Here is a 230,686-nt window from a genome sequence, read left to right on the forward strand (position 1 = left end):
TCGGATTCAAGATTGATCGAGATATGTTGCTCCGGGTGGTGATGCAACCATTTCCCCAGGTCGTCAAACACGTTTTCAATAATTAAGCGCGTCAGTTGCTCTGAAAGGCCTGCTTGCGCTGCTAATGCGACAAAGATCTCCGGCGAGAGAAAGCTCCCGTCAGCCTGCGGCCAACGCGCCAGCGCTTCGGCACCCACGACTTTTCCCGTTTTGAGCGAAATAATGGGTTGGTAGTACACCTTAATATCCCGGTTATTGATCGCGTCCTGCAACAGGTGTTGAGGAGACTGTAAGCGGCGTACCAGGCGCAGAATTAACGCGGCAGTAAGCAGGCCAATAATGATCCCCGCCGGAAGCCAGATAAAAGCCTGTCGATGCCAGCTTTTTTCTAACAACAGGGAGGAAGACCAGGTTGCGATGGAAATGCGCATGTCGGGGAAGTGCTGAATGTTATAAATAATGCCATTCTCTTCCACATACTTACCCGGGCTCTGTTGCAGTCGCTGGATGATATCGGGTTTTATCTTCCCCCCGCTGCTGATGACGACATTATTTGTATCGCCAATGATTGCAGTATCAATACGCCACGCGCCAAAGGGGATGACATCAATAAAGGAGGCCGGATCAATCATGACGGTATAGTGTTCCGTCCCGATACCCACCATATAACGCTGGATCCCTAAATCACTTTGGGTGGTTAACCAGACACGATACCCGTCTTTGGTCTTTTTTCCGGCCCCAGGTAGCGCTGATGCATCGCTTTTCTCCTCCAGCGATGAACAGACAGGAACGTCATTATCGAGGTAAACCACTTCCTGAATGTAGCGGAAGCTATAGGATACCTGGCGCATGGCCAGCAGGTGCTCGTCGCTGCAAGGCGTCCCCTTAAAATTGCCTATCTGTTTTAGCGCCCGCTTCCCCTGCGAAGCGACTTTATCGGCGCGTAAGGCGACACGTGATGAATAGGTATTAAGTTCATCAATAAATTTCGTTTCGACCTGACGATGCGCCAGCCACAGACTTAACCCCACAGGTAGCAGGATGGACAGAATAAGCACTCCTGTCACCAGCGCTATCAGATGTCGTGTTGTCACAGTGATATCCTTATTAACACAGCGTAGGGAAAGTATATCCGAAAGCCCAAAGCGCTATTCGATAGTCAACCTGTATTTGGGGCATTTATTGTCCTGTTAGTCCTCACAGCGTAAATCAGGTTGAGATATGTGCAAGAGTGGTGTACTTTAATTGTTATGTTATAACATGACAAATGAGGTTGCCATGAAACCGGATATTCATCCTTTTTATCGTACTGTGGTGTTTCATGATACGAGCGCCAATGAATATTTTAAGGTCGGTTCGACCATTAAGACAGAACGCGAGATTGAATTTGAGGGAAAAATGTACCCGTACGTGACCCTTGATATCTCTTCTAAGTCGCACCCGTACTACACCGGAAAACAAAAAACCTTCGATAACGAAGGCAGTGCAGCACGTTTCCAGAAGCGGTTTGGCCATTTTATTGGCACTAAGCGAGGTTAAGATGCAGGTACTCAATTCGCTGCGTAGTGCAAAACAGCGACATCCTGACTGCCAGATAGTCAAACGCAAAGGGCGTTTGTACGTGATCTGCAAATCGAATCCGCGCTTTAAAGCGGTGCAGGGCAGGAAGAAAAGACGTTAATTTTTTGCCAACATTCCAGGGAGCAAAGTGCGCGCCAGTATGGTGCGCACTTTTTTTGATGTTTCGATAACGGGATATTATTGACTGGCGTTAGCGCGGCTCAGGGTGAAAATATCGTAGAAAGAAAGCTCGCCTTTACGCGTGATCATCTTTTGCAGCTGTGCTTTATGTTCACTGTCTACACGGGGAGAGTGCAGTATGGTTTCAATGAGCGATGAGGGAACAAAGCGCGTGTTGTACCATTCGCCGTTATAGCAGACCCGGAAATCCAGCACATCAATGTCTTCATAGCGGTAACGCGGCGCGACGTCAAAAAAGAAAAAACCGTTCAGTATTACAAACAGCACAACCAACAACCACACTGAATCAACCAGTGTATCAGATTGCAGCATCACGGCCAGCGTGGCAAACCACGCGACATACATCCCGATAAACAGTCCCGGATATTTACGAATAAAGCTGATGCTAAAGCGCGGCCTGTTGTCGCGCTTCTCGCGAATATTTAAGTCGTCGATTGTTTCGGTAAGCAGGCGCTGTATTTCTGTCATCTCTTGCCTTCGTGATGTCTTCAATATTCAGGAGGATCAACCTATTTTAAAAGGGGAGCATGCCTGAAGAAAGTAACAGATTAACCACAATTTAGCATAACAGTTACATTTAAGATCACAGCGTTTTGATGATCCGTGCAGGATTGCCACCTACCACGGTATTGGCCGGAACGCTTTTGGTGACGACTGCACCTGAGGCAACAACCACATTGTCACCCAGTGTGACGCCGGGATTTATCACAGCGCGTCCGCCTATCCAGACGTTATTGCCAATAGTGACCGGCTTACCCAGCTCCTGGCCACTGTTGCGCTCATCGGCGTCCAGCGGGTGGGTTGCCGTATAGATGTGCACTCCCGGCGCAAGCATACAGTTGTCGCCGATATGAATCGGGCAGACATCCAGCATGACGCAATCAAAGTTAGCGTAAAATGCTTTGCCGAGGTAGATGTTATAACCGTAATCGCAACGAAAAGATGGTTCGATATACGCACCCTCGCTCTGACCCAACAGGTCGCGCAGAATCGCCAGGCGTTCACTTTGTGCATCGGGGGCGGTGAAATTGTATCGATGGATCAGCTGGCGCGCGCGTAATCGGTCATTGCGCAACGTCGTGTCAGTCGGGCGATACAATTCGCCTGCGATCATCTTTTGCTTTTCTTCACTCATTACCGCTTTCCTGATTTGCGTGTCGTCAGTTGCAGTACAGTAAAGTGCAAAATCCGTGAGGGGAACGTTCCCGTCGCTTCGATGTGATCACAGTCACGTGATTTAAAATAAATAATAACCGTAATACGAGGAAATGGTCAGTCAGACAAATGTACCGCTATACCTGACTTAACCTCGTGCGCAATTAGCGAATGAATTTCCAAACGGAAGTAGGGATCTTGTCGTAGAGCTTATTCATTGTCAATTCAGCAAGGCGATGATCTGCTGCTGAGTAAAATACAGCCAATTCATTGTCAGACAATTCATATTTATTTTTCTCAATAACACGTTCGAGCGTGTCAATTGTTTGACAGCGTCGCAGGCGCATCAAATAGTCAGTTTTTGTTAATGGTTTATCGGACATAACGCTTACCTATGATTGTAATAATTTTTAACATGACAAACTAACAGGATTAGCCCTGGTGGCATTGACAAAACAGCGAAACAGTCGATTACCTGACTTCCGCCATTTCTGCAAATCCTGCGTATTAATACCATAACTACTGAACAACATAAAAGTGTCATCCAGGTATTCATCTATCTGCGCAATCAGCTTATTGTCCTCATTGTACTTAATTTTATAATTAAGTGCGAAGGTTGCAATATGCTCTATCAGTTCATTGAGCTGCAAGCTGGTGGCTGAGGTTGGGTCATTAACCCAGCCATGGTTACTTTGTTCAAGGTTTGCAAGACAGTCATGATACAGGGTTTCACAGAGAAATTTAAGCTGTGCGATATCATGTCTTTTGGGTGAGTATTCATCCATAACGCATCCCCTTCTTAGTGGCTTAACTAACCGAACACCTTCGGGATGGATACAACAAACTACCTGGAACTTGCCCGCGACTCCTGATGATTTAACTATAATCTACTCTAAAAAAGATTTCATCGTCATATCACGAAAAATTACATTTGAAGCAAATTATGATGCTGTATCATTTTTTACATTTTATCAGATAATTGTACTTATTCGAAATGGAACAACTTCTTTATTGTTCGGGCAATCATAACGTTATCTTGTACAGGTCTGGCAACGAAAGGCAACAATCGACAATGTAAGTGGGTGACTAGGATTAATCTTAATATTTATTAAAGTAAATAAGAAACCTCAGGATTTTTTAAGAATAGCCTTTAGGTGAACAGGGATTATATCGCTTATTTACCCTACAGAAAATAAACGGTATCGCAATAAGTGAATTTTATGATTTTTCCAATAAAAAAGGCCGCTTGCGCGGCCTTATCTTTAGGTCAGAGATGAATCAATGATGATCAACCGGGTGGCTGTGCTCAAGATCTTCATTCTTGCGACTAAAGCGGCGGCGAACCACCACAAAGAACACCGGAACGAAGAAGATAGCCAGAACCGTCGCCGTGACCATCCCGCCCATTACGCCTGTACCGACGGCGTTCTGTGCGCCGGAACCCGCGCCGGAGCTGATAACCAGCGGCATAACGCCCAGAATAAACGCCAGTGAGGTCATCAGGATTGGGCGTAAACGCATACGAACCGCTTCCAGCGTTGCCTCAATCAGACCTTTCCCTTCTTTATCCATCAAGTCTTTGGCGAATTCGACGATCAGTATCGCGTTCTTCGCCGACAACCCAATGGTTGTGAGGAGACCTACCTGGAAGTAAACGTCGTTAGTCAGACCGCGGAAGGTCGCCGCCAGCAACGCACCGATAACCCCCAGCGGAACCACCAGCATAACGGAGAAGGGGATAGACCAGCTTTCATACAGTGCTGCCAGACACAGGAAGACGACGATCAGTGAAATGGCATACAGGGCAGGCGCCTGGTTGCCGGACAGTCGTTCCTGATAGGACATACCGGTCCAGTCATAGCCGATACCGGATGGCAGTTTACTTGCCAACTGTTCCATCATCGCCATCGCTTCACCGGTACTTTTACCCGGTGCGGCCTGACCTAAGATCTCCATGGATGGCAGACCGTTATAGCGTTCCAGACGTGGTGAACCGTATTCCCAGCGAGAAGTCGAGAACGAGGAGAACGGCACCATCTGTCCATTACTGCCACGGACATACCAGTTTCCAATATCTTCCGGCAGCATACGGTATTTGGCTTCAGACATGACGTAAACTTTCTTCACACGACCACGGTCGATGAAGTCATTCACGTAGCTTCCGCCCCATGCTGCACCCAGCGTTGTATTAATGTCGCTAATGGAAACACCCAGAGCCTGCGCTTTTTCCTGATCGATATCGATCTTGAATTGCGGGGTATCTTCCAGACCGTTAGGACGTACGCCGACCAACAGATCCGGATGCTTCGCCACTTCACCAAACAACTGGTTACGTGCTTGCGTCAGTTTTTCGTGACCCAGCCCGGCCTGGTCAATCAACTGGAAGTCAAAGCCGGTCGCGGTACCCAGTTCTACGATTGCTGGCAGGTTAAAGGCGAAAACCATCGCATCTTTGATCTGCGAGAATGCCCCCATAGCACGCTGAGTAATCGCTTCAACTTTGTTCTCTTTACCTGGACGTTCGCTCCAGTCTTTCAAAGACACAAACGCGATACCGGTGTTCTGACCACGTCCCGCAAAACCGAAGCCGTTAACGGCAAACACCGATTCAACGTTCGCTTTTTCTTTGGTCAGATAGTAATCCGTCATTTCGTCCAGCACCTTCTGGGTACGCTCTTGCGTTGCACCCGCTGGCAGCTGAGCCATAGACAGGAATACCCCCTGGTCTTCATCTGGCAAGAAGGAGCTTGGCAGACGAACGAACAGATAGGCCATACCGACAACGATGATCAGATACAGCGCCAGGTAACGACCGGTGCTGCGCAGAATACCGCCCACACTGTCGGTGTAATGGTGCGTACTCTTATCGAACATGCGGTTAAACCAGCCGAAGAAGCCTTTTTTGCCTTCTCCGTGATCGCCTTTGGCAATCGGTTTAAGCATGGTTGCACACAGAGCAGGGGTCAGAATCAATGCCACCAGGACAGACAACGCCATCGCAGAAACAATGGTGATAGAGAACTGACGGTAGATTGCCCCGGTAGAACCCCCGAAGAAGGCCATCGGAATAAATACCGCTGACAGCACCATCGCGATACCCACCAGTGCGCCCTGAATCTGGCCCATGGATTTACGCGTTGCTTCCTTCGGTGGTAGCCCTTCCTCGGCCATAACACGTTCAACGTTCTCGACCACCACGATGGCGTCATCCACCAGCAGGCCGATGGCGAGCACCATCCCGAACATCGTCAGGGTGTTTATCGAGAAGCCGAAAATCGCAAGGACCGCAAATGTCCCCAACAGCACCACCGGTACGGCGATCGTCGGAATCAACGTCGCGCGGAAGTTCTGCAGGAACAGATACATGACCAGGAACACGAGGATGATTGCTTCTGCCAGTGTTTTCACCACTTCGTGAATAGATATTTTCACGAACGGCGTGGTGTCATACGGGTAAACAATTTTCAGGCCTGACGGGAAGAACGGTTCCATCTTCTTCAGTTCTGCGCGGATAGCGTTGGCTGTGTCCAGGGCGTTAGCCCCTGTTGCCAGTTTGATACCCAGACCGGAAGCCGGTTTGCCGTTGAACTTCGCAATGATGTCGTAGTTCTCGCCGCCCAGTTCTACTTTCGCGACGTCGCGAAGACGAACCTGGGAGCCATCCTGATTCACTTTCAGCAGAATTTTGCTGAACTCATCGGCGGAGGTCAGACGGGTCTGCGCGATGATCGAAGCATTAAGCTGCTGACCTTTCACCGGTGGCGTACCACCTAACTGACCGGCTGCAACCTGGGCGTTCTGCGCTTTGATTGCGCTGATCACATCAACCGGCGTCAGCTGGAAGTTGTTCAGTTTATTCGGATCCATCCAGATACGCATTGCGTACTGGGAACCGAACAGCTGCACGTCACCTACACCTGAAGTACGGCTGATGGCGTCCTTCATGTTGGCGCCTACGTAGTCGGAAATATCCTCCTGCGTCATGGTGCCGTTAGTGTTGATAACGCCGACAACCATCAGGAAGCTGCTGGATGACTTCTCAACGCTAACCCCTTGCTGTTGTACTTCCTGAGGCAGCAACGGCATCGCCAGTTGCAGTTTGTTCTGCACCTGAACCTGCGCGATATCCGCATCAGTACCAGACTGGAAAGTCAGGGTGATCTGCACGCTACCGGTGGAGTCACTGTTTGAGGACATGTACATCAGGTTATCGATACCGTTCATATTCTGTTCGATAACCTGCGTAACAGTATCCTGTACTGTTTTCGCATCAGCGCCAGGGTAGTTCGCGGAGATCGTCACTGCAGGCGGTGCAATAGTGGGATATTGCGCTACCGGCAATTTGAGGATCGCGAGCCCCCCTGCCAACATGATGATAATGGCGATCACCCACGCAAATATGGGGCGATCGATAAAGAAATTAGGCATGTCTTAACGGCTCCTGTTTAAGTTAAGACTTGGACTGTTCAGGCTGGCTACCGCTTGCGGCTTGCTGGTTATTATCAGCGGTGATTTCCTGCGCTTTAACCTGCGCGCCAGGACGAACTTTCTGCAGCCCAGTGACAATCACGCGGTCGCCCGCCTTAAGTCCATCAGTGACCAACCACTTATCGCCAATCGCTTGTGTTGCCACAATTTGACGGGTTTCCACTTTGTTATCCGCACCGATAACCAATGCGCTGGCATCGCCACGCGGCGTACGGGTAACGCCCTGCTGCGGAACCAGCAATGCGGTTGGGTTGATCCCTTCTTCCAGACGTGCGCGAACAAACATACCTGGCAGCAAGGTGTGATCCGGGTTAGGGAAGATGGCGCGTAACGTAATTGACCCTGTGGTTTGATCAACCGTCACGTCTGAAAATTCCAGCGTACCGGACTGCGGGAATTTAATGCCGTCGCTGGTAACCAGTTCGACCTTCGCTTTACCGTTCTCTTGCTTCAGCGTGCCGTTGGCCAGTTCTTGTTTCAGGCGCAGGAAATCGTTGCTTGACTGCGTCACATCAACATAGATGGGATCCAACTGCTGAACAGTGGCCAGTGCGGTCGCCTGACCGTTTTGCACCAGAGCGCCTTCAGTAACGGATGACTTACCAATGCGGCCGCTGATTGGCGACGTCACTTTGGTATAAGCCAGATTGATACGTGCAGTCTCTACCGCGGCTTTAGCGGCAACAACGGCGGCGTTCGCCTGCTGTGCATCTGCCTGCGCGCTATCGTAGTCCTGTTGACTGATGTACTTCGTACCCAACAGTTTCTGATAACGTTTCACTGTAAGCTGAGCGATATTTGCCGCTGCCTGTGCTTTTGCCAGATCGCCTTTTGCGCTTTCATAAGCGGCCTGGTAAGTCGCTGGATCAATCTGATAGAGAGACACACCCGCTTCGATATCACCACCTTCCGTGAAGTTACGCTTCAGGATAATGCCGCTGACCTGAGGGCGAACTTCCGCAATGCGGTAAGCACTGGTACGACCCGGGAGTTCAGTTGTGATCTGTAGAGGTTCAGTTTTGAGCGTCACAACTCCAACTTCTGGCATCTGCTGGCCCCCTTGTTGGGCCTGTTTGTCGTCACATCCTGTTAGCGCTAAGCTGCCTGAGAGCATCAGAACGACTGCCAGAGGCGTTAACCCTCTGTTTTTGTTCATATGTAAACCTCGAGTGTCCGATTTCAAATTGATCAATGGCTTAAAGCCCATAAACCCATTGCTGCGTTTATATTATCGTCGTGCTATGGTACATACATTCACAAATGTATGTAAATCTAACGCCTGTAAATTCACCGACATATGGCACGAAAAACCAAACAACAAGCGCAGGAAACACGGCAACACATTCTGGATGTCGCGCTACGTTTGTTTTCGCAACAAGGGGTCTCATCCACCTCGCTTGCGGAGATCGCAAAAGCTGCTGGCGTTACCCGTGGTGCAATCTATTGGCATTTCAAAAACAAGTCGGATTTATTCAGTGAAATCTGGGATCTGGCAAAACCCAATATTGATGAACTAGAGACTGAGTATCAGGCAAAATTCCCCGACGATCCACTATCAGTATTAAGAGAAATTTTAGTTTACGTTCTTGAAGCTACCGTGACAGACGAACGCCGACGTTTATTGATGGAGATTATATTCCACAAATGCGAATTTGTCGGGGAAATAGCGACAGTTCAACTGGCGCAACGCAGCCTGTGTCTTGAAAACTACGATCGAATAGAACAAACGCTACGGCATTGCATGAACGCAAAAATGTTGCCGGAGAACCTGAACACGCGTCGCGTGGCGATTCTGCTACGCAGCTATCTTTCCGGGATTATTGAAAACTGGTTATTTGCCCCTGAATCGTTCGACCTGAAAAAAGACGCGCGCGATTACGTGGCGGTGTTGCTGGAAATGTGCCTTCTTTGCCCAACGTTGCGGATGCGCGAGGAGAATTAATTCGCGGATTCTCTACCAGGATTTTTCCTGGACATTTTGCCTCCCGCTATTCTGCCTGTCACAGCCGTGATATTCTAGCCGCTTGACTATTTTCGGTCACTTTCTCTGTTCAGAAACGTTCACTCTCATGACTATGTTGCAGCTTTATAAACGTTCACAGCATCTTATTACTATTGCCATTATTTTCTTCATTCTTTTGCTGTCCTGCCAGTCATCAGCATTTGCGCGAGCGCAACAGAATGGTGAATTGCCGACGAAAGCCGATATTCAGAGCCAGTTGGACGCGCTGAGTAAGCAAAAAGACCTTTCCGCGCAGGATAAACTGGTTCAGCAGGATCTCATCGATACCCTTGCCACGCTGGATAAAATTGAGCGAGTGAAAGATGAGACCGTTCAGCTACGTCAGAAAGTGGCTCAGGCGCCGGAGAAAATGCGTCAGGCAACGGACGCGTTAAATTCGCTCAGTGATGTCGATAATGACGATGAAACGCGAAAAACGCTGAGCACGCTCTCCTTACGACAGCTTGAATCGCGAGTCGCCCAGGTGCTGGATGACCTGCAAAGCGCGCAAAACGATCTGGCAGCCTACAACAGCCAACTGGTCTCGCTCCAGACGCAGCCTGAGCGTGTGCAAAACTCAATGTACACCGCATCTCAGCAAATGCAGCAAATTCGCAATCGTCTCGATGGCACCAACGTAGGTGAAGCGGCATTGCGTCCCAGCCAGCAGGTTCTGCTGCAGGCGCAGCAAGCGCTACTGAATGCACAGATCGATCAGCAGCGTAAGAGTCTGGAAGGCAACACGGTTTTGCAGGATACCTTGCAAAAGCAACGTGATTACGTGACGGCCAACAGCAACCAGCTTGAACACCAGCTACAGCTGCTGCAGGAAGCGGTGAACAGCAAGCGTCTGACGTTAACCGAAAAGACGGCGCAGGAAGCGATAACGCCTGACGAAGCGGAGCGTATCCAGACGAATCCGTTAGTGAAGCAGGAGCTGGAGATAAACCATCAGCTCAGCCAACGTCTGATTTCAGCGACCGAAAACGGTAACTCGCTGATGCAGCAAAATATTAAAGTCAAAAACTGGCTTGATCGTGCGCTGCAATCCGAACGCAATATCAAAGAACAAATCGCTGTACTGAAAGGGAGCCTGTTGCTGTCGCGCATTCTGTATCAGCAGCAGCAAACCCTGCCGTCAGCCGATGAACTTGCGGATATGACCAACCGGATCGCCGACTTGCGTCTGGAACAATTTGATGTCAACCAGCAGCGTGATGCGCTGTTCCAGAATGACGCGTTTGTCGCCAAGCTGGAGGAAGGGCATACCAATGAAGTGAACAGTGAAGTTCATGATGCCTTGCTCCAGGTTGTGGACATGCGCCGCGAACTGCTGGATCAGTTGAATAAACAGCTGGGTAATCAGCTGATGATGGCGATTAACCTGCAGATTAACCAACAGCAGTTAATGAGCGTTTCGAAGAACCTCAAGAGCATCCTGACTCAACAGATTTTCTGGGTGAACAGTAACCGCCCAATGGACTGGGACTGGTTTAAAGCCTTCCCGCAAACGCTAAAAGATCAGTTCAAGTCGATGAAAATCACCGTGAACTGGGAAAAAGCCTGGCCTGCGGTATTTATCGCATTTCTGGCGGGACTGCCGCTATTACTGGTGGCTGGATTGATCCGCTGGCGTCTGAAATGGCTGAAAGCGTACCAGGCGAAACTCGCCGCCGCCGTTGGCAATTTACGCAATGACAGCCAGCTGAATACGCCGAAAGCGATCCTGATTGACCTGATTAGAGCCTTACCGGCGTGTCTGATTATTCTCGCCGTTGGTTTGATCTTGCTGACAATGCAACTGAACGTCAGCGATTTGCTGTGGGCATTCAGCAAGAAGATGGCGGTGTTCTGGTTGGTGTTTGGCCTGTGCTGGAAGGTACTGGAAAAAGATGGCGTGGCCATCCGACACTTCGGCATGCCGGCAAAACAGACCAGCCACTGGCGCCGCCAGATTGTACGCATTAGCCTGGCACTGTTGCCGCTGCATTTCTGGTCGGTGGTGGCCGAACTTTCGCCGCTTAACCTGATGGACGATGTGCTGGGACAGGTCGTGATTTTCCTGAACCTGCTGCTGATCGCCTTCCTGGTGTGGCCAATGTGCCGTGAAAGCTGGCGTGATAAAGAGTCGCATGGCCTGCGTCTGGTGACGATCACGGTATTGTCGATTATCCCGATAGCATTGATGGTGTTGACGGCGACGGGTTATTTCTATACCACGCTGCGTTTGTCCGGTCGCTGGATTGAGACCGTATATCTGGTGATCATCTGGAACCTGCTGTATCAGACCGTACTGCGTGGATTAAGCGTGGCGGCTCGTCGTATTGCCTGGCGTCGTGCACTTGCCCGCCGTGAGAATCTGGTGAAAGAAGGGGCCGAGGGCGCAGAACCGCAGGAAGAGCCGACCATTGCACTGGAGCAGGTTAACCAGCAAACGCTGCGTATAACGATGCTGCTGATGGTGGCGTTGTTTGGCGTTATGTTCTGGGCAATATGGTCCGATCTCATCACCGTTTTCAGCTATCTCGACAGCATCACGCTCTGGCATTACAACGGGACAGAAGCGGGCGCTGCCGTGGTGAAAAATGTCACCATGGGCAGCCTGCTGTTTGCCATTATTGCGTCTATGGTGGCCTGGGCGTTAATTCGTAACTTGCCGGGCTTGCTGGAGGTGCTGGTGCTCTCGCGGCTGAAAATGCGCCAGGGGGCATCGTATGCGATCACTACGATCCTCAACTACGCGATCATCGCCATCGGTGCGATGACGGTGTTCGGATCGCTTGGCGTATCGTGGGATAAATTGCAATGGCTGGCGGCCGCCTTGTCGGTCGGTCTCGGTTTCGGTCTGCAGGAGATCTTCGGTAACTTTGTCTCGGGCTTGATCATTCTGTTCGAACGCCCGGTGCGTATCGGCGATACGGTCACGATTGGCACGTTCTCCGGTACGGTAAGTAAGATCCGTATCCGTGCAACGACGATTACCGACTTCGATCGCAAAGAGGTCATCATCCCGAACAAAGCTTTTGTGACGGAGCGTCTGATTAACTGGTCGCTCTCCGATACCACCACACGTCTGGTGATCCGAATCGGCGTGGCGTATGGTTCCGATCTGGATAAAGTGAAGAAAGTGCTGCTGCAGGCGGCTATGGAACATCCGAAAGTGATGCACGACCCTGAACCCGCCGTGTTCTTTACCGCTTTTGGCGCCAGCACGCTGGATCACGAACTGCGTTTATATGTACGTGAACTCCGCGATCGTAGCCACACGGTGGATGAACTTAACCGCGCGGTTGACCGTCTGTGCCGTGAAAACGATATTGATATCGCCTTTAACCAACTTGAAGTTCATCTGCACAACGCCAAAGGCGACACCGTGACAGAGGTAAAGCGGGACATTATTAAAGGTGATGATCCAACACCTTCTGTGAGTTGATCGGTAAACACCTTGTCTGGCCTACGAAGTCCAATAATTCTGGCTCGTAGGCCCGATACCAACAGATTTCGCTTTTTTATGATTCAAGATGCCGCTGTATTTTCTTTTCGTAATCCCGCTTCACAATCTCCAGCGCTTTCAGCACGGTTTCAGGCTCCATCTGATTATCTTCAAGTAAAACAATCAAATCGACGGCCAGTTTGACCTCGTCCGGGGCATTCTCAAGTGACATATATTCTCCGGTATTAACGGGTTAAACGCACGAGCACGTTTTCTATTCTTTCCAGCGCATGACGACAGCGCGCCAGACGAGCCTCGAAAGCTTCCACTTCTCGATGCAACTTTTGCTGTTCCTCAAACCCGGTCGCTTTTGCCAGACGGGCTTGACGTTCGCGCGTCATCTCCACCAGGCGACGCTCAAATTCCTGGTGCTGGACGCGTTTGCGCTGCCAGCGCGCAAGGCCCGGGGAAGCGCTGTCCCACTCTCTGAGCGACCAGGAGGCGGTTTCGCGAGATATCGCTTCTAACTGTGAAGCAAGATGTTCCGCAAGCCAGGTAATCTGTGGTAATTGTTGCCGTTCAACCGCGTGGCGCAGTGCGGTGAGATTCGCCTCCGCTTCATCCAGACAAGCCTGCAACAGCGTACTGCGAGTGCGAAAAAGATGACGATCAAAACGGGCGCTCAGTGTTGCGTGGTGCGCCAACGGCGCGCAAAGCTGTCGCAGACTGATTAGCTGGTTTTCGAGCTTCTGTAACAGCATGGCGGTTTTCACGATAACACTCCGATGAAAATGAGAACTGTTATGCTAAAGTAGCGATTCTCTGTGCTAAGTACTTAAATTATGCAACGCATTATTCTAATCATCATTGGCTGGATAGCGGTAGTGCTGGGAACGCTGGGTGTGGTATTGCCACTGCTGCCCACGACGCCGTTTATCCTGCTGGCCGCCTGGTGTTTTGCCCGTTCGTCGCCGCGCTTCCACGATTGGTTACTCTATCGATCATGGTTTGGTGGCTATCTGCGCCACTGGCAAAAACACCGTGCGATGCCGCCAGGCGCCAAGCCGCGTGCGATTGCTTTTATCCTCGTGACGTTCGGGGTTTCGCTGTGGCTGGTGCATATGAATTGGGTGCGTATATTGTTGCTGGTTATTCTTGCCTGCCTGCTGATATTTATGTGGCGAATCCCGGTGATTGATGAAAAGCAACAAAAGCACTGAAGCGCAATAATGTCGGTTGCAATTGTCTTACACAGTCAGTAGATTTGACCGTTTTCGAGCACAGGCGCTGGCGGTCAAAGGTTAAACAGATGTAACCTTTGCTCTTTTTCACGTGCGCCGTGAAGTAATACCGTATCAATCAGGCACAAACTTATGACCGCGACAGCACAGCAGCTTGAGTTTCTCAAAAATAGCATCAAAAGCATCAACGACTATCCCAAACCGGGCATCCTTTTCCGTGATGTCACCAGCTTGTTGGAAGACCCGAAAGCCTACGCACTCAGCATCGAACTGCTGGTTGAACGCTACAAAAATGCGGGCATTACGAAAGTTGTTGGTACCGAAGCGCGTGGCTTCCTGTTTGGCGCACCGGTAGCGTTGGGTCTGGGCGTCGGCTTTGTTCCGGTACGTAAACCGCGTAAGCTTCCGCGTGAAGTTATTGCTGAGAGCTATGAGCTGGAATACGGCACTGACCAACTGGAAATCCACGTTGATGCCATTAAGCCAGGCGATAAAGTGCTGGTGGTTGACGACCTGCTGGCTACCGGCGGAACGATTGAAGCAACCGTGAAACTGATCCGCCGTCTGGGTGGTGAAGTGACCGATGCTGCATTTATCATCAACCTGTTTGATCTGGGCGGTGAGCAGCGTCTGGAAAAGCAGGGGTTGACCTGCTACAGCCTGGTTCCATTCCCGGGACACTAAGTCGGGCTATCTTTTTTGCCATTTTGGCCCCGGTCAGTGCTCGAAATCCTCACGTACTGCGTGTACGCTCCGGTTTCTGTGCGCTGCCCGAAACCAAACTGACTGCAACGATAACGCCCTAATATAACGTGTCAACCTCGCCGTCTGTGCGAGGTTGTGTTAGCATTACCCCCTTGTGAATCCACCCTCCAGCCTTTCAGAGCCTGCCAATGAGTTATCAGGTCTTAGCCCGAAAATGGCGCCCACAAACCTTTGCTGACGTCGTCGGCCAGGAACATGTGCTGACGGCACTGGCGAACGGCTTGTCGTTAGGGCGTATTCATCATGCTTATCTCTTTTCCGGCACCCGTGGCGTCGGGAAAACCTCTATCGCCCGTCTGCTGGCGAAGGGGCTCAACTGTGAAACCGGTATTACCGCCACGCCGTGCGGCGTGTGTGATAATTGCCGCGAAATCGAGCAAGGGCGTTTTGTCGATTTGATTGAAATCGATGCCGCGTCACGTACCAAAGTCGAAGATACCCGAGACCTGCTGGACAACGTTCAGTACGCGCCAGCGCGCGGCCGGTTTAAGGTCTACTTGATCGACGAAGTGCACATGCTGTCGCGTCACAGTTTTAACGCATTACTTAAAACGCTCGAAGAGCCGCCTGCGCACGTGAAGTTTCTGCTGGCGACGACCGATCCGCAGAAGCTGCCGGTCACCATTCTCTCGCGTTGTCTGCAATTTCACCTTAAAGCGCTGGATGTCGAACAAATCCGTCATCAGCTTGAGCATATCCTCAATGAGGAACACATCGCTCATGAACCCCGTGCGCTGCAGTTGTTGTCTCGCGCCGCAGACGGAAGCCTGCGCGATGCGCTGAGTCTGACCGATCAGGCGATTGCCAGCGGCGATGGCATGGTTTCAACGCAGGCTGTGAGCACGATGCTTGGCACGCTTGACGATGATCAGGCGCTTTCGCTGGTTGAAGCAGTTGTGGCTGCGGACGGTGAACGCGTCATGACACTGGTGAACGACGCTGCCGCTCGCGGTATTGAATGGGAAGCGCTGTTGGTTGAGATGCTGGCGCTGCTGCACCGTATTGCGATGGTTCAGTTGTCGCCCGCTGCATTGAGCAGCGATATGGCTGCCATTGAACAACGTATGCGTGAACTGGCGAGAACCGTGCCACCGACCGATGTACAGTTGTACTATCAGACGCTGTTAATTGGGCGTAAAGAACTACCCTTCGCGCCGGACCGGCGTATGGGCGTCGAGATGACGCTGTTGCGGGCGCTGGCTTTTCATCCGCGCATGCCGCTTCCAGAGCCTGAAACGCCGCGACAAACCGTTGCACCCGCCGCGGTGATGGCCCCGACGCAGACGCCGGTTCAGTCGTCAGCGCCGGCGCATCACGATGTACCGCTCTCCGACGCAACCAGCCAGGTGCTGGCGGCGCGAAGCCAGCTACAACGTGCTCAGGGAGCAACCAAAGCAAAAAAGAGTGAACCGGCAGCCGCTTCCCGCGCGCGGCCGGTGAATAATGCTGCGCTGGAAAGACTGGCTTCGGTATCGGAACGCGTTCAGGCTCGCCCGGCGGCATCTGCGCTGGAAAAGGCACCCGCGAAGAAAGAAGCGTATCGTTGGAAAGCGACCAATCCCGTAGCCGAAGTAAAAGAAACGATTGCCACGCCGAAAGCGTTGAAAAAAGCGCTGGAGCATGAAAAAACGCCGGAGCTGGCGGCTAAGCTTGCGGCTGAAGCCATTGAGCGTGACCCCTGGGCCGCGCAGGTCAGCCAGCTGTCGTTACCAAAGCTAGTGGAGCAGGTAGCGCTTAATGCCTGGAAAGAAGAGAATGGCAATGTGGTTTGCCTGCATCTGCGTTCCACGCAGCGGCACCTCAATTCCAGCGGCGCGCAGCAAAAGCTTGCCGAAGCGTTGAGCGCCTTAACCGGTTCAACGGTTGAATTGACCATCATTGAAGATGATAATCCCGCGGTGCGAACGCCGCTGGAGTGGCGTCAGGCCATTTATGAAGAGAAACTCGCGCAGGCGCGTGAGTCGATTATTGCGGATAATAACATTCAGACGCTGCGTCGTTTTTTCGATGCAGACCTGGACGAAGAGAGTATTCGCCCCATTTGATCGTAAGCCATATCTCATGGTTTTATGGTCGTCATCCCTTTAACGTGATTGAGAGAGAAGCCTATGTTTGGTAAAGGCGGTCTGGGTAACCTGATGAAACAGGCCCAGCAGATGCAAGAAAAAATGCAGCAGATGCAGGAAGAAGTCGCCAAGCTGGAAGTGACCGGTGAATCTGGCGCAGGTCTGGTGAAAGTGACCATCAACGGCGCGCACAACTGCCGTCGCGTGGAAATCGATCCTAGCCTGCTGGAAGACGACAAAGAGATGCTGGAAGATCTGGTGGCTGCGGCATTTAACGATGCGGCACGTCGCATTGAAGAGACCCAGAAAGAAAAAATGGCGTCAGTTTCCTCCGGTATGCAGCTGCCGCCTGGCTTTAAGATGCCGTTCTGATGCAAACCAGCCCGCTGTTAACTCAGCTTATGGAAGCACTGCGCTGTCTGCCGGGCGTTGGCCCGAAGTCAGCGCAGCGCATGGCGTTCACGCTGCTACAGCGCGATCGCAGCGGCGGGATGCGTCTGGCGCAGGCGTTAACGAGGGCAATGTCGGAAATCGGTCATTGCGCCGATTGCCGCACCTTCACCGAGCAAGAAGTCTGCAACATCTGTTCGAATCCGCGTCGCCAGGAAAACGGTCAAATTTGTGTGGTGGAGAGTCCAGCGGACATCTACGCCATTGAACAAACGGGGCAATTTTCCGGGCGCTATTTCGTGCTGATGGGGCACCTGTCGCCGCTGGACGGTATTGGGCCTGATGATATCGGGCTTGACCGTCTGGAGCAGCGACTGGCGTCTGAGCAAATCAACGAACTGATCCTGGCGACCAACCCAACGGTCGAAGGAGAGGCTACGGCTAACTATATTGCTGAGCTTTGCATGCAATATGGCGTTGAAGCCAGCCGTATTGCCCATGGCGTACCGGTAGGCGGCGAGCTGGAAATGGTGGATGGCACGACGCTGTCGCACTCTCTGGCAGGACGACATAAGATTAAATTCTGAACAAACGGAGGCCGCGACGGCGGCTTCCGCTTGAAATCCCTCCCGCGTGTCCCCATTTCACCCTCAACGTGTTTTTACCATTAAAAATGGCATTGTTGAGGTAGATCTACATGAAAGGACAAGAAACTCGTGGTTTTCAGTCAGAAGTAAAACAGCTTCTGCACCTGATGATCCATTCTCTGTATTCCAATAAAGAAATCTTCCTGCGTGAGCTTATCTCTAACGCCTCTGATGCGGCAGACAAGCTGCGTTTCCGCGCGCTGTCGAACCCGGACCTGTATGAAGGTGACGGCGAACTGCGTGTGCGTGTCTCTTTCGATAAAGATAAGCGTACGTTGACCATTGCTGATAACGGCGTGGGGATGAACCGTGATGACGTTATCGATCATCTGGGGACGATTGCCAAATCCGGTACCAAATCCTTCCTCGAATCTATGGGCTCCGATCAGGCGAAAGACAGCCAGCTTATCGGCCAGTTTGGGGTGGGTTTCTACTCCGCATTTATCGTCGCTGACAAAGTGACCGTGCGGACGCGCGCGGCGGGTGATAAACCTGAAAACGGCGTATTCTGGGAATCTGCAGGCGAAGGTGAGTACACCGTTGCGGATATTACCAAAGACGATCGTGGTACTGAAATCACGCTGCATCTGCGTGAAGGGGAAGACGAGTTCCTCGATGACTGGCGCGTACGCTCCATCATCAGCAAATATTCCGACCATATCGCGTTGCCGGTAGAGATTGAAAAACAGGAAGAGAAAGACGGCGAAACCGTTATTTCCTGGGAGAAAATCAATAAGGCGCAGGCGCTGTGGACACGTAACAAGTCTGAAATCAAAGACGACGAGTACAACGAATTCTATAAGCATATTGCACACGACTTTACCGATCCGCTGACCTGGAGCCACAACCGTGTCGAAGGTAAGCAGGAGTACACCAGCCTGCTGTACATTCCGTCACAGGCGCCGTGGGATATGTGGAACCGCGATCACAAGCACGGCCTGAAACTGTATGTACAACGCGTATTCATCATGGATGACGCTGAGCAGTTCATGCCGAATTACCTGCGCTTCGTGCGCGGTCTGATAGACTCCAACGATCTGCCGCTGAACGTCTCCCGCGAGATCCTGCAGGACAGCACGGTGACCCGTAACCTGCGTAGCGCGCTGACCAAGCGTGTGCTGCAGATGCTGGAAAAACTGGCGAAAGATGATGCCGAGAAATACCAGACTTTCTGGAAACAGTTCGGTCTGGTACTGAAAGAAGGTCCGGCGGAAGATCATGCCAACCAGGAAACGATCGCTAAACTGATGCGCTTCGCCTCCACCCACACCGACTCTTCTGCACAGACCGTGTCGCTGGAAGACTACGTGTCTCGCATGAAAGAAGGGCAGGAGAAAATCTACTACATCACTGCAGACAGCTATGCGGCGGCGAAGAGCAGCCCGCACCTGGAACTGCTGCGTAAGAAAGGCATCGAAGTCCTGCTGCTTTCTGACCGCATCGATGAGTGGATGATGAACTACCTGACCGAGTTCGACGGCAAAGCATTCCAGTCCGTTGCGAAAGCTGACGAATCTATCGATAAGCTGGCGGATGAAGTTGACGAAAGCGCGAAAGAAGCCGAAAAGGCGCTGACGCCGTTCGTTGAACGTGTGAAAACTCTGCTGGGCGACCGTGTGAAAGAGGTTCGTCTGACGCACCGTCTGACCGATACCCCGGCGATTGTCACCACCGATGCCGACGAAATGAGCACCCAGATGGCGAAACTGTTCGCTGCTGCGGGTCAGGCCGTACCGGAAGTGAAATACATCTTTGAACTCAACCCGGATCACGTGCTGGTAAAACGCACGGCGGATACCCAGGATGAAGCGCAGTTTAAAGAGTGGGTTGAACTGCTGCTGGATCAGGCGCTGTTCGCCGAGCGCGGTACGCTGGAAGATCCAAACCAGTTTATCCGTCGTATGAACCAGCTGCTGGTGTCGTAATTTCTCATCTGATGATGAGCATTACTCAAAAGGGCAACGCAGGTTGCCCTTTTTTATGCTTAGCGCATCGACACTGTGGTAACACTGTTTGTCGCCAGCGTTTCCTGTGTGTACTGCGCCAGCTCACCGTTTTGCAAATAGACTTTGTGCTCAATACAGAGTGTGATTTGACCTTCTGGTAAACGTAACAGCCAGGCCTCATCCGCATTGAGTATTTTTCCCGACCAGACCTTAACATCGTGGCTGATGACATAACCGCAGGTTTGCTCAATATAGTGCAATACCGACTGGCGGCAGTTTTCCTGGGTAAATTCCGGGAATAGCGTCCGGGGCATCCAGGTTTCTTCAATGATGGTGGGTTGCTGGTTGATGATGCGCATTCTGCGAAAATGGATCAACGGCGTTTCTGGCGGTAAATCGAAAAGCGCCGCGATCCCGGCGTGGGTCGACAGAATGTCATAGCTGAGCACCACGTTATCCAGCGTTTGATCCCGATGAATACGTTCTGACAGCGTAATGACATTGTTGTCCTGGTAAAACTCCGGTGGGTTAACAAAGATCCCTGAGCCCTGGCGGGTATGGACAAATGACTCCCTTTTCAGACGAGCAACGGCTTTCTGAATGGTCGGCCGACTGACGCCATAGCGCTCTGCAAGGGCATGTTCACCTTCTACCGGTTCACCGGCAGCGTATTCACCTTTGAGGATTTTCTCTCTTAACAACAGATAGATATCAAGATACTTCATGGCGTCCGTTCTGGCGCGTCTTGCGACGCGCCCTTGGTTAGGCTTGCGATTGAACGAGAAATTGCTGCTTTTTCGCCATTCTAAGTCGTTTGAGCGCAATAGCAATTGCGGCAGTGGTGATAATGCCGCTGGCCATCGCGAAGAGCGCCATTAACGGTTGATCGAAACCGCCCAGCAGAACAATGATGGGACCGCCGTGAGCGACATTGCAGTGCAGTCCGAAAACAAAGCCCAGGATGCATGCCACCGCAGAGCCAATCATGTTGGCCGGAATGACAGACAGCGGATCGCGGGCAGCAAAAGGAATCGCGCCTTCGGAAATACCGACCAGGCCCATTGCCGCCGCCGCTTTGCCGTTTTCGAATTCTTCATCGTCAAACAAATTAAAGCGTCTGCCAATAAATGCCGCCAGCGCCATGCCCAACGGTGCCACCGGTATGGCCGCTGCCTGGGCACCCATAAACTGAGTTTGCCCTTGGGCGATGAGCCCCACGCTGAACATAAAGACCACTTTGCCGAAGGGGCCTCCCATATCAAATCCCTGCATCAGTCCCATCACCAGGCCAATTAAAATAATATTGCCTGTGGAGAGGTTGGTCAGCATATGGTTAAGGAAGGCCATCAGATCCGCCACCGGCGCGCCGATGACAAAGATAAATAGCGCGGCAATGAAAGCGGTGCCCGCAATCGGCGCGATCATAATAGGCACTAGCGGTAGCAACATCTTGTGCCATGAAAGATGAGTCAACCAGCGGATGAAATAACCGACCAGTAGCCCGGCAATAATCGCGCCGATAAACCCGCATCCCGCGCTGGCGCCATAAAACGAACCGGTATTGGCAATCCAGCCGCCGATAAGTCCCGGTGCCAGAGCCGGTCGTTCACCGATCGCGTAGGCAATATATCCGGCGAGGATGGGGATCATGAGCGTGAAGCCAACGACGCCAACGTTCAGCACCTGATTCCATAAACTTCCTTCCGGGATCGCCAACCCCGACGGTGTGGGTACACCACCCAGCGCCAGTGCCAGGGCAATCATCAATCCCCCGGTAACGACAAATGGGATCATATAGGACACCCCGTTCATCAGGGATTTGTACAGCTGACCGCGCACTGTCGTTGTTGATGCCTGGGCTTTTTGGGGGGCTTTTGCCTGATAAGGCTGGGCTGCCAGTGCTTGATGAATTAACCCTTGCGCATCTTTAATTGCCGTTTTGACGCCGGTAATGACCACCTTCTTACCATTGAAGCGATCCAGATCGACCTGCTTATCACAGGCGACGACAACCGCTTCAGCACGGGCAATATCTGCATCATTAGGGGCATTTTTGACACCAATCGAGCCGTTGGTTTCGACGATGGATTCATAGCCCATCTCCGTCGCTGCTTTTTCCAACATTTCTGCGGCCAGATAGGTGTGTGCGATGCCCACCGGGCAACCCGTCACGCCGATGATAAGTCCACGAGAGGTTGCCGCACTCGGCTTCTCACCGCTACACGTTTCACTTTGTTGGCAGAAATAATCCACAACCGCCTGAGCGTCCTGACAGGCGAGTATTTGCCTGACGCTGTCATCTTCAACCAGGCGGGAAGAGATTTGTGCCAGAACATCAATGTGTGCTTCGCTGGCCTGTTTCGTTGAGGCGATCATCAGGATCAGGTGAGTCGGTTGGTCATCCTCAGCGCCGTAATCAATACCCTGACGGCTGATACCAATAGCCACCGCAGGGGACAAAACGCAGTCGCAACGTGCGTGTGGCAGCGCGACGCCGCCTTCAAAACCGGTATTTCCCGTCTCTTCTCTTGCCCATACCTCCTGGAGAAATTCTTCAGTGCGGCGAATTTTATTCTCACGGAATAAAAGGCCGGCGAGTTCAGTTAGTGCCGCGTCTTTTTGGGTTGATTGAAGATCCAGACAAATCAACGCCGGATGAACAAGGTCATTTATCTTCACAGTAGATTCTCACGATTATTTGTATTTACAACTTTTTCGAAGGCTAAAAGTTTACTGACGAACGGATCTTGATATTGATCATGTATGAAGGTGCGGAAATGGCCGTTTTTTCGGTTGTGCTGACGATTTCACAGATTATGAATGGCGATGATTTGTTCGTTTGGTGATTTTTGATTTAGGTCAAAGATCATAATTTGTAATTACAACTAAATAGAAGGGAGTTTCTTTTGGAGGCAGGACAGTGAGCAAACAAGCAATTATCGCCGAGCAAGTTGATGTGAATAAAAAGATCCCGTGTGAAAAGAGCCCGGAAGAACAACTTGTGATTATGGAAGCCTACACCAGGGCCTTTCAGTCAACCCCAGAGCGTTTTCAACGTGAGGTCAATTGCCTACAGGCGCTTTATCCCGCGTTGTTCCGCCGCCCCCTGACCGACGATCTGATTTTGGGGCGCGTCGATGCGTTGCCGATTGGCTTTGGTTGCGTCACCTCCGTTGGCGGTGTGGGTCACTACTGTAATTTTGCCCGCTTAAACCAGCTGCGCGAGATGCTGGAGACCCCCGTTCAACAGGAAAGAGTGGATGAACTTGAGCGCTTCTGGCGTGAGCATGACACGCGTTCAGTCTATTTTCGTCAGGCGCTGACGGACGATACGCTGGGTAAATTTGTTGATGTTAACTTCCCGGCGATTGCCACCGCACGTTTAAGCGGAATGTATCTGGATTACCCGCAACTGATGGCGTTGGGGATTGGTGGGTTGCTGCAACGTATTGAACAGCAGCAACAGCAAGCGGAAAAAAACGGGGATGCGGCAGCGGTTCAGTTGCATCAATCCTTCCAGGCCGTATTGCGCATTTTGCAGCAGGTGATTGACCGACACATTGAGATTGCCGCTGACGAGATGGCGAATTGCACGGACAGTCATCGCTGCAAGCATCTGGCGTTATTAATGAGCGAGTTAGCCGCTATTCGCCATGATAAGCCCGCAACCTTCATTCAAGGGATTGAGTTGAGCTGGCTGTACAGTTTGTGTGCAGGGGTGGTGAACTATGGGCGTATGGATGACTATCTGGGCGATTTGCTGGTGGCGGATCTTCAGTCTGGACGGCTGACGGAACGCCAGGCCATTGATTGCATTCGTTCCCATTATCGTCTGATCGAAGCGCGGAAAACGACCGTGAATGGTCGCGTTGTGGTCGGTGGGAAAGGGCGGCGCAACCCGAAAACTGCCGATGTCTATTGCCGACTGGCGATCCAGGCCGTTGAGGAAAATGGCGATACGGAACCGCAATTTACGTTACGAATTTATGAAGGAATGGATAACGCCATCTGGCAGCAGGCGCTGGCGGTGATCGGCACGGGCTTAACCTACCCCATTCTGTATAACGATGACGTTAATATTCCGGCCGTCATGAATGCTATGCAGGTATCGGAAACGGAAGCTGAGCAGTATGTTCCCTTTGGCTGTGGCGAGTTTGTGCTGGCAGGACGGAGCGTAGGGACACCGAATACCTGTATTAACTTGCTTAAAATCCTCAATATTTCGCTTAGCGGTGGAATTGATTTTTGGGATAACAAAGAGAAAAGTGGCGGTGTGGAATTAACGCAGCCAGAACAGATAACGTGTTTTGATCAGGTGCTCAGTAACTACCAGCGGTTACTGGATTACTACATCGACATTACGGCGCACGCCCAGGCGTTGTCGTATCAGGTCATGAATGAACAGGTCGGATTTTTGTTTACTTCCATCCTGACTGCAGATTGCGTGGCACGCGGCAAGGCTCTGCTTGACGGAGGCGTACGTTACCTGGGCGGGACCAATGAAACTTACGGTAATACCAATGCCGCAGATTCACTGGCGGCAATCAAGCAGGTGATTTTTAATGAGCAACGTTACAGCTACGCGACGCTGATTGCAGCACTGAAGGCGGATTTCCAGGGATACGACGACCTGAAGCGCGCACTGATTGCCGCGACGAAATTTGGTAATGACGACAATGCGGCTGATGACCTTGCGGTGATGCTGCATCGCTACGTTTGCAACGGTGTACGTGATGCGGCTAAGCGGGTAGGGTTGGACAGCTATCTGGTGGTGATCATCAATAACCAGGTAAACACGGAATGGGGGCGTGCAACCAGTGCGTCTGCAGACGGTCGGCACAAGGGCATTTATATGAGCAATGCCAACAACCCGCAAAGTGGCGCAGATAAAAATGGCCCAACGGCAATGCTGAACTCTCTGCTGAAACTGGAAGCCAACTATCACGCCGGTTCGGTACAAAATATCAAATTCAGTAAAGGCTTATTCAATACCCGCCGCCCGCTGGTGGAGGCATTAATGCACTCTTACTTTGAACGAGGCGGGCCACAACTGATGGTCAGTGTGGTGGGTAAGGGCGAACTGGAGGCTGCGTACCAGAACCCGGAAAACTACCCTAATCTGATCGTTCGTGTCGGTGGGTTCAGCGCGCGTTTCGTTAATCTGGACAGAGATGTTCAGCAGGAAATCCTTAACCGTACGCTGAACGACTGAGGTGTGTGATGAGCGAAACGGGCACGGTTTTCGATATTCAGAAATTTTCGCTGCACGATGGTCCGGGGATCCGAACCACCGTATTTCTGAAAGGATGCCAGATGCGCTGCGTCTGGTGCCATAACCCTGAATCTCTGAAAGCCGAAAAGCAGCTGGCGTTTATGGCGCACAAGTGTCTGCACTGTCAGCGGTGCGCCGGTGTGTGCCCGCACGGTTGCCATCGCTTCGTACAAGGGCGCCATGAGATTGACTACTCTGCCTGCCAGGCGTGTGGGCGCTGTGTCGAGGCGTGCCCGGCGCAAGCGCTTAAGATTTACGGCCAGACCCGGCAGGTCGATGAGATTATTGCTGAGGTCGTAAAGGATAAGCCTTACTTCGAGAAAACAGGAGGCGGGATAACGTTATCCGGTGGGGAAGCGATGTTTCAGTTTTCCTTTGCGCTGGCGCTTGTTAAAGCGGCGAAAGCCGCTGATTTGCACGTGTGCATTGAAACAAACGGTGCATCGCGTCCTGAACGGTATCGTGAAATTGCGCCGTGGGTCGATCTTTTCCTTCTCGATTATAAAGTGACCGATGCGCGGGCGCATAAATCGCATACCGGTATCGCCAAACATGTGGTGGAAACGACGCTGGAAACGCTCGATAAGATTGGCGCAAAGGTGATTCTGCGCTGCCCGCTGATTCCGGGTTATAACTTTAATGATGAGCATCTTGCGGCGATCCGCGCGTTGACCGATCGTTATGACGCCGTCCTGCATAGCGAAATATTGCCATACCATAATTTGGGCATGGCAAAACACCGGGAACTGGGACAGATCCCCGTTTGTACCATTACTGTACCAGACGACGCGACGGTCGCTCAGGCGCTGGAAAAACTGAATCAAGGGGGAGGAAAAGCGGTGCGCAGGGGATAAACGCGGGTTTCGCCGACGAATTTTAGAAAGCGCGATGAAAGATATTTAACGATATCTCACCGTTAAACGTTTCAGCGTCAAGCACCTTTCTTGAGCCAATTGCGTGATGGTGGTATCGTTTAGCGCTTTTTAAAAAATATCGACAACCTTTAAGGGGATTTTCGTAATGCGTATCATTCTGCTTGGCGCTCCGGGCGCGGGTAAAGGAACTCAGGCTCAGTTCATCATGGAGAAGTACGGTATTCCGCAGATCTCCACCGGTGATATGCTGCGTGCTGCCGTGAAATCTGGCTCCGAGCTGGGCAAACAAGCGAAAGACATCATGGACGCCGGTAAACTGGTGACTGATGAGCTGGTGATCGCGCTGGTAAAAGAGCGTATTGCTCAGGAAGACTGCCGTAATGGTTTCCTGCTGGACGGGTTCCCGCGCACAATTCCGCAGGCTGACGCCATGAAAGAAGCGGGTATTGTGGTTGATTACGTTCTGGAATTCGATGTACCGGACGAACTGATCGTTGACCGCATTGTGGGTCGTCGCGTACATGCCGCGTCTGGCCGTGTTTATCACATCAAATTCAACCCACCTAAAGTTGAAGGTAAAGACGATGTGACCGGCGATGAGCTGACTACCCGTAAAGATGACCAGGAAGAGACCGTGCGTAAGCGCCTGGTTGAATACCATCAGATGACTGCACCGCTGATTGGTTACTACCAGAAAGAAGCGGAAGCGGGTCATACCCAGTATGCGAAAGTTGACGGTACTCAGGCCGTTGCTGCCGTACGCGCTGACCTCGAAAAAATCCTCGGTTAAGTTTTTACCGCAGTGAATGCCGGATGGCGGTGTGAACACCTTATCCGGCCTGCCGTCTTCGCGTAGGCCAGATAAGCGTAGCGCCATCAGGCATAATCTTATTACCTCTCACAGCAATTAGTTCTTCTTCTTCGCTTTTCCGCTACAATTCTCAACAATTTGAATTGATAAGAGGCGGTAATGCGTCAGACGAAAACCGGTATCCTGCTGGCAAATCTCGGCACCCCCGATGCCCCAACCCCCGAAGCGGTTAAACGCTATCTGCGCCAGTTCTTAAGCGATAAACGTGTGGTCGATACTTCGCGCCTGCTGTGGTGGCCGCTGCTGCGTGGCGTGATTTTACCGCTGCGTGCGCCGCGTGTCGCAAAACTGTATCAGTCAATCTGGATGGAAGACGGCTCGCCGCTGCTGGTATACAGCCGGGCGCAGCAGCAAGCTCTGGCAGCGCGTTTGTCGGACACTCCCGTGGCACTGGGTATGAGCTACGGCTCTCCTTCGCTGGAAAATGCAGTAGATGAACTGCTGGCAAGTGGGGTGGAGCACATTGTTGTTTTGACGCTGTATCCGCAGTACTCCTGTTCCACCGTGGCGGCGGTGTGGGATGAACTGGCGCGAATTTTAGCGCGCAAACGGGGGATCCCTGGTATCTCTTTTATTCGCGATTATGCTGATGACAGCGCCTATATTGATGCGCTGGCTAAAAGTGCCCGTGATGCATTCGCGCAACACGGCGAACCCGATTTATTGCTGCTTTCATACCACGGTATTCCGCAACGTTACGCCGATGAAGGGGATGACTACCCACAGCGTTGTCGTGATACCACGCGTGAACTGGTCTCGGCACTCGGTTTAGCGCCGGAAAAAGTGATGATGACCTTCCAGTCTCGTTTTGGTCGTGAGCCGTGGCTGACGCCGTATACCGACGAAACGCTAAAAATGCTGGCAGAGAAAGGAACCCGGCATATCCAGGTCATGTGCCCGGGCTTTGCGGCAGATTGCCTCGAAACCCTGGAGGAGATTGCGGTGCAAAACCGGGAAATTTTCCTCGATGCTGGCGGTAAGAAATATGAGTATATCCCGGCGCTGAATGCCGCGCCGGAACATATCGACATGATGCTGAAACTAACAGAAGCGTATCGTTAGTCTGGCGTTTTAAGCTGCGCCTGAAAGAAGTGTGCGCCATCCTGTAACGCATCGTCGGCAGTTTTCATCATCCGCGAATAGTGCAGGAAGGCGTGTAGCATGCCGGGATACATTTTGTACTCGCAGGTCTGCTGGTGTGCCTGAAGCGTCTGATACAGTAGCCGACTGTCGTCAATCAAGGGATCGAACTCGGCGCTTGCAATAAAACAGGGCGGTACATCGCGCGTCAGGTCGTTATTAAACAGGCAGTAGTAGGGTGAGTCGCGATCTTCTGCGCGACTCAAATAGGCCATTTCGTACATCTCCAGGTCCTCGCGGGTTAAGCCGTCCCACTCGCCCCCCATCAGCCGTCGGCTAAGTGAATCTTGTAAACCGTACAACCCGTACCATAACAGTACGCCCGCAACCCTGCCGCAGTTGATCTGCCGGTCACGCAGCCAGAGCGTGCTGGCCAGCGCCAGCATTGCGCCTGCAGAATCTCCGGCAAAACCGATGTGATCCACCGTGATTGCGTACTCATGAGCGTGATGATGAAAGTACTGACAGACGGCGACGATTTCTTCGATGGCGCGGGGAAAGCGCGCTTCAGGCGACAGCGAGTAGTCAATGCCAATAACCGTGCACTGCGAGTAGTGCGCCAGTAAACGCATTATGCGATCGTGCGTATCCAGATTGCCGAGAATAAAACCACCGCCATGCAGGTAATACAGCGTGGCTGGCGCGTGAGTTTGTGGCGAATAGATACGCATGTTTACGGGACCGTGTTCGGTGGCAATGACGCACTCTCTGGTGTTCATGTGTGGTGCGTCGGCATTCCAGAATTGCCGCTCGTGCACATAATATTGACGTTGGGCGACGAAATCATTGCCGGCGGGCCACGGTGGTAAATCCTCACGGTAATAATTCACCACAGTTTTCATTTCGTCTGAGATTCTGTCCAGAACGGGGATCTTGTTTTCCGGCTTCATAGGCACTCCTTGTGAACGGTGATTTATTGTAGAAATTGATGCCGTGTAAACTGCGATCTCACCGTCTGATATTGAAACTAAGCGCCTCCGTCGCGCGCGTAGTATGGAATGTGCTACCATGCTTCGCTCAGTTAACCACCCGTAAAATCGATCATGAAATTTCCCGGCAAACGTAAATCCAAACACTATTTTCCTGTCAACGCGCGCGATCCGTTGCTGCAACAAATTCAGCCCGAAAATGAGACCAGCGCAGCCTGGGTGGTCGGTATTGATCAGACTCTGGTCGATATAGAAGCCCGCGTGGATGACGACTTTGTGAAACGTTATGGATTAAGCGCCGGGCATTCTCTGGTTATTGGCGATGATGTTGCGGAAGCGCTTTATCAGGAGCTGGTACGTGAAAATCTGATCACTCATCAGTTTGCCGGTGGAACCATCGGTAACACCATGCACAACTACTCTGTGCTGGCGGATGACCGCTCGGTGCTGCTGGGCGTCATGTGCAGCAATATCGAAATTGGCAGCTATGCATATCGCTATTTATGCAATACCTCCAGCCGTACTGATTTGAACTACCTGCAGGGCGTTGATGGTCCAATTGGCCGCTGTTTCACCCTGATTGGCGAATCCGGTGAGCGCACGTTTGCGATAAGCCCCGGACATATGAACAAACTGCGCGCGGATAGCATCCCGGAATCGGTGATTGCAGGCGCTTCCGCGCTGGTACTGACATCCTACCTGGTGCGTTGTGAGCCGGGCGAGCCGATGCCGGAAGCCACCATGAAGGCGATTGAATATGCGAAAAAGCACAATGTGCCGGTGGTGCTGACGCTGGGAACGAAATTCGTAATTGCCGACAACCCGCAATGGTGGCAGGAGTTTCTGAAAGAGAATGTCTCTATTCTGGCCATGAACGAAGAAGAGGCCGAGGCGTTGACCGGTGAAAACGATCCGCTGCTGGCTTCTGATAAGGCGCTGGACTGGGTGGATTTGGTGCTGTGTACGGCGGGGCCGGTAGGACTGTATATGGCAGGCTTTACGGAAGACGACGTCAAACGTAAAACTCAGCATCCGCTGTTACCGGGAGCCATTGCTGAATTCAACCAGTACGAGTTCAGCCGCGCGATGCGCCATAAAGATTGTACGAATCCGCTGCGTGTTTATTCACACATTGCGCCGTATATGGGCGGGCCGGAAAAAATCATGAATACCAATGGTGCGGGTGACGGCGCACTGGCGGCATTACTGCATGATATTACCGCCAACAGCTACCATCGCAGCAACGTCCCGAACTCCAGCAAACACAAATACACCTGGCTGACCTATTCATCGTTAGCCCAGGTGTGTAAATATGCCAATCGCGTGAGTTATCAGGTGCTGAACCAGCATTCCCCGCGCCTGACGCGTGGTCTGCCGGAGCGTGAAGACAGTCTCGAAGAGTCTTACTGGGACCGTTAAAACCAAAACTCCATGCGGGTACGCAGGCCTGATAAGCGAAACGCCATCAGGCCTGATTGCCGGATAGCGGCGTCAATGCCTTATCCGGCCTGTGTAACACATCTCACCCTGTGACCATTTCTCCGGCTGGGGGTGTTTCAATCAGTTCGAGCATCGTGCGCGCAATTTCACGCTCACCCATGACCACCTGATTTGCACCCCGCTCGGTGATGTACTCTACTTCATCGTCATAATGTGCGCGGGCGATAATCTCAATCGTCGGGCATTTCTCACGCGCGGAAGCGACAATCTCACCCGCTTCATAACCGTTCGGGATCGTCAGCAGCAGCCAGCGAGCGCAATCCAGATGCGCCAGATTCATGATTTCTTCGTTGGCGGCATTGCCGAGTACGGCGCGGATACCGCGTTCACGAAGCTCATCCACGCGCGTGCGTGACGTTTCGATAACCACCAGAGGAATACCGGCCGCCATCAGTTTTTCACCCAGCAGACTGCCAACACGACCAAAACCGACCAGCAGGGCATGATTACAGATATCGACCGGGATCTGCTTCTCTTCTTCGATAGCCTCTTCCAGCGTCTGTTCTTCCAGCGTCTCCGTTTTGGCGAGGTATTTTTCCAGCACGGCGAACAGTACCGGATTGAGCATAATGGACAGGATTGCCCCGGCCAGCACCAGATTTTGCCCGGCCTGCGGTAACAGGTTCAGCGCCATGCCCAGACCCGCCAGGATAAACGCAAACTCACCAATCTGCGCAAGGCTGGTGGCAATGGTGAGTGCCGTACGCTGCGAGTGGCCAAACAGGCGTACCAGGAAGTAGGCCGCAAGCGACTTACCAAAGATAATAATCGCCAACGTACCCAGTACGGCCAGCGGTTGCTGGATCAGAACTAATGGGTCAAACAGCATTCCGACGGAAACGAAGAACAGCACCGCGAATGCATCCCGCAGCGGCAGCGTATCGTGTGCCGCGCGGTGGCTCAGCTCAGATTCGTTCAGCACCATTCCGGCGAAGAACGCACCCAGCGCAAAGGAAACATCGAACAGCTCTACCGCGCCGAACGCGATACCCAGCGCCAGCGCCAGTACCGACAGGGTAAACAGTTCACGTGAACCCGTGGCAGCGCTGCGGGCCATAATCCACGGCACCAGACGACGACCAACCAGCATCATAATGGCAATAAACGCCACCACTTTACCGATGGTGATGCCCATATCGACGGCCAGTGAGGCAAAACCCACATCCTCTTTTTCCAGCATGCCAGCGACGGCTGGCAGGAGAACCAGCGTCAGGACCATCATCAGGTCTTCTACAATGAGCCAGCCAATGGCGATTTGCCCACGCTGGCTGTCAATGAGCTGCCGCTCTTCAAGCGCACGCAGTAACACCACGGTACTGGCGGTTGAAAGGCACAAACCAAAGACGATACCGACCATCAGCGACCAGCCCAGCACAGCGGATAGCGCCATACCCAGCAGTGTCGCCACGGCTATCTGCGCGATAGCGCCGGGAATGGCGATGGACTTTACCGCCATTAAATCCTTCAAAGAAAAGTGCAACCCCACGCCGAACATCAGCAGGATTACGCCAAGTTCCGCCAGTTCCGGCGCAAGCTTGGTATCAGCAACAAAACCAGGTGTAAATGGACCGGCCAGAACGCCCGCTAACAGATATCCCACCAGAGGAGAAATACGCAGTTTATTGGCAAGCATGCCAAATATAAAAGCGAGCACAAGGCCGCCGACAATGGTGGTGATAAGCGGGGTGGCGTGATGCATTCCGTCTCCTTTGATTGCTGTGTTGATCCTGAAAACCCAAACTCCGAGTAATAGTTTATGACAATTTTAATGTTTATGTTTATGAATAATTGTTGAATTTTGAAGAAAACAGGATTTTGGAAATAAAAAAGCACGGATCGGAAAACTATGGGGGGATGTGTGGGGCAAACGCTGATGGTCACTGTAAGTGATGACGGCCAAAGTTTACTTTTGGCCGTCAGAAAATCAGGCTTTATGTCGGTTATCAGGTAAGAATATGGTCAGTATCCCCAGAAGTGGCAGGAAAGCACATATTTTGTAGACCAAATCGATACTGGTATGGTCGGCAATCAGCCCTAACACCGCAGCGCCTAAGCCACCCATGCCGAAGGCAAATCCGAAAAATAGCCCAGAAACCATGCCGATACGCCCCGGAAGTAGCTCTTGTGCATAGACCAGGATGGCAGAAAATGCGGATGCGAGGATAAAACCAATGATCACGGTTAAAATCCCGGTCCATTCGAGCGTTGCATAGGGTAAAACGAGCGTAAACGGTGCTACGCCAAGGATAGAGCCCCAAATAACATATTTTCTGCCAATCTTATCGCCTAAAGGTCCACCAATAACCGTCCCGGCCGCAACGGCAAACAGGAAGGCAAACAGGTGAAACTGGGCGTTTTGTACCGATAATCCGAATTTTTGCATCAGATAAAAGGTGTAATAGCTGCTGATACTCGCCATATAGAAGTATTTAGAGAAAATCAGCACCAGCAGGATACCGACGGCCAGCACCACTTTATTACGCGGTAGCGGGTTCACGATGGCGACTTTCGGCTTTCCTTTACTCATCCGATGCTGTGCGGCATACCAACGGCTGATTTGCGCCAGTACCACAATCGCTAATAACGCCGCCAGCACAAACCAGGCCACATTACCTTTACCGTAAGGCGCGATGATGACGGCGGCCAGTAGCGGCCCCAGCGAGCTGCCGAAGTTACCACCCACCTGGAAGATAGACTGAGCAAGTCCATGACGTCCCCCGGAGGCCATCCGTGCTACCCGTGAAGATTCCGGGTGGAACACCGAAGAACCGGTACCCACCAATGCAGCAGCAAGCAGCACCATATGGAAGCTGCCGGCCATTGCCAACAATACAAGCCCGCTCAGCGTGAAGCACATCCCAATCGGGAGTGACCAGGGCATCGGATATTTATCCGTCCAGTAGCCGACAACAGGTTGAAGCAGAGAGGAGGCCAACTGGAAAGTCAGCGTAATCATGCCTATCTGCATAAACGTCAGCGAGAACTCAGACTGTAATAGCGGGTAAATCGCCAGGATCAGCGACTGGATCATATCGTTTAGCAGATGAGAAAGGCTAATCGCCCCTAAAATGCCAAATGACGTACGCGCCTTGGTGACCGACGCAGACACGCCAGCCGCTGGCTGGGTGGGTTCACTTATTGCCATAGAAAGTCACTTCTGTTTTGGTTGCGATTATGAAGGTAATCTAAATTGTTATTATTACCTGACTAACATACCTGCGGATGGTGTTTGAAGGAAGTCTCATTTCTGAAAACATTTTCGACTATTATTTCATATCGTTGTAATTTCAGCGGTTGATATTGAATCAGGGAGTGAAGTATGAAATTTTTGAAACGGGGCGTGGCGCTGGCACTCTTAGCCGCCTTTGCGCTGGCAGGTCAGCCTGCTCAGGCTTATGAAAAAGATAAAACCTACAAAATAACCATTCTGCATACCAACGATCATCACGGTCACTTCTGGCGTAGCGAATACGGCGAATATGGGCTTTCTGCGCAAAAAACGTTGGTGGACGGCATCCGTAAAGAGGTGGCGGACGAAGGGGGCAGTGTACTGCTGCTTTCCGGCGGCGACATTAATACCGGCGTACCGGAATCCGATCTCCAGGACGCTGAACCTGATTTTCGTGGCATGAACCTGATCGGCTATGACGCGATGGCCGTGGGGAATCACGAGTTTGATAACCCGCTGACGGTACTGCGCCAGCAGGAAAAGTGGGCGAAATTCCCGTTTCTGTCCGCCAATATCTACCAGAAAAGCACCGGCGAGCGATTGTTTAAACCCTGGGCCATTTTTAAGCGTCAGGATTTAAAAATTGCGGTTATCGGATTAACCACGGATGACACCGCAAAAATTGGTAACCCGGAATTCTTCACCGATATCGAGTTTCGAAAACCTGCCGACGAAGCAAAACTGGTGATCCAGGAACTCAATATGGGGGAAAAGCCAGACGTCATTATCGCGACCACGCATATGGGTCACTATGACAACGGCAACCACGGCTCGAACGCGCCTGGTGATGTGGAAATGGCTCGCAGCCTGCCTGCCGGGGCGCTGGCGATGATTGTGGGTGGTCACTCACAGGATCCGGTGTGTATGGCAGCGGAAAACAAAAAGCAGGTTGATTATGTCCCCGGGACGCCTTGCGCGCCGGACAAACAAAATGGCATCTGGATCGTGCAGGCGCATGAGTGGGGCAAATACGTTGGCCGCGCGGACTTCGAATTCCGCAACGGTGAAATGAAAATGGTTAACTACCAGCTCATTCCGGTAAACCTGAAGAAAAAAGTGACCTGGGACAACGGCAAAAGTGAGCGCGTACTTTACACCCCGGAGATCGCTGAAAATCAGCAAATGCTATCACTGCTGACACCGTTCCAGAACAAAGGTAAAGCGCAGCTGGACGTAAAAATTGGCAGTGTAAACGCGCGTCTGGAAGGCGACCGGAGCAAAGTTCGTTTTGTGCAAACCAATATGGGGCATCTGCTGCTGGCTGCACAAATGGTACGTACCAGCGCTGATTTTGGTGTAATGAGCGGCGGCGGTATCCGTGACTCCATTGAAGGCGGCGATATCACCTATAAGAGCGTGCTGAAGGTACAACCGTTCGGCAACGTGGTGGTCTATGCCGACATGAGCGGTAAAGAGGTGACTGACTACCTGACCGCTGTAGCGCAAATGAAACCGGATTCGGGCGCCTATCCGCAGTTTGCCAACGTCAGCTTTGTGGCGAAGGACGGCAAGCTTAACGATCTGAAGATCAAGGGTGAGGCCGTTGATCCGGCAAAAACCTATCGTATGGCAACGCTGAGCTTCAATGCCACGGGCGGTGACGGGTATCCGCGAATTGATAACAAGCCGGGGTACGTCAACACCGGATTTATCGATGCGGAAGTGCTGAAAGAGTATGTGCAGAAGAATTCACCGCTGGATGCGAGTGTGTTTGAACCGAAAGGTGAAGTCAGTTGGCAGTAACCGTTATTTCTCGTCAGGTAGCGTAGTACTACTGGGCAATGGCCGGAGGGGCGTAAATGCTTATCCGGCCATCGGGCGAAAACCTTAATCCCGGCGTGCGATATCCGCGAATTTTGCATCAAGGATTTTGGCTAAATCGCCCGCTGCCAGTTCAATATCCAGCCCGCGTTTGCCGCCGGAGACATAAATAGAGTCAAACGTCTGGGCTGGCGCATCGATCACGGTAGGCAGGCGTTTTTTCTGCCCCAGTGGGCTGATGCCCCCGACCAGATAACCGGTAACGCGTTGCGCAACCATCGGGTCGGCCATATCAACCTTTTTAGCGCCCAGCGCCTTCGCGACTTTTTTCAGATCCAACTGCCCGGCGACCGGGGTCACGGCGACCGCCAGATGTTTCATGTCGCCATTCACTGCAACCAGCAGGGTCTTATAGACCTGATCTGCATTCAGCCCTAATTTACGTACTACTTCATCGCCAAAATTTGTCTCTGACGGATCGTGTTCGTAAGTGTGGATCTGAAAAGAAATCTTGTTTTTTTCGAGTAATTTAACGGCGGGTGTCATAGCAATTTTTCCTGGCTCAGACAAAATACGGCTAAAGCATACGCCTGATGATGGTCTAAAAAATAGTACCATCTTGCGCAATAGTATTGGCAGGATGATTACTTTGAGCGACAATCGACCTACACCGATGCTTTAAGCGTCGGCATAATAATAATGATGAAATTCCTCTTTGACGGGCCAATAGAAATATTGGCCATTTTTTTATCGCATCATCTCCGGCAAATTCCCCTCGCCATACAGATGCAGCGCGCCTACCGCCACCACATAGTGACCCGCAGGCATCGCCAGCAGTCTGTCCCGCCAGGCCTCATTGCGCTGGTGCATTAACACATCATAGAGCGACTGGCTGAAGGTGTTGGGAAGCGTAATCTCACTGTTTTGCGGCGGCGTTTTTAACCACCAGCTCATCATCTGTTGCAGTAACCGGGCATTGGTATGCCAGTGCGTCAGGGTGTCATCCAGCAAGGCCAGACCATTATCCGGTAACTGACACAGTAGTTCGATTTGGCTGGATGCGCCTTCCAGCTCAATGACCGGTTTATTCGCCTGTTTAGCCGCGTTCAACAACTGGTAATCAATACCGTATTCGGCGCGCAATCCTAACTGCTGTGCCTGAGTGGCCTGTAATACCATGGCGATTTGCCACAGAGGCTGGGTGGTAAACAGCGCAGGGGAAATACCCAGTTCATCGGTGACTTTTTGCAGATTCTGGCGCTGATCTTCGCTAATTCGCTCATCAAGAGGCGCAAAGGAAGGGAGGTCGCTAAAGGGAGAATCGTTGCCTGAAACGTCAGCTTCCACAATGAGAGCGTCAGCGTGTCGGAGTTTTTTCAGCAGTTTTGCCGGTAAGGGAGCCATATCGCGGGTTCCCATATGAATACTGCCTACCAGATGAAAATGGCGATGACCGGGCAAAGAGATGTCGATGGCAGGCCAGGTATAATGGTTGCCACGCAGTGCAGACCATAATGCTTTTACCCGGTATAACAGATCCATACGACCTCCCTTGGAAAAATCCCATGCTAGCGCGTGCGCCGGAAGGGGGCAAGGTGAGAAATGCCGGATACGCGTGAATGCACGGTATCCGGCAAGGGGTTACTCTTTAGGTTTAAAGCGCAGCAGTCGGTTGGCGTTGCTCACCACGGTGATGGAAGAGAGCGCCATCGCCGCGCCGGCAACGACCGGGTTAAGCAAGGTGCCGGTGAACGGCCACAAGATCCCGGCGGCGACAGGAATACCGATACTGTTGTAGATGAACGCGCCGAGCAGGTTCTGTTTCATGTTGCGCAACGTCGCCCGTGAGATAGACAACGCATCCGCGACACCCATCAGGCTATGGCGCATCAGCGTAATCGCCGCGGTTTCAATCGCGACATCGCTACCGCCGCCCATCGCGATCCCCACATCGGCTTGCGCCAGCGCCGGCGCATCGTTTATCCCATCACCTACCATGGCAACCTGACGCCCCTGGCTTTGCAGCCGTTTAATCGCATCCGCTTTGCCGTCTGGCAGGACACCGGCAATGACTTCGTCAATCCCCGCCTCTTTGGCAATGGCGTTGGCAGTGGTAGGGTTATCTCCGGTGAGCATCACCAGTCGGTATCCAGCACGGTGCAGACGTTGGAGCGCTGCCACGCTGTCGCTACGCAGTGGGTCACGTACCGCTAACAGCGCCGCCGCTTTCCCGTCAATGGCCAGCAGTACCGGGGTTGAACCCTGAGAGGCCTGGGCGCTAATGTCTGCTTCCATCTCCGTGGTGATGACCTGCTGTTCATTAAGCAGAGCCTGATTCCCCAGCAGCAGCGTATGGCCTTCCGCTTCACCGCTGACACCTAAACCACGCAGAGTCCTGAAGCCATTCACCTGCGGCAATGCGATATCGCCAGCCTTATCCAGAATCGCACGCGCCAGTGGGTGGCTGGAGCCTTGTTCTAGCGCAGCGGCCAGACGTACCGCCTGTGCTTCATCGATTTCTCCGAAGATTTTAATGGCGACAACCTGTGGTTTCCCTTCGGTCAGCGTCCCGGTCTTATCAAACACCACGGTATCCAGCGTGCTGGCGCGTTGCAGCGCATCGGCATCGCGAACCAGTACGCCAAACTCTGCGGCGCGACCAACGCCTGAAATAATCGACATCGGCGTGGCCAGACCCAGCGCACAAGGACAGGCAATAATCAGCACCGTGGTCGCAATCACCAGCGTATAGACAATTTGTGGCGCCGGACCGAAGAAATACCAGATGGCAGCACTGATCAGCGCAATGACCACCACGACCGGCACAAACACGGAGGAGATTCGGTCAGCCAGTTTGCCAATTTCCGGTTTACTGCTTTGCGCCTGACGAACCATGCGAATAATACGAGAAAGCGTGGTGTGGCTGCCCACGGCGCTTGCGCGAAACAGTACGCTGCCGTCCTGAACGACCGTACCAGCATGGACGCTGTCGCCTTCTCCTTTCTGTTGTGGGATGGGCTCGCCGGTCAACATAGCTTCATCCAGCCAGGCTTCGCCCTGGGTGATTTCGCCATCCACCGGCACGCGGTCACCGGTCGTCAGACGCAGTAACATTCCTGCCTGAACGTCAGCCAGCGGCACGTTTTTTTCGCCATCTTCGGTGACGACGCGTGCGGTCGGCGGTGTCAGGTCGAGCAGTTTTTCCAGCGCTTTAGAGGAGCGCTGACGGGCGCGCGCTTCCAGCATATGTCCGAGGTTAATCAGACCGATAATCATCGCACTGGCTTCATAATAGAGGTGCCGCGCTTCCATCGGGAACCATTGCGGCCAGAGGTTAACGCTCATGGAATAGAGCCAGGCGACCCCTGTACCCAGCGCCACCAGAGTATCCATGGTCGCGGTGCCGTTCATCAGGCTTTTCCAGGCGCTGCGATAAAAGTGACCGCCCGCAAAAACCATCACGGCGAGCGTGGCGAGACCAATCATCAGCCACAGGCTGCGGTTGTCGGCGGTAACCATCATGTTATCGCCAATCATGCCCCAGACCATGACCGGTACGCCCAGCAGCAAGGCAACCGCCGCCTGCCAGCGAAAACGTTTCATGGTGGCAATGGCCGTTTCTTGCTGGCGTTCACGACGCTTCACATCATCTTCGATGGCTTCTGCACCGTAGCCCGCTTTTTCCACGGCCTGAACTAACTGTTCGGCGGACGCACTGCCCATCACCAGCGCAGTACGTTCCGCCAGGTTTACCCGTGCCTGCGTGACGCCCGGTACGTTTTGCAACGCATTTTGTACACGAGAGACACAGCTGGCGCAGCTCATGCCGCTTAATAGCAACTGTTGGCTGTCATCTTCAGCCGTAGCTGCCGGAAGCTCAGGAGGGACCGCTGCCAGCGCTTCCGACGGGATTGATGACTCCGCCAGCGGTTTAGCCTTTGGGTGGCTTAACTCTGCGCCATAACCGGCTTGCTTGATGGTTTCAATCAGTGCTTCAGCGCTGGCGCTACCGGTGACATGGGCTTCTGTCACGGTGACATCCGCTTGATCAACGTCCGGGCGTTGTTCCAGGCTCTCTTTAACGCGTTTGACGCAATGACCACAGGACAAGCCGTCCAGGGTCAGGTCGATGGTTTGAGACATAACAAACTCCTTAATGATTGGTCGGTAATTCATTGACCTTGGCAATTACTTTGTCTAACTGTTATAAAGGTTAAACCTTCCATCAAGGGGAAGGTCAAGGGGGAAGATGTGAATATATCCGATGTTGCTAAAAAAACCGGTTTAACCAGCAAAGCCATTCGCTTTTATGAAGAGAAAGGGCTGGTGACACCGCCGCTGCGTAGTGAAAATGGATACCGCACCTATACCCAGCAACATCTGAACGAACTGACGTTGCTGCGACAGGCGCGACAGGTTGGGTTTAATCTCGAAGAGTGTGGCGAACTGGTAAACCTGTTCAACGATCCGGCGCGTCATAGCGCGGATGTGAAAAAGCGTACGCTGGAAAAGGTGGCTGAAATCGAGCGCCATATCAGTGAACTACAGGCCATGCGGGTGCATTTGCTGGCGCTGGCGGACAGTTGCCCTGGCGATGACAGCGCCGAATGTCCGATTATTGATAATCTCTCCGGCTGCTGTCATCACAAGCATAGCGTCAGTTAACGATTCTTTACGGTGTGTAGGGCCTGACGTGTAAGGTGATCCCTTCAACGGCAACCACTTCGACAGGCGTCCCGGCCGCTAAATCCTCGTTTGCGCTGACCGGCCACGAACTGTCGCCGACGCGCATGTGTCCGCGACCATTTACCAGTGCCGTTTCCAGCACAAACCGACGGCCAATCAGCTGCTGTCCACGCTGATTGAGATGGCTGTCGGCCGGTTGTTGCTCCTGTACGCGTCGGGCCAGCCACTTCCACCATAGCCAGGCGGCCAGTAGCGTTAATGCGGCGAACATCGCGCCCTGCCATGCCCAGTCGAGCGGCAAAAGCCAGACCACCAGTCCAGTGATCACCGCTGCTACGCCGCTCCACAGCAGATAGCCGTTACCGCCCAGCATTTCGGCGGCCAATAACAGACCGCCGAGGCTGAGCCAGAAGATATGCGGGTGAACCAGAATTATCGCAATCATGATCTTTTCCGTTCGCTGGCGCTGTCCTTAATCAATTCGCTGATACCCGCAATCGAGCCCATCAGGCTGCTGGCATCCAGTGGCATCATGACCACTTTGCTGTTATTTGACGAACCGATTTGTTGCAGCGCTTCGGTATATTTCTGTGCCACGAAGTAGTTCACGGCCTGAATATCCCCGGCGGCAATCGCCTCCGAAACCATCTGGGTGGCTCGTGCTTCTGCTTCGGCGGAACGTTCACGGGCTTCTGCCTGCAAGAACGCGGACTGACGTTCGCCTTCGGCTTTAAGGATTTTCGACTGTTTCTCGCCTTCAGCCTTGACGATCTCCGCCTGGCGAATCCCTTCGGCCTCAAGAATATAGGCGCGTTTGGTACGCTCCGCTTTCATCTGGGCGTTCATGGCCTCGATAAGCTCTGCCGGAGGACGTACGTCGCGGATCTCAATACGGGTGATTTTGATCCCCCAGGGATTGGTGGCTTCATCAACGATATGCAGCAAACGGGTATTGATGTTGTCACGCTGGGAGAGCATTTCATCCAGCTCCATTGAGCCCAAAACCGTACGGATATTAGTCATCGTCAGGTTGATGATTGCCAGCTCCAGATTACTGACTTCATAGGCCGCTTTTGGCGCGTCGATAACCTGAATAAAACAGACGGCATCGATGGCAACGTTAGCGTTGTCTTTGGAGATGACTTCCTGCGAAGGGATATCGAGAACCTGTTCCATCATGTTGATCTTGCGACCAATTCGATCCATAAATGGCACAACCAGACTTAATCCGGGCTGCAGGGTTTTGGTGTAACGACCAAAGCGTTCCACCGTCCACTGATATCCCTGCGGGACGATTTTGACGCCTGCGCCGACAATAACCAGCGCGACGAAAATGAGAATGGGGATAAATATGAGCATTGATAAACCTCCTGTTGCGTTGTCCTTGACGGTCTGACTAATCAAATTATACCCGATTAATCAGGAGGGGCTCCCCTATAATAATTTACAGGCATAGACTGTCGGTATGAAAGAAGCCGAAAAGGGATATGTGATGGAAGAAAGCAGCATTCTGCTTCAGTTAAAAAAGGTTGGCTGGCAGACGGGTGGCACCCAAATTCTCAATAACATCTGTTTTAATCTCAACGCCGGGGAATTTAAGCTGATAACGGGCCAGTCCGGCTGTGGTAAAAGCACGTTGCTGAAGATTGTGGCGTCGCTAATCAGTCCGAGTACTGGCGAGATTTTATTTGAGGGAAAGGAGGTCGCGACGCTCAAGCCTGAAGCGTATCGCCAGCAGGTCTCGTATTGCGCGCAAACCCCCGTTTTGTTTGGTGATACCGTTTACGACAACCTCATTTTCCCGTGGCAAATCCGCGATAAACGTCCGCAGGCGGATGCGTTTCTTGAGGATCTGGCCCGCTTTGAACTGCCGGAGTCTATCCTCAAAAAAAGCATTCATGAGCTGTCTGGCGGTGAAAAGCAGCGTATCTCATTAATTCGCAATTTACAGTTTCTGCCCAAAATTCTGTTGCTGGATGAAATAACCAGCGCGCTGGATGAAGCCAACAAGCGGAATGTGAATGAGCTCATTCACCACTATGTTCGCGAGAAAAATATTGCGGTGTTGTGGGTGACGCACGATAAAGACGAAATTAATCATGCGGATAATATCATTACCCTTCAACCGCATGCCGGAGAAATGCAGGAAGCAAGCAATGAACGAGCATAATATTACCAATGAGTCACTGGCGTTAGCGATGATGCTGGTGGTGGTGGCTATTCTGATTAGTCATAAAGAAAAACTGGCGCTGGAAAAAGATATTATCTGGAGCATCTGCCGGGCGGTGATCCAGCTTATTATCGTCGGCTATGTACTGAAATATATTTTCGGGGTGAATCATAGCATTCTGACCTTATTAATGGTGCTGTTTATCTGTGTTAACGCGGCCTATAACGCCCAAAAACGCAGTAAATATATCGATAAAGCGTTTATTTCGTCGTTTATTGCCATTACGTCTGGCGCGGGCGTCACGCTGGCTGTTCTGGTGCTGTCCGGCTCCATTGAATTTACGCCGATGCAGGTGATCCCTATCTCCGGTATGATTGCGGGGAATGCGATGGTGGCGGTTGGCCTGTGTTACAACAACCTTGGGCAGCGATTTAACAGTGAGCAGCAGCAAATTCAGGAGAAGCTCAGTCTGGGGGCTACGCCGAAAATGGCCTCTGCGCCGCTGATTCGCGACAGTATTCGCGCGTCGCTGATTCCGACCATTGATTCAGCGAAAACCGTCGGACTGGTAAGTTTGCCTGGGATGATGTCCGGATTGATCTTTGCCGGTATTGATCCGGTCAAAGCGATTAAGTATCAGATTATGGTGACGTTTATGCTGCTTTCTACTGCCAGCCTGTCCACGATCATCGCCTGCTATCTGACTTACCGGAAGTTCTACAATTCGCGTCACCAGCTGGTGGTGACGCCATTGAAAAAACCGTGATCGGTAATCGTTTCATGCCCGGGAAGCGTCATCGCCATCGGGCAGGGTGACGGGATTAGTACAACAACGCGTACAGCTGGCGGCGGTATTTGGACGCCAGCGCATCGCCAGTTCCCAGGGCGGCGAGGATCTCCTGGAAGGTTTTACGCGCCTGACCATCGGCGGCAGCGAGATCTTTTCTCAGGTGACTGAACAGCAGTTCCAGCGCTTCTTCGTTACGCCCTACCTGGTGCAACTGCAGCGCCAACTGTGTTGCCAGCGCCGCATCCTGCGGGTTGCTCACAACCTGTTGTTGTAACAGCTGAATTTCTGGGGTATCTGCAGCCTGCTTCAGCAATTCAATCTGCGCGACCAGACCCTGATAGCGGGTGTCCTGATCCTGCAGCGGAATGGTTTTCAGCACGGCTTCGGCATCTTCAGAACGGTTTAATGCGATTTGCGTTTCTGCCAGTAGCAGGCCAATTTCACTGCTCTGGTTGGAGATTTGCCAGGCTTCTTTCAGCAGCGGCAGCGCGTCAGCATGATTACCTGCTTCGATGAACTCGATGGCCTGGCGTGCTTTCAGCTCTTCTTCACTCGGTAGCACTTTCTCAAGCAGTGCGCGAATCACCTCTTCCGGCTGCGGGCCCTGGAATCCATCAACCGGCTGGCCGTTCTGGAACAGGTACACTGTTGGGATAGCGCGCAGACCAAACTGGGAGGCGATCATCTGCTCGGCGTCGCAATCCAGTTTGGCGAGGATAAACTGACCGTTGTACTGTGCGGCAAGGCTTTCCAGCACTGGCGTCAGTTGCAGACAATGTTGGCTGCGTTCAGACCAGAAATAGAACAGGACCGGTGTGGTCATGGACATTTCAAGGGTCTGCTGCAGGTTCGATTCGTTAATGTTAATAATATTCTGTGCGGACATGGAGTTACTCTCTTTTGTCGATTTCTTGTTACATGGGGGCTGACGCGCGAGCTTCAACTCAGCCCTGTAAAATTTTGTCCATTACGCGACCTGGCAACAGGCGTTTCAGCAGCATAACCGCCCAGGTCACCAGGGTGACGGGGTAGCGCAGTTTCGGTTTATCGCTCTCAAAAGCATGACGCACTTTGGCGACGACAGCCTCCGGGTCCAACGTAAAACGTGCGGCAATACCGGGATTTTCAACGGGAGCGTCACTTTGCGTCTGGTTTACGTTTTCTGTAAAACGGGTTCGGATGGGGCCGGGTTCAATCAGGCTGACTTTAATCCCACTGTGGCGCAATTCCATACGCAGGGCATCGGACCACGCTTCCAGCGCATATTTGCTGGCGGCGTATGCGCCGCGTCCTGGCGTGGAGATTAATCCCATCACTGAAGAGGTCATCACAATGCGCCCTTCGCCGTGGGGTAACATGGCGGGTAGCAGGCGCATAGTGAGCTGATGTGCGCCAAAAAAGTTGGCGGAAAACTGTTGTTCCATTTGTTCGCGGCTGATAGTGGTCAGCGGGCCATACACACCGAATCCGGCGTTATTAAAGATCCCATACAAACGATTATCGGTCAGGGCGATCACCGCATCGGCAGCACGATCCACACTTTCTGGTGAATCCAGATCCAGCAACACGCCGGTGAATCCCATGCCATTCATACGTGCGACATCGTCGGGTTTGCGGCAACCTGCCAGAATCTGAAATCCCTGGCGCTTGAGCTCAAGCGCGCTTTCCAGACCGATACCGCTGGAACATCCTGTAATTAAGACCGATTTTTGCATAACTTTACCTGTCAGGATCTCCGTTAATTTACGAGTCGTGATTTACTAAAGGGGTCAATTGCTTCGCCATCCAGTCGGCAATAAACGGCTGGGCGTCACGGTTAGGGTGAATACCATCATCCTGCATCCACTGAGGTTTCAGATAGACCTCTTCCATAAAAAAGGGCAGCAGAGGAATATCAAACTCGCTGGCGAGCTTTGGATAAATAGCGCTAAAGGTTTCATTATAACGACGACCGTAGTTTGCCGGCAGACGAATTTGCATCAGCAAAGGCTCGGCGTTCGCCGCCTTCACATCCTGCAAAATTTTACGCAGGGTCTGCTCGGTCTGCTGAGGTTGAAACCCACGCAGGCCGTCGTTGCCGCCCAGTTCGACCAGTACCCAGCGAGGCTGGTGCTGTTTCAGTAATGCAGGCAGTCGGGCCAGACCCTGCTGCGAGGTGTCGCCGCTAATGCTGGCGTTCACGACGGATGTTTTAGTTTGCCATTTATCATGGAGCAGTGCTGGCCAGGCTGCGCTGGCTGACATACGGTATCCGGCACTCAGGCTGTCACCCAGAATTAATAACGTGTCCGCTGCGGCGGCGCGGAACGTTAACAGGACCAGGAACAGGAAGGGCAAATGCCAGCGGAAAACATTGTTGAAGTTCATCGTCTTAAGAAATCCGTCGGTCAGGGTGATCACGAGCTATCCATCCTTACCGGAGTTGAACTGGTTGTCAAACGCGCTGAGACCATTGCGCTGATTGGTGAATCGGGCTCGGGAAAATCGACACTGCTGGCGATCCTCGCCGGGCTGGATGATGGTTCCAGCGGTGAGGTCACTCTGGTGGGGCAGGCGTTGCACGCCATGGATGAAGAGGCCCGGGCGCAGCTGCGGGCGAAGCATGTTGGTTTTGTCTTCCAGTCGTTTATGTTAATTCCGACCCTGAACGCGCTGGAGAACGTCGAGCTGCCTGCGCTGTTACGGGGTGAAACCAGCGGAGCCAGCAAAGCGGGTGCGAAAGCCTTACTGGAACAGCTAGGATTGGGCAAACGCCTTGACCATCTTCCGGCTCAGCTCTCGGGGGGAGAACAACAGCGGGTGGCGCTGGCGCGTGCTTTTAACGGGCGTCCTGATGTGCTGTTCGCCGATGAACCGACAGGCAACCTTGACCGGCAGACCGGCGATAAAATTGCCGATCTGCTGTTTTCTCTGAACCGTGAGCATGGCACGACCCTGATTCTGGTGACGCACGACCCACAGTTGGCGGCGCGTTGTGACCGACGTTTACGTCTGGTGAACGGGCAGTTGCAGGAGGAGGCATGATAGCACGCTGGTTCTGGCGCGAATGGCGCTCGCCTTCATTACTGATTGTCTGGCTGGCGCTGAGCCTGGCAGTGGCCTGCGTGCTGGCGCTGGGCAATATCAGTGACCGAATGGAAAAAGGTCTGAGCCAGCAAAGCCGCGAGTTTATGGCAGGGGATCGGGCGCTGCAAAGTTCACGTGTGGTGCCAAAAGCGTGGATTGATGAGGCGCGCCAGCGTGGCCTGAAAGTGGGCGAACAGCTGACGTTCGCCACCATGACCTTTGCTGCTGATACGCCGCAACTGGCGAATGTCAAAGCCGTCGATAACGTGTACCCGATGTACGGGACGCTGCAAACCGCCCCTCCGGGACTGAAACCTCAGCCTGGCTCTGTGCTGCTGGCTCCACGCCTGATGGCGCTACTGAATTTAAAAATCGGTGATTCCATTGATGTGGGTGACGCTACGCTGCGTATCGTCGGAGAAGTGATCCAGGAACCGGATTCCGGCTTTAACCCATTTCAGATAGCGCCGCGTCTGATGATGAACATGGCGGATGTGGAAAAAACGGGCGCGGTTCAGCCAGGAAGTCGCGTGACATGGCGTTATAAATTTGGGGGAACGCCGCAACAACTGGACGGTTACGAGCGATGGCTTCTGCCACAGTTAAAACCTGAGCAGCGCTGGTATGGGCTGGAACAGGATGAAGGCGCGCTGGGGAAATCGCTCGAACGTTCGCAACAGTTCCTCCTGCTGTCGGCGCTGTTAACGCTGCTGCTGGCTGTCGCCGCCGTGGCCGTGGCGATGAGCCATTATTGCCGCAGTCGCTACGATCTGGTGGCGATTCTGAAAACGCTCGGCGCGGGCAGGGCGCAGCTACGCAAGCTGATTGTTGGGCAGTGGTTGATGGTGCTGGTATTGTCAGGTTTAACCGGTGGTGCATGCGGGCTGCTGTTTGAACGTGCGCTGGTGGTGTTGCTTAAACCTGTTTTACCGGGTGAATTGCCACCGGCAAGTCTATGGCCATGGATATGGGCGTTAGGCACCATGACCGTTATTTCCCTGCTGGTGGGATTACGTCCTTATCGTCTTCTCCTTGCCACGCAGCCGCTGCGGGTACTGCGCCGTGACGTGGTGGCAAACGTCTGGCCGCTGAAAATCTATCTTCCGCTGGTTTCTGTTGTCGTCGTTGCGCTTCTGGCAGGATTAATGGGCGGCAGTATGCTGCTGTGGGCGGTCCTGGCCGGTGCGGTGGTGCTGGCGCTGCTGTGCGGTGTGCTGGGCTGGATGCTGCTGAACGCGCTGCGCGGCATGACGTTAACCTCGCTACCGCTACGTTTAGCGGTCAGCCGACTGTTACGCCAGCCATGGTCAACGCTGAGCCAGCTCTCGGCCTTTTCGCTCTCCTTTATGCTGCTTGCGTTGTTGCTGGTGTTGCGCGGCGACCTGCTCGACCGCTGGCAACAGCAAATGCCGCCGGAAAGCCCGAACTACTTTCTGATCAATATCGCCACCGAGCAGGTTGTACCGCTAAAGGCGTTCCTGTCTGAACATCAGGTGATCCCTGAGTCGTTCTACCCCATTGTGCGGGCGCGGCTGACGGCCATCAATGATAAAGCGACCGAAGGCAATCAGGATGAGGCGCTCAATCGGGAATTAAACCTGACCTGGCAGAATACCCGACCGGATCATAACCTGATTACGGCCGGAAGCTGGCCGCCAAAAGCGGGCGAAGTGTCGATGGAAGAAGGGCTGGCAAAACGGCTCAACGTGAAGCTCGGCGATCGCGTAACGTTTATGGGGGACACCCAGGATTTTAGTGCCACGGTCAGCAGTTTGCGCAAAGTGGACTGGGAAAGCCTGCGGCCTAATTTCTTCTTTATCTTCCCTTCAGGCGCGCTGGACGGTCAGCCGCAAAGCTGGCTGACCAGCTTCCGTTGGGAGAAGGGTAACGGCATGCTGACGCAGCTTAATCGTGAGTTCCCGACCATCAGCTTGCTGGATATCGGGGCGATCCTCAAGCAGGTCGGCCAGGTTCTGCAGCAGGTCAGTCGGGCGCTGGAGGTGATGGTCGTGCTGGTCACCGCCTGCGGCATGTTGCTGCTGCTGGCGCAGGTTCAGGTCGGGATGCGCCAGCGGCACCAGGAACTGGTGGTCTGGCGTACACTCGGAGCCGGTAAGAAATTATTGCGCACCACGCTGTGGTGTGAGTTTGCCATGCTGGGTATGGTCTCGGGGCTGGTGGCGGCGATTGGCGCGGAAACGGCACTGGCCGTTCTGCAAACTCGCGTCTTCGACTTCCCCTGGGAGCCTGACTGGCGGCTGTGGGTGGTATTGCCGTTTTGTGGCGCGATCTTATTGGTGTTGTGCGGAAATGTCGCCATAGGGACGCTACTCAAAAAAAGCATCCTACGGCGCTTTCAGGAAAGTTAAGGGACAGGCATGGTGTGTTAACACGCCATGCCTGAAAATCAGTCTTTTGGGTCATCGTAATTAAAGGTGTTCTTACTGCAATCGACGATCGGGATCGTCTGTCTGAATGCCTTTCAGAAAATTGATTTCATTTTGCTGGTTGCGTGCATGGAGCTTGTTACTATCATAGATATTTGATTCGTTTTTATTTAAAACTCTTAAGATATCTTTTTCTGCTACGGATAGACTTTGGTCTAGTTTATCTAATTGCTTTAATTTGTTAGGGTTGTGCTTGTAATTTGATTCAGTAATTGTCGTTTTTAATTTCTGTGTTTTGTCACGAGCACTGCTGAGATCTTTGAGGAGATTGGTGAATTGACTCGTGTTAGTTATAATTGTTTTTATTTTGCCATGTAAGTGAGAATACACTTTATCGTTAGCACTGTTGATGACGTTTGAAAGTTCTGACTTCAGTGTTTTAATATCTGACTGATGAACCCGGTTTTCTTCTTTTTTGGCAATGTTCTGAGCCGTTGCGTGTTGTATATTAAAATCGTTGTTTCTTGCGGTGATTTTCATTTTAATCTTTCCTTTTTCTAAAACTATATAATTTATTAAAAAACAGCTAGCAACGTAATAAATGGTTTTTTATATTCGAGCGGGTATTTCAATGAAATACATAACCTGTTCTTCTGCGCCCCGTTTTATGAGTATCTGCATCCATGTGCCGTAAGGATGCGCGGTATTAAAATGCAGTGACAACGAGTTAACCGCACAAATCAATAAAAAACCGCCAACACAAAAGGGTTAATAAAAGTTAATATTTACATGCTGAATAATTGGCATGCTATCTATCAAGGAAAGGCTATGACTATAAAAAAAACAGCGCTGGCGGTATCGATCGGCGCAGCAGTGGCATTAACGACGTTCGCCTCCCAGGCGGAGATCACGGTCCTGAAACAAGATCCGCAGGCGGGTGATCCGCTCAGCCGTCTGAACTTCACCGTCGGTGGGAGTATCCGCCCACAGTTCCAGAATATGGCGGGTGACGATGGCAAGAATGGCTACAAGCGTAATGGGTTTGACGGCGGCACCCGTTTCCGCTTTGCCGCTGACTACTACCTGTTTGATGACATCAGTTGGGTGAGCTACTACGAGCTGGGCGTTAACTTCCCGGCCATGTTCAACTGGGATAATCACTACGCGGACGGTGCCAACGATACGACGCGTCGTATGCTGTACACCGGTCTGAAAAGTGCGACCTGGGGTACGCTGACTTTCGGTCAACAGAACAGTATTTACTATGATGTGGTTGGCGCGAAAACGGATATCTGGGACTACGACATGATCGGTCAGGCGCCAGGTAACGGGATTAATGGTGACTATGACGGTTCATACCGTACGCGTAAATCACTGAAATATAAGAAAGCGGTTGGCGATGTGGATCTCTACGCCTCTTATCTGTTCAGCGATGATTACAACCCGAACAACGGTCTGCGCTACAAGCGTAAAGGCGGCGGCTCGCTGGGTGTGGATTACCACATTACCGATGACTTAACCTGGGGTACGGCGTGGAACTACACCCGTGCAGAAATGCGCGGTAACAGTAGCAAAACCTACGATCAAAACATTGTGGGTACCGCGCTGAGCTGGAAACCGGATAACTGGACTTTCGCGCTGGGCGGCGGCTGGTATCAAAACTTCATGACCACCAAAAAAGTGTCGGTTAACGACTACTTTGCCGGTGATGCCTGGGGTCTGGAATACTTTGCTGGTTACACCTTCCCGGTCGGTCAGTATGCACTGAAATCTGTTCAGCCTTACTTTATGGGCGATCGTATTGAATACGTGAATGGTCGTAACTATCTGCGTACCGACAACGGTGTGGGTATCAGCTTCCAGCTGGACTACGGTTTCCGTGTGGATTACGAACACGTCTTCACCTCCAGCACCGACAACCTGGGCGATATGAACCTGGTGCGTCTGCGTTACGACTTCTAAGTCAGTCATCCTCTTCCTGAGCCGGACAACCAGTCCGGCTTTTTCATTTTTTTGCTATCTATTGCCGCAATCTGCATAAACCCCTGTCTCGCGCATTCAACGAAATATCTCGCAACATCATGAAATAATTTCAAGGACAGCAGGCTGTGATCTGTGTCATGTTAAGAATCAGCCTGTTAAGCGGGCCAACAAGAACAACGCCGCATGAACGGCGTGAGAGACACATCACAACGTTAAAATGGAGAGATTATGGGACTGCGTCAGAGTTTACGCATCGCGGGCGGGGCACTGTTGTTAGCCTGCGGATTACAGTTTGCGCATGCAAACAGCGATCCGCACACCATCGTATTTGGCGTGGCGCCAGGCCCGTATGGCGACATGGTAAAACAGGCTATTGCACCGACGCTGAAAGAGAAAGGCTACAAGGTTGTGGTGCGCGAATTCAGCGACTACGTCCAGCCAAATATGGCGCTTTCCAACGGCAGCATTGATGCGAACCTGTTCCAGCACTCACTCTATTTTGACAAATTTACAGCTGATAAAGGGTTGAAGCTGAGTAAACTGATTGTGGTTCCGACGGCGGGAATGGGCTTTTACTCCCATAAAATCAAAAGCCTCGATGAACTGAAAAAAGGGGATGTCATTACCCTGTCAAACGATCCAACCAACCTGGCGCGTGGTCTGCGATTCCTGCAAGCCATTGATCTTATCACCATCAAAGCCAACATCGATCCGACCAAAGCCTCTGAGCGCGATATCGCCAGCAACCCGAAAGGGCTGGTCTTTAAGCCGCTGGAAGCCGCACAGTTACCGCGTACGCTGGATGGCGTAACCGGCGCACTGGTTAACGGCAACTTCGCCGTTGCGGCAAAACTGGATCTCGCCAGTGCGATTAAACAAGAGCATCTGGATGAGAACCTGAAAAATATCATCGCGGTACGCACTGAAGATGCGGATAAACCGTTCGCCAAAGATATCGTTGAGGCGGTGAAATCGCCGGCCTATCGCGCCGTCATTGACGATCCCAACAATATCTACAGCGCCTTCCAGAAACCGGAATGGATGTCAGCAGCTAACTGATCGCTGCACATAAGGATTCACAGGGCAGCGACGACTGCCCTTTTCGCATTTCTGAGGTGGCTATGATTGAGATTGAGAAGGTTTGCGTGGATTTCACCGCAGGCCGTGGACCATCAACCCGGGCGGTTGATGACGTCAGCCTGCGAATTTCAGCCGGTGAGATATTTGGCATTGTCGGCACCAGTGGCGCGGGAAAAAGTACGCTACTGCGTACCCTGAACGCGCTGACGCGCCCGAGCCAGGGAAGCGTAAAGGTGAATGGCGTTGAAATTTCAGCGCTCGAAGGCACGCATTTACGCAAAGCTCGCCAGCGTATTGGGATGATTTTTCAGCACTTTAACCTGATGCATACCCGCACCGTGGCGCAAAACGTTGCGTTCAGCCTGAAGGCTGCCGGATGGGAGCGCAGCAAAATCGGCCCGCGAGTCACTGAAATTCTCTCGCTGGTCGGGTTATCTGATAAGGCGAACCGTTTTCCGGTACAGCTCAGCGGTGGGCAAAAGCAGCGTGTTGGCATTGCCCGCGCCATCGCCAACCACCCGGATGTGCTGTTGTGCGACGAACCGACGTCGGCGTTGGATCTGGAAACCTCTGCCACCATTCTGGCGTTGCTTAAACAGATCAACCAACAGTTGGGGATCACGATCGTGCTGATCACCCATGAGATGAACGTGATCAAATCCATTTGCGATCGCGTGGCCGTGATGTCGGGCGGAAAGGTGGTGGAAACGGGCGACGTATTTGATGTGTTCGCCCATCCGCAGCATGGTTTCACCCAACAACTGGTTTCGCATACGCTCAATCTGACACTTCCGCAGCGTCTGCGGGAACATTTGCCCGGTCAGTTACTGAAAATCCTGTTTATTGGTGACTCGGCAGAGCAGCCGGTGCTGTCTGAAGTGGCGGTAAAATTTGGTGTCGCGGTGAATATCCTGCACGGAAAAATTGAATATATCGGTGAGCGGGCGCTGGGGATCTTAGTGGTGCAGCTGACTGCGCCGCATCATTCCGCGGCGGTAGATGCGGCCGTGGAACACATTCGTCAACGTACCGCACAGGTGGAGGTGATTCGTGGATGATTTATTGCCGGATTTGACACTGGCGTTCAATGAAACCTTCCAGATGCTGAGTATCTCTACGGTGCTGGCGATTGTTGGCGGTTTGCCGCTGGGTTTTCTGATTTTTGTCACCGACAGACATTTATTCTGGCAGAACCGTTTTGTCTATCTGCTGAGTTCCGTGCTGGTGAATATTATTCGTTCGGTGCCTTTTGTGATCCTGCTGGTGCTGCTGCTGCCATTAACCCAGTTTCTGCTCGGTAACACTATCGGGCCTATTGCCGCGTCGGTCCCGCTTTCGGTGGCGGCGATTGCGTTCTATGCCCGACTGGTGGACAGCGCGTTGCGCGAGGTCGATAAGGGAATTATTGAGGCTGCGGAAGCCTTTGGCGCCAGCCCACTGCGTATTATCTGCACTGTTCTGTTACCGGAAGCCAGCGCAGGCTTGCTGCGTGGACTAACGATAACGCTGGTCAGTCTGATCGGTTATTCGGCCATGGCCGGGATTGTGGGCGGTGGTGGGGTCGGTGACCTGGCTATTCGCTTCGGCTATTACCGTTACGAAACCCAGGTCATGATTGTGACTGTGGTCGCGCTGATTATCCTGGTGCAGGTCGTTCAGGTACTGGGCGACTGGCTGGCGAAACGCGCTGACAAGCGCGATCGGCATTAACGGGAAAAGAGCAGCGTATTACTGCGTCGGCAGCCAGTCAGCCACTTCCTGCCAGGAGCCGCGGAAAACAATTTTCGCGGCTTTTTTTTCCAGTTGATAGCGATACATCGGATCGTAGTATTCGTTAAGCAGTGGCACCAGCCAGCCCATGTGACCATCGGTACTGCCGCTGCGCTGTTGTTCGACCAGCGCAACGTCGAGCAGGGCAGTTAACTCCGCAAAGCGTTGTAAACCGAGACGACGACGGATGGCGAACAGTCCATGGTGCAAATATTCGCTGTATTCTTGCCAGCCCTGGGTTTCTCCATAAACTTGCGTAAAGTCGTGGTGCATACGTACGAAATATTCTTCGCGTAGCCGTTCCAGGCGCAGTTCAAACGGATCTTCCACCACGGCAATGGACGCCAGTGTCATTTGTTCACGCAGGCATTCGGGGAGATGGTTGGCGCCAATCATGCGGCCTTCATCTTCCAGAACCCACAGGCGCAGATCCTGACGACTCGCCGTTTTGAGCATGGCGACAGCCAGCAGGTTTTCGAAACTCGCCTGGCTGAGTTGTGGTTCGACAGTACGACCAAAAGAGGAACCGCGATGATGCGCCAGACCTTCCAGATCTACGCCGTTCGGTTGTTGTTGTACCAGCTGCGTTTTGCCACTGCCGGTACAGCCGCCAATTAAGACGATAGGTTTTTGCACCAGCTCTTCGGTGAGTTGTATCACCGCCTGACGCAGCGCTTTATAACCACCTTTTATCAGCGGGTAGTGAATACCGGATTCATGCAGCCACTGCTGCACAATATGCGAGCGTTGGCCGCCTCGCGCACAGCATAAATACCCTTCAGGGTGCTGACGACAGGCCTCTTGCCAGCTATTCATCCGTTGCTGACGGAGGTCGCCACTGACAAGCTGATGCCCGAGCGCGAGCGCCGCTTTTGGTCCCTGACGTTTGTAACAGGTGCCGACGGCCGCACGTTCGTCGTCGTTCATTAAAGGCAGGTTAATTGCGCCAGGCATGGCGCCTTGTTGAAATTCGACGGGCGCGCGTACATCGATTAAAGGCGTATCGGCGAGCAAAATCGCACGATAGTCCGTTCCATCGTTCATGTTGGATCCTGAAAATACAAAACAGCAATGGCGGGGATTTTACGCGCTGAGAGCAGGAGTGGGGAAGGATAAGATCCCTTCCCCGACATTTTATGTGTTATTTAAGCTTACTTTGTGCCCAGATAATACCGCTGGCGTACTCAGGCGGCAGTAAGGGGATCAATGCTTCCAGCGTTGCGCTCAGGCGCGCGGTATCGCTGTCAGTGAGATTAAGGTGACCGACTTTCCGGCCTTCCCTTACCTCTTTGCCGTACCAGTGCAGATGCACCAGCGGCAGCTTCAGCCAGTCGTAGTTCAGGTCACTGCCGATCAGATTCACCATGACCGAAGGTGAATTCACCACCGGCCCGGGTAAAGGCAGGTTGGTAATGGCGCGCAGGTGCAGCTCAAACTGACTGATGCTGGCGCCGTTTAGCGTCCAGTGTCCGCTGTTGTGTACGCGTGGAGCCAGTTCGTTAATCAGCAGTCCTTCCGGGGTGATGAAACACTCCATCGCCATGACGCCAACATAACCTAGCTCCTGCATGATGGCAGAGAGCATTGACTCTGCCTGCTCCTGCTGTTTGGCATTGGCCTGGGGAAACGCCACGCTGGTGCGCAGGATGCCATCCTGATGCAGGTTATGCGTCAGCGGGTAAAAGACGGTGCTGCCGTCGTGAGCGCGAGCACCAACGAGTGACACTTCACCCGAGAAATTGATGCCCTGTTCAACAATACATTCGCCGTAGCAGTCGTCAGGAAGCTGCGCGGTTTCATGGGCGCGTAAACGCCACTGTCCACGACCGTCGTAGCCGCCGACGCGGCGTTTCACAATCGCCAGTTCGCCAAGTTTGTCGAAAATTGCGGACCATTCACTGGCGTCTGCCAGCAACTGCCACGGGGCCGTCGCCAGACCGAGCTTATCAAACAGCTGCTTTTGCGTCAGTCGGTCAGCAATGATGGGGAACACATCACGGTTAACAAATGCCGGATGGCGCGCCAGTTCGCGGGTGAGGGCAGTTTCCGGCCAGCGCTCAATTTCGGCGGTAATCACGCTTTGCTGAAAAGGAACGGCGGCGGGTTCTGCATCCAGCCCGACGGGCCAGACCGCAATGCCCAACGGCTCACCGGCCTGACGTAGCATGCGTCCTAACTGACCGTTACCGAGTACGCAGACTTGCTTCATGCCGCACCTCGCGGGTCCGGGTTCTCCAGTACCTCATCGGTTTGCGCTTTGCGCCAGTTATTCAGACGCTGGTGTAAGGCTTTGTCGTGTGTTGCCAGAATTTGTGCCGCCAGCAGAGCCGCATTTGCTGCACCTGCTTTACCAATCGCCAGCGTGCCAACCGGAATACCGCGGGGCATCTGCACGATGGAGTAGAGACTATCTACACCGCTCAGGGCTGCGCTTTGCACCGGAACGCCTAAAACAGGTACCAGCGTTTTCGCCGCAATCATACCCGGCAGATGCGCTGCGCCGCCGGCACCGGCAATGATCACCTGATAACCGTTTTCTTCCGCGCTTTCGGCGAAGCTGAACAGTTTATCGGGTGTGCGGTGAGCGGAGACAACTTCAACGTGGTGCGGGACATCCAGGATTTCGAAGATTTCGGCGGCAAACTGCATGGTAGCCCAGTCGCTTTTGGACCCCATCACGATGGCGACACGCGCCGGATTATTGCGGGAAGACATGCGTCTTAAAACTCCTGTGGTGCGGAACACACTGCTTTCGAGGCGAGAGAGAATAGCATGTTATACAGCCAAGGAAAACGGTTGCGCGGCGAAATGTTAACACCTGGCTATAACATCCTGACGTGTTTTTTCGGGGATTTTTCCTGAGCAAAGAGACAGTTACGCTGAGGTATAAGGAATCTGGCAGATTTTGGATTATTGAGACGTTGGGTGTGCCCATTAGACAGGCAAAGTGGGTTTCATCGTTATGCCGGCTCTGCGCAAAGAATCCTTATTTCGCTGTTGAGCGAAGCATCTCACTTACTCTGGTAATAGAGTGGCTGAAATTAACAGGGGAGATACCGAATGATTGCAGTTATTTTTGAAGCAGATACACATCTTCAGGCACAGGAACGATATCTACAGCTCGCTTCAGAGCTGAAACCACTGCTGGCGGAGATCCCAGGGTTTATTTCTATCGAACGATTCCAGAGCATGACTACGCCGGGAAAAATACTGTCACTCTCATGGTGGGAAGATGAGGACGCGGTGCTCAGGTGGAAAAACAACGCGATGCATCATGCTGCGCAACAGGAAGGTAAACAGTCGATTTTTTCATACTACAGAATACGCATTGCCAGCGTGTTGAAGGATTACTCCTCTGAAAAGGAGGAATCGCCACGGGTATAAACAGTTTGCCGGAAGCTCTCAAAAGTGAATGCTTCGAATTAAGACACGCTTAGCGCTTAAGTGCAGTAAGTATCGCCGTTTCCATTTTTTCCGGGGTGGTGAATGGCGCAAAACGTTTAAGCGGTTTACCGTCACGCCCGATCAGGAACTTCGTGAAGTTCCACTTGATCCGTCCACCCAGTACGCCGGGTAATTCGTCTTTGAGATAACGAAACACCGGGTGCGTAGCGACACCGTTGACCTCTACTTTCTCGAACATCGGGAAACTCACACCGTAGTTGATGTGACAGGTCTGCGAGATTTCGTCGGCGTTGCCAGGTTCTTGATTGCCGAACTGATTGCAGGGGAAACCAAGCACCACCAGCCCCTGGTCGGCGTACTTTTTGTAGAGCGCTTCAAGGCCTGAGTATTGCGGTGTGAAGCCACAATGGCTGGCGGTATTCACCACCAGAACCAGCTTGCCTGCGTAGTCGGCCATAGAGATGATTTGGCCTCGGAGGCTGGTGGCATGAAGTTGATGAAAGGTGGTCATCGTGAAATCCTCAGAGCAGAGCCTGTCAGGCGTTGACAGGGGGGACGGCGTGGATCGAAGCGAGTAGGTACAGTACCGGAGTGTGTTGCAGGTTCTGAATCATAACCTCGAGCGTTGCAATGAGGGCAATGCCGAAGAGGGTGGGGGCCTGGTCTCATAGCATCGCTCCTCTGCTGGTTGTTCGTGCGATTAAATCGTGTGCAATCTGTATTTGCACAGTCGAACAAAAAGAATGACAAACCGGCGGGGTTTGACCCGACTCCCATGGATTAACTTACCCGTTTCGAATTTTCCCATCGACACACGGCTGAGGTTTCCCAAACAGATAGCCTTGCGCGAAATCGCAGCCCAGTGCCTGAAGGCGTTCCAGCTGTTCCTGCGTTTCAACACCTTCTGCAACAGCCTTCATATTGAGTGATTTCGCCATACCAGTGATGAGTTTGATGATATTAAGGGCGTCTTCCTGGGTAGAGATCGAATGCACAAACGACTTGTCTATTTTGATTTTATCGAAGGCAAGTCTGCTCAGCCGCGAAAGAGAAGAGTATCCCGTACCAAAATCATCGATGGAGATTTTCACGCCCAGTGCTCTGAGCTTGTTAAGTGTATTCATCGGTGTATTGCTCTCAGTAAAGAGAGAGGACTCAGTCACTTCCAGTTCAAGGCGGTCAGCCGGAAGTCCTGTTTCTTTCAGAATGGACAGTACGATTCCGGCAAAGGCTTTGCTGCTTAGCTGGACAGGAGAAACATTGACTGAAATCTTAGCCGGAACCGCCCAGGAAGCCGCTTCCCGGCAGGCAATCTCCAGCACAGATTTCCCCATCTCGTTAATCATTCCTGTTTTTTCAGCGATCGGAATAAAGCTATCTGGCGACAGGAGTCCCTTCAGTGGATGTATCCAACGAATAAGAGCTTCATAGCTGTAAATTTCCTGGCTGAAAGAATCGACAATAGGCTGATAATAAACCACGAATTCTTTATTTATTAATGCCATGGACATATCATGTTCAAGGGTTCTGCTTTCTTGCAGCTTGTCTAACATGCGTTGCCGGAAGACTTTTATCTTACCTGAGCCTTCATTTTTGGCTTCATACAGGGCCAGATCGGCAAATTTATAAAGATAGTCGGAGCGGCGTTCAGTTTCTGAGATAACTATGCCCACACAGGCCGTTATATTTATAATCGTGTTATAAATAGTGTAGGGCTGGTTGATAAAATCACATATTTTTTGCGCTCGCGAAACAGCACGGCTCTCTGTCAGATCGCTCGAGAGATACGCAAACTCATCGCCGCCTAAGCGATAAAGCGTATCTGAAGCAAGGCTCATTGACATCAGACGGTGGGATATCTGGCGTAACAACATATCACCAGCGTCATGACCATATGTATCATTTATCTCCTTGAAGCGATCTAAATCAAACAGCATCACAACCACAGAGTGATTATTTCTTTCTGCAATCTCGATGGTTTTATTTAAATCTCCCCAAAAAAGCTGTCGGTTATTCATCTCCGTAAGAGAGTCATGGTAGACGTCATATTCCAGCTTTGCATTCTGGATTTGCAGTTTTTCTTTAGATGTCTGGAGCTCTTTGGCGAGGCTTTTAACCTGCAAATGCGCTCTCAGAATGTTTCTGTTTTGATAGAATATCATTACGCCCAGTATCGCACTCAATATTATCAGCAGTACAGACGTCGCTGAGTAAATATAGTACAGCGTTTGAATGTTGGTGTTGGCGTTGTTGATTGAGTTAACATCTTTGTTTAATGCACCGGATGAAAGACGACCCAGTGGCGAATCAAGCGAATGCATTTTTTTCAGGTATGTCTGGAGTTCTGAACGGTTCATTTTCTCAAGATGAACATCCAGATATTGAAGTGTGTTTTCAAGTTGTATAGCCAGCTCACGATGCGTGTTATTGCTTTCTATAAAACGCCCTAAATCACCTTCTTTCAGTAAATCACTCTGGCTGAGCATAATGTCGAGACGTAGGCGCACATCATCGATCTCCATCGTATCATCGATAGTGTAAAGACCCAGCCATGATTCGAATCGATAATATTCTGAGACGAGTTGCGCCGCAGACCATGAATCGGTGTAGTGAGTCAGTTTCTGTAACTCTTGTTGCCTTTCATGTACAAGGTAAGAAATGTACCCGGTAGAGATAAAAAGGGAAAAGATGATGGCAGCCAGTATTCTGTTCATTATGCTTCTGTGAACTCCTACTCAATATTCATTCTGCTGACCTGCCATGCAGACCTTGAATAGAAAATCTGATTATTCAGTTCAGGCATGCTGTCGTAGGGATACACAACGAATAATGGGCCTCTATCACGGATGCGCATATATTCTCCGTTGACTTTATAAGCAAGAATAACATTGTATTTGCTGAAATCATTGATAGGGATAACGGTGGTGTAGTCATTGAGTGCAGTGACCTTAACCACAGAACCCTTTGCCCCAACATAATCCATCAACTTTTGCAGTGGAATACCCGTAAAAGTCGTGCGGCCATTGTACCAGGGAGAGGTGGTCTGGAAACTTACCGCGCCGAGTTTCTCAAGGCTGGCGATATCGAAAACGGCTTTCCCGTCTTCATTTGTATTTTCTATATTACCAGAGAGTGTTAAAAGGACTTTTCCGGCAGGTTTGGTCAGTTCACCGGCCCAGACCTGTGTGGAGACCACAAAGCTTAACAACATGACAATAAAGCGCATTCTAACCTCATCGGGTTGCCGGATGTTAAAGAATTATAATTTAGTTATTATGCTATTTGTATATGCTGCTCAGTTATTATTGATGTAATCAGTTTGCCCATGCTTTAAGTGATTAAAATCAATAGGTTACTCTGTCTCTGTTTTTTAATATTAATTAAGTAAAGTCGGTATTGTTATTTGCTGCACGCACAATTTTATTGTGCCTGTACAAAAAATAAGCTGTCCGTTTGGCCGGTAAAAATAAACACGTATGAATATAAAGGTTTATTGTTTTGTTAGGCCCTGAATAAGGGGTAACGCTCGCTGACCTTGTCATTTCTGTGGGCCAAACGTATTCGTTTAAACACGACGCGTAGGGTGACGAAACGTTAAAACGGGAAGGAGATCAGTTCGACATTGTCCGGGGTGACTTTCACCATTGAACCTTCCGTGTGCCATGCGCCTAAAACGACGCGGAAAGCCGGAGCATCATTGGCGGTCAGTTCATGCACTGCCGGGCGATGGGTATGGCCGTGAATCAGCCACTGCACCTGATGTTTTTCCATCTCTGCGACGACCGCATGCGGGTTAACATCCATTATTTCCAGCGATTTCGTGCTGTTGGCGTTTTTGCTATTGGCGCGCATCTTCGCTGCAATGCGCTGGCGAATAAACAGCGGTAGAGCAAGAAACAGTGTCTGTAACCAGGGTTGGTGAACTTTGGCGCGAAACGCCTGATAACCGGCATCGTCGGTACACAGCGTATCGCCATGCATAATCAATACGTTACGACCATAGAGGTCGAGCACTTTTTCCTGCGGTAACAGGGTCATGCCGCTCTCACGGGCAAAACGTTTACCGAGCAGAAAATCACGGTTGCCGTGAATAAAAAAGCAGGGAACACCAGAATCAACCAACGCCTTGATGGCGGCAGCCATTTCACGATGCAGTGGATTGGGGTCGTCGTCGCCTATCCAGGCTTCAAAGAGATCGCCGAGAATATACAGCGCATCGGCCTGGCGCGCGTCACCGGCTAAAAAACGCAGAAAACCGGCGGTGATCGCCGGTTCTTCTGTGCAGAGGTGAAGATCTGCAATAAACAGTGTCGCCACGATTACTCGCTGACGGTCACGTTTTCGATGATAACGTCTTCTTTCGGTACGTCCTGGTGCATGCCGCTGCGGCCAGTGGATACGCCTTTGATTTTATCAACCACGTCCATGCCTTCAACCACTTCAGCGAACACACAGTAACCCCAACCCTGCATGCTTTCGCTGGAGAAGTTCAGGAAGTCGTTGTCTGCCACGTTGATGAAGAACTGAGCGGTTGCAGAGTGCGGAGCCTGAGTACGGGCCATCGCCAGCGTACCACGGGTGTTTTTCAGACCGTTGTTGGCTTCGTTTTTGATCGCTTCTTTGGTGGCTTTTTGCTTCATGCCTGGCTCAAAACCGCCGCCCTGGATCATGAAACCGTTAATCACACGGTGGAAAATGGTGTTGTTGTAGAAACCTTCGCGGCAGTAGTCCAGGAAGTTTTTAACTGTTTCAGGCGCTTTATCATCAAACGTTTTGATTACGATATCGCCGTGATTAGTGTGGAAAGTAACCATTTTTGCATCCTGTTCCGTTAGAGTAGTGCTTCGACCCTGGTCAGGGTCACATATAGGGGCTTGTTATAGCATAACCGCAAGGTTCGATCACCTTGCAAAGTGTGCTGCTTCGAGGCCGATTTATAGGTATTATAGGGCTTTGTTATCCACACACGTCTACACGGAATCTTCGATGTTAAAAATCTTTAATACACTGACGCGCCAAAAAGAGGAATTCAAACCCATTCATGCCGGGGAAGTCGGCATGTACGTGTGTGGTATTACCGTTTACGATCTCTGTCATATCGGTCACGGGCGTACCTTCGTTTCATTCGACGTTGTCGCGCGTTATCTGCGTTTCCTCGGCTATAAGCTGAAGTATGTGCGCAACATTACCGATATCGACGATAAAATCATTAAGCGCGCCAATGAAAATGGCGAAAGCTTTGTGGCGCTGGTCGATAGAATGATTGCGGAAATGCATAACGATTTCGACGCGTTGAACATTCTGCGCCCTGACCTTGAACCGCGCGCTACGCATCATATTGCGGAAATTATTGAAATTACCGAGCAATTGATCGCCAAAGGCCACGCCTACGTCGCCGATAACGGTGATGTGATGTTCGACGTCCCGACCGACCCGAACTATGGTCAGTTGTCGCGTCAGGATCTGGAGCAACTGCAGGCTGGTGCTCGCGTTGATGTGGTGGAAGTGAAGCGTAACCCGATGGACTTCGTACTGTGGAAGATGTCCAAAGAGGGTGAGCCGAGCTGGCCGTCGCCGTGGGGCGCTGGACGTCCTGGCTGGCACATCGAGTGTTCGGCAATGAACTGCAAACAGCTGGGCAACCATTTCGATATTCACGGCGGTGGTTCCGATCTGATGTTCCCACATCATGAAAACGAAATCGCTCAGTCCACCTGTGCGCATGACGGCGAATACGTAAACTACTGGATGCACTCCGGTATGGTGATGGTGGATCGCGAGAAAATGTCCAAATCGCTGGGCAACTTCTTTACCGTGCGTGACGTCCTGAAATACTACGATGCCGAAACCATTCGTTACTTCCTGATGTCGGGTCACTACCGTAGCCAGCTGAACTACAGCGAAGAGAACCTGAAGCAGGCTCGCTCTGCGCTGGAGCGTCTGTACACCGCGCTGCGTGGTACTGACAAATCCGTTGCACCTGCGGGTGGTGAGGCTTTTGAAGCGCGTTTCATTGAAGCCATGAACGATGATTTCAATACCCCGGAAGCCTACTCTGTGCTGTTTGATATGGCGCGTGAAGTTAACCGTCTGAAAGGCGAAGATATGGCAGCGGCTAACGCGATGGCTGCACATCTGCGTAAGCTGTCTGGTGTATTGGGTCTGCTGGAGCAGGAGCCGGAAGCGTTCCTGCAAAGCGGTGCGCAGGCGGATGACGGTGAGGTTGCCGAAATTGAAGCGTTGATTCAACAGCGTCTGGATGCGCGTAAAGCCAAAGACTGGGCGGCAGCCGACGCCGCGCGTGACCGTCTAAACGAGATGGGCATCGTGCTGGAAGATGGTCCGCAGGGCACCACCTGGCGCCGTAAGTAATTTTATTGCCGGATGGCGGCTTACGCCCTGTCCGGCAAATTAATATTTCCGATACCACCACAGTACGCCCATCATTATACTTCCCGGCAGCCATACCCACATCAACTCCGAAATTATCACCTGATGCCCGTACGGTGTGGCGTAGCGTGATAGCGCAAACGGGGCGACTTTAATCACCTGCCACGGCGCGAAGAAGCGTTCATCCGACCACGGCCACAACCAGCCAACACCTTTGCCGCCGGTGGTGACCGAATCCAGCAGGCTGTGCGACAGCAGTGAAACCGTCAGGAATAGCCAGCAGCGAGTTAATCCCGCCTTAAACCCTCGTCGGCCAATCAATACGCAGATCAACGGTACCACGAAGGCGAACAGCAGCGAGTGGGTAAAACCGCGGTGGCCAAATACATTGCCGTAGGCTACGCCAAGCTTAAACGACAGCACGTCGGCATCCGGCAACATAGCCAGAATGACACCAATAAACAGTAAGCGCGGGGGGATGACTTTACGCCCGAAACCTAACCCTAAACAGAGTGGAACGGCCGCATGGGTGACGATTGTTGGCATGATGATCGCTTCGAGTGGAAAAACAACATGCTAACAGTTCACTGTGAAGGGGTGATGAAGTCATTATCTGAAAACGAGAGGGGAGGTGGCCGGACAGGGGATAACCTCATCCGGCACCTGGCATTACGCGACGACGTTAACGCTGTGGCCTTCAAAGCTGACGGTCTGTCCGGCAACGATTTTGCAGCGTTTACGCGTTTCAACCGCGCCATCAACCTTCACCAACCCTTCGCTGATGGCAATTTTTGCCTGAGCGCCGCTTTCGCTCCAACCTTCAAGCTTCAGCAAATCGCAGAGTTCAACGTGTGGGTGTTTACCCAGTGAAAATGTGGCCATCTTAAACGTCCTTTACATCATGATATTCAACGCACGCTTGCAGCGTGTTTTCGATAAGTGTTGCGACAGTCATTGGACCCACGCCACCCGGTACAGGTGTGATATACGACGCACGTGCGGCAGCATCTTCAAAGACCACATCGCCAACAACCTTGCCATTCTCCAGACGGTTGATGCCAACATCAATCACAATCGCACCTTCTTTGATCCACTCACCCGGAATAAAGCCAGGTTTGCCGACGGCAACGATCAGCAGGTCAGCATGCTCGACATGGCGACGCAGATCTTTGGTGAACCGATGGGTTACTGTCGTGGTGCAGCCAGCCAGCAGCAGCTCCATGCTCATTGGGCGACCCACGATATTCGATGCACCAATCACCACGGCATTCAGGCCGTAGGTGTCGATATTGTAACGCTCAAGCAGGGTGACAATACCGCGTGGTGTGCACGGACGCAGGCGCGGCGCGCGCTGGCACAGGCGACCGACGTTATACGGATGGAAACCATCGACGTCTTTATCTGGCGCAATGCGTTCCAGAACTTTGACGTTATCAATACCGGCCGGTAACGGCAGTTGAACCAGGATACCGTCGATGGTGTTGTCTGCGTTGAGTGTATCGATCAGCGCCAGAAGCTCCGCTTCGCTGGTCGTTTCAGGCAGGTCATAGGAGCGGGAGACAAATCCCACTTCGTCGCAGGCTTTACGTTTACTTGCGACGTAAATTTGCGAAGCCGGGTTGCTACCAACCAGTACAACAGCCAGTCCTGGGGCGCGTAATCCAGCGTCTAAACGCGCCTGGACTTTTTGAGCAACCTCAGAGCGCACCTGCTGCGCAATCGTTTTACCGTCAATAATCTTTGCTGCCATCAGAGAGAGGATTCCGTCTGTTACGTTAAATCGAGGGGGATACGACTATTTTGTCAGAAGCGGGGCGTGATGTCAGTTTTCGTTTGCTTTTTTACATGCGATTAGGAATGTGATGCCCTTTGAGTGGGGAGGAGAGACTGGCATGACTTCCCCAGGAAGAGCAGTAAGCAGGCTAATCAAAATTAACGGCAGTGAAACAATTCATCACCCTTATGTTTTCATGGGTAATGCGTCATAAACCAGACTGTTACGTATCAAATGGTGATATTTGCGTCATTTTTGACCAGAATTTTCCTGGATACCATTAAGAATTAGCCAGGGTCATTAAAAGGATTTGCAGGTATTTTTCATTAATTTAAATGTTTAATTTATCCCTGTGACGAATTGTCATATTCGTGAAGGTTTATTAGTGAATCTGCTGCTCAGGAGAGTTGGGTAAAAGGTTAGCTAATTCTCTTACGATATATATCTTTACAGGATGCAGAGATAATTTGCCTGACATTTAATGTCAATAATGATTCAAACGGAACCCGCAGGACGCCGGAACCGGATGTGTGTAATTCAAGGGAAATCCATGAAACGTAAATTAATGACCTCTTCTGTTATTGCTGGCCTGATGTTAGTGGCGGGCTCAGCGGTTGCGGCAGATCCGGTAAGCGTTAGCGGTGGTACCGTTCACTTTGAAGGCGAACTGGTCAACGCAGCCTGTGCAGTCAGCTCTCAGTCAGCCGATCAGGTTGTTACGTTAGGCCAATATCGTACTGCCAGTTTTGCCGCAGTAGGCGATACCACGGCGCAAATTCCATTCACCATTGTGCTGAACGACTGCGATCCGAAAGTTGCGGCTACTGCAGCCGTCGCGTTCTCTGGTCAGACTGATGCCACGGATACAACGCTGCTGGCCGTGACCTCTGCCAATAACAGTGCAACGGCAACGGGCGTAGGTATTGAAATCCTGGATAGCGCGTCCGCCACGCTGAAGCCAAATGGTGCAACGTTCTCAGCCGCTCAGGCTCTGGTAGAAGGGACTAACACCCTGCGTTTCTCCGCGCGTTATAAAGCGACTGCAGCCAGTGCTACACCTGGCCAGGCAAACGCAGACGCGACCTTCATCATGAAGTACGAATAAGCCGTTCTGATTCGCGCAAGGACGATGCTTGCCTCATTGGATGAGGCAATATCCGGGGATGATGAGGGATGGGGCAGATGATTGGAAAAGGCGTAGCGCTGGCAGGAATGCTGGGCGTGATGCCTGCGTTTGCGCACACGGTGATACTGGAAAGCGGCCTCCTTCACTTACGTGGGCAGCTCGTCAACGGTGCCTGTACGGTTGCGACCGACAGCCAGGATTTACGGGTACAAATGGGGCAATACCGCACCAATGCCTTTTCTGGAACGGGAAGTTTTGCCTCTACCAGCGTGCCGTTTTCGCTGCGATTAACCGCATGCAGTGCCGATGTTTATGACCATGTTGGGATTGCGTTTTCAGGCGTTACGCCGGTGGAAGATCCGCAGGTTTTTCTTGCCAGCGGTGATGCTTCTGCAGCCACGGGGATCGGTCTGGCATTATTTGATGAGGGACAAAAACAAATAATCCCGAATGCGATGCCGCGCCATTATGCCCCGATATTAACACAAGAAATGACATTTCATTTCACCGCTCGCTACCGGGCTGTCTCGGAAAATATTATGCCGGGAACGCTTCGTTCAGATGTGTGGTTTACGTTGGTGTATCCCTGATTTATTTCCCAACGATAATCACACTAAAGGTATTTGTCGCTATGTTTAATTATCTAAAATCAGGCGTTATTATTTTACTGGCCTTATTTTCTGCCGCTGGCGCACAAGCCGCCGGGGGAATTGCATTAGGCGCGACCCGCGTTATTTATCCAGCCGAAGCCAAACAAACCTCTCTGGCCATTAGCAATAGCGATACCAAAGAGCGTTACCTGGTGAATTCATGGATCGAGAACAGCGCAGGCGTTAAAGAAAAATCATTCGTCGTCACGCCGCCGTTGTTTGTCAGCGAACCTAAAAGTGAAAATACACTGCGTATCATCTATGCCGGTCAGCCGCTACCTAAAGACCGTGAATCGTTGTTCTGGATGAACGTGAAAGCCATTCCGTCAGTCAATAAAAGCAGCCTTGAGGGGAAAAACGTGCTGCAACTGGCGATCCTGTCGCGTATCAAACTCTTTGTCAGGCCGAATAACCTCCCGCAGGTATCAGAAGATGCGCCAGGCATGCTGCAGTTTTCCCGTTCCGGTAACCACCTGAAAATCACAAATCCGTCAGCGTATTACGTCACGCTGGTCAACCTCTCTGTGGGAAACACAAAGGTGGATAACGTTATGGTGGCGCCGAAGAACGATACACAAATCCTGTTACCGGCTGGCGTTCAGGGAAACGTGACGTTCCAGACGGTCAATGATTATGGCGCAGTGACTCCGGCTAAAACGGTCAGCTTGCGTTGAGAAAACGATGAATAAGACAACGTATTTACCTGGCCTGTTACCGGGGTTTACGCCACCGCTGGCGGGGGTGGCGTTGTCCACGCTGGCAGCGTTATTTGCTACCTCAAGCTACGGGGAAAGTTACTTTAACCCGGCATTTTTATCTGCAGATACGGCGTCTGTGGCGGATTTGTCACGTTTTGAAAAAGGGAATCATCAGCCGGAGGGCGTTTATCGTGTTGATATCTGGCGCAATGACGAGTTTGTTGCCACCCAGGATGTCCGTTTTGCGACGAGCGCAGAGAAAACAGGTGAGAAATCCGGCGGCTTGATGCCGTGCTTTGGCCTCGACTGGGTTAAGCGTCTTGGCGTCAATGTTGCGGCTTTTCCCGCGCTCAGTCAGGACCCTAACAACACCTGTATTAATTTACCTGCGGCGATCCCAGGCAGCGAAATTACCTTTGATTTTTCCACCCTGCGCTTAAATATCAGTTTGCCGCAGGCCTCCATGCTCAACAGTGCGCGTGGATATATTCCGCCGGACGAGTGGGATGAAGGGATCCCCGCGGCTCTTGTTAACTACAGCTTTACCGGCAGCCGCGGGAGCGACACTGACAGCTATTTCTTAAGCATGCTGAGCGGCCTGAATTATGGTCCCTGGCGGTTGCGAAACAATGGCGCGTGGAGCTATTCCAAAGGCGACGGTTACCACTCGCAAAGCTGGAACAATATTGGCACGTGGCTGCAACGGGCCATTATCCCGCTGAAGGGCGAGCTGGTCATGGGCGACAGCAACACGGGGAACGATGTTTTTGACAGCGTCGGGTTTCGTGGGGCACGGCTCTACTCGTCAGACAGCATGTATCCAGATAGCTTACAGGGCTATGCGCCAACCGTACGTGGGATTGCGCGTACCGCGGCGAAGCTGACCATCCGCCAGAACGGCTATGTCATTTACCAGAGTTATGTCTCGCCGGGTGCCTTTGCCATTACCGATCTCAACCCAACGTCCTCAAGCGGTGACCTGGAAGTGACGGTTGATGAAAAAGATGGCAGCCAGCAGCGATATACGGTGCCGTACTCCACGGTGCCACTGTTACAACGTGAAGGGCGCCTTAAATATGACCTGGTGGCCGGGGATTTTCGCAGCGGCAACAGCCAACAGGATTCTCCGTTCTTTTTCCAGAGTACGTTAATCGCAGGTTTACCCGAAGGCTTCACCGCCTACGGCGGCACACAACTGGCATCACGCTACCGGGCGGTCGTTTTGGGAACCGGTCGAAACCTGGGGGACTGGGGGGCGGTGTCCGTTGATTTAACCCATGCGCGCAGTCAACTCGCGGATGACAGTACGCATCAGGGGCAATCACTGCGTTTTCTGTACGCCAAATCGCTGAATAATGTGGGAACCAACTTCCAGTTGTTAGGGTATCGCTACTCGACGCGTGGGTTTTATACCCTCGACGATGTGGCTTATCGCAGTATGGAAGGCTATGAGTATGAATACGACAGCGAAGGTAATCGCCACGACGTCCCTGATGTGAAGAGCTATCACAATTTGAGCTACAACAAAAAGGGTCGTTTTCAGATTAACATTTCGCAGAATCTGGGCGATTACGGGTCGCTGTATATCTCTGGTAGCCAGCAAACCTACTGGAATACGTCAGACACCAACACCTGGTACCAGTTAGGTTATGCCAGCGGTTGGCAGGGGATTAGCTATTCGCTCTCCTGGTCGTGGAGCGAATCCGTCGGCATCCCCGATACCGATCGCATTCTTGCATTCAATATGTCGGTGCCGTTCAGCTTGCTGACCGGACGACGCTACTCTCGCGACAATGCACTCGACCGCACCTACGCCACCTTTAACGCCAACCGCAACAGCAATGGACAAAACAGCTGGCAGAGCGGTATCGGCGGTACGTTACTGGACGGGCGAAATCTGAGCTACAGCGTGAATCAGGGCCACAGTAGCAGCAATGGCTATAGCGGGAATGCCAGCGCTAACTGGCAGGCGGCCTACGGCACTTTGGGCGTGGGATATAACTACGACCGCGATCAGCATGACTATAACTGGCAACTTTCCGGCGGCGTAGTGGGACATGCCGATGGTATTACGCTCAGCCAACCTCTGGGGGATACCAACGTACTGATCAAAGCCCCAGGCGCTCAGGGTGTGCACATCGAAAACCAGACGGGGGTTCAGACTGACTGGCGCGGATACGCCATCATGCCGTATGCCACTGTGTATCGCTACAACCGTGTCGCGCTGGATACCAACTCAATGAACAACAATACCGATGTGGAAAATAACGTCAGCAGCGTGGTGCCGACGCAGGGGGCACTGGTCCGCGCGGCGTTTGATACTCGTATCGGCGTGCGAGCGCTTATCACGGTGACACGTGACGGAAAACCCGTGCCCTTCGGCTCGGTTGTTCGTGAAACCCACAGCGGCGTAACCAGCATGGTGGGCGAAGACGGGCAAATCTACCTGAGTGGACTGCCGCTCAAAGGCGATCTGTTGATTCAATGGGGAGAGGGCGCAAACGCACGCTGCACGGCGCGTTATGCCTTGCCAGAAGAGAGCCTGAAACAGGCGGTCACCCTCACGAATGTGACATGCGAACGCCCATCGGCAGGAAAGGAGTAACACGATGAAACGACAAACAGGTTGGTTACTGGGGACGACTTTACTGCTCCTGGCAAATTCCGCATGGGCGACGGTCTGCCACAATTCGAACGGTACGCCGACGGATGTTTTTTACGATCTGTCGAATGTCTTCAATAGCAGTAATAACAAGCCCGGACAGGTGGTGACGTTGCCGGAAAAGTCGGGCTGGATTGGGGTAAATGCAACCTGCCCGGCAGGGACAAATGTGGATTACACCTATCGAAGCTATGTGACGGATCTTCCCGTGCAGAGTACGGAGGGCGGCTTTCAGTATCTGAAGCTCAATGACTATTTACTGGGGGCCATGAGCATCACCGACAGCTACGCCGGGTTATTTTATCCTCCGCGCAATTATATTCGTATGGGGACGGACTCGAATGTGTCAAAGCAGAAACCTTTTGGCGTCCAGGATTCAAACCTGGTGTTCAAATTAAAAGTGATACGTTCATTTATCAACATGGTGCCTATCCCCCGACAGACGATGTTCAGGGTCTATGTCACGACCAGCACCGGAGATGCCTTGAGTACAACGGTTTACACCATCAGCTACAGCGGCAAGGTTGAGGTTCCACAAAGCTGTGAAGTCAATGCGGGGCAAATCGTCGAATTTGATTTTGGCGATATTGGCGCCTCGCTGTTCAGCAAAGCCGGGGCGGGTAACCGGCCGGAAGGCATCAGCCCGCAAACCAAAACGGTCGCGATCAAATGTACGAACGTCGCCGCTCAAGCCTACTTATCGATGAGGGTTGAAGCGGAAAAAGCGTCCGGGCAAACGATGGTATCCAATAACCCGGATTTAGGTTTTATCGTCGCCGACAGCAGTGGTGTCCCGCTGACCCCGAATAACCTGTCCAGCACGATCCCGTTTCGCCTGGATGATAACGCCGCCGCGAATGTCAGTATTCGGGCATGGCCGGTCAGCGTGACGGGGAATAAACCGACGGAAGGGCCTTTTACTGCCCGTGGCTATCTGCGAGTTGATTATGACTAAAAAGGGAACACTATCCGTATGCGCGCTTTTGGTGAGCGTATCTGCGCTGTCATTCAGTTCGTTAGGGCGCGCGGATACTTCGCTGGGTGAGATCAACATTGAGTTGCACGGCAACGTGGTGGATTTTACCTGCGTCGCCATCGCCGGTGACAGCAATAAAACTGTTGAATTGGGTACGTGGCCGACAAAGCAGTTGAAGAGCGCCGGCGACATTACCCAACCGGTCTCTTTCACCCTGAAACTGGAAGGTTGCCCACCAGGGTCTGCGTCAATCACGTTTTCCGGTACCCCGGCAGCGGGCACATCGCTGCTGGCGCTGGATAATGCGGCGATGGCGCAAAAGGTGGCCATTGAACTGCGCGACAGCGACCGTACGCGATTGCCGCTCGATCAAGCCAGCCAGACTGTCGGCGTCGATGAAAATGGCAATGCCACGCTGACCTTCTTTGCTAACTATATTGCGCTAGCAGAGGGCGTGCAGCCTGGCCTCGCCAAAGCCGATGCCACATTTATGATTAACTACAATTAGACGTTCCCGCCCTATTGCGCACGTAGACTGAGAATGCCCTCCCGAACGACATCTCGTCGGGAGGGGAATTACATTAACTCATGCATTTTCGCATAATCGATAAGCTCGACAATGGTATGCAAGCCCAGTTTGGAGTAGATATTGGCTTTGTGGGCGCTAATCGTTTTATTACTGAGTAACAGTTGCTCAGCAATTTCTTTATTGGATAAGCCATTTGCAAGGTAACGAAGAACCGTTACCTCACGATTGGAGAGTGGCATATCATTCAGCGCTCCCTTATGTATATTGATGTTATTAATAAAGTTAAGTGTGTCCGAAGGGAAAAAAGAATATCCTGATAAAATCATTTTTACCGCATTATAGATATCATTTAGATCCTTTCTTTTACTGACAAAACCATTTGCTCCAGCCCGGATAGCTCGTCCGGCATAAAACGATTCAGATTTTGAAGAGAGAAAAAGGACCCGCGTGTTTTCCTGCAGTGATTTTATTCTCTTGAGCAGCGTAAAACCATCGGAGCCAGGCAGTTCAATGTCCAGAATGACAAGGTCAACAGGGTACGTGCGCAGATGGTCAATTGCAGCGCGGCTGTCATCAGTTTTCAACACCACTTCGATATTACTATTTTTTTCGAGCAAGACTTCTATCGACATTCTGACAATAGGGTGTTCGTCCATAATGATAACGGATGCTGGTTTCATTGTTGTAAGCCTCAAACTGTGTGCGGATCTCGCGCTTTTGATAAAACATCAGGCGTTATTAGTATTTTCAAATAGCCAGGCGTTGTTCTGGAGAAGAACCGAATAAATATTATCTCATCCTTGTTTATTCGGCCGTTCTTCGTCAGAACAATGAGTTTGTGGAATATCCATTTCACACCAGTAAAAACTAACAATTAATCAGAAAACAGTAGGGATTATACCTGCTGTTTTCGTTCGGAAAAGACTTACGGCACGTCAGTTCTTAATGTCAGTTAGGATCGTCTAAAAGATCCAGGTATGTTAACGGTCGTTAGTATTATTTTACTGTTGTTTGAATTATGGCAGATTGAAAAATTTTTATAAATACTAAAAACGACATAACACGCTAATTGTTTAGGTTTTGTTAAGTAGGCGATAGCGGCATTTCATCTCATTATGCACAGAATTCGTAAGGTTAAGGCAGGTATAGCGGGAAAGTATAATACCAGGAATAGTTGTAAATATTAAATTTATGTAAAAATAACATGTGGTTTCTCACTGTGAAATAAGTAATTTCCTAAAAAATCTTATATCACAGGGAGTTATGGTGTTAAATTAAATGAGGGGTAGGTAACATTAAGACGATGTATGAGGTGCAAAAAGCCTTGGCGATGTGGCAATCCCAGATGCGTAATCAGTTGATTAAGGCGATAGATGATGCGGTGATAAGGTTGATTCTGTAAATGGGCAATCTTCTTTAAAGAGTGGCCTTGTAATAAGAATGAAACCATCTCCCAGTCAACCTGCTTTATACGCGCCGACTGAATAGGATTATGTACCTGGGATAATAACGCGAGACGCATGTCCGATAGCTGCTGGCGGCGAGACAGGATATAAAATGGCCCCGCCATCGTGATAAAATTCTTCAGGTGTTCATCACTATCGGGAAGCAATAAAAAGATCTGAATATCATGGCGTTGCCTGGCGAGGTGACGCAGACATTCGAGTGTATCGAAATAAGAGCGTTCGATACCTTCCATATCAACGACTAACTGACTAAAACCCGTGTCATGCAGGCAGTTTTGAGCTGATTCGATGGTCTGGAAGACAGAAGTACGCGTCCCCGAAAATAAATAGCGATTCAATGTATAGGCGAGATAGTAATCCGTTGTGATAATTGCCTGAGATATTGTATCCCCCGGTAGAGAATAATTGAGTTTTTGCGCCAGATATTCAATCCTGTCAAATACCTGTGGTGTGCAGTGATGATAGTGATGGGTACTGTGGATATTTCGTAAACGGCGATGTCGTTCCCTGCGCATCCTTTCCTTATTCCTTTCCGTTTTTATTACGTTTTATCTGGGTAAGTTGCAGGCCATAAATATCCTTGACCCAGATTGGCACCGGCACACAGGGCAATCTCTTTATGTTTTTCGGTTTCAATACCCTCAATAATCATCAGATCCGCGACTGCCTGTGACATCTGAATCAGTCGGCGGAGCTTGCCGGGCGTTTTGCTCAATATCCAAAAGGCGTTTTTATCCAGCTTAACGCCTGACAGATGCCATTTAGCCTTGATAAACGCAATGAGCAGCGCTTCATTGACATCATCTAACCAGACTGGAATACCCCTGCTTTCAACCCAACGCATTGCCTTAAAAACCGTCGCGCGTTGGTCGATACTGAGAGAAAAAAAAGTCTCCGGGTCCTGTATTTCAATGATCAGCCCCGGCGGATAAGTGACCATGGTCAAATGAAATAATGGCCAATCCAGAAAGGCCCTCATCGGTAAATTCAGGGAGTAATAGTGATCCAGCCGGTAGCATCTGAGGGTGGCCAGTTGCCGGTAAAACAGATTCCTTCGCTGCTGTATCGAGAGTTGGTGGAAATATTTTTCACTGTTGAGATGTGCAGGGAGATGCGCCAAAACCTCTACACCGTATCTATAGTCGGTAGATAACTCGACAATGGGCTCAAATTTAAGCGGGAATGGCAGGGCATTTTCATCGCCGTTTGTTGGGGCGGTATCTGGACCTACAATTTTATCATTCCGTAATAACAGGCTCGGTGTCACGATATCCCCCTGGTACAGAGAAAATATTACCGAGTGTGTCCATTTGTTTCCTCGGAAATAATATATACAAATTATTGTGGCAGCATGGAAACAGGTACAGTAGACGCCGATGCTTAATTAACGATGAGATATTTCTCAATAAAAAACGTGCAAGTAAGAAACGTCTAGTTTTGCAGAAAGCTCAGGTTTGCTCTGATGTATCGCAAAAATTGCTGCTCGTTTTTGACATGCAGTTTTTTCATTATGCTCCGGCGCATTGTTCTCGCCTGAACATCACTGAGCGAGAGAAGGTGAGTCGTTTCGGCTAGCGTATGCCCGCTGGCGAGAAACATTAAAAACTGACGCTCACTAATAGAGAAATTACGCGTGGTACAGTAATGACAAACCGTTGCGGGAACGCTGCTGCGGAGCGCGCGTTTTTGCAAAATAAGCACCATTTTTTTGGTGATTTCATCAATATCATCTTCACGATAAATCAACGGTAGCATGTACAGGCAGGGGCGAAACATTAGCTTATCTTTATCGCATCCATTACAAATGATAACCCGGTGCTGGCGGCGGGTGTGGACAGGGACCTGATAACACCCCGCGCTGAACCAATCTTCGTCCAGGGATACAAAGGCGATGTCTGCACGATCGATATCTTCAACGGGTAAGAAGCAAATGTCCTGATGCCACTGATTCGCCAGACGGGAGATAATGATTTTCAACCCATGTTCGAAGTGACTATTTTCTTCCTTAATGGCGATGCTTAACATTGAAGAGATCCTAATCCTCAGGAGAAGTGATAGGAGAATGTTAAGCAAAATCATTAATTTTCTAAATACATTTAACCTTAAACCTGGGTTTATGGTGCCTGAGTTCTTACCAGGCGATTTCCTGGATACCTGTCTACAGCGAGAAAAAAACAACATTCGTACACTTCGTCAGCAACCAGAACAAAAGGCATTGACTCAGCATGCGCTGACCGTATAATTCACGCGTTTCATCTGCATGAAGTCATCACTTCACCATGCGCCCTTAGCTCAGTTGGATAGAGCAACGGCCTTCTAAGCCGTAGGTCGTAGGTTCGAATCCTACAGGGCGTACCATGACTGCCTCAGTCACGTATTTTTGTTCCAGCTTTCTCTTGTCTCCTCTGCGGGAAACCTTCAGACACTTATCTCTTAACACCGTGTTCAGTTGCTGTGCAGCTCTCGTTTAACGCTATGGTGCCGGTTACGCTGTCTCTATCTCTCTATTTTGTCGGTTGCTGCGCAGCGTAAAGCGGGGTGATGGGCAAAATTAGCCCGCTTGCTTGTGCCTCTCAGTGGTTGTGGGAAGGAACGATGTGAATAGAGGGCGATGTACATCACCATAAGGATGCCCGGGGTTAGTTTTTACTTCAGTTTTGTGTTAACAATTCATCAAATAGTATTGTTTACAAATTGCATATCAATAGTTTTCATCGATCTTTCCCTGTGTTTTCGATCTGTGAGAACTATTGATTAAATCTATTAGAATAATTTTATTGATCGTTTTTATCGATCGGTTATGCTAATCCAAAATGATTCGTCTTTTTGCTGTGCAGTTATTCATGGCGGGAGGTGCGCAATTGTTTTTTTTCTCTCTAGCAGAAAATGAAAAATAACGAAAATTGATCCTTCAAGGTTAAACGTTATCGGATTATGTGTATTTATACTCACTGTTAATTATCCAAAAATACACATTTTTTGGCGCATGATAATGCCGTATTGATAGATCGTTCTAATCATGAATAAAAAGTGGAATGCGTAAAATGGCGATATTAAAAAAAGTAGAAAACATAAGTTATCGTAATGTTTTTGGGGGCTATTTTAGCGTCGCTGTTACTTTTTTCCTGCTTCAAATATTTGCTTACCATTTTAGTAAGCAGGAAGTTGTTTCTGGAACGGTATTACATTTTTATGATATTACGCTACCGCTTATCTCTGCTTTATTGGTGTTATACAGACGCAAAGCGCTACCGATTTTGTTCGTCTATTTTATGTCTTCACTTTATTTTCATCCTTTGTCCACCGTCTTCACATTAGCGGCTCAGCTATCCGCTGCATGCATTAGTCAGACGCTTTATTATCTTGCAACAGGCAAACGTAGCGTTGTCAGCTTTGGTCGTAGCAAACTGACAGGGCATCGCATTGGTTGGCTTATTTGTTTTAACACGTTGCTGTTTATTCTCCTCGACCGCTGGTTTTCGCCTGATACCGCCTCTGCGGATTCATTGTTTACGCTGCAGACATTAATTAACCTTCAGTGGTTGATGAACTCGTGTCTGACAGGGATTCCACTTTGCTATCTCATCTTGAGAAGTGTACACAAACCACAATGGTGCCGCGTGTACCTCAGACACCTGAAGAGACTAATCACCTCAGGCACCCCGATACGCTTTCAGGTTATATGGTTTCTGTTGTTAACGGGCATTATGTTCTGTCTGATTTTTGCCCGAGAAGATATGCTAATTTTTACGGATTATTCCTTGCTGTGGCTTCTTCCCGTCATGCTGTGGGGGACTGTACGTATAGGTCATGCCCTTATTTCTCCGCTATGGGCAATTATGCTGATGTTGTTATCCTACTTCATCAATGATTATATTTTAGCGGGTAGTGATAGCCATTACTTACACAGCCTGGTCATCTCCTCTACGATGCTGTTTGTTTTCTCTCTGACTATCGTCGTCATGGGGGTGCTTGTTGTCCGAAACTGCAATTACCTTCAGCGCCTCAGACAACTCTTTCGCTCTGAGCCGAATACCGGATTGCTAAATTTCCAGGCGCTAAAAATGGATGTGCGGGACTATTCGGTTGAATGCTTGTGCTACATCCGTTGTACTGAATTAAACACGCTGGAGAAAGTGCACGGTATCGAGTTTCGCTTTGAATTTGTTAATGCGTTAAGTGCGTATGTGAGTACACAGATGAAGAGCGCAGGGGCGGTTTATTACACCCCGGGGCACGGAATGATCGTACGTTTTGATGCGATGCCTGATATTCCGGGTTTTTATAAGCTACTGAATGCTTTTCGTTTTAACTGGAAGGAGTACAAACTGGGGTTATCCTGCGGTCTGGCCTACACCAGTGATAAAGCGTTGATCAAAAATTTGTCGCAAGCCATTAAGCTGCTTAATACGCAAAGTTATATTTCTTTAATGCAGGGGCGGCCACTGTTGCTTAACCCACTGCCGCCTGGTGATAACATTGTGAGTGAGGCTGTTATTCGTCACGTGTTACAAAAGTCGATCGACAGGCAATCTTTTGTACTGATGGCTCAGCCCATCTTATCAACAATGCTGGTTGTTCAGCCTGTTATTTCGAGTGAGGGGCTTACGCGTTATCACGAAATACTTATTCGGATGAAAACGAAGGACGGTAAGTTAGTGTTCCCGGATACTATCTTGCCGGTGGCGCGTGAAGCCGGGTTACTGCCAGCCCTTGATATCACAGTGATCGAGCAGACATTTTGCTTTATGCAGTCACAGCGTGATACTAATCCACACAGCCATTTTTCGATTAACCTGACGCCGGACTCGCTCAATAAAGCCGATTTCCTTGATAACGTGTTCACCTTGTTTGAAAAATATGCCATCTCTCCTGAACGGATTATTTTCGAAGTTGTTGAGTCTGACATCATTGATAACGCCAACGTAATTGATGTGTTGAGAACATTGCGTAAAGCAGGCTCTAAAGTGGCGATTGATGATTTTGGTACTGGCTCTTCCAGCTACTCGCGACTCCGCATGCTGGAAGCGGATATCCTGAAAATTGACGGATCTTTTATTCGCAACATTCTTGAGGATGAGTTCAGCCGGTGCGCCGTGCGATCATTTTGCGAGGTGGCAAAACTCAAAAATATGGACGTTGTGGCTGAGTTTGTTGAAAACCAGGAAATTGAGAAGATGCTCATCGATATGGGGGTGGGCTGGCTGCAGGGTTACTATATTGGTAAACCTGTCCCTATCGAAACGCTGGTGTCAGAGAAACAGGTCGCTGTCGCGACAGATCTGCATAGCAAACCAAAAGAGCGGATCACAACCTCGCACCCGACGAGCCGGCAGGAGTATTTCCCGTTAGTCGAGCAGGAAATATCCTGAGTTGAAACTTACTTTGTGTACAGCGAGCAGATAACAACGGGAGCCGCCTGGCTCCCGTATCCGTACACAACATTACCGCACCACAAGTACCGGGCATTTTGCATGGCGAACCACTGCGGAGGCCGTTGAACCCAGTAGATAAGTGCTAATACCGGGTTTATGCGAAGCAATAATAATGAGTTCGGCGTCTACCGCTTCCGCCACCTTCAGGATTTGATCTTTCGGCGGCCCGTACACAACATGCGACTGCGTCCTGCCTGCCGGGATATTGAATTGCTTAATAATCTCTTCCAGCTTTTCAGTGGCCTTAGCCTGGAGGCCGCTCCTGTCTGGAAACTCGTTGGAGTAGGCCAGCCCCAGCGAGGCATAGAACGGCACGGTAGGTATCACGGCTAAGAAATGGACTTTGGCGGCTTTGGCATGCGCCTCAACCTGCGGAATAACATGGCGAGTTAAATCGGCTTCAGAGATATCAATCGGCACCAGAATTGAGCGATACATATTCACCACCTCTTGTTTGTTTACCCCTAGCTTGAGTGTAGCGAATTTAGAGGCTGCCTAAGAAGTGACCAGATCAAGGTTATGTGAATCAGTTCCAGCGAACAATCATTCAATAAAATGGGTTCTTTCGATGTTCTTATTCTGTATTTAGAGATATAGCGATTGGTATTGAATGGAAAATAAAGAGCGCTGAATTTCAGCGCTCTTTTTTGTTGGCTCAACATCGCCACTCAGCGGTGATAGTAACGACTGTCATCATCGGAATGATGGTGGTTATGCCGCCACGCGTGCTGGTTTTCACGCTGTTCACGCTGCTCGCGCTCTTCACGGTCGTGTTCTTTTTCGCGATTCTTGTGGTTAGCAATTGCTGTGGCAACCGCTGCCGCACCGACGCCCGCAGCGGCGGCAGACAGATACGGATGTTCAGCACAGCCTGCCAGGCTGGCCATGATGACCATTGCAGATATCAGCTTTTTCATTGCGGTGTCATCCGTTATTCACGCACAATTTTGCCAGCGTTGCCGGAATCAGGATCATTCCAGTTACCGCGACCATTCGCTTTAAGGGTGTAAGTGGCGTAGCCAACGCGGAAGGTCATCGTATCGTTATAGGTATTGACGTCACGTACCTCATTACCGTTTACGTAGACAGCGGAATCTTCAATGTGAATATCGACGCTGCGCTGACCGTTCTCGAATTTTGCAACGTAGTTCCCGGTGAACGCGTCATTCCTTTCGGCCTGATCGTGATGGCTGCCATTCTGGCGGTCATCGCCATGACGGTGATGACGGTTTTGATGACTGTCAGCGCTCTCGATAAATCCATGATCACGGTTCCACTCATAGGATTTATTCACATCGCAGCCGTTGAGTTCACTCGCCTGTGTACACCCTGAGCGTTCATATTTCTTCTGCATTGCCGGGGTAATTGCGCATGCCGTTGTGGCGGTTGTCAGACCCAGGACAAAGATGGCCAGCAGACGTTTTTTCATTCTGTTACTCACTATCATCATTGAATTTATTTATAGGAATACTAACTTTCTTCATGTCATGTTTATGACAACGGCAGTCTCCCATTAAATATCAATAACGCATACCAGGGGGATTCCTAATTTATATTTATATCGTGGTTGTTTTTAATAACATAGACAAAATAGTAAACGGATGATTTACGTATTTTATACAAACGAATTATAGTTCTGGATGTATTTAACTTTTTGTTGTGATTGTTTAATGAAATATTAATATTGACATTAATAAGGGGGAGAGAGAAAAAATACAGGCTTGCGAGTGGGCAAGCCTGCAAGAGTGACTTAATCAGTGATGGGCGCGCATTGTCTCACAAAGAGTTGCTGCGTCCCTGGTACGCTACCGGTTGCCGATTATCCTTGGGCCGGGATACGCTCGCGGTGTTTTTCCGCTTCTAACTCATGCGCATAAGCATGGCCATTATTCATCGACTGGTGGACGACCATCGCTTTTTCATGTTCATCCATTTGTGAAAAAGAGGGGGCAATAATGGAGGCAGGGTTATTGCGATGCGCCAACATTTCATGTTTCTGCGCGATTTGCTGATGTGCAGATGCACCGCTGTTATTTACCGTTTCATGAACCATGGCGGCTTGTTGATGGGTTTCGGTTGTTTCTGCAGCATTCACGCCAGCAGAGATAAAAAACGCAATAGCTAAAAAGGACGTCAACTTGTTCATCATATTTCTCCGATGTGGGTTTACGGAAGAAATTATAATTAACCGGTACGCTCAACGACGTGACAGGATTATGACGGTTGTGTCAGAGAATAATAAAAAGAAAACCCACGTAATCAGAAAATGGCGCATCAGCGCCATTGGGAGGGATTACATCGCATGTTTTGGCAGTGTCAAAATAAAGCGGGTTACGCGTGGGTCAGATGTGACGGAGACTTTCCCCTGATGGGCTGTGACAATGGATTTCACAATGGCGAGGCCAATGCCGCTGCCTTCGCCTTTACGCTGTCGTGATGGGTCTACCCGATAAAAACGGTCGAAGAGCCGGGGAAGATGTTCTGCGGCTATCTGAGGACCGGGATTCTCAACGACGATCTGTACCTGTTCGTCCGCCTCTTTCACCCGCACAACCACAGACTCGCCTTTTGGGGTGTAACGCATGGCGTTGGAAAGCAGGTTGCTCATCGCCCGGCGTAACATCAATGGATCGCCGGAGACCCAGCACGCGCGGCCTTCAAAGCGCAAACTGACCTCGCGTTCTTCCGCCCACGCTTCGAAGAAATCGAACACTTTGCTGACTTCATCGGCCAGATTGAGCGCTGTTTTTTCCGGGATCAGCTGATTGTTGTCCGCTTGCGCGAGGAACAGCATATCGCTCACCATTTTCGACATGCGACCAAACTCTTCAAGGTTCGAATAGAGCACATCTTCCAGCTCTTTCTGGCTGCGGGGCAGGCTGAGCGCGATTTCCGTTTGTGTCACCAGGTTGGTGATCGGGGTGCGGATCTCATGGGCGATATCCGCAGAGAAATTGGACTGGCGTTTAAACACATCTTCGATGCGCTCAATCATATGGTTAAACGACTCAACCAGTTGCTCCAGTTCAATCGGTACGGCCTGCGGATCCAGACGCACATCCAGATCTTTCGAGGTAATGTTTTGAATGCGGCGGCTGACGTTACGAATGGGTTCGTGGCCTTTATAGACGGCAAACAGCACGATAAAAATGATCATCATGCTGATCAACGATGCCGACATAATTAATTTATTTTTCAGGTCGTTAATATAGTGCAGATGGAAATCTATCGATAACGCCATATACAACGTATAGGCCGCTTTGCCATCGGGGAGTTGGCCGATTGGCAAACGAATCATTCGCCAGCTTGAGGGCGGCTTCTGCCCGTGAGCATGCCCCTCGGTGTTCAGCGTTGGACCGGATAATAAAAAGACGTTATTGCGCTGCGCGTTTTTATCCGGCGTTGCGCTGGCGATAAACGGACGCAGATCCGGCGCGCCAGGCGAATGGAAAAGGGCTTTTTGGTTGGCGTCTTCCAGGGAAATAATCACGTTGGAATACCCGGCAACCACATTTTTTAACGTTTCCAGTCGGCGGGACTCAGGCTCGTCGGGATGATTAAGAATACGCTCCAGCGTGGTACTGATCTCTCTTAAGTCATTAATATCCTGTTCAGCGAAATGGACTTTCACTGAGTGGATCATTATCCAGGCGAAGGCGAAAAATGAGGCGATGGTTGCCAGGCTGATAAAGAAAGTCAGACGTGTCGCCAGCGAGAAAGGGCGTTGCAAGCGTTTAATGGTCATCCGGTACCTCTAGCATGTATCCCACGCCGCGTACGGTCTGGATCAGCTTCGGTTCAAAATCATTATCAATTTTGGCTCGCAGGCGCTTAACGGCGACGTCAATGGCGTTGGTGTCGCTGTCAAAATTCATATCCCAGACCTGGGAGGCGATCAGCGAACGGGGCAGCACTTCTCCCTGATGGCGCAGAAAAAACTCAAGCAGCGTAAACTCTTTACTGGTGAGGGTAATGCGCGCCCCGCTGCGGGTGACTTTTCTGCTGACCAGATCGACCATTAAATCCGCTACCTGAAACTGGCTTTCGACAATCACCGCCGCGCCTCGTCGTAACAGCGTTCTGACGCGCGCCAGCAGTTCAGCAAAGGCAAAAGGTTTCACCAGATAGTCATCCGCGCCCAATTCCAGACCTTTGACCCGATGTTCAATCGTACCTAACGCCGTGAGGAGAAGGATCGGCATGCCTTTGTTGGCGGTGCGCAACATCCGCACAATATCCCAACCGTTCACGTCCGGCAGCATGATGTCGAGAATGAGCAGGTCGTAATCACCTGTCATGGCCAGGTGATATCCGTTCAGACCGTTATCCGCTAAATCCACGACAAAACCTGCTTCTGTCAGGCCTTTAGTCAGGTATTCACCGGTTTTTTTCTCATCTTCAACGATCAAAATCTTCATACATTCTCCTTCACGCACCGGTTGTGCGGGCTTTCAATTCTAGAGAAGCCGGATCGGATAGCAATGAGTTATTGGGAAAATGACAGTTTTGTCATTTTCCTGTCACCGGTTAAACAGAGTCAGTTGGGTAAGGTACAAGACGATAAATTCACACTTATTTAATGGTTATCGGTCCACTTTGGACGAGAAGAACTATGTGCAAATTTAAACGCCTTACCCTCAGCGCTATCTTTGTGTTGGCCGGATGTTCACTGGCGCCGGACTATCAGCGTCCGGCATTGCCTGTGCCGCAACAATTCTCCTTAAGTCAGAACGCGTTGGTTTCGGCCCCCCAGGGGTATCAGGACACGGGCTGGCGCACCTTTTTCGTCGATGAACAGGTGAAGGCGCTGATTCGTGAAGCGTTAGTGAATAACCGTGATTTGCGCATGGCGACCCTTAAGGTGCAGGAAGCGAGGGCGCAATATGGCGTGACGGATGCAGACCGCTACCCGCAGGTGAATGCAGGCTCCAGCGGGACATACAGCGGTAAATTAAAAGGCGATTCCAGCACTAACCGGGAATTTGAAGCCGGACTCAATCTGAGTTTCGATCTGGATTTCTTTGGCCGGTTAAAAAATATGAGTGAAGCTGACCGGCAGAACTTCTTTGCCAGCGAAGAAGCGCAGCGGGCTGTGCATATTTTATTGATCTCCAATGTATCGCAAAGTTATTTCAACCAGCGCCTGGCGTATGCGCAACTGCAAATTGCGCAAGAAACGCTGCAAAACTATCAGCGCTCTTACGCTTTTGTTGAGAAACAGCTATTAACCGGTAGCACCAACGTGCTGGCGCTGGAACAGGCGCGGGGCGTGATTGAAAGCACACGCAGCGATATCGCAAAACGTAAAGGCGAACTGGCGCAGGCGAATAATGCATTACAACTGTTGCTGGGGACCTACGGGAAATTACCGGACGATCAGGCGCGCAGCCACGGCGATATAAAGCCGGTGAAGTTACCGCCAGCGCTCTCATCGCACATCCTCCTGCAACGCCCGGATATTATGGAAGCTGAGCATGGGTTAATGGCGGCGAATGCCAATATTGGCGCTGCGCGTGCGGCATTTTTCCCGTCCATTACGCTGACCAGTTCTGTCTCCGGTAGCAGTAGCGACCTCTCCAGTTTATTTAATGCGGCCAGCGGCATGTGGAATTTTATCCCGAAAATAGACATCCCGATTTTTAACGCTGGACGTAATCAATCCAATCTCGATCTGGCAGAGATTCGCCAGCGGCAGTCGGTGGTGAATTACGAGCAAAAAATTCAAAATGCCTTCAAAGAGGTGGCGGATGCCCTGGCGTTGCGCCAAAGCCTTGCCGACCAAATTACCGCCCAGCAACGTTATCTGGCCTCGCTGCAAATCACCCTGCAACGCGCCAGAGCGCTCTATCAGAATGGCGCCGTCAGCTATATCGAAGTACTGGACGCGGAACGTTCTTTATTCGCAACGCAGCAATCGCTGCTCGATCTTAACTACGCCCAACAAGTTAATGAAATTAAGCTGTTTGCTGCTTTAGGCGGCGGTTGGGCGGAATAACTACTCAGGAGAATGATGTATGAAAATTACTGCTAAAGCCGCGCTGTTGGGTCTTTTTTCTGTGGTCATGTTGAACGCCCAGGCCAATGAGCACCAGCATGGTGACATGATGAATATGGCGCCCGCTGCCCAGCAGGAACAAGTCATCAGTGCGATCGGTGTCATCGAATCGATTGATGCAGAAAGCAAAAAAATCACCATCAAACACGATCCTATTCCGGCCGTGAACTGGCCCGCAATGACCATGCGTTTTACGCAGGTTGCTGATACCCGCGCCGATGATATTAAGCCTGGCGATAAGGTGGCTTTTACTTTTGTTCAGCAGGGAAATCTCTCCGTGCTACGTGATATTCACATCAGTAAATAACGTCTTTTTATCCTTGCCCGTGTTCCCCGGAACGCGGGTGAGACACTCGCGCAATGGAAATCACTATGGCGTCTTTAAAAATTAAAAATACCGCGCTTGTTCTCGCCAGTATGGTTGCCGGCGGGGTTCTTTCTGTTGGTATTTATAGCTATTTTTCATCAGCAAATGTTGCCGCTGATACGGCATCTGCGCCGCAAAAAGAAACGCGAAAAGTCCTGTTCTGGTATGACCCAATGTATCCCAATACGCGCTTTGACAAGCCGGGTAAATCACCGTTTATGGATATGGATCTGATCCCGAAATATGCCGATGAAGAGAGCGCAGGCGATGCTGCGCCGGGTGTCCGCATCGATCCGACTCAGACTCAGAATCTGGGGTTAAAAACGGAACCCGTGCGCCGTGGTTCTCTACAATATGCGCAAACTTTCCCGGCAAATGTCAGTTATAACGAATACCAGTTTGTCATTGTGCAGGCGCGCTCCGCTGGGTTTATTGAGAAGGTCTATCCGCTTACCGTGGGCGACAAAATTAAAAAAGGCGCGCCGCTGATTGAACTGACAATCCCGGATTGGGTTGAAGCGCAGAGTGAATATTTGTTGTTGCGTGAAACGGGCGGTACCACAACTCAGGTGGAGGGTATTCTGGAACGATTACGTCTGGCCGGTATGCCAGAGGCAGACATTCAGCGCTTAATCTCCACGCGTAAAATTCAGACCCGCTTCATTCTGAGAGCGCCGATTGATGGGGTGATTACCGCATTTGATTTGCGTACAGGGATGAACATTTCAAAAGATAACGTGGTCGCGAAAATTCAGGGCATGGACCCGGTGTGGGTCAGTGCATCCGTTCCTGAATCCATCGCCTGGCTGATTAAAGACGCCTCACAGTTTACCATCACCGTTCCCGCGTGGCCTGATAAGCCCTTCACCATTAGCAAGTGGAGCCTCTTGCCGAGCGTCGATGCCACAACGCGAACCCTCCAGTTGCGCTTGCAGGTTGATAACTCCGATGAGGCGCTCAAACCGGGAATGAATGCGTATCTGAAGTTGAAAACGCAAAGTGAGCCAATGTTGCTGATCCCGTCAAAAGCACTGATTGATACCGGCAGCGAGCAACGGGTGATAACCGTGGATAGCGAAGGGCGCTTTGTGCCTAAGCAGGTTGCTGTTTTCCATGAATCTCAGGGGGTAACGGCGATCCGCTCCGGCCTGACCGAAGGGGAAAAAGTGGTTTCCAGCGGTCTGTTCCTCATCGATTCCGAGGCGAATATCGCCGGTGCGCTTGACCGTATGCGCGCTCAGAAAAAGGGCACTGCAGATGCGGCCACAATGCCGGTTATGCCTGCCCAGGCGACCCACGCACACTGAGGATATGACAAATGATTGAATGGATTATCCGCCGCTCTGTCGCTAACCGTTTTCTGGTGATGATGGGGGCGCTGTTTGTCAGTATCTGGGGAACGTGGACCATCATTAACACGCCTGTCGATGCCTTGCCGGATCTCTCTGATGTGCAGGTGATCATCAAAACCAGCTATCCCGGTCAGGCGCCGCAAATTGTTGAAAACCAGGTGACGTATCCACTCACCACTACCATGCTGTCGGTGCCGGGGGCGAAAACGGTGCGGGGTTTTTCGCAGTTTGGCGACTCTTACGTCTATGTCATTTTTGAGGATGGCACCGACCCTTACTGGGCACGCTCCCGCGTACTGGAATATCTCAACCAGGTGCAGGGGAAATTACCGGCTGGTGTCAGTGCGGAAATGGGACCGGACGCCACTGGCGTTGGCTGGATATTCGAATATGCCCTGGTGGATCGCAGCGGGAAACACGATCTGGCTGAATTACGCTCGCTGCAGGACTGGTTTTTAAAATATGAGTTAAAAACCATCCCTAACGTCGCGGAAGTGGCCTCGGTTGGGGGCGTGGTTAAAGAGTATCAGGTCCTTATCGATCCCATGAAGCTGACACAATATGGCATCAGCCTTGCTGAAGTGAAATCTGCGCTGGATGCGTCTAACCAGGAAGCGGGCGGCTCGTCCGTGGAGATGGCGGAAGCGGAATACATGGTTCGTGCCAGCGGGTATCTGCAAACCCTCGATGACTTTAACAACATTGTGCTGAAATCAGGGGCTGACGGTGTTCCGGTGTATCTGCGTGATGTTGCGCGAGTTCAGATTGGGCCGGAGATGCGCCGGGGTATTGCTGAGCTGAATGGCGAAGGCGAAGTGGCGGGTGGCGTGGTGATTCTGCGTTCCGGTAAAAATGCGCGTGAGGTGATCTCGGCCGTTAAGGCGAAACTCGAAACATTGAAAAGCAGCCTGCCGGAAGGGGTTGAGGTCGTGACAACCTACGATCGTAGCCAACTCATCGATCGCGCCATTGATAACCTGAGCTATAAGCTGCTGGAAGAATTTATCGTTGTGGCGCTGGTATGTGCGCTGTTCCTGTGGCACATCCGCTCAGCGCTGGTGGCGATCATTTCTCTGCCGCTGGGGCTGTGTATTGCCTTTATCGTGATGCATTTTCAGGGACTGAACGCCAATATCATGTCGCTTGGCGGGATTGCCATTGCGGTCGGAGCAATGGTGGATGCCGCCATCGTGATGATTGAAAACGCGCACAAACGGCTGGAAGAGTGGGAGCATCAGCATCCGGGAGAAAAACTCGATAACGCCACGCGCTGGCAGGTGATCACCAATGCCTCCGTGGAAGTCGGCCCGGCACTGTTTATCAGTTTGCTGATTATCACCTTGTCGTTTATTCCTATTTTCACGCTGGAGGGGCAGGAAGGGCGGCTGTTTGGTCCGCTGGCCTTTACCAAAACCTATGCCATGGCGGGCGCGGCGTTGCTGGCAATCGTGGTGATCCCAATCCTGATGGGATTCTGGATCCGTGGCAAAATCCCGGCTGAGAGCAGTAATCCGCTCAACCGTTTTCTGATCCGAATTTACCATCCTCTGCTGCTGAAGGTGCTGCACTGGCCGAAACTCACCCTTCTGGTGGCGGCACTGTCGATCCTGACGGTTCTCTGGCCGCTAAATAAAGTCGGCGGGGAGTTCTTACCGCAGATCAACGAAGGCGACCTGCTGTATATGCCATCAACCCTGCCGGGGATCTCTGCGGCGCAGGCGGCGGATATGCTGCAAAAAACCGACAAGCTGATCATGACGGTGCCGGAAGTGGCGCGCGTGTTCGGTAAAACCGGCAAGGCTGAAACGGCAACGGATTCCGCCCCGCTGGAAATGGTTGAAACCACGATCCAACTGAAGCCGCAGGATCAATGGCGGCCGGGCATGACGATGGACAAAATCATCGAGGAGCTGGATAAAACGGTACGCTTACCGGGGCTGGCGAATCTTTGGGTTCCGCCTATTCGTAACCGTATAGATATGCTTTCGACCGGGATCAAAAGTCCTATCGGTATCAAAGTTTCCGGTACTGTACTGTCGGATATCGATGCCACGGCAGAGCAAATCGAAGAGGTAGCCAGAACCGTGCCTGGAGTGACTTCCGCACTGGCTGAGCGGCTGGAAGGCGGTCGCTATCTCAGCGTGGATATTAACCGCGAAAAGGCCGCACGGTATGGCATGACCGTAGGTGATGTGCAGTTGTTTATCACCTCCGCAGTCGGGGGCGCGATGGTGGGGGAAACGGTCGAAGGGATTGCACGCTATCCGATCAATCTTCGCTATCCGCAAAGCTACCGCGACAGCCCGGAAACATTGCGACATTTGCCGATCCTGACGCCGATGAAGCAACAGATTACGCTGGCCGATGTGGCGGATGTGAAAGTCGTTTCGGGACCGTCGATGCTGAAAACCGAAAACGCACGACCGACCAGTTGGATCTATATCGATGCCCGCGATCGCGACATGGTCTCAGTGGTGAACGACCTGAAAAAAGCGATTGCCGAAAACGTCCAGTTAAAGCCCGGCACCAGCGTGGCGTTTTCTGGTCAGTTTGAGTTGCTTGAGCGTGCCAGTCATAAGCTGAAACTGATGGTCCCCATGACGTTGATGATCATCTTCGTGTTGCTTTATCTGGCATTCCGCCGCGTTGGCGAAGCATTGTTGATCATTACCAGCGTGCCCTTCGCGCTGGTGGGGGGGATCTGGTTTCTCTACTGGATGGGGTTCCATTTATCAGTGGCGACCGGGACGGGGTTCATCGCGCTGGCCGGCGTTGCCGCCGAGTTTGGCGTGGTAATGCTGATGTACCTGCGCCATGCCATTGAGGCTGAGCCTGCGCTGGAAAACCCACAAACCTTTACGGCGGATAAACTGGATGAGGCGTTGTACCACGGGGCCGTGCTTCGTGTACGTCCTAAGGCGATGACCGTGGCGGTGATTATTGCGGGTCTGCTCCCTATTTTGTGGGGAACAGGTGCTGGCTCTGAAGTCATGAGCCGAATTGCTGCGCCGATGATTGGCGGCATGATCACCGCACCATTACTCTCGTTATTTATCATTCCGGCAGCGTATAAACTGATGTGGCTACACCGACATTGTGCAAAATAACGGCTGGGTATAGTTATAACCCCTTTTCTAAAGGGGTTATATGTTGGTTTTACTTACGTACGAAATATGCCTCTGTTAATTATTCGGTAATTACCGGGCCAGCACGATGCTGGCTTTTTTATGCCTTAAGTTAAATATTTTTAAAATATATCCAAAATTTAAACTGTTCTTTTTTGTAAAAATAAATCGTTACGATTATATTATTCGTTAATGATAAAGTGCTGTAAGTATCTGCCATCCCGCCAGTGATAACGTGCGACGCCGGGTTTATAGAGGCCGCCCGTAACCACCGCTCTTTTTCTATTTTTTTTCTAAACAATTCTTGCTATTTTTTATTTCCAAATCTGAATTTAAAATGCCTTATTATTCTTTTTTGTTATAGATAATGCGCAAGTTCACATGGTTTTAGGCAAGGCTTAAGCTAGAATTAAGCTGCATCAAATGTTTTTACGTATCAATCGAAGGCTAAAGATAGTTAAAAACTTAATTTTTCACGCACAGTTTGACATGGAATCCACTATGGTAATTAAGCACCAGGGGTGGATGCTGATCTCGCGTTTTGTGTGTTCTCACAAACCGGGACATCTCTTAAATATGGAAGTAAGGGTTTTAGAATGAGTTTTGGATTAGCAAAGGACAATAAGTTTGAAATCATAGCAATCCTTCGCGAAGAGCTGCAAAAGAAGACGAAACTGGAAGTCTTATGTGAGAACAGCAATGTTATCACGCAGCTGGAGAAGGTGGATTTCGAACGTTTTGTGATCTCCTGGCAGGGAGACATCGTCCCTGAAAAGGTCCAATACTTTATCCTGCACAGTGATAGTGGAATTGTGAAGTTTAGTGCCCGACTCGAAGAGACATCAGTTGCAGGGGCAGAAGCAGGATTGTCTTACTCTATCCCGGATATGATTTTCTTTGCTCAGCAGCGACAAAATCAGCGTTTCTCTTTTTTGAAGGGGTACGACTTTTTCTGTTTTGGTCGCTACAAGAACGGAGAAAACTACTCGCTCAAGATTAAAAATATCTCTCAGGGCGGTTGCGCATTAATTGTTAAAGATGTGAATGCCCGTTTTCTTTATAAAGACGCGGTGATTAAAAGTGCCACTCTGGACTTTGATACGTTTGGCAGTTTACAGCTGGATTTGAAAGTGATTGATGTTGTCATGATCAACGAGTTTGATGAGGATAATCAGCTGTACTCCTGTTATCAGATATCGTGCGGGTTTGATTTTAAGAACCATCGCGAAGAGGCTGAAGTAGAGAAAATAATCATTAAATTTTTAATGAATAACAAGATTAGAAGCTTATAAGGAACGGTGAACAGGATGTTGATGTGTGGCAGTGATAATTTTGTGGGTAGCGGAATGTCCGCCTATCTGGCAAGCAAACATGTACCGATAAAAACATTCCAGTTTGAGGATGTGTTGCAGCAATCATCAATGTGTCAGCATCAGACAATGGTTTTTAATATCATTAACAACGAACAACCGTGTTCTGCGATTGTACAGTTTTTGAATAAAAACCGGTTCAAATTTTATAATAATGTCATCGTGATTGTTGCTGATAGTTTGGTGGCGAAATTATGTGTTGAATTATTATATGTTGAGAAAGCAATTGTATTGACTGAAAAATCGCCGTTGCGCGATTTCAGTCAATTAGCCACGTTAGCTGCCGGGAAATGGAATCCCCGGCTTTATCGTTCGCAGAAAAGATTAACTGAAAGAGAACAACAGATCCTGAACCTGCTGGTTAATGGTTATACCGCCAGGGAAATTTCGGAGCTGGTGAGCCTGAACTATAAAACGATTCAGGCCCATAAGATGCGGGTCGTGACCAAGCTGGGGCTCGCAAACACGTCTGATTTGAATAAGTTGATTGTCAGGTTTACACACAGTTTGTCTTTTTTACCCTAACCGGGCCATTCTTTTCTGATGTAATACCTCTAAAAGTAGATACAACGTGGGAGTGATTTCGACTGGTTTTTTATTTATAGGATTTGTAGAGGGAGAGGGGGAATGTTTAATTCCAGTGAGGTGTTAATTGCGCTTGAAAAGGCGTTGAATACCACTCAACTTTATATGGTTTATCAGCCGATTTTCAATTTGCGGACCCAGAGTATTAGCGGGTTTGAAGCACTCATGCGTTGGAATAGCCCTCAAATGGGCATGATCTCTCCTGATATATTTATTACGTTACTGGAAAACACCGGCAATATGTTTTCCATCGAAGATATGGTCACCAATCCTCCCTGGGATGTCGCAGCCACCTGGCCTGATCCCATTTTGTTATCGGTAAATATTTCTGCGCTTGAATTTAGTGACCCGTTGTTACCACAACGGGTGAAACAAAATCTCGCCGCTTCCGGGCTTCCGGCTCATCGATGTCAAATAGAAGTCACGGAAACGTCGCCGCTGTGTGACAGTCAGATAGCGGCGAAAAATATGACGGAACTGAAAGCGATGGGGGTAGAACTCGCGCTGGATGATTTTGGTACCGGACACGCTAACCTCAACTACCTGTTAAAATATCCCTTCGATACCTTAAAAATTGATAAAGAGTTTGTCGCGGGTATTGAGCCGGATACCAAATCAACAAAAATCGTTGAGGGTATTATTTCATTAGCTCACAACTTTGGTATTGAAGTGCTGGCGGAAGGGGTAGAAACCCAGTCGCAGCTGGAACGTTTGACGCAGATTGGCTGTGATAAAATTCAAGGGTTTCACATCTCTCCTCCGGTCATGGCCGAAGACATTCCCGCACTGTTACTGCAGCATAATCGTTAATCCCTCCTTGTTTTGACGTACCTCCGGTTGTTTATTTTTCGGTGTTGCCAGATAGCGCCTGCCCGGTATCCGACCGACAACGCCTCATGTCACTCGCCCAGACCTGATATACGCAGCGCCATCAGGCTGTGTTCTCTGAGAACAAACGGACACGCAAAAAAAAGCCCCCTGTGAATACAGGGGGCGGGTTTCGTTTACGTTAAATTAAAACGATTTCTTAAAGCCAATTGAGGCATTAACCGGGGCTTCAACCTGAGATTTACTGCCGCCATTGCTGAACTGCGTACCCAATTCACCGTAGACCTGCAGGTTTCTGTCGATAGACCAGGTCAGACCGGCTGCAACTTCGGTGCTGGAGTACTGTTGAGACGATTCCAGCGTCGTGGTTGTCACCGCATTGCTAAAGTGCGTTTTGTCTTTTGACCCAAGCCCCTGCCAGACGTTTACCCGGCCATAAGGCTGGAATTTGCCATGATTGGTATCGTAGTCACCGACCAGACGCACACCCAGACGCGCGGTAAACGAATCTGCAGTATCCAGTTTAACCTTCGTTTTGGTTTCGCCATCCAACGTGCTGTTATCGAAATCGCTGTACTGGTAAATCAATTGCGCCTGCGGTTCAAGGCTCCAGGCGCTGGCACCTAAGCGGAAGGATTTGCCCACTTCCGTCGACGCCGTCAGCGTGTTTCCTTTCACCGTGTAGGAACCGTTATTACCGTTTGCGGACAAACGGGACTTGTGGTTACCGTACTGCAGAACGTTATCAACATACATGCCGTTACCGGAGAACCAGGTGGCGTAGCCGCCGACATAGAACCCGTTATCGTCGATGTTGCCGCCTTTACCGTTGCTACCGTTTTTCGTGCCCTGCACGTTACTGTCGATATCCATAACGCTGGTATAGAGACCGGCTTTCCAGTTTTCATTGCCAAGCATATCGACGCCGACCTGGATACCCATGGTATGCGAACTGGTTTGCGTGCCTGCCGCATCATCCAGTTTGGTTTTACCGGAGTAACCGAGCATTCTGGCCCACGCACGGTTGTCCTCATCAAAGCCCGGTTTAACATCATCACCCATACGCTGATGCATGTTACCCAACAGACTGAGGTCGCCCTGGCGCACAACGCTGGCAAGACCGGAGTACAGCATGGTTTCTGGACGGTATTCGCTTCTCAGGTACCAGTTTTCACCCTGGCCTTGCGCGTTCCCGGCTTGCAACTGGTACTCAAAGGCACCCGCAGCCATGCGATCAGAGGCAAGATGGAATGCATCCCGTGACGTTTGCGCCGTGGTCGTCGCGCCATTGAGCGCCGTTACCACTTCAATCCCGTCACCGACCGTCGGGGCTCCCAAACCTGAACCATCGATATTCAGCAGGGTGCTTCCGCTGGCTTTACCGCCATCAATAATCAGGCGATCCGCGATGCCTGCGCCGCTGGCGTTCTGCGTTGCTGCAATGTTCAGCGTCCCGTTTTCACCCCGGTAATCGCCTTTGACGGTGATCGTTGAGCCTACCTGCTGCCCAATGAGCGAGACGTCACCGCCATTGTCCAGTCCCGCGACCGTCTGGTTGTAACCCTGCGTATCCAGCGTGGTACCCGTCGCTACATAGTGATGCGATGCGGCGCTCAGCGTGTCGGTGTTACCGGCCTGGAGTACGCCGTTGGCAATCAGGGTTTCACCGCTGTAGGTATTGGAACCTTGCAGAACGGTGGTGCCGCTGCCGGACTGGTACAGCTGTCCAGTGCCGCTGATGTTACCGGTTAACGTCAGGGTATTGGCACGATTGATATTGAGCACGCCGTTATCAACGATATCGCCCTGTACGCTGCCGATATTACCGCCGTTACCTAACTGCAATACGCCCTGCGCAATGGTGGTGCCGCCAGTGTAGGTGTTATCCTGCGTCAGCGTCAGTGAGCCTTTGCCGGTCTTGGTCAGTTGGCCTTCACCTTCCACTTCAGTCAGCAGTGAAACGTCAAAACCGTTGGTATCGAAGGTTCCGCCGCCAGACTCCAGCATGATCTGACGCGCGGTATTGAACGCGTCACCGTATTTCAACGTACCGCCATTGAAGGTGATCCCGGTATCTGCCGCGCCGAGGTTGGTATCGCCCGCCACTTGTAATGTGCCTGACGTGATGGTGGTGCCACCGCTGTAGGTGTTGTCGCCAGTCAGGATCAGCGTGCCGAGATCGCCTTTGTTCAGTCCGCCAGTTCCGCGAATCACACTGTCGATGGTGGCGGTATAGTTGATGCCGTCAACCGTGCCGTCGCCGACGCGAATCAGCGTATCGGCTGTATCGGTGGTGATGGCTTCACCCCCCACGCGATAACCGTCAGTAGCGAACTGCGCACCGCTGATGATCACGTCGCCTTTGCTGTTATCAACGGTCACGTTGCCTGCTTCACCCTGGAAGACAGCGAATGCCGCATCGGTAAACGGTGCGTTCAGCGCGCCTTCTGGTGTTGACTCATCCGTCGTCCAGTTGTCATTCCCCTGGCTGGATTGCCAGATGCCGTCACCGCCGTTGATGACACCGTTGTTTTTCAGTTCGCCATTTTCACCGCCGGTGCCGTCCCAGAAGCGTAGCGTCAGCCCGGCATGATTAACCAGGTTGACCTGATTTTTCACCGAAGTTTGTACATACAGGCTGTCTGCGGCTTCCGGCGCGTTAGCAATGTCCATGACATTGTTGGTTAATGTGCCGGTGTAGTTAATCACGCGGTAAACACCCACGTCGAAGCTTCCGCCTGGCGAAGTCTCAATGTTGAGTTTGCCATCCAGAATCAGATCGCCGTTGACATTAATCAGGTCGTTAAAGGCCCCACCCGGGGTATAGGCCTGACCAAATTGATAATCCAGTTGGGCGTTATCGCTGAGCGTCAGAGAACCGGTGGTCAATTTACCCACGCTGTTGATGGCGGCACCGGCGGTGATATGCGCGTTATCCAGTACATCGACCGCGCCACCGATAATGCCGTTACCCCCGAGCGTCGCCCCGGATTTCACCGTGACCTGCCCGGTCGCGGCAGACTGATTACCGTTCACCAGCAGCACGCCCTGATCGACATCCGTCGTGCCGGTATAGGTGTTGTCACCTTCCAGCGTCAACGTGCCGGTACCGATTTTCACCAGATTGCCGTCATTCCCGCTGATGACACCGCTGATGGTGTCATCAAAGTTCAGGTTACCCAGAGACAGGGATTTATTACCCAGCTCAACGTTACCTGCGCCAGACAGCGAACCGATAGATGTTGCGCTGTTCACCGCGCTGATATCAACCCGGCCGCCAGCCTGATTTTTAACGACGGTGTTTTCCGCCATCGCCAGATCGGCAAACGTCATCAGCCCGCTGTTGGTGACATCGGCGGTACCGCCGCTGGCATTGTCTTCCAGCGCCAGCGTACTGTCTTTCCCGACGTTAACCGTCGCGTCACCCGCCGTAGAATCCTGAGTTAACACCGCTTTTGCTTTACCCGTCAGATTCAGCTTCGCGCTTGCGGCGGTCACATTGTCAGCCAGCGTGAGCAGGCTGTCGGCAATGTTCATGGTGAGCGATTGCAGGCTGGTGTCTGTGCCGCTGACGTTAACGGTCGCCCCCTTGTTAACCGTTACCGTGCTGCTCGCATTGCTACCAAAAGCGCCGGTCTTGCTGACGTTGACGGTCACATTGTTTGCATTCCCGGTACCGGCAACCTCAGTTTCCCCTTTGTAGCTGTTCGCTCTGTCGAGCGTTAACGTGCTGCCCGCATCGCTGGAGCTGCTGGTGATTTTCAGTTTGCCGTCACCGGTGATATCGCCGGTTGGGGTGAAGTGATGTGAGTTCAGATCGAACACTTCTGCATCGGTATTTGCGCCCAGCGTGATGGTGCGATCGGTGCTTAAATCAGCCCCTAATTGCAATGTCGAACCGTTGTTGATCTCCAGACCCGTTCCGCGTTGTCCGAGGTTGGTGTCTGAAGAAATTTGCAACGTACCGCCATCGATTCGGGTTCCGCCACGATACTCGTTATCACCGCTCAGGATCAGGCGACCCAGGTCGGTTTTCACCAGCGTCAGCTTATCGTTCGTACTGGCTTCACGAATGATGGATTCGATGGTGGCGGTATAATTTTGTCCCGCAGCACCGGCCCCGACGCGCAGCAGCAGTTCACCCGTGCCCGGAGTTTGACCCGCGTGGGTCGCATCTTCTGTGGTGGCGTAAGCGTTAAGAGCATCGCCTTTAACGACATAGCCATCGGCGTCAAACTGCGCCCCGGAGAAGTTGACGTCACCTGCCGCGTTATCAACGGTAACGGTACCGGCATTGCCGGTGAAAACGGCGAACGATTTCTGTGCCCATGGCGCGTTGCCATCGCCGGTTGCCGTTGTCCAGTTATTGTCGCCCTGAGCGCCGATTGCCATCCATTTACCATCGCCGCCGTCGATTTTACTGTCACCTTCAATACCGGTGGCGCCGTGGCTCTGGCTCACGGTCGCGCCGTCCCAGAATTGCAGGGTGACACCATTGGCGTTAACCAGGTTAACCTGCTTATCGATAGAGGTCTGGACAAAGACGTTGTTCTTATCCTGACTGTCCGGGATAGTGCCCAGATCCAGCCCCTGGTTATCCAGGGTGCCGCCGTAGTTATAAATACGGTATACGCCCGGCCCGAAGTTGCCGCCCTGCGATGTGGTGACATCCAGCGTACCGTCGAGTTGCAGATTGCCCTCGACATTAATCAGGTCGTTCTGTTTACCGCCCGGTGTATAGGCCTGACCCAGCTCGAAAGCAGAGGTCGTTTTGTTGCCAAGCTGCAAATTGCCCTTGATGGATAACGTGCCTGCGCCACCGTCACCGGCGCTGATTGTCGAGGCATCGTTCATCAGAACGTTGCCGCCGATCACGCCGTTACCGCCCAATGTGGCAGCATTGCTGACAGTGGTGATACCCGTTGCTGCGCTCTGGTCACCATTGACCAGGAGAGCCCCGCTCGTGACGGTCGTCTCTCCCGTATAGGCATTGTTCCCGCCCAGACGTGTTGTCCCGCCGCCGATTTGCTGTAACGCACCAGTACCAGAAATGATGCCGTTGAGCAGGACGTTATTGGCGCGATTAATGGTGAGTACGCCGTCATCGAGAATACTCGACACAGCGCTGACTTCCCCGGTATTCCCGCCTGAACCCAGTTGCAGCGTACTGTTCTTAGCGATAGTGGTGGAGCCGGTGTAGGTGTTGTTAGCGGTGAAGATCGTGGTGCCGCCCGCGGCACGTTCAAACTTGCCGTCGCCGCTGATAACGCCGTTATAGATCTGCGCGGCGGTGGCGTCGCCCTGAGTGTCAAAGATCACGCGGCTATTTGCGCCCTGGGTGGTGACATTGTAATCACCAATGGTGGCGGCCGTACTGCTGGCCTCACCGTGGTCGCCCGTACGCAGCGTGGCGCCGTTGTTGACGGCGATCGTTTTGCTTGCCAGCGTCAGACGATCAACGACGCGCATATCGGCCTGGGAGCCGGAAAGTGTGAGCGAGTCCCAACCTGTGCCGATATTGGTGCCAGTGCTGAGATTATCGCCACTCAGGCTGCCGATTTTGGCACCCGTGCCGTGGGTATCCGTGAAGGTGAGGGCGTTACCTGCGCCTGCGGCGGTGAGGATATGGCGCGTATTGCTCAGATCCACGTTACCGATATTGGCTTTATTGTTTCCGCTTGCTCCCGCGAAATTCATTTCGCCTGCAAAGGTACCCTTAGACCAGTTCAGGGTGTCGGTGCCCGCGCCTGTATTAATGACGCCGACCGTTTCGATACCGTCGATATTGATGGTGTCATTGCCGTCGCCGGACTGAATTGCCACGGCAGTGTCGCTGGCGGCACGGATCGTTCCGGTATTGGTAATGGTTTTACCGTTTGCACCGCTGGCATCAATCACCGGTCCATTGATGCTGTTAGAGATGATTTTCCCGTTGTTGGTCAGTGAGTTAACATTTTTCGCGATAACGGCTGAATCACCGGTGCTGTCCTGCACGGTAATGTCGGCGCTGGTGGTGACGTTACCGCTGGTATTGGCGCGGATCCCGCTGCCTGTCGCATTACCCGCCGCGTTATGGACGAGTACAGTGTAACCCGTACCAATATTCAGATCGCCGGACACAGCGCTACCGTTGCGTTCTTCAAAGGCAAAACCGGTACCACTGCCGGTGACATTCAGCTTGTTGCCCGCACCGTCTTTTACATTCAGCGCAACGCTGGTACGGATACCTGAGCCGTCGTTGGCATTAATGGTCACATCGTTGAGCGTGATATTGGTGCTGTTGGCGTCGTTCTGGATCCCTGCGCCCGTCCCCAATGCGCTGATGCTAACCCCTCGGGCCGTCAGTGAACCGGCACCCTTATCCAGGCGAATCCCGTCTGCGGTGCCATTGGTGATGATGGAGTCACCCGCTGCGGCGGTAATGTCCAGATCGGCGCCGTTTGTCAGCAGAACGCCTGCGGTGCCATCGTCAACCTTGATTTTCCCCAGTCGCTTGATCTGCGCATCGGAGCCAGAGGCGCGTACGCCGATACCGTTGCTGACGTGCAACTCGCTGGACGAATTATTGGTTAAACGCCCGCCTTGCTGCACATCAACACCGATGCTATTGATGCTGTTGAGGTCCACAAGCGCTTTCGCATTGAGAATAATATTACCCAGATTTTTTGCGACATAGGCGATAACCCTTTCCCCGCTGGCCGCAGAGGTAATGCTGGCGTCAGAGGTGAGGGTGGTGTCTACCGGGTTACCATTTGTGGAGCCGTTTAAATTATGCGCCTGGCCGTCAGCAATCCCGGCAGTGGTTTCTACACCGGTAAGATTGATGGTGGTTTTATCGCTGATATTACCGCTTGCGCCGCCTTCAATCACAATGGCCGATGCGCCTTGACCGCCGACGTTGAACGTCGCTTCACCGGTGACTACATCGGTACCGTTACCTGTACCCAGTACGCCAACAGAGTTCTTACCGCTGAGTGACAGTTTAAGATCGGAGTAATCTCCGCTTATCGGGTCTTTACTGTTGCCAGCAAACTTAGCGCCTTCAGCAACACGGAAGATAGTGGTATTGGTCTGGCCATTATCATTCATCTCCGTCTTGCCAATGTTCGCGACTGCATTGGCACCGTATAAAAAGTAACCTATCTGGTCAGTGCTGTTAAAGACAGGGCTGCTGTCGTTATTGATATTCGCCGTTGCACTGCCGCGAACGTGTACCCCGATATCCCCGGTACCATTCAGCGTAATACCGGAAGCGATATCCGCAACCGCCTGCTTGCCAGAGGAGCCTTCAACCCAAATGGCGTAGTTACGCTCGTCGGTTCCACCTTCGCCGTTCACCGTAATTTCACCGGCCTGGCTGGTGGTGACTTTGGCATCCGAGCTGTCTGCACGGACATGAATGCCGATATTGTTCTTGCCGTTAACATCAATCTGGCCGTCATTGCGGATGGTCTGACCCGCATTTGCGCCGCTGTTATGTACCGACATCCCGTAGTTTGGCAGCCCGGATGTCTTACCGTTCACCGAAATTTCGCCGGTGTTGATGACATTCCCGCTTGCGCCCGCGACCAGTATGCCAGCCGCGTTACGTACGCCGGTCCCGAGGGTAATATTCCCTGCGTTAGTCACAGTCCCTGCGCCGCGTGCATGGATACCCGCGCTGAGGTTAGAGCCGCCAGTCAATTCGACATCCTGTGCGGTGTTAGCACCATCACGGCCGAGATAAATCGTGGCGTCAGCACTGTTGGTGAAGTTGGCATTTTCAGCCACTTCAACGCCATACGCGGTACCTTTCCCAAAAGAGGCGCCGCTGGCGTTACCGTCCACCACATTGATCGTTTTGTTGTTAACCCCGGTAGCGTCTCCTGACAACTGCATCCCGATGGCCAGCGTAATGGGCGTCGTTACCGTGGTGTTGGTATCCCATGGGTTGGCCGCTGAGGCGGTACCATAGTTACCCGTAGTGATAGCCTGGTTAATGATGCCATCGTTGGTAAGCGTACTTTTACCTGTGCCCTGCATACCGATAGCGCCGTAGCTATCCACAGCCTGTCGTCCATCTTTATCGATGAACAAACCGGAGTTGATAGTACCGGTGTTGGTTGCCGTGGCGTTTTCCGCCAGCATACCAATCGCCAGACTGTGGCTTGTGGAAGTACGCAGTGCGTTGAGGGAACCCTGGTTCGTAATGACGGCGCCATCCGTGCCTTTCATTACGCCATTAATGCTGCCGTCTACTGCCAGCACAGAATCTTTGGTTACTGTCCCGGTTGCGCCCGCGCCATGCGCGTATACGGCGTGCAGCTCGGTATTGCCGATCGTGGCGTTATTGTCATGGCTTTTGCCATCCTTCCAGACCTGGTATTTCCAGTCAACCGAGCCGGTGACCGTATCGGATTGCAGAACGCTGGTAATCAGCTTCGCATACCAGTCTTCAACGTCTTTGAGCGACATCGTGGCGCGATTGGCATCCAGCATCAGCTGCAGCTGGCTGACCTTTTGCCCCTGGGTATTTAAAACCGTGGCGTCACTTTCGCCCAGCAGCCAGTCGTTCAGATCACCCAGCTCTTCGGTCGTGGTGATATCAAAATCCTTGGTGCCGGTTTTCACCGCATTACCGTTGCTATCGTATCCGTAGGTATCGATAGTCAATTTTTCGCCGAACTGATCCATCGTCTGAGAACCGTTAAAGGTTTCAGTCGGGACGACGGGCGCGGCGCCAAAGGAGATGTAGTTATCGGAAATCCAGTTAACCTTGCTGCCTGTGCCGCTGGCTTCAAGCAGGGAGCTATTTTTGGCGAGGAGTTTGATGGTGTTTTCTGCATCGCGGGCATTCTTCTGATCGTTACCAATGTTCAGATTGGCCGTCGAACCGTTGCTGGCCTGCGCAATGCCAAAGTTGTTATAGATTTTAGACAGGGTCGCGTCATAGGTGTTTAACGTGATGCCTTCTAACGGCGTTTCGGTCAGATAGTGCACCAGCTCATCTGTGTTGTAGACCTGCATATCTGCCGGGGTTTGTAATGCAGGGTCGATGACGGTGATTTTGTCATCTTGTGACGGTGTGGATGTCGGCTGGTTGTAGTAATACTTTTCCAGCTCTTCAACGGTGGTGATCGGCGTGCTAACGCCCCCAATGGTCGCGGTGAGCGTGATTTTATTTTGCTGTAGCAACTGCTCAATGGTCGCTGATTCGACCAGGCCGGTTTGGCCTTGCTCAATCTTCGGCAATGCGCCAGCGACGTTTAACACTGCACCGTTAGTGGCGTTCTGGTAGAGGAAGCCATCATTGTGGACGTCGTCCTTGGTGCCCGGTTGAATAACAATATTGTTATAATCAACGGAAATATCATGATCGCCAGTGTCATCCGCCATAACGAGCGGAGAGGTGCTGAGTAATGCCGTTGCAGCTAATACCGCAACCGTTTTGCGCGAGCTGCTTTTTTTCTTCCCTTTGGTTAATTCGGATACGACAACCCAGATACCGAGCGCCGCGTTCCAAATAATGCTGTAAACCTTGTTCATATATAACCCTTAACTGCATTTCTGCTTTGCATGTGTTATTACGTTGAGTTGTTGGCTATGGTTGGCACGCGGGAGTGCTACCGGATAGATTAATTTTTGGGAATAGCGATCCCTTCCGGGCAATGCGGAATTAAAAAGAGCCGAAAGGAAATCCTTTAAAAAATATCCGTTATCAGTATCCTCAAATGAATAAGTTATGGCTGGCTATAGTGCGAAATTGTGTACTTTAACCGGGTGTTATTTTTGCCGAGTTTTCTGGCGATGTTACTCTTGTAGGCTCCAATTGTTTTTTCGCTTTTTTGCGATGCTCCGGCGATTTGCGTAAGTGACCAGCCTCGGGCAAGCATCATCATTACATTGAATTCATTAGCCGTGATTTTGTTGGTCAGTTCTTTGATATTGCGTGATTTTTTGTTTTTTGTTATACGCGTGACGGTCTGCAGTAGCTGATCAAGGCTGGCATCCTGATCCAGAAATTGCATCTTCATCCCGCAAACAGTCTGAAACAGGGAAAAGGTGACTTCATCGGCGAGAACGATAATTGTCGTCGACGGAGATAACGCCATGTTGCGGATAATCCTGGCATATTTTAGAAAATCAGAATCGTCAGGATTAATAATGATGAAATCTGTTTCATCAGAGAGTGCTTTGACAGAGGAAAGCATCTGAGAGGAATAGTACGCGATATCAATAATAAGTGATGAGCCACGTAGGATTTCTCGCATGCCAAGCCACGGGTAAAGTGAGTCACCCAAAAAAACAGCCTTAGACATAACGATCTCCTTGAAATTTTGGTGCAAGCAATCGCCTCTTTTTCATTCTAAAAAAGAGTTTTTTACGATGCGTGAAAGTGTAATTAAATCTCGTATATCGTTCTTCGGTTTGAACGCATCCTTATTTATTCGGATTTAACAGATATTCTCTGTTATTAGTAAAATAATTAACTATTCTTAATGTAGATATTACTCTTTGTTAAATTTTAAAATAAATCGTTTATTTCACCTCTGTGCAGATGATTGATAGATTTCACTTATGGATTGACGAAGTTGCGTATCGGAAAGTACCTGAAAGGCAGGGAATTCTTAGAGTTGCGATGCGAGGTTTGTTAGAAAAAACACGTTAAAACAGTGGGGTAGAGATTTTTCCTTGCAGGATGAGCGCGAGGTAGGAGAATTCTCACTCGCGATCACATCATTGAGGTGGGGGGATTTTGGCTAGATGAAAATATCGCCTTATTTGCATTAATTAGCTGTAAGGTGATGATTTTTAGTGTTAGGTGCTGGTTTTTGTTAATTTTGTGGATTTTAATATCAAAATTAGCTATTCGTGCTAATTGGCGAAAAAGCAGGATAAGTCGCGCAATGTCACTCGGTGCACAGATGAGACTTAGCCGGTCAACAGCTCCTGCTCAACCTGTTGCACCTGGACTTCCAGCGTATTGCGGATTTCCGTTAACGCCCGCTGCTGCTCTGAGAAATAGGCCTCTTTGTCCGTGACGGAAGCAGCAAGACGCCAGGCGTTTTCCGCCTCCAGTTCGGTAATCTCTTTAAGCAGGGCGTTAATTTGCTCCCGGAGCTGCGCTATCTTGGCGCGTAAATGCTGCAGATCGTTCAGTCGGTCGCTTGCCATCATCGGTTCGAGACCGTTTTGCAGTTGGGTAAGCAAAGCCCGTACGGTGGCGAGGTCTGCGTTTTGTCGCGCCTGGTTAAGCTGCACCATCATCTGGTGTGCTTTCTCTTTTAAGTCATCCGCGACAACGTCCGGGTGGCAAAGACGGCTGGCCTGACGCCACAGGCGTTTTAACTCATGACGTTCATCCTGTGAAAGCCGCTGGTCACGCGTATAGCGGTGCTGTGCATCCTGCTGTTGTTCCTGATATTCGTCATATTGATGACTCGCCTCTTCCTGCGCCTGGCGGGTCGCGCTGTCGTCATGACGGGAAAAATCATTTTCCAGCTCTCGGATTTCTGCCAGCAGGGCCGTGATAAGTTCGGTTTGTTGCTGAATTCGCTGGCGAGTTTCCACGGATTCACGGGAATCGGAATTCAGTTCTATCCAGCGCTGTTTGAGCTTCGCCAGTTCATCAACTGCCCGCGAAATATAGTGCTGACAGGACTGATAATCTTTTTCCCGCCGTTTTCGCTCGGCTTCCTGTTTACGCTGCGCGCTGGCGGCCAGTTGTTTGCGCAGTTCCAGAATGCGGCTCATCAGCGGCCCGAGGCGAAGATGGTACAAATCATTGAAGTCATCAAGAATCTGAATGCGCGTGTTACGCTTATCAATTAAGTCACGCAGTTGTACTTCCAGCGCTTTCAGTTCGAGTTTACTGGCGGCAATCTTTGGGTCTTGCCATGTGGATACGGCTCTTTGGGCGTGTAGCCAGTCTGTAATTTCACGCAGGGCATCGCTGAAGCGTCGCTCCTCGATGGCCTGCAGTATTGCGTCAGGTACGTCTGCTAAAGGCTCATTTTTCAGATGCGTCAGTTGCTGGAAAATGATCTCCTCATCCTCCAGTTCGATAGCGCTTTTGACGATCTCTAATCGTTTAATGATCTTATTCATGACGGTCGTTGCCTGACGTGGCTTAAAAACGAGTGACGGATATCAGAGCACGTTCACCCGTTTGAAAATGTTGAAAAAACAGTAAAGCGCATTCTGTGGCCTGCGGTGCCTTTTCGTCCAGAATAATTCACTGTAATTATGAAAAAGCGGTAATAACGCGCACTTTTCGGGTTCCTGCGCGTTTATCTCATTAACAGTCTGCCTCTTTATGCGGCCAACAGCGTAGGGGATATGTCTTACCAACCCGGGGGAGAAAATGAGGGATGCCGGTGGGCGTGAAACTCCTCCGTCCAAACGATTGCGCCTTGCGACAACCAGGTTGAAATGTTAAAAGGAGCCCCTTCAATAAAAACGACACAGGGGTAGGGCGTGAAAAACGCGTCAACTGCATCAGACACCAGCGTGTCCGATGCCGCGTCAACAAGTGAACCGACGCTTCAGCGGGGGTTGCAAAACCGCCATATTCAATTAATTGCGCTGGGTGGCGCAATTGGTACGGGCCTGTTTCTGGGGATTGGTCCGGCCATTCAGATGGCGGGACCTGCTGTTCTGCTGGGTTACGGCGTGGCCGGGATCATCGCTTTTCTGATCATGCGTCAGTTAGGCGAAATGGTGGTCGAAGAGCCCGTTTCCGGATCGTTCGCCCACTTTGCCTATAAATACTGGGGCCCGTTTGCGGGTTTTCTGTCTGGCTGGAACTACTGGGTGATGTTTGTGCTGGTCGGGATGGCGGAGCTGACGGCTGCCGGGATCTACATGCAGTACTGGCTGCCCGATGTGCCCACCTGGATTTGGGCTGCTGCTTTCTTCGTTATCATCAACGCCGTCAATCTGGTCAACGTGCGGCTGTATGGCGAAACAGAATTCTGGTTTGCGCTGATTAAAGTGCTGGCCATCATCGGCATGATTGGCTTTGGCATTTGGATGCTTTTTTCCGGCAATGGCGGCGAACACGCCAGTATCGATAATCTCTGGCGTTACAATGGCTTTTTCGCCACGGGCTGGAACGGATTGATCCTGTCGCTGGCGGTGATCATGTTCTCGTTTGGCGGGCTGGAATTGATCGGGATTACCGCCGCCGAAGCGCGTGATCCGCAGAAAAGCATTCCAAAGGCGGTAAACCAGGTGGTGTACCGTATTCTGCTGTTTTATATCGGCTCTCTGGTGGTGTTGCTGGCGCTGTACCCGTGGGTGGAAGTGAAATCAAACAGCAGCCCGTTTGTGATGATTTTCCACAACCTTGACAGCAACGTGGTTGCTTCGGCGCTGAACTTTGTCATTCTGGTGGCTTCGCTGTCGGTCTATAACAGCGGCGTGTATTCCAACAGCCGTATGCTGTTTGGTCTTTCGGTGCAGGGGAATGCGCCGAAGTTCCTGACCCGCGTCAGTCGTCGCGGCGTGCCGGTGAACTCACTGGTTCTTTCCGGTGCCATCACGTCGTTGGTGGTGCTGATCAACTACGTGCTGCCGCAAAAAGCGTTCAGTCTGTTGATGGCGCTGGTAGTGGGAACGCTGCTGCTGAACTGGATTATGATTTGTCTGGCGCACCTGCGTTTTCGTGCCGCGATGCGCCGCAAAGGGCGCGATACACAGTTTAAAGCGCTGTTGTATCCGGCCGGAAACTATCTGTGTATTGCCTTTCTGGCCATGATTCTGGTGCTGATGTGCACGATGGATGATATGCGCCTGTCAGCGATGCTGCTGCCAGCGTGGATTGTGTTCCTGTTTATTGCCTTTAAACTGCTGCGCCGTAAAGCACGTTAAGGCGTTACCGATCTCATCACACGATGAGATCGGTCTTCTCTTTGGGGTATTTCGCTTTCCCACTATTCATCATTAACGCTGAAATGCGCCTGACAGTGCGCGGATATCATTCCCGGTAGGGGACTGATGAATGCGTAAACCAAACTCTTCGACCACGGCAAAAATATGGTCGAAAATATCCGCCTGAATACTTTCATATTCCAGCCACACCACTGTATTGGTGAACGCATAAATTTCAATCGGTAAACCGTGATCGTCCGGCGCCAGCTGGCGAACCATCAACGTCATATCTTTACGGATGCGTGGATGGTGGCGTAAATATTCATTCAGGTAGGCGCGAAAGGTGCCGATATTGGTCATCTGGCGATGATTCAGGACGGATTCAGGCGCATCTAACTGCTGGTTCCACTCATTAATTTCCTGATGGCGGCTCGTTAAATAGGGCTTCAGTAGGTGCGCCTTATGCAGGCGCTGCCGTTCATCTTCATCAAGAAAATGAATGCTGGTGGCATCAATACTGATGCTGCGTTTAATGCGGCGACCGCCGGAAGCAGACATTCCGCTCCAGTTTTTAAAAGAGTCAGAGACCAGCGACCAGGTGGGAATGGTGGTAATGGTGTTATCCCAGTTCCGCACTTTTACGGTTGTTAAACCAATATCAATGACTGCGCCATCTGCGCCATATTTGGGCATTTCCAGCCAGTCGCCCAGTTTCAGCATGTCGTTTGCCGAAAGCTGTATTCCGGCGACCAGACCGAGTATCGGGTCTTTAAATACCAGCATTAAGACGGCAGCCATGGCACCCAAACCGCTTATCAGGATTGCCGGAGACTGACCAATCAGCAAAGAGATCATCAAGATGCCGACGATAATCGCACCGATCAATTTGATGCCCTGGAAGATGCCTTTTAACGGCAGTTGTGATGCGGCAGGGAGTTTTTGCGACAGGTTAAGAATGACGTCCAGCAGGGAGAAGAGGGACAGCAGGGCGTACATCATGATCCACAGTTGCGCACAGGTCACTAATATTTCAGCGGCTTCGCTGCCTTTTTGTAACCAGAGTGCGGCCTGTATATTGACGATGATACCTTGCAGCGTAAACGCCAGACGATGAAATAATTTGTTTTGCGTGATAATTTGCAGCCACAGACGGGAGCTGGCGTTGGCACGTTTTTCAAATGCGCGTAATACCACCCAGTGCAAAATAACGTGAACAATAATGGCAGTAACAAAAATAATGCCAAAAATCATCACCAGCGAGGTGGTGTGATTCATTTCAATGCCGAGTTCTTCGACCTGAGATATCAATTCCTGCATAACGTCTCCTTAATAAACAGCGGTCTATGATGACCGCTGTGCAGAGGTTATGCAAATTCGAGCGTCAGACTTCCGTCAGCGTCGTTTCCTGCGGCAGGCGTGATTTTGGCAGCGCGGCGTTGAAGTCTTCTACACTGTGATGACCCACCGGGACAACAACGACACTGGTGAAACCTTTTTCTTTCAGGCCAAATTCTGCGTCGAGAATAGCGGCATCAAAACCTTCGATCGGCACGGCATCGAGACCCATTGCCGCCACGCCCAGCAGGAAGTTACCGACGTTCAGGTAAACCTGTTTTGCCATCCAGTGATTGTCATCTTTGAGTTCTTTGCGGTGCATGTCAGCAAAGAATGTGCGTCCTTTGTGGTTAGCCGCTTTGGCTTCTGGCGTCGCAAAACGGCCATCGCGCTCTTCCTGATCCACAACGCGCTCCAGCCATGCATCATCCATGGCGGTTTTGGCACAGAACACCACGACGTGAGAAGCATCAAGCATTTTGCGCTCGTTAAACACAAAGCCACCGGCTGCGGATTTTGCAACGCGCGCTTTGCCTTCGTCAGTGCTGGCAACAATGAAATGCCACGGCTGAGAGTTGGTGCTGGACGGACTGAACTGCAGCAGCGTTTTGAGTTTTTCTGCCTGCTCAGCGGTCAGTTTTTTCGTCGGATCGAATGCCTTAGTGGAGTAGCGTTTTAAGGCAACAGAAATGATATCCATAAAAACTCCTGGTGGTTTTCATACCCTGCGGGTGCGTTTTTGTTTCAGCAGGGTACAGGGTTAGCGGAAAAAAGATAAGACAGAAAAATGCAAAAACACTTATCGGCGCTAACGATAAATCAGGCCGGACGCAGGCGTTTTTGATCCCGTTTAGGCAGGCCATTCACAACCTGATGCCACGACTCGTTCACCAGGTCTTCCAGTAATGATTCGTTTATATCGTCACCCGGATAGACGGAGATCCAGTGCTTTTTATTCATGTGATAACCCGGTTCAATACTGCGGTAAATCTCCTGATTTATCAGCGATTTTTGCGGGTCTGACTTCAGGTTGACCATCGGGCGTCCGCGTTGTTCTAAGAGGATCATGAAAATCTTGCCGCCGACCTTGAAGACGTCGTACTCCGGTCCGAACGGCCAGCAATGTTCGGTGAACGGAAGTTCAAGCGCAAGCCGTTTGGCACACGTATGTAGAGCCTGACCGTCCATTATTTTTCCTCGCGGGTGAGGGCGCGCCACATGGCTTCAAAACCCATCGAAATGTATTCATTCGCGTGGGCAGGATCGCGAGCGGCGAACTCCATGGTGGATTCTGCCAGCGAAAGGAAAAGTGCGTCCCCAAAGGCGCGATACTCATCGGACATAAATTCAGCGCGTACCGAACGATGACAAAGATCGCGTAATTCCGGGAACATATCGTCAGCCTGCTGCTCGGTTTCTTTGGTGATCTTCTCGCTGACGGCAAGCTGGCGAATGGTACGATGCCCGGCGGTATGATTCAGACCCCAGCGAATGTAGCTGTTCCAGATGTAATGGGTCATGGTTTTAGCGTCGGTCACTGAGCGATCAAGATTGACCATCATCGACTGGCAGAGATCGTGCTTTAAAAAGAGGTAAAGTTCGTTAATAAGCTCATCTTTTGTCGCGAAATAGCGGAACAACGTTCCCTCCGCAACACCCGCATTGCGGGCAATGACGGCAGTTGAGGCCGCAATGCCAGATTGCGCAAATGCTGTGGTTGCAGCTTCCAGTAATGCCAATTTTTTGTCTTCACTCTTCGGACGAGCCACTACACTTTACCCTTAAGTCTGTAAAAAACACGATTGAATCACGGCCTTTGCTGCGCCGCAACGGCGAATGTCAAAGATTGAAAATCATCTTGACGACCCACTTTCGATTTCTATAATGAGTGCTTACTCACTCATAATCAAGAGTCAGTCGCGCAAACCCACGGAAAGGAGGCGCGTTTAAGGTCAGGATATGAAGCGTCTCACAGTTTGTGTGGTTGTCATTATGCTCATTGCCGCTGCTGCAAGTTTACCGTTTGTACTCAATGCCGGATTTGGTCAGGCGCCGCAAGGGGCTCAACTGAGTCAGGTTGAACAGTCGCCACACTATCGTGATGGACAGTTTCATAACCTGGTGCCAACACCGGGCTATACCGGCAACAAAAGTATGTTGGCGGCATGGTGGGAGTTCCTGGTCGCTAAACGGGAAAATGCGCGTCCCGCTCAACCGTTACCGCTGGTAGCGACCGATCTGGCCCGTTTATTACCAGAGCAGGACACGCTGGTCTGGCTGGGGCACTCCTCCTGGTATTTGCAGCTGGCGGGTAAACGTATCCTGATCGATCCGGTATTCAGCAACTACGCTGCGCCGTTTTCGTTTTTGAACAAAGCCTTTGCCGGAGATTATCCGTGGACGGCGCAGAACATGCCGGAGATCGATTTGCTGATCATCTCGCACGATCACTATGACCATCTGGATCTGGCCACCATCAAGGCGTTAATGCCAAAGATCAAGCGGGTGATTACGCCACTGGGTGTCGGATCGCATCTGCGTTACTGGGGGATGAACAGCGACATTATTGAGGAGCGAGACTGGAACCAGTCCATCAAAGTCACGGATTCGCTCATCGTTCACGTACTCCCGGCACGGCATTTTTCGGGTAGGGGGATCAAGCGTAATCAAACGCTGTGGGCCAGCTTTATGTTTGAAACACCGGAGCAGAAGGTCTATTACAGCGGCGATTCTGGCTATGGCCCCCATTTCAAAGCGATTGGCGAGCAGTTTGGTTCGGTCGATTTGGCCATCATGGAAAACGGTCAATATGACCAGGACTGGAAGTTTATTCACATGATGCCTGAAGAGACCGCGCAGGCGGCTGCAGATCTCCATGCGAAGGCTGTCTTACCGGGACATGCCGGTCGCTTCGTCCTGGCCAAACACACCTGGGATGATCCCTACAAACGACTGGCGCTTGCCAGTCGCCATAAAGATTACCGACTGCTGACGCCCATGTTGGGCGAGGTGGTCACACTGTCTGAACCGGACCAGTCGTTTACGGTCTGGTGGCAGCAAGTGACTCAATGAACAGAAGGGAGAGCATGATGACGATTTCTGCTCAGGTTATCGATACGATAGTTGAATGGATCGATGATAATTTAAATCAACCGTTGCGCATTGATGACATTGCACGCCATGCGGGATACTCAAAATGGCATCTGCAACGTCTTTTTATGCAATACAAAGGCGAAAGCCTCGGGCGTTATATCCGCGAGCGTAAGTTGTTACTGGCGGCGCGTGATTTACGTGATACGGATCAGAAGGTGTACGATATCTGCCTGAAGTATGGCTTTGATTCGCAACAGACCTTTACGCGTATTTTCACCCGCACGTTTAGCCAGCCACCTGGCGCGTATCGCAAAGAAAATCACAGTCGCGCCCATTAACAACGCACCGGTTCTCGCGGGGTTACGCCAGCGAGAACCAGCGTCGCCAGATGAAGCGCAGAACAAAATACTCAATCACGCCGAGCAATAAGAACCACAGGCAGAACAGCAACGTATAAAACTGGTTAAGATCCATTAAATGAAAGACGGCGACTAACTTTTGCGCCAGCACCAGGCCAAGCGAAGGCGCAGGCAACAGCAGGCAAGAAAGAAATGCCATGAGCAGGATACCGGCAGCGGTCATCAGCGATTCAAGTGGGTGTTTCATCACATTGTTAAACTTGAGTTAAAAAACCATTGTCCGGGATATCTGCCGCTAACGCAAACCCCCGCTTATTGCCCCGCCCAAATCTCACAATGTTTCTTCACCAGACCGCTCAGTGAGCCGCCTTGTGCGACGAAATCCCGCATCCGTTGCGCCTCATTACAGCCATTTTTTACCTGCCTGTGTAACGCTTCAATCGCGCTGGCAGCTCCTACCTTATTTGCCGAAGCGGCGACCTTTTCCAGCAGCCGCAGCGTGTCATCCGCAATACACGTGTGATCGCCAGTATTCACGTCAGTTAATACTCCATCCATACCAAAGCGGCAGGCCTGAAAACGGTTAAATTTGTACAGCAGGTTATCCTGCTCCTGGTGCTTGAACGGACGCTCGGTTAACAGCCAATGAGCTGTCGCCTGAATGAGTCCGGCGATGTTGACCGCATGGTCAAGCGTTAGCGGAGTATCCATCACCCGGACTTCTACTGTGCCGAAGTGTGGGCTGGGGCGGATATCCCAGTGGAGATCTTTAATGCTGTCTATCATGCTCGTCCACGCCAGGCGGCGAAATAATCCCTCAAATTCTTGCCAGTTTTTAACCCACGGCATTGGACCGTTATCAGGGAAGCCGGAGAAAATATTGAGGCGTGCGCAGGCAAAGCGTGTGTCGGATTCCTGGATATACGGCGAGGCGGCGGAGAGGGCAATAAAATGGGGAACAAATCGTGACAGGCCATGCAGAAGATAAATCGCGTCGTCGCCGTTGGCGCAGCCGACATGCACATGTTGGCCGAATACTGTCGCCTGCTGAATGAGATAACCAAAATTTTCCAGGTTACGTCGATAACGTTCGTCATCGCACACTTCCTGGCGCTGCCATTTCTGGAAAGGATGCGTGCCGCCGCCGCAAATTTCGAGGTGAAACTCATCGACCGCTCGCAGAATGATTTGCTGCATGGCGGAAAACTGCGCCGCTGCCTGATCAATATTGCGGCAAATCCCGGTGGCCATCTCCAGCATACTTTCGGTGATATCGTGCTTCACTTCGCCGGCGGTCAACTGGGGTTTAACGGCGTCAATCAATTGGGAAGAGTCCTGGCTGAGATCGTAGCCAGGCGGATTGATCACCTGCATTTCGAGTTCAATGCCTAACGTAAAGGGTTCAGAAACATGAAAATCGGGTAGCGACATAGTATTCCCTTCAACGTTGATTTCTCATCAGTATAGAAGCCGTGGCATTTTTCTGTGTGGTGTCAGAAATTCCTGACTTGCGCTTTGAGCGCAAAACGACGGGTGCTATAACTCTTTTTTGCTTTCGCGACAGGGGTAGCTGTGCCAGAAATAAATGTTTATGGGCAGACGGTAGGCGATGCCTTGCCGGACTGGAAGGGGGCGTCAGTATTGCCCCGGGCTGTGCTCGAAGGGCGTTATTGCCGTTTAGTGCCTCTCGACGCTGACAGCCACGCCGCCGATCTGTTTGATGCCTATGCACAAGCACCCGATGATCGCGACTGGACCTGGCTTGCCAGTGAGCGACCGACCAGCGTGGAAGCAGCTGCGCGCTGGGTTACGGGAAAAGCCGCCGATGCTTCTTTGGTGCCTTATGCCGTCATTGATCAGCGCTCCGAGCGTGCCGTGGGATTGGTAAGCTTCATGGCGATAGACGCGGTAAACGGATCGGTCGAAATTGGCCATGTGACCTGGTCGCCACGCATGAAAAATACGGTCCTCGGTACAGAAACGGTCTGGTTGCTGCTGCGTCAGGCGTTTTGCCTCGGATATCGCCGCGTGGAGTGGAAATGCGACTCGCTGAACGAGGCGTCACGACGGGCGGCGGAACGTTTAGGATTCGTCCATGAAGGGCGTTTTCGGCAGAAAATGGTGCGTAAGGGCCGTAACCGTGACAGCGACTGGTTATCAATGATTGACGACGAATGGCCGCAGCGCGACGCCGTTTTGCAGCGCTGGCTGGCACCGGAAAATTTTGATGAAAAAGGGCAGCAGCGAAAAACACTGGCGGCATGCCTTGTCGGTGGAAGGGTGAGCGACGACTGAAGCCATTTGTCTGGCTGGGATTCACCAGTCGCTTAATATCGCTCCCCTGGCGGGAAGCCCGTACACAGGGTAATGATGTTTTTATCGCGCTGGCGCCAGTGCACGCAGACGTCCTGCCCGGCGAGGTTTACTGAAAATGCGGGCAGGATTCGCAAGGTTAACTGCGTCGTGGTGAGCGCCGTGATGTGAGCGCTGGCAAACCCCGGTAATGCAGTTGTTTGCGCGTAGAAGGCTTTGTATATGCTCTCTTTGGCGGAAAACGCCAGCGTGAGTGCCTGTTCAAAGGGTAGTCCGCTATTTGTCAGCCTCATTTTTTCTGTATTAGAGACAATACTGCTTTCCAGCTCAGTTGCTGTCTGCGGCGCAAAAATAGCTTCTATGTCCAGCCCAATGGGGCGGTCCGAGACCACGGCCAGTGCCGTAGATGCGCTATGACTGATGCTGCCAAACATCCCGTGCGGCCATAAAGGCTGACGCTGTTTACCGATACCGGGCACGGTTTTATCGCCGTGTTCGCGCAGGGCATGTACTGCGGCAATGCGTCCCGCTAAGTGTTCCATTTTGCGCTTACGTCCGGCAGACGTGAGCTGCGCGTGGTGGGGGAGCCAGAGCAGATCGTGCTCGTGAAAGCTGTCGGGTTCGAACTCGACAACATGCAGCGTATGATCTGCGAAGGGGAGCAGGGTGTGAGTTGTGCGCATGCTTGTTCACGAATTCCCTCTCCTTTGTCGAGGAGAGGGAACACATTATCATCAGAAGCGAGTGCTAACGCTCATGTACCACGTACGGCCCGGTTCGTTATAGGTGTACGCGCCTGCGCCCGCCATATAAGAAACATCGGTTATGCTGCCCGTAGTTTGGGCGTTACCTTCACGCCACAGACGCTTGTCAAAGACGTTATCCACGCCACCGGTCAGGCTGACGTTTTTCGTCATATCCCAGGTCGCGCTCAAACCGACAATACTGTACGGACTGACTTCTTGTGCGGAGCTACCGGTAACCGGTTTACCCTGGTAATCGTATTTCTTCGGCTGTTGTTTGCCGTACCAGGTGAAGGTGGACTGCAAAGACAAATCTTCGCGCGCCTGCCAGCTTAAGGTGGAGTTCAGCGTGTATTCAGGAATAATCGACAGACGCTCGCCGGTCTCTTTATTCTTGCTTTGCAGCATGTAAGTAATGTTGTTTGTCCAGTTAACCGTTTCGCTAACCGGTACGTTCAACGTGCCTTCCAGACCTTCCACTACCGCTTTTGGAATATTTTCCCACTGATAGATGTCAGTGTATGTTGTCTTCCCTTTGTTGGTGATCGACGTTCTGTCGAATGGCACAGTGCCCGCTTCGATCTTGTTGCGATAATCGTTGCGGAACCAGGTCACCCCTGCCAGCCAGCCGTCACGTTTGAACTCCAGACCAATCTCTTTGTTGATACTGGTTTCCGCTTTCAGGTCATCGTTGCCCATCATGTAGCAACCAATGCCGGTCGCTGCACCGGTGGCATAGCACCCCTGACCTTTACTGTACAGAATATAGTTCGGGTTCAGTTGGTACAGGCTCGGTGCTTTGTACGCCCGCGCAATACCCATCTTCAGGGTAAAGTCATCACCCAGACCTTGTGACAGGTTCAGAGAAGGACTCCAGTTGTCGCCCACGATGCTGTGGTGGTCGAAACGCAGTCCCGGCGTCAGCATGGTGCTGTCAGTCAACTCCATGTTGTTTTCAGCAAACAGGGAGAAGATCTCGGCGTCGGAGTACGGGCTACGATTGGTGCTGCTGGAGCCCGGAATGTCGCCGCCCATAAAGGTTTGCGAGTTGGACAGCATGTCCTTCATGCGCTGCTGGTTCCATTCGGTACCCAGCGTCAGGTTTTGGTTAACCAACAGATCTAACGGGATGCTGACTTCACTATGCAGCATGACGTCATTCAGATCGGCATCAACATATTTTTGTGATGCGTTGGGATCAAAAATACCTTCCGTACCCCCAGCCAGCCCCTCTGGTGTGCGGGAGTTACGTGTATGTTCATATTGCACCCAGTTGCTGGTGGTGACGCCGTTATCCCAGCCGCCGTTCCAGGTCAGGGAGTAATTTTGGCGATAGAGACGGTTGGTCTCTTTACCATAGTTATCCTTCACCAACTGGTTGGTGTTGGTGTTTTGGGTGTCACCCGCATACAGGTTGCCCTGGCGGCTATAACCGGCTTCCAGTTCCAGTGACTGAAGTGGGGCGAAATCCCAACGCACAACGCCGTTGATATCTTTGTTGATTACCCCTTCGCGACCAGCCGGTAAGGTGTTGGCGTAAGTACCGGTACGTTCAGACTGATGACCCTGGTTGATATCCCATGCGTCCGCCTGGGTTTTATCGAGATTACCGTACAGACGGAAGCTGAAATCTCCGCCCATTGGGCCATTCAGACTGAAGTTGGTGCGTTTGGTTGAACCTTCGTCTTTGTGTTCCGGGGCGTTGAAATAGGTATCCCATGAACCGTGCCACTCGCCGCTGCCTTTTTTGGTGATGATATTCACCACGCCACCCGCCGCGCCGTTGCCGTAACGTGCAGCGGCAGGACCACGCAGGACTTCAATGCGTTCAATCATTTCCGGTGGGACCCAGGCGGTATCGCCGCGGGTATCGCGCTCGCCACGCCAGCCCTGACGTACAGAGTTACGGCTGGTGACGGGTTTGCCGTCGATCAGAATCAGGGTGTTTTCTGGTCCCATGCCGCGAATATCGATCTGGCGGTTGTTACCACGCTGACCGCTGGTTGAGTTACCGGTCAGGTTAACGCCAGGCATGGTTCGGATGATTTCAGAGACATCACGAGCGGGAGGGTTTTTACGGATTTCATCGGCGGTAATGGTTGAAACCCCCGGCGCCTGCAGGTTTTGCTGGGCGGCGGTGACGACAATGGTGTCTTCATGAGAAGCTGTGACGCTATCGGTTTTATCTTCTGCCATTGCTGGCAGCGCTACCCCGTAAATCCCTAAATTGACCAATAAGGCCAGTGAATGAATCTTGTTGTTCATTGTATGTCCTGCTGTTCTTTTAGCCACGAGTGCCAACGTGCCATACCCCTGAAGAGATAAAGCACCAGGCCTGATGTCGCCCGCATCTACGTAAACCCTTCGTCCAGAAAAAGTACGCAGCGCCAGGTCGGTTTATAAGTGGTGAAATACTGTGCGCGCTTCCCACAGCGCGACAATACGCTATTGCAAATGCAAATAGTTATCAATAATATTATCAATATATTTCACGCTTTATTATAAAAATTCACAATAAACATGGGGTTATGGTTGTGGCGGCGTTAATGATGGGAAGCGAGGCGTGGTGGCGGTCCAAAAATGGCCCGGAATGGGGGCGTGAGGACAACGGCGATTACCGTGTGACCTTTTGGTGGCGCGACCCGCAGGGAACGGAAAAAGAGTCTCCGATTCGTCATGTGTGGGTCTACATTACCGGCGTGACTGACCACCATCAAAATGCGGTACCCCAGTCAATGCGGCGCATTGATGGAACGAATGTTTGGTGCTGGACGATGACCATTAGCGCGCACTGGCGCGGTAGCTATTGTTTTATCCCCTCTGAACGAGACGACATTTTTGCGTCGTGGGTGGAGGGAGAAACACCGGACAGATCGGCGTTGCGGGAAGGCTGGCGGCAATTATTGCCGCAGGCAATCGCCGACCCCCTCAACCCGCAAAGCTGGCAAGGCGGGCGTGGCCATGGCGTTTCGGCGCTGGAAATGCCGGATGCGCCCGTACAGCCCGGCTGGGATCATCCAGAACATCCTGATTCACCGGCCCGATGCCTGCAATGGCGCAGCGAGCGGCTGGGCAACTCGCGGCGTGTGTGGGTTTTTACCACCGGTGAAGCGCGGCCTGAAGAGCGTCCGCTTGCGATCCTGCTGGACGGACAGTTTTGGGCGCAGAGCATGCCCGTCTGGCCAGCACTGACCTCACTCACGCACCGTAAGCAGCTGCCTGCCGCCGTCTACCTCCTGATCGATGCCATCGATACCCCCCATCGCAGCCATGAACTGCCCTGTAATGCAGATTTCTGGCTGGCGGTACAGCAAGAGTTACTGCCTCTGGTGAAGACCACCACTGCGTTCAGCGATGATCCGCAGCGTACCGTTGTGGCCGGACAAAGTTTTGGCGGATTAGCTTCGTTGTATGCCGGGTTGAACTGGCCTGAACGTTTTGGCTGCGTGCTCAGCCAGTCCGGTTCGTACTGGTGGCCGCACCGTGGAGGGCACCAGGATGGGGTGATTATTGAACAATTAAAGGCGGGAACGCTGGACGCCCGGGGGCTGCGCATTGTTCTGGAAGCCGGGACCCGCGAGCCGATTATCTTTCGCGCAAATCAGGCGCTTTTCGACCGGTTACCCTCTGCACCGCAGTCGATTTTCTGGCGTCAGGTTGAGGGGGGGCACGATGCGCTTTGCTGGCGCGGCGGATTGATGCAGGGACTGATAACGCTCTGGCAACCGCTTACCGACACGATTTAACCGGACGATGTTCCACGACAGGAGTTGAGTATGGAATTCAGTAACCCCTTCGATAACCCGCAGGGACAGTTTTACATTCTGCAAAATCCGCAACGCCAGTACAGCCTTTGGCCGCAACAGTGCTCACTTCCTGATGGCTGGACAGTTGTGTGTGAACCGCAATCGCAGGAAGCCTGTCAACACTGGCTGGAGGCGCACTGGACGACGCTGACACCTGCAAATTATGCCAATGCACGGGAGGCAGAATGACTCAGCGTTTACCCTTAGTCGCGGCTCAGCCGGGCATCTGGATGGCAGAAAAACTCTCCACATTGCCCTCAGCGTGGAGTGTCGCGCACTATGTCGAATTAACCGGAGAATTGAACGCGCCGCTGCTGGCGAAAGCCATTGTGGCGGGGCAGTCGCATGCCGATACGCTGCGCATGCGGTTTACCGAAGACAACGGCGACGTCTGGCAGTGGGTTGATCCTGCACTGACTTTTGCCGAACCTGAAGTTATTGATCTGCGTGAAAATGCCAGTCCGCATGAGGCGGCATATGCGTTAATGCAAAGCGACCTGCAACAAGATATTCGCGCTGATGGTGAGAAACCGCTGGTTTTTCATCTGCTCATTCAGGTCGGGGATAACCGCTGGTACTGGTATCAACGTTATCACCATTTGCTGGTGGATGGCTTCAGTTTCCCGGCAATTACCCGCCATATAGCCGCCATCTATCGCGCGTGGTTGCGTGACGAACCTGCGCCTGATTCACCGTTTACCCCCTTTGCCGAGGTGGTTGAAGAGTATCAGCAGTATCGACAAAGCGATGCGTATCAGCGTGACGGGGCTTTCTGGGCCGGGCAGCGGCGACAATTACCGCCCCCGGCGTCGCTGTCCGGTAAACCGTTGCCGGGCAGGGCGACCAGCGCGGATGTGATTCGCATGACGTTGTCCGCGCCAGATGGCGCTTTTCGCCAGCTTGCCGCGCGTCTGCCTGACGTTCAACCTGCAGATTTAGCCCTGGCGTTGGTCACATTATGGCTGGGACGTTTGTGCAGCCGAACGGATTATGCCGCCGGGTTTATCTTTATGCGTCGCATGGGCTCGGCAGCATTAACAGCGACCGGGCCGGTATTGAATGTGCTGCCATTCGGCGTAAGCCTTGATGCGGCAGAAACTCTGCCCGCCCTGGCAAAACGTCTTGCCGGACAGTTAAAGAAAATGCGCCGACATCAGCGCTATGATGCGGAACAAATTGTCCGGGATGGCGGGCGCGCAGCCGGTGAGGAACCGCTGTTTGGCCCCGTGCTGAACGTGAAGATTTTTGACTACCAGTTGGATATGCCTGGCCTGCAGGCACAGACGCATACGCTGGCGACAGGACCGGTTAACGATCTCGAACTGGCGCTCTTCCCGGATGAGCAAGGTGGCCTGAGCATTGAAATGCTGGCCAATAAACAACGCTATGATGAAGCCACGCTGGCACAGCATGCCGAACGTTTAACACAGCTTATCGACCAGTTTGCGAATAACCCGTCGCTGCGCTGTGGTGATGCCGGGATGCTGCTTTCTTCAGAGTATGAACAACTGACGAAGATAAATGATACGGCGGTGACGATCCCGTCCACCACGCTCAGTGCGCTGGTGGCGAATCAGGCCGATAAAACACCGGATGCGCCCGCACTGGCGGATGCCCGCTATCAGTTCAGCTACCGTGAGATGCGCGAACAGGTGGTCGCACTGGCGAAGGTGCTACGTGAACACGGCGTGCAGCCAGGTGATAGCGTTGCCGTGGCCTTACCACGCTCCGTTTTCCTGACGCTGGCGCTGCATGCGATTGTCGAAGCGGGCGCCGCCTGGCTGCCGCTGGATACCGGATACCCGGACGATCGTCTGCGGATGATGCTGGAAGATGCGCGGCCCACGCTGCTGTTGACGACCGATGAACAGTTAACCCGCTTTAGTGACATCCCCGGGCTGGAAAGCCTGTGCTATAACGCGCCGCTACAAGGACGAGATATCACCGCGTTAGCGTTATCACGACCCAATCATACGGCATATATTATTTTTACCTCCGGTTCGACGGGGCGGCCTAAGGGGGTGATGGTCGGGCAGACAGCCATCGTTAACCGCCTGTTGTGGATGCAAAACCACTACCCGCTTACCGCAGAAGATGTGGTGGCGCAAAAAACGCCGTGCAGTTTTGATGTCTCGGTGTGGGAGTTTTTCTGGCCGTTTATTGCGGGGGCAAAACTGGTGATGGCGGAGCCTGAAGCACACCGCGACCCGCTCGCGATGCAGCAGTTCTTTGCGCGCTCAGGCGTGACGACCACTCACTTTGTGCCGTCGATGCTGGCGGCGTTTGTCGCTTCGCTGACGCCAGAAACGGCGCGGGAAAGCTGTGCGACGCTGAAACAGGTATTTTGTAGCGGTGAAGCCCTGCCGGGAGAGTTGTGTCGCGAGTGGGAACAACTGACTCAGGTTCCGCTGCACAATTTGTACGGGCCAACTGAAGCGGCGGTGGATGTGAGCTGGTATCCAGCCTGGGGAGACGACCTTGCTGCAGTGACCGGCAACAGCGTGCCGATTGGTTATCCGGTCTGGAACACTGGCCTGCGGATCCTCGACGCCATGATGCGCCCGGTACCCATTGGGGTTGCCGGAGATCTCTACCTGACGGGGATCCAACTGGCGCAGGGGTATCTGGGTCGACCGGATCTGACGGCGAGTCGTTTTATTGCCGATCCGTTTGTACCGGGCGAACGCATGTACCGCACCGGCGATGTGGCGCGCTGGCTGGAATCGGGCGCGGTGGAATATCTTGGGCGTAGCGATGACCAGCTCAAAATCCGCGGACAGCGTATTGAGCTGGGCGAGATTGACAGGGTGATGCAGATGCTGCCTGATGTTGAACATGCCGTGGCGCATGCCTGCGTGTTCAATCAGGCGGCGGCAACGGGCGGCGATGCGCGACAACTGGTGGGGTACCTGGTCTCGCAGTCAGGCCTGCCGCTGGATACATCGGCATTACGCGACAGTTTGCGCGAAAAACTGCCGTCGCATATGGTACCGACTGTGCTATTGCAACTGGCGGAATTGCCGCTTAGCGCGAACGGTAAGCTGGATCGAAAAGCCCTGCCGATGCCGAAACTGACGCCTTCGACGAAAGGTAGGGCTCCACGTCCGGGTATGGAGAGCACGATAGCGCAGGCGTTTTCTGATCTGCTGGGTTGCGAGGTGAACAATGCCGAGGCGGATTTCTTTGCGCTAGGTGGACATTCGCTGCTGGCGATGAAGCTGGCGGCGCAACTGAGCCGCACAGGCGATCGCCAGGTAACGCCGGGGCAGGTGATGGTGGCCTCAACCGTCGCGGAACTGAGCGCACTGCTGGACGCGGCAGAAGATAATCAGTCACAACGTCTGGGCTTTGAAACGCTGCTGTCCCTGCGTAAAAGCCATGGTCCAACGTTATTCTGTTTCCACCCGGCGTCCGGTTTTGCCTGGCAGTTTAGCGTCCTCTCCCGTTACCTCTCGGCAGAATGGTCCATTACCGGGATTCAGTCTCCGCGTCCGGATGGGCCGATGCAGACGGCACAAAATCTGGACGAGGTCTGTGAGCATCACCTGGCAACGTTGCTTCGCGAGCAGCCTCAGGGTCCGTACTATTTATTAGGCTATTCGTTGGGCGGGACGCTGGCGCAGGGTATTGCCGCACGGCTACGCGCCCGCGGTGAAACGGTCGCTTTCCTCGGGCTGCTGGATACCTGGCCGCCGGAAACGCAGAACTGGGCGGAAAAAGAGGCAAACGGTCTTGATCCTGCGGTACTGGCGGAAATTGACCGTGAACGTGAGGCGTTTCTGGCTGCCCAGCAGGGGAATACGTCCGGAGAGCTGTTCAGCACGATTGAAGGCAACTACGCCGATGCGGTTCGTCTGTTAACGACAGCGCACAGCGTGCCGTTTGATGGTCATGCCACACTTTTTGTCGCTGAACGCACGTTGCCGGAAGGCCTCAGCCCAGAGAGCAGTTGGTCTGGGTGGATAGCCAGCCTGGACATTTATCGACAGGATTGTGCGCACGTAGAGATTATTTCGCCAGCCGTATTTGAAAAGATAGGGCCTGTGATAAATACCCTGATCAATAAACACTAAAAGAAGCAATCGTGTAATAGCGATATTTCAACAAACTCATAATGTAAATGATATGTTATGAGTTTGTTTGTTTTTATCTCTACTTACATAAGCTGAAAGGTGACAAATTCCTAATATTACATTTGGTAGGGGTTCGTGTGTAAAGAGTGTTTCGGATAATTCTGACTAACTGTTAAACTTCGCCCACGGAAGTACTTTTCTTTTGGCAAAGATTTCAGGTTACACGACATGTCATCACTCAATATCAAGCAAGATAAAGATTCAGAATTCACTGCTTATCCGCCCGCAACGGTAAATGGAAATGAAATTGATTTAGTAAACCTGATCGAGATTTTATGGCGAGCCAGGACGAAAATTATTGCGACCGTTTTTGCTTTTGCCTGTGTGGGTATTCTGGTCTCTTTCCTGCTTCCACAAAAATGGACCAGCCAGGCCATCGTGACGCCTGCCGAACCTATTCAGTGGCAGGGTCTTGAGAATACGCTAACCAAATTACGCGTGCTGGACATGGACATTAGCGTAAATCGTGGTGATGTGTTTAACCTGTTTATCAAAAAATTCCAGTCGCCTTCGCTCCTGGAAGAGTATCTGCGTTCTTCACCGTATGTGATGGATCAACTGAAAGGTGCTGAAATCGACGAAATGGAACTTCACCGGGCGATTGTCAGACTCGGCGAGAAAATGACGGCCGTTGACAGTAACCGTGATAAGAAGAATGAGACCTCGTTGTATACCGCGTGGACGCTGAGTTTCACTGCGCCCCTGCCAGAAGAAGCGCAGGCTGTGCTGGCCGGCTATATCCAGTATATTTCTGATCTTGTTGTGAAAGAAACGCTGCAGGATATTCGTAATAAACTGGCGATCAAAACCAGCTATGAGAAAGAAAGACTGGAGATGGACCGGGTCAGACTCAAAAATCAGTTGGAAGCAAATATTCAGCGTCTCAATTATTCGCTGGAAATTGCGAATGCCGCTGGCATTAAAAAGCCGGTTTACAGCAATGGTCAGGCGGTCAAAGATGACCCTGATTTCTCTATTTCACTGGGCGCGGATGGTATCACGCGTAAATTAGAAATCGAAAAATCGGTAACAGATGTTGCAGAAATTAACGGTGAATTACGTAACCGCCAATATCACGTTGACCAGCTGTTAGCGCTGAATGTGAATGACGTGAAGTTTACGCCGTTTAAATATCAACTTTCACCGTCATTGCCGGTGAAAAAAGACGGACCCGCGAAATCCATGATCGTTATTCTGGCGATGTTACTGGGCGGAATGGTGGCGTGCGGTGGAGTATTGCTGAATCATGCCATGATGAACCGTAAACAAAATGCCGCATTTCTTGGGCAGCAGCTGGTATAAATGATTATGTATGGCGGTGAGAATGCCGCCATACATTAAATCCAGTTATCTCTTGCGTCCGAGCGGCACTACCAACGGCGTTCCTGCAATAGGGTCGTCGATTATCATGCAACGAAGCCCATAAATACGTTCGATAAGCTCTGCAGTAACAATATCCTTTGGCGCACCCTGCGCAATAATTTTCCCTTCACGTAGTGCGATCAGATGGGTGGCGTACCGGCATGCCTGGTTAAGATCGTGCAGCACGGCGGCGAGCGTATACCCTTTCTCCCGGTTCAGCTCGCTGAGCAGCTCCAGTAAGTCAATTTGATGGCTGATATCCAGCCAGGTGGTTGGCTCATCAAGCAGCATAATGGAGGTTTCCTGCGCCAGTACCATGGCAATCCATGCGCGTTGCCGCTGCCCACCGGAAAGCGTATCCACACTTTGCGCCGCCAGATGAGTGATACCTGTGGCTTGCATTGCGTTGGATACGGCGTCTTCATCCTCTTTGCGCCAGCGGGTAAATAACGGCTGATGCGGGTAGCGACCGCGAGCAACGAGTTCCTGCACGGTAATATCGCCAGGCGTGGTGGCGTTTTGCGCCAACAGGCCAATTCGGCGAGCCACCTCTTTGCTGGCATAGTGCTGAATATGTTCACCGTCCAGCCAGACCTTGCCGTGTGCGGGCGTCATCAGACGACTCAACGTACGCAGCAACGTCGATTTACCACAGCCGTTTGGCCCAATAATGGCGGTGAAATGACCATCGGGGATCGACACGTCAAGGTTTTCTGCGACGGTAAATTTGCCATAACCCAGCGTTAACTGGTCGCCACGCAAACGGGCTACTGATTCGGTCATTTTTTGCGGGACTCCTGAATTAACAAGACGATAAGATAAATACCGCCAAGGCTTACGGTCACAACGCCAACCGGAAGCTGATAAGGCATAAATAATTGCTGGGCGCATAAATCCGCCATCAACAGCAAGAGCGCGCCGCATAACGCCGATTGGGTTAATCCCCAGCGTGCTGTGCCGCTAAGACGACGGGCGATATGCGGTGCGACAAGAGCGATAAAAGAGATAGGACCCGCCAGCGCGGTCGCGGCGGCGGTAAGGATAACGGCCACCAGCATCATCATCAGACGGGATCGCTCGACGCTGACGCCAAGCGCACATGCGCTGTCATCGCCCATTTCCAGTAAGCGCAGCCTGCGCACCAGCAGCGCAGCGCACGCCAGCATCACGATAATCAGCGGCGCGGCGGGCCAGGTTTTTGCCCACGTCAGACCGTTGAGCGATCCGGCATTCCACAGCCCGGCCGTTAGCGCGGTTTCTAAGGAGGCCTTCAGCAGCAGCCAGGTGTTGAACGCCACCAGCATGGCGCGAATACCGATACCGATAATGATCAGCCGGAAGGTGTCGATGCCGTTACGCCACGCCAGCGCCCAGACCACCAGCGAGGTCAGGATGCCACCGAGCATCGCGGCCAGTGCGATGGCGGTAAGATGTTGGCCAAACAGCACCATCGCCACCAGCACGCCGCTCCAGGCCCCGGTATTGAAGCCCATCACGTCCGGGCTGCCCAGCGGGTTACGCATCAGCGACTGAAATATCGCGCCGCTAACGCCCAGCGCCGCGCCAATCAACAGCGCCATCAAGACCCGCGGTAAGCGCCATTCGGTCACCACCAGCGTAATGCTACGCGGCGCATCACCGAGCAATGCAGCAATAATTTGTTGGGTCTCCAGCGTCACCACACCGCTACGCAGACTCCACAACCCGATGGCGAGGCAACCCACAACCAGTAGCAGGCAACTGATAAGCAGTCGGCGGGAAAGGTGCATCATGCGCCACCTCCGCGTTGTTTACGTCGCACCAGGAAGATCAGCACCGGTGCGCCGATAAACGCGCTGACCACTGAAACGCGTAACTCTCCGGGAACAATCAGGCGGCCGATGATATCGGCAATTAACAATAACGACGGGGTCGCAAGCAGGGTGACAGGCAGCGACCAGCGGTGATCGGCACCCACCAGCCAGCGCGCCATATGCGGCATCATTAGACCGATAAATGCGATAGGACCGACAATCGCGGTCGCACTTCCGCACAGTACAGTAATCACCAGCAGACCGATAATCTGGGTGCGTGCGACCTTGCTACCCAGCGCGGTGGCGGTATCGCTCCCCAGACTCAGGCTGTTCAGGGCGCGGCAGAGGCACAACGCAACGACACCGGCGATCAGTACAGGGATCAGCACAACCTTCAGCGTTTGCAGACTGCGAATATCCAGCGAGCCAGCTTGCCAGAAACGCAGTTGATCGTAGACATCCGGGTTCAGCAGTGCGATGCCGTTGGACAGCCCCTCCAGTACGGCACCCAAAGCGACACCTGCCAGTGTCAAACGTACCGGGCTTAACTGACCGCCACCCTGGCTACCGGTAAACGCCACGATCAACGAGGCCACCAGCGCGCCGGCAAAGGCCATTCCGAGCTGCTCTTGTGGAGAGGAAAAACCGAACAGTGCCGCACCCAGCACAATGGCGAAACTGGCACCAGAATTGACGCCAAGAATTCCCGGGTCGGCGAGTGGGTTACGTGTGAGCGTTTGCATCAATGCACCAGCCAGCCCCAGTGCGCCGCCCGCGAGGAGTCCGGCCAGGGTGCGCGGGAGTCGCGCGTCCAGCACGATGGTGCAATCCGCGCTTTGGCAGGTGCCCGTGAGCGCATCAAGTACAACGGATGCAGGTAGCGACTTTGCGCCAATAACCAGACTTAATGCCGTAGAGAGAACAAGTAATAACAGTAATCCGGGCACGGCAACGGCGCGTGTCACGGAAACAGAGCATGACATATCAACTTCCCTGATAATGATAGTAATTATCGTTATCTATCTTATTTACGTATGTTAGCATGTGCAGCCACAGAATGGATATTTAAAAAAACAGGTATGTACCTCATCCTTCAGGCCATACCCTGAATGAGAGTATGTGTCTTAAGGCGTTGTAATGAATAAAAAATCCTGGTTACTGAATCTCAGTCTGTTAAAGACCCACCCCGCATTTCGCGCAGTCTTCCTTGCTCGTTTTATTTCCATCGTATCCCTGGGGTTGCTGGGCGTTGCGGTGCCGGTACAGATCCAGATGATGACCCACTCCACCTGGCAGGTCGGTTTATCGGTGACGTTAACCGGTAGCGCCATGTTTATTGGCCTGATGGTGGGCGGGGTACTGGCGGATCGCTACGAGCGTAAAAAAGTGATCCTGCTGGCGCGGGGAACCTGCGGCATTGGCTTTATTGGGCTGTGTCTCAACGCACTGTTGCCGGAACCTTCGCTGTTGGCGATTTATATACTTGGTTTATGGGACGGCTTTTTTGCGTCGCTGGGCGTGACGGCACTCCTGGCGGCAACGCCAGCGCTGGTGGGGCGTGAAAATCTGATGCAGGCAGGGGCGATTACCATGCTGACAGTGCGACTGGGGTCGGTCATTTCACCGATGATCGGTGGGGTGCTGCTGGCGACGGGCGGGGTTGCCTGGAACTACGGTCTGGCGGCAGCCGGCACCTTTATTACCTTGTTGCCGTTGCTGAGTCTTCCGGCGCTGCCACCGCCGCCACAACCGCGTGAACATCCGCTGAAATCGCTGCTGGCCGCGTTTCGCTTTTTGCTCGCCAGCCCGCTGATTGGCGGCATAGCGCTTCTTGGCGGACTGCTGACGATGGCGAGCGCCGTGCGTGTGCTTTACCCCGCGCTGGCGATCGGCTGGCAGATGTCTGCCGCGCAGATTGGTCTTCTGTATGCGGCGATTCCGCTGGGCGCTGCCGTTGGCGCACTGACCAGCGGCCAGCTGGCGCACAGTATCCGTCCTGGTTTAATTATGCTGGCCTCGACCGTTGCCTCTTTCCTGGCAATCGGTCTGTTTGGGCTGATGCCGGTCTGGGAACTGGGCGTTCTCTGTCTGGCCCTGTTTGGCTGGCTGAGCGCGGTCAGTTCTCTGTTGCAATACACGATGTTGCAGACGCAGACACCGGAAGCGATGCTCGGGCGAATGAATGGTTTGTGGACGGCGCAAAACGTAACCGGGGATGCGATTGGCGCAGCGCTGTTAGGTGGCTTGGGGGCGATGATGACCCCGGTGGCATCGGCAAGCGTCAGTGGCTTTGGCCTGGTCATCGTGGGTCTGTTGTTGCTGCTGCTGTTGGGTGAGTTACGTCGATTCCGTCAGACGCCGCCTGCGCCCGAGATAGCCTGATGCGGGAGAGCGACGCGATAGCATTTTGCTCCGGTCGCTTGCCATTCTCTTCTGTAGACCGGGTAACACGACGCTGTCACCCGGCAATTGAAGAATGCAACTTAACCAAACAGGGCCGAGAGGTGTTGCAGCAACAGCGTGGCGCTGTAGTAGTCCAGACGGAAGGTTTCCGTCCCCAGCGCGTAGACGCGTTTATTCTGTACGGCGGGCAGATGCGCCAGCAGCGGATTCGCGTAAATAGCGTCGGCATCTTTGCTGTCTCCGGCAAACAGGAACAGCGCCTCGCCATTCAGTCCGGTTGCCAGATTTTCACCGCCAAGCTGGATGATATCGTGACGCTTACCCTGACTCTGGCTGGTGTGCAGACCGGCAGGCAGCGGTGCCAGCGTGAAGCCCAACTGCTCCATCAGCTTGCCCTGCGCGGATTCCGGCGTCCATAAGTTAGCGCTGTGCGCGGCAGCGGTATACACCAGCGCGCTGACCGGCTGGGGGGGCAGGGTAATATGTTGTTTGACCGCGAGCAGTTGCTTGTCGAATTCGGCAATACGCGCCGCTGCTTGTTGTTCATGGCCGGTGATTTCACCTAACTGCGTCAGCAGCGACTGCCAGCTTTTGTCGTCGTAATTAATGATAAGCGTTGGGGCAATCGTGGAAAGCTGATCGTAAAGCGCGAGAGCGGAATCCCCCCCGGTGGCGCTGATCAGGATCAGGTCAGGCATTTGTGCGGCAACGGCTTCGGCGCTCGGTTCACCAATGTACAGTCGACTCAGCTTGCGGGCTTTGGCCACATCGCTCCACTGGCGCAAAAAGCCCTGAGCGTCACCGATACGGTTATTTGGCGTGGTAGCGCCACTGGCGATGATTGGCGCATCAATAGCCAGCAACGAACCGGTCAGGGTAACGCTGGTGGAAACAATACGCTGAGGCTTTTGCGCCAGCGTGTGTGTCCCGCGGCTGTCGGTGACCTGACGTGGCCAGTCAGCGGCATGCGTTAAAGAAATTCCTGAAATAGACAGTCCAACCAGTAAGAGCGCAGTGCGGTAAAACCCGGAAAGTCTCACAAATAAGCATCCTGTTATCAATGAAGTTAATGCTTCTCATTTTCATTGTTACGCGGCAGGGATGCAAGCCTAAGTCGCACATTGTGCTACCACAAGAGTTGACATGCCGCCGCTTTGCTTTTAGGTTAGCGACCGAAAATATAAATGATAATCATTATTAGAGCCTTTATCATTTTTGGAGGATGATATGGATATGTCACTGGCCGAGGAAGAAATACAGACAATGGCAACGCTTGCCCCCGACAGTTTTTTCTTTATGTCGCCGTATCGTAGCTTTACGACGTCAGGATGCTTTGCCCGCTATGCGGAACCGGCAATCAATGGCGATTCGCCGGACAGCCCTTTCCAACAGAAAATGCACGCGCTGTTTACCGATGCCAAATCGCAGGGTATCGACAATCCCGTTATGGTCGGTGCTATTCCTTTTGATACTCGCCAGCCGTCGTCACTGTTTATTCCCCGATCATGGCAGACGTTCTCCCGTACGGCGAAGCAGCAATCCTCACGTTACTTTACCGCCCATCAGTCGCTAAATGTCATTGAACGCAAAGCGATCCCTGAACAAGACTTTTTTGAAGACATGGTTGCCCGTGCGGCAGCGCTGACGGCGACCCCGGAAGTGGACAAAGTGGTGCTGTCACGCCTGATCGATATTGCCACGGATGCTGCCATTGACAGCGGCGCGCTGCTGGAGCGTCTGGTGGCGCAAAACCCGGCAAGCTTCAACTTCCATGTGCCGCTCGAAGACGGCGGCGTACTGCTGGGCGCCAGCCCGGAATTGCTGCTACGCAAAGACGGTGAGCGCTTCAGTTCACTACCGCTGGCCGGATCGGCTCGCCGCCAGCCCGATGATGTGCTGGACAGGGAAGCTGGCAATCGTCTGCTGGCCTCTGAAAAAGACCGGCATGAACACGAACTGGTGACGCAGGCAATGAAAGCCGTTCTGCGCGATCGCAGCAGTGAACTGCAACTCCCGTCATCTCCTCAACTGGTGACGACGCCGACGCTCTGGCATCTCGGAACCCCGTTTGAAGGTAAAGCCAATGCCCGGGAAAACGCGCTGACGCTGGCGTGTCTGCTGCACCCGACGCCAGCGTTAAGCGGCTTCCCGCATCAGGTTGCCAGCAAATTGATCGCTGAACTGGAGCCTTTTGATCGCGAGCTGTTTGGCGGCATCGTCGGCTGGTGTGACGCAGAAGGCAACGGTGAATGGGTCGTCACGATCCGCTGTGCGAAGTTGCTGCGCAATCAGGTGCGTTTCTTTGCGGGTGCTGGAATTGTACCGGCCTCTTCTCCGGTGGCGGAATGGCGTGAAACAGGCGCGAAGCTTTCTACCATGTTGAATGTTTTTGGACTGCATTAAGAGCCTGGTCCATCAGGCTCTAAGGAGTGATAATGAGTATTCCTTTCACCCGTTGGCCGGAAGCGTTTGCCCGTCGCTACCGTGAAAAAGGCTACTGGCAGGATTTGCCTCTGACCGACATATTGACCCGCCATGCCGACAGCGACCACACGGCTGTTATCGATGGAGAGCGCCATCTGAGCTACCGCCAGCTCAACCAGGCGGCTGACAATCTTGCGGGCAGTCTGCGTCGTCAGGGCGTTAAACCGGGTGAAACCGCGCTGGTTCAGTTGGGTAATGTGGCCGAGCTGTATATCACATTCTTTGCCCTGCTCAAGCTGGGCGTTGCGCCGGTTTTTGCCTTGTTCAGCCATCAGCGAACCGAACTCAATGCCTATGCTGCGCAAATAGAACCGGCGTTGCTGATTGCCGATCGCCAGCACGCGCTATTTGCTGGGGATGATTTCCTTAACACCTTTGTTGCCGAACACAACGCCGTGCGTGTGGTTCTGCTGCTCAATGATGCGGGTGAACACAACCTGCAAAACGCGATAAACCAACCCACGACTGATTTTACTGCGACCCCCTCGCCTGCCGATGAAGTGGCTTATTTCCAGCTTTCCGGGGGAACAACCGGGACGCCAAAACTGATTCCGCGAACCCACAATGATTACTACTACAGCGTGCGCCGCAGCAACGAAATTTGCCATTTTACTGAAGACACGCGCTATTTATGCGCGATCCCGGCGGCGCACAACTACGCCATGAGTTCGCCAGGTGCGCTGGGTGTTTTCCTCGCGGGCGGAACCGTGGTGCTGGCTTCTGACCCGAGTGCCACGCTGTGCTTCCCGTTGATTGAACAACATCAGGTCAATGTCACGGCGCTGGTACCCCCGGCGGTGAGCCTGTGGCTGCAGGCGATTGGCGAGTGGGGTAGCCATGCACAACTGGCGTCGTTGAAACTGCTGCAGGTGGGTGGCGCGCGACTTTCCGCGACACTGGCGGCGCGTATACCGGCGGAAATCGGCTGTCAGCTGCAGCAGGTCTTTGGTATGGCAGAAGGGCTGGTGAACTATACCCGTCTGGACGACAGCCCGGCGCGCATCATCAATACCCAGGGGCGTCCGATGTGCCCGGATGATGAAGTCTGGGTGGCAGATGCCAACGGTAACCCATTACCGCAAGGTGAAACGGGGCGCCTGATGACGCGGGGTCCGTATACCTTCCGTGGCTATTTCAAAAGCCCCGAACATAACGCCAGCGCCTTTGATGCCAACGGATTTTACTGCTCCGGCGATCTGATCTGTATCGATCAGGACGGCTACATCACCGTTCAGGGGCGCGAGAAAGATCAGATCAACCGTGGCGGAGAGAAGATTGCCGCCGAAGAGATTGAAAACCTGTTACTGCGCCATCCGGCGGTCATCCACGCGGCACTGGTCAGTATGGATGATGAGCTGATGGGCGAGAAAAGCTGCGCCTGTCTGGTGGTGAAAGAGCCGCTGCGTGCGGTGCAGGTACGCCGTTTTCTGCGCGAACAGGGCGTGGCGGAATTCAAATTACCAGACCGTGTGGAGTGCGTGGAGACACTGCCGCTGACCCCGGTCGGAAAAGTGGATAAAAAACAATTACGTCAGTGGCTGGCAGCACGTTCACTGGCCTGAAGGAGAAAAAGAGATGGCAATTCCAAAACTGCAGGCTTATGCGTTACCCACGGCGCTTGATATTCCAGAGAACAAAGTTGACTGGGCGTTTGAACCGGAACGCGCGGCGCTGCTGATCCACGATATGCAGGATTATTTTATCGGCTTTTGGGGTGACAACTGCCCGATGATGGAACGGGTGGTGGCGAATATCGCCGCGCTGCGCCAGTACTGTAAAGCGCACCATATTCCGGTCTATTACACCGCGCAGCCGAAAGAGCAGAGCGATGAAGATCGCGCATTGCTGAATGATATGTGGGGGCCGGGCCTGACTCGCTCCCCCGAGCAGCAAAAAATCGTTGATGCGCTGGCGCCGGATGAAGCGGACACCATTCTGGTCAAGTGGCGTTACAGTGCCTTCCACCGTTCTCCGCTGGAACAGATGCTGAAAGAGACCGGCCGCAATCAGCTGATCATCACCGGTGTTTACGCGCATATTGGTTGTATGACCACGGCAACGGATGCCTTCATGCGCGATATCAAACCGTTTATGGTCGCTGATGCGCTGGCGGACTTCAGTCGTGATGAACACCTGATGTCGCTGAAATATGTCGCAGGACGTTCCGGTCGGGTGGTGATGACCCAGGAATTATTACCGACGCCGGTGCCTGCCAGTAAAGCGGCGCTGCGAGCGGCTATCCTGCCGCTGCTGGATGAGTCAGACGAGCCGATGGATGATGAAAACCTGATCGACTATGGTTTGGATTCGGTGCGTATGATGGCGCTGGCGGCACGCTGGCGTAAGGTTCATGGCGATATCGACTTCGTCATGCTGGCGAAAAACCCGACGATTGATGCCTGGTGGACGCTGCTTTCCCGCGAGGTGACGTCATGACCGGATTCGACTTCACCGGTAAAACCGTCTGGGTTACCGGTGCAGGAAAAGGTATTGGCTACACGACTGCACTGGCGTTTGCAGCTGCCGGCGCACGGGTGACAGGTTTCGATCGGGCGTTTACTCAGGATAGCTATCCGTTCACGACTGAAATCATGGATGTGGCGAATGCCGGGCAGGTGGCTGAGGTATGCCAGCGCGCGCTGCAAAGCTGTGAACGTCTGGATGTGCTGGTCAATGCAGCAGGGATTTTGCGCATGGGGCCAACCGATGCGCTGAGCGCGGAGGACTGGCAACAGACGTTTGCCGTCAACGTCGGCGGCGCGTTTAACCTTTTTCAACAAACGATGGCGCAGTTTCGTCATCAGCAGGGTGGGGCGATTGTGACCGTTGCGTCAGATGCGGCGCATACGCCGCGTATCGGCATGAGCGCTTATGGCGCGTCAAAAGCGGCGCTAAAAAGCCTGGCGCTGACCGTGGGGCTGGAACTGGCGGGCAGCGGCGTGCGCTGTAATGTGGTTTCTCCAGGGTCAACCGACACCGACATGCAGCGTACGCTGTGGGTCAGCGACGATGCCGAGCAGCAACGTATTCGCGGGTTTGGCGAACAGTTTAAACTCGGTATCCCGCTCGGGAAAATCGCCCATCCGCAGGAGATTGCCAACACCATCTTATTTCTCGCCTCCGACCTGGCCAGCCATATCACATTGCAGGACATCGTGGTGGATGGCGGCTCTACGCTGGGAGCATGACGATGATCTGGAAACGGCATTTAACGCTTGATGAACTGAATGCGACCAGCCAGAACACGTTGGTGGCGCACTTAAGTATTGTCTATACGCGACTGGGCGATGAGGTGCTGGAAGCCGAAATGCCGGTGGATAGCCGCACGCATCAGCCGTTTGGTCTGCTGCACGGCGGTGCCTCGGCGGCGCTGGCGGAGACACTGGGATCCATGGCGGGTTACCTGATGACGCGTGACGGCCAGTGTGTGGTGGGAACGGAGCTGAACGCGACACATCATCGCGCGGTGTCGCAAGGAAAAGTGCGTGGCGTCTGCCAGCCGTTGCATCTCGGGCGTCAGAATCAAAGTTGGGAAATCGTTATTTTTGATGAGCAGGGACGTCGCTGTTGTTCCTGCCGTTTAGGGACCGCGGTGATGGGGTGACGTTACCGACAGAGTAAAATGAAATTGCAGGGTTAACAGGTAAATGAAGTGATCCAGTTAACAATGCAATGTAAATAGTCAGTGATATATCGGGTTTGCATGGTTGTCAGGTTGTTAAATCCAGGAAAGGTGTTATAGAAACAAAATGTAACATCTCTCTGGAACACGCAAACGGATAACAACTATGAACAAATCAGGGAAATACCTCGTCTGGACAGTGCTCTCCGTTATGGGAGCATTTGCCCTGGGATATATTGCGTTAAACCGTGGTGAACAGATCAACGCGTTGTGGATAGTGGTGGCGTCGATCTGTGTCTATCTTATTGCCTACCGTTTTTATGGCCTGTACATCGCAAAAAATGTGCTGGCGCTTGACCCGACGCGTATGACGCCAGCCGTGCGTCATAACGACGGTCTCGATTACGTTCCCACCGATAAAAAAGTGCTGTTTGGTCACCATTTCGCGGCAATCGCCGGGGCGGGCCCGTTAGTCGGACCGGTGCTGGCAGCGCAAATGGGCTATCTGCCTGGGATGATCTGGCTGCTGGCGGGGGTGGTGCTGGCGGGCGCGGTGCAGGACTTTATGGTGCTGTTTGTCTCTACCCGTCGCGATGGTCGTTCCCTTGGCGAACTGGTGAAAGAAGAGATGGGGCCGACGGCCGGTGTGATTGCGCTGGTGGCCTGCTTTATGATCATGGTGATTATCCTCGCGGTACTGGCGATGATCGTCGTCAAGGCGCTGACCCACAGCCCATGGGGAACGTACACCGTGGCGTTCACTATCCCGCTGGCGATCTTTATGGGAATTTACCTGCGCTATCTGCGTCCGGGTCGCATTGGGGAAGTGTCGGTGATTGGCCTGGTGTTCCTCGTCTTCGCCATTATTTCCGGTGGTTGGGTGGCAGCAAGCCCGACCTGGGCGCCGTACTTTGACTTTACGGGTGTGCAACTGACCTGGATGCTGGTGGGTTACGGTTTTGTGGCCGCCGTTCTGCCGGTATGGCTGCTCCTGGCGCCGCGTGACTACCTCTCTACCTTCCTGAAGATCGGTACCATTGTAGGTCTGGCCGTCGGTATTTTGATCATGCGCCCGACGCTGACCATGCCTGCGTTGACCAAATTTGTTGACGGTACCGGTCCGGTGTGGACGGGTAACCTGTTCCCGTTCCTGTTTATTACCATCGCCTGTGGCGCGGTGTCTGGCTTCCACGCGCTGATCTCTTCGGGTACCACGCCGAAGATGCTGGCGAATGAAGGGCAGGCGTGTTTTATCGGCTACGGCGGGATGCTGATGGAGTCCTTTGTTGCCATCATGGCGCTGGTCTCTGCTTGTATCATCGATCCGGGCGTTTACTTTGCCATGAACAGCCCAATGGCGGTGTTAGCACCGGCAGGGACGGTTGATGTGGTCGCTTCTGCGGCACAGGTGGTGAGCAGCTGGGGCTTTGCCATTACCCCGGATACGTTGCATCAAATCGCGAATGAAGTGGGCGAGCAATCCATTATTTCCCGCGCAGGCGGCGCACCAACACTGGCCGTGGGGATGGCTTACATTCTGCACGGGGCGCTGGGCGGTATGATGGATGTCGCGTTCTGGTATCACTTCGCTATTCTGTTTGAAGCGCTGTTTATTCTGACGGCGGTCGATGCCGGTACGCGCGCTGCGCGTTTTATGTTGCAGGATCTGTTGGGTGTGGTGTCGCCGGGTCTGAAACGTACCGACTCACTGCCTGCAAACCTGCTAGCGACGGCGTTGTGCGTGCTGGCCTGGGGTTACTTCCTGCATCAGGGCGTGGTGGATCCATTAGGGGGGATTAACACCCTGTGGCCGCTGTTTGGTATCGCCAACCAGATGCTGGCTGGTATGGCGCTGATGCTGTGTGCCGTGGTGCTGTTCAAGATGAAACGTCAGCGTTATGCATGGGTAGCGCTGGTGCCAACGGCCTGGCTGCTGATTTGTACCCTGACGGCAGGCTGGCAGAAAGCGTTTAGCCCGGATGCGAAAATCGGTTTCCTGGCTATCGCTAACAAGTTCCAGGCAATGATCGACAGCGGTAACATTCCGGCGCAGTACACCCAGTCGCAACTGACGCAGCTGGTGTTCAACAACCGCCTCGATGCAGGGTTGACCGTCTTCTTTATGGTTGTGGTGGTCGTACTGGGTCTGTTCTCCATCAAAACTGCGCTGGCAGCGTTGAAAGAGGACAAACCAACGTCGAAAGAAACACCGTACGAACCGATGCCGGAGAATGTCGAAGAGATCGTGGCGCAGGCGAAAGGCGCGCACTAATATTCTCTTATCCAAAAAGCCCTCTCCTTAACGGGGGAGGGCGTTTGTATGACAGGGAATCACTATGTTTGAAACACTCTCAAAAGCCGGGAAATATTTAGGTCAAACCGCCCGGTTAATGATCGGCGTACCGGATTATGACAACTATGTCGAGCACATGCGCGTCACCCACCCGGATCAGACGCCAATGACCTATGAAGAATTTTTCCGTGAGCGGCAGGATGCGCGATATGGCGGGAAAGGTGGCGCACGCTGCTGCTAATGCTCTTAATCATTCGAGCATTTGACGTTGTAATGCGTTCCTGGCCTGATAAGCGTAGCGCTATCAGGCACAATCAACGATTAAACCGTGAACGATTCTACCTTTTCAAATGCGGCGCGCAGGGTTGCGGGCGTTAACGTGACGGGCAGCGAATGAATGGATTCTACCGGACGCAGGGTATGTGCAATCACCTTCTCGATCTCTGCGTGGTTATCAATATCCACCGCTAACTGGGCCAGTCGGGTCGGCAGATTGAACCGCTGGTAAGCGGCAATCAGCTGCGCCAGAACATCATCCTGTCCCAGCAGCGCGCTCTGAACCAGAATGCCGTACGCGACCTTAGTGCCATGTAAAAACTGTTCGGTTTGCGGCAGTACCGTCAGCCCGTTATGCACTGAATGTGCGGCGGCCACGCGGGTATACCGTTCACCCAGACCGCCGACCATTCCCCCGCCGGCGATGATGGCATCGACCACATCGCAAAAAGCCTGCGTCAATTCCCCACGTTGTTGATCTGCCAGCGCCTGTTCGCTGCTCTGGAGCAGGACGTCACGGATTGCCAGTGCGCCGTTGAGCCCCAGGCGCACGGTCAGAGGCAATGTTTCAGGCTGCGGCGCAAGCACGACCGCTTCATACCATTTCGCCAGCGTGTCGCCGATACCTGCCAGTAAATACGCTTCTGGTGCATTGAGAATGATCTGGGGTTCCACCAGTACCAGAAAATTGGCGTCATCGAATATCTCGAAATGCAGCGCCTGACCGGCATCGTTGTACCAGACTGAGAGCGGTGTCCAGGCGGCACAGGTGGCGGCAATCGTTGGGATGGCAACGAAAGGTAGATTAAGCCGACGCGCCAGCGCTTTGGCCGTGTCGAGCATCGTGCCGCCACCCACGCCAATCACGACGCTGCGATTGTCGCCAGCGTCTTTTGCCAGTTGCTGAACGTCTGTTTCACTGCAATGGCCAGTAAAAAGCAGGTGCTTCGCATCGGCAAGCGTAAAGGCATCCGGCAGCCAGGGACGCGCGGCGGCGATGGCGCGTTCGCCATACACCCAGACGGCGCGTGCGAGTTGTTCAGGGGAGAAAAAATCGTTCAGTCTGGAGAGACTGCCGGTATGGGAAAAATAATTGGCCGGGCCGGTGACGACGCGAATTTCGGTGTGACTCATATTGTGTTGTCCTTTTAGCTGTCCTGTCCAGGCAGGTTATTTTTATATAGACGTCTGAACGTCTTGATTGCCAAATACTAGCATCGTGTTATAGTGGCTTCAACAACAACATCACCTGTCGGGATAACAATAATGAGTAATAACCCACTGATTGTTCAAAGCAAACTACCCAATCTGGGCACCACAATCTTTACGCAAATGAGTGCGCTGGCGCAGGCGCATCAGGCGATTAATCTCTCTCAGGGATTTCCTGATTTTGATGGTCCGCACTATTTACAAGCGCGTCTGGCGTATCACGTGGCGCAAGGCGCGAATCAATATGCGCCGATGACGGGCGTGCAGGCGCTACGTGAAGCGATTGCCGACAAGACTGCCGGGTTATACGGCTACACGCCGGATGCAAACAGTGAAGTGACTGTGACGGCCGGAGCCACGGAAGCGTTGTATGCCGCCATTACCGCCCTGGTTCGACCCGGAGATGAGGTCATCTGTTTTGATCCAAGCTACGACAGCTATGCGCCTGCGGTAGCGTTGTCCGGCGGCGTCGTTAAACGTATTGCGCTGCAGCCGCCGCATTTTCGTGTGGACTGGCAGGCATTTGCCGCGTTGCTGAGCGATCGTACCCGCCTGGTTATCCTCAATACGCCACACAATCCTTCTGCCACCGTCTGGTGTCAGGCGGATTTTGATGCGTTGTGGCAAGCAATTAAAGATCGCGAGATTTTTGTCGTCAGTGATGAAGTCTATGAACATATCTGTTTTGCGACACAAGGGCACGTCAGCGTACTGGCGCATGCGCAGCTGAGGGAGCGTGCGGTTGCCGTTTCCTCATTCGGTAAAACCTATCATATGACCGGCTGGAAGGTTGGGTACTGTGTTGCGCCGCAGGCTATCAGCGTGGAGCTACGCAAAGTGCATCAGTATTTGACCTTTTCGGTCAATACTCCGGCACAGTTGGCACTGGCGGATATGCTGCGGGAAGATCCGGCGCACTACCGCGATCTGCCCGCGTTTTATCAGCAAAAACGCGATGTTCTGGTCAACGCGCTGCGCGACAGTCGGCTGGAAATTCTGCCCAGCGAAGGCACCTATTTTTTGCTGATTGATTACAGCGCAGTCTCTGAGCTCAACGATGTTGAATTTTGCCAGTGGCTGACCAAAGAGGTGGGCGTTGCCGCGATCCCGTTGTCCGTGTTCTGCGCCGATCCGTTCCCCCACAAATTGATTCGATTATGCTTTGCCAAGCAAGAATCGACGCTGCTGGCGGCGGCAGAACGCCTGTCGTCGCTGTAGCTATTTCACCGTCCAGGCTTTGGAGAATCGGCGGTCGGCAAATAATTCCTGCAGGCCGTTGATTTGCTTCAGGCGTAACACTTCATCGCTGTCCATGCCTAACTCTTTCCCCATTTTCTCGTCGCTCCAGCCTAATTGCGCGAGTTCACGAACGATTTCTGACATCGCGTGGATTTGATGACGGCCACGGGCGCGATTGTGACGGATTGTCGCCGCCATGCGTTCATGACGATCGCCCTGTAAACAGGCGACGGGCAGATAACCTTTCAACCGGGAATGAAGCGAAGGTTTGCCTGTACCTAATTCGTGGCGGTGGAAACCATCAACGATTTCATAGACTTCATCTGTTGATTGCACCACAACGATGGGCTGCGTGAACCCGTCTGTTTCGATGGACTTCAGGAGAAGCTTTTTCTCGGGCGGCGCCACGTTGTTAGGATTGTAGTCATTCGGTGAGACCGCTTCGTTTTTGACCCACAATACACAATCTACGGGCTCTTCACGAAAAGGACTGACACGGTGGATCGCCATTCTGAATTCATTTATCGCGGCAATGCGCTCTTCTTCCGGTAGATCAGAGAGAAAGTGCGTAATTTCCTGCGTTAATCGTTGTTGCATAAGAGACCCCATTCATGACGTTTTGCTTTCATTCGTTCGGAATAACGTTGGTAGTTTTTCGATTTTGTTGGACTGAATGAGAGAGCCCGGCACCAGTAATCATTATTCAGGATCACTTTGCAGATACGCCGCCACGATGGGATATCTTTCGAACCAATATCCCCCTCCTGCGTCTGAGGGATCGCGTTGATTCCTTTTTTTCTGTACCACTGCAGGTAGACGGCAATTTTATTGCGGTAATGTTCTGCCGTCTGTTCAGGCATGCTGTTCAACAGTAACAGGGCATACTCTTCCCAGCTTAGGTGTTCTGGTTTGAGTATTTTGCGGTGACCGTAAAAATGGTTATCCTGGCCGGCGTAAATCCCTCCGCTTTTCACACCGCTGACGCGGGCGCACATGGCTGCCCAGCGTTCCGGTTCAATGACGTGATACAGCCATAGCCCCTGGCGTTGCTCTGGTCCAAAAGGTTCACAAATGCGCATATAACGTGTCGGGACGCCAGCCTGGTACATCAGGTTATACAGGGGATTACACGTTTTTTGTGTTTTCGCGAACCATGTCCAGATGTCGGCGGTTTTCCAGTCGTAAAGCGGATAGATATACCAGGTATGACCGCCAGGCGCTGCGGTAGTCCAGGGTTTATCATCGGCGAAGCGCTGTTTTCGCGAGTTGGCAATAGCAACAAAGCGGTTATATGACTCGTCGGCGCGTATGCCGACCATCATGGCGGCGGGGCGTTTTTCTGAAAACCAATCCGCAAAATCACGAACAAAAAGTTCAAAGGTCATGCCGGGTTGATAAAAAGGAAAAAAGGTCGGGTCGGTAATGGCGTCGTCGGGAGGATGGCGAACCCACTGTGTATTCGGTTCCCAACATTGCCATTCGGGTTGATATTGTGAAAGTGAATTTTGTGTTGTGAGTGGCAATGCCACCCAATAAAACTGCTCAATCACATCGGAATAATATTTTCGTAATGTCTCAACATACTCGATAGTGCATGAAAACTGTGCCTCCCAGTCAATAAACAAAACGCTGATTTTTTTATCTAATTTCCGCGCGAGCATGGCGGTTAAATGTAGCATGAGCCCGGAATCTTTTCCTCCGGAGAACGAAACGCATACGCGCGGTAAATTTTCGAGCGTCCAGCTAATGCGTTCCTGAGCCGCTTCCAGTACATTTTGATTAAGTGGGATTTTATAAATAGACATATCAAATCCATATAGAGATACGACTGGTTACACTCCTGAAAATGCTTGCAGTAAGATATGCTATTTTTGGCGGTGTGCAAAATTTATATGTATTTATCTATATGTTACATGCGTTATTTGTTTTCATTCACGGTATGTATGTGTTTATCTACACCGATGTGTTATCTGTTTGAAAACGGGTATCTGTTATTCTTTTTATCGAATCAGCAAACCCTTTGTTGTTGAGAGAGGCTCTGTTGTACATGAGATAGAGTTGCACGGCAGGTAAGTCCATATCTATATCGATCGCTTTAATATTAAGCATGGGGGCGTAAAATGTGTAAAATTCTTTTGGGATCAGGCCAATAATATCTGTGTCAGCAATGATATTGGTTATGGAGACTAAAGAATCACTGTAGAAACCAATTTTTCGGTTGGTCAAAAACGCGTCGGCTCTGGATTGAAAGCCTTTGATTCCCGACTCCTCAGACAAAAAGTATGTAAACTGTTCTTCGAGTAACTGTTCAATCGTACTGGCAGCATTGATTCTGGGGTGATTTGTATTGCAAATCAGTACGCTTTCAATGGTTTTGAAGGGTGTACAAATAATAGAACGATTAACGGTAGGCGATGCTGTGACGATCAAATCTGCTTTTCGGTAAGCCAGTAAATCTTCAGCCGTTTCAGCAGACATTAATATGTCACGATGTTCAATTTCAATATTCGCATCTTCCCGGAGATAGTGAACCAAATCCATGACGCCTGCGGTAATAATAATTTGTGGACTGTAAATAATGAATTTTTTCTTTAACGTGGAGCTATGCATGATACTGATGGTTTGCTCCAGACTGTTGAGGTTATTTTCAAGGTGATAGTGAAGGTTCATGCCCGTCACTGTCGGCGTAATGCCCTTACCCGAACGAATAAATAGCGGGTCATTAAACTGTGTGCGGAGCCTTTGCAGTGACTGGCTTACCGCTGAAGGGGTAATGTACAGCGTTTCTGCCGCTTTGCTGATACTTAAGTGTTGGTAAATACATTCAAAAATAACCAACAGGTTGAGATCGAATTTTTTTAGATCATAGAGATTTGCCATCTATGTATTCCCATTACAGTATTGTGAGCTTGAGGTTAAAACATTCTATTTTTATATATTACATAGTGTAATTATTTAACTGTAAAATATTTCGTGGGCTTAATATGCTATTAATAAAAACTAAAATAACACAGCCAGTATCTGTTTTACGAGGGAAATATTTAACGAGTGATTGAAATGAGAACGATAACAATCACTCTTTGGGTTATCTTTATTTATTTCCCATTATAATGTTTAACTTCTCTTTATCCGGTAAACCCACTTCCTGTTGTAACGTATTGTCCTTACTCATGTAATAGATCGCCGGTGTCACGTTGGCGCCTAAATCATCCATCAACTTTTGATTGATATTCAGCGTCTTCATCTGTTCTGGAGGGACCGATGACGGGATTTCCAGCGTCAATTTGCCGCCTGATGCTTCATAGTCATGCCAGGTTTTAGCGGGATCTTTGGTTGCCAGAATCGCTGCGGCGGTTGCCGGACTTTCTGGTTTGATCACGCCAACCAGTAACGTACGCAGTTGAACTTTGCCGGCGTCTACCCATGGTCTTGCCTGTTGCCAGAACTGTTTACAATAAGGGCAGAAGGGATCGGCAAACACGTAGACAACAACCGGCGCGTCTTTTTTTCCATCCAGAATCCACGGCGCTTTTTCCATGCGCTGCCACATTTCACGACCTGCGGGCGCATAAATCTCTTTTTCGATTAACGCATTACTGAGGTTTTCACCTTTTTCATTATACATGTAGCCGGAAATGGCGTGTTTACCGTCGGGCGTGACATAGATCGTCACTCCCATGTCCTGATATTTTCCCAGGTAGCCCTTCAGTCCGCCTGGCGCATCAAAAGGTTTCAGGATCGTAATTCCCTGTTTTTCGATGGCTTTCACCGGAGCCGGTAACTCTTCGGCATGTACGACAGCAGGTAACAGGGCTAACAGTAATGTGCGCTTTAGCATTGATTTTCCTTATAAAATTCGCAAGAAAGGGCGCCAGATTGTAAAACCTATCACAGCCATAGGTAAGATCGACGCTCCGTCGATTGCCCTTTCTTTGGTTGGGTGATGTAATCCCAATCGCTGTTACAACCTTTGTTAAGGTAATGTAGAGCGCAACACTTAGCCAGTTCTGCTGGCGCCGAGGTTACTTACGGGTAACCCGGGTAATGGGGCTCCCTGCAAAGGGGGCCTTTTTACTTTTGGCTCAAAGTTCACAATGGGTTTGAGTCGGTTGTTAGTTAACGCTTATTGATTTGATAAAGGAAACGCATTAGCCCTGTTCAGCAATTTTCGTTAACTTATCCCTCAACGAAAACACGGAGGAAGTACAGATGTCTTTGATTAACACCAAAATTAAACCTTTCAAAAACCAGGCATTCAAAAACGGCGAATTCATCGAAGTCACCGAGAAAGATACCGAAGGTCGTTGGAGTGTCTTCTTCTTCTACCCGGCTGACTTTACTTTCGTTTGCCCGACCGAACTGGGTGACGTTGCAGACCATTACCAAGAACTGCAGAAGCTGGGCGTAGACGTTTACTCTGTGTCTACCGACACCCACTTTACTCACAAAGCATGGCACAGCAGCTCTGAAACCATCGCGAAAATCAAATATGCGATGATCGGCGACCCGACCGGCGCCCTGACCCGTAATTTCGACAATATGCGTGAAGATGAAGGTCTGGCTGACCGCGCAACTTTCGTTGTTGACCCGCAGGGTATCATTCAGGCTATCGAAGTTACCGCTGAAGGTATCGGCCGTGATGCATCTGACCTGCTGCGTAAAATCAAAGCGGCTCAGTATGTTGCGTCTCACCCAGGCGAAGTTTGCCCGGCTAAATGGAAAGAAGGTGAAGCGACTCTGGCCCCGTCTCTGGACCTGGTCGGTAAAATCTAAATTTCCGTCGTCTTTCACGCCTAGCGGCGTTGGCGTCACCTGTTCACCCCGGTCACTTACTTATGTAAGCTCCCGGGGATTCACAGGCTAGCCGCCTGGCTCTGACGCGAAATACTTAGGAAATTATTCATTTAAAACGGGTATTTAAGGTACCCGTTTCTTCAACACACCATGATGCAAGTTGCATTCAGGCTGCCCGAATAAGGCAACTTGCATGATGATGTTTTCAGAGAGGGAAGAACAATGCTCGACACAAATATGAAAACCCAGCTCAAGGCGTACCTTGAGAAACTGACGAAACCTGTTGAGCTGATTGCTACGCTGGATGACAGCGCGAAATCGGCAGAAATCAAGGAACTGCTGACTGAAATTGCTGAACTGTCAGAACAAGTCACCTTTAAAGAAGACGCTACTCTGGCGGTACGTAAGCCATCGTTCCTGATCACGAATCCCGGTTCTCACCAGGGGCCGCGTTTTGCTGGTTCCCCGCTGGGGCATGAGTTTACTTCTCTGGTGCTGGCATTGCTGTGGACCGGCGGTCATCCGTCGAAAGAAGCGCAGTCGCTGCTGGAGCAGATCCGCGATATCGACGGTGATTTCGAGTTTGAAACCTATTACTCATTGTCCTGCCATAACTGCCCGGACGTGGTGCAGGCGCTGAACCTGATGTCTGTGCTTAACCCACGCATTAAGCATACGGCAATTGATGGCGGTACATTCCAGAACGAGATCACCGATCGTAACGTGATGGGTGTTCCGGCCGTGTATATGAACGGCAAAGAGTTTGGCCAGGGTCGCATGACGTTGACTGAAATCGTCGCGAAAGTGGATACAGGCGCAGAAAAACGCGCGGCAGAAGAGCTGAACAAACGTGATGCCTACGATGTACTGATTGTCGGTTCCGGGCCTGCGGGTGCCGCAGCGGCCGTCTATTCTGCGCGTAAAGGGATTCGCACCGGTTTGATGGGTGAACGCTTTGGTGGTCAGGTTCTTGATACCGTTGATATTGAAAACTATATCTCCGTGCCGAAAACAGAAGGCCAGAAACTGGCGGGTGCGTTAAAAGCGCACGTTGATGACTACGATGTTGATGTGATTGATAGCCAGAGCGCCAGTAAATTGCTCCCGGCTGCGACAGAAGGTGGCCTGCATCAGATTGAAACGGCTTCCGGCGCGGTACTGAAAGCGCGCAGCATTATCATTGCAACCGGCGCAAAATGGCGCAACATGAACGTCCCGGGTGAAGAGCAGTATCGTACTAAAGGTGTAACCTATTGTCCGCACTGCGATGGCCCGCTGTTCAAGGGTAAACGCGTGGCGGTGATTGGCGGCGGTAACTCTGGCGTTGAAGCGGCAATCGACCTGGCTGGTATTGTCGAACACGTTACGCTGCTGGAGTTTGCACCGGAAATGAAGGCGGATCAGGTTCTGCAAAATAAAGTCCGCAGCCTGAAAAACGTCGATATTATTTTGAATGCGCAAACGACGGAAGTGAAAGGCGACGGTAGCAAAGTGACCGGTCTGGAGTATCGCGATCGCGTGAGCGGTGATGTTCACAATGTGGCCTTGTCAGGCATTTTTGTTCAGATCGGTTTGCTGCCGAACACGAACTGGCTGGAAGGCGCGATTGAACGTAACCGTATGGGTGAAATCATCATCGATGCGAAGTGTGAAACCAGCGTGAAGGGCGTCTTCGCGGCCGGTGACTGTACAACCGTTCCGTACAAACAGATTATCATCGCCACCGGCGAAGGGGCGAAAGCCTCGCTGAGCGCCTTTGATTATCTGATTCGCACGACCACAGCATAAGAAAGTAAGACCCACCTGCAAAAGAAGGGAAATGCCCGATAGCGTGAGCGAATCGGGCCTACAGATTCGATAATGTAAAATCGATTTGTAGAAGAAAGAGGCTACCGGGACGTAGCCTCTTTTTTTTATTAACGTACGACCAATACCGGCAGGGTGGCGTGGCGCACAACGCTGGAGGCATTTGATCCGAGCAGATGTGTACTGATGGACGGATTACGCGATCCAATGACCACCACATCTGCGTTCAGCTCTTCACCCAGCTCGTTTACCACGTCACGCACACTACCAAAGCGCACATGCTGTTTGATACGGGAAGGATCGATGCTGAAGTGACCCACCATCGTTTGCAGGCGGGTTTCCGCTTCGTGCTGCAGGTGTTCTTCAAAACGACGAACGTCAGCGGCAAAACGATGCAGGCTTAAGCTGGCCGAACCCGGAAGAACATGCAGCAGGTGAATGACACCTTTATCCTGCGCCAGAAATTCAGCATGACGAACAGCCTTGTCGCTCAGTTCCATTTCAAATACATCAACAGGCATTATGATTGTGTTGTACATAAGCATTCTCCTTGTCATTACATGAATATATAACAGCATATTATTAAATATGATTCTGCCAGTCATGGCACAGATTTATGATTTGCGAACAGAAGAAGAAAAAGCAGCAGTAAAACGAAGGCGGACGTCGAAGGATTTCATCGGAAAGAGGATGCGAAAGCATCCCCTGTAAGATAAAGCGCGTGGCTTTGATAAGACAGAGTTAGCGCAGGTAGTCGCCCGCCGCTTCGGGTTGATACTCAAGCGCAATGACTTCGAGGTGGGTTGATGCTCCGCCTGGCAGTTCCCAGTGGATAGTATCACCCACGCGCAGACCCAGAAGTGCAGCCCCAACGGGCGCCATGACCGAAAGCTGTGTATTGCTGTCCGTCATGTTGGCCGGATACACCAGAGTACGCACACGGATTTCGCCGTCACTCAGATTGCGAAACTTCACGCGGCTGTTCATGGTGACAACATCATGCGGCATGGTTTCAGGTGAACACATTTGAGCACGATCCAGCTCGGCGTTTAATGCGTCGGCAATCGGTAAACCAGCATACGCAGGTTGCTCCAACAGGCGGTCAATGCGTTCAGCATCGAGGTCGTTAATGATAATAGTTGGTCTGGACATTTATTACTCCATGTCGTCGATACTGCGGATGCGCAGGTAAATAATCCCAAAAGAAAACCCTCACCGTCAGGCGGCAAGGGTTTAGCTTTTATGATGATACTGAGACTTACCCCAGGTTTGAAGTGATTTAGTTCACATTCAGGCAAATCATCAATATTGTCGCGTATGGTGAGATTTTAGTCGAAAAACGTGATCGTTCTCCAATTTGCATTATGCTTTTTAAGCGCTCGCAGCTGGCGCGTCAATACAACTCAGTGTTCCGCTACAGGAGATCTCATGAGCCAGTACGACAAACTTACCTTGAAAGACGGCAGCTATTTGCATTTTAAAGACTGGGGGAGTGGGCAGCCCATTGTGTTCAGTCATGGTTGGCCGTTGACGGCAGATGCGTTTGAAGATCAGATGCTGTTCCTCGGGTCGAAAGGATTTCGTGTGATCGCCCATGACAGGCGTGGACATGGGCGATCGGCCCAACCCTGGGATGGCAACAATATGGATCAGTATGCTGATGATCTGGCCGAACTGACCGCACATCTCAATCTCAAAGATGCAGTTCATGTCGGGCACTCTACCGGCGGCGGCGAAGTGGCGCGCTATATTGGCCGCCATGGGACGCAACGGGTGGCAAAGGCAGTGTTAATTAGTGCGGTGACGCCCATCATGATCAAGACCGACTTTAACCCAAACGGCGTGCCAAAAGAGGTGTTCGACGGTATCCGTGAAGGTGTTGTGAACGATCGCGCCGCCTTTTTCTATGAACTGACCGCCGCATTCTATGGTTACAACCGTCCGGGCGCAAAAGAGTCGAAGGCCGTCCGGGAAAGCTTTGTTGAACAAGGTTTACAAGGTTCTATCAAAGCGTTGTATGACTGTATACACGCGTTTTCAGAAACCGATCTGCGTGGGGACCTTCAAAAGATGACCATCCCAACGCTGGTGATCCACGGTGATGACGATCAGATTGTCCCGTTTGAAACCTGCGGTAAGGTGGCGGCGGAAATCCTTCCGGACGCGCAGTTGAAAGTGTATACCGGTGGTTCTCATGGTATTTGCACGACCCATAAACAACAGATCAACGGCGATCTGCTGAGCTTTATCCAGTCGTAAGCGTTATGTTCACCTGAAACGTGAAGACGGCAGACCGACGCCAGATTTGGGCGTCGGTCGTGAGGTTTAATATCCTGACTTGTCGATAATAAACTGTTTACCGCAATTACCTGGATGCGGTTGCGGCAGGAATGACTGAGCGGATAATGCCTGGTTGATGGTGTCGGCTTTCAGGGAGAACTGAATTTCCGTCAGATAGGCGGGGTTGCTGTGGCAGCTTAATTTCACTGCTTTCACATTCTCTTTGCCCCACGATTTGGCAACCGCGGCGTCAAAAGCATTGCGGCTGACCGTTTTTCCGTAATTCTCCGCCAGAAATTTCCCCAATGCGCTGTTTTTGATATCGCTGTTCAGTCGCACCATCGTGCCGAAGTACGCGTCAGGATCAAACCCAAAGCAGGCACCGTGTTTGGCATATTCGTAACGCTCCAGACAGGATTTTCCGCCTGCGCCGGGCATAACGGCGCTCAGTTTCGCGGCGTTTTCCAGCGACAAACCGGTTTCGGGTGAAGCGCATTTGCGACTGGCCCGGGCTTCCGGCAGATTGGGAATAGGGCGTGTGGCGCAACCAAAACGCATCCAGCGACGATTGTCCACCCCGCGGGCGGCGATCGATTTAGGCAGGCTGGGCCACAGGCCATGCACGGTCAGGAAATCGGCTTTGTTTGCTGTCTCTTTTTGCAGGCGACATTCGTCGGGCTCCTGGCGGTTACGCTCGTGTTGACTCTGGCAGAAGCCCGTTTGCCAGGAGAGTGCCAGCACATAGCTGTCAAAATCACCGTACTGTTTTGCCTGAAGTTCGTCGGCCTGAGCAACCGAAAGGGGGAGCGCAAGCGCGACCAGTAATGTGGAATAACGCCATCTTGATGTCATGATGAATTCGGATACTTATATGATTTCTGAATGTCATCTATTTAATCATAAAAAATGCCAGTCAGGTTTAGCTGACTGGCATCATTTTTACGACGCGTGAAGCGGGAAAATTAGCTCCACATAGCCAGAATCGGCCAGCCGACCAGCAGAAGCATCGCGATATAGATAACACCGAAGATCGCGCCCAGACGCCAGTAGTCTTTAGATTTCACATAGCCGCAGCCATAGATGATCACGCCAGGACCGGTTGCATACGGTGTCAGACAGCCCATGATACCGATGGACAGTACCAGCAGGATACACAGGTGTTCCATAGGCACGCCCGGAATACCTTTACCGACAGCAAGAATAACCGGCAGCATGGTTGCGGTGTGCGCGGACAGGCTGGCGAACAGGTAGTGAGCAAAGTAGAACACCAGTACCAGAACGATCACGGTCGCATTTGGAGAGAAGCCTTCCAGGTGCGTGCTCATGGTGTTGGCAAACCAGTCGATAAAGCCTGAACGGGTCAGACCATTCGCCATAACCACCAGCGTGGCGAGGTTAACCAGGGTGTTCCATGCGCTGTTATAACGCGTAATGTCTTTCCACGGTACAACGTGCAGAGCCAGCATCAGGGAAACGGCCAGCAGACCGACAGCCGTAGCATCAATCAGTTCACCCCCGAAGACCCACAGCCCTAAGCTGAGCAGGACCAGACCGATCAGGGTCAGCTCTTTACGGGTCAGTTTACCCATGGTTTTCAGTTCATCACCGGCCCAGGCGGCAACTTCTGCGCTGTGGGTCACTTCCGGTTTGTACAGAACGTAGGACAACCATGGTGCAACGATCAGCAAAATAATCCCGACCGGCAGGAAGCTCAGGAACCACTGCAGCCAGCTGATTTGGATACCCGCGATTTTGTTAACGAACTCCAGACCCAGCACGTTCGGCGCAGCGCCGGTGACGAACATTGAAGAACTCAGGCTGGTACTGATTACCATCATCCACATCAGGTATCCGCCAATACGACGGGCGGAAGGATCGTTCGGAAAGGATTTAAACAGCGGCGGCAGGTTTTTGATAACCGGGAAGACGGTTCCCCCGGTACGCGCGGTGTTAGACGGTGTGAACGGCGCCAGCAGGATGTCGATAATCACAATCGCATAGCCCAGCGTCAGGGTGCGTTTACCCATGAATTTCACCAGGAACAGCGCGATACGACGACCCAGACCGGTGACTTCATAACCCAGTGCGAAGATAAATGCACCGAACACCAGCCAGACGGTCGTACTGGAGAAGCCCGCCAGACCCCATTTCAGTGCCTGTTTACCGGCGTTAAAAGCAGGGTCAGCCAGTTCTTTGGCATCAAACAGCAGGTAGTTGCTGCCGATAACGCAAATCGTCACCGCAATAAAACTGATCGCAGTTGCCGGGATAGGCTCGAGGATCATACCGACGATCATGGCCACAAACACGGCGAAATAGTGCCAGGCCTGGGGGGGCATTCCATCAGGAACAGGGATCAGAAACATGACGCCCATTACGATCAATGGGGCCAATAACTTCCATATACTATCTTTTGATAAAGACATGAATGATTCTCCGGAAAGGATCTTTAATTGTGATAATGATGAACTTGTGAAATCTGAGCTAAGAACCAGGTGACGATCAGCAGATCGGCGCAGCCTCCAGGACTGAGGTTGCGTTCAATGCACTGTTCGTCGAACTGGCGTAGGTAATCGAGATCGGCAGGGGTGCGGATCCCCCCCTGTTGCAATAATTTGGTAGCCTGTTGCTGTAGCCACTTCAGACCTTCAGCGCCACCGCGGGAAGCCACGTTGGTGTCGCCGTTGATCGCCATCAGCAGCAGTAAAGTGTCGAGTAGAGCCAGTTCAGGGTCGCGACCCTGAGCCAGCAGGGCACGGTAATGCGGTAAGGCATGGTCGATCACTAACGGGTATCCCGCTTCGGCTTCGCCACGGGCACCGGTTAATCCAAGTTGCTGAAAAAGACGTTGGCCAGCCGTGAGTTGTTGATTGTTCTGGCGCAGTTCGCGCTCGGTCAGGCCGCGGCAAAATGTTGCCGCCGTGGAACAAATGGATTCTGCAGTGACTGCAAGACGGAGCTGATGCAGGCGGCCGATTGCGGCACATAACAGCCCCAGTGAAAAAATACTGCCTTTATGGGTATTCACCCCAGCAGTCGCGCGAAACATATCGGCTTCGCAGGCCATGCCCAGTGGGCGTAAACCTTTCAGCACATCTTCAGGCGATAACTGTGCGCTGAATGCACCGTATTCGACGAAACGCGGCAGCCAGGCATGAATGGCCTGTGCGCTTCGGTGAAAATCTTCCAGCGCCATGTCTTTATGTGCGCCGCTGTTAATGCGATCCACCAGACCGGGTTTGGGCGATAAGTTGACCTCAGTCAGCATCGCACGCCACGCCAGCGTCGCGTAGGCATCAGGCAGATCCAGAGGAAGGACTGCGGTATCAGTCGATGTTGCGGGAATCGGCATCATGCAGCAGTGCCTCCATGCGAATAAGTAAGTCGGAAAGCGCGTGGGTTTTCCCCCGCGCGCATTCGGCAGCACTTTGCTCGCACAGCAGACAGCGGCGGGCAGGGAGCGCGAAGTGACGACGGGACAGTATTTCCCCTTCTGGGGTCAGAACATCGATGTCCCATAACCGTCCCAGCGGATGCGAATGCTCAAGCCCGATAGTGGCGAGCTTAAGGTCGTGTGCCGGTGCATCAATGGACAACAGTCCTTCCGGCCCGCTGGCGGAGACCCGTGCGGATTGCTCCCTGACAGTCCAGGCTGATTTTTCCGTCAGCGCGAGCAGGGCGGTAACGCCGTGATTAAAGATCCGGCGGGTTAATTCGCTGTCTTTAATCGGGCCCGGCGCGACCACGGTAAACGAGACCAGTGGTGCGCCGTGGCGCATCAGCCAGGCATGTTGCCGAGCCTGTCTCTCATCGCGGCTGGCGAGCAGCTCGGGAATCGAAACCGCGTGGCGAGTAGCCTGTTCAGGGAGCAAGTGCATGGCTTATTCCTTCACCTGATGCACAACGTCAATCACAGAACCATCGCGATAGCGCACAACGGCAATGACGCGGTCGGTGAATTCGATAGCGCGCGGTTGACCGGTGAGTTGCTGCGCGCGGTCACGCAACCATTCGATGGACACCACTTTCATACCGGCTTCTTTCAGACGTTCAGCCAGTTCCGGGCGAGCTGGGTTAACGGCAATACCGTGATCCGTGACCAGAATGTCAACGCTGGAACCTGGAGTTACGCAGGTCAGGACGTTATCAACCAGCGTCGGGATACGACCACGAACCAGCGGCGCGACGATGATAGAAAGCGCAGCGGCGACGGCAGTATCACAGTGGCCGCCGGAAGCACCGCGCAGAACGCCGTCAGAGCCGGTCAGTACGTTGACGTTGAATTGGGTATCCACTTCCAACGCGCTCAGTACTACGACGTCAAGACGATCAACGGACGCGCCTTTTGAGCCCCAGTTGGCATACTGGTTAGCACTGATCTCAATGTGGTTTGGATTGCGGGCCAGAGATTCTGCCGCGTTGCGGTCAAAACTCTGTACGTCCAGCAGTTTGCGGATTAACCCTTTTTCATGCAGGTCAACGATGGTGGCTGTGATGCCGCCCAGCGCAAAGTCGGCGCGAATATCGCGGCTGCGCATTTTGTCTTCCAGGAAGCGGGTAACGGCCAGAGAAGCGCCGCCGGTTCCTGTCTGTAATGAGAAGCCTTCATTGAAGTAACCGGAGTTGGCAATCACTTCTGCAGCACTACGGGCTATCAACAGTTCACGCGGGTTGGTGGTCATGCGCGTCGCATCGGCACCGATTTTGTCGGCATCGCCCACTCTTTCGATCTGCACGATCAGATCGACCTGATCCTGGGTGATGCTGGCCGGGTTATGCGGGTAGGTCAGCAACTGTTCGGTCAGCAGAACAACCTGTTTGGCGTGTTCAGCGTCAACGCGGGCGTAGCCCAGCGAGCCACAGCAGGCTTTGCCGGTGTAGCCGTTGGCGTTACCAAACGGGTCGCAGGACGGTACGCCGAGGAACGCCACGTCAATGCTTAACTCACCGCTTTGTACCAGGTGTACACGACCACCGTGGGAGTGAACCTGTACCGGTTCAGCCAACAGACCGCGGGAGATCTCTTCTGCCAGCGGACCACGCAGACCGGAAGTATAAATGCGGCTGACGACGCCCTGGCGAATATGTTCAACCAGCGGAGCATGGCAATCGCTCAGTGAGCTGGATGCCAGAGTCAGATTTTTAAAGCCCATCGCGGCGATGGTATCCATCACCAGGTTGATCGTGAGATCGCCACCACGGAAAGCATGGTGGAAAGAGATGGTCATGCCATCTTTCAGACCTGAACGACGAATAGCGTCTTCCAGGTTCGCGCACAGCTTTTTGTCGCGCGGTTTTTGCGCCTGTAATTCTACTTTTGCGGTGCTCTGATAAGCGGAAAGTTCGCTTTCTGCATGACGGCTCCAGGCCGCCACGCGATCCTGTCGTTGAGACTGTTCGATTTTCTGCGTCATTTTTTTGCCTTATTCTTCGCGAATGCCGGAAAGTTCTGCACGGGAGATCACCAGAAGGGCGCGCTCGATAACCGGGCTGTCAACCATCTTGCCGTTCAGGGAAACAACGCCACGACCTTCGCGAGCGGCGGCTTCAGCGGCTTCTACCACCAGACGGGCGTGATCCAGTTCTTTGCGCGTCGGTGCATAGAGGTTGTGCAGGAGTTCAATCTGGCGAGGGTTAATGAGCGACTTGCCGTCAAAACCCAGCTGTTTGATGTGAGCGGCTTCGTGCAGGAAACCGGCTTCGTTATTGGCATCGGAATAGACGGTGTCGAACGCCTGAATCCCGGCGGAGCGTGCTGCCTGCAAAATAGAGCAGCGGGCAAACAGCAGCTCGGTACCTTCCGGTGAACGTTCGGTGCGCAGGTTGCGCACGTAGTCTTCAGCGCCGAGGGCAATACCGATCAGGCGTTCTGAAGCATGGGCAATTTCTACTGCGCGGGTAATACCCAACGGTGATTCGATAGCAGCCAGCAGACCAGTGCTGCCTGGCTCGCGACCGCAGGCTTTTTCAATACGCAGGATTTCGCTTTCGATATCGATAACGTCCTGAGCGGTATCGGTTTTTGGCAGACGGACAATATCTGCGCCGCCGCGAACCACCGCTTCGAGGTCATTAATGCCCCATTCGGAGTCGAGGGCGTTCACGCGCACGATGGTTTCAACGTCCTTATACAGCGGATGTTGCAGCGCGTGGTACACCAGACGACGCGCGGTGTCTTTCTCGCGCAATGCGACGGAGTCTTCCAGGTCGAACATCAGCGCATCTGCCGGGTAGATAAACGAGTTGCTGATCATGGCGGCATTGGCGCCGGGTACGAACAGCATGCTGCGGCGCGTACGGGTTTTACGTTGTTGCAGAGAAGCGGAAATCACTGGCAATCCTCCCATGGCAGTGCCGGAATACCGCTGGCGCGGGCCAGTAATGCTTCCAGTCGCGCACGTAAAATGCAGTCCAGTGCGCCTTTATCATCAACATTTAATTGCACGCCGCGTACGTTGTAGCGGGACAGTACGTCCAGAATGGTTGCCTGGATGGCATCACCAAACTGTTTTTCAACGCTACTGTTGACCTGCAGGTCTATATCCTGCGTTTCGAGTGGGGCGATGCGTATCATCACATCACCGGACTCCAGAGTGCCTGCGACGGCTGCCTGCTTTATTTTCATTTTTCACCTGTTGCTAATGCGGGGGTATTTTGGCGGACTACCGCGCTCGCGGAGGTCCGTTCAACCATGCTTTGCAGATAGCTCAGCGTGGCGTCAGGAACCAGGGAGGCGATAGCCGTGAGATCTTTTTTAACCAGCAGCTTGCGTACCCAGGAGGCAGAAATCGGCATGTCCTGGAAACGCAGCCGCTCAATTTCCACCAGTTCAATGGGTGGGGCGGGAAGCGTTGGGGTCTCCAGCCAGTAACGCATATCGTTGTTGTACTGGGAGGTGACGGCGCAATATGGCTCCGTACCGACGAAGCGGTGCGTGACGCCAAGCGCTGGAGCGAGGTACTGGCGGAAGATTTTCAGGTCTATTTCGGTATAGCAGTGGTTAATAACGCTCTGCTCTTTGATGAAGTAGCACGGGAAAGTCGCGCGGGAAATGATGTATTCCGATCCGCGATGCACGGTTAAACGTGGAATATCTTTCGTCCCTTTGAGTACCAGATCCAGTCGGTCTTCATACGGGAAACGCGAGGTGTCTTCTTTCACCAGAAACAGATGCAGCCAGTCACACTGTGCCGCGGCTTGTTGGATCAGAAAACGGTGTCCGTTGGTGAAGGGATTGGCGTTCATGACGATACAGCCAATTTTTTTCCCTTCATGGCGCTGTTTAGCCAGAGATTCAGCGTAACGTTTCAGGCGCGTGGTGCTATTTTCCATCAGTACCATAATGCCCGGTACGCTGGTCAGCGTTGAAAAGCCACACTGTTTAAACAGCGATTCATACTCGGTTTTGGTATAGATGAAGAGATGCGTGCAGTGGCGTTCATAAGCGAGGTTAATCAACTCGGTAGCCAGCGTGAGCGCTAAGCCTTCACCGCGTACTGACTCGCAGATCGCGACGCATTTAATGATATTCCCGGCAATACCACCACAGGCAATGAGGCGATCATCGCGCGTAACGGTGATAAATACTTCAACGGTTGTATCGACGCTCAAATCATTCTCTTTCAGAAATTGCGCGATAGCCGCCATCTTTTTATTTTCTGAGCGTTTAACTTGCGTGAATATATTATTACCGAACATAGTGGTAAGCGTCCTGATGATATATTTGTTACTGGCTTTTTTGTTTTGTTGCCATGATTAGCAACCTGATAACGTTTTGTTTGCAATTAGAAGGGGGAGTGATTTTATTACGGACTCTTTCTTTTTCTCCCTGCTGTATACATCGTAAGGAGTATTTGAGGGGTAAATTTTGATTTATTTCACAATAAGTTAGAAGGTTTTAATGTGTTTTATGGTTTTAAGTTTTTTAATTAATTTAATTCGATGTTCGCGCGTGGTGTTAATTTGTTTAATTGATTTAACGTGGGGAATCTGCAACGATCATGTTTTATTATCCCACTTGTCAGTAAAACATTTTTATTACAAATACAAAAAATAAGCGGTTGGTTTACGTCGGCGAGGAAAGTTTATGACAACCCCAAAAAATAAAACACGGTTTTCATTTTTTCGCAAGCTGGCGTTTCCATTGCGTATCTTTCTGCTCATATTGGTCGTTTCCGTTTTTCTCATCGCAGCGTTAGCACAATACTTTACCGCCAGCTTTGAGGATTATCTGGCAACGCATGTCCGGGATATGGCGATGAACCAGGCGAAAATTATCGCCTCCAACGACAGCATTATTACTGCAGTGAAGCATCGTGATTACAAGCGTCTGGCGACGATTGCCGACAAGTTGCAGAGCGGGACAGATTTCGACTACGTGGTGATTGGCGATACGAATTCCATTCGTCTATACCATCCAAACCCGGACAAAATTGGCTACCCCATGCAGTTCACAAAACCCGGTGCGCTGGAGAAAGGGGAAAGCTACTTTATTACCGGTAAAGGGTCTATCGGGATGGCGATGCGTGCAAAAACGCCCATTTTTGATGACGATGGCAAAGTGATTGGCGTGGTCTCCATCGGCTACCTGATCAGTAAAATCGACAGCTGGCGGCTCGATTTTCTGTTACCGATGGCTGGCGTTTTTATTCTGCTGCTGCTGTTACTCATGCTGCTTTCCTGGTTTTTTGCTGCGCATATTCGCCGCCAGATGCTCGGCATGGAACCCAAGCAAATCGCCCGTGTGGTTCGCCAGCAGGAGGCATTATTTAGTTCCGTCTATGAAGGCCTGATTGCCGTTGATCCGGAAGGTTTCATCACTGCAATAAACCGCAGTGCGCGAAAAATGCTGGGATTGTCATCACCGGGACGGCAATGGCTGGGTAAACCGATTGAAGAGGTCGTTCAACCGGCAGACTTTTTTACTCAGCAGATTGCGGAAAAACGTCAGGATGCGATGGTGAATTTTAACGGGTTGAGCGTCATCGCAAACCGTGAGGCTATCCGTTCTGGCGATGAATTACTCGGCGCGATTATTAGTTTTCGCAGCAAAGATGAGATTGCCACCCTCAACGCGCAATTAACGCAAATAAAACAGTATGTTGAGAGCCTGAGAACGCTGCGCCATGAACACCTGAACTGGATGTCTACGATCAACGGTTTGCTGCAAATGAAAGAATATGACCGGGTGCTGGCGATGGTGCAGGGAGAATCACAGGCGCAGCAACAACTGATTGACAGTCTGCGCGGGGCTTTCGCCGATCGTCAGGTTGCAGGCTTGCTGTTTGGTAAGGTACAGCGTGCGCGAGAACTGGGGCTGACAATGACCATTGTTCCCGGTAGTCAACTGCATCAGCTTCCCGAGGGGCTGGATAGCACAGAGTTTGCAGCAATTGTGGGTAATCTGCTGGATAATGCATTCGAGGCCAGCCTGCGTACCCAGGAAGGAAACAAGGTCGTTGAGCTCTTTTTGAGTGATGAAGGGGATGAGGTTGTCATCGAAGTTGCCGATCAGGGATGTGGCGTACCGGACGCGTTACGTGAAAAAATATTTGAACAGGGTGTGAGTACCCGTACCGATGAACCAGGCGAACATGGCATCGGTTTGTATCTGATTGCAAGTTATGTGAGGCGCTGTGATGGGGTCATTACCCTCGAAGATAATGATCCCTGTGGCACCTTATTTTCTTTATTTCTTCCGAAAGTGAAAAAAAACAATGACGGAACCATTAACGCTGTTGATCGTTGAGGATGAAACGCTGCTGGCGGAAATGCATGCTGAATATATCCGCCATATACCCGGTTTCAGTCAGATATGGCTGGCAGGTAATCTTGAGCAGGCGAGGATGATGATTGAGCGTTTTAAGCCAGGTCTGATTCTTCTGGATAATTATTTGCCGGACGGAAAGGGGATTACCCTACTACATGAACTGACTCAGGCACGTTACCCCGGTGGTGTGGTATTTACGACTGCCGCCAGTGATATGGATACGGTGTCAGAAGCCGTGCGTAGCGGGGCGTTTGATTATCTGGTTAAACCCATCGCTTATGAGCGGCTGGGGCAAACGCTCAAACGCTACCAGCAGCGCAGGCGTATGCTGGCGGGTAACGACAGTGCCAGCCAAAAGCAAATCGATGAAATGTTTAATGCTTACGCGCGTGGAGAACCGAAAGGGGATTTACCCACGGGGATCGATGCGTTAACGCTGAATGCGGTGCTGAAATTATTTGCCGACCCGACGGTTCATCACACTGCGGAAACGGTCGCGCAGTACCTGACGATCAGTCGCACAACCTCCAGACGTTACCTGGAATACTGTGCCAGTCGTCACTTGATTGTTGCGGAAATTATTCACGGTAAGGTGGGGCGACCGCAGCGTATTTACCACGGCGGCTGATAGCCATTACCCTTCTAAGCTGCTTCTTTGTTGGCAGCATAAAGAAACCCCAGTCGCATCGTTATCTCTGTGACTGGGGAATGTTTCTACTGCTGCTTTGTTATGTATCAAGTTCAGAGATTGACAGCGATCAACCGCCAATCAGTGCGGATGTTGCCGGTACCATCACTTCCGTTGCGATAATCACGACCAGCAGTCCGACCAACACCGGTACTGAAGTCCGTTTTACCACTTCAAACGGTGAAATCTTCGCCATACCCGCCACAGCCACAACCACGCCGGAGACCGGGGAGATTGTGCGTCCGAGGTTTGACGCCTGCAGCATCGGAATAGACAGATAAGCAGGGTTAATGCCGGAAGAGTGCGCCAGTTTCGGGATCATCTCAACGAAGGCGTAGAACGGCGCATTACCGGAACCGGTCGTCATTGCCGCCAGCATGGTCAGAATAACCAGTACCAGCATCAGAATAATGCTCGCGGAGCCAAACGAAGTGGCGATTGAAATCAGGCTTTGGATAAAGCCGATAGTGCTCAGACCCTGGGCGAAAACACCCGCAGCGACCAGCAGCATGACCACATTCGCAAAGGCGTCTGCCATGCCGCGGTAGGCAACTTCCAGGCCCGAGAAAACTTTCTGGGTATTGAATCCGCGCACAAATTCCAGAACCGCTGCAATAAGCATGCAGAGTACAAGAATCGTGATGATGTGTAACTGTGGACCCCATTTACCGTCAAAAATCAGCACGCCGACAATCGGTGTAAACGGCAGAATGGCATAAAACGCCGGGGCGGTCGTGGTGATTTCCGCCACGTCTAACATTTCGTGGGAAATGTTCTCTTTTTTGTCCAGGTAGCGCTGCCAGAAAAAGTGCGCGATCGCCATACCGATAATCGCGGCAATAGAAATCGGCAATGTGGTTTTAAACGCAAAGTCGATCAGCGGCATTTCCGCTGCTTTGGCGGCTAAGACGACGTCCCCGGAGGTCGGGGAAAGAATGATGGCCGCAGGAGAGGCACAAATAGCGGCCGCAGCGCCACGACTGATGCCAACGTTAACCATCACCGGGAACAGTGTCGCCATCAGCAGTACACCGAGACCTGTCGCTGATGAGACCGCCAGTGACATCAGGCAGGCGACAAAGTAAGCGGCGATCATGAGCACATAAGGTGAGTTGATGTACTGCAGCGGTTTGGAGGCCAGTTTCACCACCATGTCGTTCGCGCCAATATGCGTCATATAGGCGGCGAAACCGCACAGCATCATAATCATCATGCCGAGATCGCCACCGCGGCTCATCAGCAGAATTTTAATATATTCAACGATGTCTGTTGCGGTATAGCCAGTCGTTGCTGCGCTGGATGGCAGAACTTTATGTCCCATTATCGCGCTGATAATCAGTAAAACCAGGCCGCCCACGAATAGCACACCTGTCGCGGAATAACCTTTAATGATGTAGCGCGCTACACCCACAATAACCACAACCCCAATAAGGAGTTCCATAAATGTCAACATTATTACCCCTGTTACATCGTCGCCCAGAAAGTTAAAAAACTAAAAAAAGCATAATTCGGTGTGAGAATGTGCCTAATAAACCGATAGCTCTCGCTGATTAAAATCAATAAAAATACGGATTCAACCGATGGTTATGCTGTTTTTTCACTATCACCGATGAAAAGGGAATATCGCAATCAAAAAGTGTGAAGTTTCTCGCTGTTGTATCTTATTTGAATTGTTTTTGTTAATTATTTGTAATTGCATTGGGTTTGCGACTGAAAAATAAGCACTTTGTATTCATAAAATAACACCAGGCGTACCTGTAAGGCCCGATAAATATAAGGATAATAATCTAAAGTTAATTCAGTGAGGAATATTCTGATTTTTAATCTCCGCATTTTTGTTAAGCTATCATTAAGGTTGTGTTTGCTACAATTAATATTAAATCCCAGGATGGTAATTAAGTTGTGATTGTTGCTAAACGATATTTTCTCATTTTCTCATTTATTTTTATTCAGTTAGCCTTTATGCCTCAGGTCTTTGCGGAAGATAAAGGCTGGTTTGATACCTTTAAAGATAATGTCAGTGAAACCTGGCAGCAGCCAGAGCATTATGAACTGTATGTTCCAGCTATTACCTGGCATGCGCGTTTTGCCTACGATAAAGATAAAACGGATCGCTACAATGAACGCCCCTGGGGGGCAGGATTTGGTCAGTCCCGTTGGGATGATAAAGGAAACTGGCACGGGCTTTATATTATGGCGTTTAAGGATTCCTATAATAAGTGGGAACCGATTGGCGGCTATGGCTGGGAAAAAACCTGGCGTCCGCTGGCTGATGATAACTTCCATATGGGACTGGGTTTTACGGCGGGTGTCACCGCGCGTGATAACTGGAACTACATTCCGGTGCCTGTGCTGCTTCCGCTGGCATCGATTGGTTATGGCCCGGCAACGTTTCAGATGACCTACATTCCAGGCACGTATAACAATGGTAATGTCTACTTTGCGTGGATGCGTTTTCAGTTTTGAGGGATGACTGCACTATCAGATGTAATAATAAAAACCTTTTAAAAACAATCAAATATAATGGTTATATGAAAAATAACGCGACATTTATCACTTTTTAGCAAAGTTCGACTGGACAAAGTGCACCACAATTGTTGTACTGGTACCCGACACAGCATTTGTGTCTATTTTTCATGTAAAGGTAATTTTGATGTCTAAGATTAAAGGTAACGTTAAGTGGTTTAATGAGTCCAAAGGATTCGGTTTCATTACTCCGGAAGATGGCAGCAAAGACGTGTTCGTACACTTCTCTGCAATCCAGACCAATGGTTTTAAAACTCTGGCTGAAGGTCAGCGCGTAGAGTTCGAAATCACTAACGGTGCCAAAGGCCCTTCTGCTGCAAACGTAATCGCTCTGTAAGCATACGACAGCAAGAATTCAAAACCCGCTTAATTGCGGGTTTTTTTTGTCTTCAATGCGCGGTGGAGGCGGAAACCAGCCAGAACGCCAGCGCGGTCATCGCAAACGATCCCAGCAAGTTAACCAACACATTCACCATCGCCCAGCCAAAGCGCCCGTCCTGGAGCAGAAACACGACTTCTGCCGAGAATGTAGAAAACGTCGTCAGCCCTCCGCAAAAGCCCGTGGTTATCAAGACTTTCCACATGGGGTCAATGTTTGTCATCCGGTTGAACCACGCCAGTCCCATACCAATGATAAACGCGCCAATCAGGTTTGCCGCCAGCGTTCCGAAGGGAATGGCCTGGTGAAGCGGATTAAATCGCATACTCAACATCCATCTCGCTACACTACCCGTGCCGCCACCAATAAAAACCGCTAAAAGGAGTTGTAACACTGCATAATCCTGCTATTTGATTGTATATAGCGTGAGTGTAACGCTGAATAAACGTTGTTGGCGAGTCTAACGAATTATCCGGAGGGATTATGTTTGTTGCAGCAGGGCAATTTGCCGTGGGCCCTTTATGGGAAAAAAATGCAGAAACGTGCGCCTTACTGATGTCCCAGGCAGCAGGAGAGGGCGTATCGTTGTTGGTATTGCCTGAGGCGTTGCTGGCGCGTGACGATCACGACCCTGACCTGTCGGTGAAATCCGCCCAGTTGTTGGAAGGGGGATTTCTGACGCGATTGCTGCGTGAAAGTGCGCAAAATGACATGACCACGATTCTGACCCTACATGTCCCCTCATTACCTGGCCGGGCGTTTAACATGCTGGTCGCGTTACGCGGTGGGGAAGTGGTCGCGCATTACGCCAAACTGCATCTCTATGACGCCTTTTCCATTCAAGAGTCGCGCAATGTTGATGCAGGCGACGCTATAGCGCCATTACTGGAGGTCGACGGGTTAAAAGTAGGGTTAATGACCTGCTACGATTTGCGCTTTCCTGAGCTGGCGTTAGCTCACGCGCTACAGGGCGCTGAAATCCTGGTTCTGCCTGCTGCGTGGGTTCGGGGAGCGCTGAAAGAGCACCATTGGGCGACGTTGCTGGCAGCAAGAGCACTTGACGCCACCTGTTACCTGATTGCAGCCGGCGAATGCGGTAATAAAAACATTGGTCAAAGCCGGATTATTGACCCCTTTGGCGTGACGATTGCCGCCGCCGCAGAAACGCCCGCACTGATCATGACGGAGATTTCAGCCGAACGGGTGAGGCAAGTCAGAGCGCAACTTCCCGTCTTACGTAACCGGCGCTTTGCGCCACCGCAATTATTATGATGTTTTTTTAAACAAGACTTGATTCACCTTGTTACAGATTGCTATTGTGTGCCCGCGTCGAAAGGCCGTTAATATTCTCAGGTTAATATGGCGCTTTATGCAGCCTGGTTTAAGTCAAGAAGGTATCTATGGGTGAGATTAGTATTACCAAACTGCTGGTGGTTGCCGCACTGGTCGTCCTGCTGTTTGGTACCAAGAAGTTACGTACACTGGGTGGAGACCTGGGAACGGCAATTAAAGGCTTCAAGAAAGCGATGAACGATGATAATGCCGATGCTAAGAAAGAAGCTGATGGTAGCGTTCAGACTGAGAAGCTCTCTCATAAAGAGTAATACCAGGAGCATGATGCTCATACTGTTTACTCTTAATGAAAAAAAACCGGCAATTTGCCGGTTTTTTCATAACTAAAATGTAAGTGAGTATTACGCGATCACTTCACTTCAAGCCCTTTTGCCTGCATGTCCGCATGATAAGAAGAGCGAACAAACGGACCGCATGCTGCATGGGTAAAGCCCATAGCCATTGCTTCGGCTTTCATTTCATCAAACTCATCCGGGCTCACATAGCGCTGAACCGGCAGGTGGTGACGACTTGGCTGCAGATACTGCCCCAGCGTCAGCATTGTCACGCCATGACGGCGCAGGTCGCGCATAACCTCAATGATTTCGGCATTGGTTTCACCCAGACCGACCATCAGACCTGATTTCGTTGGGATATCCGGGTGGGCTTCCTTGAAACGCTCCAGAAGCTTCAATGACCAGTTGTAATCAGCCCCAGGGCGTACGTTGCGGTAAATACGCGGTACGTTCTCGAGGTTGTGGTTGAAAACGTCTGGCGGGGTTGCCGTAAGGATATCCAGCGCACGATCCATACGACCACGGAAGTCAGGTACCAGCGTTTCGATTTTGATCGACGGACTTTTCTCACGGATAGCAGTGATACAATCGGCAAAGTGCTGAGCGCCGCCATCACGCAGATCGTCGCGGTCAACGGAAGTGATCACGACATAGCGCAGCGCCATATCCGCAATCGTCTGAGCCAGTTTTGCTGGTTCGTTGGCATCAGGGGCAACCGGACGGCCATGGGCAACGTCACAGAACGGGCAACGGCGAGTACAAATTGCGCCGAGGATCATAAAGGTTGCGGTTCCGTGGTTGAAACATTCCGCCAGATTAGGGCAAGAAGCTTCTTCGCAGACAGAGTGCAGGCCATTTTTGCGCATTGCAGCTTTGATGCCCTGGATGCGAGTGGAGTCCGCTGGAAGTTTTATTTTCATCCATTCCGGTTTACGCAGCAGGGCTTCGCGCTCTGTTGCCACATTTTTTACCGGGATAAGAGCCATCTTATCGGCATCGCGGTATTTTACACCGCGTTCCATCACAATGGGTTTACTCATAGCGTGCGTGTTCCAGTTGCGAATAACGAAGGAAAGCGTTTCAATTCAAGGTAATGTTGCATTTATCAACTATTTTTGAATTAGTGATACGCAGTATATCATTGAAACGGGCCATAAAGCAGCCTGACTGGCTGGCAAAATGTAAAATAGTTGTTGTTTTGTGCCATTTACCCAACATTTGCTGTGGTAACGTCTGAGGCGCTTTTTACGCCGCTCAGCACTGAAATGACCCGGTCTGCCCAGGCCATTTAAGACATGTCTTCAGTCAGCGATGTATTCATGCGGCGGGTTGCCCAGCAGAGCCAGGATGTTTGCCAGCAAACGAGGGCGAACGCTCTCTGTCGTTGCATGGCTGTCCCACTGTGAAACCTGTGCCATCTCCATTCCCGCATAGCCACAAGGGTTGATGCGCAGGAAAGGCGACAAATCCATATTCACGTTCAGCGCTAAGCCATGAAAGGAACACCCTTTACGGATACGTAATCCTAACGAGCAGATTTTCTTTTCGCCGACATAAACGCCCGGCGCATCGGCTCGCGGGTGCGCGTCGATACCTGCCTCTGCAAGGGTGTTAACGACCGTCTGTTCCAGCAGCGTGACCAGTTCACGTACGCCAAGCTTACGACGCTTCAGATTCAGCAGCACATACATCACCTGCTGTCCTGGTCCGTGATACGTTACCTGACCGCCCCGGTCGCTCTGGATAACCGGAATATCTCCCGGTACCAGCACGTGTTCTGCTTTGCCTGCCTGCCCTTGGGTAAAGACCGGATAATGCTCAACCAGCCAGATTTCATCATGACTGTTTTCATCGCGGGTATCGGTGAATTCGTGCATGGCCAAAGAGACTGGCTCGTAAGGCTGAAGACCGAGCTGGCGGACAAGAATTTTATCCTGATACAAAACAGCATCTCCGTAGAGAATGTTAAAGAGGGGAAAAGTATATCACAGGGGAGGGAGAGAGAGGTTACCCGAGCGGGGGAGGCTCCGGGTAACCGACAGGCGTTACAGCACCATACGTACGATATCAATATTGCCTAATTCTTCGTACAGCGTTTCTACCTGCTCAATGTGTGTCGCAGTGATGGTGATAGAGACCGAGTGGTAGTTGCCTTTGCTGCTCGGTTTTACCGTCGGAGAGTAATCACCTGGCGCATGGCGCTGTACCACTTCAACCACCTGATCAACCAGCTCAGGCAACGCCTGCCCCATTACTTTGTAAGTAAATGGAGTAGGGAATTCAAGCAGTTCGTTAAGTTTGGTTTTCATGTCAGCTCCGGCGTTACATCAATAAATAATAACTCCCACGCTGAGTGGGAGTTATCTGGATACACAGTATATGGGGACGTAAATCACACTTTCAAGTGTTCAATTTTTAGCCAAACCAGTGATGGAACATTAATTTAATGTAATCAATGATTTTACCAAAGAAGTTACCTTCCGGGATTTCCTGCAGGACAACCAGCGGACGCTGCTCAATGGTTTTGCCATCCAGCTGGAAGTTGATTGTGCCAACTACCTGGTTTTTCTGCAGCGGTGCATGCAGTTCTGGCGTATTAAGCACGTAGCTGGCTTTCAGGTCCTTCATACGGCCGCGCGGGATCGTCAGATAGACATCTTTATCAACGCCTAATGACGCACGATCGGTATCACCAAACCAGGCGGGTTCAGAGGCAAATTCTTTGCCCACTTTCAGCGGGTTCACGGTTTCAAAGAAACGGAAGCCCCAGGTCAGCAGCTTTTTACTCTCGGTTTCGCGACCTTTATAGGTGCGACCGCCCATGACTGCGGAGATCAGACGCATCTGACCTTCAGTGGCGGAGGCCACGAGGTTGTAACCAGCTTTATCGGTGTGACCGGTTTTAATCCCGTCGACATTCAGGCTGTTATCCCACAGCAGGCCGTTACGGTTGAGCTGACGAATACCGTTGAAGGTGAACTCTTTTTCTTTATAGATAGAGTATTCGTTAGGTACATCGCGAATCAGCGCCTGACCGATCAGTGCCATATCGCGTGCAGAGCTGTACTGACCTTCTGCGTCAAGACCATGAACGGTCTGGAAATGGGTGTTTTTCAGACCCAGCGCATTCACATAGCTGTTCATCAGACCAACAAACGCATCCTGGCTCCCGGCAGAGAAATCTGCCATCGCCACACAGGCGTCGTTACCGGATTGCAGGTTAATCCCGCGGATCAGCTGTGAAACAGGGACTTGCATACCGGGCTTGAGGAACATCAGGGATGAGCCTCTGAATACCGGGTTGCCTGTTGCCCATGCGTCATTGCCGACGGTGACCAGGTCGGTTTCTTTGAATTTGCCGGCTTTCATTGCCTGCCCGATGACGTAGCTGGTCATCATTTTGGTCAGGCTGGCAGGGTCGCGGCGTGAGTCAGCGTTTTGTTCTGCCAGAACTTTACCTGAGTTGTAATCAATCAGGATATAGGACTCCGCATCGATCTGCGGAACACCCGGGATCATGGTTTTAATATTCAGGTCATCTGCATGGGCAGCAGAGAGAGAGGCTGCGCAGATAGCCGCGGTGAGCGCCATGCGCTGCACAAGACGAGCGGAAAAAGTGGTCTTCATGGTCTGAACTACGACGTCCGTGATGAAATTAAAAAAAGTGCCCTACTATAGCAAATGCATAACATGGAGGCATCCGACTTTCCGCGTGACTTTGTTAATGTCGTTTACAGAAATTGACAACTCGGATGCCTGATTTACGTTACTACACGCCGGTGATGAAGGACTGTAATTGCGCTTCGGATTGAAGACGCTGCTGCAGTGTGGAAGCTTCCGCTTTGGTGGCGAACGGCCCCATCTGAATACGCCAAACGGCACCGTTTTGTACCACACGGCCCGGAACACTAAACTGCTGGCTTAAGCGTTTTTGATACTGCTGCGCACGAGCCTGTTCGCTGACAGCACCGACCTGAACCACATAACGTCCGTTGGCCGTTGCCGCAGGCGCTGCGACGCTCGCAGGTGTGGAGGCTGATGAGGTAGCCGGTGCAACCACGGTGGGTTGTGGCGCAGGTGTAGGTTCGCTGCCCTCAAGGACACCCGCAGCAAGTGTTGTCGGCGCACCGAGGAAACCACCGCTGTTGACCGGCGCGCCGGTTGGGTCATCGCTCTTCAGCGTTGAATTACTGATCGGACGAATATCGCCTTGCGGCTGACCGGCATCCGATGGCGAAGGCATGCTTCCCATGTTGCCGCCGCCGCTTAAATCAGGACGAGAAGGCAGGGCGTAGGTTTGTTTTGCCACCGTCGTACAGGCCATTCCCGGCCCGGACAACGTACCATCCTGTGCGACGATGATTGGATCAATGCGCACTTTGGTGTTGTTCGATGTGTTCAGACGATCGGCGGATGCACGGGAGAGCGAGATGACGCGATCGTTGCCATAAGGACCACGATCGTTGATACGCACGACGATCATTCGACCGTTTGCCAGGTTGGTTATCCGCGCATAGCTCGGGATCGGTAACGTAGGATGCGCTGCGGTCAGTTGCATCGGATCGAACGCTTCACCTGAGGCCGTTAGATTACTCCCAGGTTCCGCATCGTAAATCGCGGCCAGACCGGCCTGGCTAAAGCGGGAAGGATCCTGGACGATTTTGTAGCTCTTACCATCACGCTGGTAGTCCTGATTAGCCGTCGGGTTCAGGGGTTCAAAACGCGGATCGGCCCCGCTGATTTCAACAATCGGACCATTACACACTGCAGGCTGCGGCGCGACAGCAACCTGTTGCTGACCATCATCACTCGAACACGCCGCGAGCATTCCTGCTGCTATGCAGATTCCAAGCCACTGCTTACGCATTGCGTACCCCTTACACGCTTTTCGACAACATTTTTCTATGGGTGTGGATCGACATAACAATCCCAAACCCGGCCATCAGCACTATCAGTGCAGAGCCCCCGTAACTGACCAGTGGGAGTGGAACCCCAACAACAGGCAGAATACCGCTCACCATACCAATATTTACGAAGACATAAACGAATAATATCAACATCAAACCGCCAGCCATCACGCGGCCAAAGGTGGTTTGTGCTCTGGCGGCGATCCATAATCCGCGCATAATTAGCAGAATATACAGCGTCAGCAGAATTAAAATCCCGACCAGGCCCAGCTCTTCGGCCAAAACGGCAAAGATAAAGTCGGTGTGACGTTCGGGTAAAAACTCAAGCTGTGACTGCGTGCCGTGTAGCCAGCCTTTGCCGCGCAGACCGCCGGAGCCAATAGCAATTTTAGACTGAATAATGTGATAACCCGCACCCAGGGGGTCGGTTTCCGGATCGAGTAACATCATTACACGCTGACGCTGGTAATCATGCATCAGGAAGAACCACAATATCGGGATAAATGCCGCCACCAGGACAACAGCGACGCCGATTAGACGCCAGCTTAAACCAGAGAGAAACAGAACGAACAGACCGGAGAGGGCAACCAGGATCGAGGTCCCCAGGTCAGGCTGCGCAGCAACCAGCAGCGTGGGCATGAAAATCAATACCAACGCAATCGCGGTATTCTTCAGCGATGGCGGACACACGTCACGGTTGATGAAGCGCGCGACCATGAGCGGGACGGCAATCTTGGCAATTTCAGAAGGCTGAAAACGCACAATACCTAAGTCCAGCCAGCGTTGAGCACCTTTGGAAATAGCCCCGAAGGCATCTACCGCGACCAACAGGATGATACAGAAGATATAGAGGTAGGGCGCCCAACCTTCATAGACCCTGGGGGGAATTTGCGCCATCACCACCATGATCACCAGACCCATTGCGATTTGGCCGACCTTTCGCTCCATCATGCCAATATCCTGGCCGCTGGCGCTCCAGATGACCAGCGAGCTGTATACCAGCAGCGCCAGCAGAATGAGTAACATTGTGGGATCGATATGGATTTTATCCCAGAATGTTTTTTTGTTCGGATTATCCGTCACGATTATTGGTCCTCAGCTGCTGCAACCGCTGGGTTTTCCGCAGGCAGATTGGTGTTGTTGTCGCCCAACATAATATGGTCAAGGATCTGGCGCATAATGGTACCCACCGCCGGACCGGCGCCACCGTTTTCGAGGATCATCGCGACAGCGACCTCGGGTTTGTCGTAGGGGGCAAATGCCGTCATCAGTTTGTGGTCGCGTAAACGCTCGGCGATTTTATGTGCGTTATAGGTTTCATTGGCTTTCAGCCCGAAGACCTGCGCGGTACCGGATTTCGCGGCAATTTTGTACGGCGCGCCAGCAAAATATTTATGCGCCGTACCGTTAGGGCGGTTCGCAACGCCGTACATGCCGTCTTTGGCGATTTCCCAGTAACCGGAATGAATGTCCCCAACAGGGGGTTCATGCGGCTGAACCCACGGTACTGGCTTGCCGTTTTCTGTTGTACTCATCAATAGATGCGGGACTTTTACCACGCCATCGTTGATGAGGATCATCAGCGCTTTACTCATCTGGATAGGGGTCGCTGTCCAGTACCCCTGGCCGATGCCGACCGGAATTGTATCACCCTGGTACCAGGGTTTTTTAAACCGTTTTTGCTTCCACTCGCGAGTGGGCATGTTACCGGCGCGCTCTTCGGAAAGATCGATGCCAGTATAGTGGCCGTAGCCAAATTTACTCATCCACTCTGAAAGTCGGTCTATCCCCATATCATAGGCGATTTGATAGAAAAACGTATCCGCAGACTCTTCCAGCGAGCGGGTGATATTCAGATGACCATGTCCCCACTTTTTCCAGTCACGGTAACGTTTTTCGGAGCCTGGCAATTGCCACCAACCCGGATCGAACAACCCGGTATTACGGGTGATAACGCCTGCGCTTAAAGCGGAGACCGCGACGTAAGGTTTAACCGTTGATGCAGGGGGATATACACCCTGCGTTGCGCGGTTAACCAGCGGGGTATTCGGGTCATTAAGTAACCCGGAATAATCTTTACTGGAGATACCATCCACAAACAGGTTGGGATCGTAGCTGGGCATAGAAACCAGCGCCAGAACGCCGCCTGTACGCGGGTCTGTGACCACCACAGCGGCACGACTGCCTGCCAGCAGGGTTTCAATATACTGCTGAAGTTTCAAATCCAGAGTGAGGTAGATATCGTGCCCGGCCTGAGGCGCCACCTCTTTTAGCTGGCGAATGACGCGACCACGGTTGTTCACTTCGACTTCTTCATAACCGGTCTGGCCATGAAGCACGTCTTCGTAGTAGCGCTCAATGCCCAGCTTACCGATATCGTGGGTTGCCGCGTAGTTGGCCAGCTTGCCGTCTTTATCCAGACGTTCAACGTCTTTATCGTTGATCTTCGATACATAGCCAATAACGTGGGTCAGCGCAGAGCCGTAGGGGTAGTAGCGCCGTTTATAGCCTTTAACCTCGACACCCGGAAAACGATACTGGTTAACAGCGAACCGTGCGACCTGGACTTCAGTAAGGTTGGTTTTTACCGGAATAGAGGTGAAGCGGTGCGAACGAGCACGCTCTTTTTTAAAGGCGGCAATGTCGTCATCCGTCAGGTCCACAACGTTACGCAGCGCGTCGAGCGTATCCTGAATGTTGTCCACCTTCTCCGGCATCATTTCTATCTGATAGATGGTCCGGTTGAGGGCAAGAGGAATACCGTTGCGGTCGTAAATAATGCCGCGACTGGGCGCGATAGGCACCAGTTTTATGCGGTTTTCGTTCGAACGGGTCTGATAATCAGTAAAGCGAACGATTTGCAGATTATACAGGTTGGCGATCAGCACGCCGGTGAGCAGCAAAATCCCCAAAAAAGCAACCAGTGCCCGACGCACAAACAGCGCGGACTCAGCCGTATAGTCGCGAAAAGAATTCTGTAGTTTCATCCGCTGCTTAATCTACTCAAGACTCAATGATCACTCACGGTGATAAGGATGGTTGGTGGTAATGCTCCACGCCCTGTAAAGACTCTCCGCCACCAGAACCCGAACAAGAGGGTGAGGAAGGGTTAATGCCGAGAGTGACCAGCTTTGTTCCGCTGCCGCTTTACAGGCAGGAGACAGTCCTTCCGGCCCGCCAATCAGCAGGCTAACGTCACGACCATCCAGTTTCCAGCGTTCCAGCTCGGTTGCCAGTTGTGGCGTGTCCCAGGGTTTGCCGGGTATATCAAGGGTGACGATGCGGTTTTTGCCTGCGGCTGCTAGCATCAGTTCACCCTCTTTGTCGAGAATGCGTTTAATGTCCGCGTTCTTGCCGCGTTTTCCTGCCGGGATTTCAATGAGCTCAAAGGGCATATCCTTTGGAAACCGACGGAGATACTCCGTAAAGCCGGTTTGCACCCAATCAGGCATTTTTGTACCCACAGCGACAAGTTGCAGCTTCACGCATTAACTCCAGAGTTTTTCCAGTTCGTACAGGCGACGGCTTTCTTCCTGCATAACGTGGACAATCACATCACCGAGGTCAACGACGATCCAGTCAGCCACGCTTTCACCTTCAACACCCAGCGGTAGCAGGCCCGCGGTACGAGATTCCTGAACAACGTGGTCAGCGATAGACATCACATGACGGCTGGATGTACCTGTGCAGATAATCATGCAGTCAGTGATACTGGATTTGCCCTGAACGTCTAAGGCGATGATGTCTTGACCTTTCAGGTCATCAATTTTGTCGATTACAAAATCCTGGAGTGCTTTACCCTGCAAGTGTTCCCCCTGGGGTGAAAAAGAGTTAAAACGGTCTGTTAGTATACCTGAACCAGAGGCGATATCGGGACAAATGTCGCCGAAAGCGCATTTGAAGTGCGCTATCATCCCACCCCGCGCCACAGAATGCATCGCCATTTTTGTAAAACAATTTCTGCAAAGCTCTGAAAGGCGGGAAAAGTCAGGCTGCGGAGAATAACAGCCTGTCATGGGGTGTCAATGGGCGAGAGTCTTATGAGCCGAAAAAACAGTGCTTTTACTCCCCCTCCAGCCATGCAGCACGGTTGTTTAATACTTTAAGCACCGCGAAATTGTCGTTGATATCAATTGCGCTCCAGCAGCCTTGCTCGACACGGAAATGCCACATTGAGGTAGCAGGCAGCGACAGCAGTCGGGCGATCAATACGCTCAGCACACCCTGGTGGCTGACGATAAGTAAATTCTGACTTTCTGTGCCATCAGCCAGTTGGGCAATAAAACGTTCAACGCGTTGTGAAAATGCCTGGAAACCCTCGCCATTGGTTGGCGTCGCATTCTGCCAGTCGTTACACCATAAAGCGTAATTTTCCGCGTCTTCACGCGCCAGATCACGATGATGGCGCATTTCCCAGTCGCCAAAGAACATCTCATTTAGCTCAGGCATGATCCGCTGCGGTATGTCGCGATCGCCTAAGATCAACTGTGTCGTATGGCGAGCACGTTCAAGTTCGCTGCAGAGGACATGTTCGATAGGTGCATGGCGTAACAGTGTCGCCAACGTTTTTGCCTGGGCGATTCCCCGCTCAGTGAGCGGCGTGGGGGCATGGCCGCTGTATAATCCGGCAACATTGGCTTCGGTTTCGCCATGACGTACTAACCAGAGTCTCATTTTTTCCTCGTGAGGCTATTCGCACAAAATATGATGTTTGCCCTGATTGCGCAGAGATTTTTCAATAAAATACTCTTTTTTAAGTGGAGCGGCACGATGTCTTTATTGAAGAGCGCGCATGGCGGGAATACACGAGAAGCCGCCGCATTGTTGGGGATCTCGCCTGAACAATTGCTGGATTTTAGCGCGAATATTAATCCGCTGGGTATGCCAGCAAGCCTGAAACGCGCGCTGATCGACAATTTAGACAGTGCCGAGCGCTACCCGGATGTTGAGTATGCGCATCTGCATGCAGCGCTGGCGGAGCATCATCACATCCCGGTTTCATGGCTTCTTGCGGGAAATGGAGAGACAGAGTCCATCTTTGCATTGGTGGATAGCCTGAAACCGCAACATGCGATGATCGTGACGCCCGGATTTGCGGAGTACCGTCGGGCGCTGCAATGGGGAGAATGCGCAATACATGAGTTTGCGTTGCGTGAAGAAGATGGCTGGCAGCTTACCGATACCATCCTCAATGCGTTAACGGCGAAGCTGGATTGCCTTTTTCTCTGTACGCCCAACAATCCAACCGGGCTGCTCCCTGATAAACAGTTGCTGCTGGCGATTGCAAAGCGTTGTGAAACCCTGGGGATTGCCCTGATCCTCGATGAAGCGTTTATTGATTTTATTGCCGGTGAGGAAGGATTCATCCCGCTTTTACATGAGAATCCGCACATCTGGGTATTACGGTCATTAACGAAGTTTTACGCGATTCCTGGACTGCGGTTAGGGTATCTGGTCAATAGCGATGAAAAGGCTGTCGCACACGTGCGTAGCCGACAAATGCCGTGGTCAATTAATGCGTTTGCTGCGCTGGCGGGGGAAATCATTTTGCGCGATAGCGCGTATCAGCAAGCGACGTGGGAGTGGCTGGAACAAGAAGGGGGACGTTTTGAACAACAACTGCGCAAACTGTCCGGTCTGACCGTTTATCCCGGGCGGGCCAATTATCGCCTGCTACGCTGTGACCGGGGCGATATTGATTTGCAAAAATTGTTACTGGAACAGCATGTCTTGATCCGCAGTTGCGCCAACTATCCGGGGCTGGATGCCCGTTATTATCGGGTCGCGGTCCGCAGTGAAGCAGAGAATAACCGCCTGCTGGCGGCATTAAACCACACGCTTAGCGGTACAACCCTTGCTGATTAATGTAGTTCAGCACCGACGCTGGCATTAAATCATCACAGGGTTCGCCCTTTTCGAGGCGCTCACGGATAAGGGTGGCCGAGATATTGAACCACGGCGTTTCGGCCAGGTAGATTTTGCCTGCAGGAAGGTTATGTAAGTCATCTGGCGTATGGGTCAGATGACGCTCCAGCCACTGCTGGTGCTGTTCCTGAGCCATCTCCAGCGGATACCCCGGTCGTCGACAAACGATGAGATGCGTATTGTCCAGAATACTGTCAGAGTCGTACCAGGAAGGGAAGGTAAGCAGCGAATCCTGACCAATAATAAATGCCAGCGGTGTTTCGGGACCTTGTTCTGCACGCCACTCTTTTAGTGTTTGCGCGGTATAAGAGGCGGTATCGCGTTTTAGTTCACGTTCGTCCAGTGTAAACAAGGGCATATCGGCGATAGCCAGTTCAAGCATCTGTTTACGCTGGGCGCTGGTGGCTTCAGGCTGGGCACGATGAGGCGGTACATTATTGGGCATGATAATCACCCGGGAAAGGCCAATCAGATTAGCCAGAATTTCAACGGGTTTAAGATGACCATAATGCACCGGATCAAAGGTGCCACCGAACAAAGCCTGCAGTGATTTCATATCAACCATCAATAAAAACATCGGCCAGTGATTTATGGCAGAGCAACAGAGAAAGTCCCTCCAGCTCCGCCCACACTGACTGACCATAGTCTTGTTTAAGCGTAATTTCCGTGCGTGTCAGCAGCGTCACTGCCTGACGTAATTGTGCAGGAGACAGGCGGTTTAGCGCATCTCCCATCATGCCACGACGGTTTTGCCATACACGATGCTTATCAAACAGCGCGCGTAATGGCGTATGGGCAGATTGCCGTTTCAGATTTACCAGCAACAATAATTCACGCTGTATTGTGCGCAGCAAAATAACCGGCTCACTGCCTTCAAGGCGTAACTGCTGCAAAATGTGCAGTGCGCGTTTGCTTTTGCCCATCAGCAGCGCGTCTACCCAGTGGAAGGGCGTGAAATGCGCGGCATCGTTCACGGCTTGCTCCACGCGGGGGAGCGTCAATTTGCCGTCAGGCCAGAGTAATGATAATCGCTCCAGCGCCTGCGCCAGGGCTAACAGGTTACCTTCATAGCAATAGCACAATAACTGGTTGGCTGCGTCATCCAGTTGCAGGTTGTTTTGCTTTGCCCGCGCGGCAACCCAGCGTGGAAGTTGCGCCTGCTCAGGTGTCTGGCAACTGACCTGGACTGCATTATTCGCCAATCCGCTAAACCATGTGGCGTTTTCCTGCGCTTTCGTCAGTTTATTACCGCGGATAATTAGCAGGAGATCGTTATGGAGCAGAGTCACCAACGTTGCAAGTTGTTCGTTAATGGCCGCGTTCGGGCCATTCTCAGGCAACTGCAGGAGCAGTGTCTGACGGCTGGCGAACAGGCTCATCGCCTGACAGAGTGAAAAAATCGCACCCCAGTCAGTGTTGGTGTCAATGGAGAAAGCGTGGTGTTCTTCGAACCCTTGCGCAGTGGCCATCAGACGAATGGCATCCTGGCTTTCCTGCAACAAAAGGGGATCGTTGCCCAGTAATAAATACGCCGCGCGCAGCCCTTCATTGAGCTGTGCGCGGAGTTGTTCAGGGTACAACTTGAGCATCAGTTACCCAGCGTGGTGGAAACACGCGCCGGAGAAGACGTTGGCGCGGCTGTTTGATTCTCAGCCGGTGTTACGTCAGCACTTGAGGACTGAGCATCTGCGATATGTACGCTTGGCAGTTTACGAATCAACTGTTCGGCTGCTTTGTCGTACATCTCTTTGATGATCATATCCTGCTCGTTATCTTTCGCCAGCGCCGCTTGTGAGTTGTCAAAGAACGAACGATAGACTTTAGCGCTGATCGGATAAATATCATGACCCGGAATCAGAACAGATGCGCTGACGGACATGACCATCTGGTATTCAGCCGTTTGACCGTTCTGGAATACCGAGGCGGTGTCTTTCGAGATACTCACTCGGCCCAGACGCAATGACGGAACGTCTTTACGCATCGAACCGCTTTCCAGCAATTCGATATCATTCAGACGCAACTGATTACGTACCGCACGGCTTAACGGGCCGTTCGGATCGCCTGAGTCCAGGATCATGGTTTTCATCGTGGGGGGAACCTGCGTAGTGTTACGCAGATGCCAGCCACACCCGGCGGTGACCAGCACCACCAGGGATAACAACAATGTTGTCAGATGTCGCACGCTTCCTCCCGCGCTTAGCCAACGACCAGATTGAGGAGTTTACCCGGTACATAAATCACTTTACGTACGGTAACGCCATCAAGATATTTTGCCACCAGATGCTCCTGGGCAGCACGTTCACGAACCTGCTCTTCAGTGGCGTTTACCGGAACGGTAATTTTGCCACGGACTTTACCGTTAACCTGAACCACAACCAGCGTTGAGTCTTCAACCATGGCGCTCTCGTCCGCCACCGGCCACGGTGCGTTATCGATATCGCCTTCGCCTTTCAGCGACTGCCACAGCGTGAAGCAAACGTGTGGGGTGAACGGGTTGAGCATACGTACAACGGCAAGCAGCGCTTCTTGCATCAGCGCGCGATCCTGTTCGTCTTCCTGCGGTGCTTTTGCCAGCTTGTTCATCAGTTCCATAATCGCCGCAATTGCGGTGTTAAAGGTCTGACGACGACCGATATCATCGGTTACTTTAGCAATCGTTTTGTGCACGTCGCGGCGCAGCGCTTTCTGATCTTCGCTCAATGCGTCAACGTTCAGGGCGACGACATCACCTTTTGTGGTGTGTTCGTAGACCAGTTTCCAGACGCGTTTCAGGAAGCGGTTTGCCCCTTCCACGCCGGATTCCTGCCACTCCAGGGTCATATCCGCCGGGGAGGCGAACATCATGAACAGGCGTACGGTATCAGCGCCGTAACGTTCAACCATGACTTGCGGGTCGATACCGTTATTTTTCGACTTGGACATCTTGCTCATGCCGGTATAAACCAGCTCATGGCCTGCTGCGTCCTGCGCTTTGACGATACGACCTTTCTCGTCACGTTCAACGATAGCATCAACCGGAGAAACCCAGTTACGCTCGCCGTTTTCACCCACGTAGTAGAACGCATCAGCCAGAACCATACCCTGACACAGCAACTGCTTCGCTGGCTCATCAGAGTTCACCATACCCGCGTCACGCATCAGTTTATGGAAGAAGCGGAAGTAGAGCAGGTGCATGATGGCGTGTTCGATACCGCCAATGTAGATGTCAACCGGCAGCCAGTAGTTAGCGGCTTCTGGATCCAACATGCCTTCGTTGTACTGCGGGCAGGTGTAACGCGCGTAGTACCATGATGATTCCATAAAGGTATCAAAGGTGTCGGTTTCACGCAGCGCAGGCATGCCGTTAACGGTGGTCTTCGCCCACTCAGGATCGGCTTTGATCGGGCTGGTGATGCCGTCCATGACGACGTCTTCTGGCAGAATAACCGGCAGCTGATCTTCGGGGGTCGGCAGGACGGTGCCGTCTTCCAGCGTCACCATCGGGATCGGTGCACCCCAGTAACGCTGACGGGAAACACCCCAGTCGCGCAGACGGTAGTTCACTTTACGTTCACCCACGCCTTTTTCTGCCAGTTTATCGGCAATGGCGTTAAAGGCGGCTTCGAAAGGTAGACCGTTAAACTCACCGGAGTTAAACAGGACGCCTTTTTCAGTCAGCGCTTGTTCAGACAGGTCCGGCTCGGAACCGTCGGCAGCCAGAATAACCGGCTTGATGGTTAAACCGTATTTGGTGGCAAATTCATAGTCGCGCTGGTCGTGACCCGGAACGGCCATAACGGCACCGGTACCGTATTCCATCAGGACAAAGTTTGCTGCCCAAACCGGAATTTCTTCACCCGTTAACGGATGGATTGCTTTGAAGCCGGTATCGACGCCTTTTTTCTCCATGGTCGCCATTTCAGCTTCGGCAACCTTGGTGTTGCGACACTCATCGATGAACGCCGCCAGTTCAGGATTGTTTGCCGCCGCTTTCTGCGCCAGCGGGTGGCCTGCAGCAACCGCCAGATAAGTCGCACCCATGAAGGTGTCAGGGCGGGTGGTGTAGACGGTCAGCGTATTGTCATAGCCGTTCACATCGAAGGTGATCTCCACGCCTTCAGAACGACCAATCCAGTTGCGCTGCATCGTTTTCACGGTGTCAGGCCAGTTTTCTAAATCATCCAGATCGCGCAGCAGTTCGTCAGCGTAAGCGGTGATTTTGATGAACCACTGAGGGATCTCTTTACGCTCAACTTTGGTGTCGCAACGCCAGCAGCAGCCGTCGATAACCTGTTCGTTCGCCAGTACGGTCTGGTCGTTCGGGCACCAGTTAACGGCAGAGGTTTTCTTGTACACCAGGCCTTTTTTATACAGCTCAGTGAAGAATTTTTGCTCCCAACGGTAATATTCCGGGGTGCAGGTTGCCAGCTCACGGCTCCAGTCGTAACCAAAGCCCAGCATTTTAAGCTGGTTCTTCATGTAGGCGATGTTGTCGTACGTCCACGGTGCCGGCGCGGTGTTGTTTTTAACCGCAGCGCCTTCAGCAGGCAGACCGAATGCGTCCCAGCCAATCGGCTGAAGGACGTTTTTGCCCAGCATACGCTGATAGCGGGCGATTACGTCACCGATGGTGTAGTTACGTACGTGGCCCATGTGTAGTCGACCAGAAGGATAGGGAAGCATAGACAGGCAGTAATACTTCTCTTTGCTCTCGTCTTCGGTCACTTCAAATGTGCGCTTCTCATCCCAGTGAAGCTGTACTTTGGATTCTATCTCTTCCGGGCGGTATTGCTCTTGCATGGCAGCCAGTGGTCCTGTTTTCAATACAGCTACAAACGTAGCTTTAGATGTGGTGTTTCAGATCCGCATAGCATAGCCCAAACGCCCGCGTCAAAACAGCCTTTCGCGCATTCGGCATTGAATTCCCGCAAGGATAAATCTTGCACGAATTTACATACTCTGTGGACAGTCTTGCAAAGCGTAGCGTAAATAACGTCTATTATTATAGACAGTTAACGACCCAGGAGGCGAAGCGATGAACAAGGTTGCTCAATATTACCGTGAACTGGTGGCGTCGCTAAGCGAACGTCTGCGCAATGGCGAACGCGATATTGATGCGCTGGTAGAGCAGGCGCGTCAGCGAGTTATGCAAACCGGGGAGTTAACGCGAACCGAAGTTGAGGAGCTCACGCGAGCCGTTCGACGCGACCTGGAAGAGTTTGCCCTGAGCTATGAAGAGAGTCTCGATGAGGAGACTGACAGCGTCTTTATGCGGGTCATCAAAGAGAGTATCTGGCAAGAGTTGGCGGATATTACCGATAAAACGCAGCTAGAATGGCGTGAGGTTTTTCAGGATCTCAGCCATCACGGGGTGTATCACAGTGGTGAGGTCGTCGGCTTGGGCAATCTGGTCTGCGAGAAATGCCACTTTCATTTAGCCGTTTACACACCGGATGTGCTGCCACTGTGTCCAAAATGTGGTCACGATCAATTCCAGCGACGACCTTTTGAGCCGTGATTGTTGTGCCGGATGGCGGCGCCATCCGGCCATTCATCAGGCGTAAAAATTCAATCGTTCTGCCAGTAGATCCACAAACCCTTTACGGTCAATATCGACCATAACCGTGGCGTTTGGTTTATTGCCGCTCAGGAAATAGTAATCCACCGCGGTCATACCCTGGGTGTATTTCCCTTGCGTTTCCACACCGACCCAGCGATCAACAGTGGTAAACAATTCGGGTTTCAGTAGCCAGGCGATGGTGCATGGGTCGTGCAGCGGCGCGCCAATGAATCCCCATTTCTCATCTTTGTGATATTCGAAAAAGAAATCCAGAAGTTCAGCCACGATCGTTGAAACGGGATTACCGATCGCGCGGAATCGCTCTGTGTCTTCACGGTGGATTTGCGCTTTATGTGTGACGTCCAGCCCAGCCATTACCACCGGAATCCCCGACTGGAAAACAATTTCTGCCGCTTCGGGATCAACATAAATATTGAATTCTGCCGCCGGCGTCCAGTTTCCCAGCCCCATTGCGCCACCCATGATGACGATACGAGCGATGTTATGGTGCAGTTCAGGGTGGCTATTCAGCAACAGCGCAACATTCGTTTGCGGACCGGTGGAGACAATCGTGACCGGTTCAGGACTGTCACGCAGCGTTTTCGCCATTAACTCTACGGCAGTACAGGTTTGAGGAGCAAAAGCGGGCTCTGGTAGCGTTGGACCGTCCAGGCCACTCTCACCGTGGACATTGTCGGCAATAATCAGATCGCGCATGAGCGGTTTTACCGCGCCGCCAGCCACGGGAATATCGGTGCGCTTGAGCAGTGTTAACATTCGCAATACATTTCGCAGCGTTTTGTCGGGCGTCTGATTGCCCGCTGATGAGGTGATCGCTTTAACATTCAGTTCAGGTGAGGCGAGGGCGAGGACAATTGCGATAGCGTCGTCATGACCTGGATCGCAATCAAAGAGGATCGGAAGTGCCATTGTGACTCCTTGTAAGGTGGACTTTGTGACAAGGTTAACGCTGGCTTGAAATTGATTCGAGATGCGAAGAGATAAAGCGTGAGATGGCGCGCACTCTGATGTGCGCGCCGACAGAATTAATGCAGAATTTTAGCGAGGAAGTCTTTTGCGCGGTCTGATTTCGGATTGGCGAAAAACTCTTCTTTTGCTGAGTCTTCAACAATCTTCCCTTCGTCCATAAAGATGACCCGATTCGCCACTTTACGTGCGAAGCCCATTTCATGAGTGACCACCATCATGGTCATCCCTTCATGAGCCAACTCAACCATGACGTCGAGTACTTCGTTGATCATTTCAGGATCGAGCGCCGACGTAGGTTCGTCAAACAGCATGGCGATAGGATCCATACACAATGCCCGGGCGATGGCGACACGCTGTTGCTGACCACCGGAGAGCTGAGCCGGAAATTTTTCGGCATGTGCTGCCAGACCGACGCGTTCAAGCAGTTTTTGCGCTTTTTCGCGGGCAGGGGCTTTATCCCGCTTCAGCACTTTTACCTGCGCCAGCGTCAGGTTCTCAATGATCGACAGATGCGGAAACAGTTCGAAGTGTTGGAAAACCATACCAACGCGCGAACGCAGCTTTGCCAGATCCGTTTTTTTGTCATTCACGACGGTGCCGTCAACGGTGATCACACCTTGTTGAACCGGCTCCAGCCCGTTTACCGTTTTGATAAGCGTGGATTTACCGGAACCAGACGGGCCGCAGACGACCACCACTTCACCTTTTTTCACTTCCGTGGAGCAGTCGGTCAGCACCTGAAAGTGACCATACCATTTAGAAACATTTTTCAGGGTAATCATTAAACTGTCCTTTTCTTCAAATAGCTGACCAACAACGATGCGCTCAGACTGAATACAAAATAGACGGCGCCGGCAAACAGGATCATTTCGACCTGTGTACCATCACGCTCGCCAATGGTGGAGGCGGTACGGAAGAAATCTGCCAGACTCAATACATAGACCAGTGAGGTATCCTGGAACAGGACGATGCCCTGGGTCAGTAGCAGCGGGACCATGGCGCGGAATGCCTGAGGCAATATGATGAGCTTCATCGACTGCCAGTGGGTCATACCTAACGCCAGCGCGGCGCTGGATTGCCCGCGGGAAATACTCTGGATACCCGCACGGATAATCTCGGAATAATAGGCGGCTTCAAACATCGAAAACGCGACCATCGCGGAGATAAGGCGAATATCCGTTTTGGGTGACAGACCCAGCACGTTCTGCAGGAAGCCGGGCACGATCAGGTAGAACCACAGCAGTACCATGACCAGTGGAATCGAGCGGAATACGTTGACGTAGATTTTCGCAAACCAGGCAATCGGCGCGAAACTTGAGAGGCGCATTACCGCCAGCAAGGTTCCCCAGATAATACCGATGATGACTGCGGTGACGGTAATTTTCAGCGTAATGACCAGTCCATCCAGCAGGTACGGCAGGGAAGGAACAATTGAACTCCAGTCAAAATCGTACATTATTTGCCTCCCATATTGCCAGGCAGGCGGACTTTACGTTCGACGAGATTCATCACCAGCATAATGATGGCGTTAATCAACACGTAGGCCAGAGTAATGGCCGTAAACGATTCCCATGCGTGGGCTGAATAATCCAGCAGTTTCCCTGCCTGTGCGGCCATATCGACCAGACCGATGGTCGAGGCGATGGCGGAGTTTTTCACCAGGTTCATCATTTCTGATGTCATTGGCGGGACGATCACGCGATAGGCGTTAGGCAGCAGTACATAGCGATAAGCCTGCGGCAGCGTGAGCCCCATCGCCAGCGCCGCGTTTTTCTGCCCGCGAGGCAGTGACTGAATCGCGGCCCGAACCTGCTCACAAACGCGTGCGGCGGTAAACAGCCCCAGGCAGAGCATCGATGAGAGGAAGAATTGGATATTAGGATCCAGCTCTGCCTTGAACCACATCCCAATATTTTCCGGCAGCAGTTCGGGGATCACCAGATACCAGGTGAAAAATTGTACGATCAGCGGAACGTTACGAAACAGTTCAACGTACAGTGTGCCGATCCCGGAAAGGAAACGGTTAGGTACGGTACGTAGAATGCCAAACAAAGAACCGATCAGAAAAGCGATAATCCAGGCGGTAATGGATAACGCGACAGTGACCTGGAAACCGCTCCAGAGCCAGCCGAGATAGGTGGTGTTGCCGAACGGGGCTTGTTGTAAAAAAATACCCCAGTTCCAGTCTATAGACATAAATCTACTCCAGAAAAAAAAGGGTAGCAGCGCTACCCTCGAAGATTGTTATTCAGCGTTTTTCGGTTTTCGAGCCTGATGGGGAACGACCATCAGGCTTATAGTCTGTCCGTGCTGAAAACAATCGAGAGGGCAAGGTAAACTCGCCCCATTTATTTTAGTTAGTTAAGTGCTTTGTCATTCGGTTCTTTGAACAGGGCTTTCATCTCGTCTGACAGCTCGAAATTCATGTTCAGGTTTTTCGGTGGAATTGGATTCTTAAACCACTTATCAAACCATTTTTCTGCTTCACCGGAGGTTTGCGCCTTGGCAATGGTGTCATCCATCAGCTTTTTGAATTCAGCATCGTCTTTACGCAGCATACAGCCGTAAGCTTCCTGAGATTGCGGCTTGCCGACGATCTCCCAGTTGTCCGGTTTCTTCGCTTTCGCGCGCTCACCCGCCAGCAGGGCATCATCCATCATAAAGGCGACTGCACGGCCGCTTTCCAGTGTACGGAAAGAGTCACCATGGTCTTTCGCGCTGATGATACGCATATCCATTTTTTGTTCTTCATTCAACTTGTGCAGCAGGACTTCAGAGGTTGTCCCGGAAGTCACGACGACAGCTTTCCCTTTCAGGTCAGGGAAATCTTTAATGTCGCCACCTTTTTTCGCCAGCAGACGCGTGCCTACAACGAAAATGGTGTCGGAGAAAGCGGCTTGTTTCTGGCGCTCAACGTTGTTGGTAGTAGAACCACACTCAAAGTCGAACGTCCCGTTTTGCAACAGGGGAATACGGTTTTGGGAGGTAATCGGAATCAGTTTCACTTGCAGGTCAGGCTTGTTGAGCTTTTTCTTCACCGCTTCAACAATCGCGTTGGAGTAATCCTGTGAATAACCGACTACTTTTTGCTGGTTATCGTAGTAAGAAAACGGTACCGATGATTCGCGGTGCCCGACGACGATCACGCCATTTTTTGCGATCTTGTCCAGTGTACTCCCTGCAGCAGGTGCAGCATCTTCTGCATGCGCCAGACCGGCAGACATACCCATGACCAGCATGGCAGTGGCGAGCTTACGTAATTGCATATCCAACTCCTTTATCGTCTGCGCCAGGGACGCATTGATACCCATTGTGATGTTGTTATTGTTTGTGACTTAAACGTGCAGTCTTGTATGTGTTTGTTAACATTTAGTCTGGATGAATGTAAAGATTTTGCTGTGTTATTGTTTATTTTTGCGAAGTGCGCCGCACCATTTGAGGGCAAAAATAGGTTGTTGCACTCATCGGGTGCTACCTGAGCTCAACTTTGGTGCGACCAGGTTGCACATTCATCCAGATTGCCGTTTATGCCATATAACAAAGCAATAGGCGTGCCAGAATAGGAAGGAGAGTCGGGGTATTTGTCGGTCGGAACAGTGCTAGCGGGGAAAGGGGGAAGTCGCCGGATAGCGACGCATAAGCGCCTTATCCGGCTGACAAGCGGTTTTACTGACGACGCTGGCGCAGACTCATTACGACCGCGCCAAAGCCAAACAGGGCGGTGAGCAGCCATAGCGGCCAGTTGCCGGTACGGGCATAAGGCGTGAGACCGGTGGTCGGGGTCACGCTGGTGGTCAACACCTGACGGGTAAACTGCGGGATCATGGCCTGAACGTCACCCTGCGGACCAATCACCGCCGTAATGCCATTATTGGTGCTGCGCAGTAACGGACGAGCCAGCTCGAGTGAACGCATACGCGCCATCTGGAAGTGCTGCCATGGACCGATGGATTTACCAAACCATGCATCGTTGGAGATAGTCAGTAAATAGTCGGTATCCGGGCGGAAGTTATCCCGCACCTGTTCGCCAAGAATAATTTCATAGCAGATTGCCGCAGTCAGTTTAAAGCCATGTGCCTGTAATTGAGGCTGGACATAAGGCCCACGGCTGAACGACGACATCGGTAGGTCAAAGAACGGCGCTAAAGGACGCAGGATCGATTCCAGCGGAACAAACTCACCGAACGGTACAAGATGGTTTTTGTTGTAGCGATTGGATGAGTCGTAGCTGTATGGACTGTCTTTGCCCAGCGTGATGATGGTGTTGTAGGTATCGTAACGATTCTGCTTATTGAGCCGGGCGTCAACAATACCGGTAATCAGTGTGCTGTTTTTGGATCTTAACAGGTCGTCCATCATGCTCAGGAAACGTTGCTGATTAATTTCCAGATCCGGAATTGCGGACTCAGGCCAGATAATCAGCTGTGATTTCCCCATCTCCGGCTGCGTGGCATCGAGATAGATCTTCAACGTATTGAGCAATTGACCCTCATCCCACTTCAGTGACTGCGGAATGTCGCCCTGCACCATGGAGACTTGAGTCGTTTTTTCCGGCTCCAGCGTATACCACTGAATGTAGCGTAGCGGGAAGGGCAGAGCGAAAAGCACAACAGCCGCAACCAGGGGACGCCAGTTACGCGTGACGACTGCCAGTGCCAGCAGGCCGCTGACCATCATCAGCAGGAAATTGATCGCCTCAACACCCATTATCGGTGCCAGGCCTTTCAGCGGGCCGTCAATCTGGCTGTAGCCAAACTGAAGCCACGGGAAACCGGTCAACACCCAGCCGCGCAGGAACTCCGTTATCTGCCAGACAACCGGAGCGGCAATCGCCACTCTCAGCCAGGTGGTTTTCGGCCACAGGCGCGACAGGATCCCTGCAAACAGGCCGGTGTAGAGTGAGAGGTATGCGGCAAGCAGCACCACGAGAAAAACGTTAACGGGGCCCGGCATACCGCCAAATTGCGCGATGCTGACATAGACCCAGTTGATGCCAGAGCCAAAAAGCCCCAGACCCCAGAAGTAGCCAATAGCGGCAGACTGGAGCGGGCGGCGGTTGAGGGTAAGAGCCTGCAGACCCATCAGCGACACAATCGCTGCAGGCCAGATGTCATACGGAGAAAAAGCCAGCGTCCCGCAGGCACCGAATAATAACGCCAGCAGCAGGCGAATGCGCTGGCGTTCAATTAATGGGGCAAATGCCATGTAGTCTTTGATCCAGTATCGGGTTTATTCGTCCAGTTTGGGCTGGGGTGAGTCGTCCGGAATTCTGACATGAACCTGAATAATACGACGGCTGTCGGCCATTGCCACTTTGAACTGGTAACCATCAATGTCGATGGTCTCGCCGCGCGCCGGCAGATGACCAAAGGCCTGCATAACCAGCCCGCCAATGGTATCAACTTCTTCATCGCTGAAGTGGGTACCGAACGCGTCGTTGAAGTCTTCAATCGGCGCGAGCGCACGTATGGTCCAGGTGTGGCGACTCAGCTGACGGAAATCAATATCGTCTTCTTCGTCGTATTCATCTTCAATTTCACCGACGATCAGTTCAAGGATGTCTTCAATGGTCACCAGACCAGAAACACCGCCGAACTCGTCAATGACGATAGCCATATGATAACGCTGAGAGCGGAACTCTTTCAGCATGCGGTCAACACGCTTACTCTCAGGTACGACAACCGCCTGGCGTAACACTTTTTCCATGCTGAAGGCTTCGGCATCGCTGCGCATAAACGGCAGCAGATCTTTGGCCATCAGAATCCCTTCAATGTGATCTTTGTCCTCGCTGATCACCGGGAAACGCGAGTGTGCTGACTCGATGATGACATCAAGGCATTCATCAAGTGTCTGGTTGCGTTTCAGGGTAATCATCTGGGAGCGGGGGATCATGATGTCGCGAACGCGTTGGTCCGCAATATCCATTACCCCTTCGAGCATATCGCGCGTATCTTCATCGATAAGGTCGTTTTGCCCGGAATCACGGATCAGCTCCAACAGTTCGTCGCGGTTTTTAGGCTCACCGTGGAAAAGTTGGCTCAGTAACAGGGAAAAAAATCCCTTTTTGCTGTTTAAGGTGTCACTACTGTGTGAATTGTCGTCGCTCATGGCGTCGTATGGGTTCTCATGTTAGTTAATATAAAGCGCGTCGAGCATAGTTTCTGCGTCAGACGGCAACAACAACCGCCGGGCGTCAGCCCGGCAGCTTACTCTTTCTCGGCAATGTACGGATCCTCATAGCCCAGAGCAAGCATAATCTCTGTTTCAAGGGATTCCATCTCTTCCGCTTCGTCATCTTCGATATGGTCGTAGCCCAGCAAATGCAGGCTGCCGTGCACCACCATATGCGCCCAGTGAGCCTCCAGCGGTTTGCCTTGCTCCTGTGCTTCTTTCTCCACCACCTGACGACAGATGATCAGGTCGCCCAGCAGCGGCATTTCAATGCCCGGAGGCGCTTCAAACGGGAAAGAAAGCACGTTAGTTGATTTGTCTTTCCCACGATAGGTCAGGTTCAGTTCGTGACTCTCGGCGTCATCGACCAGGCGAATAGTCACTTCTGACTCTTCCTGGAACTGTGGGATCACGGCATCCAGCCATGCCTGAAATTGACTTTCTTGCGGTAAGCCGGATTCATTTTCACATGCCAGCTGTAAATCGAGGATAACCTGACTCATTTTTGTTCCTGTTCCTGAGCGTCGCGCTTACGTTCTGCTGCCAACTCGGCTTTGCGTTTTTGTTCTGCTTCTTCCCAGGCCTCATATGCCGTCACGATACGGGCAACCACCGGATGGCGCACCACATCTTCGCTATGGAAGAAATTAAAGCTAATCTCGTCAACTTCAGCCAGCACTTCGATGGCGTGACGCAGCCCGGACTTGGTGCTGCGCGGCAGGTCAATCTGGGTGATGTCGCCGGTGATAACGGCTTTGGAGTTAAAACCGATACGGGTCAGGAACATTTTCATCTGTTCAATGGTGGTGTTCTGACTCTCATCAAGAATGATAAACGCATCGTTCAGCGTGCGACCGCGCATATAGGCCAGCGGCGCAACTTCAATGACGTTACGTTCAATCAGTTTCTCGACCTTCTCGAAACCGAGCATTTCGAACAGAGCGTCATACAGAGGACGCAAATAAGGATCGACCTTCTGGCTCAGATCGCCTGGCAGAAACCCCAGTTTCTCACCGGCTTCAACGGCCGGGCGGGTCAGCAGAATACGGCGAATTTCCTGACGCTCAAGCGCATCTACCGCAGCGGCAACGGCAAGGTATGTTTTACCTGTGCCCGCAGGACCCACACCGAAGGTGATATCGTGATCGAGAATATTGGCAATATACTGTGCCTGATTCGGCGTACGCGGTTTGATAACCCCGCGCTTGGTTTTAATGTTCACCGCTTTACCAAATTCAGGCACGCTGTCTGCGCTCTGTTCAAGAACACGCGCTTCTTTAATCGCAAGGTGAATTTGCTCTGGCTCAATGTCCTGCGTCTGGCCGCGCATCGGCGCAGTATCGACATAGAGACTGCGTAAGATATCCGCTGCAGCAGTGACACAAATCGGGCGACCGGTCAGTTTAAAGTGGTTATCGCGGCGGTTAATTTCGATGCCGAGGCGACGTTCCAGCTGTTTGATGTTGTCATCAAACGGACCGCAAAGGCTCAACAAACGAGCATTATCTGCGGGTTCAAGGGTGATTTCGCGAGTGTCTATGTTCAAACCGTTCCTCTTCTGCATGTCTCGCCGGACGTTGAACATTTACCGGCATATAAGGAAATTATTCACGCCACGGGGAAAAGGCGCAAGCATTGCAATCAAGATGGGGTCGAAGAGAAGAAATACAAGGCTCACCCCAGTCACATCGTTATCTCTGTGACTGGGGGCTTTGAGAATTAAGGCTGGTAAATACCGACGCCAAGATCGTTTTCTTTACGGGTACGAGCAATAACGGATTCCGGGCTTTCTGCGATTCGCAGTCCCATTTCGTCTTCGGTACGTACCACTTTACCGCGCAGGGAGTTGGTCCAGACGTCGGTAATTTCAACGTCGACGAACTTGCCGATCATTTCCGGGGTGCCTTCAAAGTTCACCACACGGTTATTTTCGGTGCGACCAGACAGCTCCATAATGCTTTTACGGGACGTACCTTCAACCAGAATACGCTGAGTCGTGCCAAGCATGCGGCGACTCCAGGCCATCGCCTGCTGGTTGATGCGCTCTTGCAGGATGTACAGACGCTGTTTTTTCTCCTCTTCCGGCACATCATCAACCATATCGGCGGCAGGAGTACCAGGACGCGCAGAGAAGATAAAGCTGTAGCTCATATCAAAATTGACGTCCGCAATCAGCTTCATGGTCTGCTCGAAATCCTGCGTGGTTTCGCCAGGGAAACCGACGATGAAGTCAGAGCTAATCTGGATATCCGGACGCGCCGCGCGCAGTTTACGGATGATGGCTTTGTATTCCAGCGCCGTATGGGTGCGTCCCATCAGGTTCAGTACGCGATCCGAACCACTCTGTACCGGGAGGTGCAGGAAGCTCACCAGTTCCGGTGTATCACGGTAGACTTCAACGATATCATCGGTGAATTCGATTGGGTGGCTGGTGGTGAAACGGATACGGTCAATGCCGTCGATCGCGGCAACCAGACGTAACAGATCGGCAAACGAACCGAGTGTGCCGTCGTAGTTTTCGCCACGCCAGGCGTTAACGTTTTGCCCCAACAGGTTCACTTCACGAACCCCTTGCGCAGCAAGTTGGGCGATTTCGAACAGGATATCATCCGCCGGACGGCTGACTTCTTCACCGCGGGTATAGGGCACCACGCAGTAAGTGCAGTACTTGTTACAGCCTTCCATGATAGAAACAAACGCGCTTGGACCTTCGGCACGCGGTTCCGGCAGACGGTCGAATTTTTCGATTTCCGGGAAGCTGATATCAACCACCGGGCTACGGGTATTGCTACCGCGTACTTTGTTGATCATCTCCGGCAGACGATGCAGGGTTTGTGGCCCAAAAATAATATCGACATAGTGCGCACGTTGGCGAATGTGATCACCTTCCTGAGAGGCAACACAACCGCCGACACCGATGATGAGTTCGGGATTTTTCTCTTTCAGCAGCTTCCAGCGGCCTAATTGATGGAAGACCTTTTCCTGAGCCTTCTCGCGGATTGAGCAGGTATTCAGCAGCAGCACATCCGCTTCTTCCGCCACGTCGGTCAATTCATATCCGTGTGTGGCATCCAGCAGATCGGCCATCTTCGATGAATCGTATTCGTTCATCTGACAGCCCCAGGTTTTAATATGGAGTTTTTTGGTCATCGACTTGCTCTTGCGAAATTGTGGCTGAAATGCAGGGCGCATAGTGTACTGCTTTGGCGCGGTTGTGACCAGTATGACGGATGTCAGCCTCAAGGGGTAAAAAATCCTGTAAACTTACACAATACATGTAACAGGATGATTGACCATGACAAATCAACCAACGGAAATTGCCATTGTCGGCGGGGGGATGGTCGGCGGCGCGCTGGCGCTTGGATTAGCGCAGCATGGCTTTGCGGTGACGGTAATTGAACACGCCGTTCCTGCGCCGTTTGTGGCTGATGGCCAGCCCGATGTGCGTATTTCGGCCATTAGCTCCGCATCGGTGTCGTTGCTGAAGGGGCTGGGTGTCTGGGATGCGGTACAGGGCATGCGTAGTCATCCGTACCGTCGGCTGGAGACCTGGGAGTGGGAAAATGCCCATGTGGTGTTTGATGCAGCCGAGCTCAAGCTGCCATTGCTGGGCTATATGGTGGAAAACAACGTCCTGCAACAGGCACTTTGGCAGGCACTGGAAACGCACCCTAAAGTGACGTTACGTGTACCGGCGTCGCTGATTGCTTTGCACCGACACCATGACCGCCATGAACTTGAGCTGGCGGGCGGTGAGCGGATCACCGCAAAACTGGTCATCGGCGCCGATGGTGCGAATTCCCAGGTGCGTCAGATGGCCGGAATTGGCATCCACGCCTGGCAGTATGCGCAATCCTGTATGTTGATAACGGTACAATGCGAGAACTCACCGGGCGACAGTACGTGGCAGCAGTTTACCCCTGATGGCCCGCGCGCATTCTTACCGCTGTTTGATCACTGGGCGTCGCTGGTGTGGTACGACACTCCGGCACGGATCCGCCAGCTACAAAGTCTTGGTATGCCGCAGTTACAAGCAGAGATCGCCAAACACTTCCCGAAACGGCTTGGCCAGGTGACGCCGGTGGTAGCGGGTGCGTTCCCTCTTACTCGTCGCCATGCTTTACAGTATGTGCAGCCGGGACTGGCACTGGTGGGCGACGCCGCGCATACCATTCATCCGCTGGCGGGGCAGGGCGTTAACCTGGGCTATCGCGATGTCGATGCGCTGATTGACGTGCTGGTCAACGCCCGCAGCTACGGTGAAGCCTGGAGCAGCCAACAGGTACTGAAGCGTTATCAGAACCGCCGTATGACCGATAACTTTATTATGCAGAGTGGAATGGATCTGTTTTATGCGGGATTCAGTAACAACCTGCAGCCGTTACGTATTATGCGTAACCTTGGGTTGATGGCGGCAGAGCGAGCCGGGGTTTTGAAACGTCAGGCGTTGAAATATGCGTTAGGATTGTAATGTTTGTGCGGGTCTACGGTGAGTTGCGTAGGCCCGATAAACGTCATGTCATCAGGGAGTAAACGCAGAAAAGCAAAAAGCTCGCCGAAGCGAGCTTTTCTTATATGGCTGGGGTACGAGGATTCGAACCTCGGAATGCTGGTATCAGAAACCAGAGCCTTACCGCTTGGCGATACCCCAACGGGTGCACCCACAATGTGGACGTCTTTTTGAAATTGGCTGGGGTACGAGGATTCGAACCTCGGAATGCTGGTATCAGAAACCAGAGCCTTACCGCTTGGCGATACCCCAACAATTTTTTGGATTTACCGAATTAAATCGATATGTCCTTAATATGGTGGCTACGACGGGATTCGAACCTGTGACCCCATCATTATGAGTGATGTGCTCTAACCAGCTGAGCTACGTAGCCAGATACTATCATATTCTTCGATGGCTGGGGTACCTGGATTCGAACCAGGGAATGCCGGTATCAAAAACCGGTGCCTTACCGCTTGGCGATACCCCAATGACCGTGGCGGTTAACCGCTATATCGAAGAAAATATGGCTGGGGTACCTGGATTCGAACCAGGGAATGCCGGTATCAAAAACCGGTGCCTTACCGCTTGGCGATACCCCATCCGTGCAACGCTTGTCGGTGAATGGTGCGGGAGGCGAGACTTGAACTCGCACACCTTGCGGCGCCAGAACCTAAATCTGGTGCGTCTACCAATTTCGCCACTCCCGCAAAAAAAGATGGTGGCTACGACGGGATTCGAACCTGTGACCCCATCATTATGAGTGATGTGCTCTAACCAGCTGAGCTACGTAGCCATCTTTTTTTTCGCGTTACCTTATCGGCGTTGCGGGGCGCATTATGCGTATTGAGCCTTGAAGCGTCAACCCCTTTTTCATTGAAAATAGCTGGAATGTGACTGTTTGGTTAGGTTGCGAACAGCATGACGCAATATTCGGCAATTATTAGTTATTAATTGTTTTTTTGCTTGTTAAATCGACATAAAAAAGAGCCCCGAAAGGCTCTTTTTTTGATGAACAATTTACTTATAGGCTGACTGGTGCACGCCTACCGCACGACCTGACGGATCGTTCATGGTTTTGAACGCTTCGTCCCATTCTATCGCTTTTGCGGAAGAACAGGCGACTGATGGGCCGCCAGGGACGCATTCGGCCGCGCTTGCTACCGGGAACAGTTCTTCGAAAATTTCACGGTACAAATACGCTTCTTTAGAGGATGGCGTGTTGTACGGGAAGCGGAAGCTGGCCGTTTCCAGTTGTTGATCGGAAACTTGTTCAGCGGCCACTTCTTTCAGGGTATCGATCCAGCTGTAGCCGACACCGTCAGAGAACTGTTCTTTCTGACGCCATGCGACGCTGGCGGGCAGATAGGATTCAAAACATTCGCGCAGGACATGTTTTTCCATTTTGCCGTTGCCACACATTTTGTCCTGCGGGTTGATACGCATTGCCACATCAAGGAATTTCTTATCCAGGAAAGGAACGCGGGCTTCCACGCCCCAGGCGGACATCGCTTTGTTCGCACGGGCACAGTCAAACATATGCAGCGCTTGCAGCTTACGCACGGTTTCCTCATGCAACTCTTTCGCGTCTGGCGCTTTATGGAAGTAGAGATAGCCACCAAAGACTTCGTCTGAACCTTCGCCAGAGAGCACCATTTTAATGCCCATCGCTTTGATCTTACGGGACATTAAATACATCGGGGTAGAGGCGCGAATGGTTGTGACATCGTAGGTCTCAATGTGATAAATCACATCGCGGATAGCATCCAGACCTTCCTGCACGGTGAAGTGAATCTCGTGGTGCACGGTACCAAGGTGGTTTGCGACCTCTTGCGCGGCTTTCAGATCCGGGGCGCCTTCCAGACCCACAGCGAAGGAGTGCAACTGAGGCCACCAGGCTTCGCTGCGCTCCTGATCTTCAACGCGTCGCGCCGCATACTTTTTGGTGATGGCGGAAATGACAGAAGAGTCCAGACCGCCGGACAGCAGCACGCCGTAAGGCACATCTGACATCAGGTGGCTTTTCACGGAGTCTTCCAGCGCCTGACGCAGTTCGTTTTTATCCGTCACATTGTCTTTTACCGCATCGTATTCAAACCAGTCGCGCTGATAGTACTGACGAATTTCGCCGTCTTTGCTCCACAGGTAGCTACCGGCCGGGAATTCTTTAATGGTGCGGCAAACCGGGACCAGGGCTTTCATTTCAGAGGCAACGTAGAGGTTACCGTGTTCGTCATAGCCCATATAAAGTGGGATGATCCCGATATGATCGCGACCAATCAGATAAGCGTCCTGTTCGCTGTCGTACAAAGCAAAGGCGAACATACCCTGCAGATCGTCAAGGAATTCCGGTCCTTTTTCCTGGTACAGCGCGAGGATAACTTCGCAATCAGACCCGGTCTGGAACTGGTAGCGGTCACCGTATTCGGCGCGTAACGCCTGATGGTTATAAATCTCACCGTTAACGGCCAGAATATGTGTCTTCTTCACGTTGTACAGCGGTTGGGCACCGGCGTTGACGTCAACAATCGACAGACGCTCATGCGCCAGAATCGCGTTATCACAGGCGTAAATACCTGACCAGTCCGGGCCGCGATGGCGCATCAGGCGGGACAATTCCAGGGCTTTTTTACGCAGTTCAACTGCGTCTGTTTTAATATCGAATACGCCAAAAATAGAACACATAACCTTCTCCGTTAACCTGTTGCGTGATGCTTTTTATGTTTGCTTGATAAAGAAAATGCCGCAAAGCCGCAGGGGGCGCAAGGATTTTGGTGTGCTGAAAGTGAAAAACTCAATGATGATTGTTGAATGATGAAAAAAGATTACGTAGTAAGCGTATTTATTGACGAATTTTCAGTAAAGCGGTGATTTTATTGAATGGAGTGATTTTGTGTGCCGGATAACGCGTCATACGCTGCTCTCCGGCACAGAATGGCTTAGATAACATCTATCTCGGCAACAGAAGGGTAGATCCAGCTAGGGCGGAACGGCATGCTGTCGATATCGTCAAGCGTAGATACGCCAGACAGTACCAGGATAGTTTCCAGACCAGCCTGGAAACCTGCCAGGATATCAGTACGCAGGTTGTCACCGACAATTACAGTCTCTTCAGAATGCGCCTGCATTTTGTTGAGCGCCGCACGGATAATCCATGGGCTCGGCTTACCGACATAAAACGGCTTACGGCCCGAGATCTTTTCAATACCAGCGCACAGCGCGCCACAGGCAGGATAAAAACCGCGGCCGTGTGTATCCGGGTTAGTCGCGATAAAACGTGCGCCATTGGCCACGAAGTACGCCGCTTTATGCATCATGTCCCAGTTGTAGGAGCGCGTTTCACCGACAATCACAAAATCGGGGTTAACGTCGGTGATAGTAAAGCCTGCTTTATACAGTTCGTGGATCAGCGCGCCTTCACCGACGACATAGGCTTTTTTCCCTTCCTGGCGTCGCAGAAAATCAGCGGTGGCCATGGCGGAAGTATAAAAGACGCTATCGGGGACATTCACCCCGGCAGTCGCAAAGCGGTTCGCCAGATCCTGCCCGGTCTGCGAAGGATAGTTAGTCAGCAGGACTAACGGCAGGCCTTTTTCCAGGATACTGGTCAGGAATTCTGCCGCACCCGGTACGGCAACATTGTCGTGCATGAGCACGCCGTCGATATCACAAATTACATTCTTGATGGTCATGAACTACCCAGGGAATTAGTCAGAAGTCTGATAGTAATCCGATACTATATGAGAGCATTAATTTTCCAGCAAACGTTGCAGCAACGTACCGTTGAGCATTGCGCGCTTCACCAGGGCAAATGCGCCAATGGCGGAGCGGTGGTCCAGCGTGGAACGAACCACAGGCAAATTATGGCGAAACGCCTTCAGTGCCTGGGTATTAATGCAGCTTTCTATTGCCGGTAGCAGCACTTTATCGGCTTCCGTAATCTCACCGGCAATGACAACTTTTTGTGGGTTAAACAAGTTGATGGCGATGGCGATGGTTTTACCCAGATGGCGCCCCACATGCTCAATAACTTCCGCTGCCAGGCTGTCACCTTTATTGGCCGCCTTACAGATCGCTTTGATGCTGCAATCATCCAGCGTCAGTCGGCTTGGATAGCCTTGCTTGAGTAAGTTCTGTACGCGATGCTCGATGGACGCATTCGCCGCAATGGTCTCCAGGCAGCCAAAATTACCGCAGTGGCATCGTTCACCCAGCGGCTCAACCTGAATATGGCCAATTTCACCCACGTTGCCGTTACGACCAATGAAAATACGGCCATTTGAGATAATCCCGGCTCCGGTCCCGCGATGGACGCGCACCAGAATGGAGTCTTCACAATCCTGGCTTGCACCGAAATAGTGCTCTGCAAGGGCCAGACTGCGGATATCGTGACCTACAAAACAGGTCACCTGAAAACGTTTTTCCAGTGCGTCCACCAGCCCCCAGTTTTCAACCTGAATATGGGGCATATAGCGAATGACACCGCTTTCAGGGTCAACGAGGCCTGGCAAAATGACGGAAATGGCAATCAGCTCACGAATTTTCCGCTGGCAGCTTTCAATAAATGTGGCAATCGTATTGAGCAGCGCATATTCCAGCGTTTCCTGCGTACGTTCCGGGAGCGGATAATGCTCTTCAGCGACGACTTTACTGCTCATATCATAGAGTGTGAGCGTGGTGTCGTGGCGACCAAGGCGAACGCCGATTGCGTGGAAATTGCGGGTTTCGGTGACGATAGAGATAGCGCGGCGGCCCCCGGTGGAGGCCTGCTGATCCACTTCTTTGATCAGCCCGCGTTCAATAAGCTGGCGCGTAATTTTGGTTACGCTGGCGGGAGCAAGTTGGCTCTGCTCGGCAATCTGAATTCGCGAGATTGGCCCATGCTGGTCAATCAGGCGATAAACTGCCGCGCTGTTAAGCTGTTTTACGAGATCAACATTACCTATTTGAGCTTGTCCGCCTGGTGTCATTCTTTCTCTTACTCAGTAACGACCTCGTTGCCATTAACGATGGTCTTGATAATTTTAAAGTCGTGCGTGAACGCGGTGAGGTTGGCCACTTTGCCAGACGCGATGCTGCCGAACTGTTTGTCGACGCCGATTGCACGAGCGGGGTAGAGCGTTGCCATACGCAGGACTTCATCCAGTGCGATACCGCAATGTTCAACCAGATTACGGACGCCTTCGATCATGGTTAATGACGAACCGCTCAGCGTACCGTTCTCATCTACACACAGCCCATTGCGGTAGTATATTGTTTTACCAGCAAAAATGAACTGTTCAATGTTGGCACCTGCCGGTGCAGTCGCGTCGGTAACCAGGCACAGTTTGTCGCCTTTCAGGCGTTTTGCGTTACGGATGTTAACGTAATCAACGTGCATGCCATCGGCGATAATGCCGCAATAAATATCGGCCTCATCAAGGATTGCCCCTGCCAGCCCCGGTTCGCGGCCAGTGATATAAGGCATGGCGTTGAACAGATGCGTCGCAAAGGAGATCCCTGCGCGGAATCCAATTTTGGCTTCTTTCGCCGTCGCATTTGAGTGACCGGCTGAAACCACGATACCCGCATTCACCAGTTTGGTGATCACTTCTACCGGAACCATTTCTGGGGCCAGTGTCACTTTGGTGATAACGTCTGCATTATCGCACAGGAAATCGACCAGCGCAGCGTCAGGCTGACGGACAAATCCCGGATTATGGGTACCTTTTTTCACCAGATTAAGCCACGGACCTTCAAGATGCAGTCCTAATGCCTGATTCGGGTGTTTTGCCAGGTATTCGCGCATTACGCGAACGCCTTGTTTCATCAGGTCATCGCTGGTGGTGATAAGCGTTGGCAGATAGTTGGTGCAGCCCGATTTCTCATTGGCTTGCTGCATGATTTCCAGCGTTTCAACGGTGACGGCTTCTGCCGTATCGTTAAATTGTACGCCGCCGCAGCCGTTTAACTGCACATCAATAAAACCGGGGGAGACAATGGCCCCATTCAGTGAGCGTTGTTCAATCCCTGACGGCAATTCAGCCAGTGGGCAAACGCTGTCGATCAGGCCATTGGCGACAACAATCGCATGGTCATCAAGAATTTCGTGACCGGTATAAATCCGGCCCTGGGTTAAAGCATACATTCCGACCCCCGATTTCAAAAAAATGCCGCCCTGCGAGTGATTCGGCAGAGCGGAGACATCATTACAGACCTTTAATATTTTCCGCTTCTAACTCGTTAAAGTATTTCAGCGTCTTAACTTTCAGTTCCATTGTGGAAGGTTCATCGCAGACCACGACAGCTTTCGGATGCAGCTGCAGGCAGCTGATAGTCCACATGTGGTTAACGTTACCTTCAACGGCAGCTTGCAGCGCCTGTGCTTTCTGGTGACCCAGAACCAGGATCATCACTTCTTCAGCATCCAGCAGCGTACCCACGCCTACGGTCAGCGCGTATTTAGGCACCTGGCTTACGTCGCCATCAAAGAAACGTGAGTTAGCGACACGGGTGTCATGAGTCAGCGTTTTGATACGAGTACGGGAAGCCAGAGAAGAGGCAGGTTCGTTGAACGCGATGTGTCCGTCGTTACCTACGCCACCCATAAACAGGTGGATTTTACCGTAAGAACGGATTTTTTCTTCATACTGACGGCATTCTGCATCGATATCCGGCGCGTTACCATTGAGGAGATTGATGTTTTCTGCTGGAATATCAACGTGATCAAAGAAATTGCGATGCATGAAGCTATGGTAGCTTTCCGGGTGTTCTTTTGGAAGGCCAACATATTCGTCCATATTAAACGTCACAACATGTTTAAAGCTAACCTGGCCCGCTTTGTGCATTTCGACTAATGCTTTATAGGCTGTCAGAGGCGTACCGCCGGTTGGCAGGCCAAGAACAAACGGACGATCTGCCGTTGGTTTGAATGCGTTAATACGGTTAACGATATGGCGAGCAGCCCATTTGCCGACTTGTTCAGCGGTATTCAGGGGGATCAGTCTCATTCTTCACCTCAAAAGTATATGTAAGCCATTGGCGGATTGAGTCGCTGTGCAGTCTTAAGCGTAACCTGGTTTTGCATCGGTAAGGATCAATCCGTTTCGATTTTTTGAATGATAAAATAAGTTTTCGTACTTAGCCAGTGGAAGGGAGGGTTAATAACGATATTTGGTGATTGGAATCACAAAAAACATGCTTTTAATTTGCGATACGAATTAATTTTTCACACACTCTGAAAGTAGATGAATGGTTAATGTCGTTGTTCCAGAATCTGTTGTTGTTAGAAATGGTCGCACAATAAAAATATGGCTTCAAAGAAGCCTAATCGGGGTCTCGTAGGGGGAATAAAATGAATATTTTAGGTTTTTTCCAGCGACTGGGTAGGGCGTTACAGCTCCCCATCGCTGTGCTGCCAGTCGCGGCACTGTTGCTGCGATTCGGCCAACCAGATCTGCTTAACGTAGCCTTTATCGCGCAAGCGGGTGGGGCCATTTTTGATAACCTCGCTCTGATTTTTGCTATCGGTGTGGCATCCAGCTGGTCTAAAGACAGCGCAGGTGCGGCCGCCCTGGCGGGTGCAGTCGGTTATTTCATATTGACCAAAGCAATGGTGACCATTAACCCAGCGATCAATATGGGTGTGCTGGCAGGTATCATCACCGGTCTGGTCGGCGGTGCCGTGTACAACCGTTGGTCTGGTATCAAACTGCCTGACTTCCTGAGCTTCTTCGGCGGCAAACGCTTCGTGCCGATCGCCACTGGCTTCTTCTGCCTGGTGCTGGCTGCTATCTTCGGCTACGTGTGGCCGCCGGTGCAGAACGCCATCCATGCGGGTGGTGAGTGGATCGTAGGCGCTGGCGCGTTGGGTTCCGGTATCTTTGGTTTCATCAACCGTCTGCTGATCCCAACCGGTCTGCATCAGGTTCTGAACACCATCGCCTGGTTCCAGATTGGTGAATTCACTAACGCTGCAGGTACCGTATTCCACGGTGACATCAACCGCTTCTACGCGGGTGACGGCACTGCGGGTATGTTCATGTCTGGCTTCTTCCCGATCATGATGTTTGGTCTGCCGGGTGCAGCGCTGGCGATGTACTTCGCCGCTCCGAAAGCTCGTCGTCCGATGGTTGGCGGTATGCTGCTGTCCGTTGCGATCACGGCGTTCCTGACCGGTGTTACTGAGCCGCTGGAATTCCTGTTCATGTTCCTGGCTCCACTGCTGTACCTCCTGCACGCACTGTTAACGGGTATCAGCCTGTTCGTTGCAACACTGCTGGGTATCCATGCAGGCTTCTCCTTCTCCGCAGGTGCTATCGACTACGTGTTGATGTACAACCTGCCGGCAGCAAGCCAGAACGTCTGGATGCTGGTGGTGATGGGTCTGGTCTTCTTCGTTATCTACTTTGTGTTGTTCAGCGCGGTTATTCGTATGTTTAACCTGAAAACGCCGGGCCGCGAAGATAAAGACGACGATATCGTGACTGAAGAAGCCAACAGCAACACTGAAGAAGGTTTGGCGCAACTGGCAACCAACTACATTGCAGCGGTTGGCGGTACTGATAACCTGAAAGCGATTGATGCCTGTATCACTCGTCTGCGTCTGACCGTTGCCGACTCTGGTCGCGTAAACGATGCGATGTGTAAACGTTTAGGTGCATCTGGAGTCGTTAAGCTGAACAAGCAAACTATTCAGGTCATCGTGGGTGCGAAAGCCGAATCTATCGGCGACGAAATGAAGAAAGTTGTGGCTCGTGGTCCGGTTGCAGCGGCATCAACGGAAAGCGCGCCAGCAGCGGCGGCTCCGGTGTCAAAACCGCAGGCAGTAGCAAATGCGGCGACTGTTGAAGCGCTGGTTTCTCCGATTACCGGTGACGTGGTTGCGCTGGAGCAGGTTCCTGACGAAGCGTTCGCCAGCAAAGCGGTCGGTGACGGTGTGGCGGTGAAACCAACGGATAAAATCGTTGTTTCCCCGGCAGCGGGGACTATCGTGAAAATCTTCAACACTAACCATGCGTTCTGCCTGGAAACCGTGAAAGGCGCGGAAATCGTGGTCCATATGGGCATCGATACCGTCGCGCTGGAAGGTAAAGGCTTTAAGCGTCTGGTTGAAGAAGGCGCGGAAGTTACAGCAGGCCAACCGATTCTGGAAATGGACCTGGAGTACCTGAACGCCAACGCACGTTCCATGATTAGCCCGGTAGTTTGCAGCAACAGCGATGATTTCGGTGGTCTGGTCATTAAAGCCGAAGGTCATGTGGTTGCCGGTCAAACACCACTGTATGAAATTAAAGGCAAATAAATGCCTGTAAGCGGATAAGGCGTTAAGCGCCATCCGACAACATAAAGCGGCAGAGGGAAACCTCTGCCGCTTTTTTTTGCAGCAATTGCCCACATAATCTCTGTCTGATACGTATTTTGCGTAACTAAAGGTTGTCAGTCTGTCCGGCTTATAAGATCATACGCCGTTATACGTTGTTTACGCTTTGAGGAATCCACGATGAGTGAGGCTGAAGCCCGCCCGAGTAACTTTATTCGTCAGATCATCGATGAAGATCTGGCCAGTGGTAAGCACACCACTATCCATACCCGTTTTCCGCCGGAGCCAAATGGCTATCTGCACATTGGCCACGCGAAATCCATTTGTCTGAACTTTGGTATTGCGCAAGATTACCAGGGCCAGTGCAACCTGCGTTTTGATGATACGAACCCGGTAAAAGAAGATATCGAGTACGTTGAGTCGATTAAAAACGACGTTGAATGGTTAGGTTTTCACTGGACTGGTGACATTCGCTACTCTTCGGATTACTTCGACCAACTGCATGCTTATGCGGTTGAGCTCATCAACAAAGGTCTGGCATACGTCGATGAATTGTCTGCTGACGAAATCCGTGAATATCGCGGTACGCTGACTCAGCCAGGCAAAAACAGTCCGTTCCGCGATCGTAGTGTCGAAGAGAACCTTGCACTGTTCGAAAAAATGCGTGCCGGTGGCTTTGAAGAAGGTAAAGCCTGCCTGCGTGCGAAAATCGACATGGCTTCACCGTTTATCGTCATGCGCGATCCGGTGCTGTACCGCATCAAATTTGCTGAACACCATCAGACCGGTAACAAGTGGTGCATCTACCCGATGTACGACTTCACCCACTGCATCAGCGATGCGCTGGAAGGCATTACGCATTCACTGTGCACGCTGGAATTCCAGGACAACCGTCGCCTATACGATTGGGTGCTGGACAACATCACGATTCCGGTTCACCCGCGTCAGTACGAATTTTCGCGTCTGAATCTCGAATACACGGTGATGTCCAAACGTAAGCTGAATCTGCTGGTCACTGACAAGCACGTTGAAGGCTGGGATGATCCGCGTATGCCGACCATCTCGGGCCTGCGTCGTCGTGGTTACACGGCAGCCGCTATCCGTGAGTTCTGCAAACGCATCGGCGTGACCAAGCAGGACAACACCATTGAGATCGCTTCACTGGAATCCTGCATTCGTGAAGATCTGAACGAAAACGCGCCACGTGCGATGGCGGTTATCGATCCGGTGAAACTGGTTATCGAAAATTACCCGCAGGGTGAAAGCGAACGGGTCACCATGCCTAATCACCCGAACAAACCGGAAATGGGCAGCCGTGAAGTGCCGTTCAGCGGTGAAATCTGGATCGATCGCGCAGACTTCCGCGAAGAAGCGAACAAACAGTACAAGCGTCTGGTGATGGGCAAAGAAGTGCGCCTGCGTAATGCTTACGTGATCAAAGCTGAGCGTGTAGAGAAAGATGCAGAGGGTAATATCACCACTATTTTCTGCACCTACGATGCCGATACGTTAAGCAAAGATCCGGCCGATGGTCGTAAAGTTAAAGGCGTTATTCACTGGGTGAGCGCGGCTCATGCGCTGCCGATTGAAATCCGTCTGTATGACCGTCTGTTCAGTGTACCCAATCCGGGTGCGGCAGACGATTTCCTGTCCGTCATCAACCCTGAATCTCTGGTGATTCGCCAGGGTTACGGTGAACCGTCACTGCAGTCTGCCGTGGCTGGCAAAGCGTTCCAGTTCGAACGTGAAGGTTACTTCTGCCTCGACAGCCGCTATGCAACGGCTGACAAGCTGGTATTCAACCGTACCGTTGGCCTGCGTGATACGTGGGCGAAAGTGGGCGAATAAGCCGCAACACAGCCTTTCTAACGCCGCATTCTGCGGCGTTTTTTTTATCCCGTCTTTCTCAACTGGCTCTGTTTGCAGAGCGAATTAATTGTTATTCCGTCACGTTTACCAACATGCAGATTTTAAAATAATAATCTTGCACGATGAACGGGTTTGAAATGAAACCGATTTCATCTTTATGGAAAACAAGCCATTTTTGTAATTTTTCAACGCTTTTTTAGCACGGATTGCAAATGTAACAGAAAGCAATGAAATATGTGCGGTTGCTCATACTCTTACATTCTCGTTACAGAAAGAGATTGATAATTCGCGTCGCGAAAAATAGTCTATTCATTGTAGTCAGCGAGGTTTTTCTCAACGCTACTTTTTCATTTTTATTTTTTTCGCTGTTTTCCTTTGGTAACAGCAATTTATACGTCAAAGAGGATTAACATATGCGTACGTTCAGTGGCAAACGTAGTACGCTGGCGCTGGCTATCGCCGGTATCACAGCAATGTCAGGCTTAGTCGTAGTACCACAGGCGCAAGCCGAAGGCTTTATCGACGATTCTACATTAACCGGCGGCATCTATTACTGGCAGCGTGAGCGTGACCGTAAAGATGTGACCGATCATGACAAATACAAAACCAACCTTTCTCACTCGACCTGGAACGCGAATCTCGACTTCCAGTCCGGCTATGCGGCTGATATGTTTGGTCTTGATATCGCAGCATTTACCGCGATTGAAATGAACGAAAGTAGCGAAAGCGGTCATCCAAACGAAATCGCATTCTCTTCAAAAAATAAAGGCTATGACGAAGATTACTCCGGCGATAAGAGCGGGATAAGCCTTTATAAAGCGGCGGCAAAATTTAAATATGGCCCAACCTGGGCGCGCGCCGGTTATATTCAACCTACCGGGCAGACTCTGCTGGCTCCACACTGGAGCTTTATGCCAGGTACTTATCAGGGTGCTGAAGCCGGTGCTAACTTCGACTATGGTGATGCTGGTGCGCTGAGCTTCTCCTATATGTGGGCCAACGAATATAAAGCGCCATGGCACACTGAAGTCGATAAATTCTATCAGGCAGATAAAAAGACCAGCGTGGATTACCTCCACTCCATCGGCGCGAAATATGACTTCAAAAATAACCTGTTGCTGGAAGCGGCCTTTGGTCAGTCTGAAGGTTATGTTGATCAGTACTTCGCAAAAGCCAGCTACAAATTTGATTTAGGCGGTAACCCGTTTACCACCAGCTATCAGTTCTACGGCGCGCGTGACAAAGTTGATGACCGCACCGTCAACAATATTTATGACGGTACGGCCTGGTTGCAGGCGTTGACCTTCGGCTACAAAGTGGCGGAAGTGGTTGACCTGCGTCTGGAAGGTACCTGGGTTAAAGCAGACGGGCAACAGGGCTACTTCCTGCAGCGTATGACGCCGACGTATGCGTCTTCAAACGGTCGTCTGGACGTGTGGTGGGATAACCGTTCTGACTTCAACGCCAACGGTGAAAAAGCGGTCTTCTTCGGCGCAATGTATGACCTGAAGAACTGGAACCTGCCTGGCTGGGCAGTGGGTGCTTCTTACGTTTACGCATGGGATGCTAAGCCATCGACCTGGCAGCTCAACCCGGACGCCTATTACGACAAAAACCGTACCATCGAAGAGTCCTCTTACAGCCTGGATGCGGTCTACACCCTGCAGGACGGTCGTGCGAAGGGCACTATGTTTAAACTGCACTTCACACAGTACGACAACCATTCAGATATTCCGAGCTGGGGCGGTGGTTACGGCAACATCTTCCAGGATGAGCGTGACGTGAAGTTCATCGTTATCGCGCCGTTCACTATCTTCTAATGCCAATCGCGGCAGGCCGGGTGCCTGCCGCATCGTTGAGGACTGTTCAATGAAAAAACTGCTACTCATCGCCGTGATGGCATCAGGTCTTGTGGCGTGTGCGCAATCCACGGCGCCGAAAGAAGATAGCCGTCTTAAAGAAGCCTACAGTGCCTGTATTAATACCGCACAGGGTTCGCCGGAGAAAATCGAGGCCTGTCAGAGTGTGTTGAACGTGCTGAAGAAAGAAAAGCAGCACCAGCAATTTGCTAACGAAGAAAGTGTCCGCGTACTGGATTACCAGCAGTGTATTCAGGCGACGCGTACGGGCAACGATCAGGCTGTCACGGCTGACTGTGACAAAGTCTGGCAGGAAATTCGCAGCAAGAACGCGGCTCAATAAGGCTCGTCGATTGATCGCTTAAAAAGACTCGTGTGACAGCGGGTCTTTTTTTATGCGCATAAAAAAAGCCAACCGGAGGGTTGGCCTTTCTGAATACATCACATTATTTTGCGTCGTGCGCATGCTCATCTTCGCGGCAATCACCTTCAGCACAGTGTCCGTAAAGATAGAGGCTATGGTTGGTTAAGCGAATACCATGTTTCGCTGCGATTTCACGCTGGCGCGCTTCGATAGAATCATCACTGAATTCGACCACTTTGCCACAGTCGAGGCAGATCAGGTGATCGTGATGATGTTGCTGAGTCAGTTCGAAGACGGATTTACCACCTTCAAAATTATGGCGGGTCACGATACCGGCATCATCAAATTGGTTCAGCACACGGTACACGGTCGCCAGACCAATTTCTTCACCCATATCGATCAGGCGTTTGTATAAGTCTTCCGCACTGACGTGATGGTTATCCGGTTCCTGAAGAACTTCCAGAATTTTTAAACGAGGAAGCGTTACTTTCAGGCCAGCCTTCTTTAATGCGGTATTGTTGTCAGTCATGCGGAATCTGTCCTGTAGCTAAACGGTTCACTTCATTAAAAGAAGTGACAGAAATTGCACTTGAGATAATGCGTATCATTATAGAACTGCCATGCCTAAATGAAAACTGCAAGTCTCTGGCAAATATTGTTAATCAAAACGTGGTATCGCCTACAAACACACTGTGCAATACCCCATTGGCATCCAGCCATTGTACAGGGTCAGGCGAAAAAGTTACAAATTTGTAGCAATTATTTTGATTGGTTTTATCTATTGATGCGGCGCAGATGAGTTTCTGCGCCGCATCAAATCAGGCGTTCAGGATTTCGTCGAGATGCAGTTCAGCAGAAATCTGTTTAACCCATTTTTCGACGCGTTCTGCAGTCAGTTCAGGCTGGCGATCTTCGTCGATAGCCAGACCAACAAAGTGGTCGTCATCCGCCAAACCTTTGGACGCTTCAAAGTGATAACCCGCCGTTGGCCAGTGACCGACGATGGTTGCGCCGCGCGGTTCAATAATGTCGCGAATAGTGCCTAACGCATCGCAGAAATATTCTGCGTAGTCTTCCTGGTCGCCGCAGCCAAACAGCGCAACCAGCTTACCGTTGAAATCAATGTCTTCGAGAGTCGGGAAGAAGTCATCCCAGTCACACTGCGCTTCACCGTAGTACCAGGTTGGGATGCCGAGCAGCAGAATGTCATACCCTTCCAGGTCTTCTTTGCTGCTTTTTGCAATGTCATGTACATCGGCAACGTCTTTACCAAGCTGTTTTTGAATCATTTTTGCGATGTTTTCGGTATTACCGGTGTCGCTGCCGAAAAAGATGCCAGTGATTGCCATGAGTAAAATAACCTCTTGAAACTTATTGAAATGGTGGTGGCGCAATGCCCACGGATACGGGCAATCATAGCAGAACAGGCTGGCATGCGGAAACAGCAAACACGCCGGACTGCACACTGTGCTACATGATTTATGATTTTAAGCAGAAATTCAGACTATGCCTGACCACGCAATGTGCTGAGTTGGTTCATCAGCATCTCTTCGATGAGTTCACTGCGACTCATGTTGCGCGCGTCTGCCAGATGATTCAAAGCGTCAACGGCGTCAGCGTTCAGCTTCAGTTCGACACGCTTAAGCCCGCGAACTTTGTCACGTTTAAGCTGATTACGTTTGTTAATACGTAACTGTTCATCACGCGAGAGCGGATTGGTTTTGGGTCGTCCCGGGCGACGCTCCTGCGCGAACAGATCTAATGTCGTACGGTCCGTTTGTTCTTTGGCCATGATCTTGGTGACTTCGGGGAAACAATCAGCCAGGCGTCTGCCCGGATGGATAGCGCGCCATCATACATCAGCAGGGGAGGCGCGCCAACGCCCACGCACGTAATCGCGCGCGGACGCTGAGTTTTTAATCAGTTGGCCTTATCCGCAAGATAACGACGTATTGCGCGTAATACCGCCTCCGGTTTTTCTGCATGCACCCAATGGCCTGCGCCGGCAATAACATGTGCTCGTGCCTGTGGGAATTGCGCCAGCAAGGGGGCACGGTACGCTTCAGTCACGTAAGGCGAGTTTCCGCCGGGGATAAACAGTGCCGGGTGATCCCATGCGGGTATCGTTTCCCAGCCCACAATATGGGGATACTGCTCCCACAGAACCGGGACATTAAAGCGCCATTCACCGTCAACAAAGGATTTCAACAGGAACTGGATCACGCCTTCTTCTTTCAGATGTTGGCGCATCACGCTTGCCGCTTGCTGGCGCGACGTGGCTTGTGCATCCGTCACGGCATTAATCGCCACGAAGATCTCATCGTGGCGGCGGACCTGATAGTCAACCGGCGCAATATCGATAGCGACCAGTTGATCAATACGTTCCGGCGCCAGCGCGGTTAACGCCATAACGGCTTTGCCGCCCATCGAGTGACCAATAAAAGTGGCTTTTTCGATGTTCTGCGCATCCAGCGTATCCAGCAGATCTTGCGCCATGGCCGGGTAATTCATCTCCGAAGAACGGGGCGAGAGACCATGATTTCGCATATCAACCTGGATGATATCGTGATCGACGACCAGATCGCGCGCCAGTATGCCCAGGTTGTCCAGGCTACCAAACAGGCCGTGAACCAGGACGATGGGAGAATTATTGTGCAGGTTTTGCGCAGATTGCGCTCGGATATTCAATTTCATGGCAAAGTTCTTTTTTTCACGCTATCGGGTTAGGGTATCATGTTGACCATTCTGCCACACGGCTGCAACAACTACGGTTTACTCCGAGTTTTGCAGGCCAACAGGCTCGACGCTATCCGCTGTTGGGATTTGCCTTTACACTGATCCCAGCAACTTGTATTCAGCCAAGACACCGCACTGGATTAAGATGAAAACGATTGAAGTTGATGATGAACTCTATAGCTATATTGCCAGCCACACCAAGCATATCGGCGAGAGCGCATCCGACATTTTACGGCGTATGTTGAAATTTTCCGCCGCATCACAGACAGCCACCCCGGTGGTAAAAGAAGTCCGCGCCGTGCAACCTGTTGTGGAAGCCAAGCCGGTCAACCCTGTTAAAGACAAAGTACGCGCTATGCGTGAACTGCTGCTTTCCGATGAATATGCGGAACAGAAAAAAGCAGTGAATCGCTTTATGCTGGTGCTGTCTACACTCTATTCACTGGATCAACACGCGTTTGCCGAAGCAACGGAATCGTTGCATGGCCGCACGCGCGTCTATTTTGCAGCGGATGAACAGACGCTGCTGAAAAATGGTAATCAAACCAAGCCGAAACACGTGCCAGGCACGCCGTATTGGGTGATCACCAACACGAATACCGGCCGTAAATGCAGCATGGTTGAACACATCATGCAGTCAATGCAGTTCCCGGCGGAACTGATTGAAAAGGTTTGCGGAACAATTTAATCCTTGCATTAGAAGGACCAGGCAATGGCAATCCACAACCGCGCAGGTCAACCGGCGCAACAGAGTGATTTGATTAACGTCGCCCAACTGACGGCACAGTACTATGTACTGAAACCTACAGCAGGGAATGCGGAGCACGCCGTTAAGTTCGGAACGTCCGGACATCGCGGCAGCGCAGGCCGTCACAGTTTTAACGAGCCGCATATTCTGGCTATCGCTCAGGCGATTGCTGAAGAACGTGCGAAAAACGGTATTACCGGCCCTTGCTATGTGGGCAAGGACACCCATGCGCTGTCTGAACCGGCATTTATCTCTGTGCTGGAAGTGCTGGCGGCGAACGGTGTTGATGTTATTGTGCAGGAAAATAACGGCTTCACGCCAACGCCTGCCGTGTCTAACGCAATCCTGGTCCACAACAAAAAAGGCGGTCCGCTGGCTGACGGTATCGTGATCACGCCGTCCCACAACCCGCCGGAAGATGGTGGGATTAAATACAACCCGCCAAACGGTGGTCCAGCGGATACCAACGTTACTAAAGTTGTGGAAGACAGAGCGAACGCGCTGTTGGCCGCAGACCTGAAGGGCGTGAAGCGTATTTCACTGGATGCGGCGCTGGCGTCGGGTCACGTGAAAGAGCAAGACCTGGTTCAGCCGTTTGTTGAAGGGCTGGCTGATATCGTTGATATGGCCGCGATTCAAAAAGCGGGTCTGACGCTGGGTGTTGATCCGCTGGGCGGTTCCGGTATCGAATACTGGAAACGCATTGCCGAGCACTACAAACTGAACCTGACGATTGTTAACGATCAGGTTGATCAGACATTCCGCTTCATGCATCTCGATAAAGACGGCGCGATCCGTATGGACTGCTCCTCCGAGTGTGCGATGGCAGGTCTGCTGGCGCTGCGTGATAAGTTCGATCTGGCCTTCGCGAATGACCCGGACTATGACCGTCACGGTATTGTGACGCCGGCTGGGTTGATGAATCCGAACCACTATCTGGCGGTAGCGATCAACTACCTGTTCCAGCATCGCCCGCAATGGGGTAAAGATGTTGCCGTGGGGAAAACGCTGGTTTCTTCCGCGATGATTGACCGTGTGGTGAATGATTTGGGCCGTAAGCTGGTTGAAGTGCCGGTGGGCTTTAAATGGTTCGTTGACGGCCTGTTCGACGGCAGCTTTGGCTTCGGCGGTGAAGAGAGCGCGGGCGCATCGTTCCTGCGTTTCGACGGCACGCCGTGGTCTACCGATAAAGACGGGATCATCATGTGCCTGCTGGCGGCGGAAATTACTGCCGTAACAGGTAAGAACCCGCAAGAGCACTACAATGAGCTGGCCGCACGTTTCGGCGCGCCGAGCTATAACCGTTTACAGGCTAGCGCGACCTCCGCGCAGAAAGCGGCATTGTCCAAACTCTCCCCGGAGATGGTCAGCGCCAGCACCCTGGCGGGTGACCCGATCACTGCGCGTCTGACTGCTGCGCCAGGAAACGGTGCATCGATTGGTGGCCTGAAAGTCATGACCGACAACGGTTGGTTTGCCGCGCGTCCGTCAGGTACTGAAGACGCCTACAAGATCTACTGCGAGAGTTTCCTCGGTGAAGAACATCGTAAGCAGATCGAAAAAGAAGCGGTTGAAATTGTCAGCGAAGTGCTGAAAAACGCGTAAACCGTAGGCCGGATAAACCGTTCGCGTCGTTATCCGGCAATGAAACAATAAAGACTTACTCCGCCGGATAACGTGTAAACGCTTATCCGGCTTTTTTTTAACGTCCTTTTAAGGCATAAACCGATACCCAATTCCGGTCTCGGTAATAAAGTGACGTGGGCGGGCCGGATCCAGTTCCAGTTTCTGGCGCAGGTGTCCCATATAAATTCGCAGGTAATGGCTGTGTTCGACGGCGTTTGGTCCCCATACCTGATTCAGTAACTGGCGTTGGGTCAGTACCTTTCCGGCATTGTTGAGAAGTACCACCAACAGGCGAAACTCAATCGGCGTCAGATGAATTTCTTCTTCACCTCGGTGAACCAGACGCGCCGCAATATCCACTTTCACATCGGAAAAATGCACAACGGGTTCAGGGGAGGGACCGCTGGCATGCCGGCGTAATGCCACGCGCAAACGTGCCTGCAACTCGCCAATACCAAACGGCTTACTGAGATAGTCATCTGCGCCCGCATCCAGCGCAGCGATTTTATCGCTCTCCTCGCTGCGAGCCGAAAGCACAATCACCGGGATTGCACTCCATTGTCGCAGGTCGCGAATAAAATCCGTACCGTCACCGTCTGGCAGGCCGAGATCGAGAATGATGAGGTCGGGTTTTCGCGTGGCGGCTTCCAGCAGACCGCGTTGGAGCGTCTCTGCTTCGTAAACGCGCAGCCCGTCGCCTTCCAGCGCGCTGCGCAGAAAGCGACGAATAGCCTGTTCATCTTCAACAATCAGTACGTTTGTCACATATCCTCATGAAATTCTTCAAGTTCAGGGGGCAATTCTTGTGGCAGTGTAACACGGAAACACGCGCCGCCCTGTGGTCGATTGTGGGCAGTAATAGTCCCGCCATGCACCTCCACAATGGCCTGACAAATGGCCAGCCCCAGCCCAACGCCGGGTACAGATGACTCTTTGTTTCCTCTGGAAAACTTGTCGAAGATTTGTTGTTCCAGGCCTGATGAAATACCCGGACCGTTATCCCAGACGTCGAGTAGCAGATGCTCACCTTCGACCTTCGCATCAATACCGATTCGTGCCTGCGGACCTGCGTATTTGACGGCGTTTTCCAGCAAATTAATCAGCACCCGTTCGAACAGTGGGCCATCAACGTGGATCAGCGTCAACGGCTCGGGAAGCGACAGATTAATCGGAGCCGCTAATCCGGGTTCCAGCATTTGCAGGGCGCTGCCAACGACCTCTTCCAGAGTTAACCACTCTTTCTTAAGATTAAAGCCGCCGGACTGAATTCGCGCCATATCCAGCAAATTATTTACCAGCCGGGTGGTATTCAGAACGTGCTGGCGAATTTCGCTGGCCTGACGGGCATGGGCTGACCCCTCACTTGCCAGATCCAACGTTAGAATTTCTGCCTGCCCGAACAGCACCGTCAGCGGCGTGCGTAAATCGTGAGACAGCGCGGCAAGCAGGGCGTTGCGGATACTCTCTCGTTCGCTGGCAAAGCGCGCCTGCTCCTCACTGGCGGTGAGCGTCAGGCGTTCAAGGGCGCTGGCCACCAGCAGAGTAAAGGTTTCCAGCAGGCGCTGTTGTTCCGGGATCATCAGCTGGCGAAGGTTCCCTGGCTCAACGACCAACAGTCCTTGCGTTTTATCGGCACTTTTTAAGGGAAGGATCTGATACGGCACACCCGGCAAGGTATCCGTGCCTGCGCCGGCGGGTTGTCCCTTATCAAAGCTCCACTGGGCGATGGCATCATCCCACGGCGTCATGCCTTGTGGATGTGTCAGGGGGGCCAGTTTACCGTTCTCATCGGGCAGTAAAACCTGGCTGCGAGCCTGAAACGTTGAGGCAATAAACTGTTCGCTGGTGGCGGCGATATCGGTTTGGCTACGCCCCACGGCCAGGGCTTTAGACATCTCGTACAGATGACGCGTACGTTGCTCGCGGTAACGTGCAACTCTCGCCTGATAACGTACGCCCGCTGTCAGATTCCCGATAACCAGACCCACGGTTAACATCACGGCGAACGTGAGCAGATACTGTACGTCTGAAACAGCGAGCGTCCCCCGTGGGGCAATAAAGAAGAGATCGAAACTGGCGGTGTTAATAAAGGTGGCTACCACCGACGGCCAGCGCCCGTAAAACAAGGCAATAATGACCACGCCCAACAAATAGAGCATCACCAGGTTGGCGGCATCAAACGCAACCAGCCACTGCATGGCAATCAGCGTGATGAGGGCACACAGTGCGGCCGCGACAAGACATCCCTGAATTTGTACCCGCCATTTATCTTTAAATGTGCGAGTATCCGTCGCCTGAAGCGTAGAACGTGACGGCGGCTCATCCAGCGCGACGATCATCAGGTCAAGATCCGGGGCGCGGTGAGCCAGCCTGTCGGCAAAGGAATCACTGCGCCACCAGCGTCGCGTTGTCGGACGCCCCAGCACAATTTTTCCCAGATTATGTTCCCGGGCATAGCGTACGATCGCTTTGTCTTCTGCGGGATCGGACAGCGTGGCGGTTTCTGCGCCCAGTTCCTGGGCAAGTCGCAGAGCGCCGAGAATGGCGCGTCGCTGTTTTTCGGGCAGTCGATGCAGTGCCGGGGTTTCCACATACACGGCATGCCAGACGCTGCCGAGGCGGGCAGCCAGGCGCGCGGCTGCACGTACCAGCTTTTCACTCCCGGTATTGTGTCCAATACACAGCAAAATGGCATCACGGGTATGCCAGACTTTTTCTTCTCCCGGATGTCCCCGCCAGGCACGCATCTGCTCATCCACCCGGTCGGCGGTACGGCGCAGCGCCAGCTCGCGCAGTGCAATCAAATTACCTTTACGAAAGAAATGTTCGATCGCGCGCTCAGCCTGGCCAGCGATATAGACTTTGCCCTCGTTCAGACGCTGGCGCAGATCGTCAGGGGGGAGATCGACCAGCACCACATCGTCTGCGGCATCGAAAAACGGATCGGGGACGGTTTCGCGGACCTGGATACCGGTCACGCCGCTGACTACATCGTTCAGACTTTCCAGATGTTGAACGTTGACGGTGGTAAAAACATCAATGCCCGCTTCCAGCAGCTCTTCGATATCCTGCCAGCGACGGGGATGGCGTGAGCCTGGCGCATTACTGTGCGCCAGTTCGTCCATTAAAATCAGTGCCGGACGGCGGGCGAGGGCAGCATCAAGATCGAACTCGCTGATGTGCCGCCCACGGTGCGCCTGACGTTTCAGCGGCAGTACGGCGAGACCGTCCAGCAGCGCGGCGGTCTCTTTGCGCCCGTGCGTTTCTACCACGCCGATTAATACATCCAGCCCTTGCGCCCGAAGCCGCTGCGCCTCCGCCAGCATGGCCCAGGTTTTTCCTACCCCCGCGCAGGCACCGAAGAAAATTTTCAGTTTACCCCGGTGTGGGGCGGTAGTTTGTTCCAGTAAGCGATCCGGATCCGGGCGTAAGGGTTCTTCTGTCATGACCTTTTTCTCAGCGCTTATCCAGCGCTAAATTAAGTTCCACCAGGTTCACCACCGGCTGGCCGATAAAGCCGACCAGTGGCTTTTGCGTGTATTGTGCAACCAACTGCGTGACCTCTTCAATGCCGAGGTTACGGGCTTTCGCCACGCGCGGAATTTGCCATGCCACGGCCTCTGGCGTCAGATTATTATCCAGTCCGCTGGCAGACGCGGTGACCAGCTCTACCGGTACGGAAGGGCTGGCCTGTGGGTTGGCTGCCCGTAGCGCGGCAATACGACTTTGCAGTTGCTTATCCAGCTCCGGGTTGCTGGCGGCCAGATTGCTGCCACCAGAAGCCATTGGATTATAGGGCATTTCCGCCGTCGCTGACGGACGTCCCTGAAAATACCCGGCCGCGGTAAAGTTCTGCCCGATGAGTTCAGAACCGCGAATCACCTGACCGTCGCGGATCAGCGAACCGTTGGCCTGGTGGGGAAACCACCATTGCCCCAGAGCGGTCGTCAGCAGCGGATAAACCCCACCGGTGATAAGCGTCAGGAAAAGTAATGTTGAAAGTGCAGGACGTAATCCACTCATCTGAAACCTCACACCAGACCCAGCAGGGTCAGCAGTAAATCAATCACTTTGATACCGATAAACGGAACAACCAGACCACCCAGACCGTAAATCCACAAATTGCGGCGCAGCATGGCGGATGCCGATAAGGGGCGGTAGCTCACGCCCTTTAGCGCCAGTGGGATCAGAAAGACGATAATCAGCGCATTGAAGATAACGGCGCTGAGGATCGCCGAGTCCGGTGAGTGCAGGTGCATCACGTTGAGCGCGTTGAGCTGCGGGTAGGTTGCAGCGAACGCGGCTGGAATAATGGCAAAATATTTCGCTACGTCGTTCGCAATACTGAAGGTGGTTAACGAGCCGCGCGTCATCAGCATCTGCTTGCCAATATGCACCACTTCAATCAGCTTGGTGGGGTTGGAGTCGAGATCGACCATGTTGCCCGCTTCCTTCGCCGCCTGCGTCCCGGAGTTCATGGCCACTGCCACGTCGGCCTGTGCCAGCGCGGGGGCATCGTTGGTCCCGTCACCGGTCATTGCCACCAGACGACCTTCCGCCTGATACTGACGGATCAGCGCCAGTTTGGCCTCCGGTGTGGCTTCGGCTAAAAAGTCATCCACCCCGGCTTCGGCGGCAATTGCCGCGGCGGTTAACCGGTTGTCCCCGGTGATCATCACTGTTTTGATGCCCATTTTGCGTAACTGAGCAAAACGTTCCTTGATCCCGCCTTTCACGATATCTTTCAGGGCAATCACGCCCAGCACTCGCGAGCCTTCAGCCACTACCAGCGGCGTCGCACCAAGACGCGCAACGTTTTCTACCTTCTGTTCCACATCAGCAGGGAAGTGCCCGCCGTTAGCTTCGACGTGGCGACGAATAGCGTCCACAGAACCTTTGCGGATCATGCGATTATCAATATTGATGCCGCTCATTCGGCTTTGTGCGGTAAACGGCACAAAGGTGGCGTGCAGCGATTGCACGTTGCGTATCCGCAGGTCAAAGCGCTGTTTTGCCAATACCACAATGCTGCGACCTTCCGGCGTTTCATCCGCCAGTGATGAAAGTTGCGCGGCGTCGGCCAGCGTTTTTTCATCCACGCCCTGGGCAGGAATAAAATCCGAAGCCTGGCGGTTACCCAGCGTAATGGTCCCGGTTTTATCCAGCAGCAGTACGTCTACATCGCCAGCGGCTTCAACTGCTCGGCCGCTGGTGGCGATGATGTTAGCGCCCAGCATCCGGCTCATCCCGGCAACGCCAATTGCGGAGAGCAGTCCGCCAATCGTCGTAGGGATCAGACACACCAGCAGGGCAACCAGTACCGTCACGCTGACGGCGCTGCCACCCCAGGCGGTGAATGGCCACAGTGTGGCGGTTGCCAGTAAAAAGACGATGGTCAGGGCAATCAGCAGGATAGTCAGGGCGATTTCATTTGGCGTTTTGCGACGCTGCGCACCTTCGACCATGGCAATCATCCGGTCAAGGAACGTTTCGCCGGGATTTACGCTGCATTCGATAACCAGCCAGTCGGAAAGAATGCGCGTTCCCCCGGTGACCGATGCGAAATCGCCACCTGACTCACGAATAACCGGGGCGGATTCACCGGTTATGGCGCTTTCGTCCACCGATGCGCCACCTTCGATGACTTCGCCGTCACAAGGGATAATATCGCCTGCTTCTACCAGTACCACATCCCCTTTACGCAGTTCGTTTGCAGGAACATGATCCATTTGCGCGCCGTATTTGGGTTCACGTAATTTGCGCGCGAAAGCCGTTTTTTTCACCCCTTTCAGGCTATTGGCCTGCGCTTTGCTCCGTCCTTCTGCCAGCGCTTCTGCAAAATTGGCGAACAGAACGGTCACCCATAACCAGAGACTAATTGCGCCGGTAAACATGGGGTTCCCAACCATATGCCCGGTTGCCATCGCCACGGTTATCAGCGTGGTTAACAGACTGCCAATCCAGACGATAAACATCACCGGATTGCGCCACTGAGTATGTGGACTTAATTTTTTGACTGCGTCCATCAGCGCCTGAGCGACCAGAGAGGGTTCGAACAGCGCCAGTTGTTTGCGACTCATAACAGTGTCTCAACGTAAGGAGAGATATTCTGCTACCGGACCAAGCGCCAGCGCAGGAATAAAGGTGAGCGCGCCAACCAGTAACACCGTACCGATTAACAGCCCGACAAACAGCGCACCATGGGTGGGAAGCGTCCCGGGACTGGCTGGTTGGCTCTTTTTACCGACCAGCGAGCCCGCAATCGCCATCACAGGAATAATGACCCCGAAGCGTCCGAAGAACATGCAGAAGGCAAGCAGGCAGTTCCAAAAAGGGCTGTTGGCGCTTAACCCGGCAAAAGCGCTACCGTTGTTGTTCGCAGCAGATGAGACGGCGTACAGCACTTCGCTAAAACCATGCGGACCCGGGTTGAGCATGGCGCTGCGACCGGCTTCACTCATCATGGCAATCGCTGTGCCGAGCAGGACCAGCGCAGGGGTGACCAGGATCGCCAGCGCAGTCATCTTCATTTCCCGCACATCGATTTTTTTACCCAGATATTCCGGGGTACGACCAATCATCAGTCCGGCAATAAATACGGCCAGCAGCACAAACAGCAGCATGCCGTACAGACCTGAGCCCACACCGCCGAAGACCACTTCGCCAATTTGCATCAGCCACATCGGCACCATTCCGCCCAGTGCGGTAAAGGAGTCGTGCATCGCGATAACGGCTCCGCAGGAGGCCGCGGTCGTTACGACCGCAAACAGGCTACTGACCAGAACCCCAAAGCGGCTCTCTTTGCCTTCCATGTTGATATTGCTGTCTGCGCCAAACATCATCAGATGGCCATTGCCCTGAACTTCTGCCCACATCACAACAGCCACGCAGACGATAAAAATCAGTGACATGGCCCACAGCAGTGTCCGCCCCTGTCGGCGATCGCCCACGGCATCGCCAAAGGCAAAGCACAGGGCGGTGGGAATTAAGAATATGGCCAGCATCTGCACCATGTTGGTCAGTGCGGTGGGGTTTTCAAACGGATGTGATGAGTTAGCATTAAAGAACCCGCCACCGTTGGTACCGAGCATCTTAATGGCTTCCTGTGAGGCGACTGGCCCCATCGGCAGGAGCTGTTTTACCCCTTCAAACGTGGTGATCGTCGGGTATGGTAAAACGTTCTGCAGCGCGCCTTGTTGAATAAAGAACAGGGCGATGAGCAGAGCAATGGGCAGTAATATCCATAGCGTAATGCGCACCAGATCCACCCAGGCGTTACCCAACGTATTCATCGTTTGGCGCGTAAAAGCGCGGATCAAGGCAAAAATTACCGCGATACCGGTGGCCGCTGACAGGAAGTTCTGCACGGTCAACCCGACCATCTGACTGAAGTAGCTCAGGGTGGTTTCACCACTGTAAGACTGCCAGTTGGTGTTAGTGACAAAACTTACGGCGGTGTTCAGCGCGAGATGCCAGGAGAGTCCCGGTAACTGTTGAGGATTCAGTGGCAGCAGGTTTTGCGCCATCAGCAGTGCAAACAGCAGCAGCAGACCCAATATATTGAGCGCAAGAATTGCCAGCAGATACTGTTTCCAGTTCATTTCATGCTGTGAAATGCCCAGTCCACGCCAGAGTAAACGCTCAATACCCGTCAGTCCTGGCAAGGGGATATCATTGATCAGTCGCGCTAATCCGCTGCCCAGCGGCCTGGCAACGACAAACAGAATCAGTAAAAAACTGGCGATGAGTAAAAAACCTTGTGCCGCCATCAGAACGCCTCCGCATTAATCAGGGCATACACCAGATAACCGAATAATAAAAAAACCAGCACAATGCCGGTTATCACGCCTGCACTCACAGTGCACCTCCAGTGGCATTAATGTGATAACCAGAGCGTAGTTTTTTGGTTGCAAAGATTTCGCAAAAATCCGCGGGCGGGGTGTAAAAAAAGTATAAAAATGGCAAAGACCATTATTTAACTAATGATTAGTATTAATTTAACTTTTATGTAACTTAATTACAGCTTTAAGGTAAACGAAGCATCAATAGATAAAAATAAGTGGTCGGATGAGTAGCAAAATTACACACAAGGCGGTATTATTTTCATCAGTTAACCAAATTTATTTTCCGGTGCCATTCACCGAACAGACATATGGGAGAGGATTATGGACGTTTATAAAGAGTATCCAGCACACATTGTTTTCTTACGCCGTACCTTTGCCGTCGTTGCAGGCGTACTGGCGCTGCCGGTCATGCTGTTCTGGAAAGATCGCGCCCGTTTTTACAGCTACCTGCATCGCGTCTGGTCAAAAACCAGTGATAAACCGGTGTGGATGGATCAGGCTGAAAAAGCCACCTGCGATTTCTACTAAGTTATCGTTCTTGTTCAAGAAAACCGCTAACAGCAATGTGGCGGTTTTTTTTATGCCCTGACGTCTACACTTATCCATGAAACGGATAAGGAGTCGTGATGAGCAAAAGAGTTCCTGTTGGTATCCGCACGCGAAACTCATTTGTGCCAGATGAAAGCACACTGGTGCGTATTTATGCGTTGCATGAGTTATACCGTTTACGCCAGCGGGGATTAACGCGCGGTGCGTTACTTGACTATCATACCCGTTACAAGCTGGTATTACTGGCACATTCCCAGCCAGAATATCGGGAACTCGGCCCCTTTGTTGCAGCGATCCATGAATGGGCAAGTCTTGAGGCGTTTTATACCGAGTACCGTTTACGACTGATTCATCTGCTGTTTAATGACGCGACCCGGCGTAACCATACCAATGTGCTGATGCATGTTCAGGGCTATTTCCGCAATCAACTCACTCTCCGGCAACGCCAGGAGCTGACCTCGGTCATTGATAGTTATCGACGTGAAGTGCAACCACTGCTTGCACCGTTGATGCTCCTCAAACACTATATGGCAGAACACCCGAACACCTGGCTGTCCGGGCAACATTACTTTGAACTCTGGCCTGCAATTCTGCGTTTGCGCTGCGAAAATTAATCATTATTTGGGAGAGTTATGACCACTCATCTGGTCTGGTTTCGGCGTGACTTGCGCATATACGACAATTTTGCCCTTGCCGCGGCTTGCCGGGATAGTTCTGCACAGGTGCTGGCGTTATACATCTCCACACCGGAACAGTGGAAAGCGCATGATATGGCCCCGCGTCAGGCGGCGTTTGTTAACGCCCAACTGAATATGCTGCAAACGGTGCTGGCAGAAAAAGGCATTCCTCTGCTGTTCCACGAGGTTGCTGATTTTGCGGCCAGCGTGGAGACAGTAAAAAACGTCTGTGAACAGTATGACGTCAACCGGTTGTTTTATAACTATCAGTACGAAATAAACGAGCAACAGCGGGATGCCACGGTGGAGAAGTCATTACAAGGCGTGGTATGCGAAGGTTTTGATGACAGTGTGATTCTGCCTCCGGGGGCAGTCATGACGGGCAATCATGAAATGTATAAAGTCTTCACACCGTTTAAAAATGCCTGGCTGAAGCGCTTGAAAGAGGCTGTCCCTGAGAGCGTTGCGGCACCCAAAACACGGGAAAGTGGCGCACTCTCTTCGCCGTTACCGATCATTACGCTGAACTATCCGCAGCAGGATTTTGATTCGTCACTTTTCCCGGTAGACGAAAAATTGGTCATTGCGCAATTACGCCAGTTTTGCCAGCAGGCGGCGGGGGAGTATGAACAGCGTCGGGATTATCCGGCCATCGAAGGCACCAGTCGTTTATCTGCGAGCCTTGCAACCGGTGGACTATCACCACGTCAATGTCTGAACCGGCTGTTAGCAGAACAGCCGCAGGCGCTGGAAGGCGGGGCTGGAAGTGTCTGGCTAAATGAGCTTATCTGGCGCGAATTTTATCGCCATCTAATGACATATCATCCGTCGTTGTGCCGATATCGCCCCTTTATTCGCTGGACCGATCGCGTCCAGTGGCAGGATAACCCGGTGCATTTTCAGGCATGGCAACAGGGGAAGACGGGCTATCCCATTGTTGATGCCGCGATGCGTCAGCTTAATGCCACAGGATGGATGCATAACCGTTTACGGATGATTACCGCCAGTTTTCTGGTGAAAGACTTGCTCATTGACTGGCGTAAAGGGGAGCAGTACTTCATGTCACAACTGATCGATGGCGACCTGGCGGCTAACAACGGTGGCTGGCAGTGGGCGGCGTCAACCGGTACCGATGCGGCACCTTATTTCCGTATTTTTAACCCAACGACGCAGGGGGAAAAATTCGATCGTGACGGTGAATTTATCCGCCAGTGGGTGCCGGAATTACGTGACGTCCCCGGAAATGCTATCCACGAACCGTGGCGCTGGGCGGAAAAAACGCAGGTGTCCCTCAACTATCCACGCCCGATTGTCGATCATAAACAGGCGAGGTTAACCACGCTTGCGGCCTATGAGGCAGCGCGTAAAGGTTGAGGATGAGATGGATTTTTGCGTAATGCTTTCCAGTAAAATGAACATGTTGCAGATGCGCACATTTAGCGTTGAATCATGTTCGTAAGACCGTGAATTCCTGAATGCAAAGGGTGGCTTCCGAGCAGTAAAGTCCCGTCATCTTTTTCAGGTGACGGAACACGATGATAACGCCCGCGACTTCAACACCGCATGATGCGGTATTCAAAACATTTTTACACCATCCCGAAACCGCGCGGGATTTCCTTGAGATTCATCTTCCGCCCTGTCTGCGAACGTTATGTAATTTAAATACGCTGAAACTGGAGTCAGAGAGCTTTATTGAAGCGGATTTACGTTCCCGCTATTCCGACGTGCTTTGGTCGTTGCGCACACGTGACGGGGACGGTTATGTCTATGTCGTTATAGAGCATCAGAGTTCAGCCGATCCGCATATGGCTTTTCGTCTGCTGCGTTATGCAATGGCGGCCATGCAGCGGCATCTGGACGCAGGGCATAAGGAACTGCCGCTGGTAATACCCATGCTGTTTTATCATGGCAGCCGCAGCCCGTACCCCTATTCACTGTGTTGGCTGGATGCGTTTACTGATCCCGAGGCAGCAAGGCAACTCTATGCCAGTGCATTTCCGCTGGTGGATATCACTGTTGTACCCGATGATGAAATTATGTCTCACAGGCGTATGGCAGTACTGGAATTACTGCAAAAGCATATCCGTCAGCGGGATCTGATGGGACTGGTAGAACAGCTGACCACGCTGTTACTTACAGGACGCGCTAATGACACACAACTACAGGCGATGTTTAATTACATCCTGCAATCCGGCGATGAGTCTCGCTTTAATGAATTTATGCAAGAGATGGCGCACCGGATCCCCCAACACAAGGAGACGCTGATGACAATTGCAGAGCGGTTACGGTTAGATGGATTACAGGAGGGCTTGCAGCAAGGATTACAACAGGGGGTACAGCAAGGATTACTGCAAGGTCAATACGAAGCCGCATTACGTATCGCGCAAACCATGCTGGCAAAAGGAATAGATCGCGAAATGGTGTTGCTGGTTACAGGGCTGTCTGAAGAGGATTTGGCAGCGGAAAATGCGTAATTCCCTGATAAAAAAGACCCGAGTCGGAGTACAACATCGGGCCTGTAAACTCAGGACTCTACTGCCAGCGCACGTCTTTTAAATTTAAGCGACTGATACAGCCAAATCAGCAGCACCAGTGCCACGCAGGCCAGTGCCCCCCAGGTTATCTCGCTAAAAACATCAATATATGCGTTGATGGAATAGTTGATGGCGCCGGAGGCATCAAATGCGCTTTGTGATGTCTGATCGGCAATGATACCTGCAAGGTAATTGGCAATCGCCCCGGAAAGCAGCATATAAATGCCGGTTAATACACCGGTGACGCCTGGGATCTCAATACGCGTAATTTGTGACATCGCGACCGGGTCAATGAACAGTTCAGCAAAGCCCATTACCGCCAGCCCTAATACCATCAGCGGCATTGAGGAATGGCCATACGCTGCTGACCAGCGGGCGCTTAATGTCAGAATGCAGAAACCAGCGCTCATTAACCCCAGACCGAGGGCAAATTTACCCCAGATGCGCACGGTACGATTGCCCGTCACACTCTCTTTCACCAGCCAGGCCAGTACAATCCCACAGAGCATAACCGCGAAGGCATTGACCGACTGGAACATCGCGGTAGGAACGGAATAACCCAAAATGTCGCGATTAACGAAACGGTCGATATAGAGGCTTATTGAGCTGCCGCCCTGCTGTGCAAAGGCCCAGAACAACAGACTGAAGAAGGTCAGGGTGACGATAAGTCCCAGTTCTTTGCGTTGTTTTTGTGTTTGCGCCTGGCGGTAAATTTTTGCCAGAACCGCCAGACCAATGAGGGTCGCGACGACCAGCGCGTAAACGGACCACTCTTTCCAGAACAGAACGGTAATCAGCAGCGGTGTTGCTACCAGCAGAACCAGCAGCCATGCCCAGTTTGGCAGAATACATGTTCTGGCGCACAGGACGGCTTTGTTGACACCGGTGGTATGAGCGAAATGACGGTTCCCGCAGAGAAAAATCACTAACCCCGCCAGCATACCAATCGCCGCCAGCGCGAAGCCCATGGCCCAGCTGTATTCTTCCTGCACATAGCCACACGCGATCGGGGCGATAATCGAACCGATGTTACCCGCGGCATAGAGCAGGGAGAACCCACCGTCGCGGCGCGGATCTTCGGGTTTATACAGTTCGCCCAGCAGGCAACTGATGTTGGATTTAAACAGACCGTAGCCGCAGACGATAATCGCCAGCGACAAATAGAGGAAAGCAGGCGCCATTTCACTGGCACCCAGCACCAGATGCCCCACTGCCATTAAAAATGCGCCAATCATTACCGCCATACGATTGCCAAGCACCTTATCCGCCAGATATCCCCCCAAAATGGGGGTGACATACACCAGCGAGCAGTAGGCGCTGAACAGCTCATACGCATGATCGTCACTGTACTTAAGCTGGTTGGTGAGATACAGGATCAGCAGCGCACGCATGCCATAAAAACTGAAGTATTCCCAAATTTGCAGCGCGACGACGTAATAAATCGCGCGCGGCTGAGATGCTTGTTTATTCATTCTATTCTCGAAGTGAATGTCTCACGACAGGATGAACGTACTGTGTGAGCGTGTTTCCTTGAAGTTATAACTTTGATACAGATCTGATTATTTTTGCAATATGCTGCCTGATTGCATAAATATACATGAATAAGATCGCGTAGTGGTAACCAATTTACGTTCTGAGTTCGCGTGATTGTTTCTTGATGTGTCAGTGAAATGGCTATCGACGAACGGAGGCAGGGACGCTATTTTAGCTTAAGCTGTGTTGCTGATTGGGCATGCAGAATTGATGACAATGAGGACGATGATGAAAAACACCGAACTGGAACAACTGATCAACGACAAACTGAACAGCGCAGCCATCAGTGACTATGCGCCGAATGGTTTGCAGGTTGAGGGCAAAGAAACGGTGCATAAAATCGTGACTGGCGTGACCGCAAGCCAGGCATTATTAGATGAGGCAGTGCGTCTGGGGGCAGATGCGGTCATCGTTCATCATGGTTACTTCTGGAAGGGCGAATCCCCGATTATTCGTGGCATGAAGCGCCATCGTCTGAAAACGCTGTTAGAAAATGATATTAACCTGTATGGCTGGCACCTGCCGCTGGATGCTCACCCGGAACTCGGGAATAACGCACAACTGGCTGCGTTGCTGGGCATTACCGTGATGGGCGAAATTGAGCCTCTGGTACCGTGGGGGGAACTCTCCATGCCGGTTCCGGGGCTGGAGCTGGCATCATGGATTGAAGCGCGTTTGGGTCGTAAGCCGTTATGGTGCGGTGATACCGGACCGGAAAACGTTCAGCGTGTCGCATGGTGTACCGGAGGCGGTCAAAGCTTTATCGACAGCGCAGCGCGCTTTGGCGTTGATGCGTTTATTACCGGTGAAGTCTCTGAGCAAACCATTCACTCAGCCCGTGAGCAGGGACTGCATTTCTATGCAGCCGGACACCATGCCACCGAACGCGGTGGTATCCGTGCCTTAAGTGAATGGCTGAATGAAAACACGGAATTAGATGTGTCTTTCATTGATATTCCCAATCCAGCGTAATGAAAGAGGGATGAAAGTGCAGAGAGCGCGTTGTTATCTGTTAGGTGAGACTGCGGTAGTTCTCGAACTGGAACCGCCCATTACGCTGGCGTCCCAGAAACGTATCTGGGGTTTGACTCAGCGTCTGGTTGATGCCCCGAATGTGCTTGAAGTTATTCCGGGGATGAACAACATCACGGTGATGCTTCGCAACCCGCAAACGCTGGCGCTGGATGCGATTGAACGCTTGCAGCGCTGGTGGGAGGAGAGCGAAGCGCTGGAGCCGGACTCACGCTTTATTGATATTCCCGTTACTTATGGCAAAGCGCATGGACCGGATCTGGGCCATGTTGCGCAGCACAGTGGATTAAGCGAGAAGCAGGTTGTTGAACTGCATGCGTCGGTGGACTATGTGGTCTGGTTTATCGGGTTCCAGCCAGGATTCCCGTATCTCGGGAGCTTACCGGAACCTCTGCATACGCCAAGACGTGCTGAACCGCGCCTGATTGTTCCGGCAGGTTCCGTCGGTATTGGCGGTTCGCAAACCGGTATCTACCCGTTATCCACCCCAGGTGGATGGCAGTTGATAGGTCATACCGCCGTTAAGTTGTTCGATCCGCAGCGGGATGAACCCATCCTGTTACGGCCTGGAGATACCGTGCGCTTTGTTCCACAGAAGGAGGGGGTATGTTAACTATCATTCGTGCTGGCATGTACACCTCCATACAGGACGGCGGCCGCCACGGTTTCCGCCAGTCAGGAATAAGCCACTGCGGCGCGCTGGATAAACCTGCGCTGAACGTCGCCAATCTGTTGGTCGGTAATGATGCAAATGCCGCTGCGCTGGAGATAACGCTCGGTCAACTGGTGGTCGAGTTCGAAACGGATGGCTGGTTTGCCCTGACGGGCGCGGGATGCGAAGCGCATTTAGACCGTACACCTGTGTGGAGCGGTTGGCGACTGCCGTTCAAAGCCGGACAGCGCCTGACGTTAAAACGTCCGCTTCACGGAATGCGTAGCTATCTGGCGGTGGCGGGCGGGATTGATGTTCCCGATGTGATGGGGTCGTACAGTACCGATCTGAAAGTGGGGATTGGCGGGCTGGAAGGGCGTCTGTTAAAGGATGGCGACCGGCTGGCGGTTGGCGTTTCAACGCGACAGTTCAGCGGACCGCAGGGGGTTAAGCAGTTGATGTGGGGCAACCGCATCCGTGCGTTGCCAGGACCTGAGTATCACGAATTTGATGAGGCCTCGCAGGCGTCGTTCTGGCGCTCGCCGTGGCAGCTTAGCCCACAGAGTAACCGTATGGGGTACCGTTTGCAGGGACAACCTCTGACACGTACCACCGATCGTGAGCTGTTATCGCACGGGTTACTTCCTGGCGTGGTTCAGGTACCGCACAACGGCCAGCCTATTGTTCTGATGAATGATGCTCAGACGACGGGCGGCTATCCACGTATCGCCTGCATCATTGAGGCGGATATGTACCATCTGGCGCAAATTCCCCTGGGTCAGCCGATTCATTTTGTTCAGTGCTCGCTGGAAGAAGCGCTCAAGGCGCGTCACGATCAGCAGCGTTATCTGGAACAGTTAACATGGCGACTTAACGATGAAAATTGATTTAAATGCCGATCTTGGCGAGGGCTGCGCGAATGATGCTGCGCTGCTGCAACTGGTGTCATCGGCCAACATTGCCTGCGGATTTCATGCCGGGGACGCGCAAACCATGCTATCAAGCGTGCGTGAAGCGCTTAAAAATGGCGTCGCGGTGGGGGCGCATCCCAGCTTCCCGGATCGGGAAAACTTTGGGCGTAGCGCCATGACGTTACCGGCAGAAACGGTTTACGCACAAACGCTGTATCAAATCGGTGCGCTGGCCGCGATCACACGGGCGGAAGGCGGCGTTATGCGTCACGTCAAACCTCACGGCATGCTTTACAACCAGGCGGCGAAAGACCCGCAACTGGCGGATGCTATCGCCAGAGCGGTGCAGGCCTGCGATCCGTCGCTCATCCTGGTCGGGCTTGCCGGAAGCGAACTGATCCGTGCCGGGAAGCATTATGGGCTGGTGACGCGTCAGGAGGTTTTTGCCGATCGAGGTTATCTGGCGGATGGCAGTCTGGTGCCGCGTAGCCAGCCGGGCGCGCTGATTGAAGATGAAAACCTGGCGCTGACACAAACCTTAGAAATGGTGCAATCCGGGAGAGTAAAAAGCCAGACAGGAGAATGGGCGAGCGTCATTGCCCAGACGGTATGTATTCATGGTGATGGTGAGCACGCACTCGCTTTTGCCCGCCGCTTACGTACCGCGTTCGAAGCAGAGAAGATTCAAATTAGCGCATAATTTTTTACATACAAAACAATAACATATTACACAACAACATAGACGGGAATATATTATGGGAGAGGTCATTTCTCTCTGGCCATTGACGGGGATCGCTGTCATTGTGGTCGGATTTCTTTTACGTTTTAACCCGGTATTAGTCGTTATTATCGCCGGGATCGTCACGGGGCTGGCGGCACATATGCCGATCGCCACCATCCTCGAAAAACTGGGGGAAGGTTTTCTCAATACCCGTAACCTGCCGTTTATCCTGCTGATTCCGCTGGCGGTGATTGGTCTGCTGGAGCGCCACGGTCTGAAAGAGCGTGCTCAGGCGTGGATCGCGAAGATCCGCAGTGCCACCAGCGGCCGTCTGTTAATTGTCTATCTGTTTATCCGTGAAGCGACCGCTGCGTTGGGACTGACCAGCCTGGGCGGTCATCCGCAAATGGTGCGCCCGCTGCTGGCGCCAATGGCGGAAGGGGCGGCAGAGAAAAATCATGGCGAATTACCTGGCGCGGTGCGCTATCGCCTGCGCGCGATGTCGGCGGCGACCGATAACGTCGGGCTGTTTTTCGGTGAAGATATTTTTGTTGCCTTCGGGGCGATCATTTTCATGCACAACTTTATGCTGGAATCCGGTGGGATCCAGACGGAGCCACTGCATATCGCGCTGTGGGGGATCCCCACGGCACTGTGTGCGTTCCTGATTCACGGCACAAGATTGTGGCGTCTCGATAGCTATCTGCAACGTGAGGTGGCGAAAGCGAATGCCGTCGCGAAAGGAGAAGCGAAATGAATTTTCAGCAAAGCTATCTCTATTGGCTGGCAGGGGTGATTTTACTGATTGTGGCCGTGATGTCCTGGCAGGACAAAGCGAACCCGCGACGCGTGACGACAGGGCTGTTCTGGGGCTTGTACGGTGTGCTGTTTTTGCTTGGTGACTGGACGTATTCGCTTTTTGGCGACAAGCGCACGGTGCATATCGCTTTCGGTGTGGCGGTAGTCATACTGGCGCTGATCGCCGGTTTTGGCGGCGTAAAGCTGGGAAGCTACCATCAGCGCACGCAGCAACAGCGTGAAGAAAGTGCCAGTCGTCTGGGGAACCGCCTGTTTTTCCCGGCGCTGGCAATTCCGGTGGTGACGGTGATCGGTGTGCTGATGTTTAATCACATTCCGGGGTTACAGAATGCGCTGTTTGGGCCGGGTAATCACGCCACGCTGGTGACGCTTTTTTCGATGACTGCGGGGTCGCTGATTGGCCTGGCGATGGCGATCAAAATGACTCATGAGCGTGTCCATCAGCCGATTCAGGAGGCGCGCCGCTTGCTGGATTCTATCGGCTGGGCCTTCATCCTGCCACAAATTCTGGCGACTCTGGGTCTGCTGTTTACGGCTGCGGGTGTCGGCAGCGGTATTTCATATTTAACCCAGGAATACCTCGCAGTCGATAGCCGTTTTATCGCGGTCGCGGTGTATACCATTGGCATGGCATTACTGACCATGGTGATGGGAAATGCGTTCGCGGCGTTCCCGATTGTGACGGCGGGAATTGGTATTCCGATTCTGGTGCTGCAGCATGGGGGCAACCCGGCGGTAATGGCAGCTATCGGTATGTTCTCTGGGTATTGCGGTACGCTGATGACGCCAATGGCCGCGAACTTTAATATCGTGCCAGCGGCTCTGCTGGAACTGCCGGATAAAAATGCGGTGATTAAAGCGCAGGTACCCACCGGAGTGTTGCTCTTGTTGGTCAACGTATTCCTGATGTATTTCCTGATGTTTTTGTAAGGAGGAAGGATGAAAACGGTATTGATCACCGGATTTGAACCGTTTGGCGGCGAATCCGTTAACCCTTCATGGGAAGTGGTCTCGGGTCTCGACAATGTTATTATTGACGGATGTCGCGTAGTGGCGCGCCAGCTTCCGTGCGTATTTGGCGAATCTATTGATGTGCTCAATGCCGCTATTGACGCGCTATCACCCTCGCTGGTGCTGGCGGTTGGTCAGGCTGGGGGGCGGACGGATATTACCGTTGAACGTGTGGCGATCAACGTTGACGATGCCCGCATTGCGGATAACCAGGGGCAGCAACCTGTTGATGAACCGATCGTGGATGATGGTCCGGCGGCGTGGTTCAGCACATTGCCGATCAAAGCTATGGTTGCCGCCATGCGCCGCGCCGGTATTCCTGCTTCGGTTTCTCAGACTGCAGGCACCTTCGTCTGTAACCACGTGATGTATGGCCTGCTGCATAAACTGCGTGATACGTCGGCCGTGAAGGGCGGGTTTATTCATATTCCCTATCTGCCGGAACAAGGGGCGGCACATCCTGGGGCGCCCAGTATGGCCGCAGAAACTGTGCGACGAGCACTGGAGGTCGCGATAATCACTGCTTTGCAGGTGGATCGCGATATCGCCGTCACGGGCGGCGCTACTCACTAACAAAGGACAGTATTATGCCTGAAGGCCCGGAGATCCGCCGCGCGGCGGATAACCTGGAGGCGGCAGTCAAAGGCAAACTCCTGACGGACGTCTGGTTTGCCTTTGAGCAGTTAAAACCGTATCAATCTCAACTGATTGGGCAGAGGATCACGCTGCTTGAAACGCGCGGCAAAGCCTTGCTGACCCACTTTTCAAATGGCCTGACGCTGTACAGTCACAATCAGCTTTACGGCGTATGGCGGGTGATAGACACGGGGACAATCCCGCAGACTTCGCGGGTATTGCGCGTCAGACTGCAAACGCACGACAAAACCATTCTGCTTTACAGCGCATCGGATATAGAAATCCTGACGCCGGAACAGCTCGCCACCCATCCTTTTTTGCAGCGGGTGGGACCGGATGTACTGGATCTGCGTTTAACCCCCGATGATGTCAAAACGCGTCTGCTTTTACCGCGTTTTCGTAATCGTCAGTTTTCCGGTCTGTTACTGGATCAGGCGTTTCTTGCGGGGCTGGGAAACTATCTGCGCGTGGAGATCCTTTGGCAGGTGGGACTGACCGGGCAACATAAAGCCTCGCAGCTCGGCGCTGAAAAGCTCGATGCGCTGGCGCATGCGTTGATCGCTATTCCGCGCTTGTCTTATAACACCCGTGGGCAGGTCGATGACAACAAACATCACGGTGCGTTGTTTCGCTTTAATGTCTTTCATCGGGACGGAGAGGTCTGCACTCGATGTGGCGGGATTATCGAAAAAACGACACTCTCTTCACGACCGTTTTACTGGTGTCCGGGCTGTCAGCATTAAGCCGTCTGTCTGGGGGCATGCAGCGAAATAAACCGCGCCACTGCCGGTCCCGTCAATAAAATACTGAACAGCCGTAGCGTCTGCATGGCCATGATCAGCGCCATATCCGCATGGCTTCCTGCGGCAATCACCGCGACACTGTCCACCCCGCCCGGGCTGGTTGCCAGGTAAGCGGTAAGAAAATCGATCTGCATATAGTGCGCCAGTCCCCAGGCCATGGTCGCGCAGATCGCCATCAGTGAAAAAATAGACAACAGGATCTGTGGCAGGGGACGCAGCGCCATAAAAAAGATCTGTTTGTCAAAACCCAGGCCGATTTGCCAGCCGATGGCCATATACGCGATCGCCAGTAGCCATTCCGGCAGTTCAATCATCATCACGCCGCCTGCGTTCAGCAATGCACCTATCAGCATTGGCAATAACATGACGCCAGAAGGGATGCGTAGCAAGCGCCCGGCAATTCCGGCAACGGCAGCCAGCATCAGGGTGCTGAACAGATTGACGCTGAGTGGCGGAAACCAGATGATTTGCTCGCTGACCGTTTGTGCCTGGTCGCCCATCACCAGTCGGGTGACCAGCGCGGCTGCGCCCACCACCAGTAACACTCGCAGATACTGCATAAACGCCACGAGGCGGATATCAGCCCCATAATCCTGCGCCATGGCGACCATTGCCGCTGCACCGCCTGGCGATGAACCCCATGCCCCGGTGTTGCCCGGTAACTGGCTATAACGTACCAGCAGCCAGCCTATCGCCGCGCTGGAAAGTAGGGTCGCCAGCAGAATGGCAATTACCACCGGCCAATGTGCTGCCAGCGTCGTAAAAATGGAGCCCGTAAGATTTTGCGCAATCATGCAGCCGAGAATGGCCTGCGCACCGAGAAACGTGCAGCGAGGGGGATGCAGCGAAATACCGCGCATACTGAAAATAATACCGACAATCATCGACCCGAGCAGTAATGGCCCCGGAAGATGGATAAACAGAAACAGCAGGGAAAGAAGAAGTGACAGTATAAACAGTGCACCCCACTGCAAAACAGGCATCCCATGCTCCTGAATAAAATTAGAGAAATCTCAGTAAATCATAGAGAAAGGATGGGCGGATTAACACAATGCATGTCAAGAAAAAGGGAATATGCCGGATGGCGACGCCACAGCATCGCCATCCGGTAACAGGGATTAACGCTTAATGTCGGACTTGAAATCGCGCTTGTCGTAGCCGGTATACAGCTGACGAGGGCGGGCGATCTTCATGCCGTCAGTGTGCATTTCGTTCCAGTGAGCAATCCAGCCAACGGTACGTGCCATGGCGAAGATCACGGTGAACATGGAGGACGGAATGCCCATCGCTTTCAGGATGATGCCAGAGTAGAAGTCTACGTTCGGGTAGAGTTTCTTCTCGATGAAGTACGGATCGTTCAGCGCGATGTGCTCAAGCTCCATGGCCACTTCCAGCAGGTCATCTTTGGTGCCCAGCTCTTTCAGTACTTCGTGGCAAGTTTCACGCATGACGGTTGCACGCGGGTCGTAGTTTTTGTAAACACGGTGACCAAAGCCCATCAGGCGGAAGGAGTCATTCTTGTCTTTCGCGCGGCGAACAAATTCCGGAATGTGTTTAACGGAGCTGATTTCTTCCAGCATTTTCAGCGCAGCTTCGTTTGCGCCGCCGTGTGCCGGTCCCCACAGGGAGGCAATACCTGCTGCGATACAGGCAAACGGGTTAGCGCCAGAAGAGCCGGCGGTACGTACGGTTGAGGTTGAAGCATTCTGTTCGTGGTCTGCGTGCAGGATCAGGATACGGTCCATTGCGCGTTCCAGGATTGGATTCACTTCATATTTTTCGCACGGGGTAGAGAACATCATGTTCAGGAAGTTACCGGCATACGAGAGGTCGTTGCGCGGATAAACAAACGGCTGACCGATGGAGTATTTGTAGCACATCGCTGCCATGGTTGGCATTTTAGACAGCAGGCGGAACGCGGCGATTTCACGGTGACGCGCATTATTCACATCGAGAGAATCGTGATAGAACGCAGCCAGCGCACCGGTTACACCGCACATGACGGCCATCGGGTGGGAATCGCGGCGGAAACCGTGGAACAGACGGGTGATCTGCTCATG

Annotated in this window: 207 protein-coding genes, 8 tRNA genes and 1 other annotated feature (2 of these 216 cut by a window edge); of the genes, 89 read left to right on the top strand and 126 right to left on the bottom strand. The window is 52.1% G+C overall.

Annotated features, from left to right (window positions below; genetic code table 11):
* Positions 1–1,094 carry the 5' portion of an EAL domain-containing protein gene (locus tag N7268_RS11135; RefSeq protein WP_260862940.1) on the bottom strand. The gene continues 457 nt to the left of window position 1, outside the view, so 1,094 of the gene's 1,551 nt are visible here — the first part of the coding sequence; its start codon is at positions 1,092–1,094; the stop codon falls past the left edge of the window.
* A 184-nt stretch (positions 1,095–1,278) separates the two neighbouring features.
* Here N7268_RS11135 and N7268_RS11140 point away from each other — a divergent pair, with 184 nt between their 5' ends.
* Together N7268_RS11140 and ykgO are read left to right on the top strand one after the other, a co-directional pair.
* On the top strand, positions 1,279–1,539 hold the full coding sequence (locus N7268_RS11140; protein ID WP_260862941.1) for a type B 50S ribosomal protein L31: 261 nt from the start codon (positions 1,279–1,281) through the stop codon (positions 1,537–1,539).
* A gap of 1 nt (position 1,540) precedes the next feature.
* A complete protein-coding gene (gene ykgO, locus N7268_RS11145; protein WP_003859006.1) occupies positions 1,541–1,681 on the top strand; it encodes a type B 50S ribosomal protein L36 in 141 nt (46 codons plus the stop codon).
* Between the two features lie 77 nt (positions 1,682–1,758).
* On the opposite strand, the gene N7268_RS11150 is transcribed toward ykgO, so the two are convergent.
* From N7268_RS11150 to acrA, 6 genes are all read right to left on the bottom strand, one after another.
* The gene (locus N7268_RS11150; RefSeq protein WP_260862942.1) at positions 1,759–2,229 is read right to left on the bottom strand and encodes a YlaC family protein; all 471 of its coding nucleotides are present in this window, start codon (positions 2,227–2,229) and stop codon (positions 1,759–1,761) included.
* Between the two features lie 115 nt (positions 2,230–2,344).
* On the bottom strand, positions 2,345–2,896 hold the full coding sequence (maa, locus tag N7268_RS11155; RefSeq protein ID WP_260862943.1) for a maltose O-acetyltransferase: 552 nt from the start codon (positions 2,894–2,896) through the stop codon (positions 2,345–2,347).
* A gap of 184 nt (positions 2,897–3,080) precedes the next feature.
* Positions 3,081–3,299 carry an HHA domain-containing protein gene (locus N7268_RS11160; RefSeq protein ID WP_002892050.1) on the bottom strand — a complete coding sequence of 73 codons (219 nt, stop codon included), beginning with the start codon at positions 3,297–3,299 and terminating at the stop codon, positions 3,081–3,083.
* 27 nt (positions 3,300–3,326) lie between these two features.
* The gene (gene tomB / locus N7268_RS11165) at positions 3,327–3,701 is read right to left on the bottom strand and encodes an Hha toxicity modulator TomB (protein ID WP_003021733.1); all 375 of its coding nucleotides are present in this window, start codon (positions 3,699–3,701) and stop codon (positions 3,327–3,329) included.
* 493 nt (positions 3,702–4,194) lie between these two features.
* Complete coding sequence (gene acrB / locus N7268_RS11170; protein ID WP_260862944.1) at positions 4,195–7,344, bottom strand: efflux RND transporter permease AcrB; 3,150 nt, start codon at positions 7,342–7,344, stop codon at positions 4,195–4,197.
* 22 nt (positions 7,345–7,366) lie between these two features.
* Positions 7,367–8,560 carry a multidrug efflux RND transporter periplasmic adaptor subunit AcrA gene (gene acrA, locus N7268_RS11175; RefSeq protein ID WP_198905088.1) on the bottom strand — a complete coding sequence of 398 codons (1,194 nt, stop codon included), beginning with the start codon at positions 8,558–8,560 and terminating at the stop codon, positions 7,367–7,369.
* Between the two features lie 141 nt (positions 8,561–8,701).
* Here acrA and acrR point away from each other — a divergent pair, with 141 nt between their 5' ends.
* Both acrR and mscK read left to right on the top strand, forming a co-directional pair.
* The gene (acrR, locus tag N7268_RS11180; RefSeq protein ID WP_260862945.1) at positions 8,702–9,346 is read left to right on the top strand and encodes a multidrug efflux transporter transcriptional repressor AcrR; all 645 of its coding nucleotides are present in this window, start codon (positions 8,702–8,704) and stop codon (positions 9,344–9,346) included.
* Between the two features lie 127 nt (positions 9,347–9,473).
* Positions 9,474–12,839 carry a mechanosensitive channel MscK gene (gene mscK / locus N7268_RS11185; protein ID WP_260862946.1) on the top strand — a complete coding sequence of 1,122 codons (3,366 nt, stop codon included), beginning with the start codon at positions 9,474–9,476 and terminating at the stop codon, positions 12,837–12,839.
* Positions 12,840–12,915: 76 nt separating this feature from the next.
* Here the strand turns inward: mscK and rsmS are convergent, their stop codons facing one another.
* Both rsmS and priC read right to left on the bottom strand, forming a co-directional pair.
* A complete protein-coding gene (gene rsmS / locus N7268_RS11190) occupies positions 12,916–13,071 on the bottom strand; it encodes a pleiotropic regulatory protein RsmS (protein ID WP_260862947.1) in 156 nt (51 codons plus the stop codon).
* A 13-nt stretch (positions 13,072–13,084) separates the two neighbouring features.
* Positions 13,085–13,612, bottom strand: a complete 528-nt coding sequence (gene priC / locus N7268_RS11195) for a primosomal replication protein N'' (protein WP_260862948.1) — start codon at positions 13,610–13,612, stop codon at positions 13,085–13,087.
* 69 nt (positions 13,613–13,681) lie between these two features.
* On the opposite strand from priC, the gene N7268_RS11200 reads away from it, so the two are divergent.
* The 6 genes from N7268_RS11200 (at position 13,682) to htpG (ending at position 19,873) form a co-directional block, all read left to right on the top strand.
* Complete coding sequence (locus N7268_RS11200) at positions 13,682–14,059, top strand: DUF454 family protein (protein ID WP_260862949.1); 378 nt, start codon at positions 13,682–13,684, stop codon at positions 14,057–14,059.
* Between the two features lie 153 nt (positions 14,060–14,212).
* Positions 14,213–14,764 carry an adenine phosphoribosyltransferase gene (apt, locus tag N7268_RS11205; protein ID WP_045440640.1) on the top strand — a complete coding sequence of 184 codons (552 nt, stop codon included), beginning with the start codon at positions 14,213–14,215 and terminating at the stop codon, positions 14,762–14,764.
* A 209-nt stretch (positions 14,765–14,973) separates the two neighbouring features.
* Positions 14,974–16,890, top strand: a complete 1,917-nt coding sequence (gene dnaX, locus N7268_RS11210; protein ID WP_260862950.1) for a DNA polymerase III subunit gamma/tau — start codon at positions 14,974–14,976, stop codon at positions 16,888–16,890.
* Positions 16,223–16,287: a sequence feature (DnaX frameshifting element), on the top strand. It overlaps the preceding gene by 65 nt.
* A 63-nt stretch (positions 16,891–16,953) precedes the next feature.
* On the top strand, positions 16,954–17,283 hold the full coding sequence (locus tag N7268_RS11215; RefSeq protein WP_003021764.1) for a YbaB/EbfC family nucleoid-associated protein: 330 nt from the start codon (positions 16,954–16,956) through the stop codon (positions 17,281–17,283).
* Complete coding sequence (gene recR, locus N7268_RS11220) at positions 17,283–17,888, top strand: recombination mediator RecR (RefSeq protein ID WP_198905081.1); 606 nt, start codon at positions 17,283–17,285, stop codon at positions 17,886–17,888. Before N7268_RS11215 ends, recR begins: the two co-directional genes overlap by 1 nt.
* 110 nt (positions 17,889–17,998) lie before the next feature.
* The gene (htpG, locus tag N7268_RS11225; protein ID WP_260862951.1) at positions 17,999–19,873 is read left to right on the top strand and encodes a molecular chaperone HtpG; all 1,875 of its coding nucleotides are present in this window, start codon (positions 17,999–18,001) and stop codon (positions 19,871–19,873) included.
* Between the two features lie 59 nt (positions 19,874–19,932).
* Here the strand turns inward: htpG and N7268_RS11230 are convergent, their stop codons facing one another.
* A complete protein-coding gene (locus tag N7268_RS11230) occupies positions 19,933–20,619 on the bottom strand; it encodes a GntR family transcriptional regulator (protein ID WP_260862952.1) in 687 nt (228 codons plus the stop codon).
* A 37-nt stretch (positions 20,620–20,656) separates the two neighbouring features.
* Positions 20,657–22,573, bottom strand: coding sequence for a fructose-specific PTS transporter subunit EIIC (locus N7268_RS11235; RefSeq protein ID WP_260862953.1), 1,917 nt, complete (start codon positions 22,571–22,573; stop codon positions 20,657–20,659).
* A 241-nt stretch (positions 22,574–22,814) separates the two neighbouring features.
* Between N7268_RS11235 and N7268_RS11240 the strand changes: the two genes are divergently transcribed.
* From N7268_RS11240 to hemH, 4 genes are all read left to right on the top strand, one after another.
* A complete protein-coding gene (locus N7268_RS11240) occupies positions 22,815–25,106 on the top strand; it encodes a pyruvate formate lyase family protein (protein WP_260862954.1) in 2,292 nt (763 codons plus the stop codon).
* Between the two features lie 8 nt (positions 25,107–25,114).
* On the top strand, positions 25,115–26,020 hold the full coding sequence (locus N7268_RS11245) for a glycyl-radical enzyme activating protein (RefSeq protein ID WP_260862955.1): 906 nt from the start codon (positions 25,115–25,117) through the stop codon (positions 26,018–26,020).
* Between the two features lie 166 nt (positions 26,021–26,186).
* A complete protein-coding gene (adk, locus tag N7268_RS11250) occupies positions 26,187–26,831 on the top strand; it encodes an adenylate kinase (RefSeq protein ID WP_260862956.1) in 645 nt (214 codons plus the stop codon).
* A 180-nt stretch (positions 26,832–27,011) separates the two neighbouring features.
* Complete coding sequence (gene hemH, locus N7268_RS11255) at positions 27,012–27,974, top strand: ferrochelatase (protein WP_260862957.1); 963 nt, start codon at positions 27,012–27,014, stop codon at positions 27,972–27,974.
* Here hemH and aes read toward each other — a convergent pair.
* On the bottom strand, positions 27,971–28,942 hold the full coding sequence (gene aes, locus N7268_RS11260; protein WP_260862958.1) for an acetyl esterase: 972 nt from the start codon (positions 28,940–28,942) through the stop codon (positions 27,971–27,973). The genes hemH and aes overlap by 4 nt on opposite strands.
* 153 nt (positions 28,943–29,095) lie before the next feature.
* Here aes and gsk point away from each other — a divergent pair, with 153 nt between their 5' ends.
* A complete protein-coding gene (gene gsk, locus N7268_RS11265; protein WP_260862959.1) occupies positions 29,096–30,400 on the top strand; it encodes an inosine/guanosine kinase in 1,305 nt (434 codons plus the stop codon).
* Positions 30,401–30,503: 103 nt separating this feature from the next.
* On the opposite strand, the gene ybaL is transcribed toward gsk, so the two are convergent.
* On the bottom strand, positions 30,504–32,180 hold the full coding sequence (ybaL, locus tag N7268_RS11270; protein WP_260862960.1) for a YbaL family putative K(+) efflux transporter: 1,677 nt from the start codon (positions 32,178–32,180) through the stop codon (positions 30,504–30,506).
* Positions 32,181–32,405: 225 nt separating this feature from the next.
* The gene (locus N7268_RS11275) at positions 32,406–33,626 is read right to left on the bottom strand and encodes an MFS transporter (protein WP_260862961.1); all 1,221 of its coding nucleotides are present in this window, start codon (positions 33,624–33,626) and stop codon (positions 32,406–32,408) included.
* A 174-nt stretch (positions 33,627–33,800) separates the two neighbouring features.
* Here N7268_RS11275 and ushA point away from each other — a divergent pair, with 174 nt between their 5' ends.
* Positions 33,801–35,453, top strand: coding sequence for a bifunctional UDP-sugar hydrolase/5'-nucleotidase UshA (ushA, locus tag N7268_RS11280; protein WP_260862962.1), 1,653 nt, complete (start codon positions 33,801–33,803; stop codon positions 35,451–35,453).
* An 84-nt stretch (positions 35,454–35,537) separates the two neighbouring features.
* Here the strand turns inward: ushA and ybaK are convergent, their stop codons facing one another.
* The 3 genes from ybaK to copA form a co-directional block, all read right to left on the bottom strand.
* Positions 35,538–36,017: a Cys-tRNA(Pro)/Cys-tRNA(Cys) deacylase YbaK gene (gene ybaK / locus N7268_RS11285; RefSeq protein WP_198905068.1), complete on the bottom strand. Its 480-nt coding sequence runs from the start codon at positions 36,015–36,017 to the stop codon at positions 35,538–35,540.
* A 201-nt stretch (positions 36,018–36,218) separates the two neighbouring features.
* Positions 36,219–37,013: a TraB/GumN family protein gene (locus N7268_RS11290; protein WP_260862963.1), complete on the bottom strand. Its 795-nt coding sequence runs from the start codon at positions 37,011–37,013 to the stop codon at positions 36,219–36,221.
* Positions 37,014–37,112: 99 nt separating this feature from the next.
* Entirely contained in the window at positions 37,113–39,614 is a 2,502-nt protein-coding gene (gene copA, locus N7268_RS11295; protein WP_260862964.1) for a copper-exporting P-type ATPase CopA, read from the bottom strand.
* 108 nt (positions 39,615–39,722) lie between these two features.
* On the opposite strand from copA, the gene cueR reads away from it, so the two are divergent.
* Entirely contained in the window at positions 39,723–40,136 is a 414-nt protein-coding gene (gene cueR, locus N7268_RS11300; protein ID WP_260862965.1) for a Cu(I)-responsive transcriptional regulator, read from the top strand.
* A 7-nt stretch (positions 40,137–40,143) separates the two neighbouring features.
* On the opposite strand, the gene N7268_RS11305 is transcribed toward cueR, so the two are convergent.
* Together N7268_RS11305 and N7268_RS11310 are read right to left on the bottom strand one after the other, a co-directional pair.
* Positions 40,144–40,602: an NfeD family protein gene (locus N7268_RS11305; RefSeq protein ID WP_260862966.1), complete on the bottom strand. Its 459-nt coding sequence runs from the start codon at positions 40,600–40,602 to the stop codon at positions 40,144–40,146.
* Entirely contained in the window at positions 40,599–41,516 is a 918-nt protein-coding gene (locus N7268_RS11310; protein ID WP_198905063.1) for an SPFH domain-containing protein, read from the bottom strand. The genes N7268_RS11305 and N7268_RS11310 overlap by 4 nt, the downstream gene beginning before the upstream one ends.
* Before the next feature lie 133 nt (positions 41,517–41,649).
* Here N7268_RS11310 and fetA point away from each other — a divergent pair, with 133 nt between their 5' ends.
* Both fetA and fetB read left to right on the top strand, forming a co-directional pair.
* Positions 41,650–42,327 (top strand): iron efflux ABC transporter ATP-binding subunit FetA, encoded by a 678-nt coding sequence (fetA, locus tag N7268_RS11315; RefSeq protein ID WP_260863549.1) that lies wholly within the window; start codon positions 41,650–41,652, stop codon positions 42,325–42,327.
* Complete coding sequence (gene fetB, locus N7268_RS11320; RefSeq protein ID WP_260862967.1) at positions 42,314–43,093, top strand: iron efflux ABC transporter permease subunit FetB; 780 nt, start codon at positions 42,314–42,316, stop codon at positions 43,091–43,093. The genes fetA and fetB overlap by 14 nt, the downstream gene beginning before the upstream one ends.
* 55 nt (positions 43,094–43,148) lie before the next feature.
* Here fetB and N7268_RS11325 read toward each other — a convergent pair whose 3' ends face one another.
* The 3 genes from N7268_RS11325 to tesA are packed head-to-tail and all read right to left on the bottom strand — an operon-like array spanning position 43,149 to position 45,484.
* Positions 43,149–44,003 (bottom strand): co-chaperone YbbN, encoded by an 855-nt coding sequence (locus tag N7268_RS11325; RefSeq protein WP_260862968.1) that lies wholly within the window; start codon positions 44,001–44,003, stop codon positions 43,149–43,151.
* Positions 44,004–44,061: 58 nt separating this feature from the next.
* Positions 44,062–44,832, bottom strand: a complete 771-nt coding sequence (locus N7268_RS11330) for an SDR family oxidoreductase (protein ID WP_260862969.1) — start codon at positions 44,830–44,832, stop codon at positions 44,062–44,064.
* A gap of 28 nt (positions 44,833–44,860) precedes the next feature.
* On the bottom strand, positions 44,861–45,484 hold the full coding sequence (gene tesA, locus N7268_RS11335; RefSeq protein WP_198905059.1) for a multifunctional acyl-CoA thioesterase I/protease I/lysophospholipase L1: 624 nt from the start codon (positions 45,482–45,484) through the stop codon (positions 44,861–44,863).
* Between tesA and ybbA the strand changes: the two genes are divergently transcribed.
* Positions 45,455–46,141: a putative ABC transporter ATP-binding protein YbbA gene (ybbA, locus tag N7268_RS11340; protein ID WP_198905058.1), complete on the top strand. Its 687-nt coding sequence runs from the start codon at positions 45,455–45,457 to the stop codon at positions 46,139–46,141. The two genes, tesA and ybbA, sit on opposite strands and share 30 nt — an antisense overlap.
* Positions 46,138–48,552: a putative ABC transporter permease subunit YbbP gene (gene ybbP / locus N7268_RS11345; RefSeq protein ID WP_260862970.1), complete on the top strand. Its 2,415-nt coding sequence runs from the start codon at positions 46,138–46,140 to the stop codon at positions 48,550–48,552. The genes ybbA and ybbP overlap by 4 nt, the downstream gene beginning before the upstream one ends.
* Positions 48,553–48,624: 72 nt before the next feature.
* Here ybbP and N7268_RS11350 read toward each other — a convergent pair whose 3' ends face one another.
* Positions 48,625–49,110 (bottom strand): hypothetical protein, encoded by a 486-nt coding sequence (locus tag N7268_RS11350; protein ID WP_260862971.1) that lies wholly within the window; start codon positions 49,108–49,110, stop codon positions 48,625–48,627.
* A 288-nt stretch (positions 49,111–49,398) separates the two neighbouring features.
* Between N7268_RS11350 and N7268_RS11355 the strand changes: the two genes are divergently transcribed.
* The 4 genes from N7268_RS11355 to N7268_RS11370 all read left to right on the top strand — a co-directional run bounded on the left by N7268_RS11355 (position 49,399) and on the right by N7268_RS11370 (position 53,343).
* A complete protein-coding gene (locus N7268_RS11355; protein WP_260862972.1) occupies positions 49,399–50,532 on the top strand; it encodes a porin in 1,134 nt (377 codons plus the stop codon).
* A 249-nt stretch (positions 50,533–50,781) separates the two neighbouring features.
* On the top strand, positions 50,782–51,612 hold the full coding sequence (locus N7268_RS11360) for a MetQ/NlpA family ABC transporter substrate-binding protein (RefSeq protein ID WP_260862973.1): 831 nt from the start codon (positions 50,782–50,784) through the stop codon (positions 51,610–51,612).
* 62 nt (positions 51,613–51,674) lie between these two features.
* Positions 51,675–52,691 carry a virulence-associated ABC transporter ATP-binding protein SfbB gene (sfbB, locus tag N7268_RS11365; RefSeq protein WP_260862974.1) on the top strand — a complete coding sequence of 339 codons (1,017 nt, stop codon included), beginning with the start codon at positions 51,675–51,677 and terminating at the stop codon, positions 52,689–52,691.
* Positions 52,684–53,343: a methionine ABC transporter permease gene (locus N7268_RS11370; RefSeq protein ID WP_198905053.1), complete on the top strand. Its 660-nt coding sequence runs from the start codon at positions 52,684–52,686 to the stop codon at positions 53,341–53,343. The genes sfbB and N7268_RS11370 overlap by 8 nt, the downstream gene beginning before the upstream one ends.
* Before the next feature lie 18 nt (positions 53,344–53,361).
* On the opposite strand, the gene mnmH is transcribed toward N7268_RS11370, so the two are convergent.
* From mnmH to purE, 3 genes are all read right to left on the bottom strand, one after another.
* Positions 53,362–54,447 carry a tRNA 2-selenouridine(34) synthase MnmH gene (gene mnmH / locus N7268_RS11375; protein ID WP_260862975.1) on the bottom strand — a complete coding sequence of 362 codons (1,086 nt, stop codon included), beginning with the start codon at positions 54,445–54,447 and terminating at the stop codon, positions 53,362–53,364.
* Positions 54,448–54,544: 97 nt separating this feature from the next.
* Entirely contained in the window at positions 54,545–55,612 is a 1,068-nt protein-coding gene (purK, locus tag N7268_RS11380; protein WP_260862976.1) for a 5-(carboxyamino)imidazole ribonucleotide synthase, read from the bottom strand.
* On the bottom strand, positions 55,609–56,118 hold the full coding sequence (gene purE / locus N7268_RS11385; RefSeq protein WP_198905050.1) for a 5-(carboxyamino)imidazole ribonucleotide mutase: 510 nt from the start codon (positions 56,116–56,118) through the stop codon (positions 55,609–55,611). The genes purK and purE overlap by 4 nt, the downstream gene beginning before the upstream one ends.
* Positions 56,119–56,463: 345 nt before the next feature.
* On the opposite strand from purE, the gene N7268_RS11390 reads away from it, so the two are divergent.
* Positions 56,464–56,787 carry an antibiotic biosynthesis monooxygenase family protein gene (locus N7268_RS11390; RefSeq protein ID WP_260862977.1) on the top strand — a complete coding sequence of 108 codons (324 nt, stop codon included), beginning with the start codon at positions 56,464–56,466 and terminating at the stop codon, positions 56,785–56,787.
* Between the two features lie 49 nt (positions 56,788–56,836).
* Here the strand turns inward: N7268_RS11390 and N7268_RS11395 are convergent, their stop codons facing one another.
* The 5 genes from N7268_RS11395 to ppiB all read right to left on the bottom strand — a co-directional run bounded on the left by N7268_RS11395 (position 56,837) and on the right by ppiB (position 61,622).
* The gene (locus N7268_RS11395; RefSeq protein WP_260862982.1) at positions 56,837–57,319 is read right to left on the bottom strand and encodes a glutathione peroxidase; all 483 of its coding nucleotides are present in this window, start codon (positions 57,317–57,319) and stop codon (positions 56,837–56,839) included.
* 274 nt (positions 57,320–57,593) lie between these two features.
* Positions 57,594–59,522: a putative bifunctional diguanylate cyclase/phosphodiesterase gene (locus N7268_RS11400; protein ID WP_260862984.1), complete on the bottom strand. Its 1,929-nt coding sequence runs from the start codon at positions 59,520–59,522 to the stop codon at positions 57,594–57,596.
* A gap of 17 nt (positions 59,523–59,539) precedes the next feature.
* Entirely contained in the window at positions 59,540–60,034 is a 495-nt protein-coding gene (locus tag N7268_RS11405; RefSeq protein ID WP_260862986.1) for a molybdopterin-dependent oxidoreductase, read from the bottom strand.
* 368 nt (positions 60,035–60,402) lie between these two features.
* A complete protein-coding gene (gene lpxH / locus N7268_RS11410; protein WP_260862987.1) occupies positions 60,403–61,125 on the bottom strand; it encodes a UDP-2,3-diacylglucosamine diphosphatase in 723 nt (240 codons plus the stop codon).
* A gap of 2 nt (positions 61,126–61,127) precedes the next feature.
* A complete protein-coding gene (gene ppiB / locus N7268_RS11415) occupies positions 61,128–61,622 on the bottom strand; it encodes a peptidylprolyl isomerase B (protein WP_198905044.1) in 495 nt (164 codons plus the stop codon).
* A gap of 172 nt (positions 61,623–61,794) precedes the next feature.
* Here ppiB and cysS point away from each other — a divergent pair, with 172 nt between their 5' ends.
* On the top strand, positions 61,795–63,180 hold the full coding sequence (gene cysS, locus N7268_RS11420) for a cysteine--tRNA ligase (RefSeq protein WP_260862990.1): 1,386 nt from the start codon (positions 61,795–61,797) through the stop codon (positions 63,178–63,180).
* Between the two features lie 39 nt (positions 63,181–63,219).
* Here the strand turns inward: cysS and N7268_RS11425 are convergent, their stop codons facing one another.
* The 3 genes from N7268_RS11425 to folD all read right to left on the bottom strand — a co-directional run bounded on the left by N7268_RS11425 (position 63,220) and on the right by folD (position 64,948).
* Complete coding sequence (locus N7268_RS11425; protein WP_260862992.1) at positions 63,220–63,744, bottom strand: metal-dependent hydrolase; 525 nt, start codon at positions 63,742–63,744, stop codon at positions 63,220–63,222.
* Between the two features lie 123 nt (positions 63,745–63,867).
* Positions 63,868–64,080, bottom strand: coding sequence for a ribosome-associated protein YbcJ (gene ybcJ, locus N7268_RS11430; protein WP_198905041.1), 213 nt, complete (start codon positions 64,078–64,080; stop codon positions 63,868–63,870).
* 1 nt (position 64,081) lies between these two features.
* Entirely contained in the window at positions 64,082–64,948 is an 867-nt protein-coding gene (gene folD / locus N7268_RS11435) for a bifunctional methylenetetrahydrofolate dehydrogenase/methenyltetrahydrofolate cyclohydrolase FolD (RefSeq protein ID WP_260862994.1), read from the bottom strand.
* 574 nt (positions 64,949–65,522) lie between these two features.
* Here folD and fimA point away from each other — a divergent pair.
* The 6 genes from fimA (at position 65,523) to sfmF (ending at position 71,592) form a co-directional block, all read left to right on the top strand.
* Positions 65,523–66,077, top strand: a complete 555-nt coding sequence (gene fimA / locus N7268_RS11440; protein WP_198905039.1) for a type 1 fimbrial major subunit FimA — start codon at positions 65,523–65,525, stop codon at positions 66,075–66,077.
* A gap of 77 nt (positions 66,078–66,154) precedes the next feature.
* Positions 66,155–66,688, top strand: coding sequence for a type 1 fimbrial protein subunit FimI (gene fimI, locus N7268_RS11445; protein WP_198905038.1), 534 nt, complete (start codon positions 66,155–66,157; stop codon positions 66,686–66,688).
* 41 nt (positions 66,689–66,729) lie between these two features.
* Complete coding sequence (gene fimC / locus N7268_RS11450; RefSeq protein WP_260862997.1) at positions 66,730–67,422, top strand: type 1 fimbria chaperone FimC; 693 nt, start codon at positions 66,730–66,732, stop codon at positions 67,420–67,422.
* 7 nt (positions 67,423–67,429) lie between these two features.
* Complete coding sequence (locus N7268_RS11455) at positions 67,430–70,051, top strand: fimbrial biogenesis usher protein (RefSeq protein WP_260862998.1); 2,622 nt, start codon at positions 67,430–67,432, stop codon at positions 70,049–70,051.
* A gap of 4 nt (positions 70,052–70,055) precedes the next feature.
* Positions 70,056–71,063: a type 1 fimbria D-mannose specific adhesin FimH gene (gene fimH / locus N7268_RS11460; RefSeq protein ID WP_260863000.1), complete on the top strand. Its 1,008-nt coding sequence runs from the start codon at positions 70,056–70,058 to the stop codon at positions 71,061–71,063.
* Entirely contained in the window at positions 71,056–71,592 is a 537-nt protein-coding gene (gene sfmF, locus N7268_RS11465) for a fimbria assembly protein (protein WP_260863002.1), read from the top strand. The genes fimH and sfmF overlap by 8 nt, the downstream gene beginning before the upstream one ends.
* Before the next feature lie 68 nt (positions 71,593–71,660).
* Here the strand turns inward: sfmF and fimZ are convergent, their stop codons facing one another.
* The 4 genes from fimZ to fimW all read right to left on the bottom strand — a co-directional run bounded on the left by fimZ (position 71,661) and on the right by fimW (position 75,104).
* Positions 71,661–72,293: a fimbria biosynthesis transcriptional regulator FimZ gene (fimZ, locus tag N7268_RS11470; protein WP_198905033.1), complete on the bottom strand. Its 633-nt coding sequence runs from the start codon at positions 72,291–72,293 to the stop codon at positions 71,661–71,663.
* A 581-nt stretch (positions 72,294–72,874) separates the two neighbouring features.
* A complete protein-coding gene (locus tag N7268_RS11475) occupies positions 72,875–73,594 on the bottom strand; it encodes a fimbriae Y protein (RefSeq protein ID WP_260863005.1) in 720 nt (239 codons plus the stop codon).
* A gap of 26 nt (positions 73,595–73,620) precedes the next feature.
* Positions 73,621–74,346, bottom strand: coding sequence for an EAL domain-containing protein (locus tag N7268_RS11480; RefSeq protein ID WP_260863006.1), 726 nt, complete (start codon positions 74,344–74,346; stop codon positions 73,621–73,623).
* A gap of 164 nt (positions 74,347–74,510) precedes the next feature.
* A complete protein-coding gene (fimW, locus tag N7268_RS11485) occupies positions 74,511–75,104 on the bottom strand; it encodes a fimbria biosynthesis transcriptional regulator FimW (protein ID WP_260863007.1) in 594 nt (197 codons plus the stop codon).
* 256 nt (positions 75,105–75,360) lie between these two features.
* Between fimW and N7268_RS11490 the strand changes: the two genes are divergently transcribed.
* Together N7268_RS11490 and N7268_RS11495 are read left to right on the top strand one after the other, a co-directional pair.
* A tRNA-Arg gene (locus tag N7268_RS11490) sits at positions 75,361–75,437 on the top strand.
* A 686-nt stretch (positions 75,438–76,123) separates the two neighbouring features.
* Positions 76,124–78,451, top strand: coding sequence for an EAL domain-containing protein (locus N7268_RS11495; RefSeq protein WP_260863008.1), 2,328 nt, complete (start codon positions 76,124–76,126; stop codon positions 78,449–78,451).
* A 72-nt stretch (positions 78,452–78,523) separates the two neighbouring features.
* Here the strand turns inward: N7268_RS11495 and uspF are convergent, their stop codons facing one another.
* The 6 genes from uspF to cusR form a co-directional block, all read right to left on the bottom strand.
* A complete protein-coding gene (gene uspF / locus N7268_RS11500; RefSeq protein ID WP_198905028.1) occupies positions 78,524–78,952 on the bottom strand; it encodes a universal stress protein UspF in 429 nt (142 codons plus the stop codon).
* A 230-nt stretch (positions 78,953–79,182) separates the two neighbouring features.
* Positions 79,183–79,431 carry a membrane lipoprotein lipid attachment site-containing protein gene (locus N7268_RS11505; RefSeq protein ID WP_260863010.1) on the bottom strand — a complete coding sequence of 83 codons (249 nt, stop codon included), beginning with the start codon at positions 79,429–79,431 and terminating at the stop codon, positions 79,183–79,185.
* Between the two features lie 14 nt (positions 79,432–79,445).
* Entirely contained in the window at positions 79,446–79,943 is a 498-nt protein-coding gene (locus N7268_RS11510; RefSeq protein ID WP_260863011.1) for a hypothetical protein, read from the bottom strand.
* 390 nt (positions 79,944–80,333) lie between these two features.
* Positions 80,334–80,660 (bottom strand): copper-binding protein, encoded by a 327-nt coding sequence (locus tag N7268_RS11515; protein ID WP_260863012.1) that lies wholly within the window; start codon positions 80,658–80,660, stop codon positions 80,334–80,336.
* 147 nt (positions 80,661–80,807) lie between these two features.
* Positions 80,808–82,259: a Cu(+)/Ag(+) sensor histidine kinase gene (locus N7268_RS11520; protein WP_260863013.1), complete on the bottom strand. Its 1,452-nt coding sequence runs from the start codon at positions 82,257–82,259 to the stop codon at positions 80,808–80,810.
* Positions 82,249–82,932 carry a copper/silver response regulator transcription factor gene (gene cusR / locus N7268_RS11525; RefSeq protein WP_198905022.1) on the bottom strand — a complete coding sequence of 228 codons (684 nt, stop codon included), beginning with the start codon at positions 82,930–82,932 and terminating at the stop codon, positions 82,249–82,251. The genes N7268_RS11520 and cusR overlap by 11 nt, the downstream gene beginning before the upstream one ends.
* 194 nt (positions 82,933–83,126) lie before the next feature.
* Between cusR and N7268_RS11530 the strand changes: the two genes are divergently transcribed.
* The 7 genes from N7268_RS11530 (at position 83,127) to N7268_RS11560 (ending at position 92,178) form a co-directional block, all read left to right on the top strand.
* Entirely contained in the window at positions 83,127–84,509 is a 1,383-nt protein-coding gene (locus N7268_RS11530) for an efflux transporter outer membrane subunit (RefSeq protein WP_260863014.1), read from the top strand.
* 19 nt (positions 84,510–84,528) lie between these two features.
* A complete protein-coding gene (gene cusF, locus N7268_RS11535) occupies positions 84,529–84,876 on the top strand; it encodes a cation efflux system protein CusF (RefSeq protein ID WP_260863016.1) in 348 nt (115 codons plus the stop codon).
* 65 nt (positions 84,877–84,941) lie between these two features.
* Entirely contained in the window at positions 84,942–86,243 is a 1,302-nt protein-coding gene (locus N7268_RS11540; RefSeq protein WP_260863018.1) for an efflux RND transporter periplasmic adaptor subunit, read from the top strand.
* A gap of 11 nt (positions 86,244–86,254) precedes the next feature.
* Entirely contained in the window at positions 86,255–89,395 is a 3,141-nt protein-coding gene (locus N7268_RS11545; protein ID WP_260863020.1) for a CusA/CzcA family heavy metal efflux RND transporter, read from the top strand.
* A 614-nt stretch (positions 89,396–90,009) separates the two neighbouring features.
* Positions 90,010–90,705 (top strand): flagellar brake protein, encoded by a 696-nt coding sequence (locus tag N7268_RS11550; RefSeq protein ID WP_260863022.1) that lies wholly within the window; start codon positions 90,010–90,012, stop codon positions 90,703–90,705.
* A gap of 21 nt (positions 90,706–90,726) precedes the next feature.
* Positions 90,727–91,308 carry a helix-turn-helix transcriptional regulator gene (locus tag N7268_RS11555; RefSeq protein ID WP_313958394.1) on the top strand — a complete coding sequence of 194 codons (582 nt, stop codon included), beginning with the start codon at positions 90,727–90,729 and terminating at the stop codon, positions 91,306–91,308.
* Positions 91,309–91,410: 102 nt separating this feature from the next.
* On the top strand, positions 91,411–92,178 hold the full coding sequence (locus N7268_RS11560) for a putative bifunctional diguanylate cyclase/phosphodiesterase (protein ID WP_260863026.1): 768 nt from the start codon (positions 91,411–91,413) through the stop codon (positions 92,176–92,178).
* 204 nt (positions 92,179–92,382) lie between these two features.
* On the opposite strand, the gene N7268_RS11565 is transcribed toward N7268_RS11560, so the two are convergent.
* From N7268_RS11565 to N7268_RS11575, 3 genes are all read right to left on the bottom strand, one after another.
* On the bottom strand, positions 92,383–101,721 hold the full coding sequence (locus N7268_RS11565) for an autotransporter-associated beta strand repeat-containing protein (protein WP_260863028.1): 9,339 nt from the start codon (positions 101,719–101,721) through the stop codon (positions 92,383–92,385).
* Positions 101,722–101,915: 194 nt separating this feature from the next.
* Positions 101,916–102,494: a helix-turn-helix transcriptional regulator gene (locus N7268_RS11570; protein WP_260863030.1), complete on the bottom strand. Its 579-nt coding sequence runs from the start codon at positions 102,492–102,494 to the stop codon at positions 101,916–101,918.
* Between the two features lie 613 nt (positions 102,495–103,107).
* Positions 103,108–104,283: a DnaJ family molecular chaperone gene (locus tag N7268_RS11575; RefSeq protein ID WP_260863032.1), complete on the bottom strand. Its 1,176-nt coding sequence runs from the start codon at positions 104,281–104,283 to the stop codon at positions 103,108–103,110.
* 369 nt (positions 104,284–104,652) lie between these two features.
* Between N7268_RS11575 and pheP the strand changes: the two genes are divergently transcribed.
* The gene (gene pheP, locus N7268_RS11580; protein ID WP_260863034.1) at positions 104,653–106,047 is read left to right on the top strand and encodes a phenylalanine transporter; all 1,395 of its coding nucleotides are present in this window, start codon (positions 104,653–104,655) and stop codon (positions 106,045–106,047) included.
* A gap of 72 nt (positions 106,048–106,119) precedes the next feature.
* Here pheP and N7268_RS11585 read toward each other — a convergent pair whose 3' ends face one another.
* The 4 genes from N7268_RS11585 to N7268_RS11600 all read right to left on the bottom strand — a co-directional run bounded on the left by N7268_RS11585 (position 106,120) and on the right by N7268_RS11600 (position 109,151).
* On the bottom strand, positions 106,120–107,364 hold the full coding sequence (locus N7268_RS11585; RefSeq protein WP_260863036.1) for a mechanosensitive ion channel family protein: 1,245 nt from the start codon (positions 107,362–107,364) through the stop codon (positions 106,120–106,122).
* A gap of 64 nt (positions 107,365–107,428) precedes the next feature.
* A complete protein-coding gene (gene nfsB, locus N7268_RS11590) occupies positions 107,429–108,082 on the bottom strand; it encodes an oxygen-insensitive NAD(P)H nitroreductase (protein ID WP_260863037.1) in 654 nt (217 codons plus the stop codon).
* Between the two features lie 119 nt (positions 108,083–108,201).
* Entirely contained in the window at positions 108,202–108,570 is a 369-nt protein-coding gene (locus N7268_RS11595) for an MmcQ/YjbR family DNA-binding protein (RefSeq protein ID WP_260863038.1), read from the bottom strand.
* Positions 108,570–109,151, bottom strand: a complete 582-nt coding sequence (locus N7268_RS11600; RefSeq protein WP_260863039.1) for a TetR/AcrR family transcriptional regulator — start codon at positions 109,149–109,151, stop codon at positions 108,570–108,572. Before N7268_RS11600 ends, N7268_RS11595 begins: the two co-directional genes overlap by 1 nt.
* A 190-nt stretch (positions 109,152–109,341) precedes the next feature.
* On the opposite strand from N7268_RS11600, the gene N7268_RS11605 reads away from it, so the two are divergent.
* Both N7268_RS11605 and N7268_RS11610 read left to right on the top strand, forming a co-directional pair.
* A complete protein-coding gene (locus N7268_RS11605) occupies positions 109,342–110,454 on the top strand; it encodes an MBL fold metallo-hydrolase (RefSeq protein WP_260863040.1) in 1,113 nt (370 codons plus the stop codon).
* Between the two features lie 17 nt (positions 110,455–110,471).
* Positions 110,472–110,813, top strand: coding sequence for a RamA family antibiotic efflux transcriptional regulator (locus N7268_RS11610; protein ID WP_151218777.1), 342 nt, complete (start codon positions 110,472–110,474; stop codon positions 110,811–110,813).
* Between the two features lie 22 nt (positions 110,814–110,835).
* Here N7268_RS11610 and N7268_RS11615 read toward each other — a convergent pair whose 3' ends face one another.
* Both N7268_RS11615 and N7268_RS11620 read right to left on the bottom strand, forming a co-directional pair.
* Entirely contained in the window at positions 110,836–111,081 is a 246-nt protein-coding gene (locus N7268_RS11615; RefSeq protein WP_198905005.1) for a DUF1158 domain-containing protein, read from the bottom strand.
* 65 nt (positions 111,082–111,146) lie between these two features.
* Positions 111,147–112,265: a YbdK family carboxylate-amine ligase gene (locus N7268_RS11620; protein WP_260863042.1), complete on the bottom strand. Its 1,119-nt coding sequence runs from the start codon at positions 112,263–112,265 to the stop codon at positions 111,147–111,149.
* A gap of 141 nt (positions 112,266–112,406) precedes the next feature.
* Between N7268_RS11620 and N7268_RS11625 the strand changes: the two genes are divergently transcribed.
* Positions 112,407–113,129: a GNAT family N-acetyltransferase gene (locus N7268_RS11625; protein ID WP_260863044.1), complete on the top strand. Its 723-nt coding sequence runs from the start codon at positions 112,407–112,409 to the stop codon at positions 113,127–113,129.
* Between the two features lie 32 nt (positions 113,130–113,161).
* On the opposite strand, the gene entD is transcribed toward N7268_RS11625, so the two are convergent.
* Both entD and N7268_RS11635 read right to left on the bottom strand, forming a co-directional pair.
* Entirely contained in the window at positions 113,162–113,830 is a 669-nt protein-coding gene (gene entD / locus N7268_RS11630) for an enterobactin synthase subunit EntD (protein WP_260863045.1), read from the bottom strand.
* 51 nt (positions 113,831–113,881) lie between these two features.
* The gene (locus N7268_RS11635; protein WP_260863046.1) at positions 113,882–116,155 is read right to left on the bottom strand and encodes a TonB-dependent siderophore receptor; all 2,274 of its coding nucleotides are present in this window, start codon (positions 116,153–116,155) and stop codon (positions 113,882–113,884) included.
* A gap of 263 nt (positions 116,156–116,418) precedes the next feature.
* Here N7268_RS11635 and fes point away from each other — a divergent pair, with 263 nt between their 5' ends.
* The 4 genes from fes to wzz(fepE) all read left to right on the top strand — a co-directional run bounded on the left by fes (position 116,419) and on the right by wzz(fepE) (position 123,131).
* Positions 116,419–117,636 carry an enterochelin esterase gene (gene fes, locus N7268_RS11640; RefSeq protein ID WP_260863048.1) on the top strand — a complete coding sequence of 406 codons (1,218 nt, stop codon included), beginning with the start codon at positions 116,419–116,421 and terminating at the stop codon, positions 117,634–117,636.
* A 30-nt stretch (positions 117,637–117,666) separates the two neighbouring features.
* Positions 117,667–117,885, top strand: a complete 219-nt coding sequence (locus N7268_RS11645; protein ID WP_260863049.1) for an MbtH family protein — start codon at positions 117,667–117,669, stop codon at positions 117,883–117,885.
* A complete protein-coding gene (gene entF, locus N7268_RS11650; RefSeq protein WP_260863050.1) occupies positions 117,882–121,769 on the top strand; it encodes an enterobactin non-ribosomal peptide synthetase EntF in 3,888 nt (1,295 codons plus the stop codon). The genes N7268_RS11645 and entF overlap by 4 nt, the downstream gene beginning before the upstream one ends.
* Before the next feature lie 228 nt (positions 121,770–121,997).
* On the top strand, positions 121,998–123,131 hold the full coding sequence (wzz(fepE), locus tag N7268_RS11655; protein ID WP_260863051.1) for an LPS O-antigen length regulator Wzz(fepE): 1,134 nt from the start codon (positions 121,998–122,000) through the stop codon (positions 123,129–123,131).
* A gap of 45 nt (positions 123,132–123,176) precedes the next feature.
* Here the strand turns inward: wzz(fepE) and fepC are convergent, their stop codons facing one another.
* Genes fepC through fepD form a run of 3 tightly spaced genes read right to left on the bottom strand, consistent with a single transcriptional unit; the run spans position 123,177 to position 125,967 of the window.
* Positions 123,177–123,974 carry an iron-enterobactin ABC transporter ATP-binding protein gene (gene fepC / locus N7268_RS11660; protein ID WP_260863053.1) on the bottom strand — a complete coding sequence of 266 codons (798 nt, stop codon included), beginning with the start codon at positions 123,972–123,974 and terminating at the stop codon, positions 123,177–123,179.
* Positions 123,971–124,963: an iron-enterobactin ABC transporter permease gene (fepG, locus tag N7268_RS11665; protein WP_260863055.1), complete on the bottom strand. Its 993-nt coding sequence runs from the start codon at positions 124,961–124,963 to the stop codon at positions 123,971–123,973. The genes fepC and fepG overlap by 4 nt, the downstream gene beginning before the upstream one ends.
* Positions 124,960–125,967 carry a Fe(3+)-siderophore ABC transporter permease gene (fepD, locus tag N7268_RS11670; protein ID WP_260863057.1) on the bottom strand — a complete coding sequence of 336 codons (1,008 nt, stop codon included), beginning with the start codon at positions 125,965–125,967 and terminating at the stop codon, positions 124,960–124,962. Before fepD ends, fepG begins: the two co-directional genes overlap by 4 nt.
* Positions 125,968–126,121: 154 nt before the next feature.
* On the opposite strand from fepD, the gene entS reads away from it, so the two are divergent.
* The gene (gene entS / locus N7268_RS11675) at positions 126,122–127,366 is read left to right on the top strand and encodes an enterobactin transporter EntS (protein ID WP_260863059.1); all 1,245 of its coding nucleotides are present in this window, start codon (positions 126,122–126,124) and stop codon (positions 127,364–127,366) included.
* 101 nt (positions 127,367–127,467) lie between these two features.
* Here the strand turns inward: entS and fepB are convergent, their stop codons facing one another.
* Entirely contained in the window at positions 127,468–128,427 is a 960-nt protein-coding gene (gene fepB / locus N7268_RS11680) for a Fe2+-enterobactin ABC transporter substrate-binding protein (protein WP_260863061.1), read from the bottom strand.
* A gap of 187 nt (positions 128,428–128,614) precedes the next feature.
* Between fepB and entC the strand changes: the two genes are divergently transcribed.
* The 7 genes from entC to N7268_RS11715 all read left to right on the top strand — a co-directional run bounded on the left by entC (position 128,615) and on the right by N7268_RS11715 (position 136,027).
* Positions 128,615–129,790, top strand: a complete 1,176-nt coding sequence (gene entC / locus N7268_RS11685; RefSeq protein WP_260863062.1) for an isochorismate synthase EntC — start codon at positions 128,615–128,617, stop codon at positions 129,788–129,790.
* Between the two features lie 32 nt (positions 129,791–129,822).
* On the top strand, positions 129,823–131,433 hold the full coding sequence (gene entE, locus N7268_RS11690; protein WP_260863063.1) for a (2,3-dihydroxybenzoyl)adenylate synthase EntE: 1,611 nt from the start codon (positions 129,823–129,825) through the stop codon (positions 131,431–131,433).
* A 13-nt stretch (positions 131,434–131,446) separates the two neighbouring features.
* Positions 131,447–132,307: an isochorismatase gene (locus tag N7268_RS11695; protein ID WP_260863064.1), complete on the top strand. Its 861-nt coding sequence runs from the start codon at positions 131,447–131,449 to the stop codon at positions 132,305–132,307.
* The gene (gene entA / locus N7268_RS11700; RefSeq protein WP_260863065.1) at positions 132,304–133,059 is read left to right on the top strand and encodes a 2,3-dihydro-2,3-dihydroxybenzoate dehydrogenase EntA; all 756 of its coding nucleotides are present in this window, start codon (positions 132,304–132,306) and stop codon (positions 133,057–133,059) included. Before N7268_RS11695 ends, entA begins: the two co-directional genes overlap by 4 nt.
* A 2-nt stretch (positions 133,060–133,061) precedes the next feature.
* Positions 133,062–133,475, top strand: coding sequence for a proofreading thioesterase EntH (entH, locus tag N7268_RS11705; protein ID WP_260863066.1), 414 nt, complete (start codon positions 133,062–133,064; stop codon positions 133,473–133,475).
* 184 nt (positions 133,476–133,659) lie between these two features.
* Complete coding sequence (cstA, locus tag N7268_RS11710; protein ID WP_260863067.1) at positions 133,660–135,765, top strand: pyruvate/proton symporter CstA; 2,106 nt, start codon at positions 133,660–133,662, stop codon at positions 135,763–135,765.
* Positions 135,766–135,829: 64 nt separating this feature from the next.
* Positions 135,830–136,027 carry a YbdD/YjiX family protein gene (locus N7268_RS11715; protein ID WP_151218731.1) on the top strand — a complete coding sequence of 66 codons (198 nt, stop codon included), beginning with the start codon at positions 135,830–135,832 and terminating at the stop codon, positions 136,025–136,027.
* Between the two features lie 80 nt (positions 136,028–136,107).
* Here N7268_RS11715 and N7268_RS11720 read toward each other — a convergent pair whose 3' ends face one another.
* Positions 136,108–137,196: an oxidoreductase gene (locus N7268_RS11720; RefSeq protein ID WP_260863068.1), complete on the bottom strand. Its 1,089-nt coding sequence runs from the start codon at positions 137,194–137,196 to the stop codon at positions 136,108–136,110.
* Positions 137,197–137,328: 132 nt separating this feature from the next.
* Here N7268_RS11720 and N7268_RS11725 point away from each other — a divergent pair, with 132 nt between their 5' ends.
* Entirely contained in the window at positions 137,329–138,489 is a 1,161-nt protein-coding gene (locus N7268_RS11725; RefSeq protein ID WP_260863069.1) for a pyridoxal phosphate-dependent aminotransferase, read from the top strand.
* Here the strand turns inward: N7268_RS11725 and N7268_RS11730 are convergent, their stop codons facing one another.
* The 4 genes from N7268_RS11730 to dsbG all read right to left on the bottom strand — a co-directional run bounded on the left by N7268_RS11730 (position 138,490) and on the right by dsbG (position 142,348).
* Entirely contained in the window at positions 138,490–139,107 is a 618-nt protein-coding gene (locus N7268_RS11730; RefSeq protein WP_260863070.1) for an IbrB-like domain-containing protein, read from the bottom strand. It abuts the gene before it with no gap.
* Complete coding sequence (locus N7268_RS11735) at positions 139,092–140,315, bottom strand: phosphoadenosine phosphosulfate reductase (RefSeq protein WP_260863071.1); 1,224 nt, start codon at positions 140,313–140,315, stop codon at positions 139,092–139,094. The genes N7268_RS11730 and N7268_RS11735 overlap by 16 nt, the downstream gene beginning before the upstream one ends.
* 148 nt (positions 140,316–140,463) lie before the next feature.
* Positions 140,464–141,390, bottom strand: coding sequence for a DNA-binding transcriptional repressor CitR (gene citR / locus N7268_RS11740; RefSeq protein WP_260863072.1), 927 nt, complete (start codon positions 141,388–141,390; stop codon positions 140,464–140,466).
* Between the two features lie 211 nt (positions 141,391–141,601).
* Positions 141,602–142,348 carry a thiol:disulfide interchange protein DsbG gene (gene dsbG, locus N7268_RS11745; protein WP_260863073.1) on the bottom strand — a complete coding sequence of 249 codons (747 nt, stop codon included), beginning with the start codon at positions 142,346–142,348 and terminating at the stop codon, positions 141,602–141,604.
* A 371-nt stretch (positions 142,349–142,719) separates the two neighbouring features.
* Here dsbG and ahpC point away from each other — a divergent pair, with 371 nt between their 5' ends.
* Positions 142,720–143,283, top strand: coding sequence for an alkyl hydroperoxide reductase subunit C (ahpC, locus tag N7268_RS11750; protein ID WP_260863074.1), 564 nt, complete (start codon positions 142,720–142,722; stop codon positions 143,281–143,283).
* 243 nt (positions 143,284–143,526) lie between these two features.
* Positions 143,527–145,092 carry an alkyl hydroperoxide reductase subunit F gene (gene ahpF / locus N7268_RS11755; RefSeq protein WP_260863075.1) on the top strand — a complete coding sequence of 522 codons (1,566 nt, stop codon included), beginning with the start codon at positions 143,527–143,529 and terminating at the stop codon, positions 145,090–145,092.
* 128 nt (positions 145,093–145,220) lie between these two features.
* On the opposite strand, the gene uspG is transcribed toward ahpF, so the two are convergent.
* Together uspG and rnk are read right to left on the bottom strand one after the other, a co-directional pair.
* The gene (gene uspG / locus N7268_RS11760; protein WP_005120854.1) at positions 145,221–145,649 is read right to left on the bottom strand and encodes a universal stress protein UspG; all 429 of its coding nucleotides are present in this window, start codon (positions 145,647–145,649) and stop codon (positions 145,221–145,223) included.
* Between the two features lie 202 nt (positions 145,650–145,851).
* Positions 145,852–146,262 carry a nucleoside diphosphate kinase regulator gene (gene rnk, locus N7268_RS11765; RefSeq protein ID WP_260863076.1) on the bottom strand — a complete coding sequence of 137 codons (411 nt, stop codon included), beginning with the start codon at positions 146,260–146,262 and terminating at the stop codon, positions 145,852–145,854.
* Between the two features lie 276 nt (positions 146,263–146,538).
* Here rnk and N7268_RS11770 point away from each other — a divergent pair, with 276 nt between their 5' ends.
* Positions 146,539–147,369 (top strand): alpha/beta fold hydrolase, encoded by an 831-nt coding sequence (locus N7268_RS11770; protein WP_260863077.1) that lies wholly within the window; start codon positions 146,539–146,541, stop codon positions 147,367–147,369.
* A gap of 66 nt (positions 147,370–147,435) precedes the next feature.
* On the opposite strand, the gene rna is transcribed toward N7268_RS11770, so the two are convergent.
* The 8 genes from rna to citC form a co-directional block, all read right to left on the bottom strand.
* Positions 147,436–148,242, bottom strand: coding sequence for a ribonuclease I (gene rna, locus N7268_RS11775; protein WP_260863078.1), 807 nt, complete (start codon positions 148,240–148,242; stop codon positions 147,436–147,438).
* 110 nt (positions 148,243–148,352) lie between these two features.
* Entirely contained in the window at positions 148,353–149,816 is a 1,464-nt protein-coding gene (gene citT, locus N7268_RS11780; RefSeq protein WP_260863079.1) for a citrate/succinate antiporter CitT, read from the bottom strand.
* Positions 149,817–149,839: 23 nt separating this feature from the next.
* Complete coding sequence (gene citG, locus N7268_RS11785) at positions 149,840–150,745, bottom strand: triphosphoribosyl-dephospho-CoA synthase CitG (RefSeq protein ID WP_260863080.1); 906 nt, start codon at positions 150,743–150,745, stop codon at positions 149,840–149,842.
* Positions 150,717–151,268 (bottom strand): citrate lyase holo-[acyl-carrier protein] synthase, encoded by a 552-nt coding sequence (citX, locus tag N7268_RS11790; RefSeq protein WP_260863081.1) that lies wholly within the window; start codon positions 151,266–151,268, stop codon positions 150,717–150,719. The genes citG and citX overlap by 29 nt, the downstream gene beginning before the upstream one ends.
* 3 nt (positions 151,269–151,271) lie before the next feature.
* Positions 151,272–152,804: a citrate lyase subunit alpha gene (gene citF, locus N7268_RS11795; RefSeq protein ID WP_260863082.1), complete on the bottom strand. Its 1,533-nt coding sequence runs from the start codon at positions 152,802–152,804 to the stop codon at positions 151,272–151,274.
* Between the two features lie 9 nt (positions 152,805–152,813).
* A complete protein-coding gene (gene citE, locus N7268_RS11800) occupies positions 152,814–153,722 on the bottom strand; it encodes a citrate (pro-3S)-lyase subunit beta (protein ID WP_260863083.1) in 909 nt (302 codons plus the stop codon).
* Positions 153,719–154,015 (bottom strand): citrate lyase acyl carrier protein, encoded by a 297-nt coding sequence (gene citD, locus N7268_RS11805; RefSeq protein ID WP_260863084.1) that lies wholly within the window; start codon positions 154,013–154,015, stop codon positions 153,719–153,721. Before citD ends, citE begins: the two co-directional genes overlap by 4 nt.
* Positions 154,012–155,088 carry a [citrate (pro-3S)-lyase] ligase gene (gene citC / locus N7268_RS11810; protein WP_198904971.1) on the bottom strand — a complete coding sequence of 359 codons (1,077 nt, stop codon included), beginning with the start codon at positions 155,086–155,088 and terminating at the stop codon, positions 154,012–154,014. The genes citD and citC overlap by 4 nt, the downstream gene beginning before the upstream one ends.
* Positions 155,089–155,476: 388 nt before the next feature.
* On the opposite strand from citC, the gene dpiB reads away from it, so the two are divergent.
* Both dpiB and dpiA read left to right on the top strand, forming a co-directional pair.
* Positions 155,477–157,138: a sensor histidine kinase DpiB gene (gene dpiB, locus N7268_RS11815; RefSeq protein WP_260863085.1), complete on the top strand. Its 1,662-nt coding sequence runs from the start codon at positions 155,477–155,479 to the stop codon at positions 157,136–157,138.
* A complete protein-coding gene (gene dpiA, locus N7268_RS11820; protein ID WP_198904969.1) occupies positions 157,107–157,787 on the top strand; it encodes a two-component response regulator DpiA in 681 nt (226 codons plus the stop codon). The genes dpiB and dpiA overlap by 32 nt, the downstream gene beginning before the upstream one ends.
* A 130-nt stretch (positions 157,788–157,917) precedes the next feature.
* Here dpiA and dcuC read toward each other — a convergent pair whose 3' ends face one another.
* Entirely contained in the window at positions 157,918–159,300 is a 1,383-nt protein-coding gene (gene dcuC / locus N7268_RS11825) for an anaerobic C4-dicarboxylate transporter DcuC (RefSeq protein ID WP_260863086.1), read from the bottom strand.
* Between the two features lie 452 nt (positions 159,301–159,752).
* Between dcuC and pagP the strand changes: the two genes are divergently transcribed.
* Together pagP and cspE are read left to right on the top strand one after the other, a co-directional pair.
* On the top strand, positions 159,753–160,313 hold the full coding sequence (gene pagP / locus N7268_RS11830) for a lipid IV(A) palmitoyltransferase PagP (RefSeq protein WP_260863550.1): 561 nt from the start codon (positions 159,753–159,755) through the stop codon (positions 160,311–160,313).
* A gap of 187 nt (positions 160,314–160,500) precedes the next feature.
* On the top strand, positions 160,501–160,710 hold the full coding sequence (cspE, locus tag N7268_RS11835; RefSeq protein ID WP_000034825.1) for a transcription antiterminator/RNA stability regulator CspE: 210 nt from the start codon (positions 160,501–160,503) through the stop codon (positions 160,708–160,710).
* A gap of 52 nt (positions 160,711–160,762) precedes the next feature.
* Here the strand turns inward: cspE and crcB are convergent, their stop codons facing one another.
* A complete protein-coding gene (gene crcB / locus N7268_RS11840; RefSeq protein WP_260863087.1) occupies positions 160,763–161,146 on the bottom strand; it encodes a fluoride efflux transporter CrcB in 384 nt (127 codons plus the stop codon).
* Positions 161,147–161,235: 89 nt separating this feature from the next.
* Here crcB and N7268_RS11845 point away from each other — a divergent pair, with 89 nt between their 5' ends.
* Together N7268_RS11845 and tatE are read left to right on the top strand one after the other, a co-directional pair.
* On the top strand, positions 161,236–162,024 hold the full coding sequence (locus tag N7268_RS11845; protein ID WP_260863088.1) for a deaminated glutathione amidase: 789 nt from the start codon (positions 161,236–161,238) through the stop codon (positions 162,022–162,024).
* Positions 162,025–162,152: 128 nt separating this feature from the next.
* Positions 162,153–162,356 (top strand): twin-arginine translocase subunit TatE, encoded by a 204-nt coding sequence (gene tatE / locus N7268_RS11850; protein ID WP_198904965.1) that lies wholly within the window; start codon positions 162,153–162,155, stop codon positions 162,354–162,356.
* Between the two features lie 98 nt (positions 162,357–162,454).
* Here the strand turns inward: tatE and lipA are convergent, their stop codons facing one another.
* The 10 genes from lipA to N7268_RS11900 all read right to left on the bottom strand — a co-directional run bounded on the left by lipA (position 162,455) and on the right by N7268_RS11900 (position 171,961).
* A complete protein-coding gene (lipA, locus tag N7268_RS11855; RefSeq protein WP_198904964.1) occupies positions 162,455–163,420 on the bottom strand; it encodes a lipoyl synthase in 966 nt (321 codons plus the stop codon).
* A gap of 261 nt (positions 163,421–163,681) precedes the next feature.
* The gene (lipB, locus tag N7268_RS11860; protein WP_198904963.1) at positions 163,682–164,323 is read right to left on the bottom strand and encodes a lipoyl(octanoyl) transferase LipB; all 642 of its coding nucleotides are present in this window, start codon (positions 164,321–164,323) and stop codon (positions 163,682–163,684) included.
* Positions 164,324–164,425: 102 nt separating this feature from the next.
* A complete protein-coding gene (gene ybeD, locus N7268_RS11865) occupies positions 164,426–164,689 on the bottom strand; it encodes a DUF493 family protein YbeD (RefSeq protein WP_003022706.1) in 264 nt (87 codons plus the stop codon).
* A 106-nt stretch (positions 164,690–164,795) separates the two neighbouring features.
* A complete protein-coding gene (dacA, locus tag N7268_RS11870; RefSeq protein WP_260863089.1) occupies positions 164,796–166,007 on the bottom strand; it encodes a D-alanyl-D-alanine carboxypeptidase DacA in 1,212 nt (403 codons plus the stop codon).
* 142 nt (positions 166,008–166,149) lie between these two features.
* Positions 166,150–167,247 carry an endolytic peptidoglycan transglycosylase RlpA gene (gene rlpA / locus N7268_RS11875; RefSeq protein WP_260863090.1) on the bottom strand — a complete coding sequence of 366 codons (1,098 nt, stop codon included), beginning with the start codon at positions 167,245–167,247 and terminating at the stop codon, positions 166,150–166,152.
* A gap of 10 nt (positions 167,248–167,257) precedes the next feature.
* Positions 167,258–168,370: a peptidoglycan glycosyltransferase MrdB gene (mrdB, locus tag N7268_RS11880; RefSeq protein ID WP_006685529.1), complete on the bottom strand. Its 1,113-nt coding sequence runs from the start codon at positions 168,368–168,370 to the stop codon at positions 167,258–167,260.
* 2 nt (positions 168,371–168,372) lie between these two features.
* Complete coding sequence (mrdA, locus tag N7268_RS11885; protein WP_260863091.1) at positions 168,373–170,274, bottom strand: peptidoglycan DD-transpeptidase MrdA; 1,902 nt, start codon at positions 170,272–170,274, stop codon at positions 168,373–168,375.
* Between the two features lie 30 nt (positions 170,275–170,304).
* The gene (rlmH, locus tag N7268_RS11890; RefSeq protein WP_042285498.1) at positions 170,305–170,772 is read right to left on the bottom strand and encodes a 23S rRNA (pseudouridine(1915)-N(3))-methyltransferase RlmH; all 468 of its coding nucleotides are present in this window, start codon (positions 170,770–170,772) and stop codon (positions 170,305–170,307) included.
* A 3-nt stretch (positions 170,773–170,775) separates the two neighbouring features.
* Complete coding sequence (gene rsfS / locus N7268_RS11895; protein WP_198904958.1) at positions 170,776–171,093, bottom strand: ribosome silencing factor; 318 nt, start codon at positions 171,091–171,093, stop codon at positions 170,776–170,778.
* Between the two features lie 256 nt (positions 171,094–171,349).
* Positions 171,350–171,961: an adenosylcobalamin/alpha-ribazole phosphatase gene (locus N7268_RS11900; RefSeq protein ID WP_260863092.1), complete on the bottom strand. Its 612-nt coding sequence runs from the start codon at positions 171,959–171,961 to the stop codon at positions 171,350–171,352.
* A gap of 96 nt (positions 171,962–172,057) precedes the next feature.
* Between N7268_RS11900 and cobD the strand changes: the two genes are divergently transcribed.
* On the top strand, positions 172,058–173,152 hold the full coding sequence (gene cobD / locus N7268_RS11905; RefSeq protein ID WP_260863093.1) for a threonine-phosphate decarboxylase CobD: 1,095 nt from the start codon (positions 172,058–172,060) through the stop codon (positions 173,150–173,152).
* Here cobD and nadD read toward each other — a convergent pair.
* From nadD to leuS, 4 genes are read right to left on the bottom strand one after another with little or no spacing between them, the layout of a single operon-like run.
* Positions 173,127–173,768 carry a nicotinate-nucleotide adenylyltransferase gene (nadD, locus tag N7268_RS11910; protein ID WP_198904955.1) on the bottom strand — a complete coding sequence of 214 codons (642 nt, stop codon included), beginning with the start codon at positions 173,766–173,768 and terminating at the stop codon, positions 173,127–173,129. The two genes, cobD and nadD, sit on opposite strands and share 26 nt — an antisense overlap.
* Before the next feature lies 1 nt (position 173,769).
* On the bottom strand, positions 173,770–174,801 hold the full coding sequence (gene holA / locus N7268_RS11915) for a DNA polymerase III subunit delta (RefSeq protein WP_260863094.1): 1,032 nt from the start codon (positions 174,799–174,801) through the stop codon (positions 173,770–173,772).
* Positions 174,801–175,394, bottom strand: a complete 594-nt coding sequence (gene lptE, locus N7268_RS11920; protein WP_260863095.1) for an LPS assembly lipoprotein LptE — start codon at positions 175,392–175,394, stop codon at positions 174,801–174,803. The genes holA and lptE overlap by 1 nt, the downstream gene beginning before the upstream one ends.
* Before the next feature lie 14 nt (positions 175,395–175,408).
* Positions 175,409–177,991 carry a leucine--tRNA ligase gene (gene leuS, locus N7268_RS11925; RefSeq protein WP_260863096.1) on the bottom strand — a complete coding sequence of 861 codons (2,583 nt, stop codon included), beginning with the start codon at positions 177,989–177,991 and terminating at the stop codon, positions 175,409–175,411.
* A 235-nt stretch (positions 177,992–178,226) separates the two neighbouring features.
* Between leuS and N7268_RS11930 the strand changes: the two genes are divergently transcribed.
* A complete protein-coding gene (locus N7268_RS11930; protein WP_003022748.1) occupies positions 178,227–178,709 on the top strand; it encodes a zinc ribbon-containing protein in 483 nt (160 codons plus the stop codon).
* Between the two features lie 36 nt (positions 178,710–178,745).
* Here N7268_RS11930 and rihA read toward each other — a convergent pair whose 3' ends face one another.
* The 10 genes from rihA to miaB form a co-directional block, all read right to left on the bottom strand.
* Positions 178,746–179,681, bottom strand: a complete 936-nt coding sequence (rihA, locus tag N7268_RS11935; protein WP_260863097.1) for a pyrimidine-specific ribonucleoside hydrolase RihA — start codon at positions 179,679–179,681, stop codon at positions 178,746–178,748.
* A 116-nt stretch (positions 179,682–179,797) separates the two neighbouring features.
* Positions 179,798–180,523 carry a glutamate/aspartate ABC transporter ATP-binding protein GltL gene (gltL, locus tag N7268_RS11940; RefSeq protein WP_198904950.1) on the bottom strand — a complete coding sequence of 242 codons (726 nt, stop codon included), beginning with the start codon at positions 180,521–180,523 and terminating at the stop codon, positions 179,798–179,800.
* Entirely contained in the window at positions 180,523–181,197 is a 675-nt protein-coding gene (gene gltK / locus N7268_RS11945) for a glutamate/aspartate ABC transporter permease GltK (RefSeq protein ID WP_260863098.1), read from the bottom strand. Before gltK ends, gltL begins: the two co-directional genes overlap by 1 nt.
* Positions 181,197–181,937, bottom strand: coding sequence for a glutamate/aspartate ABC transporter permease GltJ (gene gltJ / locus N7268_RS11950; protein ID WP_260863099.1), 741 nt, complete (start codon positions 181,935–181,937; stop codon positions 181,197–181,199). The genes gltK and gltJ overlap by 1 nt, the downstream gene beginning before the upstream one ends.
* A gap of 161 nt (positions 181,938–182,098) precedes the next feature.
* The gene (gltI, locus tag N7268_RS11955; RefSeq protein WP_198904947.1) at positions 182,099–183,007 is read right to left on the bottom strand and encodes an amino acid ABC transporter substrate-binding protein; all 909 of its coding nucleotides are present in this window, start codon (positions 183,005–183,007) and stop codon (positions 182,099–182,101) included.
* 400 nt (positions 183,008–183,407) lie between these two features.
* Complete coding sequence (lnt, locus tag N7268_RS11960) at positions 183,408–184,946, bottom strand: apolipoprotein N-acyltransferase (RefSeq protein ID WP_260863100.1); 1,539 nt, start codon at positions 184,944–184,946, stop codon at positions 183,408–183,410.
* Between the two features lie 24 nt (positions 184,947–184,970).
* Complete coding sequence (gene corC, locus N7268_RS11965) at positions 184,971–185,849, bottom strand: CNNM family magnesium/cobalt transport protein CorC (protein WP_005121418.1); 879 nt, start codon at positions 185,847–185,849, stop codon at positions 184,971–184,973.
* 98 nt (positions 185,850–185,947) lie between these two features.
* Complete coding sequence (gene ybeY / locus N7268_RS11970; RefSeq protein ID WP_198904945.1) at positions 185,948–186,415, bottom strand: rRNA maturation RNase YbeY; 468 nt, start codon at positions 186,413–186,415, stop codon at positions 185,948–185,950.
* Positions 186,412–187,458 (bottom strand): PhoH family protein, encoded by a 1,047-nt coding sequence (locus N7268_RS11975; RefSeq protein ID WP_260863101.1) that lies wholly within the window; start codon positions 187,456–187,458, stop codon positions 186,412–186,414. The genes ybeY and N7268_RS11975 overlap by 4 nt, the downstream gene beginning before the upstream one ends.
* A gap of 173 nt (positions 187,459–187,631) precedes the next feature.
* Entirely contained in the window at positions 187,632–189,062 is a 1,431-nt protein-coding gene (miaB, locus tag N7268_RS11980; protein ID WP_198904943.1) for a tRNA (N6-isopentenyl adenosine(37)-C2)-methylthiotransferase MiaB, read from the bottom strand.
* A 145-nt stretch (positions 189,063–189,207) separates the two neighbouring features.
* On the opposite strand from miaB, the gene ubiF reads away from it, so the two are divergent.
* Positions 189,208–190,383, top strand: coding sequence for a 3-demethoxyubiquinol 3-hydroxylase (gene ubiF / locus N7268_RS11985; RefSeq protein ID WP_260863102.1), 1,176 nt, complete (start codon positions 189,208–189,210; stop codon positions 190,381–190,383).
* A 105-nt stretch (positions 190,384–190,488) separates the two neighbouring features.
* Here ubiF and N7268_RS11990 read toward each other — a convergent pair.
* The 12 genes from N7268_RS11990 to nagB all read right to left on the bottom strand — a co-directional run bounded on the left by N7268_RS11990 (position 190,489) and on the right by nagB (position 197,390).
* Positions 190,489–190,563: transfer RNA gene (locus N7268_RS11990), tRNA-Gln, on the bottom strand.
* 36 nt (positions 190,564–190,599) lie between these two features.
* Positions 190,600–190,674 (bottom strand) — tRNA-Gln (locus N7268_RS11995).
* Positions 190,675–190,718: 44 nt separating this feature from the next.
* A tRNA-Met gene (locus tag N7268_RS12000) sits at positions 190,719–190,795 on the bottom strand.
* A 21-nt stretch (positions 190,796–190,816) separates the two neighbouring features.
* Positions 190,817–190,891: transfer RNA gene (locus N7268_RS12005), tRNA-Gln, on the bottom strand.
* Positions 190,892–190,928: 37 nt separating this feature from the next.
* Positions 190,929–191,003: transfer RNA gene (locus N7268_RS12010), tRNA-Gln, on the bottom strand.
* Positions 191,004–191,026: 23 nt separating this feature from the next.
* Positions 191,027–191,111, bottom strand: a tRNA-Leu gene (locus N7268_RS12015).
* A 9-nt stretch (positions 191,112–191,120) separates the two neighbouring features.
* Positions 191,121–191,197: transfer RNA gene (locus N7268_RS12020), tRNA-Met, on the bottom strand.
* A gap of 224 nt (positions 191,198–191,421) precedes the next feature.
* On the bottom strand, positions 191,422–193,086 hold the full coding sequence (asnB, locus tag N7268_RS12025; RefSeq protein ID WP_260863103.1) for an asparagine synthase B: 1,665 nt from the start codon (positions 193,084–193,086) through the stop codon (positions 191,422–191,424).
* A 254-nt stretch (positions 193,087–193,340) separates the two neighbouring features.
* On the bottom strand, positions 193,341–194,093 hold the full coding sequence (gene nagD, locus N7268_RS12030; protein WP_260863104.1) for a ribonucleotide monophosphatase NagD: 753 nt from the start codon (positions 194,091–194,093) through the stop codon (positions 193,341–193,343).
* 57 nt (positions 194,094–194,150) lie between these two features.
* Positions 194,151–195,371 (bottom strand): N-acetylglucosamine repressor, encoded by a 1,221-nt coding sequence (locus tag N7268_RS12035; RefSeq protein ID WP_260863105.1) that lies wholly within the window; start codon positions 195,369–195,371, stop codon positions 194,151–194,153.
* An 8-nt stretch (positions 195,372–195,379) separates the two neighbouring features.
* A complete protein-coding gene (gene nagA, locus N7268_RS12040) occupies positions 195,380–196,528 on the bottom strand; it encodes an N-acetylglucosamine-6-phosphate deacetylase (protein WP_198904939.1) in 1,149 nt (382 codons plus the stop codon).
* A 61-nt stretch (positions 196,529–196,589) separates the two neighbouring features.
* Positions 196,590–197,390 (bottom strand): glucosamine-6-phosphate deaminase, encoded by an 801-nt coding sequence (gene nagB, locus N7268_RS12045; RefSeq protein ID WP_003022803.1) that lies wholly within the window; start codon positions 197,388–197,390, stop codon positions 196,590–196,592.
* Positions 197,391–197,734: 344 nt separating this feature from the next.
* Between nagB and nagE the strand changes: the two genes are divergently transcribed.
* The 4 genes from nagE (at position 197,735) to chiQ (ending at position 203,773) form a co-directional block, all read left to right on the top strand.
* Positions 197,735–199,684 carry a PTS N-acetyl glucosamine transporter subunit IIABC gene (gene nagE / locus N7268_RS12050; RefSeq protein WP_260863106.1) on the top strand — a complete coding sequence of 650 codons (1,950 nt, stop codon included), beginning with the start codon at positions 197,735–197,737 and terminating at the stop codon, positions 199,682–199,684.
* Between the two features lie 198 nt (positions 199,685–199,882).
* A complete protein-coding gene (gene glnS, locus N7268_RS12055; RefSeq protein ID WP_198904937.1) occupies positions 199,883–201,550 on the top strand; it encodes a glutamine--tRNA ligase in 1,668 nt (555 codons plus the stop codon).
* 434 nt (positions 201,551–201,984) lie between these two features.
* Complete coding sequence (chiP, locus tag N7268_RS12060; protein ID WP_260863107.1) at positions 201,985–203,391, top strand: chitoporin ChiP; 1,407 nt, start codon at positions 201,985–201,987, stop codon at positions 203,389–203,391.
* A 49-nt stretch (positions 203,392–203,440) separates the two neighbouring features.
* Complete coding sequence (chiQ, locus tag N7268_RS12065; protein WP_260863108.1) at positions 203,441–203,773, top strand: ChiQ/YbfN family lipoprotein; 333 nt, start codon at positions 203,441–203,443, stop codon at positions 203,771–203,773.
* 103 nt (positions 203,774–203,876) lie between these two features.
* Here the strand turns inward: chiQ and fur are convergent, their stop codons facing one another.
* From fur to ybfF, 5 genes are all read right to left on the bottom strand, one after another.
* The gene (gene fur / locus N7268_RS12070; RefSeq protein WP_045441068.1) at positions 203,877–204,323 is read right to left on the bottom strand and encodes a ferric iron uptake transcriptional regulator; all 447 of its coding nucleotides are present in this window, start codon (positions 204,321–204,323) and stop codon (positions 203,877–203,879) included.
* The gene (locus N7268_RS12075; RefSeq protein WP_115259075.1) at positions 204,316–204,402 is read right to left on the bottom strand and encodes a ryhB-regulated fur leader peptide; all 87 of its coding nucleotides are present in this window, start codon (positions 204,400–204,402) and stop codon (positions 204,316–204,318) included. The genes fur and N7268_RS12075 overlap by 8 nt, the downstream gene beginning before the upstream one ends.
* A gap of 210 nt (positions 204,403–204,612) precedes the next feature.
* Positions 204,613–205,143: a flavodoxin FldA gene (gene fldA / locus N7268_RS12080; protein ID WP_198904929.1), complete on the bottom strand. Its 531-nt coding sequence runs from the start codon at positions 205,141–205,143 to the stop codon at positions 204,613–204,615.
* Between the two features lie 155 nt (positions 205,144–205,298).
* On the bottom strand, positions 205,299–205,586 hold the full coding sequence (ybfE, locus tag N7268_RS12085) for a LexA regulated protein (protein ID WP_198904928.1): 288 nt from the start codon (positions 205,584–205,586) through the stop codon (positions 205,299–205,301).
* A gap of 128 nt (positions 205,587–205,714) precedes the next feature.
* The gene (gene ybfF, locus N7268_RS12090) at positions 205,715–206,488 is read right to left on the bottom strand and encodes an esterase (RefSeq protein ID WP_260863109.1); all 774 of its coding nucleotides are present in this window, start codon (positions 206,486–206,488) and stop codon (positions 205,715–205,717) included.
* 187 nt (positions 206,489–206,675) lie between these two features.
* Between ybfF and seqA the strand changes: the two genes are divergently transcribed.
* Together seqA and pgm are read left to right on the top strand one after the other, a co-directional pair.
* Positions 206,676–207,218 carry a replication initiation negative regulator SeqA gene (gene seqA / locus N7268_RS12095; protein WP_198904926.1) on the top strand — a complete coding sequence of 181 codons (543 nt, stop codon included), beginning with the start codon at positions 206,676–206,678 and terminating at the stop codon, positions 207,216–207,218.
* 24 nt (positions 207,219–207,242) lie between these two features.
* Positions 207,243–208,883 (top strand): phosphoglucomutase (alpha-D-glucose-1,6-bisphosphate-dependent), encoded by a 1,641-nt coding sequence (gene pgm, locus N7268_RS12100; protein ID WP_198904925.1) that lies wholly within the window; start codon positions 207,243–207,245, stop codon positions 208,881–208,883.
* A gap of 108 nt (positions 208,884–208,991) precedes the next feature.
* Here pgm and kdpE read toward each other — a convergent pair whose 3' ends face one another.
* Genes kdpE through kdpF form a run of 6 tightly spaced genes read right to left on the bottom strand, consistent with a single transcriptional unit; the run spans position 208,992 to position 216,762 of the window.
* Positions 208,992–209,669 (bottom strand): two-component system response regulator KdpE, encoded by a 678-nt coding sequence (kdpE, locus tag N7268_RS12105; RefSeq protein ID WP_260863110.1) that lies wholly within the window; start codon positions 209,667–209,669, stop codon positions 208,992–208,994.
* The gene (kdpD, locus tag N7268_RS12110; protein WP_260863111.1) at positions 209,666–212,350 is read right to left on the bottom strand and encodes a two-component system sensor histidine kinase KdpD; all 2,685 of its coding nucleotides are present in this window, start codon (positions 212,348–212,350) and stop codon (positions 209,666–209,668) included. Before kdpD ends, kdpE begins: the two co-directional genes overlap by 4 nt.
* Positions 212,351–212,360: 10 nt before the next feature.
* Positions 212,361–212,927 (bottom strand): potassium-transporting ATPase subunit KdpC, encoded by a 567-nt coding sequence (gene kdpC, locus N7268_RS12115; protein WP_260863112.1) that lies wholly within the window; start codon positions 212,925–212,927, stop codon positions 212,361–212,363.
* Positions 212,928–212,935: 8 nt separating this feature from the next.
* Positions 212,936–214,984 (bottom strand): potassium-transporting ATPase subunit KdpB, encoded by a 2,049-nt coding sequence (gene kdpB / locus N7268_RS12120; RefSeq protein ID WP_260863113.1) that lies wholly within the window; start codon positions 214,982–214,984, stop codon positions 212,936–212,938.
* 9 nt (positions 214,985–214,993) lie between these two features.
* Positions 214,994–216,673: a potassium-transporting ATPase subunit KdpA gene (kdpA, locus tag N7268_RS12125; RefSeq protein ID WP_260863114.1), complete on the bottom strand. Its 1,680-nt coding sequence runs from the start codon at positions 216,671–216,673 to the stop codon at positions 214,994–214,996.
* Complete coding sequence (gene kdpF / locus N7268_RS12130; RefSeq protein WP_260863115.1) at positions 216,673–216,762, bottom strand: K(+)-transporting ATPase subunit F; 90 nt, start codon at positions 216,760–216,762, stop codon at positions 216,673–216,675. The genes kdpA and kdpF overlap by 1 nt, the downstream gene beginning before the upstream one ends.
* Positions 216,763–217,069: 307 nt before the next feature.
* Between kdpF and N7268_RS12135 the strand changes: the two genes are divergently transcribed.
* From N7268_RS12135 to N7268_RS12150, 4 genes are all read left to right on the top strand, one after another.
* On the top strand, positions 217,070–217,276 hold the full coding sequence (locus N7268_RS12135) for a YbfA family protein (RefSeq protein WP_198904917.1): 207 nt from the start codon (positions 217,070–217,072) through the stop codon (positions 217,274–217,276).
* Between the two features lie 98 nt (positions 217,277–217,374).
* Positions 217,375–217,911: a DUF1722 domain-containing protein gene (locus N7268_RS12140; protein WP_260863116.1), complete on the top strand. Its 537-nt coding sequence runs from the start codon at positions 217,375–217,377 to the stop codon at positions 217,909–217,911.
* Between the two features lie 18 nt (positions 217,912–217,929).
* The gene (gene phrB / locus N7268_RS12145) at positions 217,930–219,348 is read left to right on the top strand and encodes a deoxyribodipyrimidine photo-lyase (protein WP_260863117.1); all 1,419 of its coding nucleotides are present in this window, start codon (positions 217,930–217,932) and stop codon (positions 219,346–219,348) included.
* 161 nt (positions 219,349–219,509) lie between these two features.
* Entirely contained in the window at positions 219,510–220,448 is a 939-nt protein-coding gene (locus tag N7268_RS12150; RefSeq protein ID WP_260863118.1) for an Rpn family recombination-promoting nuclease/putative transposase, read from the top strand.
* Positions 220,449–220,498: 50 nt separating this feature from the next.
* Here the strand turns inward: N7268_RS12150 and N7268_RS12155 are convergent, their stop codons facing one another.
* Positions 220,499–221,980: an MFS transporter gene (locus tag N7268_RS12155; protein WP_260863119.1), complete on the bottom strand. Its 1,482-nt coding sequence runs from the start codon at positions 221,978–221,980 to the stop codon at positions 220,499–220,501.
* Positions 221,981–222,269: 289 nt separating this feature from the next.
* Between N7268_RS12155 and ybgI the strand changes: the two genes are divergently transcribed.
* Genes ybgI through nei form a run of 8 tightly spaced genes read left to right on the top strand, consistent with a single transcriptional unit; the run spans position 222,270 to position 228,566 of the window.
* Entirely contained in the window at positions 222,270–223,013 is a 744-nt protein-coding gene (gene ybgI / locus N7268_RS12160) for a radiation resistance protein YbgI (RefSeq protein WP_260863120.1), read from the top strand.
* 16 nt (positions 223,014–223,029) lie between these two features.
* Positions 223,030–223,686 carry a 5-oxoprolinase subunit PxpB gene (pxpB, locus tag N7268_RS12165; protein WP_260863551.1) on the top strand — a complete coding sequence of 219 codons (657 nt, stop codon included), beginning with the start codon at positions 223,030–223,032 and terminating at the stop codon, positions 223,684–223,686.
* Positions 223,680–224,612 (top strand): 5-oxoprolinase subunit PxpC, encoded by a 933-nt coding sequence (gene pxpC / locus N7268_RS12170; RefSeq protein ID WP_260863121.1) that lies wholly within the window; start codon positions 223,680–223,682, stop codon positions 224,610–224,612. Before pxpB ends, pxpC begins: the two co-directional genes overlap by 7 nt.
* Entirely contained in the window at positions 224,602–225,336 is a 735-nt protein-coding gene (gene pxpA / locus N7268_RS12175; RefSeq protein WP_260863122.1) for a 5-oxoprolinase subunit PxpA, read from the top strand. The genes pxpC and pxpA overlap by 11 nt, the downstream gene beginning before the upstream one ends.
* A gap of 55 nt (positions 225,337–225,391) precedes the next feature.
* Positions 225,392–226,114 carry a DUF969 domain-containing protein gene (locus N7268_RS12180; protein ID WP_198904911.1) on the top strand — a complete coding sequence of 241 codons (723 nt, stop codon included), beginning with the start codon at positions 225,392–225,394 and terminating at the stop codon, positions 226,112–226,114.
* Positions 226,111–227,106, top strand: a complete 996-nt coding sequence (locus N7268_RS12185) for a DUF979 domain-containing protein (protein WP_260863123.1) — start codon at positions 226,111–226,113, stop codon at positions 227,104–227,106. The genes N7268_RS12180 and N7268_RS12185 overlap by 4 nt, the downstream gene beginning before the upstream one ends.
* Before the next feature lie 9 nt (positions 227,107–227,115).
* The gene (gene pcp, locus N7268_RS12190; protein ID WP_260863124.1) at positions 227,116–227,760 is read left to right on the top strand and encodes a pyroglutamyl-peptidase I; all 645 of its coding nucleotides are present in this window, start codon (positions 227,116–227,118) and stop codon (positions 227,758–227,760) included.
* A gap of 14 nt (positions 227,761–227,774) precedes the next feature.
* Positions 227,775–228,566, top strand: coding sequence for an endonuclease VIII (gene nei, locus N7268_RS12195; protein WP_260863125.1), 792 nt, complete (start codon positions 227,775–227,777; stop codon positions 228,564–228,566).
* Here the strand turns inward: nei and N7268_RS12200 are convergent.
* Positions 228,563–229,609: an AbrB family transcriptional regulator gene (locus N7268_RS12200; RefSeq protein ID WP_260863126.1), complete on the bottom strand. Its 1,047-nt coding sequence runs from the start codon at positions 229,607–229,609 to the stop codon at positions 228,563–228,565. The genes nei and N7268_RS12200 overlap by 4 nt on opposite strands.
* A 135-nt stretch (positions 229,610–229,744) precedes the next feature.
* On the bottom strand, positions 229,745–230,686 hold the 3' portion of the coding sequence (locus tag N7268_RS12205; protein ID WP_008784136.1) for a citrate synthase. The gene runs 342 nt beyond the window's last position; only the last 942 of its 1,284 coding nucleotides appear in the window; its start codon lies beyond the right edge, outside the window — the gene reads right to left on this strand; it ends in the stop codon at positions 229,745–229,747.

It is taken from the genome of Citrobacter sp. Marseille-Q6884 (assembly GCF_945906775.1).
GTDB lineage: Bacteria > Pseudomonadota > Gammaproteobacteria > Enterobacterales > Enterobacteriaceae > Citrobacter.

Excerpts from the sequence above, each read along its gene's own strand:
- N7268_RS11540 (WP_260863018.1), top strand. The coding sequence starts at position 84,942 with ATGGCGTCTTTAAAAATTAAAAATACCGCGCTTGTTCTCGCCAGTATG.
- N7268_RS12140 (WP_260863116.1), top strand. The coding sequence starts at position 217,375 with ATGAGCAAAAGAGTTCCTGTTGGTATCCGCACGCGAAACTCATTTGTG.
- lnt (WP_260863100.1), bottom strand. The coding sequence starts at position 184,946 with ATGGCATTTGCCCCATTAATTGAACGCCAGCGCATTCGCCTGCTGCTG.
- citC (WP_198904971.1), bottom strand. The coding sequence starts at position 155,088 with ATGTTCGGTAATAATATATTCACGCAAGTTAAACGCTCAGAAAATAAA.
- citT (WP_260863079.1), bottom strand. The coding sequence starts at position 149,816 with ATGTCTTTATCAAAAGATAGTATATGGAAGTTATTGGCCCCATTGATC.
- N7268_RS11575 (WP_260863032.1), bottom strand. The coding sequence starts at position 104,283 with ATGAATAAGATCATTAAACGATTAGAGATCGTCAAAAGCGCTATCGAA.
- mnmH (WP_260862975.1), bottom strand. The coding sequence starts at position 54,447 with ATGAACGATGGAACGGACTATCGTGCGATTTTGCTCGCCGATACGCCT.
- N7268_RS11150 (WP_260862942.1), bottom strand. The coding sequence starts at position 2,229 with ATGACAGAAATACAGCGCCTGCTTACCGAAACAATCGACGACTTAAAT.
- N7268_RS12185 (WP_260863123.1), top strand. The coding sequence starts at position 226,111 with ATGAATTTTCAGCAAAGCTATCTCTATTGGCTGGCAGGGGTGATTTTA.
- N7268_RS11930 (WP_003022748.1), top strand. The coding sequence starts at position 178,227 with ATGAACAAGGTTGCTCAATATTACCGTGAACTGGTGGCGTCGCTAAGC.
- N7268_RS11405 (WP_260862986.1), bottom strand. The coding sequence starts at position 60,034 with ATGCGCTTTATTGTCATGTTGTTAAGCTTTGTGGTCTCCACACAGGTC.
- entA (WP_260863065.1), top strand. The coding sequence starts at position 132,304 with ATGACCGGATTCGACTTCACCGGTAAAACCGTCTGGGTTACCGGTGCA.
- uspF (WP_198905028.1), bottom strand. The coding sequence starts at position 78,952 with ATGTATCGCTCAATTCTGGTGCCGATTGATATCTCTGAAGCCGATTTA.
- aes (WP_260862958.1), bottom strand. The coding sequence starts at position 28,942 with ATGAAGCCGGAAAACAAGATCCCCGTTCTGGACAGAATCTCAGACGAA.
- N7268_RS11230 (WP_260862952.1), bottom strand. The coding sequence starts at position 20,619 with ATGAAGTATCTTGATATCTATCTGTTGTTAAGAGAGAAAATCCTCAAA.
- fimW (WP_260863007.1), bottom strand. The coding sequence starts at position 75,104 with ATGTTAAGCATCGCCATTAAGGAAGAAAATAGTCACTTCGAACATGGG.
- entS (WP_260863059.1), top strand. The coding sequence starts at position 126,122 with ATGAATAAAAAATCCTGGTTACTGAATCTCAGTCTGTTAAAGACCCAC.
- N7268_RS11510 (WP_260863011.1), bottom strand. The coding sequence starts at position 79,943 with ATGAAAAAACGTCTGCTGGCCATCTTTGTCCTGGGTCTGACAACCGCC.
- N7268_RS11305 (WP_260862966.1), bottom strand. The coding sequence starts at position 40,602 with ATGATTGCGATAATTCTGGTTCACCCGCATATCTTCTGGCTCAGCCTC.
- gltI (WP_198904947.1), bottom strand. The coding sequence starts at position 183,007 with ATGCAATTACGTAAGCTCGCCACTGCCATGCTGGTCATGGGTATGTCT.
- N7268_RS11495 (WP_260863008.1), top strand. The coding sequence starts at position 76,124 with ATGGCGATATTAAAAAAAGTAGAAAACATAAGTTATCGTAATGTTTTT.
- kdpB (WP_260863113.1), bottom strand. The coding sequence starts at position 214,984 with ATGAGTCGCAAACAACTGGCGCTGTTCGAACCCTCTCTGGTCGCTCAG.
- pxpA (WP_260863122.1), top strand. The coding sequence starts at position 224,602 with ATGAAAATTGATTTAAATGCCGATCTTGGCGAGGGCTGCGCGAATGAT.
- pcp (WP_260863124.1), top strand. The coding sequence starts at position 227,116 with ATGAAAACGGTATTGATCACCGGATTTGAACCGTTTGGCGGCGAATCC.
- adk (WP_260862956.1), top strand. The coding sequence starts at position 26,187 with ATGCGTATCATTCTGCTTGGCGCTCCGGGCGCGGGTAAAGGAACTCAG.
- kdpA (WP_260863114.1), bottom strand. The coding sequence starts at position 216,673 with ATGGCGGCACAAGGTTTTTTACTCATCGCCAGTTTTTTACTGATTCTG.
- citX (WP_260863081.1), bottom strand. The coding sequence starts at position 151,268 with ATGCACTTGCTCCCTGAACAGGCTACTCGCCACGCGGTTTCGATTCCC.
- cstA (WP_260863067.1), top strand. The coding sequence starts at position 133,660 with ATGAACAAATCAGGGAAATACCTCGTCTGGACAGTGCTCTCCGTTATG.
- dcuC (WP_260863086.1), bottom strand. The coding sequence starts at position 159,300 with ATGTTGACATTTATGGAACTCCTTATTGGGGTTGTGGTTATTGTGGGT.
- gltL (WP_198904950.1), bottom strand. The coding sequence starts at position 180,523 with ATGATTACCCTGAAAAATGTTTCTAAATGGTATGGTCACTTTCAGGTG.
- fepG (WP_260863055.1), bottom strand. The coding sequence starts at position 124,963 with ATGATGCACCTTTCCCGCCGACTGCTTATCAGTTGCCTGCTACTGGTT.
- fepD (WP_260863057.1), bottom strand. The coding sequence starts at position 125,967 with ATGTCATGCTCTGTTTCCGTGACACGCGCCGTTGCCGTGCCCGGATTA.
- dpiA (WP_198904969.1), top strand. The coding sequence starts at position 157,107 with ATGACGGAACCATTAACGCTGTTGATCGTTGAGGATGAAACGCTGCTG.
- N7268_RS11845 (WP_260863088.1), top strand. The coding sequence starts at position 161,236 with ATGTTTGTTGCAGCAGGGCAATTTGCCGTGGGCCCTTTATGGGAAAAA.
- N7268_RS11505 (WP_260863010.1), bottom strand. The coding sequence starts at position 79,431 with ATGAAAAAGCTGATATCTGCAATGGTCATCATGGCCAGCCTGGCAGGC.
- acrR (WP_260862945.1), top strand. The coding sequence starts at position 8,702 with ATGGCACGAAAAACCAAACAACAAGCGCAGGAAACACGGCAACACATT.
- N7268_RS11275 (WP_260862961.1), bottom strand. The coding sequence starts at position 33,626 with ATGGCAATAAGTGAACCCACCCAGCCAGCGGCTGGCGTGTCTGCGTCG.
- fimH (WP_260863000.1), top strand. The coding sequence starts at position 70,056 with ATGAAACGACAAACAGGTTGGTTACTGGGGACGACTTTACTGCTCCTG.
- N7268_RS11530 (WP_260863014.1), top strand. The coding sequence starts at position 83,127 with ATGTGCAAATTTAAACGCCTTACCCTCAGCGCTATCTTTGTGTTGGCC.
- mrdA (WP_260863091.1), bottom strand. The coding sequence starts at position 170,274 with ATGAAACTACAGAATTCTTTTCGCGACTATACGGCTGAGTCCGCGCTG.
- ybgI (WP_260863120.1), top strand. The coding sequence starts at position 222,270 with ATGAAAAACACCGAACTGGAACAACTGATCAACGACAAACTGAACAGC.
- N7268_RS11360 (WP_260862973.1), top strand. The coding sequence starts at position 50,782 with ATGGGACTGCGTCAGAGTTTACGCATCGCGGGCGGGGCACTGTTGTTA.
- fimI (WP_198905038.1), top strand. The coding sequence starts at position 66,155 with ATGATTGGAAAAGGCGTAGCGCTGGCAGGAATGCTGGGCGTGATGCCT.
- entH (WP_260863066.1), top strand. The coding sequence starts at position 133,062 with ATGATCTGGAAACGGCATTTAACGCTTGATGAACTGAATGCGACCAGC.
- N7268_RS11620 (WP_260863042.1), bottom strand. The coding sequence starts at position 112,265 with ATGTCGCTACCCGATTTTCATGTTTCTGAACCCTTTACGTTAGGCATT.
- ybeY (WP_198904945.1), bottom strand. The coding sequence starts at position 186,415 with ATGAGTCAGGTTATCCTCGATTTACAGCTGGCATGTGAAAATGAATCC.
- N7268_RS11645 (WP_260863049.1), top strand. The coding sequence starts at position 117,667 with ATGGAATTCAGTAACCCCTTCGATAACCCGCAGGGACAGTTTTACATT.
- dsbG (WP_260863073.1), bottom strand. The coding sequence starts at position 142,348 with ATGCTAAAGCGCACATTACTGTTAGCCCTGTTACCTGCTGTCGTACAT.
- sfbB (WP_260862974.1), top strand. The coding sequence starts at position 51,675 with ATGATTGAGATTGAGAAGGTTTGCGTGGATTTCACCGCAGGCCGTGGA.
- N7268_RS11325 (WP_260862968.1), bottom strand. The coding sequence starts at position 44,003 with ATGTCCGCACAGAATATTATTAACATTAACGAATCGAACCTGCAGCAG.
- leuS (WP_260863096.1), bottom strand. The coding sequence starts at position 177,991 with ATGCAAGAGCAATACCGCCCGGAAGAGATAGAATCCAAAGTACAGCTT.
- N7268_RS11635 (WP_260863046.1), bottom strand. The coding sequence starts at position 116,155 with ATGAACAACAAGATTCATTCACTGGCCTTATTGGTCAATTTAGGGATT.
- nagD (WP_260863104.1), bottom strand. The coding sequence starts at position 194,093 with ATGACCATCAAGAATGTAATTTGTGATATCGACGGCGTGCTCATGCAC.
- N7268_RS11390 (WP_260862977.1), top strand. The coding sequence starts at position 56,464 with ATGATTGCAGTTATTTTTGAAGCAGATACACATCTTCAGGCACAGGAA.
- cspE (WP_000034825.1), top strand. The coding sequence starts at position 160,501 with ATGTCTAAGATTAAAGGTAACGTTAAGTGGTTTAATGAGTCCAAAGGA.
- N7268_RS11245 (WP_260862955.1), top strand. The coding sequence starts at position 25,115 with ATGAGCGAAACGGGCACGGTTTTCGATATTCAGAAATTTTCGCTGCAC.
- dpiB (WP_260863085.1), top strand. The coding sequence starts at position 155,477 with ATGACAACCCCAAAAAATAAAACACGGTTTTCATTTTTTCGCAAGCTG.
- fimC (WP_260862997.1), top strand. The coding sequence starts at position 66,730 with ATGTTTAATTATCTAAAATCAGGCGTTATTATTTTACTGGCCTTATTT.
- uspG (WP_005120854.1), bottom strand. The coding sequence starts at position 145,649 with ATGTACAACACAATCATAATGCCTGTTGATGTATTTGAAATGGAACTG.
- hemH (WP_260862957.1), top strand. The coding sequence starts at position 27,012 with ATGCGTCAGACGAAAACCGGTATCCTGCTGGCAAATCTCGGCACCCCC.
- N7268_RS12135 (WP_198904917.1), top strand. The coding sequence starts at position 217,070 with ATGGACGTTTATAAAGAGTATCCAGCACACATTGTTTTCTTACGCCGT.
- entD (WP_260863045.1), bottom strand. The coding sequence starts at position 113,830 with ATGCGCACAACTCACACCCTGCTCCCCTTCGCAGATCATACGCTGCAT.
- apt (WP_045440640.1), top strand. The coding sequence starts at position 14,213 with ATGACCGCGACAGCACAGCAGCTTGAGTTTCTCAAAAATAGCATCAAA.
- N7268_RS11215 (WP_003021764.1), top strand. The coding sequence starts at position 16,954 with ATGTTTGGTAAAGGCGGTCTGGGTAACCTGATGAAACAGGCCCAGCAG.
- ybaL (WP_260862960.1), bottom strand. The coding sequence starts at position 32,180 with ATGCATCACGCCACCCCGCTTATCACCACCATTGTCGGCGGCCTTGTG.
- purK (WP_260862976.1), bottom strand. The coding sequence starts at position 55,612 with ATGAAGCAAGTCTGCGTACTCGGTAACGGTCAGTTAGGACGCATGCTA.
- N7268_RS11730 (WP_260863070.1), bottom strand. The coding sequence starts at position 139,107 with ATGCAACAACGATTAACGCAGGAAATTACGCACTTTCTCTCTGATCTA.
- ybfF (WP_260863109.1), bottom strand. The coding sequence starts at position 206,488 with ATGAAATTGAATATCCGAGCGCAATCTGCGCAAAACCTGCACAATAAT.
- cysS (WP_260862990.1), top strand. The coding sequence starts at position 61,795 with ATGTTAAAAATCTTTAATACACTGACGCGCCAAAAAGAGGAATTCAAA.
- tesA (WP_198905059.1), bottom strand. The coding sequence starts at position 45,484 with ATGAACTTCAACAATGTTTTCCGCTGGCATTTGCCCTTCCTGTTCCTG.
- tatE (WP_198904965.1), top strand. The coding sequence starts at position 162,153 with ATGGGTGAGATTAGTATTACCAAACTGCTGGTGGTTGCCGCACTGGTC.
- N7268_RS11355 (WP_260862972.1), top strand. The coding sequence starts at position 49,399 with ATGACTATAAAAAAAACAGCGCTGGCGGTATCGATCGGCGCAGCAGTG.
- ybfE (WP_198904928.1), bottom strand. The coding sequence starts at position 205,586 with ATGGCCAAAGAACAAACGGACCGTACGACATTAGATCTGTTCGCGCAG.
- N7268_RS11310 (WP_198905063.1), bottom strand. The coding sequence starts at position 41,516 with ATGCTCATATTTATCCCCATTCTCATTTTCGTCGCGCTGGTTATTGTC.
- pgm (WP_198904925.1), top strand. The coding sequence starts at position 207,243 with ATGGCAATCCACAACCGCGCAGGTCAACCGGCGCAACAGAGTGATTTG.
- citG (WP_260863080.1), bottom strand. The coding sequence starts at position 150,745 with ATGATGCCGATTCCCGCAACATCGACTGATACCGCAGTCCTTCCTCTG.
- N7268_RS11330 (WP_260862969.1), bottom strand. The coding sequence starts at position 44,832 with ATGCAAAAATCGGTCTTAATTACAGGATGTTCCAGCGGTATCGGTCTG.
- acrB (WP_260862944.1), bottom strand. The coding sequence starts at position 7,344 with ATGCCTAATTTCTTTATCGATCGCCCCATATTTGCGTGGGTGATCGCC.
- N7268_RS11350 (WP_260862971.1), bottom strand. The coding sequence starts at position 49,110 with ATGAAAATCACCGCAAGAAACAACGATTTTAATATACAACACGCAACG.
- rna (WP_260863078.1), bottom strand. The coding sequence starts at position 148,242 with ATGACATCAAGATGGCGTTATTCCACATTACTGGTCGCGCTTGCGCTC.
- N7268_RS11400 (WP_260862984.1), bottom strand. The coding sequence starts at position 59,522 with ATGAACAGAATACTGGCTGCCATCATCTTTTCCCTTTTTATCTCTACC.
- entC (WP_260863062.1), top strand. The coding sequence starts at position 128,615 with ATGGATATGTCACTGGCCGAGGAAGAAATACAGACAATGGCAACGCTT.
- nagE (WP_260863106.1), top strand. The coding sequence starts at position 197,735 with ATGAATATTTTAGGTTTTTTCCAGCGACTGGGTAGGGCGTTACAGCTC.
- nagB (WP_003022803.1), bottom strand. The coding sequence starts at position 197,390 with ATGAGACTGATCCCCCTGAATACCGCTGAACAAGTCGGCAAATGGGCT.
- N7268_RS11520 (WP_260863013.1), bottom strand. The coding sequence starts at position 82,259 with ATGACCATTAAACGCTTGCAACGCCCTTTCTCGCTGGCGACACGTCTG.
- N7268_RS11615 (WP_198905005.1), bottom strand. The coding sequence starts at position 111,081 with ATGAAACACCCACTTGAATCGCTGATGACCGCTGCCGGTATCCTGCTC.
- kdpD (WP_260863111.1), bottom strand. The coding sequence starts at position 212,350 with ATGACAGAAGAACCCTTACGCCCGGATCCGGATCGCTTACTGGAACAA.
- N7268_RS11595 (WP_260863038.1), bottom strand. The coding sequence starts at position 108,570 with ATGGACGGTCAGGCTCTACATACGTGTGCCAAACGGCTTGCGCTTGAA.
- N7268_RS11735 (WP_260863071.1), bottom strand. The coding sequence starts at position 140,315 with ATGTCTATTTATAAAATCCCACTTAATCAAAATGTACTGGAAGCGGCT.
- N7268_RS11545 (WP_260863020.1), top strand. The coding sequence starts at position 86,255 with ATGATTGAATGGATTATCCGCCGCTCTGTCGCTAACCGTTTTCTGGTG.
- nadD (WP_198904955.1), bottom strand. The coding sequence starts at position 173,768 with ATGAAATCACTGCAGGCTTTGTTCGGTGGCACCTTTGATCCGGTGCAT.
- ushA (WP_260862962.1), top strand. The coding sequence starts at position 33,801 with ATGAAATTTTTGAAACGGGGCGTGGCGCTGGCACTCTTAGCCGCCTTT.
- N7268_RS11425 (WP_260862992.1), bottom strand. The coding sequence starts at position 63,744 with ATGCCAACAATCGTCACCCATGCGGCCGTTCCACTCTGTTTAGGGTTA.
- N7268_RS11715 (WP_151218731.1), top strand. The coding sequence starts at position 135,830 with ATGTTTGAAACACTCTCAAAAGCCGGGAAATATTTAGGTCAAACCGCC.
- N7268_RS11725 (WP_260863069.1), top strand. The coding sequence starts at position 137,329 with ATGAGTAATAACCCACTGATTGTTCAAAGCAAACTACCCAATCTGGGC.
- pxpC (WP_260863121.1), top strand. The coding sequence starts at position 223,680 with ATGTTAACTATCATTCGTGCTGGCATGTACACCTCCATACAGGACGGC.
- fur (WP_045441068.1), bottom strand. The coding sequence starts at position 204,323 with ATGACTGACAACAATACCGCATTAAAGAAGGCTGGCCTGAAAGTAACG.
- fimA (WP_198905039.1), top strand. The coding sequence starts at position 65,523 with ATGAAACGTAAATTAATGACCTCTTCTGTTATTGCTGGCCTGATGTTA.
- chiQ (WP_260863108.1), top strand. The coding sequence starts at position 203,441 with ATGAAAAAACTGCTACTCATCGCCGTGATGGCATCAGGTCTTGTGGCG.
- N7268_RS12200 (WP_260863126.1), bottom strand. The coding sequence starts at position 229,609 with ATGCCTGTTTTGCAGTGGGGTGCACTGTTTATACTGTCACTTCTTCTT.
- ybeD (WP_003022706.1), bottom strand. The coding sequence starts at position 164,689 with ATGAAAACCAAACTTAACGAACTGCTTGAATTCCCTACTCCATTTACT.
- ahpF (WP_260863075.1), top strand. The coding sequence starts at position 143,527 with ATGCTCGACACAAATATGAAAACCCAGCTCAAGGCGTACCTTGAGAAA.
- dacA (WP_260863089.1), bottom strand. The coding sequence starts at position 166,007 with ATGAAGACCACTTTTTCCGCTCGTCTTGTGCAGCGCATGGCGCTCACC.
- N7268_RS11290 (WP_260862963.1), bottom strand. The coding sequence starts at position 37,013 with ATGGATCTGTTATACCGGGTAAAAGCATTATGGTCTGCACTGCGTGGC.
- N7268_RS11605 (WP_260863040.1), top strand. The coding sequence starts at position 109,342 with ATGAAGCGTCTCACAGTTTGTGTGGTTGTCATTATGCTCATTGCCGCT.
- N7268_RS11550 (WP_260863022.1), top strand. The coding sequence starts at position 90,010 with ATGAGTTTTGGATTAGCAAAGGACAATAAGTTTGAAATCATAGCAATC.
- nfsB (WP_260863037.1), bottom strand. The coding sequence starts at position 108,082 with ATGGATATCATTTCTGTTGCCTTAAAACGCTACTCCACTAAGGCATTC.
- N7268_RS12180 (WP_198904911.1), top strand. The coding sequence starts at position 225,392 with ATGGGAGAGGTCATTTCTCTCTGGCCATTGACGGGGATCGCTGTCATT.
- N7268_RS12035 (WP_260863105.1), bottom strand. The coding sequence starts at position 195,371 with ATGACACCAGGCGGACAAGCTCAAATAGGTAATGTTGATCTCGTAAAA.
- phrB (WP_260863117.1), top strand. The coding sequence starts at position 217,930 with ATGACCACTCATCTGGTCTGGTTTCGGCGTGACTTGCGCATATACGAC.
- N7268_RS11695 (WP_260863064.1), top strand. The coding sequence starts at position 131,447 with ATGGCAATTCCAAAACTGCAGGCTTATGCGTTACCCACGGCGCTTGAT.
- ybaK (WP_198905068.1), bottom strand. The coding sequence starts at position 36,017 with ATGACACCCGCCGTTAAATTACTCGAAAAAAACAAGATTTCTTTTCAG.
- N7268_RS11770 (WP_260863077.1), top strand. The coding sequence starts at position 146,539 with ATGAGCCAGTACGACAAACTTACCTTGAAAGACGGCAGCTATTTGCAT.
- N7268_RS11560 (WP_260863026.1), top strand. The coding sequence starts at position 91,411 with ATGTTTAATTCCAGTGAGGTGTTAATTGCGCTTGAAAAGGCGTTGAAT.
- N7268_RS11200 (WP_260862949.1), top strand. The coding sequence starts at position 13,682 with ATGCAACGCATTATTCTAATCATCATTGGCTGGATAGCGGTAGTGCTG.
- fldA (WP_198904929.1), bottom strand. The coding sequence starts at position 205,143 with ATGGCAATCACTGGCATCTTTTTCGGCAGCGACACCGGTAATACCGAA.
- chiP (WP_260863107.1), top strand. The coding sequence starts at position 201,985 with ATGCGTACGTTCAGTGGCAAACGTAGTACGCTGGCGCTGGCTATCGCC.
- asnB (WP_260863103.1), bottom strand. The coding sequence starts at position 193,086 with ATGTGTTCTATTTTTGGCGTATTCGATATTAAAACAGACGCAGTTGAA.
- N7268_RS11565 (WP_260863028.1), bottom strand. The coding sequence starts at position 101,721 with ATGAACAAGGTTTACAGCATTATTTGGAACGCGGCGCTCGGTATCTGG.
- gsk (WP_260862959.1), top strand. The coding sequence starts at position 29,096 with ATGAAATTTCCCGGCAAACGTAAATCCAAACACTATTTTCCTGTCAAC.
- gltJ (WP_260863099.1), bottom strand. The coding sequence starts at position 181,937 with ATGTCTATAGACTGGAACTGGGGTATTTTTTTACAACAAGCCCCGTTC.
- corC (WP_005121418.1), bottom strand. The coding sequence starts at position 185,849 with ATGAGCGACGACAATTCACACAGTAGTGACACCTTAAACAGCAAAAAG.
- fetA (WP_260863549.1), top strand. The coding sequence starts at position 41,650 with ATGGAAGAAAGCAGCATTCTGCTTCAGTTAAAAAAGGTTGGCTGGCAG.
- dnaX (WP_260862950.1), top strand. The coding sequence starts at position 14,974 with ATGAGTTATCAGGTCTTAGCCCGAAAATGGCGCCCACAAACCTTTGCT.
- rnk (WP_260863076.1), bottom strand. The coding sequence starts at position 146,262 with ATGTCCAGACCAACTATTATCATTAACGACCTCGATGCTGAACGCATT.
- N7268_RS11515 (WP_260863012.1), bottom strand. The coding sequence starts at position 80,660 with ATGAACAAGTTGACGTCCTTTTTAGCTATTGCGTTTTTTATCTCTGCT.
- N7268_RS11585 (WP_260863036.1), bottom strand. The coding sequence starts at position 107,364 with ATGCAGGAATTGATATCTCAGGTCGAAGAACTCGGCATTGAAATGAAT.
- N7268_RS12075 (WP_115259075.1), bottom strand. The coding sequence starts at position 204,402 with ATGATACGCATTATCTCAAGTGCAATTTCTGTCACTTCTTTTAATGAA.
- N7268_RS12155 (WP_260863119.1), bottom strand. The coding sequence starts at position 221,980 with ATGAATAAACAAGCATCTCAGCCGCGCGCGATTTATTACGTCGTCGCG.
- cobD (WP_260863093.1), top strand. The coding sequence starts at position 172,058 with ATGTCTTTATTGAAGAGCGCGCATGGCGGGAATACACGAGAAGCCGCC.
- entF (WP_260863050.1), top strand. The coding sequence starts at position 117,882 with ATGACTCAGCGTTTACCCTTAGTCGCGGCTCAGCCGGGCATCTGGATG.
- citF (WP_260863082.1), bottom strand. The coding sequence starts at position 152,804 with ATGACGCAGAAAATCGAACAGTCTCAACGACAGGATCGCGTGGCGGCC.
- rihA (WP_260863097.1), bottom strand. The coding sequence starts at position 179,681 with ATGGCACTTCCGATCCTCTTTGATTGCGATCCAGGTCATGACGACGCT.
- ybbP (WP_260862970.1), top strand. The coding sequence starts at position 46,138 with ATGATAGCACGCTGGTTCTGGCGCGAATGGCGCTCGCCTTCATTACTG.
- fetB (WP_260862967.1), top strand. The coding sequence starts at position 42,314 with ATGAACGAGCATAATATTACCAATGAGTCACTGGCGTTAGCGATGATG.
- cusF (WP_260863016.1), top strand. The coding sequence starts at position 84,529 with ATGAAAATTACTGCTAAAGCCGCGCTGTTGGGTCTTTTTTCTGTGGTC.
- fepC (WP_260863053.1), bottom strand. The coding sequence starts at position 123,974 with ATGACCGAATCAGTAGCCCGTTTGCGTGGCGACCAGTTAACGCTGGGT.
- N7268_RS12150 (WP_260863118.1), top strand. The coding sequence starts at position 219,510 with ATGATAACGCCCGCGACTTCAACACCGCATGATGCGGTATTCAAAACA.
- glnS (WP_198904937.1), top strand. The coding sequence starts at position 199,883 with ATGAGTGAGGCTGAAGCCCGCCCGAGTAACTTTATTCGTCAGATCATC.
- copA (WP_260862964.1), bottom strand. The coding sequence starts at position 39,614 with ATGTCTCAAACCATCGACCTGACCCTGGACGGCTTGTCCTGTGGTCAT.
- acrA (WP_198905088.1), bottom strand. The coding sequence starts at position 8,560 with ATGAACAAAAACAGAGGGTTAACGCCTCTGGCAGTCGTTCTGATGCTC.
- fes (WP_260863048.1), top strand. The coding sequence starts at position 116,419 with ATGGTTGTGGCGGCGTTAATGATGGGAAGCGAGGCGTGGTGGCGGTCC.
- entE (WP_260863063.1), top strand. The coding sequence starts at position 129,823 with ATGAGTATTCCTTTCACCCGTTGGCCGGAAGCGTTTGCCCGTCGCTAC.
- sfmF (WP_260863002.1), top strand. The coding sequence starts at position 71,056 with ATGACTAAAAAGGGAACACTATCCGTATGCGCGCTTTTGGTGAGCGTA.
- cusR (WP_198905022.1), bottom strand. The coding sequence starts at position 82,932 with ATGAAGATTTTGATCGTTGAAGATGAGAAAAAAACCGGTGAATACCTG.
- folD (WP_260862994.1), bottom strand. The coding sequence starts at position 64,948 with ATGGCAGCAAAGATTATTGACGGTAAAACGATTGCGCAGCAGGTGCGC.
- maa (WP_260862943.1), bottom strand. The coding sequence starts at position 2,896 with ATGAGTGAAGAAAAGCAAAAGATGATCGCAGGCGAATTGTATCGCCCG.
- kdpC (WP_260863112.1), bottom strand. The coding sequence starts at position 212,927 with ATGAGTGGATTACGTCCTGCACTTTCAACATTACTTTTCCTGACGCTT.
- citR (WP_260863072.1), bottom strand. The coding sequence starts at position 141,390 with ATGGCAAATCTCTATGATCTAAAAAAATTCGATCTCAACCTGTTGGTT.
- N7268_RS11720 (WP_260863068.1), bottom strand. The coding sequence starts at position 137,196 with ATGAGTCACACCGAAATTCGCGTCGTCACCGGCCCGGCCAATTATTTT.
- N7268_RS11140 (WP_260862941.1), top strand. The coding sequence starts at position 1,279 with ATGAAACCGGATATTCATCCTTTTTATCGTACTGTGGTGTTTCATGAT.
- tomB (WP_003021733.1), bottom strand. The coding sequence starts at position 3,701 with ATGGATGAATACTCACCCAAAAGACATGATATCGCACAGCTTAAATTT.
- N7268_RS11160 (WP_002892050.1), bottom strand. The coding sequence starts at position 3,299 with ATGTCCGATAAACCATTAACAAAAACTGACTATTTGATGCGCCTGCGA.
- ahpC (WP_260863074.1), top strand. The coding sequence starts at position 142,720 with ATGTCTTTGATTAACACCAAAATTAAACCTTTCAAAAACCAGGCATTC.
- N7268_RS11455 (WP_260862998.1), top strand. The coding sequence starts at position 67,430 with ATGAATAAGACAACGTATTTACCTGGCCTGTTACCGGGGTTTACGCCA.
- N7268_RS11395 (WP_260862982.1), bottom strand. The coding sequence starts at position 57,319 with ATGACCACCTTTCATCAACTTCATGCCACCAGCCTCCGAGGCCAAATC.
- ubiF (WP_260863102.1), top strand. The coding sequence starts at position 189,208 with ATGACAAATCAACCAACGGAAATTGCCATTGTCGGCGGGGGGATGGTC.
- N7268_RS11475 (WP_260863005.1), bottom strand. The coding sequence starts at position 73,594 with ATGCGCAGGGAACGACATCGCCGTTTACGAAATATCCACAGTACCCAT.
- purE (WP_198905050.1), bottom strand. The coding sequence starts at position 56,118 with ATGTCTTCCCGCAATAATCCGGCGCGTGTCGCCATCGTGATGGGGTCC.
- gltK (WP_260863098.1), bottom strand. The coding sequence starts at position 181,197 with ATGTACGATTTTGACTGGAGTTCAATTGTTCCTTCCCTGCCGTACCTG.
- nei (WP_260863125.1), top strand. The coding sequence starts at position 227,775 with ATGCCTGAAGGCCCGGAGATCCGCCGCGCGGCGGATAACCTGGAGGCG.
- lipA (WP_198904964.1), bottom strand. The coding sequence starts at position 163,420 with ATGAGTAAACCCATTGTGATGGAACGCGGTGTAAAATACCGCGATGCC.
- N7268_RS11570 (WP_260863030.1), bottom strand. The coding sequence starts at position 102,494 with ATGTCTAAGGCTGTTTTTTTGGGTGACTCACTTTACCCGTGGCTTGGC.
- rlpA (WP_260863090.1), bottom strand. The coding sequence starts at position 167,247 with ATGCGTAAGCAGTGGCTTGGAATCTGCATAGCAGCAGGAATGCTCGCG.
- recR (WP_198905081.1), top strand. The coding sequence starts at position 17,283 with ATGCAAACCAGCCCGCTGTTAACTCAGCTTATGGAAGCACTGCGCTGT.
- N7268_RS11555 (WP_313958394.1), top strand. The coding sequence starts at position 90,727 with ATGTGTGGCAGTGATAATTTTGTGGGTAGCGGAATGTCCGCCTATCTG.
- nagA (WP_198904939.1), bottom strand. The coding sequence starts at position 196,528 with ATGTATGCTTTAACCCAGGGCCGGATTTATACCGGTCACGAAATTCTT.
- holA (WP_260863094.1), bottom strand. The coding sequence starts at position 174,801 with ATGCTCAAGTTGTACCCTGAACAACTCCGCGCACAGCTCAATGAAGGG.
- htpG (WP_260862951.1), top strand. The coding sequence starts at position 17,999 with ATGAAAGGACAAGAAACTCGTGGTTTTCAGTCAGAAGTAAAACAGCTT.
- citD (WP_260863084.1), bottom strand. The coding sequence starts at position 154,015 with ATGAAAATAAAGCAGGCAGCCGTCGCAGGCACTCTGGAGTCCGGTGAT.
- ybcJ (WP_198905041.1), bottom strand. The coding sequence starts at position 64,080 with ATGGCCACATTTTCACTGGGTAAACACCCACACGTTGAACTCTGCGAT.
- N7268_RS11610 (WP_151218777.1), top strand. The coding sequence starts at position 110,472 with ATGACGATTTCTGCTCAGGTTATCGATACGATAGTTGAATGGATCGAT.
- miaB (WP_198904943.1), bottom strand. The coding sequence starts at position 189,062 with ATGACCAAAAAACTCCATATTAAAACCTGGGGCTGTCAGATGAACGAA.
- rsmS (WP_260862947.1), bottom strand. The coding sequence starts at position 13,071 with ATGTCACTTGAGAATGCCCCGGACGAGGTCAAACTGGCCGTCGATTTG.
- ppiB (WP_198905044.1), bottom strand. The coding sequence starts at position 61,622 with ATGGTTACTTTCCACACTAATCACGGCGATATCGTAATCAAAACGTTT.
- N7268_RS11900 (WP_260863092.1), bottom strand. The coding sequence starts at position 171,961 with ATGAGACTCTGGTTAGTACGTCATGGCGAAACCGAAGCCAATGTTGCC.
- fimZ (WP_198905033.1), bottom strand. The coding sequence starts at position 72,293 with ATGAAACCAGCATCCGTTATCATTATGGACGAACACCCTATTGTCAGA.
- seqA (WP_198904926.1), top strand. The coding sequence starts at position 206,676 with ATGAAAACGATTGAAGTTGATGATGAACTCTATAGCTATATTGCCAGC.
- mscK (WP_260862946.1), top strand. The coding sequence starts at position 9,474 with ATGACTATGTTGCAGCTTTATAAACGTTCACAGCATCTTATTACTATT.
- ykgO (WP_003859006.1), top strand. The coding sequence starts at position 1,541 with ATGCAGGTACTCAATTCGCTGCGTAGTGCAAAACAGCGACATCCTGAC.
- ybbA (WP_198905058.1), top strand. The coding sequence starts at position 45,455 with ATGCCAGCGGAAAACATTGTTGAAGTTCATCGTCTTAAGAAATCCGTC.